Here is a 230,686-nt window from a genome sequence, read left to right as displayed (position 1 = left end):
ATACCCATTTGGCTGTATTGGGTAAAGCTTCGAAATTTCCTGATGGACCAATTAGATTACCTAAACCTGGTCCTACATTTGCAACTGATGTAATTGCAGCTGAAATACTTGTAGTACCATCTAAACCAATAAACCCCAATATGGCAGCAATTATAATCACTGTGAATAAAAATGTTATTGCAAAGGCCACAACAGAACGAACAATTTCTTCAGTTACTGGTCTTTGATTATATTTTTGTACAATAATTGCAGATGGGTGAATTAGTTGAAGAAACTGTTTTTTAAGTAACGAAAGGGCTACTTGAAATCTAAATATTTTTATTCCACCAGATGTGGATCCTGAACAAGCGCCAACAGATAGAATAAATGCAAAAATTATAACGGGGAAGGTTCCCCAAGATGTAAAATCATCTAACCCATACCCAGTTGTTGTTACTATAGATACAATATTAAAAAGGCTGACTCTTGTTGCAGAAATTAAGTCAACATTTTGATTAAAATATAGCCATAAAGTAATGAGTAAAGTTGAACTAATAATTAAAATAAAAAACCTCTAACCTGTGCGTCTTTTAAAAGAGTTGATAAGCTTCTATTTCTGATAGACTGAACAAGTAATAAAAAGGGTAATCCTCCAAGTATCATAAATAAAATACAAACCCATTGCGTTTCATTTGTAAATAAATTCATTGAAGCATCGCTCGTAGCATAACCACCAGTTGAAATTGTTGTAAATGCTAAATTAATTGCATCGAACAAATTCATACCAGTAAATAAATAACCAACAATACATAATATGGTTAATAATAAATAAACTAGAATGATGTTTTTTGCGATACTTTTAGTTCTTGGGGAGCTTTTTTCTGACCAGTCAGAGGATTCGGTATGAAAAAGTTTCATACCTCCGACATTGAGTATGGGTAAAATTGCAACTGCCATCACGATAAACCCAACTCCACCTAGCCATTGAAGAGTTGAACGCCATAAAAGTATACTGGGTGGAAGCTCTTCTATATGACTAAGTACTGTAGAACCTGTCGTTGTTATGCCAGACATGGTTTCGAAATATGCATCTGTAAAGCTTATATGAGAGATAAAAACAAAAGGGAGCGATGCAAAAATACTCGAAATTGCCCATACGAATGTTGTAATAAGGAACATATCTCTGGCGTTAAGACTAAAGTTTTTCTTTCTGCCCACAGTTAAACATACAAAAGCGAATAAATGAGTTAGTATTATCGCATAACCAAAATCAATAAAGCCTTCAGTACCTGTTACGAATGCTAGTAAAGCTGGTGCGTACATAAATAAGGCTAACTTTGAAAGAACTAAGCCTAGAAAAAAAATAATTGGACGAAAATTAATCATTATAAAAAAACTCTTTTATTTTGAAACAAGCTTTCCACATCTGAAATATATTTTTTATCGACTAAAAATAAAATAATATGGTCATCAGTTTCAATAATTATATCTTGGTTGCCAATAATTACTTCATTTTCCCTAACAATTGCACCGATGGTTGCACCAGGGGGAAGCTTTAGACTTTTGATTGTTTTTCCTATAACTCTTGAATTTTTTTTGCTTCCTTTTGCAATTACTTCAATAGCTTCTGCAGCTCCTCTTCTTAAGGAAGAAACACTTACAAGATCAGCTCGTCTTATATGGGTTAATAAAGAAGAAACCGTTGCTTGTTGCGGAGAAATAGCGATATCAATTGTACCCCCTTGAACTAAATCAACATAGGCGCCTCTTTGAATTAAAACAATAACTTTTTTTGCACCAAGTTTCTTTGCTAGCATAGCAGACATGATATTTGCCTCATCATCATCGGTCACTGCAATATATAAATCAATTTGATCTATATGTTCTTCTTTCAGCAAAGATTGATCTGATGCGTCACCTGAGAAAACAACTGTATTGGATAGTACTTCTGATAAAAGCTCTGCGCGTTTTGGATTCTTTTCAATTAATTTAACATTGTAAGTGCTTTCAAGAATTCTAGCCAAGCCAGATCCAATGTTACCACCACCTACAATCATTATATTTTTATATGGCTTTTCTAGTTTTTGAAGCTCGCTCATTACTGTTCGAATATGGTTACTTGAAGCAATAAAGAAGACTTCATCATCAGCTTCAATGATGGTTGTTCCTTGGGGTCTAATTGCTTCGCCTCTTCTAAATATAGCCGCAACTCTTGTATCTACGTGAGGCATGTGTTCTCGAAGTTGTGAAAGTGCATTACCAACTAATGGTCCCCCATAATATGCCTTTACAGCTACCAAATTCACTTTTTTTTCAGCGAAATCTATAACTTGAAGTGCACCTGGGTATTCGATTAATTTTGAGAGCATATCAATAACCAATTTTTCAGGAGCAATAAGGTGATCTACCGGGATAGAGTTATCATTAAAAAGGATTTCTTTTTTTCTGAGGTATGCTGGTGAGCGAATACGGGCTATTTTAATGGGTATTTTAAATAAAGAAAAAGCAATTTGACAAGCTAGCATGTTGGTTTCATCTGACGATGTAACAGCAATAATCATGTCAGCATCATCAGCGCCAGCTCTTTTGAGTAATTGAGGGTGTGAAGCTATACCCTCGAGAACTCTTAAGTCATATTTATTGTGAAGTTCTTTTAACTTGTCTTGATTTACATCTATGATTGTAATGTCATTATCTTCGTGAACAAGACTATCTGCAAGAGTTTTACCAACTTCACCCGCACCCAATATAATAATTTTCATTTTATGGGCTCTTTTTTGATAACAGCATAGAAAAATCCGTCCATTTGTTCTTCGCCTGGCAAAATTTGAATGGTTTGTATTAATTTTGCATTTTTATTTTTCGCTACAAATTTGGATACTTGATCTTCATTTTCATCTTTTAAAATAGAGCAGGTAGAATAAATCAATAACCCGTTATCTTCTAGAAGTGACCAAACATTATTTAATATTTTCATTTGAGTATGAACTAGGTTTGGGATATCTTCTTTTTTTCTTAACCATTTAATGTCTGGGTGTCTTCTAATAACACCAATAGCTGAACAGGGAACATCTGCTAAAATTTTATTAAATTTAGAGTTTATCAATTCATCATTATCTAGATTAGCAACGTCAGCACATATAATATTAGCATCTACACCAATTCTTGAAAAATTTTCTTTTATTTTTATAATTCTTTTGGAGTCATTATCGACACAAGTTAAATTGATATTAGAAACAGATTCAAGAATATGAGCACTTTTCCCACCTGGAGCCGCACAACAGTCAAGAACTCGGTCATTGGACTTTAAATTTAATAAATTAGCAGCTAACTGCGCTGCGGCATCTTGAACTGAACAAAAACCGTCATTAAATAAAGGGAGTTCAGAAACCTTGACAGCATTTTGAATTAAAATCGCTGTTTTTATGCTGGGATGTCTTAAATATTGAATTTTTTTTGTGTCTAATAGATCAAGATATGAATCAACCTCGATCTTTCCAGTATTTATTCTGATCCAAAAAGGGGGTTTATTATTATTATTATCAATAATTTCTTCCCAATTTATATAGTCTTTTTTAATTGCTTCAGTCAACCAGGCGGGATGATTATAATATTTTGTTTGCATAGAAGATAGTATTTGTTCTTTTTCTCTAGAAAACCTTCTTAATATTGCATTGACAAAGTTTTTAAGTGAAGCGAATTTAAGGCTTTTAGCTGCATTTACTGTCTCTGAGATTGCTGCGTGGTTGGGTATTCTAGTTTCATTTAGTTGGTATAATCCAACAAGAATGACATAAAAGATAATTTTAGATTTTCCTTTAGGTTTTTTTGATATTAATTTATCAGCAACATCATTATAAAAAGAGAACGTACGAATAAGACCATAAGATATCTCTTTCAGTAAACCGAGATCAGAAGGAGCCACTTTTTGAGCATGTATATTTAATACATTAGTGAGAGATTTTTTATGTTCCATGACATCGAAAATAACTTGACTTGCAACTGCTCTTGTATTCATTTTTATACCTTATAAAATAATATTTTGTATAAATGGATTCTTATTTGAATTGATTAAGTCAGAAACTGAAATCCACTTTTTTCCAGGGAATTGAATTTTTAAAATACGTACACAACCAGAAGATGTTTGTATAATTAGACCATCTTTGTCACATTTTATAACAGTCCCGGGCTTATCATTAAAGTTTTGGTTAATGATTTCAATATTAGATACTTTAATATTTTCATGATTTAAAGAAAAAAAAGAATTAGGATTTGAGCAGAATACCCTCGATAATCGCTCTATTTTTTTTGCGGTCATATCCCAAGATATTTTAGCATCATTTTTTGATAGTTTGGGGGCATAACTTGCTAAATCATTATTTTGTGGATATGCATAAAAGTTAGACTGCAGTATTTTAGTAACATTATCACTTAAAAATGAGGGACTAGACCTATTAATTTTTTGAAATAAAGAGTCAGTTGTTTCATGTGGAACAATTTGAATGGATTTTTGAGCAATAATATCTCCAGTATCTAAACCTTCATCCATTTTCATGATTGTGACACCTGTTTCAGAGTCACCCTGAAGTAGAGCTCTTTCAACTGGAGCAGCTCCTCTATACTTAGGTAACAATGATACATGTAAATTGATACACGCAATATGCGGTGCGTCTAATATGGCTTTTGGTAGTATCTGTCCATAAGCAACGACGATTAACAAATCTGCTTTTAGGTTTAAAAATTGATTTTGCACCCCAATATCCTTCAGAGAGTTGGGTTGGAACAAAGGGATGTCGTATTCTTCTGCAAGTAGCTTTACTGGTGATTTAGATAGCTTTTTTCCTCTACCTTTAGGCTTGTCAGGTTGAGTATATACTCCTACTATATTAAATTTTTGTTGTAAAAGTTCTTTTAAGTGATGAGCTGATATTTCTGGTGTTCCTGCAAAAATAATTCTTTTATCTTTCATGTAAATTACGACCTAATTTGATTGGCAATTTATGCTTTTAAAAAAAGTTTTATGGCAATCTTTTAAATTATACAAAGTACTTTTATCTTTAACTTGCTGAGTTAGTTTGTTGTTTTTTTATTTTTTCTAACTTCTTTTTTAAGCGATTTCTCTTTAATGGTGACAGATGGTCTATAAATAACTTACCATTAAGATGATCTATTTCATGTTGAATGCAAATTGCTAAAAGATCATCAGCTGCTATAAGATCATCTTCAAACTTTTCATTTTTGAATTGAACATTAATTTTTTCATACCTTTTTACTAAAGCATTTACACTTGGAACAGATAAACATCCCTCCTCAATGCCAGTTTCGCCACTTGAAGAAATTATTTTTGGGTTAATCAAGACCATAGGACTATTTTTTTCTTCAGAAATATCAATTACGATCAATTGAATGTGTCTATCAATTTGTGTTGCTGCAAGACCAATCCCGTTTTCATGATACATTGTCTCTTGCATATCATTTATCAGAGTTTTTAATTCTTGGTTAAACTCATCTACCGGTTTGGCTACTTTTCTAAGTCTATCATCTGGAAATTCCAGTACTTTTAAAATTGTCATTACTCTCTAAGTTATTAGTTAAATATTTGTTTATTGTAATTATGAATAGAAAAAATTCAATGAAATATAGAGTGGATAAATTATGCTTTAATTTTTATTAAAAATATTTAAGTTATTTTAAATAAAAACTTCTAGCTTATATTTGATAATTTAGATTGAACGTAATTAAAATATATCCTTGAAACCATGACACATAATTTAAAAAAAATTAACCTTTATAAAAAAAATGTTCCATTATAAAATTATTAATTAGTTTTATTTATTGTGTTTTTTTAAAATGTGATAAAAAGAATCTAATTTTATTAAGTCATTAGATATGAGGTGTATTTTATGATGGATATACTAATGTATCTGTTTGAAACTTACATTCACAGTGAAGTTGAGTTTAAAGTAGATCAAAAAGAATTGTCCGGTGAATTAAAACGTGCTGGTTTTAATCAAAAAGACATAAATAAAGCTCTTAAATGGCTTGAAAAGTTGGCTGATCTTCAAAACTTTGATTTAAATAACTATGAGGATTTAAATAATTCATCTGCTTTTAGGGTCTATACTGATGAAGAAAGAAATCGCTTAAATACTCATTGTTTGGGGTTTTTATTATTTCTTGAGCAAATTTCAGTTTTAACGCCAGATGTTCGTGAAATGGTTTTAGACAGAGTAATGGCACTAGAGGTTGAGAGCTTTTCTTTGGATGATCTTAAGTGGTTAATATTAATGGTTTTATTTAACCTACCAGGTAAAGAAAAGGCCTATCAGCAAATGGAAGAATTGCTCTATGAAATTGAAGAAGGCTATATTCACTAATATTTCTATGATATTTTGCTTAAATTAGGTATAATAAATTCTTTTGTAATATATCTAATGAGGATTTGAAATGAACACACCATTTGTAGCCATTTTGATGGGATCGGATTCCGATTTACCAATCATGAAGAATACAATTGAAGTTTTAAAAAAATTTGATGTAAAGTTTGAAGTAAAAGTAACATCAGCTCATAGAACACCTACTGCAACACATAATTATGTGACTGATGCAGAACAAAGAGGCTGTGCGGTCTTTATTTGTGCAGCTGGTTTAGCTGCTCACTTAGCTGGTGCTGTTGCAGGTATTACGACATTACCAGTAATTGGTGTACCAATTGATGCTGGTCCGCTTCAAGGAATGGATGCTTTATTATCAACATCCATGATGCCTGGTGGTGTTCCAGTTGCAACAGTTGCTATAGGTAAAGCTGGCGCCAAAAATGCTGGTTATTTAGCCACACAAATTTTGGCTACTTCTAATAAGGAATTAGCTCAAGCAGTGAAGCAAGAACGTGCTGATAATGCAGAAGCTATAATTGCTAAAGATAAAAAGATTCAATCTGAACTTTAGTCTATTATCGCTTTGTCGTTAGGACAAAGCGATATATTTAGGTTTAATTAAGTTAATATGTTATCAACAGATATTACAGAAATTAAAAACCATTTAGAGAGTGGTAACATTATAATTTATCCAACAGAAACAGTATATGGTATTGGCTGCGATCCTTCTAATGATAAAGCTCTAAAATTATCTTGGATTTAAAACAAAGATCTTTATACAAAGGATTAATTTTAGTTGCGAATAAATACGAAACTTTTTTTGATTTTATTGATCGGGATAAGATCAATGAAAAAGAAGAGGAAACAATGCAAAAATCTTGGCCAGGTCCATTCTCATGGGTTGTTCCAGCTAAGAAAAACATCTCCCCTCTAATTACTGGTTATAAAGAGACAGTTGCTATTAGAGTATCACCTCACCCATTTATACAAAATATTTGTAAATTGATTCAAAAACCTCTAATTTCTACAAGCGCAAATCTTTCAGGATATCCTGCTTGTGAAACTATTGAAGAAGTTCAAAGTCAGTTTAAGCAAAAAAATATAATTATTGTTAATGAAAATAATTTAAAAATGGCAAATGCATCTACGATAACCGACTTAAAAACTGGAAAAATTATCAGATAAACCAAGGTGACTTTCATGGATAGTGAAGAAATTATTGACGTCTTTAAGTATTTTGAACTATTACAAACAGAGATCTTAGAAAAAATACAAAACCATGAAGATAGCGTAGACATTAAGAATAATAAATGGTCAAGGGACAGTGAAAATTTTGGGAATGCCCTAATACTAGAAAAAGGAGCTGTCTTTGATAAAATTGCCTTAAACATATCGCATGTTAAAGGCAACGAACTCAGAAGTAGTGCATCGATTAAAAATAAAGACTTGAAAAATTATCCCTATAAAGCAATGGGGTTATCTTTGATTTTTCATCCTAAAAATCCATTTGTACCAACAGTCCATGCAAATCTGCGTTTTTTTATATCGAATTATCAATCAAAAAAACCTGTATGGTGGTTCGGAGGAGGATTTGATTTAACACCATGTTATCCTTTCAAAGAAGATTGTGTTCATTGGCATAAGACTGCTAAAAACTTATGCGTACCATTTAATGACAACTTATATGAAAAACACAAACAAAACTGTGATGATTATTTTTATTTGCCTCATAGAAATGAAACAAGAGGGATAGGTGGTTTATTTTTTGATGATTTTAATCACTTAGGTTTTAATAAATCTTTTGAATATGTTAAAGCAGTGGGAATGGGTTTTCAAGAGGGTTATTTTCCAATTGTTGATAAAAGAAAAAATCTTACCTTTACAGAAAAAGAAAAAGATTTTCAATTATATAGAAGGGGAAGGTATGTTGAGTTTAACCTTCTTTATGATAGAGGAACGAGGTTTGGGCTTCAAGCAAAAGATAATACAAATATTGAAAATGTTCTGGCTTCGATGCCACCAGATGTGACTTGGCATTATAAATATGATGCTCCAAGGGGCAGTAGAGAAGAAGAATTAATACAATATTTAAAACCAAGAAAGTGGGTGTGAACTTCTATGCAAGAACTTAAATATGCTGTAATCGGTAATCCTGTAGAGCACAGTCTTTCACCGACTATTCATTCGCTGTTTGCAAAACAATTTAATTTAAATCTTTCGTATAAGCCTATTAAATTACAAATCGATTCTTTTAATCAGGAGTTACTTTATTTATTTAAAACAAATAGACTTCATGGTTGTAATATTACCGCACCTTTTAAAGTTAAAGCTTTTGAGTTTGTTGATGAGTTAACTGAAAGAGCTCAAATTGCAAAATCTGTTAATACAATAAAAAAGCTTAATTGTGGTCGATTATTGGGTGATAATACTGACGGTTTTGGTTTGACAAATGATTTAATTAATAAGCATATAGAGTTAACGAATAAAAATATTCTCTTAGTTGGATCTGGTGGAGCTTCAAGAGGTATTATTTTTCCTTTGTTGATGCAAGGCGTTAAAAAAATTTCTATTGTGAATAGAACAGAGCATAAGGCCCGTGAACTTGCTAAAGAGTTTACGCCCTATGGTGAGGTAGAAAGTTTATCCTTGAACAATTTACAAGTTGTAAATTCTGATATTGTCATTAACGGGACATCGGCAACCTTCTCACAAGATAATTTTATTTTGTCATCAAGCTTAAAATTTACAAAAAATTTTACTGGTTATGATTTAAACTATAATGAAAAAAAATCAGACTTTATTTGCTGGAGTGAACAAATGAAAGCTTGTGAAAACTACAATGGTTTTGGGATGCTTGTGGAGCAAGCAGCATTAAGCTTCCAATTATGGTTTAATCAAACTCCTAATACCAAAGCAATTTTTGATCATTTTCGAATATTTAAGTCATATAGTCATTTTTTAATTTGACGTAATTTTTAGCTGATTCTTGGATTAGATTTATTTCCTTAATCGTTAGCTTTCGTATTTTTTTACAGGTCTCCCGTAATATAACCAACCGGATTCAGCTACAAAGTTTTGGCTTATAAGGCTACCAGCTCCGATTATAACATCTTTTTTAATGATACAATTATCTAATAGTACCGAGCTCATCCCAATTAATACATTGTGAGATATTTGACTTCCATGAATAGTACAATTGTGTCCAATAGTCACATTTTCTCCAATATGAGTATTAATTCCTTCTGGATTATCTGGAGATTTTCTTGTTACATGGATAACTGAATTATCTTGAATGTTGGAGTTTTTCTTAATTTCAATTTTATTGACATCCCCTCGAATCGTAACATTTGGCCAAATACTACAATTTTCATGAATAATTACTTGTCCTATTACGACTGATGATTGGTCTATATAACTAGTGTGATTTATCAAAGGGTTGTAATCTTTATATTTTCTAATATTAGTGTTCATAAGTGCCTTTTTAATTTGTTTAGCTTAATAAAACAACAGTTAAAAAAAAAATAAAATAAGTGCTTGCTATAATTCTATTAGTCTCTATAATGCACTTCCACTAAGAGATAATAAAGAAAATTTTTTAGTAAGTTCTTTAAAAATATAACCAGATAATCTGTGTGGGCACTCGTGAATGATAGTCATTAAAAAAGAATTATCAATGAGCTGAGTGACCGAAATGAATAGAGATATTCATCACAGTCAATTTATTAATCAGAATTCATTGAGCCAAAACTTTAATTGAAGAGTTTGATCATGGCTCAGATTGAACGCTGGCGGCAGGCCTAACACATGCAAGTCGAGCGGTAACAGGGGAGAGCTTGCTCTCTTGCTGACGAGCGGCGGACGGGTGAGTAATGCCTGGGAATATGCCCTAATGTGGGGGATAACCATTGGAAACGATGGCTAATACCGCATAATCTCTACGGAGCAAAGGGGGGGACCTTCGGGCCTCTCGCATTAGGATTAGCCCAGGTGGGATTAGCTAGTTGGTGAGGTAAGGGCTCACCAAGGCGACGATCCCTAGCTGGTTTGAGAGGATGATCAGCCACACTGGAACTGAGACACGGTCCAGACTCCTACGGGAGGCAGCAGTGGGGAATATTGCACAATGGGGGAAACCCTGATGCAGCCATGCCGCGTGTATGAAGAAGGCCTTCGGGTTGTAAAGTACTTTCAGTTGTGAGGAAGGTGGTAGCGTTAATAGCGTTATCATTTGACGTTAGCAACAGAAGAAGCACCGGCTAACTCCGTGCCAGCAGCCGCGGTAATACGGAGGGTGCGAGCGTTAATCGGAATTACTGGGCGTAAAGCGCATGCAGGCGGTTTATTAAGCCAGATGTGAAAGCCCCGGGCTTAACCTGGGAATTGCATTTGGAACTGGTAAACTAGAGTCTTGTAGAGGGGGGTAGAATTTCAGGTGTAGCGGTGAAATGCGTAGAGATCTGAAGGAATACCGGTGGCGAAGGCGGCCCCCTGGACAAAGACTGACGCTCAGATGCGAAAGCGTGGGGAGCAAACAGGATTAGATACCCTGGTAGTCCACGCCGTAAACGATGTCTACTTGAAGGTTGTGATCTTGAATCGTGGCTTTCGGAGCTAACGCGTTAAGTAGACCGCCTGGGGAGTACGGTCGCAAGATTAAAACTCAAATGAATTGACGGGGGCCCGCACAAGCGGTGGAGCATGTGGTTTAATTCGATGCAACGCGAAGAACCTTACCTACTCTTGACATCCAGAGAACCTTTTAGAGATAGAAGGGTGCCTTCGGGAACTCTGAGACAGGTGCTGCATGGCTGTCGTCAGCTCGTGTTGTGAAATGTTGGGTTAAGTCCCGCAACGAGCGCAACCCTTATCCTTGTTTGCCAGCACTTCGGGTGGGAACTCCAGGGAGACTGCCGGTGATAAACCGGAGGAAGGTGGGGACGACGTCAAGTCATCATGGCCCTTACGAGTAGGGCTACACACGTGCTACAATGGCATATACAGAGGGCTGCCAACTCGCGAGAGTGAGCGAATCCCATAAAGTATGTCGTAGTCCGGATTGGAGTCTGCAACTCGACTCCATGAAGTCGGAATCGCTAGTAATCGTGGATCAGAATGCCACGGTGAATACGTTCCCGGGCCTTGTACACACCGCCCGTCACACCATGGGAGTGGGCTGCACCAGAAGTAGATAGCTTAACCTTCGGGAGGGCGTTTACCACGGTGTGGTTCATGACTGGGGTGAAGTCGTAACAAGGTAGCCCTAGGGGAACCTGGGGCTGGATCACCTCCTTACCTTAAAGACTATATTGATGCAGTGTCCACACAGATTATTTGGTTATTTTAAAGATGCTCTTTAACAATTTGGAAAGCTGACTAGTAAAATAATTCTAACGAGAGTTAGAAGAGTTCTCAAAAAGCAAAACACATCAAGTGTCTTGTATTTTTAAGATCCGGCGAAACAAAGAACCTTGGTTGTTTAGACATACGTGAGACCCTTTGGGGTTGTATGGTTAAGTGACTAAGCGTACACGGTGGATGCCTTGGCAGTCAGAGGCGATGAAGGACGTACTAACTTGCGATAAGCGTAGATAAGGCAGTAAGAGCCACTTGAGTCTACGATTTCCGAATGGGGAAACCCAACTGCATAAGCAGTTATCCTAAACTGAATACATAGGTTTAGGAGGCGAACCGGGGGAACTGAAACATCTAAGTACCCCGAGGAAAAGAAATCAACCGAGATTCCGGTAGTAGCGGCGAGCGAAACCGGACCAGCCCTTAAGTTTTCATTGTGCTAGGCGAAAGTTTTGGAAAATTCTGCGGTACAGGGTGATAGCCCCGTAGCTGAAGGCGCAATGATAATGAAATCGAGTAGGACGGGACACGTGACATCTTGTCTGAATATGGGGGGACCATCCTCCAAGGCTAAATACTCCTGACTGACCGATAGTGAACCAGTACCGTGAGGGAAAGGCGAAAAGAACCCCTGTGAGGGGAGTGAAATAGAACCTGAAACCGTGTACGTACAAGCAGTGGGAGCCCCTTCGTGGGGTGACTGCGTACCTTTTGTATAATGGGTCAACGACTTAATTTTAGTAGCAAGGTTAACCGAATAGGGGAGCCGTAGGGAAACCGAGTCTTAACTGGGCGAATAGTTGCTAGGATTAGACCCGAAACCAGGTGATCTAGCCATGGGCAGGTTGAAGGTGAGGTAACACTTACTGGAGGACCGAACCGACTAATGTTGAAAAATTAGCGGATGACTTGTGGCTAGGGGTGAAAGGCCAATCAAACCTGGAGATAGCTGGTTCTCCCCGAAAGCTATTTAGGTAGCGCCTCGGACGAATACTACTGGGGGTAGAGCACTGTTAAGGCTAGGGGGTCATCCCGACTTACCAACCCTTTGCAAACTCCGAATACCAGTAAGTACTATCCGGGAGACACACGGCGGGTGCTAACGTCCGTCGTGGAGAGGGAAACAACCCAGACCGCCAGCTAAGGTCCCAAAGTTATAGCTAAGTGGGAAACGATGTGGGAAGGCTTAGACAGCCAGGATGTTGGCTTAGAAGCAGCCATCATTTAAAGAAAGCGTAATAGCTCACTGGTCGAGTCGGCCTGCGCGGAAGATTTAACGGGGCTAAGCTATACACCGAAGCTGCGGCAGCATGCATTAGCATTGCTGGGTAGGGGAGCGTTCTGTAAGCCGTTGAAGGTGGATTGTAAAGTCTGCTGGAGGTATCAGAAGTGCGAATGTTGACATGAGTAACGATAAAGGGAGTGAAAAACTTCCTCGCCGGAAGACCAAGGGTTCCTGTCCAACGTTAATCGGGGCAGGGTAAGTCGACCCCTAAGGCGAGGCCGAAAGGCGTAGTCGATGGGAAACGGGTTAATATTCCCGTACTTTTTATAATTGCGATGGGGGGACGGAGAAGGCTAGGTAGGCCTGGCGACGGTTGTCCAGGTTCAAGAGTGTAGGCTAATGACTTAGGTAAATCCGGGTCATTGTTAGGCTGAGACTTGATGTCGAGCTGCTACGGCAGTGAAGTTATTGATGCCATACTTCCAGGAAAAGCCTCTAAGCTTCAGATTATAAGAAATCGTACCCCAAACCGACACAGGTGGTCGGGTAGAGAATACCAAGGCGCTTGAGAGAACTCGGGTGAAGGAACTAGGCAAAATGGTACCGTAACTTCGGGAGAAGGTACGCTCTTGACGGTGAAGAGACTTGCTCTTGGAGCTGTTGAGAGTCGCAGATACCAGGTGGCTGCAACTGTTTATTAAAAACACAGCACTGTGCAAAATCGAAAGATGACGTATACGGTGTGACGCCTGCCCGGTGCCGGAAGGTTAATTGATGGGGTTAGTTTTCGGACGAAGCTCTTGATCGAAGCCCCGGTAAACGGCGGCCGTAACTATAACGGTCCTAAGGTAGCGAAATTCCTTGTCGGGTAAGTTCCGACCTGCACGAATGGCGTAATGATGGCCACGCTGTCTCCACCCGAGACTCAGTGAAATTGAAATCGCAGTGAAGATGCTGTGTACCCGCGGCTAGACGGAAAGACCCCGTGAACCTTTACTACAGCTTGGCACTGAACATTGAGCCTACATGTGTAGGATAGGTGGGAGGCTTTGAAACGGTGACGCCAGTTATCGTGGAGCCAACCTTGAAATACCACCCTTGTATGTTTGATGTTCTAACTTAGCCCCATAATCTGGGGTGAGGACAGTGCCTGGTGGGTAGTTTGACTGGGGCGGTCTCCTCCCAAAGAGTAACGGAGGAGTACGAAGGTGGGCTAATCACGGTCGGACATCGTGAGGTTAGTGCAATGGCATAAGCCCGCTTGACTGCGAGAATGACGGTTCGAGCAGGTGCGAAAGCAGGTCATAGTGATCCGGTGGTTCTGAATGGAAGGGCCATCGCTCAACGGATAAAAGGTACTCCGGGGATAACAGGCTGATACCGCCCAAGAGTTCATATCGACGGCGGTGTTTGGCACCTCGATGTCGGCTCATCACATCCTGGGGCTGAAGTCGGTCCCAAGGGTATGGCTGTTCGCCATTTAAAGTGGTACGCGAGCTGGGTTTAGAACGTCGTGAGACAGTTCGGTCCCTATCTGCCGTGGGCGTTGGATGATTGAAGGGGGCTGCTCCTAGTACGAGAGGACCGGAGTGGACGAACCTCTGGTGTTCGGGTTGTTACGCCAGTAGCATTGCCCGGTAGCTAAGTTCGGAATCGATAACCGCTGAAAGCATCTAAGCGGGAAGCGAGCCCTGAGATGAGTCATCCCTGATACTATAAGTATCCTAAAGGGTTGTTGGAGACTACGACGTAGATAGGCAAGGTGTGTAAGCGTTGTGAGGCGTTGAGCTAACTTGTACTAATTGCCCGTGAGACTTAACCATACAACACCCAAGGGGTTTTGCAGGATTTTAAAGATATAAAGATCTTGATGTGTATTGCAGAGTCAGCTTTTCGAATTGTAAACAAATTTTGCTTGGCGACCATAGCATTATGGCACCACCTGATCCCATGCCGAACTCAGAAGTGAAACGTAATTGCGCCAATGGTAGTGTGGGGATTCCCCATGTGAGAGTAGGTCATCGCCAAGCTTTCCTTTTTTTAATTATTGTTGTTAATTTTAATTGACTTTAATTAAAAAAAGGATAAAATAAATATCTTTTAAATGTTCTTTAAAAATATAACTAGATAATCTGTGTGGGCACTCGTGAATGATAGTCATTAAAAAAGAATTATCAATGAGCTGAGTGACCGAAATGAATAGAGATATTCATCACAGTCAATTTATTAATCAGAATTCATTGAGCCAAAACTTTAATTGAAGAGTTTGATCATGGCTCAGATTGAACGCTGGCGGCAGGCCTAACACATGCAAGTCGAGCGGTAACAGGGGAGAGCTTGCTCTCCTGCTGACGAGCGGCGGACGGGTGAGTAATGCCTGGGAATATGCCCTAATGTGGGGGATAACCATTGGAAACGATGGCTAATACCGCATAATCTCTACGGAGCAAAGGGGGGGACCTTCGGGCCTCTCGCATTAGGATTAGCCCAGGTGGGATTAGCTAGTTGGTGAGGTAAGGGCTCACCAAGGCGACGATCCCTAGCTGGTTTGAGAGGATGATCAGCCACACTGGAACTGAGACACGGTCCAGACTCCTACGGGAGGCAGCAGTGGGGAATATTGCACAATGGGGGAAACCCTGATGCAGCCATGCCGCGTGTATGAAGAAGGCCTTCGGGTTGTAAAGTACTTTCAGTTGTGAGGAAGGTGGTAGCGTTAATAGCGTTATCATTTGACGTTAGCAACAGAAGAAGCACCGGCTAACTCCGTGCCAGCAGCCGCGGTAATACGGAGGGTGCGAGCGTTAATCGGAATTACTGGGCGTAAAGCGCATGCAGGCGGTTTATTAAGCCAGATGTGAAAGCCCCGGGCTTAACCTGGGAATTGCATTTGGAACTGGTAAACTAGAGTCTTGTAGAGGGGGGTAGAATTTCAGGTGTAGCGGTGAAATGCGTAGAGATCTGAAGGAATACCGGTGGCGAAGGCGGCCCCCTGGACAAAGACTGACGCTCAGATGCGAAAGCGTGGGGAGCAAACAGGATTAGATACCCTGGTAGTCCACGCCGTAAACGATGTCTACTTGAAGGTTGTGATCTTGAATCGTGGCTTTCGGAGCTAACGCGTTAAGTAGACCGCCTGGGGAGTACGGTCGCAAGATTAAAACTCAAATGAATTGACGGGGGCCCGCACAAGCGGTGGAGCATGTGGTTTAATTCGATGCAACGCGAAGAACCTTACCTACTCTTGACATCCAGAGAACCTTTTAGAGATAGAAGGGTGCCTTCGGGAACTCTGAGACAGGTGCTGCATGGCTGTCGTCAGCTCGTGTTGTGAAATGTTGGGTTAAGTCCCGCAACGAGCGCAACCCTTATCCTTGTTTGCCAGCACTTCGGGTGGGAACTCCAGGGAGACTGCCGGTGATAAACCGGAGGAAGGTGGGGACGACGTCAAGTCATCATGGCCCTTACGAGTAGGGCTACACACGTGCTACAATGGCATATACAGAGGGCTGCCAACTCGCGAGAGTGAGCGAATCCCATAAAGTATGTCGTAGTCCGGATTGGAGTCTGCAACTCGACTCCATGAAGTCGGAATCGCTAGTAATCGTGGATCAGAATGCCACGGTGAATACGTTCCCGGGCCTTGTACACACCGCCCGTCACACCATGGGAGTGGGCTGCACCAGAAGTAGATAGCTTAACCTTCGGGAGGGCGTTTACCACGGTGTGGTTCATGACTGGGGTGAAGTCGTAACAAGGTAGCCCTAGGGGAACCTGGGGCTGGATCACCTCCTTACCTTAAAGATTATATTGATGTAGTGTCCACACAGATTATTTAGTTAAATATTAAAGAGATTTTCAAGATAGTTAATCTTGAAACCCAAGTCCCGTTCGTCTAGAGGCCTAGGACACCGCCCTTTCACGGCGGTAACAGGGGTTCGACTCCCCTACGGGACGCCACTTAGGGTCGTTAGCTCAGTTGGTAGAGCAGTTGACTTTTAATCAATTGGTCGCAGGTTCGAATCCTGCACGACCCACCATTATTTAATTTAATGGTTTTTTAAGTGGGCGATTAGCTCAGTTGGGAGAGCACCTCCCTTACAAGGAGGGGGTCACTGGTTCGAGCCCGGTATCGCCCACCAATTCCTAAGATGTTTGATTGAGACATTTTAGAAATTGGTTTTTTTGAAAACCATAGCTCTTTAACAATTTGGAAAGCTGACTAGTAAAATAATTCTAACGAAAGTTAGAAGAGTTCTCAAAAAGCAAAACACATCAAGTGTCTTGTATTTTTAAGATCCGGCGAAACAAAGAACCTTGGTTGTTTAGACATACGTGAGACCCTTTGGGGTTGTATGGTTAAGTGACTAAGCGTACACGGTGGATGCCTTGGCAGTCAGAGGCGATGAAGGACGTACTAACTTGCGATAAGCGTAGATAAGGCAGTAAGAGCCACTTGAGTCTACGATTTCCGAATGGGGAAACCCAACTGCATAAGCAGTTATCCTAAACTGAATACATAGGTTTAGGAGGCGAACCGGGGGAACTGAAACATCTAAGTACCCCGAGGAAAAGAAATCAACCGAGATTCCGGTAGTAGCGGCGAGCGAAACCGGACCAGCCCTTAAGTTTTCATTGTGCTAGGCGAAAGTTTTGGAAAATTCTGCGGTACAGGGTGATAGCCCCGTAGCTGAAGGCGCAATGATAATGAAATCGAGTAGGACGGGACACGTGACATCTTGTCTGAATATGGGGGGACCATCCTCCAAGGCTAAATACTCCTGACTGACCGATAGTGAACCAGTACCGTGAGGGAAAGGCGAAAAGAACCCCTGTGAGGGGAGTGAAATAGAACCTGAAACCGTGTACGTACAAGCAGTGGGAGCCCCTTCGTGGGGTGACTGCGTACCTTTTGTATAATGGGTCAACGACTTAATTTTAGTAGCAAGGTTAACCGAATAGGGGAGCCGTAGGGAAACCGAGTCTTAACTGGGCGAATAGTTGCTAGGATTAGACCCGAAACCAGGTGATCTAGCCATGGGCAGGTTGAAGGTGAGGTAACACTTACTGGAGGACCGAACCGACTAATGTTGAAAAATTAGCGGATGACTTGTGGCTAGGGGTGAAAGGCCAATCAAACCTGGAGATAGCTGGTTCTCCCCGAAAGCTATTTAGGTAGCGCCTCGGACGAATACTACTGGGGGTAGAGCACTGTTAAGGCTAGGGGGTCATCCCGACTTACCAACCCTTTGCAAACTCCGAATACCAGTAAGTACTATCCGGGAGACACACGGCGGGTGCTAACGTCCGTCGTGGAGAGGGAAACAACCCAGACCGCCAGCTAAGGTCCCAAAGTTATAGCTAAGTGGGAAACGATGTGGGAAGGCTTAGACAGCCAGGATGTTGGCTTAGAAGCAGCCATCATTTAAAGAAAGCGTAATAGCTCACTGGTCGAGTCGGCCTGCGCGGAAGATTTAACGGGGCTAAGCTATACACCGAAGCTGCGGCAGCATGCATTAGCATTGCTGGGTAGGGGAGCGTTCTGTAAGCCGTTGAAGGTGGATTGTAAAGTCTGCTGGAGGTATCAGAAGTGCGAATGTTGACATGAGTAACGATAAAGGGAGTGAAAAACTTCCTCGCCGGAAGACCAAGGGTTCCTGTCCAACGTTAATCGGGGCAGGGTAAGTCGACCCCTAAGGCGAGGCCGAAAGGCGTAGTCGATGGGAAACGGGTTAATATTCCCGTACTTTTTATAATTGCGATGGGGGGACGGAGAAGGCTAGGTAGGCCTGGCGACGGTTGTCCAGGTTCAAGAGTGTAGGCTAATGACTTAGGTAAATCCGGGTCATTGTTAGGCTGAGACTTGATGTCGAGCTGCTACGGCAGTGAAGTTATTGATGCCATACTTCCAGGAAAAGCCTCTAAGCTTCAGATTATAAGAAATCGTACCCCAAACCGACACAGGTGGTCGGGTAGAGAATACCAAGGCGCTTGAGAGAACTCGGGTGAAGGAACTAGGCAAAATGGTACCGTAACTTCGGGAGAAGGTACGCTCTTGACGGTGAAGAGACTTGCTCTTGGAGCTGTTGAGAGTCGCAGATACCAGGTGGCTGCAACTGTTTATTAAAAACACAGCACTGTGCAAAATCGAAAGATGACGTATACGGTGTGACGCCTGCCCGGTGCCGGAAGGTTAATTGATGGGGTTAGTTTTCGGACGAAGCTCTTGATCGAAGCCCCGGTAAACGGCGGCCGTAACTATAACGGTCCTAAGGTAGCGAAATTCCTTGTCGGGTAAGTTCCGACCTGCACGAATGGCGTAATGATGGCCACGCTGTCTCCACCCGAGACTCAGTGAAATTGAAATCGCAGTGAAGATGCTGTGTACCCGCGGCTAGACGGAAAGACCCCGTGAACCTTTACTACAGCTTGGCACTGAACATTGAGCCTACATGTGTAGGATAGGTGGGAGGCTTTGAAACGGTGACGCCAGTTATCGTGGAGCCAACCTTGAAATACCACCCTTGTATGTTTGATGTTCTAACTTAGCCCCATAATCTGGGGTGAGGACAGTGCCTGGTGGGTAGTTTGACTGGGGCGGTCTCCTCCCAAAGAGTAACGGAGGAGTACGAAGGTGGGCTAATCACGGTCGGACATCGTGAGGTTAGTGCAATGGCATAAGCCCGCTTGACTGCGAGAATGACGGTTCGAGCAGGTGCGAAAGCAGGTCATAGTGATCCGGTGGTTCTGAATGGAAGGGCCATCGCTCAACGGATAAAAGGTACTCCGGGGATAACAGGCTGATACCGCCCAAGAGTTCATATCGACGGCGGTGTTTGGCACCTCGATGTCGGCTCATCACATCCTGGGGCTGAAGTCGGTCCCAAGGGTATGGCTGTTCGCCATTTAAAGTGGTACGCGAGCTGGGTTTAGAACGTCGTGAGACAGTTCGGTCCCTATCTGCCGTGGGCGTTGGATGATTGAAGGGGGCTGCTCCTAGTACGAGAGGACCGGAGTGGACGAACCTCTGGTGTTCGGGTTGTTACGCCAGTAGCATTGCCCGGTAGCTAAGTTCGGAATCGATAACCGCTGAAAGCATCTAAGCGGGAAGCGAGCCCTGAGATGAGTCATCCCTGATACTATAAGTATCCTAAAGGGTTGTTGGAGACTACGACGTAGATAGGCAAGGTGTGTAAGCGTTGTGAGGCGTTGAGCTAACTTGTACTAATTGCCCGTGAGACTTAACCATACAACACCCAAGGGGTTTTGCAGGATTTTAAAGATATAAAGATCTTGATGTGTATTGCAGAGTCAGCTTTTCGAATTGTAAACAAATTTTGCTTGGCGACCATAGCATTATGGCACCACCTGATCCCATGCCGAACTCAGAAGTGAAACGTAATTGCGCCAATGGTAGTGTGGGGATTCCCCATGTGAGAGTAGGTCATCGCCAAGCTTTCCTTTTTTACGGAGCGGTAGTTCAGTTGGTTAGAATACCGGCCTGTCACGCCGGGGGTCGCGGGTTCGAGTCCCGTCCGCTCCGCCATTAATTATATTATCAGTTATTTTTTCCATAAATTTATAAATCTTTAAATAGTTTACAAACATGCAACTTATTCTTGCTTATAAATCACTTTATTCTCATAAATCTATCCTTTACACTTAAATAAAATCGTAATTTATAAAATTAGGGAGCAATAAAGTGGCAAATTATTTCAATCAATTAAGTTTTCGTAATCAAATAAAACAGTTAAGTAAATGCAGGTTTATGGATAAATCTGAATTTGAGAATAGCCTACTATTTCTTGAATCAAAAAAGATTGTGATTGTAGGCTGTGGTGCACAGGGTTTGAATCAAGGTTTAAACATGAGAGATTCAGGTCTTGATATTTCATACGCATTGAGAAAATCTTCGATTGATGCTAAGAATAAATCTTACTTAAATGCATTTGAAAATGGATTTAAGGTTGGGACTTATGAAGAATTAATACCTTCAGCTGATCTTGTAATTAATTTAACTCCGGATAAACAACATTCAAAGGTGGTTGATGATGTTATGCCATTGATGAAGAAAAACTCAGCACTTGGTTACTCACATGGTTTTAATATTGTTGAAGAAGGGAAGGAAATTAGAAAAGATATTACGGTTGTGATGGTCGCTCCAAAATGTCCTGGAACAGAAGTTCGTGAGGAATATAAAAGAGGCTTTGGTGTTCCTACTTTAATAGCCGTACATCCAGAAAATGATGTTAACGGAGAGGGGATTTATTATGCAAAAGCATGGGCTGCTTCAACCGGTGGACATAGAGCTGGTGTCTTGGAATCTTCCTTTGTTGCTGAAGTTAAATCAGATTTAATGGGAGAGCAAACTATTCTATGTGGAATGTTACAAGCAGGTTCTATTTTATGTTACGATAAAATGGTCGCATCAGATATTTCTCCAACGTATGCAGGTAAGTTAATTCAAAATGGTTGGGAGCAAATTTCAGAAGCATTAAAACTTGGTGGCATAACTCATATGATGAATAGGCTATCTAATGAGTCTAAATTAAAAGCGAATGAACTTTCTGAAGAGCTAAAAACTTTATTAACACCCCTTTACAAAAAACATATGGATAACATTTTATCTGGCTATTTTGCTAATAATATGATGAAAGATTGGGATAATAATGATCAAGAATTATTAGATTGGAGAAATAACAGTTTAGAGTCTGGATTTGAAAACTATCCTGATGATCAACTTAATATTAAAGAGCAAGAATATTTTGATCATGGCGTTTTGATGGTTGCAATGGTAAAAGCAGGTGTTGAATTAGCATTTGAGGTTATGGTCGAAGCTGGTATAAAAGAGGAGTCTGCTTATTATGAATCTCTTCATGAATTACCTTTAATAGCGAATACTATAGCAAGAAAGAGACTTTATGAAATGAATATTGTTATCTCTGATACTGCTGAGTATGGTAATTATCTTTTTGCTAATGAAGCCGTGCCATTATTAGAAAAAGAGTTTATGAATAAGGTTAATACAGATGTAATTGGTAGCAGTTATGTTGCCCCACAGCCCCCAACAAACATTGAAATTATTAATTTAAATAAAAACATTGCAGAGCATCCAGTTGAGCTAATTGGAAAAAAACTAAGAGCTCATATGACTGATATGAAATCTATTTAAAAAAAGACCCATTTAGGGTCTTTTTTTAATCAGCTTTATCACTTTCTTGATGGTCTTTGTTATCATTTAATAGTTCATCAATTTTCTCTTCAAGATCAGATAACTTTTGTCTCGTTCTTAATAATACCTGAGTTTGAATGTCAAATTCTTCTCTTGTCACGACATCTAACTTGCTTAATTGATGTTGTAGTCCTTGCTTAATTTTAGATTCTATGTCACTACCGAGATCTTTTACTGCCTTTGGCATTGAATCTTGCATTTGTTTAACGACTTTTTCAATTTTATCAGGTTCAAACATTTTCACTCCATTCATTTTTAAAAGCTTAGAAATTTAAGTTTATCATATTATTTCTAAAATCATTAAAATAGGTAGTTAAAATATTTTGACTACCTATTCTTTTAGACACTAATCTTGTGATGGCTTCGTTGATAGCAGTTCCTCTACACTTTTTTCAGGTTTGTGAGTTTGTGCTATGTAAGTATATATCACAGGTAGAACAAATAAGGTGAAGAGTGTCCCTATTCCAAGTCCTGCAACAATAACAATACCAATAGTAAATCTCATAGCCGCACCAGCTCCAGATGCTAAAACTAAAGGAATTAATCCTGCTACCATAGCAAGTGTGGTCATTAGAATAGGTCTAAATCTTATTCTTGCAGCCTCTCTAACAGCTTCAAATTTATTCTTTCCATGATGTAGCTGCTCTTCCTTAGCCACCTCACATATCAAGATACCATGTTTTGTTATAAGTCCCACTAATGTTATCAATCCTATCTGAGAATATAAATTCATTGTAGTAACATGCCATGCCATCACAACTAAAGCACCTGAAATGGCTAATGGAACGGAAGTCATAATGACTAATGGGTCTCTGACAGATTCAAATTGAATCGCTAGAACTAAATAAATAATAAATATAGCTAGTATAAACGTAAATACTAAGGAGTTTCCTTCTTGTACAAAGGTTCGAGCTACACCCTGCCAATCACTTGTGTAACCTGTTGGAAGCATAGTATCAATATTATTTTTAAAATAACTTACTGCTTCACCTGTCGTCATAATTGGGTTAACCGCAGTTATCGTTGCACTATTAAATTGATCCATGGTTGGTATGGTAAGTAGACTTGGTGAGGTTTTTATGGTTACCAATGCACTTAAAGGTATCATGTCTCCATTATTAGATTTTACATAATAATGTTTTAAACTTTCTTGTGATATTCTATTCTTTCTTAAAGTTTGAGGAACCACATAGTAAGGCCTTCCCGATATATTTACCTGATTAATATAATTTCCTGACATCATTGTATTCAAGGTATTTGCTATGTCACTGATAGTCACTCCATATGAACCAGCTTTTTCTTTATCAATATTAATACTTACTTCGCCAGTATTAAATTTTAAATCTAAATTGACCATGAAAAACTTCTTACTTTTTAATACCTTTTCAACAGCTTTTTGTGCAACATTAACAAGATTTTCAGGAGAGTTAGAGGTTTTAATGATATATTGATAAACACCAGCATACCCATTCATCATTGGGAGCGGAGGTATGTTGCTTGGCCCTTGTACTTGCGCACCAGGTATTTCTTTAATTTGGGGTGTTAGTTTAGCGATAATTCCATCAATGGACTCAGCTTTTGTGGTTCTTTCATCCCAAGGTTTGAGCATCACTAAATTCAAAAATTGATTCGCTGCTGGATAACCTGCTATTTCAAGAGATGTACTAACAGAAGGGTTTTCTTTTGCTAATTTTCCAGTAATTTTTGCATTTTGAGATATGTAATCAATATTGGAGTTTGTTGGTGCTGTACCCGTATTTACAATAACTCCTTGATCCTCTGGCGGTGCAATTTCACTTTTTATATCAACGAATAAAATTGGCATTGATATTAAAATTAGGAGAGCGAATGTAACGACTACTTTCCTATTATCCAAAACATAATCAAGACCTTGCACGTATTTATTCGTTATTTTTTCAATACGATGTTCTATTTTTTGTTTAAAACTTTTATTTTGGTTTTGTAGTTTTGGCTCTACTTTTAAAATTTTTGAGCACATCATGGGTGATAATGTCAACGCAACAAAACCTGAAATAAATACAGAACCTGCTAATGTCAATGCAAATTCTTTGAATAATGCACCTGAAAGACCTCCGGTTAGAGCTATTGGAGCATAAACTGCTGCTAAAGTTATTGTCATTGATATTACGGGAACTGCGATTTCTCTTGTTCCTATAATAGATGCTTGAAAAGGAGTTTTACCCTCAGCAATATGTCGCTCTACATTTTCAAGTACAACAATGGCGTCATCAACGACAAGACCAATCGCTAGAACCATGGCAAGTAATGTCAACAGATTTAAAGAAAAACCTAGAGAGTCCATTATAAATGACACACCCACTATTGATAGTGGTATTGTAACTAAAGGTATAATTAATGCTCTAAGAGAACCAATAAACAACAAAATCACCACTAAAACAATTATTACCGCTTCAATAAGAGTTTTAATAACATCATTAATTGCTTCTTTAATAAAAATAGACTGATCATAGAGAACCTGCATCTTAATCGCACTTGGCATACTTTTTTCCATACTAGGAATAAGATCTCTAATACCTTTCACGACTGTAATCGGGTTTGCTCCAGGTGCTAAGTTAATGGCGACAATTAATCCAGTTTTACCGTTAATTGAACTTAGTATAGTATTTTGATAGCTTCCTAGACTAACAGTTGCTATATCTTTAAGACGAACAATATTTCCATTATCTGATTTCACCACTAGGTTTTCTAAAGTTGATGGTGTTGTATATTGCGTATTTGCCACTACGTTGGCAGTGATTGAATATCCATTAACTTGTCCTAGACCTTGAATAGAGTTGTTAGAAGTCAGTACCTGTTTTACTTCATCTGTTGATATGTTTAAAGCAGCCATCTTATCTGGGTCGAGCCAAATTCTCATGGCAAATTGGGTACCATATATTTTTACCTCGTTGATACCACTGACGGTGTTTAATTCAGGTGTAATGACTCTATCTATATAATCATAAAGCTGAGGACTGCTCAGAGTTTTACTACTAAACCCTAAGTATAGGGCTCCTACAGAACTGCCGGTAGTGACATTAATATTTGAATCTTGGACTCCTGAAGGAAGGCTTGCTTTAACACTGTTTATTTTAGATAAAACTTGTGCAAGTGCAGCATCGGGATCTGTGTCTAATTTCATATATGCAGTAATAGTAGACGTTCCAGAAACACTAGAACCAGTTATGTAGTCAATATTATCAACTTGTGCAATTGCCTGTTCCAAGGGCTGTGTAACAAAACCTTGAATAACATCTGGAGATGCACCTGCGTAGGCAGTAGTAACGGTAATCGTTGTGTTTGATGTTTCTGGAAACTCTTGAATTGGCATTTTAAACAAGGCCTGAAAACCCAAAATAAAAACTAAAAGGCTCAATGAAACAGCCAGAACGGGTCTGCTAATAAATAAGTCAGTAAACTTCATTTTTTACATTCCTTTTATTAAAGATCAGGCAGTGATGATGGCGTTTTAGGGGAAAGGCTTTTCTTTGCTTCATATACCTTAGAGCCATTATTTAGTGAAACTTGCCCCGAAGTTACAATCATATCATTTTCTTTGATACCCGAATCAATAACTACTTGATCACCATCATCAGATAATATGTTTACAAAAATTTGGGACACTCTTTTTTCTTTGTTTTTATCCTCCTTGACTACATAAACAAAATTGCCATAAAGATTGTAAGAAATTGCTGTTTTAGGAACCATAATAATATTATTTTTTTTGGGTAACATGATATTTGCTGTGGCATACATGTTATTTTTAAGTTTTTTATCTGGATTAGGAATACTCACCTGAACTTCGACTAATCCAGTACTGTTTTGAATTCCTGGAGCAATCGCCTCGATTTTACCTTCAAAAAATTTATCTGGATAGGCACCAACTTTAATTTTTACTTCTTGTCCCACAAAAACATTTTTCATTTCGGTCTGTGGTATTGTGACTCTTAACTCCATTAAATTTATGTCATCCAAGGGAGCAATGTCTGTCCCTGAACTTATATATTGTCCTAACGCTACATTGTTTAGTCCAACTATGCCATCAAAAGGTGCTTTGATCGTTAGTTTATTGATGTCTGCTTTGACTCCGTTAATATCAGCTAAAGCAGAAAAATAGTCACTTTTTTTCTGTTCAAAACTTGCCTGAGAAACAGAGTTAGTTTGAAGGAGTTTTAGGTATCGTTCATATTCTGCCTTTTGGAATGGTAATTTAGCAGTGTAAGAATCAAGCTCAGCTTGTTGAGAACTACTATCTAAAGTAACTAAAATATCCCCTTTTTTGACTAATTGACCTGATTTGAATCTAATACTTGTAATTTTCCCTGCTGTTTCAGTTGTTAACTGTACAGATTGGTTTGGTCGAATAAAACCAATTGCTTTAATGGATGGATTCCAGCTTGAGTATTTTGCTTTATACTCAGTGACAGGGTATGAAGGTTCAGGCATACTAGCTATTTTATTAGGAATAATCACTTTATTTAATATGAAATTAAAAAGTATTACGGCGATAAGAAAAAAGAATACGATAGACAACATTACTATCCATTTTAACGACTTTTTCATTGTTTAATTTAACTCCATTTCTAAAAATTCTTTTTTAATTATTATAGTTAATATAATTAAGACTGTATGGTTCTATAAAAATAATTATAATAGTTAAATTATCATAATCATTTCATTTATGTAACTTTAATTTTTAAAAAACATAACTGAATTTTTTGTAGTGTAAAAATATCTTGTAGGATAATTGAATGAAGCTGAATAGCCGCCAAACAGAAGCAATAAAAAATGTATCAGGGCCATGTTTAGTATTGGCAGGTGCCGGTTCAGGTAAAACAGGTGTGATAACTAAAAAAATTGAGTATTTAGTTCAACATTGTGGTTATAATCCTAATGAAATTGCAGCTTTGACTTTTACAAATAAAGCAGCCAAAGAAATGAAAGAAAGAGTTGATTCACTTTTAGGAAAAAAAAGGAATAGAGGGGCTTATATAGCTACATTTCATCGATTAGGCTTAGACATAATAAAAAAAGAATATAAAAGTCTTGGTTTGACAAGTAATTTTTCTTTATTTGATGATCAAGATCAAATCGCTTTAATTAAAGAGTTGCTCTCAAGTGAAGCCAATACAACTGAGATTGATAAGGATTATGTCAAAAATTTAATAACTTTTATTTCTAATATCAAAAATTTAGAAATCCAAAAAAATAGCCAAAAACTCTCACATTATTACTTAGATGATAGCTATCCTATTTATAAGGCATATGTAAAACAGCTAAAATCTTATAATGCTATAGATTTTGATGACTTAATTTCTTACCCTCTGACTCTTTTTAAGGAATATCCGGAAAAACTGATTAAGTGGCAAAAAAAAATAAAATATTTATTGGTTGACGAATACCAAGATACAAACTCAAGTCAATATGAGTTCGTAAAGCTTTTAGTGAAAGGACGTAATAAATTTACGGTAGTTGGAGATGATGATCAATCGATTTACTCATGGCGAGGAGCTCAACCAGAAAACCTAGTTTTATTGACCAAAGACTTTCCTGAATTAGAAGTCATAAAACTAGAAAAAAATTATCGTTCAACTAATAAAATTCTAACAGTAGCTAATAGTCTAATAGCAAACAACTCTCATGTTTTTGAAAAAAAACTTTTTTCAGAAATACCCGGAACAGATCTGGTCAAAATAATGGAGGCTAGTGATGAGCAAGATGAAGCAAAGAAAATTGTACAAGCAATTATAACCCATCAATTTCTTAATCAGAAAAGATTCGATAATTATGCTATTTTGTACCGAGGCAATCATCAATCAAGGCTTTTCGAAAAGTATCTAACTCAACATAATATTCCATATAATGTTTCTGGAGGAACCTCTTTTTTTTCCAGAGCTGAAGTCAAAGATATTATGGCTTATCTTAAATTAATTGTTAACCCAAATGATGATAATTCTTTTCTTCGTGTTGCAAATGTACCTAAAAGAGATATAGGAGCTAAAACCTTATCTGCTTTGGGAGATTATGCAAAAATAAGAAACAAAACATTGTTAGAAGCAAGTTGTGAGCTTGGTTTAGAACATCATTTGCCTGCTAGAAGCATTAAAGCATTAAGATTATTTACTAAATGGTTAATGGCATCTCAAGAAGAATATTTAAAGGGAAATACTGAAAAACTTTTATCAAATATAGTCAGTCAAATAGGGTATGATGTTTGGTTATTAGATAATTCTAGCTCGCAAAAAGTTGCAGAATATAAACAAAATAATATAAATGAACTTATTGGATGGGTTATCTCTGATTTGAAGGGAGATAATTATCAACAAGAACCAATACAGCTAAAAGAAATTATTCAAAAGTTTACATTGAGAGATATGTTTGAAAGAGCTGAAGATGATGATGCTTCCAATGAGGTTCAATTAATGACACTTCATGCTTCAAAAGGGTTGGAGTTTCCACATGTAAGTTTGGTTGGTTTTGAAGAGGGCATCTTACCACATCAAAATAGTATCAATGACGATAATGTTGAAGAAGAAAGACGTTTAGCATATGTTGGCATAACTCGAGCTAAAACCGAATTAACCATTTCATACTGTAAAGAGCGTTCTCAATTTGGGGAAAAAGTATTAATTGAACCTAGTCGTTTTCTTTTTGAGTTACCAAAAGAAGAACTAGACTGGTTAAATATCAAAAAAGATGTAACCCCTGAACAAAGAATGCATAAAGGAAAAACTCATATAGCTAATTTAAAAAAAATGCTTAAAAAATAATTTAATTAAGACTTTCTAACATATACGATACTGTTTTTTTGATTTCATCATCTGTGCAATCCATGCAAGTTCCCTTCGCAGGCATTGCATTGTATCCTTTTATAGCATTAAGTGTTAATTGATTGACACCTTTGTTTAATCTTTTTTCCCATTCTTTTTTATCTCCAGTTTTTGGAGCTCCAGCAACTCCTGATGCGTGACAAGATATACAAAAAGTTTTATATATAGTTGCTGCATCTCTAACAACCTGTGTCTCTTTTTCCTGTACAGGATTTTGCACCCCTTTTTGAGTGTAAACATTCCCAAGAGGCCTTATTCTTTCAAATATTTCTTGTTCATGAGGAGTAAGCACCATGGCTTTTGATGAATAGATTAAAAAAAATAGACAAAATAATTTTGATAATGTATTGAGTTTAACCATAATTCTTTTTTTGTTTTTTTCATAATTGTAGAATAACTTACATAAAGTTATTTTTTATTGATTAAATTATTGAGACTCATTTAACATCAGATGATTAAAATATAAACAAGCAGAAATAAAAAACAAAAAAAATCTTTACACGCGCTTAAATTAACATTATTATTTCGCCCACGATAATAAATATTATCAGTGGTGGCTATAGCTCAGTTGGTAGAGCCCTGGATTGTGATTCCGGTTGTCGCGAGTTCGAGTCTCGTTAGCCACCCCATTTAAAATCGGTGAATAGCGCAGTTTGGTAGCGCATCTGGTTTGGGACCAGAGGGTCGGGGGTTCGAATCCCTCTTCACCGACCATTTCTGAGTAATATGGTGGCTATAGCTCAGTTGGTAGAGCCCTGGATTGTGATTCCGGTTGTCGCGAGTTCGAGTCTCGTTAGCCACCCCATTTAAAATCGGTGAATAGCGCAGTTTGGTAGCGCATCTGGTTTGGGACCAGAGGGTCGGGGGTTCGAATCCCTCTTCACCGACCATCAGCTCATAATTTTCAATTTTTAAGTAAAACATCACTTTACTGCTAGTCTATTATCACTTTGTTTTAAAATAAGTTAAATTTAAGTATAACTTTACATTTTTTAAGAAAAAATTGATGGATGAAATAATGAATACCAGCATAGAATTCATATAAAAAAAACTGACTCTATTAAATACAATCAGTTTTTTTAAATTTATTGCTTAATAAAATTTTGAAAGTTATTAGGTCATGGTTACAAATTCTTCAGATCCTGTTGGATGGATAGCCACGACATTATCTAAATCTGCTTTAGTTGCTCCCATCTTGATAGCTACAGCAAAACCTTGAATCATTTCATCGACAGTAAATCCGATACCATGTAATCCAATTACTTTTTCCTCTGGGCCTAAACAAACTAATTTCATTCTACAAGGCTGTCTATTAGAAGTTACAGCAGAATACATAGGAGTAAAGTTTGATTGATAACACTTAATGTTTTCTTTCCCATAGGTTTCTATTGCCTCATTTTCTGAAAGACCTATTGTTCCAATAGGAGGATGGCTAAAAACTACTGTTGGAACTAATTTATAGTCAAGTTTTGCATTCTTTTGATTGTTAAAAAGTCTTTCGGATAATAGTCGACCTGCCTTAACAGCGACAGGTGTTAATTCGATGCCATTTTCCATCACATCGCCCACACAATAAATATTCTTAACATTAGTTTCTTGATATTCGTTTACTTTGACATAACCTTGTCTGTTAGTTTCAACCCCCACTTTGTCTAAGTTAATTTTGTCTGTTGTTGGTTGACGTCCAATAGCCCAAATAACACAATCTGTTTCATGTATTTGGCCATTTTCAAAGTGGATTAAAATAGATCCATCTTCACCTTTAGATAGCTTTTTAGGTGTAGATTGTGTGTGAAGTGTTGGACCTTCTTTTTGCATTGTATCAACAAGAGTTTCGACAATGGAGTGATCGAATGTTCTTAAAGGTTTGTCCTTTCTTACAAATAAGTGTGTATCAGTTCCGAGAGCGTTTAATACTCCGGCAATTTCAACGGCAATATAACCAGCACCAACAACTGCAGCCCGCTTTGGTTGCTTTTTGAGATCAAAAAAACCATCAGAATTAATTCCTAGTTCTGCTCCAGGAATATTGGGGGTAGAAGGAGTTCCTCCTACAGCAATGAGGATATGCTTTGCTGTATATAAATCTCCATCCACTTCAATTGTGTTTTTATCATAAAATTTCCCAAAACCTTTAATCACAGTAACGTTGTTATTTGAAAGCACTTTGTCGTAGGATTGGTGAATTCTTTCAATATATTTTTGTCTGCTATCAATCAAAGTAGACCAATTAAATTTCTTTAACTCAACATCAAAACCATAGTCCTTTGCATATAGCTCTATGGCTTCAGCGATCTGTGCACCATGCCACATTACTTTTTTGGGAACACAACCAACATTAACACAGGTACCACCCAGATCACTTGCTTCTATTAAAGCAACTTTTGCTCCATGTTTAGCAGCTCTATTAGCGGAGGCAATGCCACCACTTCCTGCACCTAAGCAGATATAATCAAATTCGTGTTTCATTTTTTTTCTCTATTTCTCAAAGTTAGCTACATGTTAATTTTTAACCTCAGGAATGTAAATAGTATTTATTAAGATATTATTTTTCAGATAACCAACCTAATTTAATTAATCCCTCTGGAGAAATGATGTTTTTTAAATAAGGTAAGATAACACTAAAATCTTTTTTCATGGTCCATGGAGGGTTAATGATAAAAAGACCAGATCCAGTCATTCCATAGTCTGTGTTATCGTGAGTCACAGAAAACTCAATTTGAAGTATTTCTTTTATTTCTGATTGTTTCAAGATATTTTGAAGTTCATCAACCAACTTTCTTTTTACTACTGGATACCAAAGTAAATAAACTCCACTAGGCCATTTTTTATAAAGATCTAAAAGTATTGTTGGTGCTTTTTTATATTCAGTCTTAATCTCGTACGATGGATCAATTACGACTAAACCTCTATTTTGTGGTGGCGGTATTTTACTCTTTAAAAACTGATAGCCATCTAACTTTTGGATTGATGTTTTTTTTCTTGGTAAGATGCATTGCATTAAATCAGAGATAGCTTTAGGGTGTAACTCCGCTAATGCTATAGAATCCTTTGACCTTAAAAGAAATTTTGCTATTGCTGGCGAGCCAGGATAAATATTTAGTTCACTATTATTAAAAGTCTTGATTATCTTAAGATAGCTCTGGATTTCATGAATAGGGTTAGTATCTTCCCATAATTTTTGAATACCACCTTTAAACTCCATATTTTTTGAACTTTCGAACTGTTTTAGATTATACAGCCCATTACCACTATGGCTTTCAGCGTACATGAATGGTTTATCTTTTTTTTCATATAGTTAATGACGTAAACAAGACATAGATGTTTTAATACATCTGCGTGATTTCCTGCATGAAAATTATGTTGATAACTGAGCATTTTTTTAGGCTCCAGTAATTTTTTTAAGTGAAATATTAAGTGTTATTTGGGAATTATTTAAATCTCTCAGTTGATTGATTAATTTATCGTAAGTAAACGCATATTTTTCACAAAAATCTTCAGACAGCTCTAATGTAATTAAATTTTTTTCACGAGAGATTATTCTATAAAATTTTTCGTTAACATCCTGAAGAGCAATTGCTATTCGGAGCGTTTTTATAAAAATATCAGTTATATTCGAATTGAAAATTAGATCAGAGCTAAATTCTTCAATATTTAGATCTAGATTTCTTAAAGAATATGCAATGAAATTTTTTTCTTTTTCATCAAAACCTATCATATCGATATTTTGGATAATGTAAGCTGCATGTGAATATTGATTTTTAAAATTAATACTCAATCCAATTTGGTTCAAAAAAGCTAATGCCAATATTACTTTATGAAAAATATCTTTATCTTCTTTACTATCAATCAAAGATAAAAAATGTATTTTATCAAAAAAATCAAGAATAATTTGAGAGTTGTTTTGTAGTTGATATGTATTGCTTAAAATCTTTAAATTTTTTATAAGAATATTTTGCTCTGGCAGAGGAATTAATTGATTTAGTAAACCCTCTCTTAGAGCTCCCCCAGCTTTATAAAGTGAATTAATAGATAATACCTCAAAAATTCCAATTAAAATAGCAAGACCACTGGGAAATACGTTTGCCTTTTCTGGCGTTAGTCCTTCAATATCTATATATTCCATGGACTCACAGTTAATGAGTTGGCTTTTGATTTTATATAGATCTTGTTTAGTTAGGTAATTAGTGTTTGATTTTTTTTTCTTGATTTCAAAAAGTGTTTGTATTGTTCCACTTGCACCAATACATAAATCCCAGTCATTCAAGTCAATTGTAGCTTCTCTTAAAGTTTCTTTTGTTTTTGCTATAGCTTGATTAAAGTTTTCCTCATTTAACCTTCTATTTTTAAAATATTTCTCTAAAAAAGAAACACAACCCAACTTAAAACTGTTCATTTTAATTATTTTTGCTTTATCACCCATAATAATTTCGGTGCTGGCACCTCCAATATCTATTACAAGCTTTTTGCTTGGACCATCAGTCGTTCTCGTCGCTCCATCATAGATTAAACTAGCTTCTTTTAATCCAGATATGACTTGTATTTTGAGGTTTAATATTTTGTTGGCTTTAGACAAAAATATATTTTGATTTTCAGCTGCTCTTATGGCCGCTGTCGCAGCAATTATAATATTTTGTTTAGGTATTTTGTCTAAAAATTGTTTAAAATATCTTAGGCATTGCCAACCTCTTTCCATGGATTTTTGAGTTAAATTTGAATCTATAGAACTACCTAAACGAGTTTTATCTTTTATTCTATTTATGGTATGAATACGACCATTTGAGTATTTTAATATCCATAAATGAAAACTATTTGACCCCAGATCAATAACTGCATAATGACTTTTATTTTCTTTTTCCATAGTTACGTTTTGTATAATTTCTTCTATTTTTGTTAATTTGTGTTTTTTTGTAGTTTCGACTGCTTGCAGTTTCTTTATTTAAGTTTATTTTTGGTAAATTAGTTAACAGAGCTTCTGGATCATATTCTGTAACAGGAATATTATGATTTATATACTGTTCGATATTGGTAAGATTGATTGCAAAATCCTCACATGCAAAACTAATAGAGTGACCACTCTCCCCAGCCCTTCCAGTTCTACCAATTCTATGAACGTAATCCTCACAGTCGTCTGGCAAGTCAAAATTATAAACGTGAGTTACATCTGGAATATGAAGTCCTCTTGCTGCTACATCTGTTGCAACGAGAATATCTAAGTGTCCTAACGTAAAGGAGTCGAGTGTTTGAAGGCGTTTTTTCTGTGGGATATCTCCAGTTAGTAAACCTACTCTATGATTGTCAGCATTCAATGCATTAAATATCTCTTCAGATTTTATTTTAGTATTAGCAAAAATAATTGCCTTGTCAGGCCAATCTTCTTCAATCAAAGTTTGAAGAAGTGGGAGTTTATGTTCATTAGACGGGTAGAATAATTCCTCGTCAATCATGTTATTATGAACTTTTTTATTTACATTGATAAATTCATATGACTTCATGTATTGATAGGCCATTTCTTTAATGTTATGTGAGAATGTGGCTGAAAATAACATAGTCATTCTCGCTGATGGGGGGGGCATTTGTTTGAAAATAAACCTAATATCTTTTATAAAGCCAAGATCTAACATTCTGTCTGCTTCATCTAGAACAACTACTTCTAATAAACTTAAATCCAAGAGACCTTGTTTAATAAAATCAGTCACTCTCCCACAAGTTCCGATTATTATATCTTTTGAATGAGTTAAGTTTAGTTTTTGTTTTTCAATAGATTCGCCGCCAACCAGTAAAGTTGTTTTAAATTTTGTAAATTTATCAAAAATTTGGGCGTCTTTTTGAACTTGGAGGGCTAGTTCTCTGGTTGGTGCTAGAATTAGAGCACGCGGTGAGAGAGTCTCTGTCTGTTGTAATTGATTTTGTAATTGAAGGTAGTTATAAGTTGCTGTTAGGAATGTTAATGTTTTTCCGGATCCGGTTTGTGATTGGGCGATAACATCTTTTCCTTCAAGCAAAAGAGGTAATGCTTTACTTTGGATATTTGTACATTTGGTAAAGTTACTTTCGTGTAAAGCTTCCAATATGTTTAACTGAAGGTTCAGTTCAGAAAATTTCTTATCTGTCATTTTTCACTATTCTTTTTATTTAGTATTGGTTAATATATATATATTATCTATTAAAAATTGATTATATGATAGAATTTAAACAAAAAAATCGGAGTATATTTATGAGTGAAAATATTTTGAACATTAACGACAGTGATTTCGTAGATGTTATTAACTCGAAGGAAGTTGTTTTGGTTGACTTTTGGGCTGAGTGGTGTGGTCCTTGTAAAATGATAGCTCCAATTTTGGAAGAGGTTGCTAAAGATTACTCTGAGAAATTGACTATTGCTAAAGTTAATATAGATGAAAACCCTGATACTCCAGCTAAATATGGAATAAGAGGTATACCAACACTATTACTTTTTAAAGGTGGAGAGATTGCCGCAACAAAAGTTGGCGCATTGACATTAAATCAACTTAAAGAATTTATCGATGCAAACTTATAATTAAAATTAGGTATATTGCACTCTGAAATTTTGGTGTGATATACTTTAATTTTTATTAGACAATTTTAATTCCTGCTGATATAATTCATTTGTAAAAACACACTATTCGAATTCAATCTATTTCGATTTCCTAAAATTAAACAAGAAAACTCCACTTTGAATAAAAAGAAACTCATCAATATGAACTTAACAGAACTCAAAAAGCGCTCGGTGTCAGATTTGATCACTTTGGGTGAAGGTATGGGCTTAGAAAACTTAGCTCGTTTAAGAAAACAAGATATTATTTTTTCTATTTTAAAACAACATGCAAAAAGTGGAGAAGATATTTTTGGAGACGGTGTATTAGAAATTCTTCAAGATGGTTTTGGTTTCCTTAGATCTTCTGATAGCTCTTATCTTGCAGGTCCTGATGATATTTATGTATCGCCAAGTCAAATTCGTAGATTTAATTTAAGAACAGGGGATACTATCTCCGGAAAAATCAGACCACCCAAAGATGGTGAGCGTTATTTTGCATTATTGAAAGTAAATCAAGTCAATCACGATAAACCAGATAATGCCAGAAATAAAATTTTATTTGAAAACCTAACCCCTCTTCATGCTAATGATCGTATGATTATGGAAAGGGGTAATGGTTCAACAGAAGATATTACAGCACGTATTCTTGACCTAGCTTCACCTATCGGTAAAGGTCAAAGAGGTTTGATTGTTGCTCCTCCAAAAGCTGGTAAAACGATGCTTCTGCAAAATATTGCTCAATCTATTACTTATAATCACCCCGAATGTGAATTGATGGTCTTATTAATTGATGAGCGACCCGAAGAAGTTACTGAAATGAGGCGTCTAGTCAAGGGTGAGGTGATTGCTTCTACATTTGATGAGCCTGCAAGTAGACATGTTCAAGTTGCTGAGATGGTTATCGAAAAAGCAAAACGTTTAGTTGAACACAAGAAAGATGTTATTATTTTACTAGATTCTATAACTCGATTAGCTAGAGCCTATAATACTGTTGTACCTTCATCAGGAAAGGTTTTAACAGGAGGGGTTGATGCACATGCTCTTCATCGACCAAAGCGCTTTTTTGGGGCAGCTCGTAATGTTGAAGAGGGCGGAAGTCTAACGATTATTGCTACTGCTCTGGTTGATACGGGCTCTAAGATGGATGAAGTTATCTATGAAGAGTTTAAAGGGACAGGTAATATGGAGTTACACCTATCTAGAAAAATTGCAGAAAAAAGAGTCTTTCCAGCGATTGACTTTACTCGTTCTGGTACTCGTAGAGAGGAGCTACTTACTTCAGCTGATGAATTACAAAAGATGTGGATTCTCAGAAAAATTGTTCACCCTATGGGTGAAGTGGATGCTATGGAGTTTTTGCTTGATAAATTAGCGATGACGAAAACGAATAACGAATTTTTTGACGCAATGAAACGCGGCAAGAATTAAGGTAGTAAATTTTAAAGTTTATTATAAAGACCTCTTTACTTAATAAAGGGGTTTTTTTTTAGGTTTGTAATTTTGGATAATATAATGAGATATGATAGTTTAAGAGACTTTATAGATTATTTAGAAGAAATTGGTGAGTTGAAAAGGATAAGTTATCCAGTCAGTGCTGACCAAGAGGTAACTGAAATTTGCGATAGACTACTAAAGTCAAAAGGACCAGCAGTTTTATTTGAAAATATCAAAGGTAGTGAATTTCCTCTTCTGGGAAACTTATTTGGAACACCAAAAAGAGTTGCATTAGGTATGGGGGGAGAATCAATAGATGATTTGAAAAAAATTGGTGAGCTTTTAGCTTATTTGAAAGAACCTTCCCCACCGAAAAATATAAAGGATGCTTTTAGTCAGATTCCGATATTAAAGCAAGTACTTAATATGTCACCAAAGCGCATTAAAAAAGCACCATGTCAAGAAACAATATTGAGCGGAGAGCAAGTTGATCTTGACTTATTGCCTATTATGAAGTGCTGGCCTGGCGATGTTGCACCATTAATGACATGGGGTTTAACTGTTACCAAGGGACCTGAAAAAGACAGACAAAATATCGGTATCTATCGTCAACAAAAAATTGCAAGAAATAAATTAATTATGAGATGGCTTGCTCATAGAGGTGGTGCTTTAGATTTAAGGGACTGGATTGAAAAAAATCCAAATGAACGCTTTCCTGTTTCAGTTGCATTTGGTGCAGATCCGGCAACAACTTTAGCTGGCGTTACGCCAATACCGGATACTTTATCTGAATATGCTTTTGCAGGATTACTGAAAGGGAAAAAAGTTGAGATTACTAAGTCTTTAAGCAATAATCTTGACATTCCTGCAAATGCTGAAATTGTTTTAGAAGGCTATATAGATCCGAATGAATTTGCAAATGAGGGACCTTATGGAGATCATACAGGTTATTATAATGAAGTAGAAAAGCACCACGTGTTTACGGTAACCCATATGACCATGAGAAAAGGGGCAATATATCACTCAACTTATACTGGTCGACCACCCGATGAACCTGCAATTTTAGGTGTTGCTCTAAATGAAGTACTAGTACCATTATTAAAAAAACAATTCCCAGAAATTGTGGACTTTTATTTACCACCTGAAGGGTGCTCTTATCGACTAGCTGTTGTAACGATGAAAAAACAATATCCGGGACATGCAAAAAGGATTATGATGGGTGTATGGTCTTTTTTAAGGCAATTTATGTATACTAAATATGTTATTGTATGTGATGATGATATTAATGCCAGAAATTGGGAAGATGTAATTTGGGCAATCACAACTAGAACAGATCCTGACAGAGACACTACTATAATAAGTAATACTCCAATTGATTCATTAGATTTTGCTTCTCCTGAAATTGGCTTAGGCTCAAAAATGGGTATTGACGCCACAAATAAGTGGAATGGAGAAACTAAGAGAGAGTGGGGAGTTCCCATTCAAAAAGATCCTAATATTGTAAAAAGAATTGATGATATATGGCATCAATTAAAAATTGACTAAGAGGTTGGCTACAAATGCAATTAAATTGTGATGTTACAGAGTGTGTTCAAATAAGTAATCATACATATAAAGTTATGCTTAAAGCGGATAAAGAGATCTCTTTTAAAGCTGGGCAGTATTTGTTTTTTTTACTAAATGAGCAAGATAAAAGACCTTTTTCTATAGCAAATGTTCCCCACAGTCAAAAAATTGAATTGCATATAGGTGCTTCAGGTTATAGTGATTTTGCAAATGAAGTAATTGAACATATTAAATCTAAAAAAATGCAGAATCAAAAAGTTAGTATTGATGTAGGTCATGGAAACGCATGGCTTAGAGAAAAAAGTAACCGTCCAAAATTACTTATTGCAGGAGGTACAGGATTTTCTTATGTCAAAAGTATTATGGAAAAGGTGATTTTAGATAATCAAGATGAAACGATATTTGTTTATTGGGGCACAAAAACCAAAAAAGATTTATATTGTCATCAGCAAGTTTTGGCTTATCAACAGAAGTACAAAAACTTTAATTATGAAGCAACTATTGAATCCAATGAAAGTCATTGGAATGGCAGATATGGCAACGTTCTTGATGTTTTAGATAAAGATTTTATTGACTATTCAAGTTATGATATATATATTTGCGGGCCAGTACCTATGGTTGGTAGAGCTAGAGATATGCTTATAACAAAAGGTGCTTTGCTTGAGCATATGTACGCTGATGCTTTTGACTATATTTGATTATGAAGAGTGATAATTTGTTTGATGTAATAATAATTGGCGCTGGTGCCGCAGGTCTGATGGCAGCTATTTCTGCCTCGGAGAGGAATAAGAAGGTTTTAGTTCTTGACCATGCTAAACGTCCAGGAAAAAAAATTTTAATTTCTGGTGGGGGACGTTGTAATTTTACAAATTACTACATTGAGCCTTCTAAATACATTTCTTCTAATCCTCATTTTTGCAAATCTGCTTTAAATCAATACACTCAATGGGATTTTATTTCTCTAGTTGAAAAATATGATATTGCATATCACGAGAAGACATTGGGGCAATTATTCTGCGATCAATCTGCAAAAGATATTGTCTCTATGCTTCTAAGTGAATGTGAAAAGAACCAAGTATCTTTTAGATATCAGCAAGAAATAGACGAAGTCAAAAAAGATGAAAAAGGTTATTTTTTTATAAAAAGTAATGATAGTGAATATAAAGCACATTCCCTAATTATTGCTTCTGGTGGTTTATCCATGCCAAGACTTGGAGCTACACCTTTTGCATATAAAGTCGCTGAATCTTTTGACTTAGATATTGTTCCTACAAAAGCAGCACTTGTCCCATTAACACTGGATCCTATTTTGAAAGATTTGACTGAGAAGATTTCAGGTATTTCTCACTCGGTAAATGTTTTTAATGAAAAAGCTGAGTTTAGTGAAGATTTGCTTTTTACACACAGGGGTTTATCGGGACCTGCTGTTCTTCAAATATCATCCTATTGGAATCAAGGTGAAGATATAAAAATTAATTTACTTCCAACTGTATGTTTGAAGTCTCATTTTGATGAGGCTTTAAAGTCTCGTCCAAATTGTATGTTAAAAACATTTCTAAATTTTTATTTTGCTAAACGATTAACCGAAACTCTATTGGTTTTATTTAAACTGAAAAATATTCCAATCAAGCAACTATCATCCAAAGATTTAAAGATTCTTTCTCAACTTCAAGAGTGGGCTGTTAAGCCAGCTGGAAGTGAAGGTTATAGGACAGCTGAGGTTACTCTTGGTGGGGTAAATACTGATGCTATTTCATCTAAAACAATGGAAGTTAAATCAATCCCTGGTTTATTTTTTATTGGAGAAGCTCTAGATGTCACTGGATGGTTGGGTGGGTATAATTTTCAGTGGGCTTGGAGTTCGGGCTGGGTTGCGGGAAAGAATGCTTGATAAACTTAATTTTATCTATTTTTTATGAGTAACAAAGGTAAAATGAGGCTTTTAGGGTACCTATTTTACCTTTTAACTAATTAGTTAATTTTTAAATGAGTTAAGCTTCAAGTATTTTTTCAATGTAGTTTGCTACTCCATTAACTTCATTGTTTTCGATGACTTCATTATTTGGCAGAGCTTTTTTTAAACGTTCATGAGCATTTTCCATGATTAAACCTTTCCCTGCAACAGATAACATTTCTAAGTCATTCATTCCATCACCAAAGGCTATTGTTTGCTTTAAACAAACTCCTTTTTTTTGAGCTAAATATTGAAGAGCACTTCCTTTCGAAACTTCTTTATCCATAATTTCTAAACATGTGGGCGTTGAAAATGCAATATTGCACTGTTGTCCAAAAATCTTTAGTAGATTTTTTTCGATCAAGTTTAACGTTTCTTGGTCATTATTTTCACTTGTAACCAGTAATTTAAATATATTATCAGTTGGTGGTTTCTTAAAGTTAAATAATTGATAATTGAAGTTTGATATTTTATAGTGATTATCAAATGTGGAAGCTTTTTTATCCATATACCACCCAGAATCAGTATATAAGTGAACTATCATATTTTCTTTGTCTGCTAGTTTATCATTTAGATAGTTCAAAATATCAAAAACGACTTTTGTTGAAAGGTTTTTTTGATAAATTAAATGGTTGTTTTCATCATGAATTCTTGCGCCATTTGACGTAATCATATACGAGTTTAAGTTAAACTTTTTTTTAATCTCTAACACATCTAGATGATGACGCCCAGTAGCAAAAGAAAAGGTAATATTTTGTTGTTCAACTTTTTGGATTGTTTGTAGTGTTTTTTCAGATATTAAATGGGCATTGTTAAGAAGAGTTCCATCTAAGTCTGACGCTATGATCTGAAACATTTTAATACTCTCTATGATTGTGTTGAGATATCTATGGAAATTTATAATTATATAATTTATTATTTCGCTAATTCATTCTATCATTTTTTTTTTAAAAGACAATCTAATGGAAATTTTAAGTGCAGCTCTAACTTTATTTTTAATCATGGATCCTCTTGGGAACCTCCCTGTAATCCTTTCTATATTGAAACACATAGATCCTAAAAGACGAAGAAAAGTTTTGATACGTGAGTTAGTAATTGCTTTGTTTATTTTATTACTTTTTTTATTTGCTGGTAAACAAATATTATCTTTCTTACACGTATCATCTGAAACAGTTAGTATATCCGGTGGTCTTATTTTATTTTTGATTGCTATTAGAATGATTTTTCCACAGCCTGGTGGTGTGACTGGTCTAGCTGCTGGTGAGGAACCATTTATAGTTCCTATGGCTATTCCTATGATAGCTGGTCCATCTACAATTGCGTCATTATTGCTTTTTTCAAACCAATATCCGGCTCAAATTTTTGAATGGTCACTTTCAGTATTCATTGCTTGGTTGGCAACTTTTATTATCCTTATGTTTTACGATGTTGTTAGTAAATTTCTCGGAGAGAAAGGCCTTAAAGCTGTTGAAAGGTTGATGGGTTTATTGTTAGTGATGATTTCGACTCAAATGTTTTTGAATGGTATTAAATCATATATGCTCCATTAAAATTAATTATTTACTTGAAACAATTTAATCATTACATTACTAATTTTTTTTTCTTTAACTAGCTTCCAGTTAGATGGAATTTCTAATTGAGTTAAAGATGATTCTGTTTCTAAATAGATATAAGCATCAGGATTTAAAATGTCCCGATCTGCAATCATGTCTATCGACTTTTGTACAAGCTCTTTATTGAAAGGTGGGTCAATAAAAACGATATCAAATTTTTTTTGCGTAGACGTAAGATAATCAAAACTATCTTGATTTATTGCATTTATTTCTGTGGCATTTAACTGTGAAATGTTTTCTAAAATAGTTTTAAAGGTTCTTTGCTCTTTTTCAATAAGTTCTATTTGAGCAGCTCCTCTTGATAGCGATTCAAAACTTAAATTTCCACTACCTGCAAAAAGATCCAATATATTTTTATCATGTATTTTAAACATTAACCAATTAAAAAGAGTTTCTTTTACTCTATCAGCTGTAGGTCTTAGTCCTTCTGAATCTTGGAAATAAATTTTTCTACCTTTAAGCTTTCCGGAAACTATACGTATACTACCTAATTTTTTTTTCATATTTAAAGTCAAAATCAATTTTGAATGTTATTATATACCAAATTTTATATAATTTTTGTTTTTCTTTTAGGAATTGAAATGACGAGTTCAAAAAAAAATAAGTTTTTTTCTTGGTTCAGTAAGAAAAAGAAAGGCTCTTCTAATGAAAGCCAGAGCAAGATTGATTTTGAAGAAAACCAACTAAAACATGAAAATAGAACTTCAGTAGAAAGACAAGCTGAGGCAGAAAGACAAGCTGAGGCAGAAAGACAAGCTGAGGCAGAAAGACAAGCTGAGGCAGAAAGACAAGCTGAGGCAGAAAGACAAGCTGAGGCAGAAAGACAAGCTGAGGCAGAAAGACAAGCTGAGGCAGAAAGACAAGCTGAGGCAGAAAGACAAGCTGAGGCAGAAAGACAAGCTGAGGCAGAAAGACAAGCTGAGGCAGAAAGACAAGCTGAGGCAGAAAGACAAGCTGAGGCAGAAAGACAAGCTGAGGCAGAAAGACAAGCTGAGGCAGAAAGACAAGCTGAGGCAGAAAGACAAGCTGAGGCAGAAAGACAAGCTGAGGCAGAAAGACAAGCTGAGGCAGAAAGACAAGCTGAGGCAGAAAGACAAGCTGAGGCAGAAAGACAAGCTGAGGCAGAAAGACAAGCTGAGGCAGAAAGACAAGCTGAGGCAGAAAGACAAGCTGAGGCAGAAAGACAAGCTGAGGCAGAAAGACAAGCTGAGGCAGAAAGACAAGCTGAGGCAGAAAGACAAGCTGAGGCAGAAAGACAAGCTGAGGCAGAAAGACAAGCTGAGGCAGAAAGACAAGCTGAGGCAGAAAGACAAGCTGAGGCAGAAAGACAAGCTGAGGCAGAAAGACAAGCTGAGGCAGAAAGACAAGCTGAGGCAGAAAGACAAGCTGAGGCAGAAAGACAAGCTGAGGCAGAAAGACAATCTAAGGTAGAAAGACAAGCTGAGGCAGAAAGACAAGCTGAGGCTGAAAATCACAGTAAAAAGAAAGGCTTCTTTAAAAAGTTAGTTCATGGACTTAGTAAAACTAAAACAAACATTGGTTACAGCTTTAAAAGTCTTTTAGTTAATAAAAAAATTGATGATGATTTATTCGAAGAAATTGAAGAACAACTGTTAGTTGCTGATGTTGGTTATAAAACTACCGATAAAATTATTCAAAGTTTAACGAGAAAATCGAAATTCCATCAGTTAAAAGATGGTGACGCACTTTATAATATTTTAAAGGATGAGTTACATGAAATTTTAGAAAAGGTTGATAAACCTCTTCGTATTAAAGAACATTTCCCTTTTGTTATTTTAATGGTAGGAGTGAATGGAGTAGGTAAGACAACGACTATTGGTAAACTAGCCAAAAAATATCAAAATGAAGGTAAGTCTGTAATGTTGGCAGCAGGCGATACCTATAGAGCCGCGGCAGTAGAACAACTACAAGTATGGGGTGAGCGTAATAATGTCACAGTGGTTGCTCAACAAACAGGCTCTGATAGTGCATCTGTTATTTATGATGCAATTCATTCAGCAAAGGCAAAAAATATTGATGTTATTATTGCTGATACTGCTGGAAGATTACAAAATAAATCAAATCTAATGTCTGAGTTACAAAAAATTGTTCGTGTGATAAAAAAGGCTATACCAAATGCTCCACATGAAACAATGATTACATTAGATGCTGGAACTGGTCAAAATGCCTTGAGCCAATTAAAGATTTTTAATGAAGCAGTAGGCCTCACTGGATTAACGCTAACAAAATTAGACGGTACTGCTAAGGGTGGAGTTATTTTTGCTTTAGCGGAGGAGTTTGACATACCTATTCGTTACGTAGGAGTTGGAGAGTCAATTGATGATTTAAGAGAGTTTAATAGTAAAGATTTTATTGAAGCGCTCTTTGAAAAAAAATAAAAAAAATGTATAATGTTTGAACTAAATTGTTTATAACTGGTCTTATAAACTTTGAAATAATGTATTTAACCATTTATTAATGAGGTAAAAATGACAAAAGATATACATTCATTGGCTTTAATATCTTCAGATAGCCTTGAAAGTTATTTACAGTCAGTAAATAATTACCCAATGCTTTCCGCTGAAGAAGAGAAAAAACTTGCGGAAAGATTGTATAATGATGGTGATATTACTGCGGCAAAAGATCTTATCATGTCTCACCTTAGGTTCGTGGCTCATGTTGCTAGAGGTTATAAAGGTTACGGCTTGCCGATGTCTGATATTATCCAAGAAGGGAATGTTGGACTGATGAAGGCTGTTAAGAGATTTAATCCTGAGGTTGGTGTTAGACTGGTATCTTTTGCTGTACATTGGATAAAGGCTGAAATTCACGAATATGTGTTGAAAAATTGGCGTATAGTTAAAGTCGCAACAACCAAAGCGCAAAGAAAACTATTTTTCAATTTAAGAAAAAATAAATTAAAACTAGGTTGGTTTAGTAAAGAAGAAGTAAACATGGTTGCAAATCAACTTGGTGTAGATGAATCGGAAGTATTAGAAATGGAGTCTAGATTATCAGCTTTAGATTATTCTTTCGATTTACCTAATGATAATGATGATACAAAGCCACAATCTAATTCACCAGTTTTTTATTTAGAAGATAAAAGTTCAGATTTAGCTAAAGATTTTGAGTCTAATAACTGGGAATCAAATGCAAATGAGAAGTTAGCGAAAGCAATGAAAACTTTAGATGAAAGAAGCCAGCATATTATTAAAACACGTTGGCTTGATGATGATAAAGTCACATTACAAGATCTCGCTAAGTTCTATAATATTTCTGCAGAAAGGGTGCGACAGTTAGAAAAGAGCGCTTTAAAACGTCTCAAAGGAGCAGTTGGAGAGCTCTAAATAATTATGCCCATCTGTTTAAGCCAAAAACTTAAAGGTTTTATTGAAATAACAAGATTAGATAAACCCATTGGAATTTATCTTCTCTTGTGGCCTACATTATGGGCATTTTTTTTAAATCCTAACAGTATGTTTTCATACTCTAATCTAATTATATTCATAACAGGAGTTGTTGTTATGCGCTCTGCAGGATGCGTTATCAACGATATTGCTGATATAAAAGTAGATGGTTTTGTTGAACGAACTGCTAATAGGCCGCTTCAAACTGGACTTATAAATAAAAAATCTGCAAAGTTAATTTTTTATTCGCTGATTCTTATTGCTCTTTTATTGGTTTTGAATTTAAATCGTTTTACGATTGTTCTTTCTTTTTTTGCTCTATTCTTTGCTATTATTTATCCATTTATGAAAAGGTGGGTTCATTTACCGCAATTATTTTTAGGAATTGCTTTTGGCTGGTCTATCCCAATGGCCTATGCTGCACAAAATGATTTTTTAGATAAGAGTGTTTGGTTGTTATTTGCGGCCAATATATTTTACGTTATTGCTTATGATACACTTTACGCTATGGTTGATAGAGATGATGACTTGAAAATTGGAGTAAAATCAACTGCTATTTTATTTGGTAATTGGGACAAAACGATTATCTTTATTATGCAGATTATTATGCTTACACTTTTAGTATTTGTAGGTGTAAACCTTAATTACAATTTTTATTATTATTTTTCATTGCTTCTTTCATTGTTATTTTTTGTTTATCAACAAACATATATTAGAGCATCAAAGCGAGAAAGATTTTTTCGAGCTTTTCAACAAAATCATTACGTGGGAGTTATAATTTTGGTTGGTATTTTATTAAATTATTTTTAGCGACTTTTGTCTCAAAGCGCTAATAGTTTCCACTCTTATTAATAGTAAATTTATCTGTTTTTAATCTGTCTAGTTGTCAGCGATCTAAATAAATTGAGAGCATTTGATAACCTCGGTAAGATAAATTATAATTCAAAATTTGTCGACTTATTTAGGAAATCACTTACCAATCATAAACTTCGGTGCACGCAATATAATCAACTAGAACATGATGACTCATAGTTGGTCAAATTAATTATGATGAGGGATTTGTAAATCATACATAAATTTAACACTAATTTGAGATGAGTAGTGTTTTTTTTTGTATAATGTTATTTATTATCAAAACATAATATATTGATGTTCGTAAGCTTTATTTCCTAAAACAGTTTTTTTCTGATAAAAAATTATTACCTAATAATTGATTGTTTGATATTAGATTACTTATAATAAGAATAATTTTTGCTCGGTTGTAAAAAATAATAAAATCACAATTAGTGTTTTTTTAAGATATGATGAATTGAATTATAGCTAATATATTTTTTAGACTTTAAAAAAATTATGTTTTTCTTTAATTCCATAAATGTTCATATACGTGAGGGCTTTTCAAATAAATCAGATGTTATTGTAGCTTACTAGATAAGAGTTGAGATAATAGATTTATAATTTAAAGTTTATATTTTAGATATATTTTGTTGCATACATAGTTTGAAAAAAGTTAGCTTCATGTCATTTTAATAAATTAAAAGCATACAATTAAATAGGCGAACATAAATGAATAGAAAAGTTTCAGTTATAGGTTTAGGTTATGTAGGACTGCCCGTCGCTGTTGCGTTTGGAAAAAAAAGTTCTGTAATAGCTTTCGATATTAATAAGAAAAGAATTAAATCTTTGAAAGAGGGATATGATTTTACTCAAGAGATAAGTGAGGATGAATTAAAAAAAGCAAATCTAAACTTAACAGATAGCATTGAAGAACTAAAAAAAGCAGACTTTCATATTGTAGCTGTCCCTACACCAATTGATAATTCAAAAAAACCAGATCTTATGCCTTTAATAAAAGCGTCAGAAACTGTAGGAAAGGCAATTAAAAAGGGAGATATTGTTGTATATGAATCTACGGTATACCCAGGAGCAACAGAAGAGGATTGTCTGAGTATTCTTGAGAAGGTGTCAGGATTAAAAGCAGGAGATGACTTTCATTTAGGTTACTCTCCTGAAAGAATTAATCCTGGTGACAAGGAGCATACTTTTACAAAAATCTTAAAAATTGTTGCCGGACAAACTTCAGAAATTTGTGATATTATTGCGGAAGTATACTCATCAGTAGTAGAAGCTGGCGTATATAAAGCTAGCTCAATAAAAGTTGCTGAAGCTGCAAAGGTCATAGAAAATACACAAAGGGACTTAAGTATTGCGTTCGTCAACGAGTTATCAAAAATATTCCATTTGATGGATATTGACACACAAGAAGTGCTAGAAGCAGCATCAACCAAATGGAATTTCACTAAACATAACCCTGGTTTAGTTGGTGGACATTGTATTGGAATTGATCCTTATTATTTGACATATAAAGCTGAAAAGTTAGGGTATCACCCAGAAGTTTTGTTGGCTGGTAGGCGCATAAATGATGGAATGTCTAAATATGTGGCTGAACAAGTAATTAAACAGATGATAAAAAGTGGATTATCTATCAACAATGCTAAAGTTGCATTGTTTGGAATCACTTTTAAAGAGAACTGTCCTGATATTCGAAATTCAAAAGTTTTTGATTTAATTAATGAGCTCAAAGAATATCATTTGGATATAGATATATATGATGAATTAACCGATAAATTAGAAGTTGAAAAACATTACAACATCAAACTATGTGATGAATCAAAAGTACAAAATAAAAAATATGATGTTTGTATCGTTGCAACACCACATATCAAATATGTAAAAGAGTTTAAATTCCCTGAACATAAGATATTTATCGATGTTAAATCAGCGTTTCCTAAAAACATGTCAAAATTTAGACTGTGATTTGGGATTTATACGTATCCACTATACAAGAGTTCTTTCAAGAAATCACTCACTATACTTTTGTGGAGGAGTGTTTTCATTGAATTAAACATGGGCGTCACTTTTTAATAATTTTCTTATTTTCTAATTACTAAATAATTTGCTAACATTCACTCTAAAGAAAAAGGCGTACCCCCGTCCTGAAAACTCTTAAGTAAACAGTTATTATCTTCATATTAAGAATGTTAGTCTGACTTTATTTAGCTAAAAATAAGGTGAAGTTTTTAAAATTATACCCGTTCAGATTTCAAGCCATGCTTATACGTAAGAGCATTTTATGAATTAATTTTTTATATCAGAACTTTGATATTTACTCCATTTCTCCATAATAATATGAGCATTTTCTTTATCTTCTTGATAAATATTTTTTGCTATTTCTTGAGCTTTAACGAGTAAATTAGCATCACGAAAGAGACATGCAACCTTCATGTTAATATCTCCAGTTTGCTTATAACCAAGTATCTCTCCAGGACCTCTTAATTTCAAATCCTCCTCGGCTATAAAAAAACCATCCGTACTAGATCGAATGACTTCTAATCTTTTCTTGGATATTTCTGAGATAGGCTCTTGATACATGAGCAAACAATAGCTTTTTTTTGTACCTCTTCCGACTCTTCCCCTCAGTTGATGAATTTGAGACAAACCTAATCTTTCAGAGTTTTCTATAACCATAATTGATGCATTCGGAACATTTACACCAACCTCAATAACTGTTGTTGATACTAAAATTTTTATTTCATTTTGATTAAATTTATTCATGACTTCAATTTTTTTTTCTGAGGACATCTGACTATGAATAAAGTCAATACTTATATCTTGCATGATACTTGATATATTACGAAATAAAGCTTCTACAGATTCAGCTTCAAGTGTTTCAGAGTCATCAATTAGTGTGCAGACCCAATAAACTTGAACACTCTCAACTTCGATCATCTTTCGTATTTTTTTGATTAACTCTAATCTTTTCGTGTTACTGAATACAACTGTTTCAATAGGCGTTCGTCCTGGGGGCAATTCATCTATGACAGACACATCAAGTTCTTTGAAAGCACTCAAAGCTAGAGTTCTAGGAATAGGAGTTGCTGTCATTACTAGTTGGTGTGGAACAATATTTCCTGAAATCCCTTTTTTCAGTAGAGCATCTCGTTGTGCAACGCCAAATCTATGTTGTTCATCTATTATAATTAAAGCAAGTGATGAATAGTTCACAGACTCTTGAAAAAGTGCATGAGTACCTATAACTAATTGAATCTTATTATTAAAAAGTTCATTTAATATTGATTTTTTCTTTTTTGGAGCATGTTTACCTAATAATAATCCAACTTGTATATTTAAAGGTGAAAACCACTCTTTAAAATTGTGAAAGTGTTGTTCAGCTAATAGCTCTGTTGGTGCCATAAGAGCAACTTGATGACCACTTTGTATGATATGTAATGCGGCTAATGCAGAAACTAAAGTTTTACCAGATCCTACGTCACCTTGAACAAGTCTTTTCATTGGAAAGTTGTTCTTGAAATCATTTTTTATTTCAAGAGCCACCTTTTCTTGAGCATTAGTTAAAGAAAAAGGTAGATTTTTTAAAAAGCTTGATTCTAAATCTCTTAATGGGTTCTTTAATTGGTAGGATTGATGGGTTAAGTTCTTATTTTTCAGTTTTAAAATAGATAGATAAAAAGCAGATAACTCTTCAATAATTAGGCGCAAGTGTGCATTATGTTGAAAGTTTTCTAACTTTACTATGGGCTCCGATATTGAAGGGCAGTGAAGAATATTTAAAGCTTGTTCAATATTATAGCAATAAGATGGAATATATTTTTGAAAGTTATCTTCGAAACAAATGGTTTTTAGCCTTAGTAAATCAAGTGCCTGAATAATGAGTTGATATAATTTTTTTTGATTTAAACCCTCAGTAAGGTGATAGGCAGGAAATAGTTTCTCTTTATAAATACCTATAAAGTCTTTTTCCTTGATGATTTCTGGATGAATAAGCTCCATACCCTTAGAAGAGTGCTTGATATCGCCATAAAACTTATATTTTTTTCCTACTTCAAACTGTTTTAAAAAAGAGCCATAAGTATTAAAAAATTTTAATGTTATGACTCCTGTTTCGTCATAGCCAGTAATCGTTGAGATTTTTCTTCTAAAATTTTGGGTTTCTTTGTGTTCAACAGTGATCTCTATAACTTGCTTATTTCCTAATTCGAGATTTTGAATAGTAGTGATATGAGATTTATTGGTGTATTTGTAAGGTAAATAAAAAAGAAGATCGACTATGTTGAAAATACCCAATCTATTGAGCTGTTTAACTGTCTGGTCTCCAACTCCATTTAAATCAGTTAAGTGAAAACTTGAAATTGAATTGATTGTCATTTCAATGTCCTTTATGGATGTTGTCTTACTAAACTCCACCATGAATCAGGTGCACATATTTGTCCTTCACTATTAATGTGAGGATAAGGTAATGCCTTTCTTTTTACCACTTTAGCTAAGATAGGATAACCTTTTTCAAATAAAATTTTTTGTATTTCATCTTCACTTAATGGGTAAGGGTTACGATCATAGAAATTTTTAATACTTCTTTGTCTTTGTGCTTCAAATAAAATAAGAGCTGCAGCGACAGAAACGTTCAATGACTCAACCATGCCTAACATGGGTATGTTAATGGGTTGACATGCATTATCTTTAGCAGTTTGAGACGTTCCAAATTTTTCGCCCCCAAGAATAATTGCAGTAGGCTTCGTGTAATCTACTTCTCTAAAATCAACTGATTTTTCATGTAAATCAGTAACCAATATTTGCATTGATTTATTTCTAAAGATTTCACAAGCGTCATCAATGGAATTATGAACATCAACATAAACCCAATTTCTCGCGCCAGCAGATGTGTGAGATAACATTTTCATTTTTTTATTTGGCCAGACAGCATGAATGTTATGCACACCAGTTGCATCAGCACTTCGAATTATCGCTGAAACATTATTGGGTTTGTGAACCTGATCTAAACATAAAGTTAAATCTGTCTGCCTTCGCTTTAATAACTCTAAAATTTTTTTGTATCTTAATGGGTTCATAGATTTAATTTTTTAATCTGGATACTTTCACAATATCTTGCATGATTCTGATTTGCTTAATAATTTGAGCGAGATGAACTCTGTTTTTTGTAGTTAAATGAATTAGAGCTGTATAAAGTCTACCATCTTTTTCTTCAGTCGATATTTTTTGGATATTAGAGTTCATTTTAGCAATAGTATGGGTTAAGTCGGCTAGAATTCCTTGTCGGTTATGCATATCGATTCTTAAAACAGTCATAAACTCTCGGTCAAAATCTTCTTCCCATTCTATGGATAAGTATTTCTCAGGTTCATTTTGATAGCCTTTTATATTAGAACAGTCTTCTGTATGAACAACAAGGCCTTTTTCATTGCTCATATAGGCAATGATAGGATCTCCTGGGATGGGGTGACAGCAATTTGCAAAATGAGTGAGTATGCCTGAGGCACCCTTAATCGCAAATTGGCTTTTTTCGTTTTCTTCTATGATTTCATCACTACTGCTTTTTAATTTGCGAGCAACAACGAAACTGGTCAATTTACCTAGTCCAATATTGATGTAAAGCTCTTCAAGATTATTTAACTTAAATTCATTTAATACGCTGTTTAAATCATCTTGAGGAAGATCTTCAATAGAAATATTTTTACCTAAAGCATGTTTTAGAAGTTTTTCACCTAAAGTAATAGATTCATCTTTTTTCATGCTTTTTAAAGCTTGGCGTATTTTAGTTCTGGCCCTTGAAGTAACGACATAATTTAACCAAGTACCTTTGGGTTTGGTTTTAGGCGAGCTTATAATTTCAACTGTTTGGCCATTTTTAAGAGGTTTACTAAGTGGATAAGGAGCACGATTAACTCTAGCACCAGCTGTTTTATGACCTAAATCAGTATGGACTGCATATGCAAAATCTACTGCTGTTGCACCTACGGGTAATTCAATAATTTTACCCTTGGGAGAGAAAACATAAATTTCATTAGGAAATAAATCTGATTTAACATGTTCAATAAATTCAAAAGAATTGCCTATGCTTTGCTGTAATTCCAATAAACTTTGCATCCATCTTTGCGCTTTAAGGTGAGCGGTATTGCTTAAATCAATTTTTTCATTATTATCTTTGTAAGACCAATGAGCAGCAACCCCTTTTTCAGCCATTTGATTCATATCTTCAGTTCTGATTTGAACTTCTACAGGAGCCCCATGTGGACCAACCATCGATGTATGTAAAGATTGATAGCCATTCGCTTTGGGTACGGCAATATAATCTTTAACTCTACCAGGTTTTGGGTTGTAAAGATTATGCATAGAACCTAAAACACGGTAGCAAGTATCTAAATCTTTTACAATTATTCTGAAAGCATAAATATCCATAATACTATGAAATTTCTGCTCTTTATTTTTCATTTTATTATAAATAGAGTAGAGATTTTTCTCTCGACCAAAAACGTCAGAGGGTATGCCTGATTCTTCTAACCTCCCTTTAATCTCAGAGAGTATTTTATTGATAATTTCTTTTCGATTTCCACGAGCAAGGGCTATTACACTTTTTAAAACTTTGCTTCTGTTGGGATACAATGCTGCGAAACCTAATTCTTCTAATTCCACTTTAATGCTATGAATACCTAGTCTATGCGCTAATGGTGCATAAATTTCTAGGGTTTCTTTGGCGATACGTCTCCTTTTATCAGGTCGAAGTGCGCCTAGTGTTCGCATATTATGAGTTCTATCAGCAAGTTTGAGTAAAATAACTCTAATATCTTGCACCATAGCCATAATCATTTTTCGGAAGTTTTCAGCTTGAGCTTCTTTTTTGTCTGCAAACTTTAGTTTGTCTATTTTTGTTACGCCATCTACTAAATCAGCAATCACTGGACCAAATTGTTCTTGGATATCTTCTTTAGTAATTTCAGTATCTTCCATGACATCATGAAGTAGTGCTGCAGCTAGTGTTTCATGATCAAGGCGCATGTCAGCTAAAAGCCTTGCTACTGCTACTGGATGAATGATGTAGGGTTCACCAGAAGAGCGCATTTGACCATCATGTGCGTCTCTTGCAACAACGTAGGCTTGTCTTATAATATCTACCTCATGTTCAGGTAGATATTGAGTAATGATATCTTTTAAGCTATGGAATAAATGCAAAAAGATTCCTTTCTTCTATTATTTATCTATTTAAATGCGGGTTATTGATTGAACTTACTGCAGCTAATTCTGCAGCTTCTTGCTCGCGAATTTCTTGTCTTTCTCTAGCATCAAGAACTTCTTTATTGATTAAACCTTCTTCAATTTCTCTTAAGCTTAAAACAGTATACTTATCATTTTCAACAGGTACCAAGGAATCTTTCCCACCTGTTTGCATTTGTCTAGCTCTTCTTGCAGCAACTAGGACTAAATCAAAACGGTTTCCAATTTTTTCAACTGCATCTTGAACTGTAACTCGAGCCATTATTGTACCTCTAAAATAAATTATTTTTTGATTAAAGAATTGATTAAATTCTCATTTTTTTGTACTTGTTTGTTTTTTTTGAGCTTTTCAGCTCGAATTATTGCCTTTAAGTCCATTAAAGCAATTTCAAAGTCGTCATTAATTATAACATAATCATATTCAAAAATGTGAGAAATTTCTGAAGATGCCTCTAACATTCTTTTTTGGATAGTTTCATCACTATCTTGAGCACGAGCAATTAGCCTTCGCTCAAGTTCCTCCTTTGAGGGGGGAGCGATAAAAATGGTCTTAACATCAGGTACTTTTTCTTTTATCTGTCTGGCACCTTGCCAATCAATATCTAAAAAAACATCGATTCCTTTTGAAAGTTGCTCTGTAATCCAATTATGGGATGTACCATAGTAATTCCCAAATACTTTAGCATATTCAAGAAAGTCATTTTGCTTTATTAACGTTTCAAACTCTTGCTCAGAAACATAATGGTAATGAATACCATTTTTTTCATTAGGTCTTTTTTCTCTGGTAGTGTGAGAAACAGATACTTTTACAGCATAATTAGGAGTAGTTTCGAGTAATCTTGAAATCAAAGATGACTTTCCGGCACCACTGGGTGCAGAAACAATGTATAATGTACCTTGATACACAATAAACCTATTATTCTAAATAAAAAAGATAATTTACATTTTTAAGTTTAATTTGTCAAAAATCCTAAAATTCATGTTCCCGCCTTTTTCACCACTTTAACTTAATTTAAAGTGATTTGATGAAATCCATTGAAATAAACAACTAGAAAAAACCTTGAAAACATAAGAGTGTAAAATAGGTTGAATGTCATCGATATTCTATTCGATATTCTGGATTTGCTCACGCATTTGTTCAATTAATACCTTTAATTCAACAGCAGATTTGGTTACATCTTTATTTATGGACTTTGATGCAATTGTATTCGATTCGCGGTTAAATTCTTGCATTAAAAAATCTAACTTTCTTCCTGTCAAACCACCTTTATTAAGTATATTTTTTGCTTCACTTACGTGAAAACCGAGACGATCCAACTCTTCTTGAATATCAATCTTTTGAGCTAAAAGAACTATTTCTTGTTCTACACGATCAGCATCTAATTTTAAATTTAGTTCTTCTAAACGAGCTTTAATCTTTTGTCTTTGAGTCTCAATAATTTCTGGAACAACTTTATTAATTTTTTGAGTTTCAAGTTCAATTTTGTCAAGTTTTTCAGTCAATGAATCTTTTATTTTTTGGCCTTCAGCTTTCCTATTTTCAATAAACGAATTTAATGCTTGAGATAAGCTGTTGTTAATATCAGATGTTAATTCATCGATGTTTTGCTTACTCTCTTTAATAACTCCTGGATACTTTAATATTTCAAGAGGGTTGACACTATCACATTGCGTTTTTGTTTTAATATGATGAATAGATCGAATTAAATTATCTAACATTTGTTCATCTATGGATATTTCTTCACTGATGTTATTTAAAAGATTAAGGCGCAGGATGATTTCTATTTTACCTCGAGAAACACGTTTTTTGAGGAAACTCTTAATATCTGGATCTAAAAATTTAAAAGATTCAGGAAGTTTTAAGTTTAAATCTAAAAACCTATGGTTTACTGAACGTAGTTCCCATGAGAGTGTACCCCAACTTTTTTGAAATTCTTGAAAAGCATAACCAGTCATACTTGCTATCATAATGAGTGCTCAATTGAATATGTTTAAATTTTGATTAGACTAATATATCATATGAATCAAATTATGGAATAGATTGTTTATTATTATAAATTAGATCGTAATAGGTTGTATTATAGGGGGTTTCTTCATGAAAAGTTATCAAAGAGAATTTATTAAATTTTTAATTGAATCTGATATTTTGTGTTTTGGTCAATTTACACTCAAATCTGGTCGCATCAGTCCTTATTTTTTTAATGCTGGATTATTTAACTCAGGAAAAAAAATATCTCAATTAGGTGACTTCTATGCATCTAAAATAATGGATTCAAAGATTGATTTTGACGTAGTTTTCGGTCCTGCCTACAAAGGAATACCCATAGCAACTAGTACAGTGGCGTCTCTTTTTAGAAATTATCAAAAAGAGGCACCTTATTGTTTTAACCGTAAAGAAGCTAAAAAACATGGAGAGGGTGGGAATATTGTGGGTGCCGCCTTAGAAGGTAATGTTCTTTTGGTTGATGATGTTATATCTGCAGGAACGGCTGTTCGAGAGTCTATGGAACTGCTTAAAGAAGCAAATGCCAATTTAGCGGGTATCGTTATTGCGCTTGATAGACAAGAGCGAGGATTAGGTAACCTATCTGCAATACAAGAAATTGAGAAGCAACATAATATATCAGTGTATCCTATTATTACTCTAAATGATGTTGTAGATTATTTAAAAGACGAAAATATTTTTACAGAGCAAATTGAGCATTTAAATGCTTATAGACAAAAATATGGAGCAAACATTTAATTACAAAATTTAAATAAGTCTATACATAGTCTTTACTATAAACAATCATATTAAGTATAGACTTATTTCATATCTAAATTAATTAAACGCCAGTATGACCAAAACCACCTTGTCCACGCTGAGTTTCATTAAAGTCTTCAACCACTTCAAAGTGTGCTTGAATAATTGGAACAAAAACGAGTTGAGCTATACGATCTCCAGGTTGAACCACAAATGCTGTATCACTTCTATTCCAAGCTGAAATTTTAAGCTCACCTTGGTAATCTGAATCAATAAGACCAACTAAATTTCCCAAAACGATACCACTTTTATGACCAAGACCAGAACGAGGTAAAATTGTTGCTGCAACACTAGGATCTTTTATGTGAATGGCAATACCTGTATTAATAAGTTTAGTTTCGTTGGGTTCTAATGTTAATGGCTCTTTAATACAAGCTCTTAAATCTAGTCCTGCTGAACCCTCTGTAGAATAGGCGGGTACTGAGTATGTATTAATAAATTCTTTATCTAAAATTTTCAACGCAACATTTTTCATGTACTATTTCTCTATATTTTTTTTGGTATGATTTCTTGGATATGATTTAGAATACCCATGGCTATTTTCTCTTTGGATGCTAAATCAAGTTCTTTTTGTTTGTTACCCCAATATAAGGTGACACTATTTTGATCGCTATTAAACCCTTGCTCTTTTTTAGAAACATCATTTGCACAAATTAAATCCAATTTCTTGTTTATTAATTTCAATTTGGCATTTTCTTCTAAATTTTGTGTTTCAGCACAAAAACCTACAGTGAATGGGCGCTGAATATCTAAATTAGCAACATATCTTAAAATGTCTGGATTTTTTGTTAAAGTGAGTGTCATTTCTTCAGTTTTTTTAGATGTTTGATCTGCAGAGTTAATCTTTTTTATTTTTTGTTCATGATAGTTAACTGGTTTAAAATCAGCAATGGCTGCGCATCCAATAAAAACATCAATTTTTTGGCATTGAATCAGCTTTTTAACTTCAGACAACATTTCATCGGCAGTAGTAATGTTTATTCTTTCGATTGAATTTGAGTGCTTTAGATTTACTGGACCAGAAACCAGGAAAACTTTGTAACCTAATTTGGAGGCCATTTCAGCTAGTGCGAACCCCATTTTTCCTGAGCTATGATTACTTATGTATCTAACAGGGTCAATTGGCTCAATTGTTGGTCCTGCTGTAATTAAAATACTTTTTTTTAAACAAACACTATTGAGGTTAAAGTGATTGGTTAATTCATGTAATATTTCATTAGGCTCAATCATACGGCCCTTGCCAATATCACCACAAGCTTGCGGACCTGAAGCTGGCCCCCAGATTAAGTACTCTCGATGCGTAAGTGTTTTTAAATTTTCTTGATTTGCAACGCTTGCATACATCTGCTGATTCATAGCTGGTACAATAGCGATTGGCGCATCTGTTGCTAAACAAACTGTTGATAATAAGTCGTCGGCTAAACCAGCCGTTATTTTAGCAATTGTATTTGCTGTAGCAGGTGCAATGACAATGATGTCAGCCCATTTAGCCAGAGCTATATGCCCCATTGCAGCTTCAGCTTCAGGATCAAGAAGATTGTCTGAGATTGGTTCACCGGATACAGCTTGAATTGTTAAAGGTGTTATAAACTCTTTTGCACTTTCGGTCATGATGACCCTAACTTGAGCTCCGTGTTCTTTTAATCTTCTGATCAGTTCGGCACATTTATAGGATGCTATGCCACCTGAAATGCCAATTAATATTTTTTTGTTGTTGAGCATATGTAAAATTTCTTTTATGGTGTATTGTTAAACATCAATTTTATATTGTTAGATTAAGTTTTTTCGATGTTATTGTCTACTTTTAAGGAAATTAATACAATAAAATTGAAAAAAATCTTGAGATCAAGATTTGTAATTAGTATAATGTGCCACCTTAGTAGAAGTATAATTATATAAAAAATTATAATTAATTTATTGAAACGATTTGGAGAAGACAATCATGTCTCGAGTATGTCAAGTAACAGGCAAGCGCCCAGTGACGGGTAATAACCGTTCTCATGCGCGAAATGCCACCAAGCGTCGTTTTCTACCGAACCTGCAAACACATCGTTTCTGGGTAGAAAATGAAAAAAGATTTGTTAAATTACGTTTAACAGCAAAAGGTATGCGTATCATCGATAAAAAAGGTATCGATGCTGTATTAGCTGATATTCGTGCACGTGGTGAAAACGTTTAAAGAGGATATTTGAAATGGCTAAAGGCATTCGTGAAAAAATTAAATTAGTATCTTCAGCTGGAACTGGTCACTTTTATACAACTGATAAGAATAAAAGAAACATGCCAGGAAAGTTTGAAATTAAAAAATTTGATCCTGTTGTTCGTAAACATGTAATGTATAAAGAAGCAAAAATCAAATAAATTTTGTTTTTATATCAAACAACAAATAAAGTCCGTTTCTTTCTTGAAGCGGACTTTTTTTTATCCATACAAAATTAGGATTTAAATAAAGATGCCAGAGTTACCTGAAGTAGAGGTTACATGTAAAGGGATAAGGCCTTATTCTGAAAACGAAATTATTTGTGAAATTAATTTACACCATAGGAAATTAAGGTGGGATGTTTCTGATAAAATCTTTAATTGTTTAAAAAAACCGATTGTTGCAATTGAAAGAAGAGCTAAATATATTTTGGTGAAATATCAAGATGGTTATCTTATCATCCATCTAGGTATGTCAGGAACATTGAGAGTTAATGAAAAGTCAGATAGTCTTATCAAACATGATCATATTGAGTTTATTTTAAAAAATGGGAATAAATTAGTATTTAATGATCCAAGACGATTTGGTTTTGTTCTTTGGAAAGATATCAATGAATTTGATGCATATTTCTCACATTTAGGTCCAGAACCGTTATCTGAAAAATTTGATACTAAATATTTATCTAATGTTCTAAAAAAGTCGAAATCAAATATTAAACAAGTCATAATGAATCAAAAAACGGTAGTGGGCGTAGGTAATATATATGCAAATGAAGCGTTATTTGAAAGCAAAATATCACCTTTAAGAATCGCTAATCAATTGAAAAAACTTGAAATTGAGTTATTAGTGAAAAATATCAAAATTGTTTTACAAAAGTCTATCAATCAAGGCGGAACAACATTGAAAGACTTTAAGCAAGCCAATGGTAAGCCAGGATATTTCGTACAAGAGTTAAGTGTCTACGGACGTAAAGATCAACCATGTATGGTTTGTGGAAACTTGCTCAAGGAAGTGAGGATTAATAATAGAACATCTGTTTATTGCGATAAGTGTCAACATTAGATTATAATTTTTCTTTCAGTGCACATTCCACGATAGATGGAACAAAACTTGACACATCTCCGTGATGAATTGCAACCTCTTTAACAATAGTGGATGAAATGAATGAATTCTCTTCAGATGGAGCTAGAAATATTGTTTCTAGATTGGGCATGAGTCGACGATTAACATTATTAAGTTGAAACTCATACTCAAAATCAGATACTGCTCTTATTCCACGAATTAAAATATGGGATTGATGCTTTTTAAGTAAATCGACTAATAAACCAGAAAACCCAATGACTTTAATATTAGGAATATGTTTTAAGCTTTCAGTTGCTAAAAAAGTACGTTCCTTGAGAGAAAACATTGGCTTTTTGGTTGGGCTTTGTGCAATGGCAACAATGACTTCATTAAATAGATGACTTGCTCTTTTGATTAAATCAATATGGCCATTTGTTATTGGATCAAATGTTCCGGGATAGATAACTGTGTGCTTCATAACTTTCCTCACTATCATAAAAAATTAATTTATTTGAATATTCTTGTCAAAAATGATTTGTTCAATTTTTTCTTTAACATCTTTGATTTTGATAAGTTCCATCGCCTTCTCATTTTTAATTCTATAGCGCCAATTTTTTTGTACTGAATCACGTTCTTTTTTGAGTGCTTCATCATAGGCATTAACAGTGTACTGAATAAAATTATAAGGACCTGTTCTTTGGGGATTTTGATAAGCATACAGACCTACTGTGGGTATATTGAGTGAAGCAGCTAAATGCGCAGGACCCGTATCAGGTGCAACTACTAAATTTGCAATTGAAATTAAAGCATACAAATCCTCTAAGCTTGTTTTACCAACAAAATTTAATACTTCGCATGAACAATTTTCAGCGATTTTGTTCGCGAAAACAACTTCGCGTGATGCAGGTGAACCGGCTAATATGATATGAAATCCTAATTTATTCAAGTATTCAATTAATTTTAGGTAACCATCTATTGTCCAGTTTCTTTGGGGGTTACTTGCTGAAGGTATTAATATACAAATTGGTTGATTCGGTATCTTTTTTTTTAGATTTTCCAAACTTACTTGATTGATTGGAATATTCCAAGATATTTTTTCTTCAGAAACTCCTAAACATTTCCCAAAACTCATAAAATTATCTAAAACATGAACTGATTGAGCTGGTTGGACTTTAACATTGGTAAAAAAGTGTTGTAATTCTCTAGATCTATTTTTACTATAGCCTAATTTATATTTTGATTTTATAAATAAGGAAATCAAATTTGCTCGCATTGAGGATTGTAAATTTAATAACGCATCGAATTTTTCATTTTTGAGCTCTTTTCTTAATTTAAGATATTCTTTGATACCATTTTTTTTATTAAAAGTGATAAACTTTACTTTAGGAATGTTTTTGATTAAGTTATATTCTATTTGACCAACCACCCAAGTAATCTTTGTGCTAGGCCACTGAGTTTGAATGGCACTTATCAAAGGAACTGTATTTGAAACATCTCCAATTGCAGATAGCCTCAAAATACAGATATTTTTAGGGGGCTTTTTAAAAAGTGGTAAACATTTTTTCATTGAGCAAACGATTTTATTGAATTTGAAGAGTATAGTTTATTATGATTATTGAAAAAAAACAAAAAAATCAATTTTTTATTTATAACAATGAAATTGTAACGGATTCATATGAAAATATCTTTAATATAAATTTATGGGAAGAAAATGTTGTTGGAAGCGCAAAGGGTCGTGGCACCACATGGTTTATTCAGTGGAAAAATTTACAAATTGCACTGAAGCATTATTTTCGAGGAGGTCTTTGGGGTAAGGTTGTGAAAGATAAATATTTTTATCTTGGTTTAAATCGCACTCGCTCATGGAAAGAATTTTATTTGTTAGAGCAGTTAAGAACTGAAGGTCTACCTGTGCCACAAGCAATCGCAGCAAAAGTGAAAAAAAAATTTTTTTTATATCAAACTGATATTATTACTGAACGGATTGAAAACGCAGAGTCTATTATTTCTTTTTTGAAAAAAAATAACTTACAGATTGAACAATTTATTGAGATAGGAAAAATTGTGAAAAAAATGCATCGATTAAATGTTTGTCATACAGATCTGAACGCAAATAATATATTGATTGATTCAAGCAATAAAATTTGGTTAATAGATTTTGATAAATGTAGTAAACGGGAAGGAGACAATTGGAAAAAAAACAATCTAAATAGACTTCAACGCTCATTTGAAAAAGAGTCCTATAAATATAAACTGAATTTAACTTCAGATTATTGGGATAACATCCTGCAAGGTTATAGATTATGAGTGTGCTTTTTAAGTAATTCTATAGTTTTAAGGGTAGCTCCTTGATTTTTTTGGACAGTTTCTGAAGCATTATTTCCTAAAACTTTTCTTAAAGATTCGTTTTCTAATAGATTTAAAACTTCATTTTGTAGTTCTTCTTTTGTTCTCGCTGTAATTATAGCGTTATTATCTTTTAGTGAATTATAAATATCTTGAAAGTTTCTATTGTTAGGCCCTGTGATAGTAGCCTTCGATAAAATGGCTGGTTCAAGAAGATTATGTCCTCCCGTTTTATCCCCAGCAAAACTCCCGCCCATAAAGACAACATCTGCTTTTTTTAAGAATGTGAACATTTCTCCCATGGAGTCTACCAAAATAATATCTGGATCTGTCAATATTTCATTATTTAGTTCAGATCGTTTAATAAAAGAAAATTTAGACAGTTGGCAGTATTTTTCAACCTGATCAAACCTCTCTGGATGTCTTGGTATTATAATTAATGCAGTCTGAGGCAATCTTTTCTTAATAGATTGAAAAATATTAAGAATTAATTCTTCTTCAGGAGAGTGAGTGCTTGCTGCAACAATAAACATTTTGTCTTTATTAAATTTTTGTAAAAGTGAATGTTTGATTGGTATATTTTTTAAATTTATGTCGTATTTCATTGAACCAGATACACTTAGTTTATCTCCTGGAATAGATAGCTTTGAAAATCTATCCCTATCTTTTAAGTTGATACAACTTATATGTGTAATATATTTAAATATAAGGTTATAAACTATTTTGGATGCTTTAAGATAACGCATCATAGAACGTTCAGATAAACGTGCGTTAATTACAATGATTGGAATTTTTTGTTCGTACGATAGCCTAATTAAATTGGGCCAAAGTTCAGTTTCTATATTTATAAACATTGAGGGCTGAAATCTTTTTAAAAATAAACGAATAAAAAATGGTAGATCTAATGGTAAATATTGATGAAAAACGCCTTCTAAATTTTCTTTCTTAAAGCTTTCAAAACCTGTCGCAGTTGTTGTTGTTACCAAGAATTGTAATTTTCTATTTTCTTTCTTAATTTCTTTTATTAACCTTATTGATAGGTTTGATTCACCAACAGACACACTGTGAATCCAAATTAGATCTTTTGGTATTTTGGCTTTAGAAATCCCGAACAATTCAGGCCACCTTTTTCCAATGTAGGGTTTATTACTTTTTTTTCTGAGAAGAGCAAAAAGAAACATAGGGAGTATTAAAAAAAAATACAAAATAGAATATATAAAAGCAAACATAAATTAGCCTACGAATTAAAATTTAGTACAGCCTGACTGACCATTTTTGGAAATAATTCTTCCATACATTTATGATGTTTAAGAGGACAAACTTTCTCATGACAAGGTCTACAGCTTATATCAGTATGCAAGATTTTAGCTTTTTTAGTTAATGGAGGTGTATAATCGGGTGTTGTAGGTCCATAGATTGCGACAACATTAATACCGACTGCAGCTGCTACGAATAAATTACCTGAATCATTTGAAACGGCTGTTTTGCATAAAGATAAAATATCAATCAAATCCTCAAGACTTGTAGAACCACATAAATTAATAACACTATCTTTTTGTGATTCATTAATGGAATTGTAAATCTCATCACATCGTGCTTGATCGCTTGGTGCTCCCAGTATCAAAATTTTAAAATCCTTTTTTATTAAATCTTTAATTAACTCAGAAAAGTATTTTTTGGGCCATTTTTTCGCTTCTCCACCTGATGCTCCTGGACATATGGCAATTACATCCGTCTCTAAAGGGATATTAAACTTTTTGACTAAATGATTAAGGTTTTTTTTATTGACCATTAATTTAGGGTAATATTTTTCAGGTATAGGGTCATTCAATAAAGCTGAATTTTTTTTTTCACCTAATTGTAAATATCGATTTACATTAAGATGAACTTTTTTCATGTTTTTCCTTAAATCATTCAATAGAAAATATCTTTGTTCACCTACCCAACCAGTTCTAAGTGGTACATGTGACCAGTATGCTAATAGTGCTGATTTGAAGGTTTTGGGAATAACAATGACTTGATCATAATGGTATGTCCTAAGAGATTTTGAAAATAAATATCTTTTATAAACTTTCAACTCTTTATGTTTAAAGGGAATACTGATAATATTTCTAATTTCAGGTATTCTCTTAGCTACAGGGACAAGCCAATTTGGAACAGCTAAGTCTAGTTGAACCGTTTGTTCTCTTTTTAACTTTTTCAAGAGAGCATGACTCATAACTAAGTCTCCAAGCCATGCAGGGGCAATGATTAAAATACTTTTCATCATGATAACTCTTTTTTATTTTGAGTATTATTCAAATATGTACTATATCCTAAAAAGATACTTAGAAAACAACAATAAAATAAAATTCCGGACATTATATGAAGATAAGCTTGAGTCAAATTAAATATCATTACAGAAAAAATGAAAGTGATACCAAGTATATTAATAGTCTTACTATTGATATCGTTAGCACTTGCTTTAAAGTTTTTAATGAAAATATAAAGTGGGCTTAAAAAAAACATAAGTAAACTAAGTAAACCAATTAACCCCCTTGTTTGGAGAGCCTGTAAGTATTGATTATGAGCATGACCAACTATAAAATCTTTATCAATATTTACAATTTTTTCTCTATTTTGCTCAATTCTTATTTTTGATTGACCTTTCTCACCGTACCCTAATAATGGAGCACCAGAAAAAGAGTAAATAGCACTTTTCCATAATTGAATTCTTTCGTATGTGCTGAAGTTATGCTTTGTTTCTGTTTGCGAGTTAGCAATACTTGATATCGTTCGTTTTATTTGACTTTTGACCGTTTGGTTGGAATAAGCTAAGCACAAAAAAATAATAATAATAGTAGATGCTATGTAGAATTTTTTTCGAGAGTTCGTGTTGAAGGATAAAAAAATAATTAACAGCATAGTAGGAGGAATACTTATCCATGCGCCACGAGCATTAGCTGAGATTAATAAATAAATTAATCCAGAACCTAAAATCAAACAAAAAGCTGTTAAAATATAGTTGCTTCTTCTTAAAAAATAGCCAATTAATACGATCATAAATAAAAAAGAGAAGCCAACATCCCGCCTGTTTGAATGGGCATCCAGTTATGAAAAAAATTGTAAACCAAATGTGGTATCTCTGAATGGTTTCTTATCTCAAAAACATAAAATCTCTGCCAGTAAATATGATAATGATTGGCTAAATAAATCAGTAAACAACCACTAAGAATAGCAAAAAAAGCAGATGAAAGTATGCTTGAAAATAACAAATTTACAGAAGGTTTGAAATTATTTATTACTAGTATTATTGAAATAATAAAGAATGTTCTCCAGGACGTATCTAAAACAGATACATTGTCACCATTGAATATAATTTGTATTAAGTGTGATAGAAAAAACAACAAAACAGTGAAAATAATTAGTTTTTGATCTTTATTGAAATTTTTTGGCCAAGAATCTTTTAATAAAATTAAAGAAGTTAAGCATAATAAAAAATATAGTCCATAACCTCTACCAAAGAAAACAAAGAATGATAGTGTGATAAAAATCGATATATTAACAAGTTGATTTTTAATTTGCATGCTATAAATTGAATAGTTATTGTTTTAATATATAATATCCTAAATTTATTTTTTGTCGATGTTAATTCAGGGAAAGGATTAATATTATCTCAGATAAAACAAACTTGGGTGCATTAATATATGAAACATGACTTTTACAACGAGCTACAAGCAAAATTAAACGAATTAAAAGAGCATGGTCTTTATAAATCGGAAAGAATCATAAAGTCTAAACAAAGTGCAATGGTCAATATCGAACCAGATAATGAAGTCATTAATTTTTGTGCAAATAACTATTTAGGTTTAGCAGATTCTCAAAACCTTATAAAAGATGCTCAGGAAGGTTTAGAGAAATATGGTTATGGAGTTGCATCAGTAAGATTTATTTGTGGCACTCAATCAGTTCATAAAACGCTTGAACATACTATATCAAACTTCTTAAATATGGAAGATACAATCTTATATTCTTCTTGCTTTGATGCAAATACTGGTCTTTTTGAAACGATACTTGATAAAGATGATGCTATTATCTCAGATGAATTGAATCATGCTTCAATTATTGATGGTGTAAGACTTTGCAAAGCCGCTAGATATCGCTATAAAAATAATGATATGAAATCTTTAGAAGAACAGTTGATAAAAGCGAAAAAGTCTGACGCTAAGAATATATTAGTTGTTACTGATGGAGTTTTTTCCATGGATGGGGTAATTGCAAATTTGAAAGAAATTTGTGACTTATCCGAAAAATATAATGCCTTAGTTATGGTTGATGATTCACATGCAGTTGGTTTTATGGGAGAGAATGGTAAAGGAACACATGAATATAATGATGTAATTGGAAGAGTTGACATCATAACCGGTACGCTTGGTAAGGCTCTTGGTGGTGCCTCTGGTGGTTATACGTCAGGTAAGAAAGAGGTGATTGATTGGTTGAGACAAAGATCAAGGCCTTATCTATTTTCAAACTCTTTAGCCCCAGTTATCGCTTATACCTCAAATAAAATGTTCCAGCTAATCGAAAGTCAAGGTAGTGAGTTACGAAAGCAGTTAAATGAAAACTCAAATTATTTTCGTGATCGAATGAATGCAGCTGGTTTTAATTTAGCTGGCAAAGACCATCCGATCATTCCAATTATGCTTGGAGATGCAAAGTTAGCAGTCAAATTTTCTGAAATGGCACTGACTAAGGGTATTTATGTAATTGCATTTTCATATCCTGTAGTGCCTAAAAACCAAGCGAGAATTAGAACTCAAATGTCAGCGATTCATTCACGTAAACAATTAGATTATGTTATTGATAGTTTTATTGAAATTGGTAAAGAGTTAAATATTATTGGATAAGAGATTTTATAAATGAAAGCATTGTCGAAATTGGAGCCTCAAAAAGGGGTATGGATGACTGAGGCAAGTATACCTCAAATTGGTCCTAACGATTTATTAATAAAAATAAAAAAAACTGCAATTTGTGGAACTGATATACATATTTATAATTGGGATCAGTGGTCCCAAGATACAATCAAAACACCAATGATATTTGGTCATGAGTATGTTGGGCAAGTTGTTGAAATTGGTAAAGAAGTTAAAGGATATGCGATTGGTGATAGAGTTTCAGGGGAAGGTCACATAACCTGTGGATATTGTCGTAACTGCAGAGGTGGTAGAACGCACTTGTGTCGTAATACGATTGGTGTAGGTGTTAATCGTGATGGTGCCTTTGCTGAGTATTTATGTATACCTGCGTTTAATGCATTTAAAATTCCAGATGAAATTTCGGATGATTTGGCTGCTATTTTCGATCCTTTCGGGAACGCTGTACATACTGCTTTGTCTTTTGATTTAGTTGGGGAAGACGTACTAATAACCGGAGCAGGGCCTATTGGCATTATGGCAGCGGCAGTTGCTAAACATGTTGGTGCAAGACATGTAGTGATCACAGATGTTAATGATTATAGGCTTGAATTAGCAAAAAAATGGGTGTTTCTGAAGCTGTTAATGTTGCTAAGGAGTCCCTTGCTGATGTTATGCAAAGATTGAATATGAAAGAAGGTTTTGATGTGGGACTTGAGATGTCGGGAGTTCCAAGTGCTTTTTCTCAGATGTTAAATACAATGAATCACGGGGGTAGGATAGCACTATTAGGAATTCCTCCGAAAAATATGGAAATTAATTGGAATGATATTATCTTTAAAGGAATTACTATTAAAGGTATCTATGGTCGAGAAATGTTTGAAACCTGGTATAAAATGGCAAGTTTAATTCAATCAGGATTGAACTTGACTCCGATTATTACCCATCACTTTAATGTATCGTCTTTTCAGGAAGCTTTTGAAAAAATGGACTCAGGGTTATCTGGAAAAGTTATTTTAAATTGGGATTAGTTTTTAGAAGACATATAAATTAAGAACTAATTTATATGTCTATGTAAAGTGTTATTAAACTAGACTTTTTCCTGTCATTTCTTCAGGTTGTTCTTCATTAGTTAATTTTAACATTGTTGGAGCTAAGTCTGAAAGTTTACCATCTTCTTTAAATGTAATTTTTTATTACCAAAATAAATTAATGGCACTGGAAGATTAGTATGAGCTGTGTGTATATTTCCGGTTTCAGGATTAACCATCATTTCAGCATTTCCATGATCTGCAGTTATCAATAACTGACCATTGATTTTTTCTATTGCCTCAACAACTTTTTGGAGGCTTGAATCAACAGCCTCTGCGGCCTTAACTGCAGCTTCATATACGCCAGTGTGGCCAACCATATCTCCATTTGGATAATTACAAATTATATAATCAAACTCTTGGCTTTCGATTGCTTCCACAAGCTTATGGGTAAGTTCTTCTGAGCTCATTTCTGGCTGAAGATCGTAAGTTGCAACCTTGGGTGAAGGAATAAGAATTCTCGATTCACCATTAAACTCATTTTCGACCCCACCATTAAAGAAAAAAGTCACATGCGCATATTTCTCTGTCTCAGAAATTCTTAATTGGGTTTTGCCTTGTTTAGATGCCCATTCTCCAAAAGTATTTATGAGCTTTTCTGAAGGAAATGCAACTGGAAAGTTAATTGATGCAGAATATTCTGTGAGCATAACAAAATTTAAGTTTTTAGGGAAATAAACACGTTTAAATCCATCAAAATTAGGTTCAAAAGCTTGCGTTATTTGTCTAGCTCTATCAGCTCTAAAATTCATCAATATAATAGAATCGCCATCTTCTACTTTCACAATTGGATTTAAGTCATCATGAATACTAGTTGCTTTTACAAACTCATCATTTTCATCTCTTTCGTAGGCTGCATGTAAACCATTAACTGCAGAATTTGCAATAAAATGAGCTTTTCCTTGGGTAATTAGATTATATGCTTCTTCAATTCTATCCCAGTTGTTGTCTCTATCCATTGCATAATATCGACCAATCAAAGAAACAATTCTTCCTGAGCCTAATTGATTAAATAATTTTTCAATTTTCATTAGTGAAGATTCTGCACTTCTTGGAGGAGTATCTCGACCATCTAAGAAAGCGTGAAAATAAACTTTTTGGATTCCATGTTTAATAGCAGTTTCTAACATTGCAATAATATGATCTTCATGACTATGAACACCACCTGGAGACAATAAACCCAGTACATGGAGTGCTTTATTGTTTTCTTTTGTAGTGCTAAGAGTATTATTTATTGCTGGATTTTGAGAAAACTCACCATCATCTATCGACTTTGTAATTCGAGTAAGATCTTGGTACACAATTCTACCTGCTCCGATGTTTGTATGCCCAACCTCAGAATTACCCATTTGTCCTTGAGGCAAACCAACTTCGCCACTTGATGCAGAAATTAATGTGTTTGGGTAATTTTTAAAAAGATTATCTAACGTTGGTGTTTTTGCATTTGCAATTGCATTATCTTTTTTATCTTCTCTATGTCCCCATCCATCTAAAATGACTAGAGCTAATGTGTTTTTCTTTGACATGTTTTTACCTTAATAAAAGAACTTCTGTTTATATTATATAATTTAATTTGGTTTAATTAAAGCGTGGTGTTGAGTCAATATTTTTTAACAAAAGTAGGCTTCTTAGAGATTATTCCTTTTTAAAGGATTGTAATAAAATATAATCTAAAGCTATAATACCTAAAAATTTTGTGGAGTAAAAAAGTGAACCAATTTTTTGAGTTTATTATAGAAAATTATCTGTTAAGTGCTTTATGGGTATTTATTTTAATATTAATAATTTTTTCTATTTTAAAAGAAAAAATGCGTAAAGATTTAATTGAGTCACCAAAAGCTGTTGAATTAATTAATAAAGAAGAAGCTATTCCTCTGGATGTCAGAACTAAGGAAGAGTTTGAAAGAGGCCATATTACAGGATCTTTAAATATATCTATTGCAGATTTAAAACAAAAGTTATTTAAAGGACTTGAAAAAGACAAAAAGCGACCAATTATTATTATAAGTGCAAATGGAATGAGTTCCACGGAGATTCAAAAGCTACTTATTGCTAATAATTTTGAAAACACTTTTATTCTAAAAGATGGGATTAATTCTTGGAAAAATAGTAATCTTCCGTTAATCTCAAAAGAAAAAAATAAACAAAAGAATAAAAACACAAAAAATAAAAATTAATAAAGGTTAATAAAATGTCAGAAAACAATGTTAATAATAATGAACAAAATACAGAAACAAACTTTCAAATTCAGAGAGTTTTTCTAAAAGATGTTTCTTTTGAAGCACCAAAAGCAACTGAAATGTTCCAAAAAAACTGGGAACCTGAAGTTAAGTTAGATTTAGATACAGAAAATCGTAAGCTAAACGAAAATATTTTTGAAGTTATTTTAAGAATTACAGTAACTGTAGAAAATGCTGGAGAAACTGCTTTTTTGTGTGAAATCCATCAAGGTGGTATTTTTACGATAGAAGGAATGGAATCAACTCAACTTGCTCACTGTCTTGGTGCATTTTGTCCAAATATTCTATTTCCTTATGCCAGAGAAACTGTTTCAAGTCTTGTAGTTAAAGGTACATTTCCTCAGTTGAATTTAGCGCCAGTTAACTTTGATGCTTTATTTATGAACTATTTAGAAAAACAGAATAATGCAACTGAAGCTTCAAACGCTTAAGATCTTTGTATTGAAAGAGGTTATTAATGTCTTCAAAGTATGATTTTAGTATTATAGGAGCAGGCTCCTTCGGAACCTCTTTCGCAATTTCTTTGTCCCGTCAAGGGAAAAGAGTTCTTTTGTTTGGAAGAAGTAAAGAGGGTATTGATAGTTTATCTTTAGACAGAGAAAATAAAAAATACTTACCAAATATAAGTTTTCCAAGTAGCTTGGATTTAACATCTGATCTGAAATACGCTATCTCATGTTCTTATACTCTTTTAATTTTTGTGCCAACTCTTTCTTTTCGAACGGTTCTTAATGATATAAAACCTTTTTTATCTGAGAAACATAAAATTTGTTGGGCTACTAAAGGTTTGGATCCTGTTACGGGAAATCTTTTAAAAGATACTGCAGAAGAAATTTTAGGATCAAACATACCTTTGGCCTTTTTATCTGGACCAAACTTTGCAAGAGAAATAGCTGAAGGACTCCCAACCGTATCGACAGTTGTATCAGATAATGAAGATTTTTTACATGATTTACAAACCAAAATAAACTGTAGTCAATCCTTACGAGTCTATACAAACAATGATTTTACAGGCGTACAGCTTGGTAGTGTTGTCAAAAATGTTATAGCCATTGCTGCAGGAATATCCGATGGTATGGGTTTTGGAGCTAATGCACGTGTAGCCTTAATTACTAGAGGCTTAGCGGAAATGGTAAGGTTAGCTGAAAAATTAGGAGCACATGAAAAAACTATTTATGGGATGTCTGGTTTGGGTGATTTAGTGCTTACATGTACTGATAACAAATCAAGAAATAGACGATTTGGGTTGTACATTGGGCAAGGTCAATCTTTAGATGATGCGAAAAAAAATACAGGAAAAGTAGTTGAAGGATTTGTAAATGCTAAGCAATTAAGGAATTTAGCAAAAAAAGTTAATGTTGAAATGCCAATTGTAGAACAGGTGTATAACATTTTATATAATAAACAAAATGTTAAAGAAGCCATCGAAATATTAATGAGTCGTTCTTTAAAAAGCGAAAATCTATAAATTGGAATTCTGATATGTTAAAAGCATCAAATTTAATTTGGGAAAAAATTAGACAAGAATCTTTTTTAATTAAAGATAAAGAGCCTTTGCTTGCCGACCTTTATTCTTCATTTATTCTTGAACATAAAACTTTTTCTAGATGTTTATCATTCATATTATCAAAGAAAATTGAATCGAGCTTTTTATCACAAAAAGATTTGAACCTTTTATTTAAAAATGCTTATCAGAAAGAACCTAAACTGGTAGATGATGCATTAAGAGACTTGGATGCAGTTATTAATAGAGACCCTGCGATTAAAGAGTATGTCAATGTGCTTTTACATTTAAAAGGTTATCATGCTTTACAAGCTTACAGGTTAACCCATTGGCTTTGGAAATCTGGAAGGACTTCAATAGCTCTTTTAATTCAAAATATCATTTCTGTTCAATTACAGGTTGACATTCACCCTGCTGCTAAAATTGGTTCTGGAGTTATGTTTGATCATGCTACGGGAATAGTGATAGGCGAAACATCGATAGTTTCCGATAATGTTTCTATTTTGCAAAATGTTACACTGGGTGGAACGGGAAAAGAGTCTGGAGATAGACACCCTAAGATTGGTGAAGGTGTTATGATTGGAGCAGGGTCTAAGGTTTTAGGAAATATTTCTATTGGAAAAGGCGCTAAAATTGCTGCTGGTTCAGTTGTTTTGGAAAATGTTCCTGGTCAGACTACGGTGGCTGGAGTCCCTGCCAAAAAAATTGGAAGACCGTCAGTACAAATGCCTGCTCAAGAGATGGATCAGTTTATTAAAAATAAAAGTTAATTATAAGTAGGTTGTAAATATTAATGTTTAAAATTGCACTTTATGAACCACAGATCGCACCTAATACTGGCAATATTATTAGACTGGCTGCTAACCTAGGTAGTGAATTAAATTTAATTGGGAAACTGGGTTTTTCTTTGCAAGAAAAGCAATTGAGACGAGCAGGTCTCGATTATCATGACCTAACAAATGTAAAGCACTTCTCAGATATTTCTTCTTTTTTAAGAGAAAATGTTAACCAACGAATATTTGCCTGTACTACAAAAGGAAGCAAAAATTATTCTTTTGTAGATTATAAGTCAGGTGATGTTTTTTTATTTGGCTCTGAAACTTCGGGGTTACCCGACAATGTGAGAGAAGGGAAATATATTTCAGAAAAAATTAAAATACCAATGAAAGAAAATAATAGGAGCTTGAATTTATCAAACTCTGTTGCTGTAATTCTTTATGAGGCATGGCGTCAAAATAATTTTAATTGATTCAATTTATGTAATATTGTAAATAGGCAAAGATAAAATAATTGATAAACCGCCTTTATGATTAATGAAAGTTTTGAGCCTGCCTTTGTGTGACAAAATTGCTTCGTGTGTAATAGCCAAACCCAGACCTGTACCTCCTGAATCTCTATCTCTTGATGTTGACACTCTATAAAATGGTTTGATTATTTCATCTAACTGAGCCTCAGGTACACCAGGGCCATCATCAGAAATTATTATATCAATGAAGTCTCTTTTTTAAGAAATAAAATATTTATATTTTTATTGGCATACTTGATTGCATTTCTTATAACATTTTCTAATGCACTCTGAATGAGAGGAATGTTGACTTTCAATAAAACTTTAGGCATTTGATTAAAGGTAAGTAGCTTATTCATATTTTTAGATTCATATTTTGCGTCATTTAAAATATCGCCATATAGCTCAAATAAATCTACAACACCTTTATTTTGGTGACTCTCCAGTTTAAGCTTTGATAAATGGAGCAGATCATTTATCATATTTTCTAACCTTTCGGATTCAACTTCAATTCTTTGTAATTCACTACTATTTCCTGTTTTTCGTTTAGCCAAGGCATTTGCCATTTTTAAGCGAGTCAGAGGGCTTCTAAGTTCGTGAGATATGTCAGATAATAGCCTTTGATTGGAAGAAATCATTTGATTAATGGAATGCACCATTTGGTTAAATGTTATACCTGTTTTTACAAATTCTTTAGGTCCTAATTCCAAGTTTGGATCTTCTTTAAACTCTCCTTTTAATACCGTTTCAGCAGCTCTCTGGAGTTTTCTAGCTGGTTTTGTTATAAGCCATGAAAACCATAATAGCATTGGTGTACTCACTAACATTGTAATAAATAGAATTTGAAAGGGAGTAGATATTATTTTGTAGTAAAGAGGAGATCTAGGCTCTAGTTTTTTGGTTATATATAAATTGTATCTCGAATTGGGTATTGTAAAAGGCCCCATAACCAAATTTTGATGATATTGTCTTTTTTGTGGGTTATTTGGATCTATGGCTAAAGATGAGAAAATTCCTATTCTTAAATTATTTTTATTTATAAGTATACGTCCAGTTTTTTGGTTTACTAAAAGAAATTCCTAATTTCTTTAACAAGATTATTTTTAATTAAAAACTCTTTTCTAAGTTGTCTTAATAAATCTGTATTTGTTTCATCAATATTTGGAGGTAAATGTTTCTCTTTAAAATAAAATTTGGAAAGATTTTTAGCGATTGTATTACCAAACTCTACTTCTTTTTGAGATAAAGGCTTTAAAACATCTCTTGAAGTTGAGATGTATTTTTGTGGCAAAAGAATTATTATAAAAACGATTACAAAGATCGTTAACCAAAAAATGGCAAAAATCCTTCCATATAAATAATTAACTGGTACGTATTTAAAAATATTATTCAACAAAAATGTAACCTTTTCCTCTTAAAGTTTTGAATCTTGGCATACCATTGTCGCGTGTTGGTAATTTTTTTCGAAGATTTGAAATATGCATATCTAAAGAACGATCGTATTGAGAAAGAGGTTTTCCCAAAACAGATTCACTTAACTCATTTTTTGAAATGATTTTCCCAATATTTTTTGAAAAGTATGTTAATAAAATAAACTCTGTACCAGTTAGAGGTATTTCCTCATCTTGACAAATAACTTCCTGTGTTGTTTGGCAAATTTCTATATCTTGAGCCTTAATAACTTTTGATTCGTTATTTACTATGCCTTTCAAATCTGATTTATCAAATCTTCTTAATATGGCTTTTATTCTAGCTAAAAGCTCTCTTTCACTAAAAGGTTTTGCTAAATAATCATCGGCCCCCATTTCTAAACCCATAACTTTATCAATTTCATCCCCTTTAGCTGTCAGCATAAGTATAGGTGTGATTACATTTAATTTGTCTCTAAATCTTTTAAGTGTATCAAAACCATTTAAAATAGGCATCATGACGTCAAGTAAAATTAAATCAATATCTTCTGTATATTTTTTTAAGCCTTCTTCGCCATTTGAAGCGATAGAGGTATCATAGTTTTCTAGCTCTAGTAATTCCTTTAATAAGCTAGTTAACTCCTGATCGTCATCAATAATGAGTATTTTTTTCATAATAAAGTAATATATTAGATTATTAAGCATTATAGATTATCCCACAATCATTATAAATAATAAAATAAAAATAATTATTATTTATATTTATTTTAATATTACTCTCTTCATTTCTAACTAGTTGATTTTTATAGAATTTTTTCAATTAAATCTTTTTTTTATAACTTTTTTTATATATAATCATTGAAACTTTAAAAAAATGAGAAATTCTTTATGACTGTCAAAAACAAAAAAGAGTATTCTAAGCTAGTTTTGATTTCATCATCATTAACAATGATAGTTGCTATAATACTTACGTTGGTTAAATTAATGACATGGTTTTATACCGATTCATTGAGTATGCTTGCATCTCTTGTTGATTCAATACTAGATATTGGGATAGCATTATTAAATATTTTAATTTTAAAATTTTCTTTATCACCCCCTGATAAGGAACATCCTTATGGACATGGTAAAGCGGAGTCACTTGCGTCACTTTCACAGGCCATGTTTATTGCTGGATCAGCTTTATTTTTAATTCTAAGTGGAGTTAATCGTTTTTTTTCTAACTCAGTGTCTGTAGATAATTTTGATTATGGTATTTGGGTAAGTGCTTTTACTATAGTTATTATTTTATTTTTAGTTTCCTTTCAAAAATGGGTTATAAATAAGACACAAAGTGAGGCAATATCTGCTGACTCACTTCATTACAAAGCTGATTTAATCTTAAATATTGGAGTCATTTGTGCGATGTTTTTAAGCATGAAAGGATATGTAAAAGCAGATGCAATTTTTGGTTTTTTTATAGGCTGTCATATATTGTGGAGTGCAATTACTATGGCCAAACAAGCTATGCAAACTTTAATTGACCAAAGCTTACCCAAAGATGAGTTGGACGAAATTAATGAGATTATAATTAATAAAAAAGAAGTATTAAATTACCATCATTTAAAAACGAGGAAAGCCGGTTCAGTCAGATTTATTCAGTTTCATATAGATTTAAACGAAAATATGAGTTTTAATGATGCACATAGAATTGCTGATGAATTAGAGCAGGATATCATAAATAAATTTCCAGAATCAGACGTAATTATTCATAAAGATCCAATAAAAAATTGTAATTTTCAATATGCTTAGTAAAATTTTTATTGTAAAATAATTTAAGTTAAAAATGTAATTGGATTATTATTCATGTTAAAAAAATTGGAGTATTAACCAGTGGAGGTGACGCTCCTGGAATGAATGCAGCAATTCGAAGTGTTGTTCGTACAGCGTTGTCATATGGTATAGAAGTTTTTGGGATTACTGACGGTTACAGAGGATTATATAATGATCTAATAAAGCCTTTATATAGAGATTCTGTTTCTGATATTATTAATCGTGGTGGCACTGTTCTTGGTTCTGCAAGATTTCCAGAGTTTCAAGATATTGAAGTAAGAAAAAAGCGATTAAAAACCTTGAAAAGCATGGCATAGAAGCCTTAGTTGTTATAGGCGGCGATGGCTCCTATATGGGTGCGAAAAAAATAACTGAAATGGGATACCCTTGTATTGGTGTTCCAGGAACTATAGACAATGATGTTGCTGGAACTGACTATACAATAGGTTTTTTTACAGCGTTAAATACTGTAATTGATGCCATTGATAGAATTAGGGATACATCTAGTTCGCATCATAGAATATCAATTGTAGAGGTCATGGGTAGACACTGCGGAGACCTAACTTTAATGGCTGCTATAGCTGGTGGTTGTGAATATATTATTACACCTGAAAAGAAGTTAGATAGAGAAAACTTAATAAATGATATTAAGGCAGGTCTCAAAAAAGGAAAAAGACATGCAATTATTGCTTTAACAGAGCTAATAACTGACGCAAACGAATTAGCTAAATATATTGAACAAGAAACTGGACGAGAAACTCGAGCAACAATTTTAGGACATATTCAACGAGGAGGTGCTCCTACAGCATTTGATAGAGTACTTGCATCTAGAATGGGTTCTTATGCCGTTGACTTACTTGTTGAAGGTGAAGGTGGTAAGTGTGTGGGAATTGTGAAAGAATCCTTGGTTAATCATGATATTATTGATGCTATAGAGCACATGAAAAGGCCAGTTAAAGAAGATTTATATGCATTAGCTAAAAAATTATTTTAATCATAAAATGTGTAGCCACTTTAACTTATTGATTACTAGTGGATATTTGTCTATAAAACTTAAAAAAGATCTAAGAAATAGGTCTTTTTTTATTCAAATATAATACTTAAATCTAGTGATTGTTCTACTGTTAATCCAAGCTATTAAGCAAGAGTGGGCGCAGTGTGGATAGAAACAGAGGCATTGAAACAAAATTAAAATATAACTAGCAAATGTGCGATATAAACTAAACTAATAACCCTTAAAACCACCTTAATTTAATGATAAAAATAAAGCTTTAAAACTATTGCTAAGTGCATGTATCAACTATTATGTTAACATATACACCATTTAATCTATGCTGAGTGACTTACTATACTAATAGATTACATATTAGAGTGTACATAGATGTTAAATAGAAAAATGAGATTGGAAAATTTATATTTTTGAGGCTAGTAATATTGGATTTTCAGTGTCTAAATAATTCATTTCAAAATTTGTAGCAGTCATAGTATTAATTTTACCGATAAAAAAACCTCCCAAACGAGGGCTTAAAAAAATTAATTTAAATAAACAAGGAAAAATGAAAAAAGTTCTAGCACTTATATGGAGTGTGGTTTTTACTTAATGTTCATTTTTATAAATATCGTGAATTGTCATAGACACTTTTTAAAAAAAATGATTTATGAGATAAATTAAATTTACTTTTATATGTTTATTTTGTATGTATATAAAAAAGTGAATTAAGTAAGTCTATGTAAGATAAACTTAATTCACTAACTTTTTAACTTTTATATATTTTTAACTAGAAAGAGTACTAATAAAGTGGCTTTATTCTTTACGATTTAACTATGCCAGCAAAAGACTCAGCTTTTAAAGAAGCCCCTCCAACTAGAGCACCATTAATATCGTTCATTTTAAAAAATTCTTCTGCATTTTCTGGTTTAACTGAACCACCATATTGTATAATTACGTTTTCTGCAACCTCTTTAGAATATGAGGCTAGGTGATTTCTAATAGCATTATGAATTTCTTGTGCTTGGTTTGCGGTAGCAGCTTTTCCTGTACCTATCGCCCATATCGGTTCATATGCAATCACAGCTTTTTGCATTGAATTAATACCATTTAAATTGATTACAGCGTCTAACTGTTTTGCAAGAATACTAAGTGTTTCGCCATTTTCATTTTGTTCTTCTGACTCACCAATACATAATACTGGTGTCAAACCTATTTCTTGTAAGGCCTTAAATTTTTGAGCAATCAACTCATTAGATTCAGAGTGATATTCTCGTCTTTCTGAGTGTCCAATAATGACAAGTTGTACATTTAATTCTTTTAGCATTTTTGGAGAAATATCACCAGTGTAGGCTCCTTGGTTATGAGTATCTGCATTTTGTGCACCCAGTTTAATATTACTTTTCAACTCACTCAAAATCTGAGAAGCATAATCTAAATACATTACAGGAAATGCTACTGAAACTTCACATTTATCATACCCCTGAATAATTAGATTTAAGTCATTCAGAAAAGTATGAATTTCATTTTTATTTCCATTTAATTTCCAGTTACCCATAACTAAATTTTTTTGCATTATTCGTTTCTCCCAATATGTTAAATTAAATTACCAATAATGTTCCATGGTAATGTGTCCAGGTTTTCTTCTTAAGTTTTTTCTAAGTCCTTTTTTTTCTAATAAAGCTTTGGCATCTCTAACAAGTTCAGGATTACCACAAAGCATTACTTGAGAGTTTTCTGGCGAAATAATAGTATTCGCATAACTCTCCAAACCACCATTTTCAAGAGCAGTAGTAACTCTTCCTCTTAATCCGATAGGGTAATCTTCTCTAGATACGAAGGGTATATATTTAAAGGCATGTGGCTTTTTGTTCTGTATAGCCATAAAATCTTTTTGATAAGATAAATCTTCACCATATCGAACAGAGTGAATTATAAAGATATTTTCATATTTATGCCAGACTTCTTGACTATCGTCATTTAATATAGATAAATATGGTCCAATTGCAGTTCCTGAAGCAATCATCCATAGATCTTTCGACTTTGGAACTTCATTTATCGTAAAAAAACCATTCGAATGTTGAGTAATCATGATTTTGTCATTTTTTTGTAATTTCTCTAATTGAGGGGATAATAAACCATCATTAACAGTCGTAATATAAATTTCTAAAGTTGAGCTTTGAGGTTTATTAACAAAGGAATAAGCTCTTTGAATAATATTATCATCAATTTTCAAGCCCAACTTTGTATACTGGCCAGCTATAAATTTATCAATGTTAGCTTTAATCTTTAAAGAAAAAAGGTTGTGTGTCCATTTATAATTTTCAACAACAGTTGCCTCAATCCAGTTTGACATATTTATACTCCTATAAAATTTTTAACTTAATTCATATTGTGAGGTAATTCGGTGTATAGATTTTGTCTCTCCTATGATTAATAAAGTATCAACCTTTACTATGTTCTCTTCGACTGATACACCGTCAAGAATATCACCTTTAGTAATTCCTGTAACTGCGCATAAAACAGATGAACTAGTAACCAGATCTGAAAGCAGCAGTTTAGATTCAGTCTTTAAGTTTAATTCTTTACATCTTTTAATCTCTTCTAAACTGATTTTATCATTTTCTAAGTTAGCTCCCTTTACTTTATTACGTGGTATTAGTTTTGCCTGCATGTTACCACCTAAAGAGTGAACCGCTGCTGCTGAAATAACACCTTCAGGAGCACCTCCAATACCGTACATAATATCTCCAGGCATATTCTGCATACAAATTTGAATAGACGCAATAACATCACCATCTGGAATTAAAAAGACTTTAGCTCCCAAATTTCTAATTTTTTGAATAACGTGATGATGTCTTGGTTTATCGAGAATAGTTATGACCATATCTTCAATTTTTTTGTGAAGAACACTTGATACTTTTTTGATATTCTCCTCAATAGGTAAATTAATATCTATATGATCTTTTGCAAGCGAGTTTACAACTAATTTTTCCATGTACATGTCAGGAGCTTTTAATAGAGAGTCTTTTTTTCCTGCAGCAAGAACACAAACAGCATTACTTTGTCCTAAAGCAGTCATTCTAGTCCCTTCAATCGGATCAACTGCTATATCTATTTCTGGACCTCCTTTCCCAACTTTTTCACCAATATATAGCATTGGGGCATTATCAATTTCTCCCTCACCGATAACTATTTCGCCATTAATATTGCTATTATTTAACACCCTTCTCATTTCTTGAACAGCAGCATCATCTGCTTTATTTTTATCTCCGTTACCAATCCATGGAAGTGTGGCAATGGCAGCTTTTTCTGTTACATGGGTAAATATCATCGCTTGGTCAAAGTTCATTGTTACCTCTTTAAAGATTTTTTTAAATTTATTTTAACACAAAAAAGTGATAAATATCTAAGAATACAAATTTAATGAATGATGTTTAAAAATTATTTCATATTCTAATAAATAAGTGTTATAAAGTATTTAAAATATTTGATAGGAACTATTATGCTCAAAATTTTAGATGAATTAGAAAACAAAATTAAAAATGCAGTTGATACAATTTCTCTTTTAAATATGGAAATTGAAGATTTGAAACAAGATAATAAAAAGTTACAACAACAATGTGCTGATAAAGCGAAACAATTAGAAGAAGAAAATAATAAGTTGAGAAAAGAGCAGAGCGACTGGCAAGAGAAACTAAAAGTTCTCTTGAATAAGTTCGAAGAAGTAGATTAATTAATTTTTACTCAAGATCTAATGCTTCAGGAGAAAGAATTATTCCAGTATTATCGGCATATAAATAATCCTCAGGTAGAAAAGTGACTCCACCAAAATTTACAGGCACATCAATTTCACCAGTGCCTTGATTATCTGCAAGAACTGGTATTGAAGTTAACGCTTGGATTCCGATATTTAAGTGTTGAATTTCATCAACATTTCTAACGCAGCCATAAACTACAATTCCTTCCCATTGATTATCGGATGCTAATTCGACTAGATCAATATCAAGAATAGCTTTTCTTAGTGAACCACCTGCATCAATTAAAAGCACACGGCCACTTCCATCTTCATTTAAGACGTTATAGAGTACCTGATTATCTTCGAAACACTTAACAGTAGTTATAATACCAGCGAATGAGTCTCTTCCGCCGTAACTATTAAAAATAGGCTCAACTACATCGACCTGATCCAAATAAATATCACATATTTCAGAAGTATTATATTCCATAATTAAATAAATAAAAATAAACTATAAAATTTAGTATATACATAATATTATTCATTGCAATAACTAAATTAGCCCAATAAGTTTTGGTTGGGCTATAAAAAGTTAAAGAATAAAACGACTTAGATCTTCATCAGCAACTAAATCATTCAGTTGTGCTTCTACAAATTTCTCATCTATTTGAATAGATTCTCCAGACTTTTCAGTTGCATTATAGGATAATTCATCAAGAACTCTTTCCATAACTGTATGTAGTCTTCTTGCTCCAATATTTTCTGTTTTTTCATTTACTTGCCAAGCTGATTCAGCTAATTTCTGAATACCGTCTTCTGTAAAGTTAATTTCAAGATTCTCAGTTTTCATCAACGCCTTTGCCTGAGCTGTTAATGATGCTTTCGGCTCTGTTAGTATTCTTTTAAAGTCATTACTTGAAAGAGCTTCAAGCTCAACCCTTATTGGTAACCTTCCTTGAAGCTCAGGGATTAAATCAGACGGTTTTGCTACTTGGAATGCTCCAGAGGCAATGAATAAAATATGATCTGTTTTAACCATACCGTGTTTAGTGGATACAGTACTTCCTTCAACTAAAGGCAACAAGTCTCTTTGTACTCCTTCTCTGGAAACATCGGGTCCGGAGGAATCTCCTCTTTTACAAATTTTATCTATTTCATCAATAAATACTATTCCATTGTTTTCAACTGACTGAATGGCAGACTCTTTGAGTTCTTCTTGATTGATTAATTTGGCAGCTTCTTCTTCAGTTTTTAGTTTTAATGCATCTTTTATTTTTAATTTCTTTTTTTTGGAAGTATTACCAGCTAAATTTTGAAACATACCTTGAAGTTGGTTTGTCATCTCTTCCATACCTGGAGGTGACATAATTTCAACACCCATTTGAGGCGCAGCAATATCGATTTCGATCTCTTTATCATCAAGCTGACCTTCACGAAGTTTTTTTCTAAAAACTTGTCTTGCTTTTGAACTATCATCTGAACTTTCTTTCTTGGACCAGTCATCCTTTGCTGGTGGGATAAGGGCATCAAGTATTTTCTCTTCTGCGATATCTTCCGCACGATGCCTAACTTTTTTAGTTGCTTCTTGATGAGTGATTTTTACTGATACATCAGTAAGATCTCTGATAATAGTTTCAACCTCTTTACCTACATAACCGACTTCAGTAAATTTTGTAGCCTCAACTTTTATGAATGGTGCATTTGCTAATTTAGCTAATCTGCGAGCTATTTCTGTTTTTCCTACACCAGTAGGCCCTATCATTAAAATATTTTTAGGGGTAACTTCTTGTCTTAAATCTTCATTTAGCTGCATCCTTCTCCATCTATTACGTAAGGCTATTGCCACGGCTCTTTTTGCTTTATCTTGTCCAATAATGTGGCGATTTAATTCGTGAACAATCTCTCTTGGAGTCATTTCAGACATAATTACTCCTTATTAATAATTAATTTCTTCAACAGTATGAAACTGGTTGGTAAAAACACAAATATCACCAGCTATTTTTAATGATTTTTTTGCAATTTCACTTGCACCTAATTCAGTATTTTCAAGGAGAGCTGTTGCTGCAGATTGTGCATAATTTCCTCCGGATCCAATAGCTATTAAATCATTTTCTGGTTGTAAAACATCCCCATTCCCAGTAATAATTAAAGAACATTCTTCATCTGCTACTGCCAAGAGAGCCTCTAGCCTTCTTAGCATTCGATCTGTTCTCCAATCTTTAGCTAATTCGACAGCTGATTTTAGAAGATGACCTTGATGCATCTCCAATTTACGTTCAAATCGCTCAAATAAAGTAAAGGCATCTGCTGTACCACCGGCAAAACCAGCAATAACTTTGTTGTTGTATAATCTTCGTACTTTTTTAGCATTTCCTTTCATTACTGTGTTGCCAAGAGAAACTTGTCCATCACCTGCTATTACGACTTGATTATTTCGTCGAACTGATACAATTGTTGTCATTGATTACTCCAATATATAAATAAGAAGAAACTATAATTAAGATAGTGGGGGTATTCTTGAGCAATTCAACCCTAATCTTTAAATTATTGTGCAATCATCAAACAACCACGAATTTTATTACGACTGAGTAGATGGGCATCATTTTGTGCCAACCTTCTTCCTTTATAGGGACCAATTAAAACTTTATACCAAATTGTAGATGTTGTTTTTGATGTTGTTTGTTTTATAGATACATTTTGTGTTATTGATTGAATTTTAGCTTTTAATTGTTCTGCTTGTTTTTTACTTTTGAAAGCTGCACATTGAATAATATAAGGTCTTGAATCATATACTACTTTATTATCTACTTGAACATCAACAACTTTATTCTTTAAGGTCTGGGCATAATTAAACTTTGATACTGGAGGAGAAGGAACTTTATTAGAATTATCGTTTACAATGTCTGTATTTTTAATTTTAATTGAGTTAACATCAGATGTTTTATTTTTAGTGTCTTTAAAAACGCTCTTTCCAATTATATAAATTACCATCAATAATAAAATTAAAAAAACATAGAAAACTTTTTTGTTAATAGTATATGCTTTTTTTGTTTGTTTTCTTTTATTCATTTCTCGTCCATTTCTTAATTAATATCAGGTTGATTCAAGAGGGTCAATATCTATAGAGGATTTAACTTTATTTTTTAAATTATTCCTTGAAATAAAAAGCTCAACTTCATTAATTACTTTAAAAAGTTCACTCTTTTTATCATGTTGTAAAATTAGCAACCATCGATATAATCCAGCCTTCTTTCTAATACTAGCAGGGGACGGTCCTAAAGTTAATATGTTTTTATTTTGTTTATTAATAAAACTTTTTAAAATCATTAAATATTCATAACTTTCATCGCTATTAATTGATTTTGAGCGATATATTATGTGATTACTAAATGGTGGTAGATTATATATCTCTCTTTCTTTTAGTAAGTTTTTTGAAATATCCAGATAATTTTGTTGTTTAATAATTGAAAAAAAAGAATGTTCGGGAAAGTGTGTTTGTATTATAACCTCGCTTTTAAAAGACTCTCTTCCGGCCCTGCCAGAGACCTGTATTACTTGCTGATTTAATTTTTCAATTGCACGAAAATCATTACTAAAAAGAGCTGAATCCACATTCACTAATGCAGAGAGAGTAACATGTTTAAAGTGATGTCCCTTGGTAATTAATTGAGTTCCAATAATAATATCATAATTTTTATTTTCTATATCTTTTAGAGTATTTAAAAATTTTGATTTATCTTTTGTACTTTCACCATCCAGGCGTATAACTTTCTTGTTTGGAAAGCTTTCTTCCAAATATTTTTGTACTTGCTCTGTTCCAAAGCCCAAAGGATGTAGTTGTGTTGAGCCACAGGAAAGGCATTGGATATCAATAGGTTTTTCATGCAAGCAATAATTACACTTTAATTTTTTACTGTTCATATATAGTGTATAGAATTTTTCACATCTTTCACACTCACTGATCCATCCACATTCGTTACAAATTAACGAGTCAGAAAATCCTTTTTTATTTAAAAATACTAATACTTGCTTATTGTTATTGATGTGTATTTTAATTTTATTTAATAAAAAATCAGATATACCAGATTTATTAAATGTATTTTTAATGTCATAAATCGTTATCCTTGGTAACTCAAGGTTTGATGCTCTTTTTAATAGAGTTAATAATTTATATTTATTTTGTTTGACGTTGTTAAGACTTTCTAATGATGGTGTTGCGGATCCTAAAACAACAGGAATATTGTAAATTTTAGCTTTAAGTATTCCTATATCTCTTGCATTGTAACGAAATGAATCTTGTTGTTTATATGAGGAATCATGTTCTTCATCAATTATTATCATACCTAAATCATTTATCGAAAGAAAAATTGTGGATCTTGTTCCTACAATAATTAATGGTTTTCTTGTTTTACATTCATTTATAATTAATTTTTTTTCAGAGACTCTTATTTCAGAGTGGTAATCATAAACTGGGCAGTTGAATCTCTTTTGAATTCTATGTTTTGTTTGTGGAATTAATCCAATTTCAGGTACTAAATAGATGATTTTTTTGTTATTTAGAAGAACTTTTTCTATTAAATTTAAGAAGACTTCTGTCTTACCAGAACCGGTTATACCATAAAGTAAATATACTTGAAAAAGATTAAAATGGTCTATCGAATCAATAGCATGTTTTTGTTCCTGATTTAAGTAAACCTTATTTGTTGAGTTAATAATATCAGCTTTGTCGATTTTTTTGATTTCTTCAACTTTATGTTCGAATTTTGTATACACAATAATGTTTTTATCAATTAACTTTTTAATAATCGGAAAGTCTTTTTTAAATTGTTTTGAATTTGAGTGATAAACTTTATTTGTCATTAAATAGTTGATTATTTGCTGTTGCTTAAAAGCTCTTTTGGGTATTAAGTTTAGATGATTAGTTAGATCTTTATTTAAACTATACTCTTTGATAATCGGTATTTGATTGTCAACTTGAATGGGAAGTATTTTTGATATTAACTGACCTAGTGGGTAATGATAATATTTTGCTATTAGAAAAAAAAATCAATTTCTTTTTGTGAGTAATAAGGAAGGCTCCCAATTACTTCTAGAATTGTTTTCAAATTTTTAGTGATTGGGGTATTAACCTCACTTATAACGATACCTTTGAGAACTCTTTTCCCAAAAGGAACAGAAACTGAGTATCCAATAATATCATTCTTTTCAGAACAGTTAATATATTGAAAGCATTGTTTCAATGGGATAGGAAGCGCCACATTCACAACTTTATTTTTGATTTTCATAATTTGAGTTATAATTCGCTGTTGCTTTATTTATAATAAATAACTTGCAAATTATAACTAAAAAGCTTAGAATTTGCGATCTGAATTTGTGGTCTATTAAATTAGACTTTTTTTAATAACGTATGGTGCCTAGCTAGGTTTAGGAGAGCGATACGGACTTCTATTTGAGGTTAAAACTATGAAACAAGGTATTCATCCTGAATATAACGATATTAATGCTAAGTGTTCTTGTGGAAACACTTTTACATTTAGAAGCACACTTAAGAAAAAAGATATTAACTTAGATGTATGTGATAAATGTCATCCATTTTATACTGGTAAACAAAGAAATGTTGACTCAGGTGGTCGTGTGGATAAATTCAAAAAACGCTTTGGAGCTTTATCAAGTAAATAAAAAGCAAACATCTTATTTGAATAAAAAAAAGACTTCTATGAAGTCTTTTTTTATTTTTCACTCTTATTTTTTGCCAATAATGGAATATCTTCCGGAGTATTTCTATTTAAATCATCATCAGTTGGTAAAGGCTGTCCCGTAAACGCATGTAAAAAAGCTTCGCACAATAGTTCACTGTTTGTAGCATGTCTTAGATTAAGTACTTGTCTACGAGTTCGTTCATCTGTTAATATTTTTAGTACTTTTAGTGGGATAGAGACAGTTATCTTTTTAACTTGTTCAGTTTTTTTGCCATATTCAGCATAAGGACTTATAAATTCACCATTCCAATCTTTCATAATATTCTCTCAGAACACAAAAATTAATTATTTACACATTACATATAATTTATTATAGTCTTAATTAGACATCTATACGTCTACAAAAGATGTCTCTAGCTATAATATATCAATTGTTTGAAAATGTATAAAGGATTTTTTAATCATGATAGATGATAGAACTAATATAGAAGAGATAGGTTTATTAGAAAAGTCAACAGTAGCAGTTAGGAGTGGAATTGGAAGTGATAATCAATATGGCTCTGTAATTCCACCGATTTTTATGTCCACTAATTTTATTTTCTCTCAGTTAGGAGAAATACCCAAATATGATTATTCTCGATCTGGAAATCCAACGGTAGAGCAATTAGAGAGTACTTTATCTCAACTTGAAAATGGATTTGGGGCTATTGTTACCAACTCTGGAACTTCAGCAATCAATTTGGTTTTAAGCACAACTTTGGATTCGAACAGTTTAGTACTGGTTTCTAAAGATTGTTATGGAGGCACACACAGGCTTTTTGAAGCAAGACAATTGAAGGGTGATTTTAATGTTAGGTTTGTAGACACATCAAACTTAGATCAAGTTCAATATTACTTAGAACAAAGACCTAAACTGATATTTATTGAAACACCATCTAATCCTTTACTGAAAATTACTGATATAGAAAAAATCACTTCTCTAGCTAAATCTTTTGATACTAAAGTTGTAGTAGACAATACTTTCCTAACTCCAATTTATCAAACTCCATTAGATTTAGGAGCGGACTTTGTGGTCCACTCATTAACAAAGTTCATTAATGGACATTCTGATTGTTTGGCAGGAGCAGTGATCTGTAAACATAAAGAGGATTTTGAATCAATAAAGTGGTGGGGAAATTGTATTGGCTCTAATACCAACTCGTTTGATGCTTTCTTAACTAGTCGAGGATTAAGAACACTTTCAGCCAGGTTAAAAATACACGAGTTTAATACAAAAAGAATATTGAATTTTTTCCTCAATCAAAAAGTAATTACAAAAATTTACTATCCTAGTTTATGTAGTCATGACGGCCATGAAATAGCTAGTAGACAACAAAAAGGATTTGGCTCAATTATTTCCTGTGAATTTAATTTAAGTTCAGTTCAGATAGAAAAATTTATAAATAGCTTGCAATTGTTTTCTTTAGCAGAGTCACTTGGAGGAGCAGAAAGTTTAGTTTGCCATCCAGCTAGTATGACCCATAGAGCAATGGAAAACAATGCTCTAAAAAATGCTGGAATTTCAAAAAATTTATTGAGGTTTTCTATTGGTATTGAGGATTATGAAGATCTGTTAAGTGATTTGAATAGAGCAATTAATTTGTTCAAGTAAGGAGGATCAATATGAAATACCATTATAATAATTACTTAGATTCGTTGAACAATAATTTACTGGATATTTCTCATAAGGTTGATATATCTTTTGAGTTTTTTCCACCTAAAACGGAAGAAATGAAAACACAATTATGGGAGAGTCTGAATAAACTTGTACCATTAAATCCAAGTTTCGTCTCGGTAACTTATGGGGCAAATAATGGAGAAAGAGCAAATACTCACAAAATTATTGAAGAAATTGTTAGAAATACAGATTTAATAGTTGCTCCTCATTTAACGTGTATTGATACAAGTAGAAATCAACTCAGAGATATAGCAAAAAATTATTGGAGCTTAGGTATTAAACATATTGTGGCTTTAAGAGGAGATTATGAAAATACTAATAGTATAATGATGTATGCTGCCGATTTAGTACAGTTATTAAAAGAAGTTGCTGATTTTGATGTGACAGTTGCTGCATATCCAGAAGTGCACCCTGAAGCAAAAAATGCTCAGGCTGATTTGGTTAACTTGAAAAAAAAAATAGATATGGGTGCAAGTAGAGCGATTACCCAATTTTTCTTTGATATAGATTCATACTTAAGGTTTCGAGATCGCTGTGTATCGATAGGAATTGATGCAGAGATTATTCCTGGAATTTTACCTATTTCAAATTACAATCAAGCATATAAATTTGCAAAAATGACAAATGTTCATATACCTAAATGGATCAAAAAGCAGTTTGAGGGTTTAGAGGAAGATCCTTTAACAAGAAAGCTTATAGGAGCGAGTGTTGCTATAGAAATGGTAAAAAGCTTATCTAAGGAAGGAGTTAATAATTTTCACTTTTATACATTGAATAGATCTGATTTGACATTTGCTATCTGCAAGGTTCTTGGCGTCATAAAAGCCAGTTAGTAATTTTAAAGAATTAAAATAGCTTGTTTAATCCATTTAATATCAGCCTCTAATACATATAAATTTCTTTTTATGTATAATTCATCGAGAGGTTTAAGAGAACTGGATTGCTCACCTTTTTTTCTTAATAAAATCAATTCCTGTTGTCTTTTTTAAGATCTTGGTGAAGCTGTTTTTTTATGTTTTGATTATTAATTTTTTGTGCTGCGTAAATTTTCAATGAAAGTTCATCTCGCATAACTTGCTCTTTAATTGGGGATTCAACCCACTTTGTTAACTCGGCAACACCCATTTCAGTTAAAGAGTATATTTTTTTGTCAGGCTTTCCTTGTTGTGGAAAAAATGATGAGTTAACCCAACTCATTTTGAGCATTTTATTTAGTTCTCTATAAACTTGTTGATGGCTAGCACTCCAAAATAAGCCAATTGTACCAGACAGCTTCTTAGTAACATCATAACCTGTAGAGTCATTATCTTTAAGAATTGTAAGAATAACATAGGGAAGTGACATTTATTTGTACCAACATAAAATAGTAAATATACTATATTATTTTAGTTGGTACAAATATCAGCAAAAATTTTAGCCTGTATTTCTTAAGCCTGCAGCAATACCTGTCATGGTAACCATTAATGCCTCTTCTAAAACAGAGTTTGGTTTGCTTTGATTTCTTGTTCTTTTGAGCAATTCAGCTTGGAGCATATTAAGTGGCTCTACGTATATATTTCTTAGTTTTATACTTTCGACTCCAATAGGGTTTTGAGACATTAGATGCTGAGAGTTTTCTATTTGTAAAATAGTTTGTATATCTTCGTTTAATTGTTCTCTTAAACTTTGACCTAAACTCCACAGAGTATCATCTACTAATGTTTTTTCATAATACTCAGAAATAAGAGCATTTGCTTTAACAAAAACCATTTCAAGCATTCCTAAACGTGTTGAAAAAAAAGGCCATTTTTGGCACATTTCTTCTAAATCAGCTGTATTTCCTTGGTCTATAGATTTTTTAATAGCTTCTCCTGCACCAAGCCAGGCAGGCAAGAGCAGTCTATTTTGACTCCAAGCAAATATCCAAGGGATTGCCCTGAGGCTCTCTATACCACCATTAGGTTTGCGCTTTGCAGGACGAGAGCCAAGAGGAAGTTTCCCCAGCTCAATTTCGGGGGTTGCCTTTCTAAAATAATCAATAAATGATGAGTTATGTCTTACAATATCTCTGTAAGCATTACACGAATTAATTGATAAACTTTCCATAATGTCTCTCCATTTCTTGTCTGGAGAAGGAGGTGGTAAAATATTTGCCTCTAAGATAGCGCTTGTATACAAGAGTAAACTATTAATCGCAACATCAGGTAAACCCAACTTAAAGCGAATCATTTCTCCTTGCTCTGTAACCCTTAAGCCATTTTGCAAGGTTTGGGGCGGCTGGGATAGTAAAGCAGCATGAGCAGGAGCACCTCCTCGACCAATTGAGCCACCTCTTCCGTGAAATAAAGTAAGTTTAATGTTATTTTTGTTGCTCAAACAAATAAGAGACTCCATGGCTTTATATTGTGCCCAGCCTGAGGCCAAAACGCCTGCATCTTTAGCTGAATCAGAGTATCCGATCATTATCATCTGTTCTTTAGAGATCAAAGATAAATATTCAGTTGTATTATACAAACATTGCATTATATTAAATGAGTTATTTAAATCATCTAATGTTTCAAATAAAGGACAGACAGGCATATATGCTTTTATCGAATGTTCCTTTAATAAAAGATGCACAGCAAGTATATCTGAAGCATTTTTTGCCATAGATATAACGTATGCACCAAAGCAATTTTTATCATGAGATGATAACATTTTAAAAGTATTAAGTACTTCCTGAGTTTCCTCTGAGGGATTCCACTTTAAGGGCAGTAACGGTCTTTCAGAATCTATTTCTTTAATTAAAAATTCTATTTTCTTTTTCTCATCCCACTCTTCATAAGAGCCGATTTTTAAGTAAGAAGTTATTTCATTAATTGCATTCAAGTGTTTTTCGCTATCTTGGCGAATATCAAGCTTTAGTAAATTAATCCCAAAGCAATGAGCTCTTCTTATGGTATCAAGTAAATACCCATTGGCTATATTTTCCATATTACAATCAACAAGTGATTTATAACATGACATTAGAGGTTCTAGTAACTCATCTTGGCTGATTAATTTTTGAGAGTTTATCGGTTCAGTCACTTTTTCATCATCTAAAATTAGACTTAAATATTTTTTAGATTTAAGAAGTTTTTGTTTTAATTTTTTGAGGACATATCGGTAGGGTTCATTTGAGTTGTTTGTGATGTGTGTGAGCTGCTCGTTTGCTTTTATCATCGATAGCTCTGTTATCAAAAGCTCCAAATCACCAAGAAATAATTCTGAAGACTTCCATTGCGACATTAAAAGAACTTTATTTGTCACATCATAAGTAACAAATGGATTTCCATCTCTATCTCCTCCCATCCATGAAGAGAAGTTTATTAAAGATTTATTTGCGGGTAATTTATATCCGAAATTTTTTTGTAACTTATTATCAAGAAGTCTTAAAAATTTGGGGACAGCTTCCCAAAGCGAGTTTTCAATTACCGCAAAACCCCACTTAGCTTCATCAATTGGAGTGGGTCTTGTTTTCCTTATGTCATCAGAATGCCATGTCTGAGCTATTAACTCCTCTAGTCTACAACTTAAAGAGTTTTGTTGAAACTCAGAAATTTCCTCAAGTTCTAATTGTTTAAGACAATCATTAATTTCAATTAATTTATGGATGATAGTTCTTCTTGTTATTTCAGTAGGATGAGCTGTAAGAACTAAATCAATTTTTAGATTCGATAGAGCTTTTTTTACATCTTTATCTTCAGCTTTATTCTTAAGCTTGTTAAGTAAGTGATCAATACCTTTCAAATCACAAATCGACATCTCCGATTTTTTTGATATCGTGTTAAATTGTTCGGCAATATTTGTTAAATTTAAAAAGTGACTAAACGCCCTAGATACAGGTAAAATTTCTTCCGTAGAAAGACCTTGTAAAGTATTAATTAGAAGTTCTTTATCTTTTGGATTACCCGATAACGCAGATTTTGATAAAAGTCTAATTTGCTCTACTTTGGCTAATAACTCTTCCCCATGAACTTTTTTTATAATGTTACCTAGCAATCGCCCAAGCATATTAATATTTGATTTTAAATTTTTTGATGTAGTGTTCATATTCTTTATTTTTTTTAATTATTTGTAATCTACATTGATGTAAAAATTAGTAAATGTCAAAAAAAAAATGAATAAAATTAATAATTAAAAAGAAAAGCAGCATAATAGCTATGCTGCTTTTGAGGGTAATTATAGAATCAATGACTTAAAAAAGTAGTTCATTATCGTAGCTCTGTTTTTCGTCAGACACATATTGTTTGGGTTCAGTGCCTTCTATGAAGTATTCATTCATTGAGTCATTGCCTGTACTAGAAGTAAGCAATCCTGTTTTTTTGTCGATTCTTTCTATAACTATGTCTGATGGTTTCTCTTCATTTTTATCCTCAGGAGTATTTGCTAAAGCAAACTTCATGAATGAAATCCAAGCTGGTTGAGCAGTCTTTCCTCCGGCTTCATGCTTACCTAATTGAAATTTGGGGTTATCAAAACCAATCCATGTGGCTGCAACAACATTAGGTCCATAACCTATATACCAAGCATCTGTAGAGCTTTGGGTTGTACCAGTTTTACCTCCAATATCATGCCTATTTAAAACCTTTGCTCTCCATCCTGTTCCTCGCCACCAATCGCCCCCATAACCTTGCCCCCATATATTACTTTTGAGCATTTCTTTGACTAAAAAGGCATTATCCGTGGTAATTATTTTTTTTGCGAGATATTTATTAGAACTTTCATCTACTAGGTCATCATTAATACAGTTATCTTTACAAATTTTAACAGGTATTTCTTTAAAAATAGTTTCGGCTTTAGAGTTTACAACTTTCGATACTATATAAGTTTTAACCAGATAACCTCCATTAACGAATGCTGAGAATCCTCTAACCATTTTAATTGGAGTAATGCTCGCTACGCCAAGCGCAAGAGGTTCAAACTTAGGAAGATTTTTCGCATCAAAACCAAATCGAGTCAGATAATTAACTGTTTTATTAATTCCTACAGTTCTTAATATTCTTATAGCCATAACATTTTTAGATTGAGCTAAGCCTCTTCTTAAACGAGTTAAACCATTGTATTGTTCTGGATCGTTTTTAGGTCTCCAAACAGAACTTGTCCATTGGTCAACTTTTGTGATAGGAGCATCATTGACTAAGGTTGCTAAAGTCATTCCGGAGTCAAGAGCAGCAGAATATATAAAAGGTTTTATACTTGAACCAACTTGTCTAAGGGACTGCGTCATTCTATTAAATTTACTTTGAGTAAAGTTAAATCCTCCAACCATTGCTTCTATAGCACCTGTATAAGGATTCATGGAAATTAACCCAGAATTTGCATTAGGTACCTGAGAAAGTCTCCATACATCATCTTTTTTTCGAATCCAAATAAGTTGCCCTTTACTTACTATTTCCTCTGCAGACTTGGGGTATTTACCTTGATAAGAGTTGGTTATGAATTTTCGTGCCCACTTTAGCCCCTCCCAATTAATAACAATTGAGTTTTTTTGATTTTTTGCAATAACTTGAATCTCTTTATTTTTTACACCTATTACGACTGCTGGTATAAGGGGTCTATAAGTAGGAATCTTTTTTAAATAATTTTCAATTTTATTTTGTGTCCAATTTACCTCTTTGTTAGACCAAAGTTTTTTATTGCTTCCTCTGTAGCCATGCCTCTCATCGTAGTTGAGTAAATTATCAATTACAGATTTTTGAGCAGCTTGTTGTACTTTAGAATCAACAGTAGTATAGATGTCTAGACCATCAGTGTAGGCAGAATTACCATATTTTTTAATTGCCCAATCTCTAACATACTCCGATATATATGGGGCATATACTTGGATTTTAGCTGTATGGTAATAGGCGTGGATTTTTTCTTTTTTTGCTTCTATCATTTGATTTTTGGTAATATATTTTTCTTTATACATTCTGTCTAGAACAATATTTCTTCTTTCCGTCGCATTTTTTAAAGAATAAATAGGGTTTAACGTTGATGGAGCTTTCGGCAATCCAGCAATTACAGCAATTTCACTTAATGTTAAATCTTTTGGATCTTTACCAAAATAAACCTTGGCAGCAGCACCGACACCATATGCGCGATAGCCAAGATAAATTTTATTCAAATACAACTCCAAAATTTCTTTCTTTGTTAAAAGTTGCTCTATGTGGAGTGCAATAAATATTTCTTTTATTTTTCTAAGAAAACTTTTCTTCCTTGTTAAAAAAAAGTTTCTTGCCACTTGCTGTGTAATAGTACTGGCTCCCTGTTTTAGGTGACCAGTTGTTAAAACAACAAATGCAGCCCTAGCCATTCCAATAGGATCAATCCCAATATGATCATAAAACCTACTGTCTTCAGTAGCAATGAAAGCGTCAACCATTTTTTTAGGAATTTGATTAAACTTTAAAGGAATTCTTCTTTTTTCACCAAACTGAGCCATCAAAAGACCATCAGATGAATAAATTTGCATAGGTGTTTGCATTTCATAATTTTTAAGTGAAGATATATTGGGTAGATCGGGCTTTAAGTGAATATAAAAAGCATAAATCAATCCGGTAGTGAATATTATGAGAAATAAAATAAAAATTATAAATCGTCTTATGAACTTCACTTATAAGTCCTTTTAATAAATTATGTCTAAAGCTAAATTGTAAAGCCTTCATTGACATATGTGTGATAATGAAAGTATGATACATATATTAAATTAAGATAGTATTATTATCTAGTTTAAATTTTTCATATTAATTTAAAACAATTCTTTTTATATAGTACAAATAAGTGTAGAATGCGATATTCTAAAAAATTTGATATGATTTTTTGTCCGGGAGCTTTAATTTTTTTAAAGTGAATTTTAATTACAATATAAGATTAAACCGCTAGGATTATGGCTGAGAAACGAAATATTTTTTTAATTGGGCCTATGGGAGCAGGAAAAAGCACTATAGGTAGACATTTGGCACAGCAATTACATTTGGATTTTTATGATTCAGATACTGAAATTGAAAATAGAACAGGTGCTGATATTAGTTGGGTATTTGAGTTAGAAGGTGAAGATGGTTTCAGAGTTCGTGAAGAAAATGTTATAAATGATTTAACTCAAAAGCAAGGGATTGTTCTTGCTACGGGTGGTGGCTCTATAAAAAGTAAAGATAGTCGAAATAGATTATCAGCTAGAGGGATAGTAGTTTACTTAGAAACAACAATTGATAAGCAACTTGCTAGAACTCAACGAGATAAGAAGCGCCCACTTTTACAAACTGAAGAACCTCGAATAGTTCTCGAAGAACTTGCAGAGGAAAGAAATCCAATGTACGAAGAAATTGCTGATTATGTAGTAAGTACTGATGACCAAAGTGCCAAAGTTGTTGCAAATCAGATATTGGATATTCTCGAAAAAAATTAAAGCCGTTAGTTTTAACTAATTTTTATGAGGTAACAATGGAGAGTTTAAATGTCAATTTAGGAGATAGATCATATCCTATAATTATTGATAGAGATATTCTAAAGCTTCCTAAAACATTTGAACAGTTCGTTGCTCAAAAAAGTAAAATACTTATTGTCTCAAATGAGACAATAAGCCCGCTTTATGTTGATCGTGTTAAAAATGCGTTAAAACCTTCAAATATTCCAATAGATACTTTTGTTCTTCCAGATGGCGAAAGATACAAAAATCTAAATTATTTTGGAAAATTAATATCATTTTTACTCGAAAATCATTATGGCAGAGACTCAATCCTAATTGCATTGGGTGGAGGAGTAATTGGAGATTTGGTTGGTTTTGTTGCTTCTTGTTACATGCGAGGAATTGATTTTATTCAAGTACCTACTTCTCTTCTTGCTCAAGTCGATTCATCAGTTGGAGGTAAAACAGCAGTAAATCATCCTCTTGGAAAAAATATGATTGGGGCATTTTACCAGCCCAAAGCAGTAATTATTGATACAGAGGTTCTTCGCTCATTAGACAATCGTCACTTTTATGCAGGCCTTGCGGAGATTATAAAGTATGGCATTATCCATCAAAATGATTTTTTTGAATGGCTGGAAGCAAATATAAATAGAATACTTGCTTATGATGCGTCAGCGCTTCAAACAGCAATTCAAATATCTTGCCAGATAAAATCAGATATTGTTAGAGAAGATGAGAAAGAACAAAGTATCAGAGCTTACTTAAACTTGGGGCATACATTTGGGCATGCCATTGAAGCTGAGTTGGGTTATGGTAATATTCTACACGGAGAAGCTGTTGCAATTGGCATTTTGATCGCCTGTCGTATTTCGGTAAATAAAAATCTTTTAAGTGAAAATCAATATTTGCAGATATTAAATCTTATAAAAAAGTGTAATTTGCCTCATTTAACTCCAAAACAAATGAAAAGTGCTTCTTTGTTTTGGAAGCATATGGTACTCGATAAAAAAGTGCTTAATAATAAGATAAGATTTATCATTCCTGTAAAAATTGGATCTGTTGAAATACAAAATAATATAAATGAAGAAGATATACAGATCGCAATTGATTATATAATTTCATCATAATTTAGAGAAGGCATTAACTTGTAATGAAGAAAAGAGCCTTTCTAAAATGGGCTGGGGGAAAATACAGTCTCATTGATGATATCAAAGCTAACTTGCCTCAAAAAAAAATTTTAGTTGAACCTTTTGTAGGAGCTGGGAGTGTTTTTCTTAATACCAGTTATGATTATTATATTCTTTCAGATTTAAACAGTGACTTAATTAATTTATATAAAATTATTCAAAAGGAGCCATTCTCATTCATTCATGAATCAAAAAAGATGTTTACTTCAAAATTTAATAGCAAAGATGAATATCTTCGTATTCGTGAAAGTTTTAATTCAACGAGTGATCAGTTTTTACGTTCAATTTATTTTTTATATCTAAATAGACATTGTTTTAACGGGTTATGTCGGTACAACAAAAAAGGAATTTTCAATGTTCCATTTGGCCGCTACATTAAACCTTATTTTCCAGAAAAAGAGATTTTATTTTTTTCTGAAAAAGCAAAACAAGCAGAATTTTTATGTCAGTCCTATGAAGATACATTTGATTTAATTACAAAAGAGTCTGTTGTTTATTGTGATCCACCCTATGCACCACTATCATCTACTTCTAATTTCACTTCCTACGTTTCAAATGGATTTAACCTTGATGATCAAGCTAAATTGGCTAATTTGGCTGAAAAATCAGCTAAACTGACTAGTGTTCTAATTTCCAATCATGATACTCCGCTAACTCGACGATTGTATAAAGGCGCAAAACTTAATACAATAAAAGTCAAAAGAGTTATCGGGCAAACAACATCAAGCAGAAAAAAAGTAAATGAACTTTTTGCGCTCTTTGATTAAATAACTTCCTGATAATAGAATTTAAAAAGAGTTTGAGGTTCTCGCTTATGAATCAATTTAAAATAGCCCCATCAATTTTATCCGCAGATTTTGCTAAATTAGGAGAAGAAGTCAATTCAGTTTTGCAGGCTGGCGCTGATATTATTCATTTTGATGTTATGGATAATCATTATGTCCCAAATTTAACTATTGGTCCAATGGTATGTAAATCTCTTAGGCAGTTTGGTATTGATGCTCCTATAGATGTCCATCTTATGGTTTCACCCGTTGACAGTATGATAGAGGATTTTATAAAAGCCGGGGCATCAATGATTACTTTTCATTATGAAGCTAGTCATCACGTTGATAGAAGTATTGAGCTTATAAATAAAGCGGGTTGTAAATCAGGTATAGTGTTAAATCCATCTACAGATATTAACGTTTTAGAGTATGTTTTAGATAAAATAGACATGGTTTTAATTATGTCAGTTAACCCAGGCTTTGGTGGACAGTCCTTTATTGAAAGTTCTTTGAAAAAGATAGAAAAACTCAAATCTATGATTATCTCAAGGGGTCTTGATGTAGCAATAGAAGTCGATGGAGGTATTAATGAAAATAATATCAGGAGAGTTGCTGAAGCTGGAGCAGACATTTTTGTTGCAGGTTCAGCTATTTTTAATTCTGGTAATTACAAAAAGTCAATAGATAAATTGAAAGAACAGTTAGCTCATGTTTCAAGGATAGAATAATTAATAATAATTTTAGAAAGGCAAGAATAGTTTATGAAAAAAGATTTGGTATTAAGTGGAGTTCAACCATCAGGTAATTTAACGTTGGGTAATTACTTAGGAGCCTTAAAACAGTGGCACTCTATGCAAGAATTGTATGATTGCTATTATTGTATTGTAGATTTACATGCTATAACTGTACGACAGAACCCTAAAGAGTTACATAATTCGACTTTAAATGCTCTTGCTCTGTGTTTAGCACTAGGAATCGACCCATCTAAAAGTACTTTATTTATCCAGTCACATGTAAAAGAACATACTGAATTAGCATGGATTCTTAATTGTTATACTCAAGTAGGTGAACTTAATAGGATGACTCAGTTTAAAGATAAATCCGCAAAAAATAGTGATAATATTAATTGTGGATTATATTCATATCCAGTTTTGATGGCAGCTGATATTTTATTATATCAAGCGAATCAAGTGCCTGTTGGAGCAGACCAAAAACAACACCTTGAATTATCGAGAAATATCGCAATAAGAATGAACAATCTCTATGGTGAATTATTTCAAGTTCCTAATCCGTTCATACCTCAAAAAGGGGCAAAAGTGATGTCGCTTCAAGATCCATTGAGGAAAATGTCTAAATCAGATGAAAATAAAAATAACATCATTCATATACTTGATGAGCCTAAAAGTATAGTCAAAAAAATCAAAAAATCGGTTACCGATTCTGATAATCCGCCAAATATTTTTTATGATGAGCAGAACAAACCTGGGGTTTCGAATTTACTTACTATTTTTGCAGGAGTTACTAATAAATCTGTTTCAGACCTTGAAATTGAGTATCAAAATAAAATGTACGGGCAACTTAAAACTGATACTGCTGATGCAGTCATTGCTTTTCTTGAGCCTATTCAGAAAGAATACTTAAAGGTTAGAGAAGACATTGAGTTTTTAAACAACGTCATGAAAGAAGGTTCTGAAAAAGCATCAAGTAAAGCTCAGCACACAGTTCATAAGGTAAAAAAAGCTTTGGGGTTTGTTGTTTAATCTATGATTCTCATTATTGACAACTACGACTCATTCACTTACAACATTTATCAATATATTTGTGAGCTAGGTTATATTGTTGAGGTGCATAAAAATGATAGAATAACAATTCCAGATATAAAAAGACTCGATCCAAGTCATATTATAATATCTCCTGGTCCAGGAAGACCTGAAGACTCAGGTATTTCTGTCGAAGTGATAAAAAAACTATCTGGGTTAATACCAATTTTGGGAGTTTGTTTGGGACATCAAGTAATTGGTCATGTATTTGGAGCTGATATTATAAATGCAGATGATATTATGCATGGAAAAATTTCTGTAATAGAGCATGATTCGAAAGGCGTCTTTGATGGATTAAAAACTCACCTGAAAGTTGTAAGATATCACTCATTGGTTATCGATGAACATTCTTTATCAGAAGACTTTGTTATAACCGCATGGACGAAGTCAAGTTTAGGGAGAAAAGTAATTATGGGTATCTCTCATAAATCTCTTCCTATTGAGGGTGTTCAGTTTCATCCTGAAAGTATTATGAGTGAAGAAGGTTTAAATTTACTAAATAACTTTATAAAAAAGGTTTAATTATTATGACGGTTCTTGTTACAGGGGGGGCTGGATTTATAGGCTCACACACTTCCCTCAAATTATTGGAAAATGGATTTGATATTATTATTTTAGATAATTTATCAAACTCTAGCGAAATTGTAATAGATAGACTTGAAAAACTATCGAAAAAAAAATAAAATTCTTACATGAAGATATCCTAAATAAACAAGCTCTAATGTCTACATTTGAGAAATATAACATAACTAGTGTTATACATTTTGCAGCTCTTAAAGCAGTAGGTGAATCAAATAAAAAACCTTTAGAGTACTATCAAAATAATGTTACAGGTACATTACACCTTCTTGATGCAATGAAAAAAGCAAATGTAAAAAATATTATTTTCAGTTCATCTGCTACTGTTTATGGTAATCCAAAGTCAGTTCCTATTATGGAGGATGACCCAATTGGCGAGACAACTAACCCTTATGGTACCTCAAAGGTCATGGTTGAGAAAATTCTTCAAGACCTTTCTAAGTCTGATGAAGCCTTTTCTATTATTAATTTAAGGTATTTTAACCCAATAGGCGCTCATCAATCAGGGGAAATTGGTGAAAATCCAACTGGAATACCGAATAATTTAATGCCTTATATTACTCAAGTTGCTTCTGGTCGAATACAAAAACTATCTGTTTTTGGAAATGATTTTGATACTCTTGATGGGACAGGTGTAAGGGATTATATTCATGTTGATGACTTAGCCCAGGGTCATGTTGATGCGTTAAAGAAAATTGAATCAGGTTTTACAGGGTGTTTAAACTATAATTTAGGAACTGGTAGTGGCTTTTCAGTTCTTGAAATGATTGCTGCTTTTGAAAAAGAAAATCAGATTAAAATTCCATATGAAATTGTTGGAAGAAGGGACGGTGATATTGATGCATGTTATGCTGACTGTTCTTTAGCACAAAAAGAATTAGGTTGGAAGGCAATTAAAACTCTTGAAGACATGGTTCGGGATTCATGGAATTGGCAAAAAAATAATCCAAATGGTTTTTCTGAATAATAAATTATTAAAATTTTTAACTGGAGGTAACTACTATGAGCAATAATAATAAAGAAATTAGATCTGATTTTGATGAATATCTTGTTCCTTGTTATGCCCCAATGCAAGTAGTCCCAGAAAAAGCATTAGGCTCTAAGGTTTGGGATTATGATGGTAAAGAGTATATTGACTTTGCCGGCGGTATAGCCGTTAGTTGTTTAGGACATTGTCACCCAGTGATGTTGGATGCACTTGAAAAACAAGCTAAAAAGGTATGGCATTTAAGTAATGTGATGACAAATAAGCCAGCTATTGATTTAGCTAAACGATTAACAGAATTAACTTTTGCAGATAAGGTTTTTTTTGCTAACTCCGGAGCTGAAGCAAATGAAGCTGCTCTTAAATTAGCAAGAAGAGTAGCGATTGAAAAATATAGTGAATCAAAAAATGAAATTATATCATTCAAAAAAGGTTTTCATGGGAGAACTTTTTTTACTGTTACTGTAGGGGGGCAACCAGTTTATTCTGATGGATTTGGCCCAAAGCCAGGTGCAATAACACATCTTCCATATAATGATATTGAAGCTTTTGAAAAACATATCAATGAAAACACTTGTGCTGTAATGATAGAGCCGATACAAGGGGAAGGTGGTATAGTTCCAATAGAAAAGCCATTCCTCCATCGTTTGGCTGCATTGTGCAAAAAACATGATGCTGTTTTGATATTTGATGAAGTTCAAACGGGTGTTGGTAGAACTGGGACACTTTATGCATATGAGTCTTTGGATATTATTCCAGATATATTAACTACAGCAAAATCTCTTGGTGGAGGTTTTCCTATTGCAGCAATGTTAACGAACAATGAGCTAGCTGAACATATGAAGGTTGGAACTCATGGTTCAACGTATGGAGGTAACCCACTCGCAAGTGCTGTAGGTTTGGCTGTATTAAACGAAGTAACCTCAGGTAGTTTAATGGAAGATATAATAACAAAAGAAAAGTTATTCAAGAAGTTATTAAATAATATGAATCAAACCCTCAATGTTTTTGATGAAATTAGAGGTAAAGGGTTATTATTGGGGGCTTCTCTGAATCAGCAATGGAAAGGCAGAGCTCGGGATATTTTGACAGAAGCTAGTCGACATGGGTTACTTATTCTAATTGCTGGCCCAGACGTTATAAGGTTCACTCCTTCTTTACTCGTTTCAGAGCAGGAGATTAAGGAAGGACTTAAAAAACTCGAACTTTCTATTAAAAAGTTAACTCTCTAATTTTGAAAGGTGCTATATGATTATTATTCGTCCTATAGAAATAACTGATTATGATGCGCTCATGAAATGCGCTGAGGAATCAGGTTATGGACTTACCTCTTTGCCTACAAATGAAGAATTATTAAGAAAACGTATTGACCATTCTATTAAAAGCTTCAATGGGCAGGTCGATATTCCAGGAACCGAGTGTTATTTCTTCGTTGCCGAGGACTGTGATGAAAAAGAAGTAGTTGGAACTACAGCAATTGAAAGAGCAGTGGGTTTGACAGCTCCATTTTACAGTTATCACCTTAATAAAGTTGTCCATTCTTCAAGAGAGTTTAATGTACATAATGTCATTGATGTACTTACCTTTGGAAGTGATTATACAGGCTCATCTGAGTTATGTAGTACTTTTTTAAGGGAAAATTGGAGAAGAGGTTATAACGGAAAGCTTTTATCAAAATCAAGATTTTTATTAATGGCACAATTTAAAGATAAGTTTTCAAAAACTATTTTTGCGGAGATGAGAGGTGTCTCTGATGAATATGGTAATTCTCCTTTTTGGAAATGGTTACAAGAAAACTTTTTTTCAATTGAATTTTCTCAAGCAGATTACCTGACGGGTATTGGCTCTAAAGATATAATTGCAGATTTAATGCCTAAGCTCCCAATTTATGTAAACTTACTATCTAAAGAAGCGCAGGCTGTTATTGGTAAAGTTCATAAAGATACAGTACCTGCTTTAAAATTGTTAGAGCAGGAGGGCTTTGTGAATAGAGGATATGTGGATATTTTTGATGCAGGCCCATCTATTGAGTGTGATATTGACAATATTAAATCATTGAGAAATTCACAGGTTTTAAAAACTGTGTTTGTTGATAACTCGGATCTTATGGAAAAGAAGTCTTACATTTGTAGTAATACTAAGTTTTCAGAGTTCAGAGCTTCGGTAATAGATATTATGATAGACGAAATTAAGCAAGAAGTTTATATGACAAAAGAACAGGCAAAGTATATGAAAATTAAAGAATCCGAGGGCTTAAGAGTTTTATCTATCTAAAAAATTAATTATATAACGAGGTAAAATTATGCATTTAGTCAATAATAAATGGACTGAAGGTTTGGGTGATGTTTTTGTTTCAAAAAATCCATTTAATGATGAAACAGTTTGGTCTGGAAAAGTTGCATCTTCTGATCAAATAGATCAGATGTTTTTGTCAGCCAAAAATGCATTAAAAAAATGGAGAAAACTAAGTTTAGAAGAGCGCTGTGAAATATTAAACTGTTATGCTGAAAACTTAAGAATTAACCAAGAACAATTTGCTGAAATTATTTCCCAAGAGACAGGTAAGCCATTTTGGGAATCTAAAACAGAAGTGAATGCAATGGTTAATAAAATTAGAATTTCCATAAAATCGTATATAGAAAGAACTGGAAATAAAGTAACAAATGCAAATGGTACGGAACTTAGGTTATTTCATAAGCCTCATGGTATTTTGGGAGTTTTTGGTCCTTTTAACTTTCCAGCTCATTTACCAAATGGTCATATTATTCCTGCATTGATTGCAGGTAATGTGGTTATTTTTAAGCCATCTGAATTAACCCCAAAAGTTGGTGAATATCTTGTTAAAATTTTAATAGAATCAGGCATTCCACCAGGAGTAATCTCTTTAATTCAGGGTAAAAAAAATGAAGCTATTAAAATATCAGAGCACAAATTACTTGATGGTTTGCTTTTTACTGGTAGTGCCCAAACTGGATTAATTTTGCATCAAAAGTTTGGTTCTATGCCCGATAAATTGCTTGCTTTAGAATTAGGTGGCAATAACCCATTGATTGTTACAAATGATTTTGATGATTTTAAGTCAGTCATTTTAATGATAGTACAGTCAGCTTTTATAACATCAGGGCAAAGATGTACATGTGCGAGAAGGGTTTTCATTCCGAAAGGTAATAAAGGTGACGATTTATTAAATAAATTAGTTGAGTTTACTCAAAATATAAAGGTCGCTGGTCCATTTGATAATGGCTTTTTAGGAACGATGATCTCGGCTGATGCTGCTGATGCTATTGTTGAAGCTGAACAAAAATTGCTCAACCTTGGTGGTAGAAATCTTGTTATATCAAGAAGACTAGGGAAAGCACAGATTACACCTTCTATGATTGATGTTACGGAAATAATTAATTTACCAGATGAAGAATATTTTGGACCTTTGCTGCAAGTTATAAGATATGATAACTTCGAAGATGCTGTAGATGATGCTAATGATACCAAATATGGATTATCAGCCGGTATTATTACAAACGATAATACTAAATGGGAATATTTTTAGAAAATATTAGAGCTGGTATTATTAATAGAAATAAACCTTTAACTGGAGCGTCTAGTGATATGCCTTTTGGAGGAGTGGGGATATCAGGAAATCATAGGCCCAGTGCTTATTATGCAGCTGATTATTGTGCTTATCCAGTGTCTTGTATGGTAGATGAGAAAATATCAGATTTACCAACACAATTACCTATGGGTCTGAGTTTTAAAAAATAATCCTATTTTGTGACATATAAAAAGATAATTGATCCTAAAAAGATTTAGTATAGTACAACTACTTTTTTTTAGGTGAATTTTTATGGTTAAACAATTTATATCCAATCTGTGGCTAGATTATTCTGTTAGGCTTTGTCCGTCTTCTTCAAACATTCATCACATTGTGGGTGATTATGGTAGTATTACTACTGATCATTTTGCGTTGAGGACACTAAATTTACCCCAAATAAATGTACAATCTATAAGTTTATTGCTTCAAAATATTGGATATAAATCGAAAGCATCATATATCTTTAGAAAAAAAAAATTATATGCCGAACACTTCGAACATATTGATAAGAAGTTGCCTAAAATTTTCCTTAGCCAACTTAACTTACAAGATTGTTCCAAAAGTTTACAAAAATTCTGTTTGGATAAGTTTACCAAAATGAGCTTTGATCACACTAATATTGATTTTTTGTTTTCAGGTAAAACTTGGGATATAAGTATTAATGATTATGAGAAATTCTTAAAAGAAAGTGAGTATGCTGCTTGGTTTCTTGCTCATGGGTTTGGTGCTAATCATTTTACAATAAGTGTAAACGCTTTAAATAAAATAAAGTCTTTATCAGAGCTGAATGAAATCTTAATACAGAATAAAATAATAATGAATAAAAATGGTGGTTTAATTAAGGGAAGCGAAGCATTAGGATTGGAGCAATCATCAACTCTGGCTGACCATGTTCAAGTTCAGTTTAGCGATGGTTTTTTTTATATACCGGGAGGGTTTTATGAATTTTCTCAACGTTATAAGAGTATAGATAGTGGTCGAATATTTAATGGATTTATTGAAGCGTCAGCAGATAAGATATTTGAATCAACCAACAGATTATGATTTATTTTAGCTGGTCATAACAAATTCATGACCAGCAAGGATAAATTATCTAGTGCCGTAAACTACTATGGTTTTTCCATGAGCGGTAATTAAGTTCTGTTCTTCAAGCATTTTTAGTATTCTACCGACTGTTTCTCTAGAGCAGCCCACGATTTGTCCAATTTCTTGTCTTGTAATTTTAATTTGCATTCCATCTGGATGAGTCATTGCATCAGGTTGTTTAGCAAGATTTAAAAGAGTTTGAGCAATTCGTCCTGTGACGTCAAGGAAGGCAAGATCACCAACCTTTCTACTTGTTACTTGTAAGCGCTTAGCAATTTGACCCGTTAATCTCATTAAAATATCAGGGTTGACTTGTATTAGCTGCCTAAACTTTTTAAATGAGATTTCTGCTACTTCACATGGCGACTTTGCTCTCACCCAAGCTGTTCTTTCTTGTTCTGAATCGAATAAACCAATTTCACCAATAAAATCACCTTGATTAAGATAATCTAAAATCATTTCTTTTCCTTCCTCATCCTTTATGAGGACGGCAACTGATCCCTTAACTATAAAATATAATGTCTCTGCTTTTTCACCAGCATGAATAAGAGTGCTTTTTGATGGATATTTGTGAATGTGACAATGAGATAAAAACCATTCGAGGGTTGGGTCAGTTTGTGGTTTAGTCGGTATCATATTTATTTCCTTAGATTCTTTAGACTAATAACATCCATATATTGATAGCCATTAGTACGCATTATATAATTATAATACTACCCTAGCTGATGTATAATAATCAACAAATTTCTTATGTGCTCATAGCTTAATTAGGTGTTAAATATTTTTTATTTAAAGTATAAATTATTTTTGAGATAGAATGTCTGGTAAAGTTCTGAATACACCACATATATTTCTTTTTGTTTGATTTGATTTTTAATTTTGACAAGTTCAGTGTTTATATCGATATTTTCAATTTGCACACAATCTTGTTGAAGAATATAATCTTTAATCAATTCATCTAGTTGGTTCGGGGGTATTTTTTCAAAAGGAATTATCAATTTTAATAATATGCGATTAATAAAAAATATGTATAATAATGATATCATACTTCTAAATTATGGTTAATAAAATTATGTCTAGAGCCAGATTTATTGCAGGAGCTAAGTGTCCAAAATGCAAAAGAATTGATACTATCCAAGTTGTTTTTGAAGAAGGCAACGAAATTAGCAAATGTATCTTTTGTGGATATACTAATTTAAGGGACAACCCTACAACTGAAAACAAATCAGTTATTGATATAGTTACAAAGTAAAACTAGATTTTAATAATGAGGTGGTCTGGTTTCATTTTCTTGTAATTCAATATTGGATGTATTTAATTCTTTAAATTTTTTTGTTATCAATAAAAGTTGTTTCTCTAAGGTTTCTATTTTTTTTTGTTGACTATAAACTTCATCGTTTAAAGTGTCTATAGTATGTTCTTGAAAAGATACTTTGTGCTCTAACTCAATAATTTTGAGATTCATTTCTTGTATTTTATTAGATATTTGTTTCATTATAATGTTATGTTAATGTGAATCTTTAATTAGAAACTTTTTTTTATTAATAGTTATGTATTATATAAGGTAATTTACTTTATTGGTAGTCTAATTCTAAAAGCTTTGTAATATTTATAATTTAATTAAGCATTTATATTCAGGAGAGTTAAATGAAACCCGTTTTAAAATTAACAGCTATAGCAGCAACAATAATTGCATTAACAGCATGTAATAAAGATAATACATCAAATGATACTACTAAGAAATCTGAAGATACAAAAGTAGAGCAAACAGCATCAAGTGCAAGTTTTAGTTCAGACGCACAAAAGCAATCTTATGCTTATGGTGATCAAATTGGAACAATGGTGGCAACATCGCTTAAAAAGCAAAATGAGTTGGGTCTTCAACTTGATGCAAAAAGTGTAATTGATGGTTTTAATGATGCTTTGAATGACAAAAGCAAGTTGTCGCAAGAAGAAGTAGAGAAGACTCTTAAAGATTTAGATCAAAAGATTAACGAGCTTGCTAAGAAAAAAACTGAAGAAATGAGTTCTAAAAATATTAAGCTGGGTGAGCAATATGAAGCAGAAATGTTAAAGGATGGTTTTACGAAAACAAACAGTGGTCTTGTTTATAAAGAAACTCAAAAAGGCAGTGGCACTGAAAAACCATCTGATAATGACACAGTTTCGGTAAATTATTCAGGTTATTTAATTGATGAAAATGGTAAGAAAAGCTCAGAACCATTTGATACTAATTTAAAAGGCAACAATAACAAGCCAATTCAATTCAAATTAAATCAAGTAATCCCTGGTTGGCAAGAAGGTTTAAAGCTAATGACTCCAGGTTCTAAATTTGAATTTGTAATTCCGGCTAAGTTAGCTTATGGTGAGCAGGGTGTTCCAGGTCATATCCCGCCAAATTCAACATTGATTTTTGATGTTGAGCTACTTAAAGTAAATCCAACAGATAAATCTACTAATTAATTTTAATAGTGAAGTATTTGCTTATAATTAATAAAGCCTCTTATAACTCTCAGAGAATTATTTCGAGTTTACTATTTGCAGAGGCTTTATTAAAAAAAGATCACATCATTGATAAGGTGTTTTTCTATGCTGATGCTACTACTATCGCTAATAAAAATATTTACTACAGTTCAGATGAAACTAATTTTTTAGAAAAATGGGTTAAACTATCGAAAAATTATAAGTTTGAACTTCATTTGTGTCATACTGCAGCATCAAAAAGAGGAATAGTAGAAAGTAATACTGATTATTTAGATACTAATTTTATTTTATCAGGATTAAGTGTTATGTCAGAATCTTTATTAATGGTGGATCGGGTGGTACAGTTTTGAGAGATATTGGATTTATTTTTACTACACCTCCATATTTTGATAATTATGCTCGTGATGGTTTTGATATGTTATTATCAATTGCTAGTTACACAGATAATATTAAAGTTTTTTTTGTAGAGAATGCTGTTCTTCAGTTAATTAAGAATCAAAAAGCAAACCAAATAATGTACCAAGACTATCTTTCTAAAATAAGATTATTAGAATTATATGAGATTCAACAAATTTTTGTTTGTAAAGATGCAATAAATAAAAGAAATTTATCTAGAGATTGTATCTATTTAATAGATGATATGAAAATAGTGAATCAAACTATCATCAACAATGAAATTAGACTTTGTAAAAAAATATTGAGGTTTTAGTTTTGTTACACTTGGTTTTTAACTCTTCGTATAAAACAGCAACTACTCTGGAATTAATTGATTTCGTTATACCAAATGATGCGATCATTTTTATTGAGGACGGAGTTTACAACATTTTAAATGATTCTCTGCTCGATAAATTACAGGCTACGACCAAATCTATTTATTATTTAGAAAATGATGTTGTGGCTCGTGGACTAATGCCTAAAATTAAAGAAAGAGCTCTTATCAATTATTTGGATTTAGTTAGGTTAACTGAAAACAATTCACAAATAATAAGTTGGTAATTCTTCACTTGACTTTAATCAATTCTAGGAATAAAATTCAATGTCCAATTTTTTTGGATATAGATTTTTCAATTATTAAGAAACATAATTCAGGAGCTATTTAATGGCAACTATTAATCAGTTGGTTCGTAAACCAAGAGTTAAGCAAGTTGAGAAAAGCAACGTGCCTGCCTTGTCAGCGTGTCCGCAAAAGAGAGGAGTTTGTACTCGTGTTTATACGACAACTCCAAAAAAGCCCAACTCAGCTTTAAGAAAAGTATGTCGTGTTCGATTAACTAATGGTTTTGAAGTTACTTCATACATTGGTGGTGAGGGACATAACTTACAAGAACACTCAGTTGTACTTATTAGAGGTGGTCGTGTAAAAGACTTACCTGGTGTGCGTTATCACACAGTAAGGGGTGCACTTGATTGTGCTGGAGTAAACGATCGTAAACAAGGTCGTTCTAAATATGGTGTAAAACGTCCTAAGTCTTAATGATAACCGTTAAGTAAGGCCAAACATTAACAATCAACGTTTGAAAAAACTGAAAAGTTTTGGATAACCTGAAAAAAAAACGGAGATATATAATGCCACGTCGTCGCGTTATTGGTCAGAGAAAAATTTTATCTGACCCTAAATTTGGTTCAGAATTATTAGCTAAATTTGTAAATATTTTAATGGTAGATGGTAAGAAATCTATCGCAGAAAAAATTGTTTATTCTGCTTTGAGTACATCTTCAGAGCGTTCAGGAGAAGAGCCTTTAGCAATATTTGAAAAAGCTCTTGAAAATGTTCGTCCAGCTGTGGAAGTCAAGTCTCGTCGTGTAGGTGGTTCAACTTATCAAGTTCCAGTTGAAGTTCGTCCTGTTCGAAGAAATGCACTTGCTATGAGATGGTTGGTTGAAGCTGCGCGTAAGCGTGGTGAAAAATCTATGGCATTCCGTTTAGCAGGTGAAATGTTAGACGCTGCCGAAAATAAAGGTTCTGCTGTCAAAAAACGTGAAGATGTCCATAAAATGGCTGATGCAAACAAAGCATTTGCTCATTATCGTTGGTAATTGTTTTACTAAATATAATATGATAATCTTATGTTAAAACAGGCACAACAAGTAATTGTTGTGCCTTTTTCATATTGACTTTAATATAAATTAGAGGACTTAATTGTGACTCGCGAAACCCCCATTGAATTATATCGAAATATTGGTATCGTAGCGCATGTTGATGCTGGAAAAACAACAACAACAGAGCGTGTATTATTTTATACTGGCTTATCTCATAAAATTGGTGAAGTCCACGATGGTGCTGCAACTATGGATTGGATGGAGCAAGAACAAGAAAGAGGCATCACAATAACATCTGCAGCTACTACAACTTTTTGGAAAGGAATGAATTCACAATTTGAGCAGCATCGCATAAATATCATTGATACCCCAGGACATGTTGACTTTACAATTGAAGTAGAACGTTCATTAAGAGTGCTAGATGGTGCAGTTGTGGTTTTTAGCAGCCCTGATGGTGTAGAGCCACAATCAGAGACAGTATGGCGTCAAGCAGATAAATACGAAGTACCTAGATTAGTATTCGTTAACAAAATGGACCGTGCTGGTGCAGATTTTTTTAGAGTAATCGAACAAATTAAAACTCGACTTGGAGCAAACCCAATACCTATACAGATTAATATTGGTGCAGAAGATGGCTTTAAAGGAGTTGTTGATTTAATAAAAATGAAAGCTATTAATTGGAATGAAAAAGATCAAGGAATGACATTTTCCTATGAAGATATTCCTTCAAATTTAATAGAAGAAGCAGAAAAATGGAGAGTAAACCTTATTGAAGCTGCTGTAGAAGCTTCTGATGAGTTAATGGATAAATATCTTGAAGGTGAAGAGTTAACAGAAGATGAAATTAAAAGAGCTTTAAGACAGAGAACCTTAAATAATGAAATTGTTCTAGCAACTTGTGGATCTGCATTTAAAAATAAAGGGGTGCAGGCAGTCTTGGATGCTGTAGTTGAATATTTGCCATCTCCAAAAGAAGTCAAGGCAATCAAAGGTGAAAGTGATAATGGTGATTTAATTGAAAGACACTCCTCAGATAATGAACCATTTTCATCATTAGCTTTTAAAATTGCCACAGATCCTTTTGTCGGTTCTCTTACTTTCATAAGAGTTTATTCTGGTGTTGTCAAAACAGGAGATTCTGTATATAACTCAGTTAAAGGTAAGAAAGAGCGAATTGGGAGGATCGTACAGATGCACTCCAATAAAAGAGAAGAGATTAAAGAGGTTCGAGCTGGAGATATTGCTGCAGCAATTGGATTAAAAAATGTAACTACAGGTGACACATTATGTGATCCTGATAATAAAGTTATTTTAGAAAGAATGGAGTTTCCAGAACCGGTAATCCAAATAGCAGTAGAGCCTAAAACTAAAGCGGATCAAGAAAAAATGGCAATAGCATTGGGTAAATTAGCTGCTGAGGACCCATCTTTTCGAGTAGAATCAGATGAGGAGTCTGGTCAAACTCTTATTTCTGGAATGGGTGAGCTGCATTTAGATATTATCGTTGATAGAATGAAAAGAGAGTTTAATGTTGATTGTAATGTCGGAAATCCTCAAGTCGCTTATAGAGAAACAATCAGAGGGAAGACAGAAGTTGAGGGTAAGTTTATTCGTCAATCTGGAGGACGAGGACAGTATGGTCATGTGTGGTTAAAATTAGAACCTGCAGAAAAAGATTCAGGGTTTGTTTTTGTGGATGAAATTGTTGGCGGAGTGGTACCTAAAGAGTATATTGGCGCCGTTTCAAAAGGAATTGAAGAACAAATGAAAAACGGGGTTATTGCAGGATATCCAGTTTTAGACGTTAAAGCAACTTTATATGATGGTTCTTATCATGATGTTGATTCTAATGAGATGGCTTTTAAAATTGCAGGATCTATGGCGTTCAAAAATGGAGCTCTGCAAGCAGACCCTGTTTTATTAGAGCCTCTCATGAAAGTTGAAGTAACAACACCTGAAGATTGGATGGGAGATGTTGTCGGAGATTTAAACAGAAGAAGAGGTTTAATTGAAGGGATGGATGATGGTATTTCTGGTTTGAAAGTTATAAGAGGGAAAGTACCCTTATCTGAAATGTTTGGTTATGCAACTTCATTAAGATCGGCAACACAAGGAAGGGCTTCTTATTCAATGGAATTTTCAGAGTACTCAGAAGTTCCGAAAAATATTGCTGAAAATATTATTGCTGAACGTATTTAATTAAATTATTTGCGTTAAATTTAATATCGTTTTAAAATATAAATTCACTGTCGTCCCTACCTAGTAATTAGGGACGCAATTTTAACTAGGAAGGATCACGATTGTGTCTAAAGAAAAATTTGAACGTACGAAACCGCACGTTAACGTTGGTACTATCGGCCACGTTGACCACGGTAAAACAACTTTAACTGCAGCTATTTGTACTACATTGGCAAAAGTTTATGGTGGTGAAGCGAAAGATTTTGCTTCTATCGATAATGCTCCTGAAGAGCGTGAGCGTGGTATCACGATTTCAACGTCTCATGTTGAGTATGACACACCAACTCGTCACTATGCACACGTTGACTGTCCAGGTCACGCCGATTATGTTAAAAACATGATTACAGGTGCTGCACAAATGGACGGTGGTATTCTTGTTGTTGCTGCGACAGATGGTCCTATGCCCCAAACAAGAGAGCACATCTTACTTGGTCGTCAGGTTGGTATTCCATACATCATTGTATTCATGAACAAGTGTGACATGGTTGATGATGAAGAGCTACTTGAGTTAGTAGAAATGGAAGTTCGTGAACTACTTTCTGAATATGAATTCCCAGGTGATGATTGTCCAGTAATTATGGGTTCTGCTTTAGGTGCACTTAATGGCGAAAAAGAGTGGGAAGATAAAATTGTTGAATTAGCAGAAGCATTAGATTCATATATCCCAGAGCCAGAAAGAGCAATTGATTTACCATTTATTTTACCAATCGAAGATGTATTCTCAATTCAAGGTCGTGGTACTGTTGTTACTGGTCGTGTTGAGCAAGGTATCATCAAAGTTGGTGACGAAGTAGAAATTGTTGGTATTAAAGACACAACAACTACAACTTGTACTGGTGTAGAGATGTTCCGTAAGCTTCTTGACGAAGGAAGAGCTGGTGAGAATGTTGGTGTTCTTTTACGTGGTACTAAGCGTGATGAAGTAGAGCGTGGACAAGTACTAGCTAAACCAGGTTCAATTACACCTCATACAACGTTTGAATCAGAAGTTTATGTATTGTCTAAAGATGAAGGTGGACGTCATACTCCATTTTTCAAAGGATATAGACCACAATTTTACTTCAGAACAACTGACGTTACAGGTACGATTGAATTACCAGAAGGTGTTGAAATGGTAATGCCAGGTGATAACATCCAAATGGTTGTAACTCTAATTGCTCCAATTGCAATGGACGAAGGTTTAAGATTCGCTATCCGTGAAGGTGGTAGAACAGTTGGTGCTGGTGTTGTTGCGAAAATTATCGCTTAAGAAACAAAATCATCTAAATATTTAAAAAAGACATCTTTAAGATGTCTTTTTTTTATAAAAAGTTATTGAAGTTAATGCTAATAATAATTATTATTATTTAAAAGAGCTTGTTTTTGGATAAAATATGATTATTTGCAACTGTAATGCAATTTCAGAAAAGAAAATAGAAAAAGCGATTATTGAAAATAACATTAAAAGTATTAGTGAATTACAGAGAAACATTTTAATTGGAAATCAATGTGGGCTTTGTTTGAAACAACTTAAGGCTTATTTTGACTAAATTATAAATAAAAACTTGTAATACTATCTTAAAACAGTATAATAATTGAACTTTGATTTTATATCATAGTTTTGTGAACCAATGAGAAATGAGGAGCAATATCCGATATTGCAATAATATATACTCACTTAAGTTCGCAGTCTTATCGACTGAAAACGCTTCAGATTTTGAAGCTATGGTTTCACATTAAGGTGTCAACACTAGCAATAATGTTAGCGGTTGACTTTTTTGTGTTTATTTAATTTTGGAGCTCTGTCTAATGCAGAACCAACGTATTCGTATACGCTTAAAAGCGTTTGATCATAGACTAATTGATCAATCTACATCTGAAATTGTAGAAACAGCAAAACGAACTGGTGCTCAAGTACGTGGACCAATTCCACTACCTACGAGAAAAGAACGTTTTACTGTCCTTATATCTCCTCACGTTAATAAAGATGCTCGTGATCAGTATGAAATTCGTACTCATAAACGTCTTATTGATATTGTTGAACCAACTGATAAAACTGTTGATGCATTAATGCGACTTGATTTAGCTGCAGGTGTTGACGTTCAAATCAGTTTAGGGTAAGGAGATTAAATTATGATAGGTTTAATCGGCCGAAAAATTGGTATGACAAGATTGTTCACAGAAGAAGGTAACTCTATTCCTGTGACTGTTGTAGAAGTTGAACCAAATAGAGTTTCTCAAGTAAAAACTTTAGAAACAGATGGCTATAATGCAATCCAAGTTACTGCTGGAAATAAAAAAGCAAATCGAGTAAGTAAACCTGAAGCTGGTCATTTTGCCAAATCTGGCGTTGAAGCTGGAAGAGGACTTTGGGAATTCAGACTTAACGGTGAAGAACAGTATGAAGTAGGTGCTGAGCTTAAAGTTGAGCTTTTTTCTGAAAACCAAAAAGTAGATGTTACTGGTACTTCAAAAGGTAAAGGTTTCCAAGGTGGTGTTAAACGTTGGAACTTTAGAACTCAAGATATGACTCATGGTAATTCATTATCACATAGGGCTCCTGGTTCTATTGGTCAATGTCAAACACCTGGCCGAGTTTTTAAAGGTAAAAAAATGGCTGGTCACATGGGAGCTGAAAGAGTTACTACACAAAACTTAGAAGTTGTACGCGTTGATGCTGAAAAGAATTTGCTTCTTATTAAAGGTGCTGTTCCAGGTGCAACTGGCGGTGATGTTATTGTTAAACCTGCTGTAAAAGCATAACGTCGAGGATATACAATGGAATTACAAGTTAAAGGTGCAAATGCACTAACTGTTTCCGAAGCAACTTTTGGACGTGAATTCAATGAATCATTAGTTCATCAAGTTGTTGTGGCCTACGCTGCTGGATCTCGTCAAGGTACACGTGCGCAAAAAACTAGATCTGATGTATCTGGTGGCGGTGCAAAGCCATGGCGACAAAAAGGTACAGGTAGAGCAAGGGCTGGTACAATTCGAAGTCCAATTTGGAGATCTGGTGGAGTAACTTTTGCTGCTCGCCCTCAAGATCATAGCCAAAAAGTCAATAAGAAAATGTACCGAGGTGCAATGAAAAGTATTCTTTCTGAGCTTGTGCGTCAAGAGCGTTTGCAAGTTGTAGAAGAATTTGCTGTTAGTCAGCCTAAAACAAAAGAATTAGTAAATAAATTAAAAGATTATGATATGAAAGATGTTTTAATTATTACTAACGAAATTGATGAAAATTTATTTTTAGCTGCAAGAAACTTGCACAAAGTTGATGTTAGAGATGTTGCTGCAATTGATCCAGTTAGTTTAATTGCTTTTGATAACGTCATAATAACAACTGATGCAGTTAAACAAATTGAGGAGATGCTAGCATGATTAGAGAAGAGCGTCTTTTAAAAGTTCTAAGAGCACCTCATGTATCTGAAAAAGCTACTAATGCTGCGGAAAATGCTAATACAATTGTTTTTAAAGTAGCTAAAGATGCAACTAAAAAAGAAATTAAAGCTGCCGTAGAGAAGCTTTTTGAGGTAGAAGTTAAAAATGTAAATACTCTTATAACCAAGGGTAAAGTTAAGCGTCAAGGCAATCGTATGGGTCGAAGATCTGACTGGAAAAAAGCATACGTAATTCTTAAAGAAGGCCAAGATATTGATTTTACTGGTAATGCAGAGTAGGTCTAGGAGTAAGATGAATGGCTATTGTAAAATGTAAGCCGACTTCCCCAGGTCGTCGCCATGTAGTTAAAGTGGTTAACTCTGACCTTTATAAGGGTAAACCATACGCACCATTATTAGAAAAAAATTCTAAAAGTGGTGGCAGAAATAATAAAGGTAGAATAACAGTTCGTCATATCGGTGGTGGTCATAAGCAACACTACAGAATTATTGATTTTAAACGAACAAAAGATGGTATTCCTGCTAAAGTTGAAAGAATAGAGTATGATCCAAATAGAAGTGCAAATATTGCCTTGGTTTTATATGCTGATGGAGAAAGAAGATATATTATCGCTCCTAAAGCGTTAAAGGCAGGTGATGTAATTCAATCAGGATCTGATGCTTCAATTAAAGCAGGTAATACTTTACCAATGAGAAACATTCCATTGGGTACAACAGTTCACTGTGTAGAATTGAAGCCAGGCAAGGGTGCTCAAATTGCACGTTCTGCTGGTGCTTATGCTCAGATTGTAGCTAGAGATGGTGCTTATGTAACTGTTCGTCTTCGTTCAGGTGAAATGAGAAAAGTTTTAGCTGAAGGTAGAGCAACAATCGGTGAAGTTGGAAATGCCGAGCATATGTTACGTGAACTTGGTAAAGCTGGTGCTTCTCGATGGAGAGGTGTTCGTCCAACCGTTCGAGGTGTAGCGATGAACCCAGTTGATCACCCTCATGGTGGTGGTGAAGGTAAAACTTCAGGAGGACGTCATCCAGTTTCTCCTTGGGGTACGCCAACTAAAGGTTACAAAACACGTAAAAACAAACGAACTGACAAGTACATAGTACGAAGTCGTAATAAATAACTAATTTAAGAGGAAAAGCCATGCCACGTTCTCTCAAGAAAGGTCCATTTATTGACCTACCCTTGCTGAAGAAGGTAGAGAAAGCGGTGGAAAGCGGAGACAAAAAGCCTATTAAGACTTGGTCCCGTCGTTCAATGATCATTCCACAAATGATTGGATTGACCATCGCCGTCCATAATGGTCGTCAGCACGTACCTGTTTTCGTATCTGAAGATATGATCGGTCATAAGCTAGGCGAATTTGCACCAACAAGAACTTATCGCGGCCATGCTGCTGATAAGAAAGCTAAGAAGAAATAAGGAGTAGATTATGGAAGCTATAGCTAAACATCGATTTGCTCGAATTTCTCCTCAGAAGGCTAGATTGATTGCTGATCAAGTTAGAGGAAAAGATGTTGCAAGTGCATTAGAAATTTTAACATTTAGTAATAAAAAAGCAGCTGACTTAGTTAAAAAGGTTTTAGAGTCAGCGATTGCTAATGCAGAGCACAATGAAGGTGCAGATATTGATGATTTAAACGTATCTAAAATATTTGTTGATGAAGGCCCTACAATGAAGCGTATAATGCCTCGTGCAAAGGGTAGAGCGGATCGTATATTAAAGCGTTCAAGCCACATCACAGTTATTGTAGCTGATCGTTAAGACTAGGAGAAAAGCAAATGGGTCAAAAAGTACATCCTAATGGTATTCGTCTAGGCATTGTTAAGCCTTGGGATACTACTTGGTATGCTGGTAGCCAAGATTTCGCAAGCAACCTAGATAGCGATTTCAAGGTACGTAAATTTTTAATGAAAGAACTTAGTAAAGCATCAGTTTCACGAATTGTTATAGAGCGTCCAGCTAAAAGTATTCGTGTAACAGTTCACACTGCACGTCCTGGTATTGTTATCGGGAAAAAAGGTGAAGATGTAGAAAAACTAAGATTAGGTGTTGCAAAAATTGCTGGTGTTCCAGCACAGATCAACATTTCTGAAGTTCGTAAGCCTGAGCTTGATGCACAGTTGGTAGGCGATAGTATCGCTTCTCAATTAGAAAGAAGAGTTATGTTTAGAAGAGCTTGTAAAAGAGCAACTCAAAATGCAATGAGACTCGGTGCAAAGGGTATTAAGGTAGAGGTAAGTGGACGTTTGGGTGGTGCTGAAATAGCACGTTCTGAATGGTATAGAGAAGGTAGAGTTCCTCTTCATACTTTAAGAGCTGATATTGATTATGCTACATCTTCTGCGCATACACAATATGGTGTTATAGGCGTTAAGGTTTGGATTTTTAAAGGTGAAATTCTTGGGGGTATGCCTACAACGCAAGATACTCAAGTTGAAAAACCTAAAAATGCAAATAAAAAGAAACCACGTAAAAGTCGTAGTAAGTAAGGAGTTTTTTGATGTTACAACCAAAACGCACAAAATTCCGTAAGACTCATAAAGGTCGTAATCGCGGGTTAGCTAATGGTACTGATATTAGTTTTGGTACTTTTGGCTTAAAAGCAACTGGTCGTGGTCGTATTACTGCTAGACAGATTGAAGCAGCACGTAGAGCTATGACTCGTCATATTAAACGTCAAGGTCAAATTTGGATTCGAATTTTTCCAGATAAACCTATTACTGGAAAACCTTTAGAAGTTCGTCAAGGTAAAGGTAAAGGTAACGTTGAATATTGGGTTGCTCAAATTCAGCCAGGTAAAGTTCTATATGAAATGAACGGTGTCTCAGAAGAGTTAGCACGTGAAGCATTTGATTTGGCAGCACGTAAATTACCTGTAAAGACAACGTTTGTAACTAAGGCGGTAATGTGATGAATACACAAGATCTTCGCAGTAAAAGCGTTGAAGAATTAAATACTGAGTTAGTAAACTTATTACGTGAGCAGTTTAATTTACGAATGCAATTAGCTAGTGGTCAAACACAGCAAACGCATACTCTTAAAACAGTACGTAAAAATATTGCACGTGTGAAAACAGTATTAACTGAAAAAGCGAGTTCATAATGACTGATAAAATTCGTACACAGCAAGGTCGTGTCATTAGTGATAAGATGGATAAGTCTATCGTTGTAGCTATAGAAAGAATGGTAAAACATCCAATTTATGGTAAATTCATTAAAAGAACGACTAAATTACAAGCACATGACGAAAACAACGAGTGTGGTTTAGGCGACACTGTTGAAATACGTGAATGTAAGCCTTTGTCTAAGAATAAATCTTGGACATTAGTAAAAGTAGTTGAAAAAGCAAGAGTTTAATTTAATTTTCTCAACTCTATAACGGCCACATATGTGGCCGTTATTTTTTACTTTCATCTTTAAAAAAAAGGTGTTATAATTCGACACCCTTTGAATATAAGGGCAAGCGATCCTGAGAAGGATTTTTTATTTATATTGATAAAAGCGGAGCACAAACATGATCCAAATGCAAAGTATGCTAGATGCAGCCGATAATTCAGGCGCGCGAAGTGTAATGTGTATTAAGGTCCTGGGTGGTTCTCATCGCCGTTATGCAAAAATTGGAGATATCATCAAGGTTACTGTAAAGGAAGCAATTCCAAGAGGTAAAGTTAAAAAAGGTGATGTTTTAAAAGCGGTTGTTGTTAGAACTCGTAAAGGCGTACGTCGTCCAGATGGCTCTGTCATTCGCTTTGACCGTAATGCTTGTGTATTGTTAAATGACAATAGTGAGCAGCCGGTTGGAACTCGTATTTTTGGGCCTGTGACTCGTGAACTTCGTAACTCTAAATTTATGAAGATTGTATCACTTGCACCTGAAGTACTGTAAGGAGCTTAAAATGGCAGCTAAAATCCGTCGTAATGACGAAGTAATAGTTCTTGCTGGAAAAGATAAAGGCAAGAAAGGAAAAGTAACTAAGATCCTGTCTACTGGCAAAGTGCTAGTTGAAGGCATAAATATGGTTAAGAAGCATCAAAAACCTGTTCCACAACTTGGACAACAAGGCGGAATAGTTGAGCAAGAAGCTGCAATTGATGTATCTAATATTGCTGTATTTAATGCAGAGACTGGAAAGGCAGATCGAGTAGGATTTAGATTTGAAGACGGTAAAAAAGTGCGTTTTTATAAATCTAATAATGAATTAATTAAGTAATTTGGAGTGGTACTATGGCGAAACTGCATGATTACTATAAAGATACTATTGTAAGCGAGCTTTCTAAGAAGTTTGGATACAAGAGCATCATGCAAGTCCCAAGAATTGAGAAAATAACCTTAAACATGGGTGTTGGCGATGCTATTAATGATAAAAAATTATTAGAGCATGCTGTATCTGATTTAACTTCTATTTCAGGTCAGAAACCTTTGGTAACTAAAGCTAGAAAATCTGTTGCTGGCTTTAAGATCCGTGAGGGCTACCCTATCGGTTGTAAAGTAACTTTACGCGGTGAGCGTATGTGGGAGTTTTTTGAGCGTCTTATATCTATAGCTATTCCTAGAATTAGGGACTTTAGAGGTTTAAACCCTAAATCCTTTGATGGACGTGGTAATTATAGTATGGGTGTTAGAGAGCAAATTATCTTTCCTGAAATTGATTATGATAAGATTGACCGTATTCGAGGTCTTGATATTACAATCACTACTTCAGCTAAGAATAATGAAGAAGCATATGCACTTCTTGAAGCTTTCAACTTTCCATTTCGTAAGCAAGGTTAAGGTTACAGGTTATGGCTAAAGAATCAATGAAGGCACGTGACGTAAAACGTGCAAAACTTGTTGCTAAGTATGCGAAAAAAAGAGCAGAACTTAAAGCAACAATTAATAACGTAAATGCATCAGAAGAAGAACGTTGGAATGCGGTTTTAAAACTGCAAACTCTTCCTCGTGATTCCAGCTCAAGTCGTCAACGAAATCGTTGTAATCAGACTGGGCGACCACATGGCTACTTACGTAAGTTTGGCTTAAGTCGTATTAAGGTTCGCGAAGCTTGTATGAAAGGCGAGATACCTGGCCTTAGAAAAGCTAGCTGGTAATCAATTGAATCACGGGAGAATGTTATTATGAGTATGCAAGATCCAATTTCGGATATGTTGACTCGAATTCGAAACGGTCAAGCAGCAAATAAGATTGCTGTTAAAATGCCATCATCTAAAGCTAAAATTGCAATTGCAAATTTATTAAAAGATGAGGGTTACTTGGTTGACTATGCTGTTTCAGGAGATGTCAAACCAGAATTAGAGGTTACTTTGAAATATTTCGAAGCTCAACCTGTTATTGAACAATTAAAAAGAGTATCTCGTCCAGGGTTGCGCGTTTATAAGAAAAAAGATGCGTTACCTTCATTTTTGGGTGGACTAGGTATTGCTGTTATTTCTACCTCCAAAGGTCTTATGACCGATAGAGCGGCTCGCAAAGCTGGTCTAGGTGGTGAAGTTATTTGCTATGTAGCGTAAGGAGTAGGTAATGTCTCGTGTTGCAAAAGCACCTGTTGTTGTTCCTGCTGGAGTTGAAATTAAGCTAAATAGTCAGGAAGTAACAGTTAAAGGTTCTAAAGGCGAATTAAATCGCACTATTAATCCATCAGTAAAATTGGAGCTTAAAGATAACCAAGTTACTTTTTCTCCAGTAGATGACAGTCAAGGTGCAAAAGCCCAAGCAGGAACTGCTAGAGCTCTTGTTAATAATATGGTTGTTGGTGTTACTGAAGGGTTTACAAAAAAATTAACACTGAAAGGTGTTGGTTACCGTGCTGCTATAAAAGGTAAAGCAGTTTCTTTAACACTAGGCTTCTCACATCCAGTTGAGCATGCTATCCCAGATGGAGTTAAGGCAGAATGCCCTTCTCAAACTGAGATTGTATTAACTGGAGCGGATAAGCAAGTTATCGGCCAAGTTGCTGCTGATATCAGATCTTATCGCCAACCTGAACCTTATAAAGGTAAGGGTGTTCGTTACGCTGATGAAATCGTGCGTACAAAAGAAGCTAAGAAGAAATAAGGTAGGACTATGGATAAGAAAGCATCTAGACTTCGTCGTGCTACTAAGTCACGTCGTAAGATTGCAGAGTTGAATGCAACTCGCCTAGTTATACATCGTACTCCTCGTCATGTATATGCACAGGTAATAGCATCAAATGGCTCAGAAGTTATCGCTACAGCGTCGACCTTAGAAAAGGCTATTCGTGAACAACTAAAAAGTACCGGTAACAAAGAAGCAGCAGCTGTTGTAGGTAAAACTATCGCAGAACGCTCCATTGAAAAGGGAGTTAAAGAAGTTGCATTTGATCGTTCTGGGTTCCAATACCACGGCCGTATAGCATCATTAGCAGAAGCTGCTCGTGAAGCTGGTCTTAAATTTTAAGGTAGGCGGATAATGGCTAACGAAAAAACACAAGTTGAATTACAAGAAAAACTCGTTGCAGTTAACCGTGTTTCTAAAACGGTTAAAGGTGGACGTATATTTAGCTTTACTGCATTAACAGTTGTTGGTGACGGTAACGGTAAAGTTGGTTTTGGATATGGTAAAGCGAAAGAAGTACCAGCAGCTATCCAAAAATCAATGGAAAAAGCTAAAAGAAATATGGTTAATGTTGCTTTAAATGATGGAACTTTATATCATGCTGTAAAAGGCAGACATACTGGGTCTAAAATATATATGCAACCAGCTGCAGAAGGTACAGGTATCATCGCTGGCGGTGCTATGCGTGATGTGCTCGAAGTTGTCGGTGTTCATAATGTATTAGCAAAAGCGTATGGCTCTACTAATCCAATCAACATTGTTCGTGCAACAATTGATGGCTTGAAAGAAATGAAGTCTCCTGAGATGGTAGCCGCTAAACGTGGCCTTTCTGTTCAAGATATTCTGGAGTAAACGATATGTCAAAGACTGTTAGAATAACACAGATAAAGAGCTCTATAGGACGCTTACCAAAACATAAAGCAACCTTGAGAGGTTTGGGTCTTCGTAAAATTAATCATACAGTTGAACTTGAAGATACTCCATGCGTGCGTGGAATGATTAATCAAGTAAACTATATGTTAAAAATTGAGGAGTAATCAGTATGCGTTTGAATACTCTATCGCCAGCTGCAGGTTCTAAGCCTACAGCTAAGCGTGTAGGTCGAGGCATAGGTTCTGGACTAGGTAAAACTTGTGGCCGAGGTCACAAAGGTCAAAAATCTCGTTCTGGCGGAAGCGTTAGAGCAGGTTTTGAAGGTGGTCAAATGCCTTTAAAACAGAGATTACCTAAATTTGGTTTTACTTCTAGAAAAAGTTTAGTTTCTGCAGAAGTTAGGCTTTCAGAATTAAGTAAGGTTCAGGATAATACTGTTGATTTATTTACTTTAAAGCAAGCTGGTCTTATAACTAAAAATATAAAATCAGTAAAAATAATTTTATCAGGTAAAATAGATAAAGCTTTAACTGTTAAAGGATTAAGAGTCACAAGTGGTGCTAAAGCGGCTATTGAAGCAGCTGGCGGCCAAGTTGAACTTTAAAACTCGAGGATGAGGCACAATGGCTAAAAAACCAGGTCAAGATTATAGAAGTGGGCAAGGTGGACTTGCAGAATTAAAATCCCGTTTGCTTTTTTTAGTAATGGCACTTTTAGTTTATCGCGCGGGCTCTTATGTCCCAATCCCTGGCGTTGATGTTGATGTGCTCAATAATGTTTTTCAACAACAGCAAGGCACTTTTCTGACAATGTTTAATATGTTTTCAGGGGGTGCTTTACAAAGAGCCTCAATTTTGGCTCTGGGAATTATGCCCTATATTTCAGCTTCAATTATCGTTCAGCTTTTAACCGTTGTTAATCCAACCTTAGCTGAACTGAAAAAGGAAGGTGAAGCAGGAAGACGTAAAATTAGTCAATATACTCGCTTTGGAACATTGATCTTGGGTACTATCCAAGCAATCGGTATCTCTACAGCCTTGCCTAATATGATTCCTGGCTTAGTGCATAATGCCACATTTATTTTTTATCTTGTCGCTGTTGTGAGTTTGGTCACTGGAACCATGTTTTTAATGTGGTTAGGTGAACAAATTACGGAAAGAGGTATTGGTAATGGTATATCTATGATTATCTTCACAGGTATCGTTGCTGGTTTACCTCAGACAATTGGACAAATGTTCGAATCATCTCGTCAAGGTGAGTTGAATATTCTATTGTTATTATTAATTGCTGTAATGGTCTTTGCTGTAGTATACTTTATTGTATTTATGGAAAGGGGTCAGAGAAAAATTGTAGTTAATTATGCAAAAAGACAACAAGGGCGTAGAGTGTTTGCTCAGCAGAGTACACACTTACCTTTGAAGATAAATATGGCTGGTGTTATTCCTGCTATTTTTGCATCAAGTATTATCTTATTTCCAACTTCTTTAGCACGTTGGTTTGGGGCTAACGAAGGATTAGGATGGCTAAACGACTTATCCGTTGCTTTAGGTCAAGGTCAACCGTTATATGTAATACTTTATGCATCCGCAATTATCTTCTTTTGTTTCTTTTATACAGCCTTGGTTTTTAATCCAAGAGAAACTGCAGATAATCTGAAAAAGTCAGGCGCTTTTATCCCTGGAATAAGACCTGGTGAACAAACATCTAGATACATTGATAAAGTAATGACTCGACTAACTTTAGCCGGTGCATTATATATCACATTTATTTGTTTGATTCCTGAGTTTTTATTGATAGCTTGGAATGTTCAAATATACTTAGGTGGTACTTCCATTTTAATTATAGTGGTTGTTATCATGGATTTTATGGCTCAGGTTCAGACACATTTAATGTCTCAACAATATGAGTCAGTGTTAAAAAAAGCAAACTTAAAAAATAAATAAGTTTGATAATTACGGAGTTTAGAAATGAAAGTTCGTGCTTCCGTTAAGAAAATGTGTAGAAACTGTAAAATTATAAAACGTAATGGAGTTTTACGTGTTATATGTAGCAGTGAACCAAGACATAAACAACGTCAAGGTTAACATTTTTCTTGCAATTTGTTAATAAGTTGACTATATTAGTCAACTTGTCTTTTAATGAAGAAGAGCAAAGTCACTGTGTATCCATAACGGGCTCTGCAGTGATTCTTCTGAAAATACTAGGAGTGAATAATGGCCCGTATAGCAGGCATTAACATTCCTGATCATAAGCATGCAGTTATTGCTTTAACTGCAATTTATGGTATTGGAAAAACTCGTTCTAAGAAAATCTTAGCTGAGTGTTCATTACCTGAAAGCATTAAGATCAGTGAACTAAATGAAGAACAAATCGATCAGCTTCGTGATGGTGTTGCAAAATATACTGTTGAAGGTGATTTACGTCGTGAAGTTTCTATGAGTATCAAGCGTTTGATGGACCTTGGTTGTTATAGAGGGCTTCGTCATCGTCGCAGTCTGCCTTTACGTGGACAGCGTACAAAAACTAATGCACGTACCCGTAAAGGTCCGCGCAAGCCTATTAAAAAATAAGCTAAGAGGTTAGTTCAATGGCAAAGCAAACAACACGAACGCGTAAACGCGTAAAAAAACAAGTAGCTGATGGTATAGCTCATATCCACGCTTCTTTCAACAACACAATCGTAACGATAACAGACCGTCAAGGAAATGCTCTAGCATGGGCTACTGCTGGCGGTTCTGGTTTCCGTGGTTCAAGAAAATCTACTCCATTTGCTGCACAGGTTGCTGCTGAAAGATGTGGAGAAATGGTTAAAGAATTTGGAATGAAAAATCTTGAAGTTATGGTTAAAGGCCCGGGTCCTGGACGTGAGTCTACAATTCGTGCTTTAAATGCGGCTGGTTTCCGAATAACAAATATTGTTGACGCGACACCAATTCCTCATAATGGTTGTAGACCACCTAAAAAACGTAGAGTTTAACTTAGGAATACTGGAGAAAGAATATGGCTAGATATTTGGGTCCTAAGCTTAAGCTTAGTCGTCGTGAAGGTACTGATTTATTTCTTAAATCTGGCATAAGAGCGATAGATACCAAGTGTAAAATTGATAATGCACCGGGTGTACATGGCGCACGTAAAGGGCGTCTGTCAAACTACGGTGTACAGCTTCGCGAGAAGCAAAAAGTTCGTAGAATGTACGGAGTTTTAGAAAAGCAGTTTCGTAATTATTATAAAGAAGCGGCAAGAGTTAAAGGTAATACAGGTGAGAACTTACTTCAGCTACTTGAAGGAAGACTAGATAATGTTGTTTACCGAATGGGTTTTGGTACAACACGAGCTGAATCAAGACAGCTTGTAAGTCATAAGGCTATTTTGGTTAACGGCCAAGTGGTAAATATTCCTTCATTTAGAGTTTCTGTAGATGATGTAATCACGATTCGTGAGAAAGCGAAAAAACAAGCTAGAATAAAAGCTTCATTGGATATCGCTTCACAACGTGAATTACCAGTGTGGATTGAAGTTGATGCAAATAAATTAGAAGGTACTTTCAAAAGAGCACCTGAGCGTTCTGATTTGTCTGCAGATATAAATGAACACCTTATCGTCGAGTATTATTCTAAGTAATGCAAAACTAGAGAGGGGATACAATGCAGAGTTCTGTTACAGAATTTCTAAAACCACATTTAGTTGATATTGAGCAGCTTAATGTGACACATGCTAAAGTTACACTTGAGCCTCTAGAACGTGGCTTTGGTCATACTTTAGGTAATGCTTTGCGCCGAATTTTATTATCTTCAATGCCAGGTTGTGCTGTAACTGAAGTTGAAATTGATGGCGTTTTACATGAATATAGTACCAAAGAAGGTATACAAGAAGATATTCTTGAAATACTTTTAAACTTAAAGGGACTTGCAGTAAAACTTGAAGGTAAAGATGAAGTAACAATTACTTTAAGTAAATCTGGTGTGGGTCCGGTACTTGCTGGTGATATTTCTCACGATGGTGATGTTGAAATTATCAATCCAGAGCATGTAATTTGTCATATTACTGATAGCAATATCGATTTAAATATGAAAATTAAGGTAGAACGTGGAAGAGGTTATATTCCAGCATCAGCACGTGTTCATAACGAAGATGATGAGCGTCCATTGGGTCGTTTGTTAGTTGATGCAACTTTTAGCCCTATTGATCGTATAGCTTATAATGTTGAAGCTGCTCGTGTTGAACAACGAACAGATCTTGATAAGTTAGTTATTGATATGGAAACTAATGGTACACTTGACCCTGAAGAAGCAATTAGAAAAGCTGCAACTATACTTGCAGAGCAGCTTGATGCATTTGTTGATTTGAGGGATATCCGAGTACCAGAAGAGAAAGAGGAAAAACCTGAATTTGATCCAATTCTCCTTCGTCCCGTCGATGATTTGGAATTAACTGTACGCTCTGCTAATTGTTTAAAAGCAGAAGCGATACATTATATTGGTGATTTAGTTCAACGTACTGAAGTTGAGTTACTAAAAACACCAAATTTAGGTAAAAAATCTTTGACTGAGATTAAAGATGTTTTAGCTTCACGTGGGTTGTCTCTAGGTATGCGCCTAGAAAACTGGCCACCCGCATCAATTGCTGAAGAATAGTCAAAAAAGACTATAAAGTTAGAAGGATTAGGTCATGCGTCATCGTAAGAGTGGACGTCAACTAAATAGAAATAGTAGTCATCGTCAGGCTATGTTTCGTAATATGGCAAGTTCTTTAGTTAAACATGAAGTCATTAAAACGACTTTACCAAAAGCTAAAGAACTACGTAGAGTAGTTGAACCATTAATTACACTTGCTAAGAATGATAGTGTATCAAACCGTCGTTTAGCTTTTGCAAGAACAAGAGATAATGAAGTTGTTGCAAAATTATTTAATGAATTAGGACCAAGATTTTCAAGTCGTCTTGGTGGTTATACTCGTATTCTAAAATGTGGTTTTAGAGCGGGTGATAAAGCACCAATGGCATATATAGAGCTTGTAGATCGTCCAGAAATTCAAGAAGAAACGGCAACAGAAGAGTAATTTTTTCTGATGTTATTAAAAAACCAGCAAATTTGCTGGTTTTTTTATTGATAAAATAAATCAAAGCATTTATTATAAATAGACGTCTATATGTCTGTGAGGTACTAAGTGCCTGTAAAAATTGATCAACATCTCCCAGCCTTTAAACAACTTGAGTCTGAAGGCATCTTTGTTATGTCGCATAATCGAGCTTCTAACCAAGATATTAGACCCATGAATATTTTAATCTTAAACTTAATGCCAAATAAAATAGAAACTGAGATTCAAATTTTAAGGTTGTTATCAAATACCCCACTTCAGTTAAATATTGATTTTTTAAGAATGGAGAACACTAGGACGAATTCACATTTAGATAAGTTCTATAAAAACTTTAGCAAAATTTCAAATAATAATTATGATGGCATGATTATTACAGGTGCTCCTTTAGGTCGTATTTCGTTTAGGGATGTTACATATTGGGAAGAAATAACAAAGATAATCAAATGGACACAGCAACATGTTACATCAACCCTATTTATCTGTTGGGCTGTGCAGGCTGCTTTGAATATCTTGTACGGCGTTGATAAGGTTCTTAACAAAAAAAAAATCACTGGTGTTTTTGAACATCAAACCCTTAAAAGATTTCACCCATTAATAAGAGGTTTTGATCAATTTTTCAATGCACCACACTCCCGCTTTTCTGAATTTAACACAAAAATGTTTGAGGAACAGAATCTAGATGTATTATGTCACTCAGATGAGGCAAAAGTTTATCTTGCTTGTAGTAAAAATTTACGGGAAGTTTATTTAACGGGCCATCCTGAATATGACAAAAATACTCTAAAAGAAGAATACTTGAGAGATTTAGCTATTTCCTCAAAATCAATAAGACCATCTAATTATTTTATTGACTCTGACTTAAATTTGAAGCCACAATCTTGGTATTCACATGGAAATTTATTTTTCATGAACTGGCTAAATTACTGTGTTTATCAAAGAACACCTTATTCATTGGAAGATGTGCCGAAAGGTTATTTTACTTGATTTAAGTTACATTAATATTCTTTAATCCAATAAAAATGGTTTGCACATCATTTTTTATTTGTCTTTTTTATCTGTTTTTTATTCGTTTTTTATTTGTTTTTTATATTATGGAACTTAAAATTACGATTTTTCATCTTTTTTTTTTTTTATCTTTTGTATATTGGCAAAGTTACTGATAAGAATTAACTATTAATATTTTACAAAGGATGGTTATAAAAATGAAATTAGAAAATAAAGTCGCAGTAATTACAGGTGCTGCAAGTGGTATTGGAAAAGAAATTGCTATTGAATATGCAAGAGAAGGAGCAAAAGTTGTAGTAGCTGATTTGAATCTTGACGCTGCTGAGCAAACTGTTGCAGAATTACAAGCAAATGGTGCTGAAGCATTGGCAGTTTCAATGAACGTTACTTCTGAAAAAGATGTTAATGATGCGATACAACAAGTTATTAATAATTTTGGTAGAGTTGATGTCCTAGTATCTAATGCTGGTTTTCAGACAATAGCAGCAGTAGATGAATTAACATATCAGCAATGGAAAAATATGCTTTCCGTAAATTTGGATGGAGCTTTTTTAACAACTCAGGCTTGTCTAAAACATATGTATAAACAAAAATCTGGTTCAATAATTTATATGGGTTCAGTTCATAGTAAAGAAGCATCAAAACTAAAGGCTCCATATGTTACTGCTAAGCATGGTTTAATAGGTTTATGTAAAGTTGTTGCTAAAGAAGGTGCTGAGTATAATGTAACAGCCAATGTCATTTGCCCAGGTTTTGTAAAAACCCCTCTCGTTGAAAAACAAATTCCGGAGCAAGCAAAAGAATTAGGACTAACTGAAGAGCAAGTTGTAAAAAATGTTATGTTAAAGGATACTGTTGATGGTGAATGGACCACAACTAAAGATATTGCTCAAGCAGCAATCATGTTTGCTAGCTGGGGAAGTAATGCTCTTACAGGGCAATCTCTTGTAGTTAGTCATGGATGGTTCATGCAATAAATATTAGACACTTCTTTTATAAGCTATGTATCTAAATATACACATGTTTAGATTATAGCTTACTTCATAACTATAATTACATTTCATGAGGAATCTAAATGAGTAATCAAACAAAAAGAAAAGTTGTGTATGTATTTCAAGGTGGCGGTGCTCTAGGTTCTTATCAACTCGGTGCTTATCAAGCTCTAAAAGAAAAGGGGTTTTCACCTAATTCTATCATAGGTATTTCAATTGGTGCTATTAATGCAGCTATAATTGCTGGTAATAAGCCAGAGAATAGACTTAAAAATCTTGAGATTTTTTGGGATAGAGTTACTACTGCCGTTCCTTTTGGTGATTTTTTTGATAACTTTGATAAGAAATTGAGAAACTTGATGGGAGCTCATAGTGCATTATGGCATGGACAACCTGGTTTTTTTAAACCTAAGCTTTGGCCAAGTGAATTTGGAAATGACAAAGTTGAAAACTTGAGTTATTACGACACATCTCCTTTAAAAGAAACTTTAGAAGAACTTATCGATTTTGAATACTTGAATAAAAAACATGTTCGTTTAAGTCTTTGTGCTGTTGATTTAGAAACTGGTGATTTTAAAGTTTTCGATAGTTTCAGTGAAACAATTAGAGCAGAACATATTATGGCTAGTGGAGCAATGCCTCCAGGTTTTCCACCTGTAGAAATTGATGGAAGGTATTATATAGATGGTGGATTATATTCAAACACACCTATTATTTCAATTTTAGATCGGATTTTAACTTGTCCTATTGATAACAGAGATATTCTTTGTTTCATGGTTGATTTGTTTTCTGCAAAAGGAGAACTTCCAACTAACATGAATGCTTTAGCAGAAAGAATCAAAGATATTCAATTTGCGTCAAGAACCAGAAGAGCGACTAATTTATATTCGACATCTGAAAATTTATGTGCTGCTATATCCTACCTTGGAGAATTTTTACCTGAAGACGCCAAAAAAAACCCTAAAGTAAAAGAAGTTTTAAAGTTGGGTCGATTAAAAAGTTTAGATATTGTCCATTTAATATATCATTCAGAGAAGGCAGAGCTTGAAAGTAAGGATTATAATTTTAATAAATTCACGTATAAAGATCATAGGACTAAAGGTTATGTGAATACAATAGATATTTTTAATCAGTGCGGTAAGAGCTGGGCTAAAGAACAACAAGATAACAAATTGAATATATTTACATTGGATGAAGAGTTAGTTTAACAACTTAAGGAATAAAGAAGATTATGAACATTGATCAAATTAAAAAAAATGCTTTCTGTATGCCAATTACTAGCCCTTCTGGACTACAAATTGATTATAAGTTTAAAAATAGAGAATACCTAATTATTTCCTATGAAACCGATATTGAATTACTAAGAGAGATAGTCCCAGAGCCTTTAAAAGTGGTTAGTAACGTAGTCCATTACGAGTTTATGAAAATGCCAGATTCAGCAGGTTTTGGAAGTTTTACTGAATCAGGACAGTTAATCGACGTTGAGTATAATGGAAAAAGGGGAACATACAGTCATTTAATGTTTGTAGATGATGTTGCATCAATTAGTGCAGGTCGTGAGATATGGGGATTTCCTAAGAAATATGGAAAACCAAGTTTAGAGGTTGATGTCGATACATTAACTGGGAAGTTGAAATATAATCAAACTGATATTGCCGTTGGTACAATGGGTTACAAATATTATGAGGGAGATATTAATGCAGAAACTAAATCCGCTGAAAACACACCAACATATCTTTTAAAAATTATTCCAAGTGCTGACGGTAAAGGTGCCGATATTTGTCAATTGGTTGAATATTATATGTCAGATGTCAATGTTAAAGGTGTTTGGAGCGGTCCAGCGGCCCTTCAATTATTCAATCATGCTCTAGCTCCAGTTGCAAACTTACCTGTTCGAAAAGTTATTGGTGGAAAACATAAGATTATTGATTTTACATTATCTTTTGGGAATGTTGTTTTCGATTATTTAAAATAAAATATCAAAGTTAATTTTAACTTTAAACCTTTCTAGTCTCAAAATATTGAGAGATTAGAAAGGTTTTTTTTAATTAGTTTTTTAAAAAAATTGATTAAAGTCTATAAAAAAGTTAGCATTCTAGAATGCTAACTTATGTGGTCTACCTGAGATTATGAAAAAGCAATTAAGAGAGAGGGCTAAAGAAAAAATATTGATTCTTGATGGTGCAATGGGAACAATGATTCAGCAACACAAATTAGATGAATCAGACTATCGAGGAAATAGGTTTAAAGATTGGCATTTATCTTTAAAAGGACATAATGATCTTTTAACCCTAACGCAACCTGAACTAATATATGATATCCATTATCAATACTTAGAGGCAGGCGCTGATATTATCGAAACTAATACATTTAACTCTAACTCAGTGGCTTTAGCCGATTATGATATGGAGTCTATGAGTTATGAACTAAATTTTGAGGCTGCCAAATTAGCAAAAAAATGTATAGAAAATTGGATTGTAAATAATCCGTTAATTGATACCGAAAAATATGTCGCTGGTGTCATTGGTCCAACCAATAGAACTTGTTCAATCTCGCCTGATGTTAACGATCCAAGTTTTAGAAATATTGACTTTGATTCCTTGGTGGTAAGTTATTCAGAATCTTTAAAAGGTTTAGTTGACGGTGGCGTAGACTTAATTTTAATTGAAACCATTTTTGATACACTAAATGCAAAAGCTTGTGCGTTTGCATTAAAAAAGTACTTTCAAAAGAATAACAAATCTCTTCCTGTAATGATTTCTGGAACAATTACAGATGCTTCAGGTAGAACTTTATCAGGTCAGACAACTGAAGCATTTTATAATTCTTTGAGACATGTAGAGCCTTTATCATTTGGTTTAAACTGTGCACTTGGACCAAAGGAGTTAGGGTCTTACTTAGAAAATTTATCAAATATTTCTGAAAACTTAGTTTCTGTTCACCCAAATGCTGGTTTGCCCAATGCCTTTGGTGAATATGACTTGACCCCAAAAGATATGTGCAAATATGTGGAAGTATGGTGTCAAAAAGGATTAGTTAATATCATTGGTGGTTGTTGTGGTACGACACCAAAACACATAAAAGCACTGTCTGAGTTGACAAAAAGGTTTGAACCTCGTGCTGTCAATAAAAAACCAAAATTCTGTAGGTTGTCTGGATTAGAGGCTTTAAATATATCTAATTCTTCCTTATTTATCAATGTCGGTGAAAGAACCAATGTTACAGGATCTGCAAAATTTAAGAGATTAATAAAAGAAGAAAACTTTGAGGAAGCACTTTCTGTTGCAAGAGAGCAAGTTGAAAATGGAGCTCAAATCATAGATATCAATATGGATGAAGGTATGATTGACTCAGAAAGTGCAATGGTTAAGTTTTTAAATTTATGTGCAACGGAGCCTGATATTTGCAAAGTCCCATTCATGATTGATTCATCTAAATGGGAAATATTAGAGTCTGGATTGAAATGTGTTCAGGGTAAATGTATTGTTAATTCAATTTCCTTAAAGGAAGGAGAAGAAATTTTTCTTAGTCAAGCAAATCTTTTAAGGTTATATGGCGCAGCTGTAATTGTAATGGCATTTGATGAAGTAGGACAAGCTGATACTTATGCTAGAAAAATTGAGATATGTCAAAGGGCTTATAACCTCCTAATAAATAACAACTTTCCTCCAGAAGATATCATTTTTGATCCAAATATTTTTGCTGTTGCAACTGGGATTGATGAGCATAATAATTATGCAGTTGATTTTATAAAATCGACGCACTTTATAAAAGAAAATTTACCTTATGCGTTAATATCTGGAGGAGTTTCAAATGTTTCTTTTTCATTCAGAGGTAATAATGTAGTTAGAGAAGCCATACATGCTGTCTTCTTGTATCACGCGATTAAAAATGGAATGACGATGGGAATAGTCAATGCTGGGCAATTGGCCATTTATGATGACTTACCTGCTGAACTTAAAGAAAAGGTTGAACAAGTCATTCTTAACCTTAATGAAAATGCTACTGAAACTTTAATTGAGGAAGCTCAAAAATTTGCAGGACAAAAAAAATCAAATGATAAAGAATTAAAAGAATGGAGACATTGGGATGTTACCAAAAGATTAGAATATTCATTAGTCAATGGAATCACGGACTTTATAGAAGAGGATACCGAATTAATGAGACAACTACTTGGCATTCCCTTAAAAGTTATCGAAGGTCCATTAATGAATGGAATGAATATTGTCGGTGATCTTTTTGGTGAAGGTAAAATGTTTTTACCACAAGTAGTTAAATCAGCAAGAGTCATGAAAAAGGCCGTTGCATATTTAGAGCCATTTTTACACGAAGAAAAAAGCAACGTTAAATCAAGAGGTAAAATATTACTTGCAACTGTTAAAGGTGATGTGCATGATATTGGTAAAAATATTGTTGCTGTTGTTCTTCAGTGTAATAATTATGATGTTGTTGATATGGGTGTTATGGTACCTTGCGATAAAATACTAGATGAAGCTGAAAGAATTAAAGCAGATATTATCGGATTAAGTGGTTTGATTACTCCTTCCTTAGATGAAATGATATTTGTAGCAAAAGAAATGAAGAGAAGGAACTTTAGCGTTCCGCTATTAATTGGTGGCGCAACAACTTCAAAAGCCCATACAGCCGTTAAAATTGTCGAACATTATGATAAAGGTGTTGTGTATGTATCGAATGCATCAAAAGCTGTAGGTGTCTGTTCAGAACTATTATCAATAAACAAAAAAAATATTTTTTTAGATAAAATTAATACTGAATATCAGGTTGCTAAAAATCAAATTTTAAATAAAAAGACAAAAAATAAACCCATATCATTTTTAGAAGCACAGAAAAACTCATTTTTAATAAAAGAAGATTATTTGCCTCCGGTACCTAATTTTTTGGGTGTTAAAGTATTAGATAATGTGTCAATTTCAATTCTAAGAAAATATATTGACTGGACTCCTTTTTTTATGTCTTGGTCCTTATCAGGAAAATTTCCAAAAATACTAAAGCATCCTTTGGTAGGAAACGAAGCTCAGAAGCTTTATAGTGATGCAAATGCTATGTTGGATTTAATTGAAAAGAATTCACTTTTAAAGACATCAGGTGTATTTGGTTTTTTCCTGCGCATAGTGATAAAGAAGACATTATCATTTATAGTGACGAAGACAGAAGTATTGAAACATTGAGACTCAATTTTTTAAGACAACAAACAGAAAAAAGAATTCATTTAATTATTGTCTTTCGGATTTTATCATAAATCAAAATTCAATGAATAAAGATTGGATCGGTGCATTTGCTGTAACAGCTGGTTTGGGTGAAGAAAAATTATCTGAGCAATATAAGAAAGATGGTGATGATTATAACTTAATTATGTTGAAGGTTCTTTCCGATAGGCTTGCTGAAGCTTTTGCAGAATACTTGCATATGATTGTAAGACGAGAATATTGGGGTTATGCTTCCAATGAATCTCTTGATAACGATGAACTTATAAGAGAGAAATATACTGGAATCAGACCAGCGCCTGGTTATGCAGCATGTCCAGATCACTCTGAAAAAAGCAAAATTTGGTCTTTACTTAATGTTGAAAAATCTACTGGAATGAAGTTAACCGAAAATGGAGCTATGTGGCCAGGAGCTTCAGTATCAGGTTGGTATTTTTCTCATCCTGAATCCAAATACTTTAGTATTTCTAAAATACAAAAAGATCAAATAGATTCTTATAAAGCACGAAAGAACTGGGATGACAAAGAAATTATAAAATGGATTAATCCAAATTTATAATATTTTTTTTAATGATGTAATAAAAAATAGGATAATATAGATTTGTAAGTTATTTATATTATCCTTGTATTTTTATTATTAATTTTCAAAATAATTCATTATGAAGAGTATTGACTATCTCTTTAGCAACATTTTCTTTAACTAAAAAACACATGTTATGAGGACTAGCACCGTAGCATATAAGTCTTAATGTATAATCTTTTAGTGCATTAAATACTTTTTTGTTTGCACCATTTGTTTGACTAATTCTATTTCCAATTAAAGCAACTAAACTATAATTTTGTTCAATTTCAACTTTACAAAGTTCTTCAAGCTCCTTGAGTGCCTCAGAAGGAATATTTGGAGCTTCATTAGCAGTACTTAAATTATCAAGCGTTAATGAAATTTTAACTTCCGATGTGGTAACTAAATCAACAGATATTTTATGTCTTGCAAGAATATTAAAGACTTCAGCTAGAAAGCCATAAGCTTGGAACATTTTTAAGCTATGCAGCGTAATCAGTGTTTGATTTTTTCTTAATGTTACAGCTCTGAATAAAGGAGATGAGTCAACTGATTCTTTGATCCATGTTCCTTTTTCATTGGAGCTAATAGATGAACCAATAAATACGGGAATATTTTTTCTAATTGCTGGTATTAGAGTAGATGGATGCAGTATTTTAGCCCCAAAATTAGCCATTTCTGATGCTTCGCTAAAACTTATTTCCTCTATAGGACGCGCTTTATTTGTTAATCTAGGATCTGTTGTATACATTCCTGGTACATCTGTCCAAATTTCCAATACATCAGCAGAGCAAGACTCAGCTAATAATGCTGCACTAAAGTCACTTCCACCTCGACCTAACGTTGTTGTCGTATTTCCAAAGCTGCCTATGTATCCTTGTGTTACAACGATGTGATCAGTCAAAAGTGGTTTTAAATGAGATGTTGTAAGAGTTTTAATTAATTCAAGGTTAGGCTTAGCTTGGCCATAGGAGTTATTAGTTTTCATAACTTTTCTGACATCAAAACAATAAGATTGGGCTTTCAATTCCTTTAAAATTTCGGTAAAAAGAAGACTCGATAAGACCTCACCATAAGAAACAATTTGATCAACTAGGATTTTTGAATATTGACTATTTATTTCTTCAACTAAGAGTTTTAAGCTATTAAGATGTTCACTTAGCTTTGCATTTAAATCTGATGTTGTGGAAATTTTCTCAATTATATCAGTATGTATATTTTCTAGTTTTTTTATAAGATGTTGAGAAGACTCTTCATTCACTTTTCCTGATGATAGTTGAACGAGTATATTTGTGACTCCAGAACATGCACTTACAACAACAAGTTTTGTTGCAGGGTTTTTAAGAACAATATTGGCGCTTCGAACCATAGCTTGATAGTTCGCGACGCTTGTTCCTCCGAATTTTGCGACTGTTAAATTCAAAATAAATCTCCGTTATATAATATAGTGTTTTTTGATTTAATTATGGAGCTCGAATTGAATTAAAAAATAATAAACTAAAAATAACGAATCGTTCGTTTTATTAGAAGCTCAACACTTTTTATTCCTTAAGTGACAGCATGAAGGATTCAGCCTTCATTGCCGATATCAATATTCCTAATTTAATCAATACCTCGGCGTAATTTCCCCTGATCATATCATCACTAAAGTTAGGTCTTTAAAAATATGACTACCTGAAATACGCACCTCTTCTAATCGAATATGTAATGTTATATTTATCACAGTATTTGACCAAGTCTATATAAAATAATCTTTCTTTGTGTATTGTCAATGTTTAAATAAAAAAAATATTACAGGTTTGCAATAATATGACAATAAAATCCTTCAACCCCAAACATAGATTATTGATGGGACCTGGTCCATCTCCAATTTATCCGTCAGTTCTTCATGCATTATCAAGACCAACCATAGGGCACTTAGATCCTTTATTTATTGAAATGATGGAAGAAGTTAGCACTCTTTTAAGGTATACATTTCAAACGGATAATAAAGCAACCTTTGCCATTTCTGCGCCAGGAAGCGCAGGAATGGAAGCAGCATTTGTGAATATGATTGAACCTGGAGATAAAGTTTTAGTATGTATTAATGGTGTTTTTGGACAACGAATGAAAGAAAATATTTTTAGATGTAGGGGAATTCCAATTGAGGTCAATAATAATTGGGGTGAACAAACTGATTTAGCCTCAATTGAGGAGGTGCTTAATAGAGATCCTGAAATAAAAATTTTAGCTTTTGTTCATGCTGAAACGTCAACCGGCGTTATGAATGATGCAAAAGCTATTGCCGAACTTGGAAAAAAATTTGGCTGTTTAGTAATTGCTGATTGTGTAACTTCATTGGCAGGTATTCCAGTGGAGGTTGATTCTTGGGGGATTGATGTAGCTTATTCAGGCTCTCAAAAATGCTTATCTTGTGTTCCAGGGTTGTCACCTATAACATTTTCTGAACAAGCTTTAAAAAAAATTGCTCAAAAAAAGAAAAGGTACAAAGCTGGTTTCTAGATTTAAATTTGCTTGGTGAATATTGGCTTGATGCAGATCAAAAAACTAAAAAAAAGAGAAGTTATCATCATACCGCTCCAGTTAATCAGCTTTATGCCCTTCATGAAGCATTAGTTGTTGTTCAAAACATTGGATTGAGTCGTTTATATGAAAAACATCAAAAAGCATACAAGTTACTAAATGGAAACTTAAATGCTATTGGAATAAAATATGTCGTGAAAGATGAAAATTATCGATTACCTATGTTAAATCATATTTATATACCAGAAGGTATTGATGATATCTCATTTAGACAAACATTATTAAATGACTATAATCTTGAAATAGGTTCTGGTTTAGGAACTTTTTTAGGCAAAACGTGGAGGGTTGGATTAATGGGGTTTGGCACAAATGAAGAAAATGTCATTACTTGTATTTCAGTTATAAAAAAAGTACTGGAGCAGCAAGGTTATTATTTAAATTAATCGATTATTTAGATAATCGTTGTTTCAATTAAAAGCCTTGCAAAGGGAGTTATTTATTAAGGTGTATTTTTAAAAATTTGCCTGTATATGATCGAGCATTTTCTATAATTTCAATAGGAGTACCGGAAGCAATTATTTCTCCTCCATTTTCACCGCCTTCTGGTCCTAAATCAATAATCCAATCGGCTGTTTTGATTACATCAAGGTTGTGTTCAATCACGACTATTGTATTGCCTTTTTTCTTCAAGGTATGTAGGACATTTAATAATTGATTAATATCATGAAAGTGTAAACCAGTGGTAGGCTCATCAAGAATATATAAAGTTTTACCAGTGTCTCGCTTTGATAGTTCTTTTGCAAGCTTGATTCTTTGAGCCTCTCCTCCAGATAACGTTGTTGCTGATTGTCCAAGAGTAATATAACTCAAGCCAACATCCATTAAGGTTTGAAGCTTTTTCTTTACAACTGGTATGGCATCAAAAAATGAAAGAGCATTTTCTACAGTCATATTAAGAACATCACTAATAGTCTTATTTTTATATTTAATAGATAAGGTTTCTTCATTATATCTTTTTCCACCACATGTTTCACACGTAACATATACATCAGATAAGAAGTGCATTTCCACTTTGATTAATCCATCTCCTTTACAAAATTCGCAGCGACCTCCCTTGACGTTAAAACTAAATCTACCTGGTTTATAACCCTTTGATCTAGCATCTTGAGTACTTGCAAAGAGTTCTCTTATGGGTGTAAAAATTCCTGTATAGGTGGCTGGATTAGATCGAGGAGTTCTGCCAATTGGTTTCTGATCAATAGCAATTATCTTATCAAAGAACTCTATTCCTTGGATATCTCTGAATGGGGCTGATTCATTTACAAGACCCTTATTTAGAAAATAATGAAGAGATTTATAGAGAGTTTCATTAATGAGTGTAGATTTCCCTGAACCAGAAACTCCAGTAATACAGGTTAAAACACCAACTGGAAGTTCGAGTGTGACATCCTTTAAATTATTTCCGGTCGCACCAATTAATTTAAAAACTTTTGATTTATCAATAGACTTGATTACTTTATTCGCCTGAATTTGGATAGAGTTATTTAAATATTTAGCTGTTAATGACTTCGAACTTTTTAATATTGTATTTAAATCACCCTGAGCGATTACTTTTCCACCATGAATACCAGCACCTGGACCAATATCAATTATATGGTCTGCTGCTCTAATCGCATCTTCGTCATGTTCAACGATGATAACCGTGTTCCCTAAATTTTTTAAATGTAAGAGTGAATCAAGGAGTCTTTGATTATCTCTTTGGTGTAAACCAATGGAAGGCTCATCCAGAACATACATGACTCCTACTAACCCAGATCCTATCTGACTAGCAAGCCTTATTCTTTGAGCTTCTCCACCTGATAATGTATCTGATCCTCTTGCGAGGGAGATATAATCGAGGCCAACATTTACTAAAAAATTGAGTCTATCAATAATTTCTATTAATAACTTCTCAGCAATTTTTTTTTGTTCGCCTGAAAGTTTTAAATTTGAGAAAAAATTGTAATTTTCTCTGATGTTATTTTTAACTAAATTGGGTAAGGTTAAATCTTGGATATAAATATTATCTGCTACTGGTTTTAATCTTGAACCATTACATGCAGAGCATACTTTAGATGAAATTAGTTTAGATAACTCTTCTCTAACGTACATTGAATCAGTATCTTTGTATCTCCTTTTAAAATTGTTCAAAACACCTTCAAAACTGTGTTTTTTTAGAGAAATATCGCCTAGATCATTTGCATATTCGAATGTAATTGAATCATGTTGAGTTCCATGTAATATCAAATTCTTAGTTGCTTCTGAAAGTGCTTTCCAAGGAGTGTCGAGACTAAAGTTAAAATAAACTGATAGATTTTTTAATATTCTATAATAGAGTCTATTTCTTTTATCCCAACCTTTGATTGCTCCTTGTGAAATGGACAATTGATCATTAGGTATAATTCTTACGGGATCAAAGTATTGTTCTACTCCAAGCCCACCGCACACATTACAAGCACCAATAGGGTTATTGAATGAAAAATTTCTAGGTTCAAGTTCTGGTATAGTATAGTCGCATAGGGGACACGCATATTTGTTGGATAGGATTATATCTTGAAAAGAATTATCATCCATTGCCGCAATAATTGCGATACCTGAGGATAAATCTAGACATGTTTCCAGAGAATCAGCCAGTCTATCTTTAATATCTGGCTTAATTTTAAATCGGTCAATAACGATGTCTATGTTATTTTTTTGTTTTGGGTTTAAAACTGGAAACTCATCTAGTGGATGAATATTTTTATTTAAACGACCCCTAATAAAACCCTTTGTCTGAAGTTCCATTAAGAGCTTCTTGTGCTCCCCTTTTTGATTTCTCACAATAGGAGATAAAATCATAAACTTTTTATTTTCTGGTAATGCGAGTATTTTATCAATCATTTGAGTAATCGATTGAGCTTTGAGATCAACATTATGTTTGGGGCACTTAGCCTCTCCAGCTCTAGCATATAGAACTCTCAAATAATCATATATTTCTGTAACTGTTCCAACAGTTGAGCGAGGATTATGAGAAGTAGATTTTTGTTCGATTGAAATTGCAGGAGATAGACCCTCAATATGTTCAACATCGGGTTTATCCATTAAAGATAAAAATTGTCTAGCATAAGATGATAATGATTCTACGTATTTTCTCTGTCCTTCGGCATATAATGTATCAAAGGCTAAAGAGGATTTTCCAGAACCAGAAAGACCAGTAATAACCACCAATTTATTTCTTGGTATTTTAACATCAATATTTTTTAAATTATGAGTTTTGGCACCTTTTATTTCAATGAATTTCATCTTATTTTCAAAAATTAAATGTTTTATATAATCAATATCATAAAATAAAAACTTATAATTTGATATAAAAAAAATAAATACAAAAATAAATAAAAGTATAGTCAATTATTTATTAAGTATTGAGCATTTTTAATAAATTGATTAAAATATATTGAAATTTTCAAACAACCTATTGATGGAGAGAGATATGGCTAGCAGAGGTATAAATAAAGTTATACTGGTTGGTAATTTAGGTGGTGATCCCGAAGTAAGATACCTACCTAATGGTAGTGCAGTAGCAAACATAACTTTAGCTACTTCTGAATCTTGGAAAGATAAAAACACTGGTGAACAGCGTGATAAAACCGAGTGGCATAGAGTAACTCTATATGGGAAATTAGCTGAAATTGCAGGTGAGTACCTGAAAAAAGGCTCACAAGTATACGTTGAGGGTCAATTACAAACACGTAAGTGGCAAGATCAATCAGGACAAGATAGGTATAGTACTGAAGTTGTTGTTCAGGGTTATAATGGAACTATGCAAATGATTGGAGGAAGGGCAACTAATAATCAGCAACCTCAATTTAATTCTCCAAATATGCAACAACAAAGTATGAATTCATCAGCAAATAACTCTTTTGAAAATTCAGCACCTAAAAAACAAGAAAATAAGCCAGATTTTGACGAATCATCATTTGATTTTGATGATGATATTCCATTCTAGACTTTAACAAACTCAAAAAATGTAGATAAATCTGATAAAGGCCTGTTTAACAGGCCTTTTATTTTATCCGTAACCATGTGAGTTCGGATTTTTTTTCCAGCATCTGTAATTCAATTTATATTTTTAAATGGCTTATTTTATTTTTTTCAGCCCGCTGTATCCTGGAACCCATGGGCTTTAACATTATTTATTGCTGCTCTTGCGACTATAGGCTCTTTTATCTTAGGTATTATTTTAAATAGACTACCATATGCAGGAAGGGTTTTTTCAATTTAAACATGGCATTTCAAAGATAAATGAACATTATGATAAAAACAGTTAGTATTCATACATTACATGTTATACATACTTTTTGTGACTATATATAAGTTATACAGGCCTTTTTTATTTTCTTTTAAAAAAATGTTGAAAAATAATGTGTGAATTTATTGTTTTTTATTAAATAAATTAATTATAAAAAGATCTATGAAGCAAATGGTTCTTTTTTTATGTACTTTATTTAGATTATCATTAAATATAAACTGGTATTGTATATTTAAAATTATTTCAATTAAATTAATGGTAAATATCTGGATTTTTTATGTTAGATAAGTTTATTGCTCATAGAGGCATATCAAAAATTTATCCCGAAAATACAGCTGCTAGTATTAAGGCGGCAAAGAAAGCCGGCATCGGATCAATAGAAATAGATGTTATGACACTCAGAGATTTAGTTCCTATTGTTTTTCATGACTTTACTTTCGATCGTTGTACTAATATTTCGGGAAGAGTTAAAAGTTATTTCTATCAAGAGGTAAGTACAACAGATATTGGTTCTTGGTTTTCTCCAAAATTTAAAAAAGAAAAATTAATGACCTTAAAGGAAGTGTTATTTTTAATAAAAAGATTAAATTTAAAACTGAATTTAGAAATTAAAGAAGAAGAAAATGATGATTCGGTAAAAGTTATATTAGACGTTATTAAAGAAGCAGAATTTAATTATAATAAATTGATTATAAGTAGTTTTAATCAAAACATTTTATCGAGTATTAAAAGAATTGATTCAAAAATTAATATTGGTTGTTTATTTGAAAAAGTTCCCCCAAATTGGCAAAATTTATGTTCAAACCTTTGTAGCAAAACTATTATTTGTGATGGTCACCTTTTAAAGAAAGAGCAATGTTTGAGAGTTTTAAAGAATGATTTTTTGTTTATTGTTACACTATCAACGACAAACATCTGAGTAATAAACTTTTAAAGTGGGGTGTTAATGGGATAATTAGCGATAATCCTTTGACTTTAATTTAGCCTTGTTTAAAATTCTTTATAATAAATAAAATCTTATAAAAAATTTAATTAATGAAGGCTTATAAAAAATCAAACATTACAATTTTAATTGTCTTTTTTTTAATTACTTTAATTTTAATTTCTTGCGTGTTAGTAAATATCCATTATTTAGTTCAAAGTTTCTATAAACATAAAGAAAATCAATTATATAAGCAAATTGAAGTACAGTATAGAAATAACAATGATTTTGAAAACTGGGCTAAAACATTTGTCAAAGTTAATAATATCGTTGAATTTTCGATAATAAAAGAAAATAGACCAGTTTACTCATATAAATTACGAGAAAATAAAATTAATAAATCTATGCTCCTTCTGAGAAGGACATATGAATTTGATGATCAAAAATTAGGGCATTTAGAAATTATTATTTGGATTAATCCAGGTGAAATTATCGATATCCCTTTTATTTTATTGATATCCACAATAGCAATTTTTATGATTATATTGTGTATAGTTTTGGGTACTCGTTTTATAAGAAATGAAATTTTTTTTATGGAAATGCTGGGACAAAAATTAAACCGTTTAATGATAGATCACGGACGGTTATTTAGATTAAATAACAAAAAAAGCATTTCTTCTCAAATACTGGTCCTGGTTACCCAATTACTTAATGATCTTCAAAAAGAGAAAAAAACACAAATAAATTAGATCTTTTTATAAAACAAAAAACATTTTTTGATGAAACAACTAATTTGCCTAATAAATTATTTTTCGAGAATAAATTAAGAGCAAGCATATATGATAAAGATAAACATGGGGCATATCTTCTATTGGATATGTTTGGCTTAGATACAAGGATTAGTAATGGGAATGACTCAGCACATAATTTATTAATTATTGATAACATAATCAGCAAAAAACTAGATAAATTCAATAATACATTGCTGTCTAGATATAGCAAAAGATCCTTTGCGGCTCTTATTTTAATGCAGTCAGAAAAAGAAGTAATAGATTTATGTCGGGATATTTTCAATAAACTTGAAGGGATGAGACTCGTTAAAAATGAACATTGGTTTAATTTTGGTGTGGTTTTTTTCCAACATGGAGAAAAACTAGAAGAGATATACCAAAAGATGGATGAATGCATAAATATATGTAATTACCAGAGAGCTAACAATTGGCATATTTTTAAAAACAAAAATTTATTATTTAGTAAAAGCAACCTTGAATGGAGAACTATTTTTTCAGAATATTTGAAATACCATAATTTAATATTTTCAGGACATTCTTTTTTTGAAATATTAAAAAATAGTCCACAATCACTAAATCATATTGAAGTTGTAACATCGCTTCGATATAAATCAGAGATAATTAAACCTTCATACTTTATTCCAAAATTAATTGAAGTAGGTTTAAATAGAAGGCTTGATATGTATGTAGTAAATTATCAACTTTCTCAAATACAAAAATTTCCAGAAAAAAATATATCTATTAATTTGACTTCAAACTCATTAAAAAACAAATATTTTAGCTCATGGTTAAAATTCAAATTATTGGAATTGTCTTCATCAGCAAGAAAGCAAGCCTTTTATGAAATTCATGAGAATGAGGTGTTAAATTTTGATCCACTCATCAAAAAAGCTTTGTGTGAATTACAAAAATTTAATTGTAATATTATCATCGATCAAGTTGGTCGAAATATTGTTGACTTAGATTACTTAAATTATTTACCAATTAATTTTTTAAAAATAGATAAAGAAAGAATTATTTCGATTAAAGAAAATAATGAAAATCAATATTTTATTAAAAGTTTACTGGGCATTTGCAAAGATAAAAAAATTAAAATTATTGCTAATGGAGTTAAAAGTAAAGAAGATTATGACTTTTTAAAAAATATAGGTGTTTTTATTACAGATTTCGACAGTTCTCATTAAATTATTGTATAAGTTTACTATTAATTGGTAGGACAAAATAATATACTATTGTGAAAATTTCATAAAGCTTGTTAATTATCAAGAATAACTATTAGGATGCAGTTCAGTTATGTTAAAAAAATTAAGAGGAATGTTTTCGAATGACCTTTCTATTGATTTGGGTACAGCAAATACCCTTATTTATGTTAAAGGTCAGGGAATTGTTTTAGATGAGCCATCAGTTGTTGCGATTCGTCAAGATAGGGCAGGAACCCCTAAAAGTGTTGCTGCAGTTGGGCAAGCTGCTAAGCTAATGTTAGGTAGAACGCCTGGGAATATTGCAGCAATTAGACCGATGAAAGATGGCGTTATTGCTGACTTTTATGTTACAGAAAAAATGTTGCAACACTTTATTAAACAAGTCCATGATAATAGCTTTTTGAGGCCCAGTCCTAGAGTATTAATTTGTGTTCCTTGCAGTTCAACTCAAGTAGAGAGAAGAGCAATTAGGGAGTCAGCGCAAGGTGCAGGTGCTAGAGAGGTTTATTTAATTGATGAACCGATGGCTGCAGCTATTGGCGCAGGACTACCAGTTTCGGAAGCTACAGGTTCAATGATTGTAGACATTGGAGGAGGAACTACAGAAGTTGCAGTAATCTCACTTAATGGCGTAGTGTATTCTTCATCTGTAAGAATTGGAGGAGATAGGTTTGATGAATCCATTATTAATTATGTAAGACGTAATTATGGAAGTTTGATAGGTGAAGCTACTGCTGAAAGAATTAAACACGAAATAGGTTCTGCTTACCCTGGAGATGAAGTTTTAGAAATTGAAGTTAGAGGTAGAAATTTAGCAGAAGGCGTGCCAAGAAGCTTTACTCTTAATTCAAATGAAATTTTAGAGGCGCTTCAAGAGCCCCTGACAGGAATTGTTTCTGCAGTTATGGTTGCTCTAGAACAATGTCCTCCAGAACTTGCATCTGATATTTCTGAGAGAGGAATGGTTCTGACCGGAGGTGGGGCTCTATTAAGAGATATTGATAGATTGCTAACAGAAGAAACAGGAATCCCTGTTGTTATAGCTGAAGAGCCATTGACTTGTGTGGCTAGAGGAGGAGGAAAAGCTCTTGAAATGATTGATACACATGGCGGTGATTTATTTACTGAAGAATAATGAGCACAATCACATGAAATTGCTTTTTACAAAGGGTCCTTCGTTATTAATACGGCTAATGGTAGCCGTATTATTATCTAGTATATTTATATTTTTAGATTCAAAAGTAGCACAATTTAAAATTGTCAAAAACTATTTAAATAACGCCGTTGAGCCAATTCAGATGTTAGCAAATACTCCATCTGAAATTACTTCATATGTTTATAATATATTCAAATCCAAAACTCAACTTATATCAGATAATACCTCACTTCGATTAAAGGTTTTAAAATTTAAAGCTAACGAAATTCAGATAAAAGCTTTAATAAATGAAAATAATCGATTAAGAAAAATTTTAGAGTCTAAAGAAAGACATCCCTATAAACAGACAATTGCAGAAGTAATGGATGTGACTTTTAACTCTTATGTAAAAAAAGTGCTAATTAATAAGGGAAGTAATGATGGTGTTTATGTAGGGCAAGCTGTTGTCAATTCTTTAGGAGTTGTGGGCCAAATAGTCAGCGTATCATTAAATACGAGTACTTTATTATTGTTAGATGATCCTAATAGTGCAATTCCAGCAGTAAATATCAGAAATGATATGAGAGTTATACTGTCAGGTTATGGCAAACAAAATATGTTACAAGTAAATAATGTGTTAGGTAACTCTGACATCAAGGTTGGAGATGAATTATATACATCAGGATTAGGGAATAAATATCCTAGGGGATATCCCATAGGACGAGTTATTTCAATTGGAAATCGAAACAATAAAGAGTTTGCTGACATTAAAGTTCAAACTTTTGTCCATTTTAATCGACTTCACTATGTTTTATTGCTTTGGAAAAGGGATTAAAGGATTCAATGAAGAAAAAGTCCAGTTTAAGTATTTTATACATTTATTTAACATTGATAATAGGGTTGCTTTTAGAGTCGACTCATTGGTCTAAAGATATTGCTGTATTTAAACCACATTGGTTGTTTTTAATATTTACTTATTGGGTATTAGCTTTGCCGCATAGAGTGAACGTATTATCAGGGTTGTTTTTTGGTTGTTTTTTAGATTTGCTTCTTGATTATCCATTAGGAACGAATGGATTTATTTTTTCATTATTAAGTTATTTTTTAGCCGTTAGATATCAAAGACTTAGAAATATAAGTATATGGAAGCAATCTATAGTTATATCAATTTTATGTTGCTTTGTTGTGTTAGGACAATACGTTATATTAGATGTTTTTAGCAAAAAAAGTATTTTATTCAATGATGAAACTTTTTATAAAGTTATAGTAGATTTTTGTTTATGGCCATTTATTTTTCTCTTTTTAAGAAATTTTCGACGAAAACTCTCAATAAGATAAGTGTCCTCAATAACTTTTAGGTATGAAATGACAATAGAACTTTTAATGAATATTACGCCTGGAGAAACTAGAGTTGCATTAGTTCAAAATAGTGATCTACAGGAAATTTATATTGAAAGAAATAAAAATGAAAATATTTTAAGTAGCATCTTTCTTGGTAAAGTTAATCGTGTACTACCAGGTATGCAGGCGGCTTTTATAGATATAGGTATGGATAAAGCAGCATTTTTACATGTCAAAGATATCAAGGTTAGAAACACCACGACCGATATAAACATAGTTGACTTATTAAATGTAGGTCAGAACATACTTGTCCAAGTGATAAAAGAACCAATTGGAAGTAAAGGCGCAAGATTAACAACAGATATTACGCTACCATCTAGATATTTAGTATTTTTGCCTGATGAGGAGCATACCGCAATCTCTCAAAGAATTAAAAATAAAGATGAGAGAGAGCGTTTGAAAAAGATAGCTTCAACGCATACAGATGAAATAGGAAGCTTTATTGTAAGGACAGCTGCAGAGGGTATTTCAGATGAGGAAATTAGTCAAGATGCAGTTTTTTTAAAACATTTGTGGAAAAAAATTTTAGAGAAAAAATCAAATCAAAAACCTAAAAGTCAACTTTATGGGGAAATCTCATTATCGTCAAGAATAATTCGTGATTTTGTAGGAACTGAAATAGACAAAGTATTGGTTGATTCTGAGTCTGAGTATTATAATTTATTAAACTTCAGTAAGGAATTAATACCCTACTTATCTGATAAGGTTGAGTTTTATAATTTTTCAAAACCCTTGTTTGATTTGTATGATATAGAAAATGAAATTCAATCAACTCTACAAAGTAAAGTTGATTTAAAATCAGGAGGCTACATTGTCATTGAGCAAACAGAAGCAATGACGACTATTGATATTAATACAGGAGCCTTTGTCGGAAAAAGGAATTTAGAAGAAACTATTTTTAATACAAATATTGAGTCAACTAAAGTTATTGCAAGGCAATTAAAGCTCCGTAATCTGGGAGGTATGATTTTAATTGATTTTATTGACATGAATGACCTCAAACATCGTGAAAGAGTCTTAGATGCACTTAAGAGTGAGTTAGATAAGGATAAAGTTAAAACGAATGTTTACGGATTTACTCAGTTAGGACTTGTTGAATTAACTCGAAAAAGAACTAAAGATAGCCTTGAAAAAATTATGACAGAGCCTTGTTCAACTTGTCTTGGAAGAGGCTACATTAAAACTGTTGAGACAGTTTGTTATGAAATCTATAGAGAAATAATTAGAGTAAATAATACATTTGATGCTGATTGTTTTTTAATTTATGTATCGAAAAATGTTGCAATTGCACTTCGTTCAGAGGAATTTGGTATCTTATCGCAATTAGAAATGGTAATAAATAAAGATATCAAAATCAAAACAGAAAATTTATATGGTCAGGAGCAATTTGATGTTGTTCTTATGTAAGGAAATAAGTTGAAAGCCGTAAGAGTATCAATATATTCATTTTTCTTTATTTTGTTTCTTTTTTTAATGACAAGCTTTTTTTGTTTAATGAATCCAAAGGTAATGCTTAAGGTAACCGAAGGTTATTTACAAGAACATTATCAGCTTACTGTTAATCATGGAAAGATTCATACAAGCTTTAAAGATTTTAGAATAGATTATTCTATCGAAAATTTGCATATTGAATCGAAGGGTGAAGTTAACGGTAACATTAAAAAAATCACTGCAAGTTTAGATATACTCCAATCAATTTCAAACTTAAAGCTTTTTTTTACAGATGTTATTATTTTTCAATCGAAAATTCAATCAGATGTCCAGATTAATAAAAATGACAGTAGTCTAGATTTGAATAGAATATCAACTTATCTTATTTTGGAAAAATTTTTAATTTCAGATTCAGAGTTTAAACTAAACAAAAAGAATATTTTTAAAATAGAAAAAATCTCAAGTCAATTAAACCAAGATAAATTATCGTTGAATTATGTGACTTACTTTAACAATACTTCATTAATTGGGGTTGGTGAAATTTATAGAAACAAATTTGGAACTGGCTTAAACGGAAACATAAAATTATATTGTAAGTCTCTAAATATAAATGAATTTTATGATTTATTTGGAATAGATAATAATGACAGTCCTATTACAGACTCAAATTTAAACTTCACATTAGATGCAAAATTTTTATCATCTAAGTTGGAGTTCATGACACTCATATTAGACAAAAAATCTGCGATAAATATTCGTAAACAAAATTATAAATTTTCTGGAAGAATAAACTACGAAAATCGAGAGTTCAAGTTCCACAATATTACTCTAAAAAAAGACTTGAATAAAATTGAATTACCAACTTTAAGTATTAGACAAAAAGAGAATCAGTCTATTTTTAAAGTCAGCAAAATTGATAGCTCCACTTTAATATCCTTAGGAAATATTATGTTTCCAAATAATCAATTTTTTCAACAAAAAATCACAGGTAGTATTTCTGAAATACAATTATTTTATAAAAAAAGCCATTATCATTTTTCATCGAAGATTGATGAAATTGAATTAAATAATAAAACCGTTCTAACTAATGTTAATATAGATAGTTATGGAACATTAAAAAAGGAAAGATACATTTATTCTTCAAAAACTCGGCGTTAAACTTCAATGAAAACTTTAAAAAAGATATCCACATAAAAAATAGTAACTTAGAGCTTAATTGGTCTAAAAATAAAGCTGAAACAATCTTTATTGAAAGCAAAAAAGGTTGGTTACATGATAAAAACATCTCAATTAAACCTCAATTTTATATCTCTTTTAAGAAAGGAGTTCCTGATAAATTAAAAATAAATACAAAAGTTTCATTAAAAGATATTTCAAAAATTAAAAGTTATCTTCCCAAAAAGCTTATATCAAAAACCTTATATAATTTTTTAAGTACACGAATCACTAAGGGTGAAGTGAAAGATGGCACTGTTCATTATGATGGTTACATTAAAGATTTCCCCTTTAAAGTTCCTAACGAAGGTCTTGAAGTAAAGCTTCCAATCCATAACTCGAACTTGATATTTGAACCTAAATGGCCTGAATTAATGGACTTAGATCTTCTTTTGAAATTTAAAAATAATGGTATGTATATAAGTACTAAAAATGCCATATTTTGTAATGAAGAGCCCACTCATTTAAGTGCTTCTATAAATAAATTATCTATAGATGGTAACTTAGATGTTCAATTTGGATTTAAAGAAAAGGCTCAAAAATTAATTTCGTGCCTTTCTAAAACTCCATTACATGATAAAATTGGAATGGTTTTTGAGAAGCTTCAACCTAAGGGAGTTTTGAAAGGTGATTTCGCGTTAAATTTTCCTCTTAAGAACTTTGATACTCATGCAAAGGGCACCATATACTTTGAAAATAATGTCTTTGAACCTGCATCTCTAAAAAATTATTTCATAATGAAGCTAAAATAAAAAAATTAATGGTTCTATTAATATTAATAATAGTACTGTAACATCGACCAACCTTTCATTTGATGTTTTTAATCAATTAAATAATATTTCCTTAAAAGGTTATGAATCTGGTAATAATTATAAATTAAAAATAAAAGGCTTAAGTCACGTTAGATTAAAGAACTTACTCAATATTAAAAACGTAAATTTAGATGGAAAAACTATTTTGAAATCAAATGTCGATCTAACCTTTAAGCCTAATAAAAAGTATGATTATGATGTTTCAGTTAATGGTGTTCTACATGATATGAGAACCAATTTGCCATTTCCTCTAGATACAAAACCACAAAAAAATAAATTAATGGTTTTTTTTAAAGGTTCGGACAAAAAAGATTTAATAAAGGCTAGATTTAATAATGTTGAATTAGGTGCTAGAAATGAAAACAGCTCATCAAAAAGCTCGTACTGGGAATATAGTATAAATAACTATGATAAAGAAAAAAAACTAGATTTATTGCAGTGGATTGACTCTTTTTCTGCGTTAAATACCGCTCATGCAACAAATAGTAATTCAGGGAATAAAGCTTATAAGTTTAATATTAAATTTAATAAATTATATCTAGGAAATACAATATGGAAGAATATTTCACTAGATAACGAAATTAAAAATAATAAGATAAAACTTCAACTAAAAGGTAAACAAATTAAAGGTTTTTTATTGTTAGATAACAATAATTTGATAGCTAACTTTGATAAAATATATGTACAGAGCGTTAAAAGTTCTAAAAAAGTAACTAATAAACCAAATGCTTTCTCAAGCATAGATGATAAGTCTGTTTTTAACAATTGGCTGAAATCTATTAGAGTGCAAGTAAATGATTTAAAATTTAATAAAGTGCAACTAGGTACACTTTTTACATTGATTGAGAAAAATGATTCCAAAATATCGATGCCTGTTCTATCGCTCTTTAATAATAATAATTATGTTAAAGCCTCTGGTTTATGGACAAAAAGCAAAGGTAACTTTAAAACTAAACTTGATATTTCTGCAAAATCTAAGAATATTGATCAAGTTTTAAAAAATATCTTATCTAATTATCCTCTTAGAGATCAAAACATTTCAGGGAATTTATCTTTAAATTGGTTAGGCTCTCCTTTTAATCCTCAATTGGGTACCTTAAATGGAACTTCTAACTTAATTAGTAATAATGGCAAAATAATTGATTTAAACTCTCAGGTGAATATATTAAGCTTTTTAAGCGTGCAATCACTTTTAATTAAAATTCAAGATGGAATGAAAGGAGATTTCTCTGGTGGTTTGAATTATGATAAAATTGAGATTAGATCTTTAATTAAAAATGGAACTATTTTCATTAATAAGGCTCAAATGAGCTCACCAAATTTAAATTTATCTTTAAATGGAAAGGTAGACCTTTACCGAAAAAAGTTGATTTAAAAGCGGTAGCGAAACCAAGTATTTTAGGAATTATACCAACTGCAGGCATATATTTGGGATTTCAAACATTAATTACATCAATTAACCCGTGGGTTGGGGCAGGTACATTTATTTTGGCAGCCCCTTTTATTGACGAGTATAATACTCAAAGATATTTGATTAAAGGACCATTGAATGATCCGAAAATAATAGAAAATTAATTTTCGTAACTTTTTAGAAAGTCCAAAATTTTTTGTTTGTTTTGTGCAGAGGATTCTTCAGTTGCACTCCTATAAATTCTAAACAGTTGTCTCAGGCGCTTTTTATCCAAATTTGGAACACTCTTTTCTAACTTAGACATTTCATCTTCTAAGTTATTGTTCAAACTGTTAAACAAAGTATCTAATATGTTTCTTTTTTTTTCAATAACTTTTTGAGGGTTAGTAATTAAATCATATTGTTTAGCGATATCTTCGAAATTATCGATGTTCCTCAAAACCTTTCCAATATATTGTAGTTGGCGTCGTCTAGCTTCATGCTTAAAATTTCTTAGCTTAATAATTTCGTTATAGAGTTCATCACTTAACTTCATCTTTTGTATGTTTTTTAAACTCAATTGGGAAATTTTCTCACCTAGATTTTGAATCTCAAGCATATCTCGCTTAAGTTCAGATTTACTGACATAAATTATTTCATCATCTAGATTTTCGGTTGTATTATTCATGAATAGTTTCCAATTATTAATGATTATTATACCCCTAAGTATAGGGGAGCTTTTCTTTAAAAGAAAAGCTTTTAATTTTTATACAATTGAAGCAAAAACTTTTTTTATGTGATCTTCAATAATCTGTATAAAAGAACCTTTTTTAACATCATCAAGTGCAATTAAATTCACTTTTTTCAACTTATCACCATTAAGTTTAATTGAAATACTACCGATAATTTCTCCTTTTCTTATTGGAGCTTCAAGATTTGGATTGATTTTAGCAACAGACTCAATCTTCCCATGATAATTTCTTGGTAGTGAAATATTTACGTCATGATTAACACCAACATTAAGTTGATTTTTATCACCAAACCAAACTTTGACCTGCTCGATTTTATTGTGTTTTTTAAAAATAGTTTTTGTTGAAAAAAAGTTAAATCCATAACTTAATAATGATTTACTCAAAGAAGCAACTTCGTTATCAGACTTGGCTCCTAGTACAACAGCAATAAGTCTTTGATTGTTTTGTTTTGCTGAACTAACTAATGAAAACCCTGCCGCTCCAGTACTACCTGTCTTCATCCCATCTGCATATTTGTAAATAAAAAGAAGTCTATTAAAGTTGGGTTGTTTTATGCCATTATAGGTAAAATATTTTTGCCCAAACCAGCTATAATATTCTGGGTATTCAGTTATTATACCCTTAGCTAATTTACTTAAATCTAGCGCGGTAGAAAAGTGCGCTGGTGCAGGTAAGCCCATTACATCACTAAAGTGAGTATTGTTCATTTTTAGGTGTTTCAAAGATTGGTTCATTAAAGATACTGTAGTCGACTGAGAGCCACTAAGATAATTGGCTAAGGTTACTGCAGCGTCATTTCCAGAATCAACAATAATACCTTGTATTAATTGTTTCACGGGTACAGATGTTCCTGGTTTTAAAAACATTCTAGACCCACCCGTAGCCCATGCTTCTTTGGGAACAATTACTTGGTCATCTAAATGAATTCGACCAGACTTTAACTGTTTTTGAGCAACATAAAGTAACATCAATTTTGTTATACTAGCTGGAGCTAATCGTAAATTTGCATTTTTAGCTGCCAGTATGTCACCATTCTCTTCATTAACTAGAATATAGGCTCTAGCATCAAGCTCTGGTTGAGATGGAATCATAGTACTCCATTTTTTAGATAGAACAGTAGGAGTATCATTAGGACCACCAAGAAAGGCTGGAGCCTTTGGAACTTGAATGTCTTCAGGAATTTTTGCATTCACATCTACTGATCCAAATTTATTCAGTGGAGGGTTTGCAGTATAATGTTCAAAAGAAAAGTAACTTTTATTTGTAGAGGGGATATTATCTGCATACAACATATGTGTAAAGAGGAAAGGTAGTGCAACGAGTGTTTTTTTGATCATGTGTTTCATATTATTGGTTAAATTAAATCATAATTGAGATAGCATATCATAACATATATTTTTTAAAACACTTTTGAATCATTTAAACTTTTATAGAATGTATTATTTTTAAGTTCTTCTCATGCTTTAATAATAATTTTCCGATTCTTTCAGCAACAAACACAGATCTATGTTTTCCTCCAGTACAACCAATAGATATAGTAAGGTAGCTTCTATTATTGCTTTTTAACTTAGGTAACCAACTATTAATTAAGTTATAAATTTGAAGAATTGTATGGTCAACTTCAGGTAACTTATTAAAAAAATTGATTACGGGTTCGTCTAAGCCTGAGAATTTTTTTAAATGGGACACCCAATATGGATTTGGTAAAAATCTTACGTCAAATACATAATCTGAATCTTTTGGGATACCGTATTTAAAACCAAATGATTGGACAGTTATTAACATCGGTTTATGTTTTGAGTTGACTATTTTACTGCATATTAAATCACTTAATTCATATATTGATAAATGGGTTGTATCAATAATCGCATTAGCAAATTTTTTTAGAGTAAGAAGACTTTTATCTTCCTCAAGAATACTATCGTACAAGCTCAATTTTTTTTTTGATAAGGGATGTGAACGCTTTGTTTCACTATATCGAGTTAGGATTTTCTCATTTGATGCATCTAAAAAAAAAGTTTGAATATTTATTTCTTTTGTAAAAGATGAAAACATATTTTCAACTTCACGAGGACCTTTTGAAATGTTTCTTATATCTAAACTGATTGCTATGTTATTTTCTGAATGAGAAAGATCCTTTACGACATTTTGAATGAGTGATATTGGAAGATTATCTATACAATAAAAACCAAGATCTTCAAGTGTCTTGAGTGCAACTGACTTCCCTGCTCCAGATTTTCCTGTAATTATAATGAGGCGCATTCTAATTCCCTTTAAAAGTAAGTTTATAATTTTTCTTTCGCATGCTTGATGATAAAAATCCCATTTCTTCTCTGTATTTTGCTACAGTTCTTCTCGCTACTTTAAGCCCCTGTTTGTTTAGAATTGAAGATATTTGAATATCACTAAAAGGTTTATCGTGATTTTCAGTGTTAATTATTTTTTTGATAAATGACTTAATCACTATAGAAGAACAATTTCCACCTCCTAGCGTTCTAACTTTGCTCGAAAAAAATATTTTAGTTCAAAATACCTCTAGGAGTTTGTATAAATTTATTAGTAGTAATTCTTGATATTGTTGATTCATGCATGTTAAGTCTTTGAGCAATATCATTCAATATCATTGGTCTCATAGCCTCTTCACCATGTTCAAAAAAACCAGCTTGAAATTCAAAAATGGATTTTGCAACTTGAAGAAGAGTATTATTTCGCATATCAAGGCTTTTAATAAACCATTTAGCTTTTTGAAGATTATCTTTTAAATACTCGTATTGCTCAGTATTTTCTTTATGCATAAACGATAAATAGTTTTCATTTATCTTTAGAGAGGGGATTGTTTCCTTATTGATAAAAAAATACCAATCATTATTTGATTTTTTAAGAGTGACGTCAGCTGTTATATATGAATTTGTGGTATCAGTAGAAACTAAAAAACTTGTATTAGGCTTATATGATAAGGTTTCAAAAATTGATAATATTTCTCGGGATTCTTTGAGCGTAAGATTGTAATCTGACATTAAAAAATTGATGTCAATTTTATTTAACTCTCTAAACTCTCTTAGAATTAGTTCTTTTAAAAAATCTTTTGTTTTATTGGTGCAACTTATCAGATCTATTTGAAAAAAAAGAAATTCAATTGGAGATGATGTTCCGGAACCTAATGGTTCAAAGTGTTTTATTTTTTCCAACACATTTAAGATAAATTGTTCATTAAACTTTTTATGATTAATTATTCTCACAATTTCTTGGACTTCAATTTTGAGAAATGCATCATCATCAATATTGTCAATAATTATTTGTGCGGCAATTAATTCATCTTCTGAAAATGATGATAAATTAGCTTGCCACAATAAATATTCGTTAATATTTAATTGTTGCTTTTGTTGATACTTATAATCAGAATCGATTTGCTCAATGTTTTTTGTGTTTGGAGATTGTTGGAAGTTTTCATTAAAATTAAGTTCTTCTATTACTTCATGAGAGCTATCTTTCGTTAGTGAAATATCCTGAGATGCTTGATTTTCGTTTAGTTCAAGTAGTGGATTAGATTCATATATTGACTGAATTTCATTAATTAGTTCCACTTTTGATAACTGCATTAACTTAATAGCTAATTGCAGTTGGGGAGTCATAGTAATTTTTTGATTTAATTTTAAATTAATAGTGTTTTTCATTTATTATTACTCCCTTTCTATAAACAATAGTCTTTAAACTGAGAAATGATCTCCAAGGTAAACTTTTCTAACACTTTCATTATTTAGAATATCATCAGGAGAGCCTGAAGCGATTATATGACCAGAACTAAGTATGCATGCTCTTTCACATACATCAAGAGTTTCTCTTACATTATGATCTGTAATCAAAACACCTATACCTCTTTCTTTTAAATGTGAAATATGTTTTTTTATATCTATAACAGATATAGGATCAACACCAGCAAAAGGCTCATCGAGCAAAATAAACTTCGGATCCGTTGCAAGAGCTCTAGCTATTTCAACTCGTCTCCTTTCTCCACCAGATAAAGATATACCCATACTATCAATAATATGTGTAATGTTAAATTCTTCCAGTAAATCATGACACTTTTTTAATCGTTGTTTTTTTGATAAAGCAGGGATTGTTTCTAAAACTGCTAATATATTCTGTTTAACTGTTAATTTTCTAAATATAGAGTTTTCTTGGGGTAGGTAACCTAAACCTGCTCGTGCTCTTAAATTCATTGGTTTGTCTGATATATTTTTGCCATCAAGTAAAATCGCACCTGAATCACTTTGTACTAGACCTATAATCATATAGAATGCTGTTGTTTTACCAGCACCATTAGGGCCTAGAAGACCAATAACCTCACCCGTTGAAACTTCAACATTAAAGTCCGAAACAACGGTTCTTTTTTTATAGGATTTTTTAGATTTTGTACTTTTAAAGTTGACATCTCTATTTCTTCTTATTTTCTTCTGGGACATATATTGTTATAACTTTTGAATCCTTTGAACCAAATGCTTGACTATTTTTAGTTAAAGTATTGTAAATAATTTTGTTCCCAGCAACTGAATTTGAACCTTTAATTAATTCGGCTTTTCCAATCATTATGATAGTGTTTTTTTGTTGATCCCATTCAATGTGTTTCGCTTTTCCTACTCTTTTTAGCCCTGATTCATCTTTATCAGTATATACGGCAGGATGTCCATATGCCTGGATGAGAAAAAAGTCTTTTTTTGTGAGCTTTTAGTTAAAATCTTTTTGATGGTTACTTTATCAGCTTCTAATTTTCTAGTTCCTTGAGTAACTACGACATCTCCAGTGAATATAGATATGTTTTTTATACCATCCACTGACTGTTGAGATGCTGATACATTTATGGGCTTTTGTGAGTCGTTATCTAAAGCAAATAAAGAGCTGCTAAATAAAATTAAACTAATTAATATTCTGTTCATAAGTTCCTTTTGCATCTTCTAAAATTGTAGCTGTTTTATTGTTAAAATTTCCTTTAACACCTGTCCCAGAATTTATAAAGTTTTGGCCATATATTTTCACAAAGTCAGATGAGTAAAAATTAGAGTTTTTAGTGTTGTACTGTAGACTATTTGTGGTTATTTTTTTTAATTGGGAGTCGTACCCTAACAGAACGACATTCTTTCTAAGCAATAGTAAACCATCATTATCAAGTATACCTACATCACTGCTCATGTACCACTCTTTTTGAAGCTCTTTAGAGTTTAAATTCCAAACGCTTAATTTAGGATCATAATAAAAAGATTTTTTATTTTCTCCATTATAAGTAACATGATCAGCTACTAAAGTCTTAGATAGTTTTCCATTTTTAGTATATTCATTTAGCACTATATTACTTGCAGATGCTTTGCTACTGTATTCCTTTTTTATGGACTCATTAATCAAGCTTATCTGTATTGCCCAGTAACCCAAGAAAATAAAAATAACTAAATAGAAAAAATATAAACAAAATTTTTTAATCATACGTTATATCATTCATTTTTCATAAAACTTATTTTACTACTTTTATCAATAAAGTGTAATTTTTTTGTGATGATTTTTTGTAAAACTATACAATAACTTTTTTTTTGATTATATTGAAAACAAGGTTCTGAAATTTTATAAGCAATGATAAATAATCGTAGTGCAAATATATTGGTAGATATTCAAAAGTTAAGTTTCTCATATGAAAGCAAAAAAATATTTGAAGATTTAAACTTAAGAATTGAGAGGGGGAAAATAACCTCTATAATTGGTCAATCAGGTATAGGGAAGACAACACTATTAAAGTTGATTGCGGGAATTTATAAACCTGATACAGGTTCTATAGCGGTCTTTCAAAAAAATTTAAGTAACATTTCTTCAAAAGAGTTATTCAAAATTAGAAAAAAAATGGGATTACTTTTTCAATCTGGCGCGTTGTTTAGTGATTATTGCGTGTATGAAAATGTCGCTTATCCTTTAAAAGAAATAACGAACGACAAAGATATTATTGACTTAAAAGTAAAAGAAATATTGTATTCGGTTGGATTAGAGTTTGCTACAAAAAAATATCCTTCGGAACTTTCTGGGGGAATGCAGAGGCGTGTTGCATTGGCTAGGGCTCTTGTTACAAGGCCAAGTTTAATGATGTATGATGAGCCTTTTGTGGGACAAGACCCAATCACTAAATCTAGTTTACTTGAGTTAATTAAAAAATTTAATAATGAATACAACATTACATCGATTATTGTATCTCATGATGTCGATGAAGTGATGTCTTTGTCGGATAAAGTTTGTATGGTTTATAAAAATGAAATAATTGCATCAGGCACGCCTTGTGAACTAAAGCAAAGTAATAACCCCATAGTTAAACAATTTTTAACAGGATCAATTGATGGACCTATTCCCCTTAATTATTCGTAGAAAAAGATTTTATTATGAAAAATGTTAATTTAATATGCTTAGTTGGTTATAAGTTCTTGAACTGGGTATGTTCGATGGGTAAAGCATTTATGTTGTTGTTTGATGTGTTACTGAGTCGACCAGAATTTAAAAAAAATTACTCTATTGTCTTAAAAGAAATTTATAAGTCAGGGATTCTTTCATTACCTATCATTGTTGTTTCTGCTATTTTTATTGGTATGGTGATCAGTTTTCAAGGATATGTTATACTGGTTAACTTTGGTGCTGAAAGTAGTCTCGGCCAATTAATTTCTCTTTCCTTGTTAAGAGAACTTGGTCCGGTTATTACCGCATTACTTTTTATTGGAAGGGCTTGTACATCAATTACAGCAGAAATTGGTCTAATGAAAGCAACTGAACAATTATCAAGTCTTGAAGTTATGGGCATTAATCCATTAAAAAGAGTTATATCTCCAAGATTTTGGTCCTGTTTAATTGCAGTTCCAATTCTAACACTAATTTTTGTGGTAATTGGAGTTTGGGGAGGTTATATTGTTGCTGTATATTGGAATGGGGTCAACGGAGGTGAGTTTTTGTCTTCAGTTCAGGATTCTATAAATTTGAAGTATGATGTTTTGAATTGTATTATCAAATCTTTTATGTTTGCTCTAGTAGGTACTTTATCAAGCTTATATCATGGTTATTATGCTAAGCCAACTCCAGATGGTTTGGGTTCAGCAACCACAAAAGCTGTTGTTCAAGGTTCTTTGTTAGTATTAGGTATGGACTTCATATTAACATTCATTATGTTTGGAAATTAATATGCAAAATCATTTGAAATTACATTTTTGGGTCGGATTGTTTGTTTGTTTTGGGTTATCTGCATTGTTAATTTTGACTTTTAAACTCTCAAATAATAATGCTTTTTCGACAGAGCCACAGATAACCCTGCATGCAAACTTTGATAACATCGGTAGTTTAAAAGTTCGAGCTCCAGTTAAAATTGGTGGTGTTGTTGTGGGTGAGGTGACTTCTATAAATATAGATCCTAAAACATTCATACCAGAGGTAAGCTTTACAATAGAAAAAAAAATGCACTTACCTAATTCGTCATCGGCGTCTATTCTAACATCTGGTTTATTGGGTGCTCAATATTTAGCAATTACTCCTGGCTTTTCAGATGAAAACACTGAAATTTTGAAGAATGGTGCTTATATTGAAGACACGAAATCTGCATTAATTTTAGAGGATTTAATAGGTAAGATTTTATATAATATTAACTCTAAATAATTTGAAGGATTGATCTATGTTTAAGTTTAAAAATTTTTTGTATATTTGCTGTTTGTTCATTTTTTCATTCTCAGCTTGGTCTCAAAAAGTTAATCAGGCCAACCCGAATGAAATGATTAAGGGTATTTCTGTTAATTTATTTTCAAAAATTAAAAGTAATCAAGTACAAATTAAAAGTAACCCTAATACCCTTAAAAATATTGTTCGTACTGAACTACTTCCATATGTAAATGTTACTTATTCTGCATATAAAGCTTTAGGCCCCAAACTTCGTCAAACAACAAAAGAAGAAAGAAAAAGGTATGTCAATGCATTCTCAAATTATTTAGTAACTCAATTTGCTCAAATTTTAACTCAGTATAATAAGCAAAAAGTAAAAATTATAAACTCACCAGTACCATCAAATAAATCAATTACTAAAGTTTTAGCAGTGATTTCAGATGCAAATTCTCCAAAAATAAATATATATTTTGTCCTTAGATGGAATCCAAAATTCAAAAAATGGGAAGCTTTTGATATGATAGCTGAGGGAATTAGTTTAATTTCAACAAAACAAAATGAGTGGTCTGGTTTAATAAGAAATAAAGGAATAAATGGCTTAATCCAGTTTTTAAATAGTCAAGCAAAAGCTAATATAAAGCTTACAAAAAAATAGTCATTTTAAGAAAGTGGAGTATAAATGTTAGATATCAGTATTATCGAAAATGCAATAAAAGAAAAAATTAATACTTTTGAAGTGCGCGTGAAAAATGAGGGAAGTCATTACGAAATTATAGTTGTAAGTAATGACTTTTCTGACCTTACGCCTGTAAAGAAACAACAATTAGTTTATGGACCTTTGACAGAGTTTATTTCTACAAATGATATCCATGCGGTGACTATTAAAACATTCACTCTGAAAGAGTGGGAATTGCAAAAGAAACTTTTATAAAAGTAGGTTATTCAATGGATAAATTTAGAATAGAAGGAAATGGTCCCTTAGTAGGGGAAGTTGTTATATCTGGTGCAAAAAATGCAGCACTTCCAATAATTTTTGCTTCTTTATTAGCGGAAAACCCTGTCATTTTAAAAAATGTTCCTCGATTACGGGATATAGATACTTCGTTAGAGCTGCTGAAAACATTGGGTTCTAAAGTTTCTTTTTTAGACAATGAATTATACATAGATAATTCAAATGTTAAAGAGTTTTGTGCACCATATGATTTAGTTAAAACAATGAGAGCATCGATATGGGTTCTTGCTCCTCTTGTAGCAAGATTTGGTAGAGGTGAAGTTTCGCTACCTGGAGGATGCGCTATTGGCGCAAGGCCAGTCGATCTTCACTTAAAAGGCCTTGAGCAATTGGGTGCTAAAATTAAATTAAATGATGGTTATGTATCAGCCAAAACAGAAGGTCAATTACATGGAAGTCGAATTGTTATTGACAAAGTTAGTGTTGGTGCCACTGTTTCAATCATGACAGCTGCAGTTTTAGCAAGAGGGAAGACTCTAATTGAAAATGCAGCAAAGGAACCTGAAATTGTTGATACCGCAAACTTTTTAAATACTCTAGGTGCAAAAATCATTGGTGCGGGTACAGATACCATTGAGGTGGAAGGTGTCCAGAATTTGAAAGGTGGTGAGTACTCAATTTTACCAGATAGAATAGAAACAGGAACTTTCTTGGTTGCTGCAGCGGTATCAAAAGGTAAAGTAAAATGCTTGAATACTGATCCTAGAAATTTAGATATTGTTATTTCTAAATTAGAAGAAGCAGGAGCTAAGGTTGAATCGGGCAATGACTGGATTAGCCTAGATATGGAAGATAGGAAATTGAAAGCAGTTAATATTACGACGGCACCTCACCCAGGATTTCCAACTGATATGCAGGCTCAATTCACATTATTGAATATTTTGGCTTCAGGTACTGGTATTATAACCGAGACGATTTTTGAAAACAGATTTATGCATGTACCTGAATTAATTCGTATGGGAGCAGTTGCTGAAATTGAGGGAAATACCCTTATTTGTAAAGATACCTTGGAATTAAGTGGTGCATCAGTAATGGCGACTGATTTAAGAGCATCAATCACATTGGTATTAGCTGCTTCAATAGCTTCTGGCATCACCATTGTTGATCGTATTTATCATATTGATAGAGGTTATGAAAATATTGATAATAAACTCAGGCAATTAGGTGTAAATATTGAAAGAATAAAATAATAAGTAGTAGAATAGAACTAAAAAATCTTAATTTTTTAGTTCTTCTACATTGACGTGTACTGAAATAATTTTATTTTTTCTTAAAATCTTAAATATAGCAGTGGAATCTGGCTTTAATTCAGCGATAGCTTCGCTGATATTTTTATTTGATGTTGGTTTTTCATTATTTATTTGAATAATTATATCGCCACTTTTTATTCCCGATTTTTCTGCAGGTGATCCTTTAGCTACGGCTCTTACCAATAAGCCAAATATTTTATAATTTTTATTTTTTGTTTGGTAAAGATTAGGCATAATAGTATCACCAGTAATGCCGACATATCCTCTAATCACTTTTCCATTTTTAATAATTTCATTTGTGAGTTTAATTGCTTGAGAATAAGGAATAACAAAAGAAATACCCTCAGTAGTCACTTTTGCATTGTTTTGAAAAACTGAAGAATTAAGACCAACGAACTCTCCTCTAGAGTTTATTAATGCTCCCCCAGAGTTTCCTGCATTAATTGCCGCATCCGTTTGGATATATTGATTTCTTGAGTTTGGTTGAATATTATATTTTCCTATTGCAGATATTATTCCTTGTGAAACAGATTGCCCGAGTCCATAAGGATTGCCTATGGCCAAAACCAAATCACCAACCTTTGGTTTATATTTATAATTTACTGTAATTATGGGTAAATTGCTTGCGTCTATTTTTAAAACTGCAATATCAGAAATAGTGTCTTTACCAATTACCTTAGCAGGTAAAAGTTGTCCATTTGAAAGCATTACTCTAATTGCGGTGGATCCTTGAATAACATGCTCATTAGTTAGTATGTAACCAGTAGACTGTATAATTACGCCTGAGCCAAGACTTGAATTATTAAGCGTGGATTTTCGTGTATTATTAGCCTGTAAACTAAATATGCTTACCACTGCAGGAGCAGCTTTGTTTACAGCTTGGTTGTAACTTATAACACTAGACTCTTGATGGAATAAGGAACTGAATTTCCCTGATCTAATATTAGGAAAAAAAACCAGGAGCAATACTGCTATAATAATCCCGAAAACAACTGTTTTTACATATTTCAAAGTATTATATTTTCCTATTTCAAAAAAGTTAGAGCACATAATTCTCAGTGCTCTAACCTTAAATAAGGCAAATTACTTCATTATAATGAATAATGTCGCATTTTGTCTTTTTATGTGAAGTGCAATGATATCATTTTTATGTTTTGAAAGTTCTTTTTCTAGTTCTTTTTTATTATTTATTTTTATTTTGTTCAAACCGATGATAATATCATTTTGTCTTAGGCCGTATCGGTATGCTGAAGAGTCTTTTGTAATATCGACAACTTTAATTCCGCTATTTATATCTTGTAAAGTGGTTCCATTTAAAACTTTGTTGATTTCCTTTGTTTCTGCATCTGGAATGCCTTTTGCGGATTCTAGAGTTACTTTAACATTGAGATTTTTGCCATTCCTAAGTATTCCTAATGTTATGGTTTTATCTATTCCCATAGTACCTATATTTGCACGAAGCTGCGCGAACGTATTAATTTTTTTATTGTCTAGGGATGTAATAATATCACCCGGCTTTAGTCCTGCTTTAGAGGCTGCGGAGTCAGGTAAAACTTGACTAATAAATGCGCCGTGATTAGTGTTGTAATCAAAGGCTTTTGCTAAGTCTGCAGTTAATTCACTTCCAATGATACCAAGAACAGCTCTTCTGACTTTCCCATATTTTACTATTTGATTTACTAAGTTTTTAACCATATTGGAGGGAATGGCGAAGCCTATTCCTACATTACCACCATTAGGTCCTACAATAGCAGTATTAATTCCAATCAGTTGACCATTTAAATTAACTAGTGCGCCACCTGAATTTCCGGTATTAATTGCAGCATCAGTCTGAATAAAACTTTCATAATTTTCAAGGTTTAATCCACTTCTACCCAGTGCAGAGATTATACCAGAGGTTACAGTTTCACCAAGGCCAAAAGGATTGCCAATAGCAACCACAAAATCACCAACTTGCAGATTATCCGAATTTGCAAGAGGTATTTGAGACAAATCTTTGGTGTTATCTAATTGGAGCAAAGCTATATCTGACATTTCATCATCACCCATTAGCTTTGCTTTTATTTCTCTACCATCATTTAATGCTACTGTTATTTTATCGGCATCTTTAATTACATGATAGTTTGTGACTACATAACCTTTTTCTGCATTTATGATGACACCTGAACCAAGAGCAGCAAAAGGTTGCTCAGTAGCCTGATCTTTGGGAAAGTTAGGTCCAAAAAAATGCTTAAACTGTTCAGGGATATTATCAGGTAATTTAGACTTTGTTATTTTTTTTCCTTCAACTGCTATACTTACTACGGCAGGTGTTACTGTTTTTAACATTGGAGCAAGACTCTGTGTATTGGAATCTTTTATTAATATTGAAGCATTTGAAAAGCTTGGGATTATGCAAAGTAACATAAGTATAATACTAAATGATAATGTTAATTTTTTTTTGAACATAATAATGATGACTCCGTTCCTAATTTTATAAATTATAAGTTTGTATTAATTTGTGTTTAATTATCTTTATTTAAACTCTCTAACAAATGAAAATTTGAATCAATGAGATAATTTGAGCTATTTGTCATATGTGAATTTAATTTATTACAGTCTTTAGATATTTGATTTATTAATTTCGTTGTGCATGAAAAGTGATCAGCAACATCCTGTTTATATTGTTCCATCTCATGCTTTACAACTCTGAGCTCTTCCTTTAGTGCTTTGCTGGATTTATTTTTAGAGGAAATGATTGAAAATGTAAAATATCCAAAAACAAATCCTATTATAAAAATTATTAAAATTTGTACTATTAGCATTTCAAAATCCTTTTTATTATTCTTTTTCTCTATATAATAAATTGTGTGTTAATATAATACAATTTAAAAGTAAAGTTATATGATAATAAAGCAAAAATATCTGGATCTTATCAAACAAGGAAAGATACAAAGTGATGATGCGCAGTTGAAAGTTGTATCGTACCTAGAACAATTATATCATTCTTTAAACGAGAAAAATAAACAAAATAAAAAAAAAATCATTAGATTATCCTCTTTTTTCGATTTACAACGCAAAAAAAATAATATAAACAAAATAAAAAGTATTTATATTTGGGGAGGTGTTGGGCGAGGTAAAACTTTTTTAATGGATTTAGCCTATTCCTGCTTTCATGATAGAGCTAAGAGGTATCACTTTCATGAATTTATGCAATATATCCACAAAGAATTACAAAAAATTACTGACCATGAGAACCCATTATCTTTAGTAGCAAAAAAAATAAAAAAAGATGTGGATATAATTTTTTTTGACGAATTTTTTATCGTTGATATTGGGGATGCAATGATTATGTACGCGTTAATTGAGAATTTGTTTTTAGAAAATATTGTATTGGTATTCACTTCTAATTTTTACCCTGATAATTTATATAAAAATGGCTTGCAAAGAGCAAGATTTATTCCATGTATTGAGTTAATTAAAAAAAATTGTCATATAGTAAATTTAGACTCCCCAAAGGATTATAGGCTACTATTTGAAGGTAAAACTAAAACATTTTTTTATCCTATGAATGAGGAGCTAGAAAAGTCTTTTGAACTTTTTTATTTCTCATTAAGCAAAAGTAAAGTGTATTCAAATGATAATATTATTATTAATAACCGACCTATAGAATGCACTTATTTTAATGAAAGTAATTTATACATTAGTTTTCACTCATTATTTTTTACAAATAGAAGCCAAATAGATTACATTGAAATTGCGAAGAAATTTTCACATATCTTTTTGTATGATGTTTCAACTCTAGATGATCAATGTCAGGATGTGGTTAGAAGATTTATAAGTTTTATTGATATCATGTATGATGAAAAGATTAATCTTTTTATGCTTTCTAATGTTCAGTTACAGAAAATTTATCAAGGAAAGCGGTTGAATTTTGAATTTCAACGGTGCTTATCAAGATTAAATCAAATGATGAAATAAAAAAATAGTGATTTTTTATAATTTTTAAGTATAATACCTAAACCCACTTATTCCTGAATAACTTTTTAGGTTATTAGGCACTGTGTATTCGAAGGGATATATTTTGTCTTTGGTAAGAGCTGAAGCTCTTTTTTTATTATTAAATTATGGGTAAAGTTGGCATGAAAACATTTGTTGCTAAACCAGAATCAGTTAAACGTGAATGGTATGTTGTAGATGCTGAGGGTAAAACTCTTGGTAGACTTGCAACGGAAATCGCGTCTCGTTTAAGAGGCAAACATAAACCTGAATACACACCTCATGTGGACACAGGTGATTATATTGTTGTTATAAATGCAGACAAAGTAAATGTTACAGGTAAGAAACGTACTGATAAAATATATTATCATCATACCGGTTACATTGGTGGAATAAAGTCTATTAGCTTTGACAAGCTTCTAGATAAAAAACCAGAAATGATTATAGAAAATGCTGTAAAAGGCATGCTTCCTAAAGGACCACTTGGAAGATCTATGTATCGTAAATTAAAAGTCTATGCAGGTTCTGAACATAATCATGTTGCTCAGCAACCACAAGTATTAGACATCTAATTGGGAGCATTTATAAATGGCAAATAATCAATATTATGGAACAGGTAGAAGAAAAAGTTCTGCTGCTAGAGTTTTTATTAAACCAGGTAATGGAAACATTATTATAAATAAAAAAACTCTTGAGGAATACTTTGGTCGAGAAACTGCTAGAATGGTTGTTAAACAACCTTTAGAGTTATTAGATATGACTGAGAAACTCGATCTTTATATTACTGTTAAAGGTGGTGGTATAACTGGACAATCAGGTGCTATTCGTCATGGTATTACTAGAGCTCTTATGGAGTATGATGAAACATTACGTCCAACTTTAAGAGAAGCAGGCTTTGTTACTCGTGATGCAAGAAAAGTTGAAAGAAAGAAAGTTGGTTTGAGAAAAGCAAGAAGAAAACCACAATTTTCAAAAAGATAACTTTTCACAAAAAAGACTCAATTTGGGTCTTTTTTTTTCGCTATTATATCTCAATATCTCAATATCTCAATATCTCAATATCTCAATATCTCAATATCTCAATATCTCAATATCTCAATATTTCTGAAATCTGCAAATGATTTGTTTCCTATTAAAAAACTCTTTTATTAGTTATGTATCTCAAAAAAAATTAAAATTTTTGTTAAAATTTTTAATTTTTCATAATAATTATTTAGAGGTAATTTTATAAATTGGGTAAAGCTTAATGACTCAAAAAAAAGAAATAGACCTAGGTAGGAGAAAGTTTCTCACTATTTCAACTAGTTTACTCGGTATTATAGGCCTTGGCTCTGTTATTATCCCTTTTCTAAAATCATGGAATCCAAGCGCAAAAGCAAAAGCTGCAGGTGCTCCTGTAAAAGTTGATATATCCAATTTAGAGGAGGGTGCTATGATTAGAGTCGAGTGGAGGGGTAAACCTGTTTGGGTAGTTAAAAGAAATAAACAAACATTGGATCAATTAAACTTAATTATTCAACAAAATAAGTTACAAGATCCAGAGTCAGCAGAGCCCCAACAACCTCTTTATGCACAAAATAAATTTAGATCAATTAGGCCTGAAATTTTAGTTGCTGTTGGAATTTGTACCCATTTAGGATGTTCGCCAACTTATTTATCGGAAAAATTTCAAGTTCAGGTGAAGGGGATTAAATCAGGTTTTTTTTGTCCCTGTCATGGTTCGAAATTTGATATGGCAGGAAGAGTTTTTAACAATGTACCAGCGCCGTTAAATCTAGTTATTCCGCCTCACATGTATTTAGATGAAAATACAATTTTAATTGGTGAAGATGAAGGAACAAACGTATGAGTAAATTCCTTAACTGGATTGATGAAAGGTTACCAATTGTAGATGCTTATAAAAAACACTTATCTCAGTATCCGATGCCTAAGAACTTTAATTTTCTATATGTTTTCGGTGCGTTAGGGGTTTTAGTCTTGCTTAATCAACTCATTACGGGTATTTGGTTAACAATGAATTATATACCCTCAGCAGAACAAGCTTTTGCTTCTGTAGAATTTATTATGAGAGATGTAGAATACGGTTGGTTAATTAGATATATGCATTCAACTGGAGCTTCTGCCTTTTTTGTTGTGATTTATTTGCATATGTTTAAAGCAATTATTTACGGATCTTACAAAAATCCTAGAGAATTACTTTGGCTTTTTGGAATGTTCATTTTTGTGATTTTAATGGCTGAGGCATTTATGGGGTATTTGTTACCTTGGGGTCAAATGTCATATTGGGGAGCACAAGTAATTATTTCTTTATTTGGAGCCATTCCATATGTTGGTGATGACCTCACACTATGGATACGGGGTGATTATGTTGTTTCTGGAGCTACTTTAAATCGTTTTTTTGCATTACATGTAATAGCTTTACCACTACTTCTAGTTATGTTGGTATTTTTGCATATTTTAGCATTACATAAGGTTGGATCAAATAATCCTGATGGTATTGATACTAAGATAAAAAAAAATCATAATGATTTAAGTGATGTAAATGATAATGAAAATTATACTTTTCATTCTGAGTATACAAACAAGTATAATATAAGATATTGTGTTCCTTTCCATCCTTACGGTACAGTAAAAGACTTTTTTGCAGTAGCTATTTTTTTATTATTTTTTTGCTATATTATATTTTTCAATCCTGAAATGGGAGGTTATTTTTTGGAAGCCCCTAATTTTGAGGCAGCAAATCCGTTAAAAACTCCAGAACATATTGCACCAGTTTGGTATTTTACACCTTTTTATGCAATTCTAAGAGCTGTACCTGACAAGTTATTAGGTGTGATGTCGATGGGACTTGCTATAGTCTTTTTGTTTTTTTTGCCTTGGTTAGATCGCTGTAAAGTCCGTTCTTTTCGATATCGAAGTCATTTGCACTTAATCAATATTGTACAATTTATTGTATGTTTTGTAATTCTAGGAGTACTAGGAGCTTTACCAGCTACACCAACGTACACATTATTGGCACAAATATGTAGTGTTGGTTATTTTATGTTTTTTATTTTATTGTTCATATACAGTAAGTATGAAAAAACAAGATCATTGCCAAAGAGGCTTTAGTATGAAACTAATCTTAATATTCGTTATATGTTTTAGTACTAATTTACTGAGTGCAGAAAAAAAAATTTTACAGAAAGCAAATAATAATCTTAACGATCAAGCTTCACTCCAAAGAGGAGCAATGCTTTTTATGAATTATTGTTCAGGATGTCATTCCATGCAATACCAAAGATATCAGAGTGTTGCCAGAGATATAGGGATTCCAGATGAGTTAATGGAAAATAATCTTATCTTCGATAAAAATTCTAAAATAGGTGATTTGATGTTAAGTAGTTTGAATAAGAGCCAGGCTGAACAATGGTTTGGGGGAGTAATACCTGATTTAACTATGATAACAAGAGTAAAAGGTGTGGATTGGGTTTTCACATACTTAAATTCTTTTTATAAAGATGACTCAAGACCTTTTGGTGTAAATAATATGATATCGCCTAATATTAATATGCCACATGTTTTAGAGGAATTACAAGGAACTACTGAGATCAACTTTAAAGAAAAATTAATAGATGGCAAGATGGAAATTATAAATGAAGGAATAAAATCAAAAGGTAATGGGAGACTAAATGAAGATGAATATTTGTCTTCACTAAGGGATTTAGTTAATTATTTGGAATATAGCTCAGATCCTAGTAAATTAAAAAGAGAAAAATTAGGTATATGGGTGATGAGTTTTCTGATATTATTAATAATCTTTACTTTTCTTTTAAAAAAAGAGTTTTGGAAGGACATAAAGTAATATTTTTATAGTTTTATACAAAGAAGTGAATTTGTAAAATTTGGAGGAATTATGGCTATTGCTGCCAACAAACGTTCTGTTATGACATTATACTCAAGTGCTTCAGATATTTATAGTCATCAAGTTAGAATTGTACTAGCAGAAAAAGGTGTTAGCGTAGATGTTGAATTAGTTGACCAACTTAATCTCCCATCTGAGCTAAAAGACTTAAACCCTTATAACTCAGTACCAACTTTAATAGATAGAGAATTAGCATTATACCAAGCAAATATTATTATGGAGTATTTAGATGAGCGCTTTCCTCATCCTCCTCTAATGCCAGTTTATCCAGTTGCACGAGGAAATACTAGATTAATGATGTATCGAATTGAGAGAAATTGGTATTCACTTTCCGAAAAAATATTAAATGGGACATCTGATGAAGCTATTCATGCTAGGCAACAATTTAAAAGTGAACTATTAGCTTTATCTCCAGTATTCTCTGAATATAAATATTTTATGAGTGATGAGTTTAGTTTAATTGATTGCTATTTAGCCCCACTTTTATGGAGATTACCTATATTAGGTGTAGACCTCATTGGACCGGGCTCAAAAGAAATTAAAGATTATATGACTCGAGTTTTTGAACGTGATGCTTTTTTAGCCTCTTTAACTGAAGTTGAAAGAGAAATGAGATTATCAGGATTTTAAATTGATGGATAGTAAAAACATGACTGCCAAAAGACCACATCTTTATAGAGCCTATTATGATTGGTTTTTAGAAAATGATTTAACTCCCTATTTAGTTGTTAATGCTACTTTTAGTGAAGTAGTTGTTCCTAGTGAATTTATTAATGATGGTAAAATTATTCTTAACATTTCGCCAGATGCACTATTCAATTATCACTTTCAAAAAGAATCAATATCCTTTAGTGCTACTTTTAAAGGAGTTCATGAGAATCTATATATTCCTTTTTCAGCTATTGAAGCAATGTATGCCAGAGAAAATGGCGAAGGGATAATATTCGAAAAAGAAGATTATTATGAAAGTAATGATTTTAAACATCATGAAACTAATGTGAGTGATAAGCCAGTTAGAAAAAAACCTAAATTATCAATAGTTACATAAAAAACAGACAAAAGTCTGTTTTTTTTATTAATCTTTATTAAAGAAAGTCACTATTTTATTAATTCCACTAACTTTTTGAATAGAATCAATAATCTGTTTTCTTTTATTTTGGGAAACTGTCCCAATCAAAAAAACAGTACTGTCATAAGCAGAAAAATTAAGCGTGTTGTTCGAAATAAAGCCATCAGCTAGTAATGAAGTATTAATTTTTAAGACCAAATAATTATCATTTGAAATTTGTTGGAAGCTAAGAGGACGCCCTTGCGTCGAGTTATCAAAGACTTGTTTAATATTTGGTAAACTTTTTAATTTGAAGATAAGACTATCTGTTGAATAATTTTGAGGGAAGTGGCCAAATAATAATACATTGCCATTGAGAACACTTGAATGAAGATCTGTTTGAGCTGTTTTATTTTCCTGATCTAAAATTTTTGAGATATTTATTTGGCTTTTTTTATCGCTCCAATAGGATGTTTGAGTTTGATTATTTGTACAACCAAATAACATAAAAATCAATAATATTATAGATATTCTCATTAAAGTATTAGTCCTTATGAATTGGAAATAACTGTTGTTCAACTAATTCAATAATGCAGTTTAATGCAAATAACTGCATCTCTTTAACTCTTACAATATTTTGAGATGGAATTCGTATTTCTAAATCTTGTTCTCCAAGCAATCCTGCAACAACACCACCGTCATTACCTGTTAATGCAATGATTTTTAAATCTTTTTTTAATGCTGCAGCAACAGCATTTGATATTGCGTTTGTATTACCATCAGAGCAGATAGCAATGAGAATATCTTCTTTATTTGCAATAGCTTTAACTTGTTGAGAAAATATTTCATCTAAACCATAATTAAATGCAATATTGGTTAAGTTAACAACGTCAGATGACAGTGCGATTGATGGAAGGCTAGGCCTTTCTGTATTAAAGGACGAATTTAATAATGCAGAAAAGTCTATTGCATTTGATGTTGAAACACCAGCACCACAGGAAATTATTTTACCTCCTTGTAATAGACTAGAAACAATTAGAGTGGTCGCTTTGGCTATTTCATTAGGTAAAGTTTCCGCTGCCGTGATTTGTATTTGAATACTTTCTTTAAATTTTTCGTTGATATAATCAATCATTATTATCACTTTTTTATTGTTTAATAATTTGACCAGATCGCACTTGTCCCCAACTATATTGAGTTTCAATATTGCAATCATTTCCTAAAGATAACTTGCCCGTTGCGCCATTGATTTGTATATATGGGTTTAATTTCATTTCTTGTATGGCACTGATTAAACTGAATGAATCAAATCCAAGGGCACTTACTCTGAGATCATTAATATTATTTACTGGGTAATCAGACGGTTTTGCTCCAGGCATTAAAATAGACAAATCAATGAATTTTACATTTTGAAGATCTTTAAGTTCTGACTGAGATGAATTTAATATATTTGTTGAACTATTAGAGTAAATTTGAGGTTGATTTATTCCAGCTGGCAAATAGAGCTCTATGTATGCTTTCGTCAACAATAATTGACTTTTATTTCCTATAAAAAACACAGAATCAGGTGTATTAGTTTTGCCCTTGAAAAGTGCTTTTAACTTGGATTGAATTTGATTATTTCCCTTAATCTTCAATACTATAGGCGAAAAGTTACTCACTTTTAACCATGAGTTTTTAAATGCTTGAGCTGAACGGTAACCGAAGTTTGTGTCTGGAACGATTACTATTGGCCTAAATTTATTTTCTTTAAACATTTTTTGTGCAACTTGTGCAGCTTGTTTTTCAGGGGAAAGTGTAAAAGTACATAATGATGTATTATTTTTAGGCTCCTTTGAGGTATTTAATAAAATGGTTGGGATAGAAACACTATTGCTTTTCACTAACTTTGAAACATTATCTTTTTGTAAAGGTCCCACTAAAACATCAATATTTTGGTTTTGTATAATGCTAGGCAACTGAGAAACAGGGATTTTATTTGAATCAATTGTGTTAATTTGATAAGTATTATTTAATGAAGTACTTTGTTTATATTTAAAGCCACTTAATATGTCTTGCCCTTGTCTAGAATACTTTCCTGATAAAGGCAGATATAATAATATATTTTGAGCGCCACCATCATTATAGTTAGATATAGTATTTATATTCTCTGGAATAACATTAAGTAATGAAGGGTTGTCTACTTTCCACTGATTAATTTTAGTTTGAAGGACTTCAAAATTATCTGCATATTCTTTTTGAATTAACGCTAAATTTATCCAAGGTGACAAATCCGATTGATATACGTTGTTATGCGAATTAGTTAAGGAAAAAATGTCGGCGTAATGAAGAATTTCAAGTACTTTATTCCAGTTCTTCTTTTTTTGGGAGGTGTCATCAATAAATGAGTTAGCACTAGCTAAATTATTTGCGGATTTAATATAGTTTTTATTTTGAAAATTAACTTTACTTAGTTGATTATAATAAACGATCTTGTCATTCTGCGATAAATTAGACTCATCTATTTGGCTTAATGCATCAGAGGCTATTTTGAAGTTTTGTTCTTTAATTGCTGCTTGAGAGGCCAGAAGTAAAGTTGAGTTTTTTTTCTTTCCAGATAATGACTTCGCTTGATTGATGTAGAAACTTGAAGACTTGAGATTGACTGCTTTTGGTACGTCTTGTTGAACTTTATTACTTGAACATCCATTTAAATTAAATAATAAAAAGACAAAAAAAGGTAGAACAAAAAAATTAAACATCCTAATTGACATAATTTTTTCCATAAATAGATAATTTTATTATATTATATATTATTATGAAACGTGAATATACACAAATGACAGATATTAATAATCAAACAACAGGTAAATTATTTATAGTACCAACGCCGATTGGTAACCTTGGTGATATAACAAATAGGGCACTGACAGTTCTTAAAAATGTGGATTTAATTATAGCCGAAGATACAAGAGTAACTAAATACTTATTATCTAACTACAGTATTAAAAAAGACGTGATTTCTTTTCATAATTATAATGAAAAAGATAAAACTAAATTAATTATAGATAAGTTGAAACAAGAGATAAATATTGCTTTGGTGTCTGATGCAGGTACTCCTTTGATAAATGATCCCGGGTATTTTTTAGTATCTGAATGTAAAAAAGTTAACATTGATGTGGTTCCTTTACCTGGACCTTGTGCATTAATCACCGCTTTATCTGGCTCTGGTATGACAACTGACAAGTTTTCTTTTTTAGGCTTTTTTCCACAAAAAAAAATAAATAGAACTAAGATTTTAAATGAAATTGCTCAATGTCCATTTACGACGATTTTTTACGAATCTCCACATAGAATTATGAATACAGTAACAGATATTCATAATGTTTTAGACGGCGAACGTTATATTGTCTTGGCTCGTGAGCTGACCAAAAAGTTTGAAAGCATTAAACGTTTAAAGTCTAAGGATGTAATAAATTGGTTGAATAGTGATGAAAATAATAAAAAAGGTGAATTTGTTTTATTAATTGAGGGATATCAAGGCAAGGAAGATGATAATTTTGACATACCCGATAGAGTAAAAAGAACTTTTAATATTTTAAAGTCTCAATGTTCACTCAAACAAGCTGTTAATTTAACTGCGGAAATTCATGAAATAAAAAAAAACAATTTATATAAGTGGGCATTAAGTATTAACAATAAAATATAGATTAAATCATTTTTTGTTTGTATAATTGATTTAGAGTTTTAAAAGATGATCGCTGCCTGATTAATTCAGGGGGAGGAAAGTCCGGGCTCTACAGGGCAAAGTGCCAGATAACGTCTGGGGAGCGTGAGCTTACGACAAGTGCAACAGAAAATATACCGCCGACAGGTAAGGGTGAAATGGTGCGGTAAGAGCGCACCGCATAATTAGTAATAATTATGGCATTGTAAACTCCACTTAGAGCAAGACCAAATAGGCTTCTTACATATGGCCCATATTTGAAGCGGGTAGGTTGCTTGAACTAATAAGTGATTATTAGTCTAGATGAATGATCATCACCATTTCTTAATGGTACAAAACCCGGCTTATTGTTAAAACTCTCAAACTCGCCCATTTCAAATGGGCTTTTTTTTATTAATGAAAGATACACTATGGATTCTGAAATAAACATTACACAACCCACCCACGTTTCAGTTTTACTAAACGAGTCGATCAATGGTTTAGCTATTGAACCTAATGGAGTTTATATTGATGGAACCTTTGGTAGAGGTGGCCACTCAAAAAAAATTCTTGAAAAACTTAATGCTAATGGACGATTAATTGCAATTGATAGAGACCCATCTGCTATAAAATATGCAAGGGAAAATATTAAAGACAATAGATTTGAAATAGAGCAAGGTGATTTTTCAAATCTAAAATATTTTGTTAATGAAAGAGGGTTAACCGGAGAAATTGACGGTATTTTGTTAGATTTAGGAGTTTCTTCTCCTCAGTTAGACAATGCTGAGAGAGGTTTTAGTTTTTCAAAAGATGGTCCTTTAGATATGAGAATGAATTCTAATTCAGGAATGACTCTAAAAGAGTGGCTTTCAGTTGCCTCAATTGAAGAGATTTTTTATGTATTGAAAAATTATGGAGAAGAAAAGTTTGCTTACCGAATTGCTAAAGCAATAGTTGCTTATCGGGAATCTGATGAAACACCTGAACTCGAAAATACTCTTCAGCTTGCTCAGATCATTGAGTTGGCTACTCCTAAAAAAGATAAAAATAAACATCCGGCTACTAGAAGCTTCCAAGCGTTTCGTATATATATAAATAATGAACTTGAAGAAATAAAAAAAGTATTAAATGATAGTATAGATGTTTTGAAGAAAGGGGGGAGACTATCAGTTATTAGTTTTCATTCTTTAGAGGATAGAATTGTTAAGCAATTCATTAGGGAAAAATCTAGACGAAAAGCGTTACCAAAAGGTTTACCTTTAACTGATGATGAGGTGAATTCCATGACAAGTAAGCCACTAATAAAAGCATTATCTAAAGCGATAAAACCATCAGATGAAGAGATATTATCTAATATCCGCTCAAGAAGCTCAATATTAAGGATTGCTGAGAAATTATGAAATTAAAAAAAAATCAAACGGAGCAACCCAATTTATTAATTCATATTTTTAATGACTTTATCAAATGTTTTAAAGTTGAGGTTATGATATTATTTTTAATTTTTTGTACTGCTATTGCAATTGTACTAGTTACAGATGCTTCCAGAAACTTAGTTACAGTTAATGATGTTTTATCAGAAAAACGTGAAAAATTAAAAGAAGAGTGGGTTAATCAGAATATTGAATATAGTGTATTAACAGAAAGTAGTAGAATCGAAAATTTTGCAGAAAATAAGTTAAATATGAAAAGGCCAAATACACAAATGGAAGTTATTGTACAAAAAAATGAAAAAGATAAATAATTCTCAAAAAAAGAAAAAAAAGATCGTAATAACTTGGAGATTTCAGTTAATTTGTTTCACAGTATTTGTGATTTTTTTAGCAATATTGTCTCAGGTTGCTTACCTTCAATTAATTGAATCTCCAGAGCTCATTGAGCAGGGTAACTTGAGGTCTTTAAGGATTGAAAAAATATACTCTGATCGCGGTGCTATTTATGATCGAAATGGAGTTCTATTAGCCGTAAGTGTTCAAGCTAAAACTATTGTTGCAGATCCAAAAAAAATTTTTTCTTCTGACAGTCTAAACAAACAAAAAAAATATTGGGATGCTTTTTTCAACGTATTACATCTTAATAGAAATAAATTTGAAAAAAAATTAAATGCTAATAAAAATAAACGGTTCATGTATGTTGCACGTCAAGTAACATCCGATGTTGGACGATATATACAAAAATTAAAATTAGATGGAATTTATCTAAAACAAACTTCCAAGAGATACTATCCATCTGCAGAAATTGCTTCTCAATTAATAGGAGTAACTGGAATTGATGGACATGGTCTTGAGGGCATCGAAAAAAAATATGATAAATGGTTGACAGGGCATCCAGGAAGTAAAACTTACCGTAAAGATGGTAATGGTAATATTATTGAGAATATATCATTAAAGGATAATCAACCTGGAAAACCAATTCAATTAAGCATTGATCAGAGAATTCAAACTGCCGCCTATAAAGCAGCGAAACAGTATCAATTAGATTACGACTGTGACTCAGTTCAAGTAGTCATGGTTGATGTTAAAACTGGAGAAATTTTAGCATTGGTATCTAGCCCAAGCTTTAACCCAAATAATCGAAATGATTTTCAAAGTTACCGAATGCAAAATAAAGCGATAACTGATATTGTTGAACCTGGTTCAACGATCAAACCATTTACTATTTTAGCTGCTTTAAAGTCGCATGTGGCGACTACAAAAACATTAGTTCACATTCCCTCTAGAACCTGGAGAATTGATGGCTCTACTATTACAGATACTGAAACAATGGATAAATATTCGAGCTTAAAAGAAATTCTCATGAGATCTAGTAACATAGGATCAGCAAAACTAGCTCTTGCAACTCCTGTTAAGAATATTTTGATGATGGAGAGTGATTTTGGTTTGGGTAAAAAAACAAATTTAGAATTAGATGGTGAAGCTTCAGGTACTTTACATTTATCGAGAAAAAACTGGAATACTGTGGATAAGTCAAGGTTAGGTTTTGGTTATGGTGTAAGTTTTACCGCTATACAGTTAGCTAAAGCTTATGCTGCTTTAGGGAATCATGGTGTTGTAAATAATCTGTCACTTTTAAAGTTGAAAGATAAAACGAAAGGTAAAAGAGTCGTGGATCGCAAAGATGTTGATAGTGTTCTTAATATGTTAGAGGCTGCAACAAATGCTGCTGAAGGTGGGGGAGTTTTTAGAGCGGATGTTAAAGGATATCGAATTGGTGCTAAAACAGGTACAGCTCTTGTTGTAGATGGTAGTGATGGGCGTTATGGTAATAATTACAATGTGTTAACGGCAGGATTAGCTCCGATGAGTAACCCACAGCTTGCTTTAGTTGTTGTTGTGCGAGACCCGAAGGGTGACAGTTATTATGCTAGCCAAGTGGCTGCACCACTATTTTCTGAAGTCATGAAAGATGCATTACAAATCTTGAATATACCACCAGACCAAAATTAATAAAGGATTAGTTCAGTGAATACAACTCAAGTTGATTTTAAATTATTAATTGAACCTTGGATCAAAATTAATAAATCTTATCTAATTAAGGGGTTAACAATAAATAGTCAGGATGTTAAGAAAGACTTTTTATTTATAGCAATTAATGGTGAAAAACACACATCAAACGATTTTATTAAAGATGCTATCAAAAATGGAGCAACTTGTATTTTGAAGGAAACTAATAGTGACCTTGAAGATAGAAGCATTGAGTATAGTGACAATTGTCTTGTGGTTAAAATAAAAAACCTAAAAAATATACTCTCTGATATTGGAGGGCGCTTTTATAATTATCCGAGTAAAAATCACCGTATTATTGGTGTAACAGGAACTAATGGTAAAACATCAATTACTCACATAATTGCGCAGTGGTTGGACTTGTTAGGTCAAAAATCTACTATTATGGGTACTAATGGTTCTGGTGAATTGAATAATTTGAAACCGAGTATAAATACTACTGGAAATCCAATAAGTATCCAAAAAAATATACACGATTTTGTTACGATTGGCTCTAAAATTACAGCTATGGAAGTGTCATCACATGGTTTAGTGCAGCATAGAGTTAAAAATATAAATTTTGATGTTGGAATTTTTACTAATTTAAGTAGAGATCATCTGGATTACCATAAAACAATGGAAAGTTATGAGAAAAGTAAGTTCCTCTTTTTTAGTACTCATAATGTTAAAAATATGGTATTAAATTATGATGATTTAGTGGGTCAAAAATGGAGTAAAAAACTTAATGATTGTTTTCTTATTTCAATAAAAAATTATGATTTATCATCTTTAACTAAAAATTATATTTATGTAAAAAATATACGATATGTTGGGCAAAAAACACTACTTATTTGTGCCTCACATTTAACTGAATTTGAAATTGAAATTAATTTACTTGGATCATTTAATATTACTAATGTACTTTTAAGCTTAGCATCTCTTTTATTGCTTGGCTTTAAGCTTGATGATTTGATAAATACAGCAGAAAAGTTGGTCTCCGTTGAAGGGAGAATGGAAATTTTTCATAATTATGACAATCCGACCGTAGTTGTTGATTATGCTCACACTCCTGATGCCCTACATAAAGCATTGAGCAGTCTTTCCTTAAAAAAAGGTAAGATTTGGTGTGTATTCGGTTGTGGTGGAGATCGTGATCGAGGAAAAAGAGTAGAAATGGGACGTATTGCAGATAATTTATCAGATAAATTGATTTTGACAAATGACAACCCAAGAACGGAAGATCCTAAATTAATTTTAGATGATATTATGAGCGGGATTAAAGATAAAACAAATCTTCATGTTATACCGGATAGAGGAAAAGCTATTCAATATGCAATAGATAAAGCAGATCAAAATGATATTATTATGGTTGCTGGAAAAGGACATGAAAACTATCAAATTATTGGAGATAAAAAAATAGTTTTCTCAGATAGAGATGAAGTAAAAAAAGCTTTAGGGTTAAAAAATGATACCAATTCAATTAAGTGAAATAAATAATGTTTTAAAAGGTAATCTTTATGGTAAATCACATTTAATAGATGCTGTTACAATTGATTCAAGGAATGTCAAAAAAATTCGTTGTTTATAGCCATCCAAGGAGATAATTTTGATGGGCATGATTTTTGTTCTCAGGCTATAAAAAATGGTGCAGTTGCTTTAATTGTAAAGCAAAAACTAGATTTAAATATTCCTCAAATAGTTGTTGATTCAACTTCGCACGCCCTGAGTGCAATTGGTGCTTATATAAAATCATTATCAAATGCAAAAACAATTGCTTTGACAGGAAGTTGTGGAAAAACAACCGTTAAGGAAATGATAGCCTCAGTTTTATCTAGTTTAGGTTCTATTAATATGACTATGGGAAACTTAAATAATCATTATGGTGTGCCATTAACACTGTTAAATACAAATATTGAAAATAAGTACCAAGTTATTGAATTAGGAGCCAATCATCAAGGTGAGATTAAAGATAATATTAAACTAGTTCAACCTGATATTGCTTTGGTCAATAATTTAACAGCAGCACACCTTCAGGGTTTTGGTTCTATGGAAGGAGTTGCCAAAGCAAAAGGCGAAATATTTTCTGGATTAAAAAGCAAAATCGGGACATGTATTATTAATTTAGATAGTTTCAGTGAAAAATGGATTGAAGATAACTCTGATAAAAAAATAGTTTTTTTTAGTTTAAATAAAAAGAAAAAATCAAATTTTTTTGCAAAAAATATTAAACAATCTAGTGAAAGTAGTAGTTTTGTTTGTCAAACAAGTTACGGAGATGAGTTTGAAGTAGTACTTAATATTCCAGGTATACATAATATTCAGAATGCTTTAGCTGCTATAAGCTGTTGTTATCAATTAGGAGTTAATACTAAAATGATAAGTGAAGGATTAGCAAAAATTAGCAGTGTTGATAAGCGTTTGGAAGTCCTAAAAAAATCTGACATGATTACAGTTATAAATGATTCATATAATGCGAGTTATGGTTCTGTTATTTCGGCAATAGATGTTTTAAATGGTTTTTCTGGTAGGAAAGTTTTTGTTTTTGCTGATATGGCCGAACTTGGAAAATATAGTGAAGAATTTCATAATAAAATAGCTATAAATAAGTCGATGAAAAACTTTGAAGTTTTCACTTTAGGTAAGTACTCAAAACAAATTTCAGATACAAATAATGGTAAGCATTTTTTTGACAAGAAGCTTTTAGAAAATGAATTGCTATCAACAATAAAAGATAAAACAGAACCCCTTACAATTTTAATTAAAGGTTCTCGTGGATTTACAATGGAAACAATAACTAAAACATTAATGGAGAGCTAAATGTTTTTATGGCTTGCAAGTTTACTTCATGAAAAATATACCTTTTTAAGGTTATTTGAATATCTAACTTTTAGATCAATAATGTGTATATTCACATCATTATTATTATCCTTGTTTATTGGACCGAAATTAATAAGAAGATTACAATTACTTCAGGTTGGACAAATAGTACGTCATGACGGGCCTGAATCACATTATGAAAAAAAAGGTACTCCGACAATGGGAGGTGCTTTGATCATTTTTTCTGTTACATTTTCAATTTTATTATGGGCTAATCTGACAAATTATTATGTTTGGGTGTTTTTATTTGTTTTTTTGGGTTTTGGACTAATTGGATTTATTGATGATTATAAGAAAGTTGTCAAGAAAACCTCAGATGGCTTGATTGCAAGATGGAAATATTTTTGGCAATCATTCCTAGCATTGTTAGTTGCTTTTTTTCTGTATTATATGGGTCATAACTCAAGTGCAACAGAATTGGTAATCCCATTTTTTAAAGATGTAATGCCTCAATTAGGCTTATTTTATATCTTATTATCTTATTTTGTAATAGTCGGAACAAGTAATGCAGTTAATTTAACAGATGGTTTGGACGGCCTTGCTATAATGCCTACAGTGATGGTAGCAAGTGGTTTAGGCTTACTTGCATATTTAACTAGTAATATAAATTATGCCGATTATCTTCACATTCCTTATGTTGAAAAAGCAAATGAACTTGTCATTGCATGTACAGCGATCGTTGGTGCAGGATTGGGCTTTCTTTGGTTTAATACATATCCAGCACAGGTTTTTATGGGTGACTTAGGATCACTTGCTCTTGGGGCTGCTCTAGGAATTATAGCTATTTTAGTTCGTCAAGAATTTCTGTTAGTCATTATGGGCGGAGTGTTTGTAATGGAAACAGTCTCTGTTATTTTACAAGTGGGTTCATTTAAAATGAGAGGACGAAGGGTATTCAAAATGGCTCCTATTCATCACCATTATGAACTTAAAGGTTGGCCAGAGCCTAGGGTCATTGTGAGATTTTGGATTATTACGTTTTTGTTAGTTTTATTAGCATTAATTACTTTAAAAATAAGATAAAAGTTTATGACCTTACATAATAAAATTAATAAAAATTTAAGAGTAGCTGTTTGTGGATTGGGAAAGACAGGCATTTCTGTTATTAAATTTATATTAGAAAACAAATTGCCTTGGAAAATTGAAGCCTATGATAGTAAGGAAGTTGTTGATGTTTATCAATTTGATAATTATATAAACGTATCTTTTGAGGGTTTCGATGATAGTAATGTATTAAAATGTGATTTGATTATTGTAAGTCCTGGTATAAACATTAATAGAGGTGTTTTCTTAGAAGCAAAAAAAAATAATATTGACATAATTGGTGATATTGAATTATTTTCATATTTTACAGATAAACCTGTAATTGCTATAACTGGTTCAAACGGTAAAAGTACAGTCACACAGCTTACGGGTGATGTTTTAAAAGCAGCATCACTTAAAGTTGGTATAGGCGGTAACATTGGTATTCCAGCTTTATCTCTTTTAGACCATGACTATGAGCTCTATGTTTTAGAGTTATCTAGTTATCAACTAGAAACAATAGAAAACTTAAAAACTAAAATATCGGTTTTCTTAAATCTTTCAGAAGATCATATAGAACGATATGCTTCATTTTATGAATATAAAATGGCCAAACAAAAATATTTACCAAAAGCAAACTATGTATTTATAATCAAGATGATATAAATACTTGGCCTTGCTCTATTGAACCTAACCAAAAATGTGTAAGTTTTGATAAAAATAAAAAAGACGGCTTTCATTTAAGTTTTTGTGATGGAAACCTAAATAATAAAGACGTAAGCTTTATTATAAAGACAAATTTTTATTTTCAAGTAATGAAATTAAGTTAAAAGGTTTCCACAACTATTTAAATATATTAGTGGTTCTTAACATCATTAATGCAATGTCTGTTTCATTAAATAAGTGTATTAGTACTATAAAAAATTTCCTGGTTTACCACATAGGTTTCAGTATATCAAAACGGAAAGATGTTTATGTATTAATGATTCCAAATCAACAAACGCTGCAAGTACTTTTGAAGCTATTAAAGCCCTGAAGGAAAATGATGCTCAACTTCATTTGATTTTAGGAGGTATTTATAAAGGTGATGATTTTAGTCAAGTAGTAAATGAGTGTTCCAAAGAAAAAATTAAAGTTTATTCTTTTGGTAAAGATGGAGCTTACTTTTCTAAGTTATTTGATTGCACATATTATCGAGACTTAAATGCCTTAATAAAAAACCTTGTTTCAATTGTGTCCAAGACAGATATAATATTGTTTTCTCCAGGATGTGCTAGTTTTGATCAATTTAAAAACTTTGAAGAAAGAGGAAATAATTTTATTGAACTCATTGAACATAAACTAAATTTTAAAGGATGTTAATTTGTTGCAAAAATTTTTTTTAAATACTGTTCCTAAAAAAAAAACTAGTTCAAATAATTTAGTATTATATGATAGACAGTTGGTATGGTTATCTATTTTACTTATGGCAGTTGGTTTGATTATCGTTTCATCTGCATCAGAACCAGTATCAATGAAATTGTTTGATGAGCCTTTCTACTTTACAATTCATCAGGGTTCATTTGCATTGTTGGCTTTATTATTGTCCTTTTTTATTTTAAATATACCTATGTATTGGTGGCACCAGATAAGTGGCATAGTTCTTCTGGTTGCTTTGTTTTTATTACTTGTTGTAATTTTTGTTGGTAGTACAGTTAATGGTGCATCTCGCTGGATACCTTTGGGAGTTTTTAATTTTCAACCAGCGGAGTTCGCTAAATTATCGTTGTTTTTGTTTTTGTCAGGTTATTTGGTGCGCAGACATGAGCAAGTACAGGAAAGCTTTTATGGTTTTTTAAAGCCCCTAATAGTTTTGGGTGTAATGGGTATTTTGCTGTTAGCTCAGCCAGACTTTGGATCTTTTGTTGTCATGATGGTAACAACAATTGGCATGCTATTTATTGCAGGAGCAAAGCTATGGCAGTTTTTGGCTTTAATTTGTGTTGCAGTTTTATCGGTTATTTCATTAGTATTATTGGAGCCTTACAGGATGGAGCGGGTTACTGCTTTTATGGATCCATGGGCAGATCCCTTTGGAAGTGGTTATCAATTAACACAGTCACTAATGGCTTTTGGTCGAGGTGGATGGTTTGGGCAAGGGTTAGGTAATTCCGTAATTAAATTACAATATTTACCTGAAGCACACACGGACTTCATTATGTCTATTTTAGGTGAAGAGATGGGATTTGTCGGCGTACTTATAGTCTTAATCTTATTACTAACTCTTGTTATGAAAGCTATTTACATTGGTAAAAAGTCTCTAGATAAAAATATGCTTTTTAATGGATATTTGTCTTTTGGTATTGGTTTTTGGTTTGCCTTTCAAACTTTAGTAAATATCGGTGCAGCAGCTGGTATGATTCCGCCCAAAGGACTAACTTTACCGTTAATTAGCTACGGTGGGTCAAGCTTAATTATTATGTCTGTAGCTATTGCTATGCTCATTAGGATTGACCATGAAAGAAGAGTAAATTTTAAGGTGCATGGTTAAGATATGAATAAGAAAAAAATATTAATTATGGCTGGTGGAACGGGCGGACATATATTTCCCGCACTTGTAATAGCTGATGAATTATCTAAAATTGGGTGGGAAATTTTATGGTTAGGCACCCAAAATCGAATGGAATCATCAATCGTACCTCAATATGGTTATAATATTAAATTTATTAAGGTAGATGGCATAAAGGGGAATGGATTCAAAAAGTTAATTCAAGCACCTTTCATGATTTTGAGAGCTACTTTTCAAGCTCGAAAAATCATAAAAAAATTTAAACCTGACATTGCTTTGGGCATGGGTGGTTTTGTGACTGGTCCAGGAGGCGTTGCGGCAAAAACATTAAATATTCCTTTGGTTATTCATGAATCAAATGCAGTTGCCGGCATTACTAACAAATTGTTAGCTAAAATATCTAATGTTATTTTACAAGCTTTTCCAGGCACGATTAAAAATGCTGTTACTGTAGGCAATCCAATACGAACTGAAATTATCAATGCTGATTTTTCTATTGGCATTGATGATGATAAAGATCGACCTCTTAATATTTTGGTAATGGGAGGCAGTCAGGGAGCTAGAGTCATGAACGAAAGGGTTTCAAGAACACTTGATCAGTTACAAGAATTTAATATATTGCATCAATCAGGTAAAAATCAATCAGAATCAACCAAAAAAATTATATTAACCAAAAAGCAAACGTTGTAGATTTTATAGATGATGTGTCACAAGCATACAAATGGGCTGACTTAGCTATTTGTCGTTCAGGAGCTTTAACTGTTTCTGAATTGGCTGTATCAGGTTTACCAGCAATTTTTGTCCCTTACAAACATGGAGATAATCAACAAAAGTTAAACGCTAAGTATTTAGTTGAAAATAAGGTCTCATACCTAATTGAAGAGGATTCACTTTTAGAGGATAATATTAACTCTACTATATCAAGTTTGACTAGAGATAAATTATTAAGCATGTCCCAAAAGGCAAAACAACTTGGTCAAATAGACTCTACAAAAAAAATTATAAAGATTCTTAGAGAAGTAAAATGAAATGATAGAAAATAATAATTCCCTTAAAGCATTTTTCCCTGAAATGGGTAGAGTTAAAAAAATTCACTTTATTGGTATAGGTGGCTCAGGCATGAGCGGTATCGCAGAGATCTTAGTTAATGAGGGGTATGATGTTTCAGGCTCTGATATTAAAGAAACTGCAACTGTTTTAAAGTTAAAACAAAAAGGTGTAAATATTTTTATAGGCCATCAATCAGAAAATATTGATGGGGTTAGTGTAGTTGTTGTGTCATCAGCTATAAACACACGTAATCCTGAAATAATTGAAGCCAAAAAAAACAGAATACCTATAATTCGGAGAGCAGAAATGCTTGCTGAATTAATGAGGTTTAAACATGGTATAGCTGTTGCAGGTACCCATGGAAAAACAACAACAACAGCAATGCTTACACATATATATTTAACGGCAGGCTTAGATCCAACATCGGTGAACGGTGGGATAGTTAAAAATATAAACTCGAGTGCACAGCTAGGAAAGAGTAGATATTTCATAGCAGAAGCTGACGAAAGTGATGCCTCTTTTTTGCACTTGTCACCAATTGTTTCCATCATAACAAATATTGAAGAAGATCATATGGATACATACAACGGTGATATAGAAAGGCTTAAGGATGTTTTTTTAGATTTCATACATAGATTACCATTTTATGGTATAGCTGTCATATGTTTAGACGATCCAATTAATAGAGAAATATTAAAGAGAATTTCTAGAAAAGTAATCACTTATGGGTTTTCACTGAGTGCAGATTTGTGTGTTTCTAATTTTAAACAAATTAAAAACAAATCAACTTTTGATGTTGTCAAGTACGGAAAAGATCGCTTTACAATTGAATTGAATTGCCCTGGTGAGCATAATGCCTTGAATGCAGCAGCTGCAATTTCTGTTGCTCTGGAAGATAATATATCTATTAATAAAATTCAAAAAGCACTATCAACTTTCACTGGTGCAGGAAGAAGATTTGACATCTTAGGCAACTACCTTGTAAATGAAAATATTGTAAAAGTTGTCGATGATTACGGGCATCACCCAAGTGAAGTTGGTGTTACAATTAATGCTGCAAAAAAAGGGTGGCCTGATCGACGATTAGTTATGATTTTTCAACCACACCGTTACTCACGAACTAGAGATATGTTTGATGAATTTGTTGATGTTCTTGAAAAAGTTGATGTTTTGATTGTCCTTGATGTTTATGCGGCAGGTGAAGAAAAAATTATTGGTGCAGATAGTAAGTCATTGTGTCGAAGTATCAGAAATAGAGGCAAAATTGATCCAATTTTTGTAAAGGATAAATCAACTTTATGCTCTGTTATTGAAAATAAGGTAGATAACAATGATATCATTCTAACTCAAGGTGCCGGGGATGTGAGTCAAATATGTACGAGCTTGATTAATCAATGGAGAAAACTTTAATTGAAGGGGACGATTTAAAGTGTTTAAATTGATACAACGAAAGGGATTACTTTTTTATCTTAGTTCTTTGTTAATTTTGATTATCTTAGTTATTTATTTGATTTTTTCTGTATTAAAGTGGAACGAAAAAAAAATAAATACTATTACTATTACAGGACAGTTAACTCATGTATCAAAAAAAAATATAGAGCTATCAGTAAAAAAACAATTGAAAAATATTGGTTTTTTTTCCGTAAATGTGAATAAGTTAAAAGAAAATATTGAAGCTAAATATTCATGGATTTATCAGGCGCAGATTACAAAAAAATGGCCTGATATTTTAAATATTAATGTTAAAGAACAAGAGCCATATGCTATTTGGAATAGGAAATATATATTGAATGATTATGGGGAAATTTTTTCTTCAGTTGGTAAGGATAAATACATAAATCTAGTGAAACTTGATGGACCTGAAAAAAAAGAATTATTAGTTTTTAAAAAGTATAAAATATTATCATCAATTCTTAGTCATGACTCAAAACAAATGAAAATTCTCAAAGTAAATTGCTCGGAAATAAACTCCTGGGAAGTTATTTTAAATAATAAGATATTACTATATTTGGGAAGTGATGATTTAATAAAAAGATTTAGACGTTTTATAAAAATTTACCCGTACATTTTGAAACAAAACAAGCCAATAAAATATGTAGACCTAAGATATAAAAGAGGTGTTGCTGTTGGGTGGCGTTAATGGATGAAATGAAAAACAATGACAAAGTTAATTGATAAACAAATTATAGTAGGCCTAGATATTGGTACTTCGAAAATATCAGTTGTGATTGGTGAATGTATTAATGAAAATGAAATAAATATTATTGGTTTTGGTAGCTCACCATCAGCTGGAGTTGATAAAGGCGGTGTTAATGATTTGGAGTCTGTAATATTATCAGTTCAAAATGCAATAAATAAAGCTGAGGAGATGTCAGAATGTGAGATTTCTAATGTCTACCTTTCATTATCAGGTCGTCATATAGTATGTCAAACGGAAAAAGGGATGGTGCCAATTTCTGACAAAGAAGTGACACAAAAAGATGTTGAAAATGTTATACATACAGCAAGATCTGTAAAAATTAACAATGAATATAAAACGTTACATGTGATTCCACAAGAGTTTACGATTGATTTTCAACAAGGAATAAAAAACCCTGTTGGACTTTCTGGAGTTAGGATGGAAGCAACGGTTCACATGATAAATTGTCATAATGATATGGCGCAAAATTTGGTAAAAGCTGTTCAGAGATGTAATTTAAAAGTTGACGATTTAATTTTTTCAGGTTTAGCATCTAGTCATTCATCGCTTACTATGGATGAAAAAGAACTTGGCGTATGTCTGATAGATATTGGAGCCGGAACTATGGATTTGGCTATTTGGACAGGGGGTTCACTAAGGTATGCTGCTGTTATTCCTTATGCTGGTAATAATGTGACCGCTGATATTGCTTATGCTTTTGGAACACCGACAAATAATGCCGAAGAATTAAAAGTTAAGTTTGGTTGCGCACTAAGTTCAGAAGTAAATAAAGATGATAAAATCGATGTTCCAAGTGTAGGAGGTCGACCATCAAGAACACTCCATAGTAAGACACTTGCTGAAGTTATTGAACCAAGGTATATCGAGCTTTTTGGCATGATTCGAGAAAAAATTGATGAAATTCAAATAAATTTGAATTCATCAGGAACGAAGCATCATCTTGCCGCAGGGGTTGTTTTAACAGGCGGTGCTTCTAAAATAGAGGGAATTGCTGATTGCGCTGAAAGAATTTTTCAAATGCAAGCAAGAGTTGGAGTCCCTGTAGGTGTTTATGGGCTAAATGAAAAGATTGAAGCCCCCGATTATGCTACGGCTGTTGGATTATTAAAATATGCCAGAGATAATCGACATTATTTAAAGAAAAATATTGCAGAACCAAAAAAAACCTATAGTATTTTAACTAAGGTCACAAATTGGTTTCGTAAAGAATTTTAAACTAATAATTGAACGGAGATAACAAAATGTTTGAACCGATGATGGATATTTCAGATGAAGCTATCATTAAAGTTATAGGTGTAGGCGGAGGCGGAGGAAACGCTGTCGAACACATGGTAAGAGAATCTATAGAAGGTGTTGACTTTATTAGCGTTAATACTGATGCTCAGGCTTTGAAAAAAGCAACTGTTACTTCTGTTATTCAAATAGGGAGCGATATAACAAAGGGACTTGGAGCTGGTGCCAATCCTGAAGTTGGTAGGGATTCAGCTATTGAGAATAAAGAAGCGATTAAAGCTGAACTTGAAGGTGCCGATATGGTATTTATTGCAGCTGGAATGGGTGGTGGTACTGGAACAGGAGCTGCTCCTATAATTGCTGAAGTTGCTAAAGAACTTGGTATTTTAACAGTTGCGGTTGTTACGAAGCCTTTTAGCTTTGAAGGAAAAAAAAGACTAGCCTTCGCGGAAAAAGGTATAGAAGAGTTGTCAAAATATGTTGACTCTTTAATAACGATTCCAAATGAGAAATTATTAAAAGTGCTGGGTCGAGGCATTACATTACTAGATGCTTTCGCCAAAGCAAATGATGTATTGAAAAATGCTGTTCAAGGAATTGCTGAGCTTATTACTCGTCCTGGTCACATAAACGTCGATTTTGCAGATGTTAGGACTGTTATGTCAGAGATGGGCCATGCAATGATGGGTAGTGGCGTTGCTATTGGCGATGATCGAGCAGAGGAAGCTGCTGAAATGGCAATTTCATCTCCTCTTTTGGAAGACATTGATCTTGCTGGGGCTCGCGGAGTATTAGTGAATATTACGGCTGGCTTTGATATGAAACTTGATGAGTTTGAAACTGTAGGTAATACGGTTAAAGCTTTCGCCTCGGATAATGCTACTGTTGTTATAGGAACCTCTTTAGATCCAGAGATGTCAGATGAGTTGAGAGTAACTGTTGTTGCAACTGGTATTGGAGGTGAACGTAAGCCTGATATATCAATAGTTTCACGTGAAAAGGAAATAAATAGAAGCGTCGAGCCACAACAAAGTCGACCTCAATTAAATGAAACAGCGCAACGGCATATGCAGTCAACAGCTCAAAATAAAAATGAAATTAATAAAAATAAACCAGAACATGATTATCTGGATATCCCTGCATTTTTAAGAAAACAAGCTGATTAATACTCTTGCTACTTCTCCGATACTAAAATTTATCGGAGAAGTTAACAAATTCTTGCAATTATATAAAACATTGTTTAAAATAGCATTAATTTAATTGAAAAAAGGTACCCTAACATGAAGCAAAGAACTCTGGCCAACACGGTTGAAACTGTAGGTGTTGGTTTGCACTCTGGAAAAAGGGTATTGTTAAAAATGAAACCTGCCTTAGCAAATACTGGTATCATATATAAAAGAGTGGATCTTGTTCCTAATGTTGAAATAAAATTAGACGCCAATCGTGTACAAGATACAATGTTGTGCACAGCCTTAGTTGATAACGATGGCAATACAATTTCCACTATTGAACATCTTAATGCAGCCCTATTTGCAATGGGTATTGATAACGCTATTATTGAGGTTGATGCTGATGAAATACCAATTATGGATGGCAGTGCAAGTCCATTCATTTATCTCATTAAATCAGCAGGTATTCGAGAACTTTCAAATAAAAAGAAATTTTTGAAAATTAAAAAAACTATTGAAGTTAAAGATGGCGATAAATGGATAAAACTTTCTCCTTTTAATGGATTCAAAATTGATATTACAACAGATTTTGACCATCCGGAGTTAGGTGTACAAAATGTAACCCTTGATTTTAGTACAAAAAATTTCATTGATAAATTAAGTAGAGCTAGAACTTTAGGTTTTATGAGAGATTTTGAATATCTTAGATCACAAAATAAATGTCTTGGTGGTGGATTAGACTGCGCTATTGTTCTGGATGACTACAAAGTAATAAACGAAGAAGGTTTTAGGTTTGATAATGAAGTAGTCAAACATAAGGCACTTGATGCAATTGGTGATCTTTTTGTTTGTGGTTTTAATGTATTAGGTGAACTAAAGGCGTACAAACCAGGACATGGACTTAACAACTTATTGGTCAGGGAGCTCCTGTCTAATAATGAAAGTTATGAAATTATTACGTTAACCACTGATGAAGAGAAGCAAATAAAATTTTTAAATGACGCTAATTTAGCATTTGCTTAGTACCTCCCTGTTACTCATCAGTCAACACAATTTTTTTATTGATAATATGTTATTGAATTTATACAATGACATATTATTTTTTTTTTATTAACAAAAAATCTCGAGAAATAAAAGTATTCTTATGTCTAAATTATTAGCAAAAATTTTTGGAAGTCGAAATGATCGGACTTTAAAATCAATGAGAAAAGTAGTCGACAAGATTAATCAAATTGAACCTCAATTTTCAAAATTGTCGAATAATGAATTGCAACAAAAAACTTTAGAGTTTAAAAAAAGAGTTCAAAAGGGTGAAAGTTTAGAAGATATTTTACCAGAAGCATTTTCTGTTGTGAGAGAGGCATCTTTAAGAGTTAATGGTATGCGTCACTTTGATGTCCAGTTAATAGGGGCAATGGTACTTAATGACGGTAAAATTGCAGAAATGAGAACTGGTGAAGGGAAAACGCTAACAGCAACCCTAGCCGCATATTTAAATGCATTAAAAGGAAAAAGTGTTCATGTAATTACTGTAAATGATTACCTAGCTAAACGAGATTGTGAAACTAATAAAGAGCTATTTGAGTTTTTAGGTTTATCAGTTGCCGTAAATACTTCAGAGTTAACGCCGCCTGAAAAAAAGGAAGCTTATAATGCTGACATAACTTATGGAACAAATAATGAATTTGGTTTTGATTATTTACGAGATAACATGACCTTTAATCCTGAAGAAAAAGTCCAAAGGGACTTATTTTTCGCAATTGTAGATGAAGTTGATTCCATATTGATTGATGAAGCTCGAACTCCTTTAATTATATCAGGTCCTGCAGAGGATAGCTCTGCAATGTACGAAAGCATTGATAAGCTTATTCCATCGTTAAAGAAACAAGATAAAGAAGATAGCCAAGAATATAGGGGTGATGGACATTATACCGTTGACGAAAAATCTAAACAGGCTTACTTAACAGAAAATGGACAAATTTATATAGAAGAGCTCTTAATTAAGAATGAATTAATGAAAGAGTCTGAATCACTTTATTCACCTAATAATATAAGCTTATTACATCATATCAATGCAGCATTAAGAGCGCATGTTTTATTTGAAAAAAATGTCGATTATATTGTTCAAAATAATGAGATTGTTATCGTTGATGAACATACTGGTCGAACAATGCCAGGAAGAAGATGGTCTGAAGGTCTTCATCAAGCAGTGGAGGCTAAAGAAAGAGTTAAAATTCAAAATGAGAATCAAACACTAGCCTCAATAACATTTCAAAACTATTTTCGCTTGTATGAAAAGCTTTCAGGTATGACAGGGACAGCTGATACTGAAGCTTTTGAGTTTAGATCTATTTATGGTCTTGATACTGTAGTAATTCCTACTAACAAACCTATGCAAAGAAAAGACTTAGCAGATTTAGTCTATCTTACAGAAAATGAAAAATTTTCAGCTATTGTTAAAGATATTAAATATAGAGTAGAAAAAGGACAGCCATCTCTTGTAGGTACAGTTTCAATTGAAAAATCTGAAATCTTATCAAAAGAACTAACCAAAAATAACATTAAGCATAATGTTTTAAATGCTAAGTTCCATGAAAAAGAAGCAGATATAATTGCTGAAGCTGGCAAGTCTAGTGCAGTTACAATTGCTACCAATATGGCAGGAAGAGGAACTGATATAGTTTTAGGTGGAAGTTTACAGAATGAATTAAATCATCTAAATCCTGATGATAGGGAATCCATTGAAAAAGCTAAAAAACAATGGAAAGAAGAACATGAAAAAGTCTTAAAATCAGGCGGTCTTCATATCATTGGAACTGAGAGGCATGAGTCTAGAAGAATAGATAACCAATTAAGAGGAAGATCTGGTAGACAAGGAGATGTTGGTTCATCAAGATTTTATCTTTCTTTGGATGACTCATTAATGAGAATATTTGCATCGGATAGATTAGCAAATATGATGAAAAAGCTTGGTATGGAGGAAGGTGAAGCTATTGAGCACAAACTTGTAACACGCTCGATAGCTAATGCACAAAAGAAAGTTGAAGGAAGAAACTTCGATACTAGGAAGCAACTTTTAGAATTTGATGATGTCGCAAATGATCAAAGGCAGGCAGTTTATGAATTAAGAAATGAAATAATGAACTCTGATGATATCAGTGAAATGATAAAACAGAACAGAGAAGATGTTTTGTTTTCTGTAATATCACAATATATTCCTTCTCAATCAATAAAAGATATGTGGGATTTAGAAGGTTTAGCTGCGAGGTTAAAGTCTGATTTTGATATCAATATTCCATTAGAGGAATGGCTAGAAGACAGCAAGTTTTATGAAGAGCTTGTCTATGAGAGTGTCCTAAATTTATCTAATGATGTTTATAAAAATAAAGAAAATCAAGTTGGAGAAGATATTTTAAGAAGTTTTGAAACAAATATTATGTTACAAAACCTAGATTCACTTTGGAAAGAGCATTTATCTGCAATGGATCACTTACGTCAGGGTATTCACTTACGGGGATATGCACAGAAGAATCCTAAACAAGAATATAAAAAAGAGTCTTTTGAATTGTTTGAGGAAATGCTTGATAATTTAAAATATGATTCTATAGCCACGCTTTCTAAAGTTCAAGTTCAGGAAGAAGATGAGCTAGAAAAACTAGAGATTGAAAGAGCTAGATTAGCTGAGGAATTAGCTAAAAAGCAAACATTTAATCATGAAAGTTCAAAAGAGCAGTTTTCTACTAGTGAAGAAGTAGAAAGTGATGAGATTGATTTAATGGATAATGCTCCTAAAACACCTTTTAAAAGAGATGACAGAAAAGTAGGGCGAAATGAGCAATGTCCTTGTGGTTCTGGGAAAAAATACAAACAATGTTGCGGGAAATTGTAATTGTTAGGTTTTACTAATATAGCGGTTGGAATTGTTTTGAGTCATGATAATTCTTCTGTTTATATTACAAAAAGAAAAAAAGATGTTGATTGGGCTAACTATTTAGAATTTCCTGGTGGGAAGGCTTATTTAAATGAGTCTACCCTTAATTGTTTAAAAAGAGAGTTATATGAAGAAATAAATATTAACCCGATTATAGTAACTCCGTATTTCTCAAAAATTGTTTCTAAAAAAGGCATAATTTTAAATTTTTTCTAGTTAACTCTTTTGAGGGAATAATAAGAAACAAAGAAAATCAAACAGGTGATTGGATTAGTATAAAAGATCTTAAGAAACTTAAATTTCCCAAACCAAATCATTTCATAATAAGTCAATTAAAAAGCGACTTTACTTAATACAAAGTCGCAAAAATTAAATTATTTTTTTTTCGGATATCCATTCATCAAAGTCTAAAAGCTTACATCTTTCAGAACAAAAAGGTCTGTATTTTTCGGCTATTTTTTTTATTTTGCACTTTCTACACAAATTTATATTTTTTTTCATTAACATACTGCCATTTCAAATTCAATTTCATCAGGGAGAGGTTTTTCTTTATGGAAGCTTCTTATTCTTATTGAGAATCTGTTTTTGTGGCCTGAAACAACAGGATAAATTTCATGTGCGTCATTAAAACTCATTCTTAAAAGATCACCAAGCTGATGTTGACTTTGAAAAAAACCTTTTTTGGCCGTTTGACAATGAAATTTTGTTGAATTTCTTAATAAATTTAACCAAAAAAATAAGCAATCTCTGATTGGCTCGATCTCCTTTAGCCATTGGTTAACTTGTAAATTAACTTCATTTTCGTCAGATTTTAACCAATAATGTAAATTTGGTAGATCAAAATTACAGGTGCCTCCCGGTATTGATAATCTTTGTTTGATACTTTTTAGAAAAGCGTCTTCTCTAAAAAATTGACCAACACGCTTCATATCATGAAGTTTTTTTTGTTTTGTTTTAAGCTCATCTAAAAAGGTTGTTAGTGCTTCTTGATCAACATTTTCTAATTTTTTATATTGATTAAATTCCCTAATTTTTGTATCAAAATCTTTTACCAATTCTCTTTTAATATTAATTTGTTCCAAAATTTCAATAAGTTCGAATAGTGCAATAAAAAAAACTTTATAATTCCATGCTACGTTTATGTTTTTTGTCTCCATAATTTGAGAAAAAATATATTCTAACTTAAGATAAGTTCTTGTTTTCTCGTTTAATGGGTATTCGAATATATTATTCATCAATCAAATCCTAGAAAATTGTTGATACTGTATATGTAAACTAAGTACTTTATTTTTTAAATTCTTTAAATTAGAGTTATTAGTGATAATATCATCCGATAACCTAATTTTCATTTTGTTAGATAACTGATTTGATATAACTGCTTTCGCTTGAATTAAATCAACATTATCTCTTTTTATTACTCTGTTAACTTGAGATGTCATGGTTGTTAACACTGTAATATTTCTTTTTGTTAATTTTTGAAAATTTGCTTCAAATAATAAAGGTGCAGAAAGAATGCAATAAGGGGAAGAAGATAATGAAATATCTTTAACCACCTGCTCTAAAATTATCGGATGAAGTAGACTTTCTAGCCACATTTTTGCACTTTTATCCTTAAAAATGATTTTTCTAAGTAATGCACGATTCAATTCATTATCTTTAATTATTTTATTACCAAATTTTTTCTTTATTTCTTCAAGAGCATCACTTTTAGGAGAAACTACTTGCTTTGCAATTTTATCTGCATCGATTATGTTTATACCGAAGTTTTCAAAAATATTTGTAACTGTCGTTTTTCCAGAGGCAATTCCGCCTGTTAATCCAATAGTATATTTCATAATTTATTTTTTAAATCATTAAAATGTCAAAATTATTTATTTGTTTTAAATAAATACTAAAATATATAAAAAAAGGTTGTCAATATAAGTAATGTTCCAAATTGTACTGGTTCAGTAAGTTCCTTATTAAAATATCTTTTTTTTATTACTAGCAAGATAATTCCTAATAAAGACGAGATTATCAAAACTTGGAATAATTTTGGGATAGGTACAAGTATCCCTATACTTAATATCAACTTAACATCACCAAAACCAAGCGCATCTTTTTCTTTTACAATCATATAATACTTATGAATTATGTAAAGTAATGAAAATGCAAATAGACCACTTAATAATCCACTTATAATTACATTGATGTTGTTATTTATATATAGATTTATTGTTGAGCAGATTAATAATAAATAGTTAAGTTCATCAGGAAGCGTAAATGTTTCCCAGTCAATAATTGCAAGCGATAATAACAAAAAAATTATAATACATAATACTAGACTTTTGATTGTTAAACCATATTGAAGATAGGCTACTACAAAAAGGAAAGCAGTTATTACTTCAACAACAGGGTATCTGAGGCTAATTTTGGTGTTACAATATCTACATTTACCCCTTAAGTAAAAAAATTTATTATTGGAAAAAGATCGAATATGGAAATAGTTTTTTTACAACTAGTGCAATATGACCGTGGAAAGCATAAATAGAGAAACTTTTTATATGAAGAGGTTTTGTGGCTAAGCTGAGGTAATCTATACACAATTACATTTAAAAAGCTTCCAAAAATTGCTCCGAAAACAAATACAAAAAAAACATCCATGTAATATATGTAATTCATTTTATTCTTAATGATAGGTCTAGTGCTTTGATATTTTTGGTTAGCGCGCCAATTGAAATATAGTCAACATTAGTGTCCAAATATTGCGTTAAATTATTTAAATTGATATCACCAGAAACTTCCAAAGGTACTTTTTGTTTATTGATCTCAGTCGCTTGATGAATCATTTCAATAGAAAAATTATCAAGCATTATAACATCAACATTATTTTTTAAAGCTTCTTGTAATTCATTGATATTTTCAACCTCAACTTCTATTAACTTATTTGGTGCTATACTTTTTGCTTTGTTAACAGCTTCAGTAATTGAACCACAAGAAGCAATATGATTTTCTTTAATTAAAAACGCATCATAAAGTCCATGTCTGTGATTGAGTCCACCACCACACTTTACTGCATATTTTAGAGCAGTTCTAAGACCTGGTATCGTTTTTCGTGTATCTAAGATTCTAATTTTAGAGTTTTTGAGAATACTACAATATTCATTTACTTTGGTTGAGCAACCAGATAATGTTTGAAGAAAATTTAATGCTGATCTTTCGCCAATTAAAATTTCTTTGGATGGTCCTGTTATGGAGCATATTTTCTCACCTGCTTTTATATGATCTCCATCTTGATAATTCCAGTTAATTGTTATTTTTTCTGAAAGAATATTAAAAACTTCTGTTGCCCAACTCGTACCACATAATATCCCATCTTCTTTGAAAATGATTGTAGCTTCACAGACATTATTATTAGATATGAGAGATGCGCTCAAATCATTTTCAATTTGAATAGAACCCCCCAAATCTTCTTCCAATGCTTTGATAACATTTGAGTGAATAGCCTCATCTATGATTTGACTTAGGTTTAAGTTACGGCGATTAGATATTGTCGTATGGTTTAAATTATTTGACATGGTTTTTATTTACTCTTTTTTATGTATGATTTTATCAGATAAATATACCTATATAAATTTAATTTATCATATTTTAGGATCAACATATAAGGTTAGAGTACTATGTTCATAATTAATAATCATCATTTACTTCTGAACAGTGATCGAGCTGACTGTGACAACTATGATGAACGCCCTGATGAAAATGATATTTCATTATTAGTTATCCATAATATTAGCTTACCACCCGGAAAATTTATTACGCAGAATATAATTGATTTTTTCAGAATAAATTAAATGAAAAAAAACATGTATATTTTAAAGAAATAGGTAATCTAAAAGTTTCTGCTCATTGTCTTATTACAAGAAGTGGGAAAATTATTCAATTTGTTCCTTTTAACAAAAGAGCTTGGCATGCAGGTCAATCGAGTTTTGAAAAGAGAAGAAGGTGTAATGATTACTCTATAGGGATTGAGCTCGAAGGAACGGATGAAGTTCCATATACAGACGAGCAATACAATAGTTTGGTTGAAGTATCTATGGCTATCATGGAACGGTATCCGCTTATAACTTTAGATAGAATCACAGGTCATGAGTTTATTGCACCTGAGCGTAAAACTGATCCTGGTGTTTCTTTTGATTGGTTTAGGTACAAAAGTGATTTAGAAAAGAGAACGAAATGTATATAAATTTTAGTATTTACATGATGATGCTAGACAAATTGTTTGATTCTTGTTAGTGTTGCATTGGAAAATGGTAAGACCAATTCCAACAAACTGCCTCATGATAAAAAAATGGATATGAACTTGAAAGTATCAGATATATTAGAACAGGAATTCGAACAGTATATTCTGGATGGTCGTTTTCTTGCGGGTGAGAAAATCCCATCGGAAAGGGAATTAGCAAAATACTTTGATGTATCCAGAGCGTCAATTAGAGAGGCAATACAAAAGCTTGAAACTAAAAAGCTTTTAATTAAAAAACAAGGTGAAGGAACTTTCATAAGCGATAAGCTATGGAGTCCATTAAATGAACCTTTATTTGAGTTGCTTTCATCTAACCCAACTAGTCAAATGGACTTACTTGAGTCTCGTTATGCACTGGAGGGAATGATGTCTTATTATGCAGCTGAAAGAGGAAATGATCTTGATTTCGAGATTATAAAAAATAATTACAAGGAGATATGTGATTTTCAAAATAAAGGAAATATAGAAGATGAATCTCGAGCAGTGATGCAATATCTTATATCTGTAACAAAAGCAGCTAAAAATGTTGTACTGTTGCAAATAATAAATAGTTTGCGTCCTTTACTTGAAAAAAATATTCTTAAAAATTTTGAAATGTTAGAACAGGATTTTTCTTTAAAATTGACAGTAAACTATCATAGAGAAATGGTTTTAAATGCGATATGTAGTAGAAAGCCAAACGAAGCAAGAGATGCTGCACATGCTCATCTGTCTTTTATAAAAAAAATTTTAACTAACCTAGTGTGAATAAAATATACAAAATAGATTTCTATTTAACATTTAATGATTAGATACTGATGAAGGATTAAATAATGTCTGAAGTTACCCAAAAAGATCTTGATATCTTGGAAACCAATGAGTGGTTAGAAGCTCTGGAGTCTGTTGTAAGAGAAGAGGGTGTTGAAAGAGCCCAATTTTTATTAGAACAAGTTATTAATAAAGCTAGTGATGAGGGAGTTGATATAAGCTCAGGGAATGTTACGAATTATATCAATACGATTGCTAAGGATAAAGAACCAGTTTATCCTGGAAATGAGCAAATTGAGCATAGAATTCGTTCCATTATCAGATGGAATGCAATTATGATTGTTCTTCGAGGCTCCAAAAAAGATTTGGATCTTGGGGGGCATATGGCGTCCTATCAGTCATCAGCTGCTTTTTATGAAGTTTGTTTTAATCACTTTTTTAAAGCTATCAATGATAACGATGGTGGTGATTTGGTCTATTACCAAGGCCATATATCTCCAGGCGTTTACGCAAGAGCATTTGTTGAAGGTCGATTAACTGAAGAACAATTAGATAACTTTAGACAAGAAGTTGGAGGAAATGGTCTTTCGTCATACCCTCACCCTAAATTAATGCCTGAGTTTTGGCAATTTCCTACTGTATCAATGGGATTGGGTCCAATTGCATCTATCTACCAAGCAAGATTTTTGAAATATTTAGCAGGAAGAAAGCTAAAAGATACCTCTGAGCAAAGAGTTTATGCCTTTTTGGGTGATGGAGAAATGGATGAAGTGGAATCAAGAGGAGCGATTTCTTTTGCAGCAAGAGAAAAATTAGATAATCTTTGTTATTTAATTAACTGTAATCTACAACGTCTTGATGGCCCTGTTATGGGTAATGGTAAAATTATTCAGGAATTAGAAGGCTTATTTAAAGGTGCTGGTTGGAATGTTATAAAAGTAATTTGGGGTAATGAGTGGGATGAGCTTCTAGCGAAAGATTCATCAGGCAAGTTACTTCAACTAATGAATGAAACTTTAGATGGGGATTATCAAACATTCAAATCTAAAGACGGTGCTTATGTAAGAGAGCATTTTTTTGGTAAATATCCGGAAACTGCAGCTTTAGTTAAAGACATGACAGATGAAGAAATTTTTGCACTAAAACGTGGTGGTCACGAGTCTTCAAAAATGTACGCGGCTTTCAAAAATGCAGAGGAAACAAAAGGTAAGCCAACAGTTATCTTAGCTAAAACCGTTAAAGGTTATGGTATGGGAGCAGCTGCTGAAGGGAAAAACATTGCCCATCAAGTTAAAAAGATGGATATGACACACCTACTTCATTTAAGAGATCGATTAGGTCTAGAGGACTTATTATCAGATGAGTTGATAAAAGAGCTTCCTTATTTAACTCTTGAAAAAGGTTCTTCTGAATATAATTATTTGCACGAAAGAAGACAAGCTCTAAAGGGATACACTCCCAGAAGGTTACCACAATTCACAACTGAATTTAAAGTACCTGCTTTATCTGATTTTGAAGCTTTACTTGTTGAACAAAAGCGTGAGATCTCTACAACAATGGCTTATGTTCGTTGTCTGAATATTTTATTAAAAAATAAAGATATAGGAAAACAAATTGTTCCTATCATTGCTGATGAAGCAAGAACTTTTGGTATGGAAGGTTTATTTAGACAGGTAGGTATCTATAACCCTGAGGGACAAGAATATACCCCGGAAGATAAAGGCGTTGTATCTTATTATAAAGAAGATCAATCTGGCCAAGTTCTTCAAGAAGGAATTAATGAATTAGGAGCTATGTCTTCATGGGTTGCGGCTGCGACATCATACAGTACAAACAATTTGCCAATGATTCCATTTTATATTTATTACTCTATGTTTGGATTTCAAAGGGTTGGTGATATGGCTTGGCTAGCTGGAGATCAGCAAGCAAGAGGGTTTTTACTTGGAGCGACAGCTGGTAGAACTACTCTTAATGGAGAAGGATTGCAACATGAAGATGGTCATAGTCATGTTTTAGCAAATACTATTCCTAATTGCATTGCTTACGATCCGACTTTTGCTTATGAAGTTGCTGTTATTCTTCAAGACGGTATTAGAAGGATGTATGGAGAGAAGCAAGAAAATGTATATTATTACCTAACATTGATGAATGAAAACTACCACATGCCTCAGATGCCAGAAGGCTGCGAGGATGGTATTCGTAAAGGAATGTATAAATTTAAAACGGTTGATGCCACAGGACCAAAAGTTCAACTTTTAGGTGCAGGTACAATTTTTATGGAAGTTCTCAAAGCAGCAGATATCTTAAAAGAAAAATGGAATATTGCCTCTGATATATTCTCAGTTACATCATTCAATGAGTTAGCAAGAGAAGGTCAGGATACTGAACGTTTTAATATGTTAAACCCAGATGCTGCAAGATTAAGTTATGTTGCAACTCAGTTAGATAACCTAACAACTATCGCAGCTACTGACTATATGAAAAATCACTCAGATCAGATTAGAGCCTTTGTTCCTTCTGCGAATTATAAAGTTTTAGGTACTGATGGTTTTGGACGTTCGGATAGTAGAGAAAATTTAAGAAGACACTTTGAAGTAAATGCAAATTATATTGTGTTGGCAACTTTAACAGAGTTAGCAAAGACAGGTCAATTTGACTCTACTAAATTGGCTGATGTTATTAAAGAACTAAATATAGATACAAATAAAATTAATCCATTAAACGCGTAAGAGGCAAATTAGGAAATGGCTATTGAAATAAAAGTTCCAGATATTGGTGCTGATGAAGTAGAAGTAACTGAAATTATGGTTAAAGCAGGAGATGTGGTTACCGAAGATCAGTCTTTAATAACTGTTGAAGGTGATAAAGCTTCAATGGAAGTACCATCACCTCAAGCAGGTACGATTAAAGAAATTCTTATTAAAGAAGGCGATAAGGTTGAGACGGGTTCTTTAATTATGTATTTTGCTGATGAATCTGTAGATGTTAACACAAAGAAAAATGAAGCTACTGAAGTTGATACAAACAGCTCAAGTTTAGTTGAAATTCATGTGCCCGATATTGGTGGAGATGAAGTTGAAGTAACTGAAATCATGGTTTCTATTGGAGACTCTGTAAATGAAGAACAGTCTTTAATCACGGTTGAAGGTGATAAAGCTTCCATGGAAGTTCCTGCCCCAGTTGCTGGCGTAGTATCTGACATCAAAATTAATGTTGGGGATAAAGTTAACACTGGTTCTTTGATTATGTTTTTTTCAGTTAATTCAAATAATGTTGAAGATACAGATAAAAATTCTGTTTCAGAAAACAATGCTTCTTCTGTAGAAATTGATGTTAACGTGCCTGATATTGGAGGAGATGAAGTTGAAGTCACTGATGTCATGGTTTCAGTTGGCGATACTGTTGATGAGGAACAATCTTTAATCACGGTTGAAGGTGATAAAGCTTCCATGGAAGTCCCGGCTCCAGTTAAAGGAAAAGTTACTAACATTCTCATAAAAGAAGGCGACAAAGTTTCTACCGGCTCTCTAATTATGAAGTTTGAGGTTGAAGGTTCATCATCTAATTCAGCTGAAAAAAGCAATGCTTCAGAGGCTGTTAAAAGTGAAAAAACTGTCTCGAAAGAAAAACAAAGCACACCTTCATCAAGTAATGATTTTCAGGAAAATGATGCTTATGTTCATGCTTCTCCAGTTGTCAGAAGGTTGGCTAGAGAGTTTGGAATCAACTTAAGTAAAGTAAAGGCTACGGGTAGAAAAAACAGGATTACCAAAGAAGATGTGCAAAATTATGTAAAAGGAGCTGTACAGAAACTAGAATCAGGTAGTGGTGCAAATGGTTCAGAGTTAGGTTTACTTCCTTGGCCAAAAGTTGATTTTAATAAATTTGGTGACACTGAAACTAAGCCATTATCAAGAATTAAGAAAATATCAGGGGCAAATCTTCATCGTAATTGGGTTATGATACCGCATGTGACACAATGGGATAATGCAGACATCACTTCTTTAGAAGCTTTTAGAAAAGAGCAAAATGCACTTCAAGCTAAGAAAAAAGAAGGAGCAGTCAAAATTACGCCTTTAGTATTTATTATGAAAGCTGTTGCTAAAGCACTTGAGGAATATCCATCTTTTAATTCGTCTCTATCTGACGATGGCGAACATTTAATAATGAAGAAATACGTAAATGTTGGTGTCGCAGTAGATACACCTAATGGGTTAGTAGTACCAGTTTTTAAAGATGTTAATAAAAAAGGTATTATTGAGTTATCTTCTGAATTAATGGAAATTTCCAAAAAAGCACGTGCAGGAAAACTCACATCATCTGACATGCAAGGAGGTTGCTTTACAATTTCCAGTCTTGGTGGTATTGGTGGCACAGCCTTTACTCCAATAGTGAATGCTCCTGAAGTTGGTATATTAGGAGTTTCAAAGTCAGAGATGAAGCCGGTTTGGAATGGGAAAGATTTTGATGCAAGATTGATGTTACCTTTATCTCTATCTTATGACCATAGAGTTATTGACGGTGCTGAAGGTGCAAGATTTATTACGTTTTTAAATAAATCTTTATCAGATATTAGAAATTTAGTTATGTAATTTACATAACTAATTTTGTATAAAGATAAATGGAAAGAGACAATTATGAGTAAAGAAATAAATGCACAAGTGGTAGTTTTAGGTTCAGGTCCTGGTGGTTATTCAGCAGCATTTAGATGTGCTGATTTAGGCTTAGATACTGTTTTAGTTGAAAAATATAACACTTTAGGTGGGGTCTGCTTAAATGTTGGTTGTATACCATCTAAAGCTTTATTACATGTTTCAAAGGTAATTGAAGAAGCAAAAGCCTTAGGCTCGCATGGAGTTACATTTGGGAGTCCTGAAATCGATTTGGATAAAATTAGAAGCTGGAAAGAAAAACAAGTTGTTGGACAATTAACTGGTGGTTTGGCTGGAATGGCCAAAATGCGCAAAGTAAAAGTGGTTAATGGAACTGGAACATTTACAAGTTCAAATTCCCTTGAAGTAATTGGTGAAGAAAAAACAACAATAAACTTTAAAGATGCCATAATTGCAGCCGGCTCAACTCCAGTAACACTTCCTTTTATTCCACACGATGACCCAAGAGTTTGGGACTCAACTGATGCTTTGGCTTTAAAAGAAGTTCCTGAGAAGTTGTTGATTATGGGTGGAGGTATTATTGGTCTTGAAATGGGTACTGTATACCATTCATTAGGTTCTAAAGTTGATGTTGTGGAGATGTTTGATCAACTTATTCCTGCTGCTGATAAAGATATTATTAAAGTTTTTACTAAGAAAATTAGTAAAAAACTTAATGTTATGTTGGAAACTAAAGTCACTTCTGTTGAAGCAAAAGAAGATGGAATCTATGTTTCTATGGAAGGTAAGAAAGCTCCTTCCGATGCTCAAAGATATGATGCAGTTCTTGTTGCTATTGGAAGAAAGCCTAATGGGAAATTAATTGGAGCAGAGAAAGCCGGTGTAACTGTGGACGATAGAGGTTTTATTAATGTTGATAAACAGATGAAAACTAATGTTCCAAATATTTATGCTATTGGGGATATTGTTGGTAACCCTATGCTTGCTCATAAAGGTGTTCATGAAGGACATGTTGCAGCAGAAGTTATTTCTGGGAAGAAACATTACTTTGACCCGAAAGTTATACCCTCAATTGCATACACTGAGCCAGAAGTTGCATGGGTTGGTCAAACAGAAAAAGAAGCGAAAGAAAATAAAGTAAATTATGAAGTCGCTATTTTTCCATGGGCTGCGTCAGGAAGGGCAATAGCTTCGGACTGCTCTGATGGGATGACTAAGTTAATTTTCGATAAAAATAGTAATAGAGTTATTGGTGGTGCTGTAGTAGGTTCAAATGCTGGAGAGCTTCTAGGTGAAATTGGATTAGCTATCGAAATGGGCTGTGATGCTGAAGATCTTGCTTTGACAATTCATGCTCATCCAACTCTTCATGAGTCAGTTGGCTTAGCAGCAGAAGTCTATGAAGGATCAATTACTGACCTTCCAAATGCAAAAGCTAAAAAAAAGTAAATTTTGTTTTTGATTAAAGTCGAAAAAATAATGTTTTAGTTCTTTTCAAGAAAATCAATTTTAAAAAGGCAGTTAAAACTGCCTTTTTTATTGCCCATTAAATATAATGTATTTTATCTTTGATTAATGTCACTGTTTCATTATTGTTATTTATGATTGTAAAACTTAAGATACACAGTTATTTTTTTTTATAGTATTATTTATAAAATTTCAGAAATTGTTATTTCTAATTAAAACTAAAATAGCGGACGAGGAATTGATTTATGTTGGAAGAATATAAAGCACATGTAGCTGAAAGATTAAAAAAAGGAATAGTTCCTAAACCACTTTCTGCAGAGCAAACAGCTTCTTTAATTGAACTATTAAAGCAAGATAATACAACTGATGAAAAGTTACTACTAGATCTATTGGAAAATAGAATACCACCTGGGGTAGACGAAGCAGCTTATATTAAAGCAGGGTTCTTAGCGGCTATCGCAAAAGGAGAAGTTACATCTCCCTATGTCTCTAAAGATAAAGCGATTCAGCTTCTTGGTACGATGCAGGGTGGTTACAATATTGAGCCTCTTATTGACCTATTAGATGATAATAAATTAGGTAAACAGGCAGCTGATCAATTAAAGCATATTATTTTAATGTTTGATAGATTCTATGACGTTGAGGACAAAGCAAAAAAAGGAAATCAACATGCTCAAGAAGTTATGGAGTCATGGTCAAATGCAGAATGGTTTACTAGTAAAAAGAAATTACCTGAAACGGTTACGCTAACTGTATTTAAAGTAACAGGTGAAACAAATACAGATGATCTTTCCCCAGCTCAAGATGCGTGGTCTCGACCTGATATACCCCTTCATGCCTTAGCAATGTTAAAAAATAAAAGAGATGGAATTGAACCTGATTTAGTTGGTGAAGTTGGTCCTATCAAACAAATAGAAAATTTACAAAATAAAGGCCATCAGCTAGTTTATGTTGGTGATGTCGTTGGAACAGGTTCATCAAGAAAGTCAGCAACAAATTCTGTTTTATGGTTTATGGGTGATGATATACCTAATGTTCCAAACAAAAAAAGTGGTGGTTTTGTTTTTGGAGGTAAAATTGCTCCAATATTTTACAATACGATGGAAGACTCAGGTGCGCTTCCTCTTGAATTGGATGTGTCCAAATTAAATATGGGTGATGTAATAGATTTGTATCCCTATGAAGGTATTGTAAAGAATAAAGAAACTGGAGAAACTGTATCTAAATTTTCATTAAAATCAAAAGTACTTTTTGACGAGGTTCAAGCGGGTGGTCGAATTCCACTTATTATTGGTAAAGATTTAACAAGCAAAGCAAGAAGTAGTCTTAAATTAGAAGAATCTGAATTATTCGAAAAAGATTTTGAAAAAGATAATAGTAATGCAGGGTATACACTTGCACAAAAAATGGTTGGTAAAGCATGTGGTGTTGAAGGAATAAGACCTGGTACATTCTGTCAACCCAAAATGACAACTGTTGGTTCTCAGGACACCACTGGCCCGATGACAAGGGATGAACTCAAAGACTTGGCGTGTCTTGGCTTTTCTGCTGATTTAGTAATGCAATCTTTTTGTCACACTTCGGCTTACCCAAAACCAATAGATATTCAAAATCAGCATACGTTACCTGATTTTATAATGAATAGGGGGGGATATCTCTGCGTCCAGGAGATGGAGTTATACATTCTTGGTTAAATCGTATGTTGTTGCCTGATACAGTTGGCACTGGAGGTGATTCTCACACAAGATTCCCTTTAGGGATATCCTTTCCAGCAGGTTCAGGTTTAGTTGCTTTTGCAGCAGCTACTGGAGTCATGCCTCTTGATATGCCTGAATCAGTACTGGTTAAATTTAAAGGTAAGCTTCAAAAAGGAATTACCCTGAGAGACTTAGTACACTCAATACCATATTACGGTATAAAAAATGGTTTATTGACAGTTGAAAAGGAAGGCAAAATTAATGAATTTTCAGGTAGAATATTAGAGATAGAAGGTCTTGAGCATTTAACAGTTGAGCAGGCTTTTGAGCTTTCAGATGCTTCAGCGGAAAGAAGTTCAGCAGGTTGTACTGTGAAGTTATCAGAAACTTCTATTCGCGAGTATCTCAGTTCAAACATTGTCATGCTTAAGTGGATGTTATCTGAAGGTTATGGAGATGAAAGGACAATTAAAAGAAGAATTATAGCTATGGAAGAATGGCTTGATAACCCAAGCTTATTGTCTGCAGATAAAGATGCTGAGTATGCTCATATTTTAGAAATAGATATGAATGAAATCAAAGAACCAATTTTATGTGCTCCTAATGATCCCGATGATGCAAGGTTACTTTCTGAAGTTCAAGGTGAAAAGATTGATGAAGTGTTCATTGGTTCATGTATGACTAATATCGGTCATTTTAGAGCAGCAGGAAAACTTTTAGATAAATACAATAGTGCATTGAAAACACGTTTATGGATAGCCCCGCCTACTAAGATGGATAGAGATCAATTAACTGAAGAAGGCTATTATAATATTTATGGTAGGCTAGGAGCTAGAATCGAAACCCCTGGTTGTTCTTTATGTATGGGTAACCAAGCGAGAGTGGCTGATAATTCTACCGTTATGTCTACGTCAACTAGAAATTTCCCGAACCGTTTAGGTGCTGGTGCAAATGTTTATTTAGCCTCAGCAGAGCTATCGGCTGTTGGTGCAATTTATGGCAAAATTCCTACTAAAGAAGAATACTTAGAATATATGGAACAAATTGAACCAACTGCTGCTGATACATTTAGGTATTTAAATTTTGATAAAATGGACTTTTATACACAAAAGGCAGATAAAATTGTTGTAAAAGAAATTTAAATATTTCCAATTACATAAAAAGCACTCTTTCGTAAAGAGTGCTTTTTTTTACTTCTTTGAGCGCCTTTGGTGCAGATATGCTTCATCATTGATCAAGAACTCCAAAAAAAAACCTTTTATTAAATTAACATACTGATTTTATTGATATATTTTTTTGGCATTTAATTTGCTTAGTATTTATGTATTGCAATTACAGGATAAAAAGTTTATGAAATTAATTAGTGCAATCATTAAACCATTCAAATTAGAAGATGTAAAAGATTCTTTATCAAAAATTGGTATTGATGGAATGACAATAATGGAAGTCAAAGGGTTTGGTCGCCAAAAAGGTCATACTGAACTTTATAGAGGAACTGAATATAACGTTGATTTTTTGCCTAAAATAAAAATCGAGATAGCCGTACACTCAGATCAAGTTGACTCAGTTATTAACTCCATCACAACTTCTGCACATACAGGTAAAATAGGTGATGGAAAAATTTTTGTTTATGATGTTTCTAATGCTGTTCGAATTAGAACAGGGGAAAAAGATTTAGAGGCAATATAGTTATAAGTTAATTTAAACTTAAGAGGTAAATTATGGATATAACATTAGATATAAATGGTTTAAAGTTTGCGATTAATACATTTTTTTTATTGATCTCAGGTGCTTTAGTTATGTGGATGGCTGCTGGATTTGCAATGCTTGAAGCAGGAATGGTAAGGACAAAAAATACTACTGAGATATTAACCAAGAATGTCTGTTTATACGCTATTGCATGTACTTGTTTTTTGATAATCGGTTATAATATCATGTATGTAAGTAATTCAGAGGGGGGTATTTTACCAACCTTTGGATTTCTTATCGGAGAACAATCCGCTGATGCTACTCATGCATTAACTGCAGACTTCTTCTTTCAAGTCGTATTTGCAGCAACAGCAATGTCAGTGGTTTCAGGTGCTGTTGCAGAAAGAATGAAGTTGTGGCCATTTTTAATTTTTTCAGTAATTTTAACCTCTTTCATATATCCTATAGAAGGTTATTGGACGTGGGGAGGTGGATTTTTATCTAAAATGGGATACGTTGATTTCGCTGGTTCGGGAATTGTTCATTTGGCTGGAGCTGCTGCTGCATTAGCTGGTGTTATTTTTCTCGGTGCAAGAGAGGGTAAATATGGAAAAAATGGAGAGATAAATCCTATACCAGGTTCTAACATGCCCCTTGCTACAATAGGAACATTGATATTATGGTTTGGCTGGTTCGGTTTTAATGGAGGTTCCCAATTAGCATTAGCATCTGTTAGTGATGCAACAAGTATAGGACTAATTTTTTTAAATACTAATGCAGCTGCAGCTACAGGGGCTATCGGTGCACTTATCTTGTGTAAATGTGTATGGAAAAAAGTGGACTTAACTATGGTTTTAAATGGTGCTTTAGGTGGTTTAGTTGCAATAACAGCAGATCCCGCTTCACCATCTCCTATGTATGCCATGGGTATTGGATTAATTGCTGGTGTATTAGTTGTATTTAGTATTATCTTATTGGATCGGTTAAGATTAGATGATCCTGTAGGTGCAATTTCTGTTCATGGATCTTGTGGAATACTTGGCTTACTCTTAGTTCCGTTATCTAATTCAGATGCAAATTTGATGACTCAAATTTTAGGAATTATCGTTATATTTGCCTGGGTATTTTTAGTGAGCTCAATAGTTTGGTACACGTTGAAAGTTACTATAGGATTAAGAGTCGGTAAATCTGAAGAGATTGATGGGTTGGATGCCCATGATTGTGGAGTAGATGCTTATCCTGAATTTATAAACCTCAAATAACAATTATGGCTAAGTAGGTCTAAATTCTTATTCTTGAAATTAGACCTTTTATTTTTAAGTGTAATTTATGTTATCATTGAATATTAAAATTATTTAAATATGAGAATAACATGAATCATAAAATAGAAGTATTTATTTCCTCTGATAGAATCTCCAAGAGAATTTTAGAAATAGCAAATGAAATTGATAAACACTATAAGGGAAGTGACAATCTTATTTTGATTGGTCTTCTAAGGGGTTCCTATATGTTTATGTCTGATTTATCTAAGCTAATAAAAACGCCTCATGAAATTGATTTTATTACGGCATCAAGTTATGGAGCAGGAACCGTTAGTTCTGGTGATGTAAAAATCTTAAAGGACTTAGATGGCGATATAAAAGGTAAAGATATTATTATAATTGAAGATATTATTGATACTGGTAATACTTTATCTAAAGTTAAAGAAATATTATCAATAAGGAACCCAACATCAATTAAGATTTGTACTTTACTTGATAAGCCTTCTAGAAGAGAAATTGCAGTTTCTGTAGATTACATTGGGTTTGAGATACCGGATGAATTTGTGGTTGGAATGGGACTCGATTTAGATCAAAAATATCGACATTTGCCTTTTGTTGGCAAAATAACAGAATAGTATTTTCTAGTCTAATATGCTTTAAAATAATCTTTGAAGCTAAATCACAAGAGATAGATTTAGCTTCAATTTCTTAAATTTCAAAAATAATATTATCAATTAACCTTACATTTTCTAAAAAACAGGATATTAAAATAACTACATTATTAGTTTCTATGCTTATTTCTTCTAAGTTTCCTGCATCTCTAAAGTAAAGTTCTTCTAAAACTATATCATGCTTTCGAAGAAGCTCCTTCGCTTCAAACTTTAATGCAATATAATCCTTTTTATTGTAACTTACTATTTCTGTTTTAAGGTAGTTTAATACTTTAAAAATATTTTCTGCCTTCTTTAAACTGGTTATTGATAACTTGTTATTTCTAGAAGATAAAGCCAAACCATTAGTATTTCTTTTTGTCGGTAGGGATAGGATCTGAACAGGTAAATCAAGCTCCGTAACCATTTTTTTTATGATTAATAGTTGTTGGTAATCTTTTTCTCCAAAAATAGAAACATTTGGTTTTATTATGTTGAATAGTTTATTCACTATCGTTGCCACACCATCGAAATGTCCTGGCCTTAGTTCACCCTCCAAAAGATTTGCTAGGGGAGAGACATGAATTTTTGTGTTTAGCTTTAAGTTTTTACCATACATCTCAGTTGCTGAAGGCATAAATATTGCATCTATGTTTTCTTTTTTTAAGAGTTCAATGTCTTGTTGATGAGTTTGAGGATAAGTTTCAAAATCTTTTTGTGAGTTAAATTGAGTTGGGTTAATAAATATTGAACATATAACCCAATCAGAATGTCGCTTAATTTCTCTTATTAGAGAAAGGTGACCTTCATGAAGATTACCCATGGTTGGGACAAACCCAATAACTTGATTAGCTAAGGATATTTTATGGGAAAGCTTTATTACTTCATTTTTAGTAGTAACAATTTGCATTTATTTATACTCAGGAGTTAGTTTGTTTTATTTTTTGAAGTTTATTAACTTGTAAATTATTCATAACATCAGATATTAAGTCTCCATCTGGTAAAATCAAGGACGGAGCTATTTCAAATAATGGAACGATAACAAAATCACGTCTTTTCATATCATAGTGAGGTATAGTAAGCCTATTGTTATTAATTATATCATTATTAAAAAGCAATATATCTAAATCAATAACTCTTGGACCCCATCTCATATTTTTGTTTCTAATACGCCCCATTTTTAACTCGATAGATTGTAAAAGATCTAATAATTCTATTGGAGAATGATCCGTTTCAATTTTTAATACAGCATTAACAAAATCTTCTTGAGGTATATTATCAAGTGGTGTGCTTGAATAAAAAGAAGAACGATCCAATATCCTTATTTTTGAATGATAGTTATTTAATAAATTTATAGCAGTTAATGTTTTTTTAAAGGGATCGTCTAAATTACTGCCAAGACCAATATATGCAATATTTTTCATACTTTATGTTTTCTTTTATGTCCTTTTTTACTTTTTTTGTGATTAAGGCTTTGTAACATTAAATTCGCTTTTGATTCATCTGCTTGTTGAAAAATATCCCACCACTTTGCAAGATCTTTTATTTCACCACCTTCAATAATCCCTCTAATTTCTAAGAAATCAAAAGCGGCTCTAAATTTGGGTTGCTCTAGTAGGCGTAATGATCGTTTTGGAGTTCTATTCAAAAACTTATTTTGAAGATACCAAATATCTCGTATTGTATTTGTAAATCTTTTAGGAATTGAAATAGTCTCTATTTGTTTATCAATAATCCAATTTATAGCAGCTTGAAGTTGTTCGTAGGATGATAAACTTGCATAACTTTTATCATTCTTTATTTCTTTTAATTTCGATTGAAGTGGGTACCATAGAAAACAACTGTATAAAAATGCTGGATTAATTCTTTTTTGATTTTTTATTCTTTGATCTGTTGAAATTAGAGATAGTTCAATCATTTTTTCTGTAAGACTTGAATGGTCTTCAGTAAGAAAGTCATTTATCTGAGGAAACAGTTGTTGAAAAATATCATATTCTCTAAGACTAAGGTAAGTTTTATAGCCGTAACCATTATGAAATAATTTATTGCATTCATCAAAAAGCCTAGCCCCAGGAATTTCGCTTAATAATGTCACGAGTTCTTTTATGGGAGTAGCTGTTTCATTGGATAAGGACATATTTAATTTAACAGAGAATCTAATAGCTCTTAACATTCTCACAGGATCTTCTTTATACCTTGTATGAGGTTCTCCAATTAACTTAATAACTCTATTTTTTAAATCTGATAGGCCATGCTCAGAGCTTCTTATTGAAAATGTTTTAATATCATAATATAAAGAATTGACTGTAAAATCTCTTCTTTCACTATCTTCATTTATATCACCGAATATATTATCTCTAATTAACATTCCTTTCTCAGACTTTTTTGAAATATTTTTTGTAGAAGTTGCAGAGTGATGGCCTCTAAAAGTAGCAACTTCTATTATTTCCCTACCAAAAAGAATATGGGCTAAGCGAAATCTTTTTCCAATTAGCCGACAATTACTAAAAATTTTTTTTATTTCTTCTGGAGTAGCATCTGTAACTATATCAAAGTCTTTGGGTTTTTGTCCTAGGAGTAGATCCCTGACACACCCACCCACTAAATATGCTTCATAATTTTCAGCAGATAGACGATACAAGACTTTTAGTGCATTAGATGAAATATCTTTTCTAGAAATATTGTGCTGATTACGGTTTAATATTTCAACCGATTTAGGGTGAGAATTATTCATTCTATAATTTCCGCATAATTAATTTGTATCCGAGACATTTATATTTACTTTTGGTATTTTAGCTAATGACCAATTTGCAATAGACCAAGTTAGAATTTCTTGGGGAGAATTGTATATCATTTCTTTTTGTGTTGGCAACCCAAGTAATTTCAGAGCCTTTAGCAAATTATATTGGATATTATCTAAAGGGATACTCTTAGCCTTATGTTGTTTTGAGAGCTTAAAACCATTTTGATTGTTTATAACTGGTAAATGTACATACTTTATTGCCCTAAGTTCAAAGTAATTATAAAGAGCAATTTGATGACTAGTCATATTCTCTAGATCAGAACCACGAACGACTTCAGTTATACCTTGATATATGTCATCAACGACTACAGCAAGATTATAAGATGGCAAGCCGTCTTTTCTTTGTATAATGAAGTTTTCTTGTGCCAAATCTTTTGAAAAAAAAATTATGCCTTTAAGCCTATCCGAGAACGAATTAACTTCATGTTTTAAGAAACGTATTGATGCGTTTTCAGGTGACCTTTTTTTTTCTTTACAGTATCCGTCGTATATACCGCCTAACTCCTTAATTCTTTTACGATTACAAGAGCAGTAGTAGGCTTTATTAGCACCTATAATATCATTAATGTACTCTCTATATATATCAATTCGTTTACTTTGATAGAGAACTTCCTCATCCCATTCAAGGCCATAAAGTTCGAGTGTATGTAAGATATTTGCGATAGATGCAGGTTGTATTCTGAAATAATCCAGATCTTCAATTCTTAGCAACCAGCTTCCATTGTTAGCTTTAGCTTCAAGATAACTGCCTAAAGCTGTAGTTAAAGAACCTAAGTGTAAATCTCCAGTTGGAGAGGGAGCAAAACGCCCTCTATAAATTACTTTTGTGTTCATTCGTAATGAAAAACCAGTACTATCCAGTCATCTGCTTTTCTTTTAACTCAGCAAGGGTCTTACAATCTATGCATAATTCAGCAGTTGGACGAGCCTCTAATCTTCTTATTCCAATTTCAACTCCACAAGAGTCGCAATAACCAAAATCATCATCGTCAATTCTTTGAATAGTTTTATCTATTTTTTTTATTAGCCTTCTTTCTCGATCTCTGTTTCTTAACTCTAAGCTAAACTCTTCTTCTTGCGCTGCTCTGTCAACAGGATCTGGAAAATTGGAAGCTTCATCTTGCATTTGATGAACAGTTCTCTCAACTTCACTTTTCAACTGTTCTTTCCAAGCCATTAAAATTGTACGAAAATGCTTAAGTTGTTTTTCATTCATGTATTCTTCGTTGGGAGCTACTTGATATGGTTCAAGTCCAGCAGCTGCTAGAATACCTAAAGTTTTTTTCTTTTGAATAATTGGCATTCATTATCTCCTAAATATACCTAATATATCCTTTATTTAAAATTAGGGGTGTATCTATAACAGAATATTATATACCTGTCAAATGTTAGAGTCGAAAAAAAAATTTTTTTTTTTGATGTATGGTTGATTTTTTTTGAAGGTTTAAAGTGGCTCCCCCTGCTGGACTCGAACCAGCGACATACGGATTAACAGTCCGGCGTTCTACCAACTGAACTAAGGGGGAATAATGGTGCCTCGAGGCGGAATCGAACCACCGACACGAGGATTTTCAATCCTCTGCTCTACCGACTGAGCTATCGAGGCATTTAAATGGTGCCGACTACCGGAATCGAACTGGTGACCTACTGATTACAAGTCAGTTGCTCTACCTACTGAGCTAAGTCGGCGCACTTAAATGGTGCCCGGAGGCGGAATCGAACCACCGACACGAGGATTTTCAATCCTCTGCTCTACCGACTGAGCTATCCGGGCAATGAAGCGTATTAAATAAGATTTTGCTCTCTAAGTCAACAAAAAAAAGAAAAGAATTATGTTTTTTGAGTTGATTGCTTTATTTTTAATCTTTTTGGGTTGTTTTGGTTATTTTGGTTGATATCCATCTATAATAATATCTTTTCCATCGAATAAAAATTCAGACATTTTTTTTTCAAGAAATTTACGATGTTCAGGATCCATCATATTTAATTTTTTTTCATTTATTAACATTGTCTGTTTAGCTTGCCATTTATTCCATGCTTCTTGAGAGATATTTTCATAAATTTTTTTTCCTAACTCACCAGGGTAGATTTGAAAAGACATAGAGGGAGCTTCTTTTTTTAAATGTACACAATAAATAGTTTTTGACATATAATAAAATCTCTTAATCTAAATTTGTTTTTATAAACTTTTTTATAGGTGTTGGCAAGGCAATACTTGATGTAGATCGAAAATATTTTGAGTTATCTGTTGATTTTACTTTTAAATTATTCACTTCGATTACATGGCCTAACAGCTCATAATGTGTAAATTTATGAGATATTTTCCCTTTCAATCTATAATTTATGTTTTTTAAATCATCTTCGCTGACTTCAGGCAAACACCATAAACCAAACCATACATCTTTTTTATTTCTTTTTTCTAAGAGAATATTATCATTTTGTTTACACCAAATAAAATACTTGTCTTTTTTTATTTTTTTTGCTTTTTTTGTATTAAGCGGTAATTCTAATTGCTTATGAGTTTTAAAAGCATAACAATTTAATTGTAAGGGACATTGATCACATTGAACATTTCTAGGTGTGCATATCAGTGCACCTAAATCAATTAATCCTTGTGTATAAATTCTGTTTGATGTTTGAGGCGTAAGTTGAATAGATAATTGCCAAATTTTTCTTTTAAATGATGATGACTTTTTACATTCCTTAATGCCAAAAATCTAGAAAAGAGTCTATTTACATTACCATCAACAATTGGTCCATACTTATTGAAAGCAAAGGAAAGTATAGCCCCTGATGTATATGGACCAACACCTGGAATACTTAATAATTTTTCTTGATCATCAGGAATCTTCCCACCGAACTCATCTAAAATAAACTTAGACGCTTTTATTAAATTTCTTGCTCTAGAATAGTAACCCAGACCTTCCCATAATTTTAACACTTTATCCTCTTCAGCTATTGCTAGAGCATCAATTGTAGGAAAATATCTTAACCACTTTTGAAAGTACGGTATAACCGTTTTAACTTGTGTTTGTTGGAGCATAATCTCTGATATTAATACTTTGTATGGAGTAATATTTTGCTGCCATGGTAAGTCTTTTCTACCATGTTGTAACTGCCATTCTATAATAGTGTTTGCAATATCCATTTTTAGTCTATAATATATCCGGTCTGACAAAATATAGATTTACCAGACTGTTTTAAATTAAGACAGTATATATAATTTACCTAAAGTTGATAAGTAATAAACAATGATATCCAAGAATAATTTAAAAAATCAGGATGTAATTACACCTGAATATGATAGTAATGGACGGCTAGTGAGAAAAATTAGGAGTTTTGTCTTGCGCGAAGGGCGTCTTACTAAAGGGCAGGAACTTGCAATAGAGCAATTCTGGTCTTTGTATGGTATAACATACAAGGAAAGTCGTATTGATTTTAAAAATTTATTCAAAAATGATAATGAAGTTGTACTTGAAATTGGCTTTGGGATGGGAAGTTCACTTGTACAAATGGCATTAGAAAACCCAAATAAAAACTTTATTGGTATAGAAGTACATAAACCTGGCGTAGGTTCATGCATCAAACAAATTGAAGAAAATAATGTTAAAAATTTGAAAGTTATTTGTCACGATGCTGTTGAAGTTTTGAATTCAATGATTGATGATAAATCTATAGATAAATTTCAAATATTCTTTCCTGATCCTTGGCACAAAGCAAAGCATCATAAAAGAAGAATTATTCAACAAGCATTCGTACAACTTTTATTAAGGAAATTAAAAGAAGGTGGTACCATCCATCTTGCTACAGACTGGGAAAATTATTCAGAGCATATGTTAGAAGTTTTATCTTCATTCAAAATATTACGTAATTTAAGTCAAACTAATGATTTTATTGAACGACCAAACGAGAGGCCTTTAACAAAGTTTGAAAATAGGGGGATTAAACTAGGGCACAAAGTTTTTGATATTAAGTTTCAAAAATCATATAAAGAGCTCTAATAAATTATTTAAGTAACGGTGACCGAGCGTTGTTACCGTAACAAATTCACTTTGATAAGTAATTAAACCTTTTTTTTGGGCTATATTTAATTTTGGTTCTAAATTATCAAGTTTTAAACCTGTTTTATGTTCAAAATCTTGTTTGCTAAATCCATTCATCAGCCTACATCTATTCAGGAAGTATTCAAATACTAAATCATCTCCTGTTACATTTGACTTAAATTTTATATAATTATTTTTTGCTTCTAAATATCCTTTGGGATGTTTCACTTTTTCAGTTCTAATAACTTGTTTACTATTAGTTGTGATTTTCCCACTCGCGCCACAACCAACTCCTAAATAATCGCCAAACTCCCAATAATTAAGGTTATGCTCACACGCATGATTTTGTTTTGAAAAAGCAGAAATCTCATATTGCTCATAACCATTATCTTTCAATAATTCAATACCTTCCTTATAGATTAGCCATAAGATATCATCAGAGGGAAGTGTGGGAGGTCTAGAAGAAAACATTGTATGTGGCTCAATTGTTAATTGATACCATGATATATGTGGGACATTAAGTTCTATCGCTGTATGTAAATCTGATAAAGCCTGTTTTATATTTTGTTGTGGTAATCCATGCATCAGATCCAAGTTGTAAGAAGTAACATTAAGTTCCCTAAGTTCCTCAAGTGCTGTAATAGCATTTTGATTTGAGTGTATTCTACCTAGAATATTTAAATGTTCATTGTTAAATGACTGTACACCTACAGAAAATCTATTTATTCCTGCGTTTATATATTCCTGAAAAGGTTTATGCTCTAAAGTACCCGGGTTAGCTTCCATTGTTATTTCAATATTTTCTTTAAAAGGTAGCAATAATTTTATACCAGATAGTAACTCATCATACCCAGCTGGTGTTATTAAACTCGGGGTTCCCCCACCAAAAAAAATAGTTTTTACTGGTCTATCATAAATATTGTATTCTTCAATATCATTTTTTAAATCTTTTATTAAATGCTCGATATATGTTTTTTCTGGAATATCCCCATTAATTGTGTGTGAGTTAAAATCACAGTAAGGGCATTTTTTGATGCACCAGGGCATATGTATATAGAGACTTACCGGTTTTTTATTCACTTTAATAACTCAATTAATTTCTTAAATGCAATAGCTCTATGTGAAATTTGGTTTTTTAAATTTAGATCCATTTCAGATGCAGTTTGATGATAACCTAATGGAATAAAAATAGGATCATAACCATGTCCCTTTATTCCTAGAGGTTCTTCTGCAATTACTCCAGCCCATTTAGCAGAAGCAATTATAGGATCAGGATCTTCTGCGTGTTTCATAAATACTAGTACAGCTTTAAAAAAAGCTCTTCGATCTTTAAAGGGTTTTAAATTCTTAAGCAGGAGGTCAATGTTTTTTTCATTGTTGCCGTGATCACCAGCATAACGAGCAGAATATATACCAGGCTGATTATTCAAAGATGTTACACAAAGACCCGAATCATCTGCGATTGAAGGTAAGCCCGATATTTTTGCAGCGTGTCTTGCTTTTATAATTGCATTTTCCACAAATGTTTGACCGGTTTCTTCAACATCACTGATATTCATTTCAACAGAAGAAGTTAATTCAAAGTCAAAATTTTCAAATAAATGCTCAAACTCTTTTTTTTTACCTAAATTATGAGTAGCTAGAATAATTTTTGTTTTCATTCGGTAACCTATAAAACCTGCCAAACAGGAATAAAACTTCCAATTAATATATTTAAAAATTTAGAATAACAAATAAAACTAAAACACTTAAATCAAGACCTCCCATGGATGGAATTAATTTTCTAATTGGATATAAAAGAGGTTCGGTTAATTGATACATTATGTATTCCATTGGATTATTACCTTGGCTGAACCAACTTAATATTGCTCTTAAAATTAAAATCCAGAATAAAATATACCCAAATGATTTTACTAATGATAATAATCCTAAAAATAGAAATATGGGGGAGAAAGAGTTCAATCCACTCAATGAATATATTATAAATAATTTGAGAACGCAGAAAATATATGCAAATACTATTGTAGCAGTATCAATTTTACCTATATCAGGCATGAAAATTTTTAGTGGCTTTATTACAGGATTGGTTGCTTTGACAATAAATTGTGTAAATGGATTGTAGTAATCAGCTTTTACATATTTTAGCCAAATTTTTAATATTAAAACAAATAAATATAAACTAAAAACTGTATTTATTAGATAAATAATTGCCTGCATAATTAGCCCTTTAAAGAGAAGTGATTTTAAAATTTATAAGTGTGTAAGTGTAACCATTTTTTTTAAAATTTGAAATCTTTTATTACGAATCTCGTTCACCAAAAATAGAAGTACCTATTCTTACCATGTTACTTCCAAAATGAATTGCTTTTTCCCAATCATTGGACATTCCCATAGATAAGATATTAAAATCCGGATTATTCTTACGGTGGGTTTCAAATAAATTAAATAAACTTTCAAAGGTATATGCTTGCTCTCGAGGATTGTTTTCTCTTCTGGGTATAGCCATAATACCTCTTAATTTAAGGTTCCGATACTTCTGGACATTTTCTATAAGCTTGCTTAATTCCTCTTTATGAATACCAGATTTAGATGCTTCATCATTTATATTTATTTGTATTAGGACATTTAAAGGAGCTAGATGATTTGGTCTATGATGGTTCAATTTTTCTAATATCTTAATGCGATCGACTGATTGTACCCAGTCAAAATGCTCAGCAATGAGCTTTGTTTTATTTGATTGAATAGGGCCTAAAAAATGCCAACAAATTTGTTTAACATGTGAAAAATGAATAATTTTTTTTACTGCCTCTTGGACATAACTTTCTCCAAAGTTAACAAGGCCACTCTCTATAGCTTCGCTTATTTTTTCAACAGGTTGTTTTTTTGAAACAGCTATAATTCGGACCTCCTTTGATTTTTTTGTTTGTAACTTTGTGAGGTAATTTAATATATTATTGATATTTTCTTTTACTGAAGACATTTTAAACCTATATGTTTTGTTCAAACCAACTCTCGAGAATTATTACAGCTGACATATTATCTATATTATCTTTGTCCAACTTTTTGAACCCATGATGTTGATAAAGATTTGATTTAGCTTCGACTGTTGTAAGTCGTTCGTCATGCATTATTACCTTAATTCCATATCTTCCATGTATTCTGTTTGCAAATTTTTTCGCTTTTTGTGTGATTTCAGGCAAAAAATTACCATGTAAATCGAGAGGCAATCCAACAATAATGAAGCTAGGATCCCATTCTTTTAGGATAGTTCCTAATATGTCCCAGTTTGGTATACCATTTTTTGCTTTTAAGGATTTATAAGGAAAAGCAACTTTAGTATCGGTATTGCCTGTTGCAATACCAATATTATTCATACCAAAATCAAAGGCTAGTACATTACTCATATTTTAATTTTTTTTCAAGAGAATCCAGTATTTTATCAGCTATAGAAAAACCAGTAGCTTGTTCAATTTCAACAATACAAGTGGGACAGGTCACGTTAATTTCTGTTAACTTATTACCAATTACATCTAAACCTACCCAAAATAAGCCTTTTTGTTTAAGTATCGGAGCAATCTCTTTTGCTAGATTTAGATCTCTTTCACTGATTTCTTGCACTACGCCAGTGCCACCAGCAGCTATATTACCCCTTGTTTCACCTTTAGCTGGTATTCTTGCTAATACATAGGGCATAACTTCACCATTAATAATTATGATTCTTTTATCTCCAAGAGTTATATCTGGAATAAACTCCTGAGCCATACAATAAGCACTACCATGATTAGTCAATGTTTCAATGATTACTGATAAATTTGGATCATTTTCAGTAACTTTAAAAATTGATGCTCCGCCCATCCCATCAAGTGGTTTTAAAATTATATTTTTGTGTGTTTTATGAAAATCTTTAATTAAGTAGGGGTTAGAAGTTATAATTGTTTCTGGAGTAAGTTTAGGAAACCAGCTTGTGTATACCTTCTCATTACAATCTCTTAGACTTTGAGGTTTATTAGCTACAAAAGTTCCTTTTAATTCGGCAAGATCTAAAATATATGTTGCATAAATATAGTCGATATCAAAGGGAGGATCTTTACGCATCAATATGACATCTAAATCAGATAAGGGTATTCTTGTTGTTTCTTTAAACTCAAACCAGCTTTCTTTGTTTTGTTTTAGTATTATTTTTTTCGCCAGTGCGTATGGATTCCCTTTTTCTACATATAAATCTTGTAGCTCCATGTAAAATATTTCATAATTTCTTTCTTGAGCTTTCAGTAAGATTTTTAAGTTAGAGTCCTTAGAGACTTTAATGTTACTTATTGGATCCATTATAATGCCGAACTTCATCATATTTGTATTCTCATATGTTAAAAATCACCATAAAGGGTTTGCAATGCAGAAATTGCAGCAAAACCAGCTGTTTCTGTTCGTAAAATTCTTTTACCTAATATAATATTTGAAAAGTTTGACTTTTGAAAGAGATTAATTTCATCATCATTAAAACCTCCTTCTGGACCGATTAAAAGTCGTAAGTTTTGATCAATCATAAGTGACTTAATTGTTTGCGAACTGCTTGGCTCTAGGCAGATTTTTGCACCACTGAAAGAATCATTAACCCATTCATTTACCGAAGTAACCTCATGAATTTTAGGAACAAAGTTTCTTCCTGATTGCTCACATGCAGATATAGCTATTTTTGTCCAATGTAATAACTTTTTTTTTAATCTTGATTGATCCAGTTTTACGCCACATCGAGCTGATGTCAAAGGATATATTGATGTTACTCCAAGCTCAACAGCTTTTTGGATAGTTAAGTCCATTTTATCGCCTCGAGAGATAACTTGACCTAAGTGAATTTGTAAATTAGATTCAACATTTTTATATTCTGATTGATTTACATGAACTTTAACTGATTTATTTTTTATTTCTATGATTTTTGCCTGATAAATATAGTTATTACCATTAAATAAAGTTATAGGTGAGTCAACTGTTAATCTTAAAACTTTGGATATGTAATGACTTGCTTCAGGAGTTAATTCAAACTCTGAAGCAACATTAAGCTCTACCTTTTGATAGATGCGAGGTATTCTCATTTTACTAATTCTTTCAAAAACTCAGCCTTATCAGTTTTTTCCCATGGAAACTCCTCTCTTCCAAAGTGACCATAGCTTGCTGTATTTTGATAAATAGGCTGAAGGAGAGATAACATTTCTTGTATACCATAAGGTCTTAAATCAAAAACTTCTCTTACAGCTCTTTCAATTTTGCTATGCTCAACGGTCTCAGTTCCAAATGTTTCTAACATAATTGAGGTTGGCTCTGCAACTCCAATGGCATATGAAAGTTGAATTTCACATTTAGATGCAAGACCTGCTGAAACTATATTTTTAGCCACATACCTAGCAGCATATGCAGCTGATCTATCTACTTTTGAAGGATCTTTACCAGAAAAAGCACCACCACCATGTCTTGCGGCTCCACCATAAGTATCAACAATTATTTTTCTGCCAGTGAGGCCACAGTCGCCCATGGGGCCACCAATGACAAATCTGCCTGTTGGGTTAATTAAATATTTGGTTTTTTCGTTCAACCAGTTTTGAGGCAAAACAGGTTTAATAATTTCATCCATTACTGCTTCTTTTAAAACAGGTAGTTCAATACTTTCACAATGTTGAGTCGATATAACTACAGTATCAATTCCAACTATTTTATTATTTTCATATAGAAATGTAACTTGACTCTTTGCATCCGGACGAAGCCAGGGAAGAGCACCATTTTTTCTAACAAGGGCTTGTCTTTGCATTAGTCGATGAGCATAAGTAAGAGGGGCAGGCATAAAAACATCAGTCTCATCAGTTGCATAACCAAACATAATGCCTTGATCTCCAGCACCTTGTTCTTTAGGATCAGATTTGTCGACTCCTTGATTGATATCTGGTGATTGCTTTCCAATTGTATTAAGAACTGCACATGAGCGAGCATCAAAGCCCATATCTGAATGAGTGTAGCCAATATTTTCAATTGTATTTCTAGCTATTTCTTCAATATCAACCCATGCTGATGTTGATATTTCGCCACCAACCATAACCATTCCTGTTTTCACATAAGTTTCACATGCTACTCTAGCTTTGGAGTCTTGACTTATAATTGCATCTAAAACAGCATCTGAAATTTGATCTGCAATTTTATCAGGATGTCCCTCGGATACAGACTCCGATGTAAATAAATTAATACTCATGATTTTTTCCTAAATCTATATTTTAAACTTCTAGACGTCTATTTTAGATGAAATTAAAACCATATCAATAAATTTTTAAAAAATTTACTCTAGAGATTAAAAAAAATTTGCAGTAAGGGCATCCAATTTGAGAGAATGGGTTAAATAAATGTGACTTTAATTAATAATAGAGGAACCAACATGACATCTAGACAAGATTTAGCTAATGCAATAAGGGCTTTAAGTATGGATGGAGTCCAAAAAGCAAAATCTGGACATCCAGGAGCACCAATGGGAATGGCTGATATAGCTGAAGTTTTATGGAGGAAATTTTTAAAGCATAACCCAAGTAACCCCAATTGGTTTAATAGAGATCGGTTTGTATTGTCAAATGGACATGGGTCAATGTTATTATATTCTTTGTTACATTTAAGTGGATATGATCTTTCAATTGATGATTTAAAAAACTTTAGACAAATGGGTTCTAAAACTCCAGGACATCCTGAATATGGCTATGCCCCTGGTGTGGAAACAACTACTGGACCTTTAGGGCAAGGGATTTCAAATGCCGTAGGAATGGCTATTGCAGAAAAAAATCTCGCATCTACATTTAACACTTCTAAAACAAATGTAATCGATCATTTTACATATGTTTTTCTTGGTGATGGCTGTTTAATGGAGGGTATTTCACATGAAGCCTGTTCTCTTGCTGGAACGTTGGGGTTAGGTAAGTTAATTGCATTTTGGGATGACAATGGTATCTCTATTGATGGTGAGGTTGAAGGCTGGTTTTCAGATGATACAGTAAAAAGGTTCGAATCATATGGGTGGCAGGTTATTGCTGGAGTTGATGGGCATAACAGCATTGAAATTGAAAATGCTATTAATCAAGCTAGAAATAATTTAAGTCAACCAACATTAATTTGTTGCAAAACGTTGATAGGATTTGGATCACCTAATAAAGCAGGTACACATGATTGTCACGGAGCACCTTTAGGCGAAGAGGAAATAAAAGCTACTAAACAAAACCTTAATTGGCAATTTGGTGAATTTGAAATACCGGCTGAAATTTATAAAGAATGGAATGCTGAAGCAACTGGAGAAATCAAGGAACAGGAATGGAATAAAACTTTAGAGTCTTACTCTCAAGAAAATAAATCTTTATACGCTGAGTTAAAACGCAGAATAAATAATGAATTACCATCACAATGGAATTCTACTTTTGATGAGTGGGTAAGACAATTACAAAATAATCCAGCAAATATTGCTAGTAGAAAAGCATCCCAAAATAGCATAGAGTTTATTGCAAAAATGCTTCCCGAATTAACTGGTGGTTCTGCTGATCTAGCACCTTCCAATTTAACAACTTGGTCGAAGTCTAAAGCTCTTGCAAAAAATGACTTTTCAGGAAATTACATACATTATGGTGTTCGTGAATTTGGTATGACAGCTATCATTAATGGAATCTCACTTCATGGTGGCTTGATTCCTTTTGGTGCTACTTTCCTAATGTTTATGGAATATGCAAGAAATGCACTAAGGATGGCTGCTTTAATGAAAATACAAAATATTGAAGTTTATACACATGACTCAATAGGTTTGGGAGAGGATGGACCGACGCATCAGCCGATTGAACAAATGGCTAATTTAAGACAAACTCCAAATTTAGTCATGTGGAGGCCTTGTGATCAAGTTGAAACTGCTATCTCTTGGAAAAATGCTATAGAAAATAAAACAAATCCTACTGCCTTAATTTTTTCTCGTCAAAATTTGAAACAACAAAATAGAAATTTAAATCAATTGGATAATATTGCAAAAGGTGGGTATGTTTTAACAGATTCTGATAAAACAGACTTAATTATCATAGCCACTGGTTCTGAAGTCGGCTTAGCAGTTGAAGCTTCTATTTCGCTTAAATCAAAAGGTGTTAACACTCGAGTTGTTTCTATGCCGTCCACAAATGTTTTTGATAGTCAAAGTAGAGAATATAAGGATTCTGTTTTGTTACCAAATGTTAAAAATCGTTTAGCTATTGAAGCAGGAATTTCTGACTTTTGGATGAAGTATGTTGGCTTAGATGGAGATGTTATTGGCATGAATAGTTTTGGTGAATCTGCGCCAGCAAACAAACTTTTTGAGCACTTTGGTTTTACGGTAGAAAATGTGGTTGAAGTAGCGTTAAATATGATAGAAAGAAATAAAAAGTAAAATAAACTCACAAATTACTAATAAAGAGGATATATGTCTATTTTAAAACTTAAAGATTTAGATCTAAATGGAAAAAAAGTTTTTATCAGAGCTGATTTGAACGTGCCTATTAAAGATGGGAAGGTGACTTCTGATGCAAGAATTTTAGCTTCTCTCCCCACTATTAAATATTGCCTCGATAGTGGAGCGCAAGTTATGGTAACATCTCACTTAGGTAGACCTACAGAAGGTGAGTTTAATTCAGAGTTTTCTTTAGAGCCTGTTGCAGAATATCTTGATAAAAAACTTAATAATAAAGTTCGATTGGAAAGAAACTATCTTGAAGGCGTAACCTTTAATTCTAATGAATTAATCGTACTTGAAAATGTGAGATTTAATAAAGGTGAAAAACAAAACTCAGATGAATTATCGAAAAAATATGCAAATTTATGTGATATTTTTGTTATGGATGCATTTGGTACAGCTCATAGGGCACAAGCTTCAACATATGGAGTAGGTATGTACGCAGATGTTGCTTGTGCAGGACCATTGCTATCAAATGAATTAGATGCTTTAGGGAAAGCATTAAATAATCCTGAAAGACCAATGGTGGCAATTGTTGGAGGTTCAAAGGTATCTACTAAATTAACTGTTTTAGAATCATTGTCTAAAATTGCAGATCAAATTTTAGTGGGTGGTGGTATTGCTAACACATTTATAGCTGCTTCTGGAAACGACGTTGGTAAATCTTTGTATGAACCTGACTTGATTAATGAAGCTAAATCTTTAATGAAATCTACCTTCATTCCTGTTGCAAAGGATGTTGTTTGCGCAAAGGAGTTTTCTGAAGATGCAGTTGCTACTACAAAGTTAGTTAATCAAGTTGCTTCAGATGATATGATCTTAGATATTGGACCAGAGACTTCAAAAGAATTAGGTGAAATTTTAAAAAATGCCAAAACCATTTTATGGAATGGACCTGTCGGAGTTTTTGAAATTAAACAATTTTCAGAAGGTACTGAAACACTATCTAAAGATATTGCAAATTCAAATGGATTTTCTATTGCTGGAGGAGGAGATACCCTTGCAGCAATTGATAAGTATGGTATAAAAGAAAAAGTTTCATATATATCGACCGGTGGTGGTGCATTTTTGGAGTTTGTTGAAGGGAAGAAACTACCAGCAGTAGAAATGTTAGAAAAAAGATTTAAGTAGAACGAAATTCAAGTTTTGTGTTAAAATTAAACGGTTATTAAACAAACAATACGGGAAATAAAAATGTCAAGAGTTTTTGATGCAGTTAAACCAGGGGTAATTGCAGGTGATGATGTACAGAAGGTTTTTCAAATAGCGAAAGAAAATAATTTTGCTTTACCAGCAGTGAATGTTGTAAATAGTGATTCAATTAATTCTGTTTTGGAAGCAGCCGCAAAGGTTAAAGCACCAGTTGTAGTTCAATTTTCAAATGGTGGAGCAGCTTTTTTTGCAGGCAAAGGTTTAAAACTGGAAGGTCAAGAATCACAAATCAAGGGAGCTGTTAATGGTGCGAAATATGTTCATGCTATCGCTGAATCATATGGTGTTCCTGTTATTTTACATACAGATCATGCAGCAAAAAAACTTTTACCATGGATTGATGGACTGCTAGATGAAGGAGAAAGATTCTTTAATGAAACCGGAAAACCATTATTTTCATCTCACATGATTGATTTATCTGAAGAATCTTTAGAAGAAAACATTGAAATTTGTGCTAATTATCTTAAGAGAATGGCCAAATTAAATATGACTCTGGAAATTGAGTTAGGTTGTACAGGTGGGGAAGAAGATGGTGTAGATAATTCAGATATGGATTCTTCTCTGCTTTATACCCAGCCAGAAGATGTTGCTTATGCTTATGAAAAACTTATGGAAGTTAGCCCTAGATTTACTATTGCTGCTTCGTTTGGTAATGTTCATGGTGTATATAAACCTGGAAATGTTGTTTTAACCCCAACAATTTTAAGAGATTCACAAAAATTTTGTTCAGAGAAATTTAATTTACCACATAATGAATTAAATTTTGTTTTCCATGGTGGTTCTGGTTCAAGTCTAGAAGAAATCAGAGAATCTATTTCTTATGGTGTTATTAAAATGAATATAGATACTGATACCCAATGGGCAACTTGGAATGGTGTTCGTGAATACTATTTGAAAAATGAAGACTATCTTCAAGCTCAAATTGGAAACCCTGAGGGTCAAGATAAACCAAATAAAAATATTATGATCCTCGAGTTTGGATCAGAGCAGGACAAGTTTCTATGGTTGATAGACTAGAGCAAGCTTTCAGAGATTTAAACGCAGTAGATGTACTATAGTTTAAGAATGACATAAATTTGAAAAAGAAATCTCAATTGGAGATTTCTTTTTTTTGCATTATGCTTATGTAAAAAGTTTTTGGAGGAGTTTAATATGGATGAAAATACATTAAATGGTGTAGAGCATGCAACTAATTGGATCGTTAATAATCAATCTGTAATTATAGAATATGGTTTGCATTTACTTGGGGCTTTGTTAATTCTGATTATTGGTAACTGGTTTTCAAAGGCACTTTCTCGTTTAATTGGAAAAACACTTGAAAAAAATAAGTTAGACTTAGCAGCATCAAAATTTCTGCAAAGCTTGATCAGATACGCTGTTCTGACAGCAATTATATTAATGGCTTTAAATACAGTTGGTATTCAAACAGCTTCATTTATTGCACTTTTAGCTTCTGCTGGATTAGCTATTGGGTTGGCTCTTCAGGGGACTTTATCTCAATTTGCTAGTGGTGTTGTTATTATAGCTACCAGACCCTATAAAATAGGAGATACAGTGATTGTTGGAGGTAAGAATGGAACTGTTATTGATATGGATATTTTGTACACTACTTTAAAAACTCCTGATAATGTTAAAATTATCGTGCCAAATGGAAGTATTAATGGGAAAGATATCACAAATTATTCTGCTTTCGATACCAGAAGGTTGGAAATCATTATCGGCGTAGGATATGAATCGAAAATTAGTGAGGTAAAAGAAGTTATTCATTCTGTGATTAAAAGTGATGAGAGAGCATTACTTGATCCTGAACCTTTGGTCGAAGTAAATGAATTAAATGCATCTAGCATAGATATGGTTGTTAGAGTATGGTCTAATAGGGCTGATTTGGCTTCACTTAAGTTCTCTTTATTGGAAAATATAAAAGTTAAGCTTGACGAAAAAGGTATTTCTATCCCATACCCACAATTAGATATCCATATGATTAACTCA

223 protein-coding genes, 12 tRNA genes, 6 rRNA genes, 1 other RNA gene, 17 pseudogenes and 1 riboswitch (2 of these 260 only partly in view) are annotated in these 230,686 nt (G+C 32.9%); of the genes and pseudogenes, 165 read left to right on the top strand and 94 right to left on the bottom strand.

Features of this window, described 5'->3' with window-relative positions; genetic code table 11:
* The 5 genes and pseudogenes from CF386_RS03145 to def all read right to left on the bottom strand — a co-directional run.
* Window positions 1-1,365 (bottom strand): annotated as a pseudogene (locus CF386_RS03145) (TrkH family potassium uptake protein) (it extends 80 nt beyond the left edge of the window).
* The gene (gene trkA / locus CF386_RS03140) at window positions 1,365-2,777 is read right to left on the bottom strand and encodes a Trk system potassium transporter TrkA (protein ID WP_264080478.1); all 1,413 of its coding nucleotides are present in this window, start codon (window positions 2,775-2,777) and stop codon (window positions 1,365-1,367) included. Before trkA ends, CF386_RS03145 begins: the two are co-directional and overlap by 1 nt.
* Window positions 2,738-3,997 carry a 16S rRNA (cytosine(967)-C(5))-methyltransferase RsmB gene (gene rsmB, locus CF386_RS03135; protein WP_089073009.1) on the bottom strand — a complete coding sequence of 420 codons (1,260 nt, stop codon included), beginning with the start codon at window positions 3,995-3,997 and terminating at the stop codon, window positions 2,738-2,740. Before rsmB ends, trkA begins: the two co-directional genes overlap by 40 nt.
* A gap of 9 nt (window positions 3,998-4,006) precedes the next feature.
* The gene (gene fmt / locus CF386_RS03130; RefSeq protein ID WP_089073008.1) at window positions 4,007-4,948 is read right to left on the bottom strand and encodes a methionyl-tRNA formyltransferase; all 942 of its coding nucleotides are present in this window, start codon (window positions 4,946-4,948) and stop codon (window positions 4,007-4,009) included.
* Between the two features lie 88 nt (window positions 4,949-5,036).
* Window positions 5,037-5,552 (bottom strand): peptide deformylase, encoded by a 516-nt coding sequence (gene def / locus CF386_RS03125; protein WP_089073007.1) that lies wholly within the window; start codon window positions 5,550-5,552, stop codon window positions 5,037-5,039.
* Between the two features lie 330 nt (window positions 5,553-5,882).
* On the opposite strand from def, the gene CF386_RS03120 reads away from it, so the two are divergent.
* From CF386_RS03120 to aroE, 6 genes are all read left to right on the top strand, one after another.
* The gene (locus CF386_RS03120; protein WP_089073006.1) at window positions 5,883-6,356 is read left to right on the top strand and encodes a DUF494 family protein; all 474 of its coding nucleotides are present in this window, start codon (window positions 5,883-5,885) and stop codon (window positions 6,354-6,356) included.
* A 70-nt stretch (window positions 6,357-6,426) separates the two neighbouring features.
* Window positions 6,427-6,927, top strand: coding sequence for a 5-(carboxyamino)imidazole ribonucleotide mutase (gene purE, locus CF386_RS03115; protein ID WP_089073005.1), 501 nt, complete (start codon window positions 6,427-6,429; stop codon window positions 6,925-6,927).
* A gap of 57 nt (window positions 6,928-6,984) precedes the next feature.
* Window positions 6,985-7,119: a Sua5/YciO/YrdC/YwlC family protein gene (locus tag CF386_RS13300; RefSeq protein WP_089073004.1), complete on the top strand. Its 135-nt coding sequence runs from the start codon at window positions 6,985-6,987 to the stop codon at window positions 7,117-7,119.
* On the top strand, window positions 7,110-7,541 hold the full coding sequence (locus tag CF386_RS03105) for a Sua5/YciO/YrdC/YwlC family protein (protein ID WP_158522284.1): 432 nt from the start codon (window positions 7,110-7,112) through the stop codon (window positions 7,539-7,541). The genes CF386_RS13300 and CF386_RS03105 overlap by 10 nt, the downstream gene beginning before the upstream one ends.
* Before the next feature lie 15 nt (window positions 7,542-7,556).
* Window positions 7,557-8,468: an oxygen-dependent coproporphyrinogen oxidase gene (gene hemF / locus CF386_RS03100; RefSeq protein ID WP_089073002.1), complete on the top strand. Its 912-nt coding sequence runs from the start codon at window positions 7,557-7,559 to the stop codon at window positions 8,466-8,468.
* A 6-nt stretch (window positions 8,469-8,474) separates the two neighbouring features.
* Entirely contained in the window at window positions 8,475-9,323 is an 849-nt protein-coding gene (aroE, locus tag CF386_RS03095) for a shikimate dehydrogenase (protein ID WP_089073001.1), read from the top strand.
* A gap of 45 nt (window positions 9,324-9,368) precedes the next feature.
* Here the strand turns inward: aroE and CF386_RS03090 are convergent, their stop codons facing one another.
* Entirely contained in the window at window positions 9,369-9,827 is a 459-nt protein-coding gene (locus CF386_RS03090; RefSeq protein ID WP_404824949.1) for a gamma carbonic anhydrase family protein, read from the bottom strand.
* A gap of 279 nt (window positions 9,828-10,106) precedes the next feature.
* On the opposite strand from CF386_RS03090, the gene CF386_RS03085 reads away from it, so the two are divergent.
* The 11 genes from CF386_RS03085 (at window position 10,107) to ilvC (ending at window position 22,105) form a co-directional block, all read left to right on the top strand.
* Window positions 10,107-11,648: ribosomal RNA gene (locus CF386_RS03085) — 16S ribosomal RNA — on the top strand.
* Between the two features lie 216 nt (window positions 11,649-11,864).
* Window positions 11,865-14,756, top strand: a 23S ribosomal RNA gene (locus CF386_RS03080).
* Window positions 14,757-14,847: 91 nt separating this feature from the next.
* Window positions 14,848-14,963, top strand: a 5S ribosomal RNA gene (gene rrf / locus CF386_RS03075).
* Window positions 14,964-15,187: 224 nt separating this feature from the next.
* Window positions 15,188-16,729 (top strand): 16S ribosomal RNA (locus CF386_RS03070).
* 88 nt (window positions 16,730-16,817) lie between these two features.
* Window positions 16,818-16,893, top strand: a tRNA-Glu gene (locus tag CF386_RS03065).
* A 4-nt stretch (window positions 16,894-16,897) separates the two neighbouring features.
* Window positions 16,898-16,973: transfer RNA gene (locus CF386_RS03060), tRNA-Lys, on the top strand.
* Between the two features lie 26 nt (window positions 16,974-16,999).
* Window positions 17,000-17,075, top strand: a tRNA-Val gene (locus CF386_RS03055).
* A 215-nt stretch (window positions 17,076-17,290) separates the two neighbouring features.
* Window positions 17,291-20,182: ribosomal RNA gene (locus CF386_RS03050) — 23S ribosomal RNA — on the top strand.
* Window positions 20,183-20,273: 91 nt separating this feature from the next.
* A 5S ribosomal RNA gene (rrf, locus tag CF386_RS03045) occupies window positions 20,274-20,389 on the top strand.
* The 16S, 23S and 5S rRNA genes sit together here with 4 tRNA genes alongside, the layout of an rRNA operon.
* Window positions 20,390-20,402: 13 nt before the next feature.
* Window positions 20,403-20,479: transfer RNA gene (locus CF386_RS03040), tRNA-Asp, on the top strand.
* 156 nt (window positions 20,480-20,635) lie between these two features.
* The gene (gene ilvC, locus CF386_RS03035; protein ID WP_089073000.1) at window positions 20,636-22,105 is read left to right on the top strand and encodes a ketol-acid reductoisomerase; all 1,470 of its coding nucleotides are present in this window, start codon (window positions 20,636-20,638) and stop codon (window positions 22,103-22,105) included.
* Window positions 22,106-22,130: 25 nt separating this feature from the next.
* Here ilvC and ubiK read toward each other — a convergent pair whose 3' ends face one another.
* The 3 genes from ubiK to CF386_RS03020 form a co-directional block, all read right to left on the bottom strand.
* Window positions 22,131-22,403 carry a ubiquinone biosynthesis accessory factor UbiK gene (gene ubiK / locus CF386_RS03030; RefSeq protein ID WP_089072999.1) on the bottom strand — a complete coding sequence of 91 codons (273 nt, stop codon included), beginning with the start codon at window positions 22,401-22,403 and terminating at the stop codon, window positions 22,131-22,133.
* 108 nt (window positions 22,404-22,511) lie between these two features.
* Window positions 22,512-25,610 carry an efflux RND transporter permease subunit gene (locus CF386_RS03025; protein ID WP_089072998.1) on the bottom strand — a complete coding sequence of 1,033 codons (3,099 nt, stop codon included), beginning with the start codon at window positions 25,608-25,610 and terminating at the stop codon, window positions 22,512-22,514.
* A 17-nt stretch (window positions 25,611-25,627) separates the two neighbouring features.
* A complete protein-coding gene (locus CF386_RS03020) occupies window positions 25,628-26,749 on the bottom strand; it encodes an efflux RND transporter periplasmic adaptor subunit (RefSeq protein WP_089072997.1) in 1,122 nt (373 codons plus the stop codon).
* A 188-nt stretch (window positions 26,750-26,937) separates the two neighbouring features.
* Between CF386_RS03020 and CF386_RS03015 the strand changes: the two genes are divergently transcribed.
* A complete protein-coding gene (locus tag CF386_RS03015) occupies window positions 26,938-28,956 on the top strand; it encodes a UvrD-helicase domain-containing protein (protein WP_089072996.1) in 2,019 nt (672 codons plus the stop codon).
* A gap of 1 nt (window position 28,957) precedes the next feature.
* Here the strand turns inward: CF386_RS03015 and CF386_RS03010 are convergent, their stop codons facing one another.
* Window positions 28,958-29,377 carry a c-type cytochrome gene (locus tag CF386_RS03010; protein WP_089072995.1) on the bottom strand — a complete coding sequence of 140 codons (420 nt, stop codon included), beginning with the start codon at window positions 29,375-29,377 and terminating at the stop codon, window positions 28,958-28,960.
* Between the two features lie 192 nt (window positions 29,378-29,569).
* Between CF386_RS03010 and CF386_RS03005 the strand changes: the two genes are divergently transcribed.
* The 4 genes from CF386_RS03005 (at window position 29,570) to CF386_RS02990 (ending at window position 29,906) form a co-directional block, all read left to right on the top strand.
* Window positions 29,570-29,645 (top strand) — tRNA-His (locus tag CF386_RS03005).
* An 8-nt stretch (window positions 29,646-29,653) separates the two neighbouring features.
* A tRNA-Pro gene (locus tag CF386_RS03000) sits at window positions 29,654-29,730 on the top strand.
* A 15-nt stretch (window positions 29,731-29,745) separates the two neighbouring features.
* Window positions 29,746-29,821, top strand: a tRNA-His gene (locus CF386_RS02995).
* A gap of 8 nt (window positions 29,822-29,829) precedes the next feature.
* A tRNA-Pro gene (locus CF386_RS02990) sits at window positions 29,830-29,906 on the top strand.
* A gap of 223 nt (window positions 29,907-30,129) precedes the next feature.
* Here CF386_RS02990 and gorA read toward each other — a convergent pair.
* From gorA to rhlB, 4 genes are all read right to left on the bottom strand, one after another.
* Window positions 30,130-31,485 (bottom strand): glutathione-disulfide reductase, encoded by a 1,356-nt coding sequence (gene gorA / locus CF386_RS02985; protein ID WP_089072994.1) that lies wholly within the window; start codon window positions 31,483-31,485, stop codon window positions 30,130-30,132.
* 76 nt (window positions 31,486-31,561) lie between these two features.
* On the bottom strand, window positions 31,562-32,287 hold the full coding sequence (gene rlmJ, locus CF386_RS02980) for a 23S rRNA (adenine(2030)-N(6))-methyltransferase RlmJ (RefSeq protein ID WP_089072993.1): 726 nt from the start codon (window positions 32,285-32,287) through the stop codon (window positions 31,562-31,564).
* A 111-nt stretch (window positions 32,288-32,398) separates the two neighbouring features.
* Window positions 32,399-33,877 carry a Ppx/GppA phosphatase family protein gene (locus CF386_RS02975; protein WP_089072992.1) on the bottom strand — a complete coding sequence of 493 codons (1,479 nt, stop codon included), beginning with the start codon at window positions 33,875-33,877 and terminating at the stop codon, window positions 32,399-32,401.
* On the bottom strand, window positions 33,861-35,132 hold the full coding sequence (gene rhlB, locus CF386_RS02970) for an ATP-dependent RNA helicase RhlB (RefSeq protein WP_089072991.1): 1,272 nt from the start codon (window positions 35,130-35,132) through the stop codon (window positions 33,861-33,863). Before rhlB ends, CF386_RS02975 begins: the two co-directional genes overlap by 17 nt.
* Before the next feature lie 101 nt (window positions 35,133-35,233).
* Here rhlB and trxA point away from each other — a divergent pair, with 101 nt between their 5' ends.
* The 5 genes and pseudogenes from trxA (at window position 35,234) to CF386_RS02945 (ending at window position 40,466) form a co-directional block, all read left to right on the top strand.
* Entirely contained in the window at window positions 35,234-35,557 is a 324-nt protein-coding gene (gene trxA / locus CF386_RS02965; RefSeq protein WP_089072990.1) for a thioredoxin TrxA, read from the top strand.
* 180 nt (window positions 35,558-35,737) lie between these two features.
* On the top strand, window positions 35,738-37,003 hold the full coding sequence (rho, locus tag CF386_RS02960) for a transcription termination factor Rho (protein ID WP_089072989.1): 1,266 nt from the start codon (window positions 35,738-35,740) through the stop codon (window positions 37,001-37,003).
* Between the two features lie 84 nt (window positions 37,004-37,087).
* Window positions 37,088-38,545: pseudogene (gene ubiD / locus CF386_RS02955) on the top strand (4-hydroxy-3-polyprenylbenzoate decarboxylase); the annotation flags it as partial.
* A 23-nt stretch (window positions 38,546-38,568) separates the two neighbouring features.
* Entirely contained in the window at window positions 38,569-39,273 is a 705-nt protein-coding gene (gene fre / locus CF386_RS02950) for an NAD(P)H-flavin reductase (protein ID WP_089072987.1), read from the top strand.
* Between the two features lie 2 nt (window positions 39,274-39,275).
* Window positions 39,276-40,466 (top strand): BaiN/RdsA family NAD(P)/FAD-dependent oxidoreductase, encoded by a 1,191-nt coding sequence (locus CF386_RS02945; RefSeq protein WP_089072986.1) that lies wholly within the window; start codon window positions 39,276-39,278, stop codon window positions 40,464-40,466.
* A gap of 100 nt (window positions 40,467-40,566) precedes the next feature.
* Here the strand turns inward: CF386_RS02945 and CF386_RS02940 are convergent, their stop codons facing one another.
* Window positions 40,567-41,385, bottom strand: a complete 819-nt coding sequence (locus tag CF386_RS02940) for a Cof-type HAD-IIB family hydrolase (RefSeq protein ID WP_089072985.1) — start codon at window positions 41,383-41,385, stop codon at window positions 40,567-40,569.
* A 106-nt stretch (window positions 41,386-41,491) separates the two neighbouring features.
* Between CF386_RS02940 and CF386_RS02935 the strand changes: the two genes are divergently transcribed.
* Window positions 41,492-42,079: a YhgN family NAAT transporter gene (locus CF386_RS02935; protein ID WP_089072984.1), complete on the top strand. Its 588-nt coding sequence runs from the start codon at window positions 41,492-41,494 to the stop codon at window positions 42,077-42,079.
* 2 nt (window positions 42,080-42,081) lie between these two features.
* Here CF386_RS02935 and rsmD read toward each other — a convergent pair whose 3' ends face one another.
* The gene (gene rsmD / locus CF386_RS02930; protein WP_089072983.1) at window positions 42,082-42,645 is read right to left on the bottom strand and encodes a 16S rRNA (guanine(966)-N(2))-methyltransferase RsmD; all 564 of its coding nucleotides are present in this window, start codon (window positions 42,643-42,645) and stop codon (window positions 42,082-42,084) included.
* 78 nt (window positions 42,646-42,723) lie between these two features.
* On the opposite strand from rsmD, the gene ftsY reads away from it, so the two are divergent.
* From ftsY to CF386_RS02910, 4 genes are all read left to right on the top strand, one after another.
* Window positions 42,724-44,541 (top strand): signal recognition particle-docking protein FtsY, encoded by a 1,818-nt coding sequence (gene ftsY / locus CF386_RS02925; protein WP_089072982.1) that lies wholly within the window; start codon window positions 42,724-42,726, stop codon window positions 44,539-44,541.
* A 90-nt stretch (window positions 44,542-44,631) separates the two neighbouring features.
* Complete coding sequence (gene rpoH, locus CF386_RS02920; protein ID WP_089072981.1) at window positions 44,632-45,489, top strand: RNA polymerase sigma factor RpoH; 858 nt, start codon at window positions 44,632-44,634, stop codon at window positions 45,487-45,489.
* A gap of 6 nt (window positions 45,490-45,495) precedes the next feature.
* Window positions 45,496-46,359: a 4-hydroxybenzoate octaprenyltransferase gene (gene ubiA, locus CF386_RS02915; RefSeq protein WP_089072980.1), complete on the top strand. Its 864-nt coding sequence runs from the start codon at window positions 45,496-45,498 to the stop codon at window positions 46,357-46,359.
* Window positions 46,360-47,112: 753 nt separating this feature from the next.
* On the top strand, window positions 47,113-48,363 hold the full coding sequence (locus CF386_RS02910; RefSeq protein ID WP_089072979.1) for a nucleotide sugar dehydrogenase: 1,251 nt from the start codon (window positions 47,113-47,115) through the stop codon (window positions 48,361-48,363).
* A gap of 321 nt (window positions 48,364-48,684) precedes the next feature.
* Here the strand turns inward: CF386_RS02910 and recG are convergent, their stop codons facing one another.
* The 6 genes from recG to CF386_RS02880 all read right to left on the bottom strand — a co-directional run bounded on the left by recG (window position 48,685) and on the right by CF386_RS02880 (window position 55,602).
* Window positions 48,685-50,772, bottom strand: a complete 2,088-nt coding sequence (gene recG, locus CF386_RS02905; protein ID WP_158522283.1) for an ATP-dependent DNA helicase RecG — start codon at window positions 50,770-50,772, stop codon at window positions 48,685-48,687.
* Between the two features lie 11 nt (window positions 50,773-50,783).
* Complete coding sequence (trmH, locus tag CF386_RS02900) at window positions 50,784-51,473, bottom strand: tRNA (guanosine(18)-2'-O)-methyltransferase TrmH (protein ID WP_089072977.1); 690 nt, start codon at window positions 51,471-51,473, stop codon at window positions 50,784-50,786.
* 4 nt (window positions 51,474-51,477) lie between these two features.
* Window positions 51,478-53,592, bottom strand: a complete 2,115-nt coding sequence (gene spoT / locus CF386_RS02895) for a bifunctional GTP diphosphokinase/guanosine-3',5'-bis pyrophosphate 3'-pyrophosphohydrolase (protein ID WP_089072976.1) — start codon at window positions 53,590-53,592, stop codon at window positions 51,478-51,480.
* A gap of 22 nt (window positions 53,593-53,614) precedes the next feature.
* Window positions 53,615-53,896, bottom strand: coding sequence for a DNA-directed RNA polymerase subunit omega (gene rpoZ / locus CF386_RS02890; RefSeq protein ID WP_089072975.1), 282 nt, complete (start codon window positions 53,894-53,896; stop codon window positions 53,615-53,617).
* 20 nt (window positions 53,897-53,916) lie between these two features.
* A complete protein-coding gene (gmk, locus tag CF386_RS02885; protein ID WP_089072974.1) occupies window positions 53,917-54,540 on the bottom strand; it encodes a guanylate kinase in 624 nt (207 codons plus the stop codon).
* Window positions 54,541-54,738: 198 nt separating this feature from the next.
* Complete coding sequence (locus CF386_RS02880) at window positions 54,739-55,602, bottom strand: YicC/YloC family endoribonuclease (RefSeq protein ID WP_089072973.1); 864 nt, start codon at window positions 55,600-55,602, stop codon at window positions 54,739-54,741.
* A gap of 127 nt (window positions 55,603-55,729) precedes the next feature.
* Between CF386_RS02880 and pyrE the strand changes: the two genes are divergently transcribed.
* The gene (pyrE, locus tag CF386_RS02875; RefSeq protein ID WP_089072972.1) at window positions 55,730-56,377 is read left to right on the top strand and encodes an orotate phosphoribosyltransferase; all 648 of its coding nucleotides are present in this window, start codon (window positions 55,730-55,732) and stop codon (window positions 56,375-56,377) included.
* 82 nt (window positions 56,378-56,459) lie between these two features.
* Here the strand turns inward: pyrE and dut are convergent, their stop codons facing one another.
* Window positions 56,460-56,912, bottom strand: a complete 453-nt coding sequence (gene dut / locus CF386_RS02870) for a dUTP diphosphatase (protein WP_089072971.1) — start codon at window positions 56,910-56,912, stop codon at window positions 56,460-56,462.
* 11 nt (window positions 56,913-56,923) lie between these two features.
* Entirely contained in the window at window positions 56,924-58,159 is a 1,236-nt protein-coding gene (gene coaBC / locus CF386_RS02865; protein WP_089072970.1) for a bifunctional phosphopantothenoylcysteine decarboxylase/phosphopantothenate--cysteine ligase CoaBC, read from the bottom strand.
* A 220-nt stretch (window positions 58,160-58,379) separates the two neighbouring features.
* Between coaBC and rpmB the strand changes: the two genes are divergently transcribed.
* The 3 genes from rpmB (at window position 58,380) to mutM (ending at window position 59,699) form a co-directional block, all read left to right on the top strand.
* Window positions 58,380-58,616 (top strand): 50S ribosomal protein L28, encoded by a 237-nt coding sequence (gene rpmB, locus CF386_RS02860; protein ID WP_089072969.1) that lies wholly within the window; start codon window positions 58,380-58,382, stop codon window positions 58,614-58,616.
* A gap of 14 nt (window positions 58,617-58,630) precedes the next feature.
* The gene (gene rpmG, locus CF386_RS02855; RefSeq protein WP_084884015.1) at window positions 58,631-58,798 is read left to right on the top strand and encodes a 50S ribosomal protein L33; all 168 of its coding nucleotides are present in this window, start codon (window positions 58,631-58,633) and stop codon (window positions 58,796-58,798) included.
* Window positions 58,799-58,889: 91 nt separating this feature from the next.
* Window positions 58,890-59,699 (top strand): bifunctional DNA-formamidopyrimidine glycosylase/DNA-(apurinic or apyrimidinic site) lyase, encoded by an 810-nt coding sequence (gene mutM / locus CF386_RS02850; protein ID WP_089072968.1) that lies wholly within the window; start codon window positions 58,890-58,892, stop codon window positions 59,697-59,699.
* A 1-nt stretch (window position 59,700) separates the two neighbouring features.
* Here mutM and coaD read toward each other — a convergent pair whose 3' ends face one another.
* Together coaD and CF386_RS02840 are read right to left on the bottom strand one after the other, a co-directional pair.
* The gene (coaD, locus tag CF386_RS02845) at window positions 59,701-60,177 is read right to left on the bottom strand and encodes a pantetheine-phosphate adenylyltransferase (protein ID WP_089072967.1); all 477 of its coding nucleotides are present in this window, start codon (window positions 60,175-60,177) and stop codon (window positions 59,701-59,703) included.
* 24 nt (window positions 60,178-60,201) lie between these two features.
* A complete protein-coding gene (locus tag CF386_RS02840) occupies window positions 60,202-61,266 on the bottom strand; it encodes a glycosyltransferase family 9 protein (RefSeq protein ID WP_089072966.1) in 1,065 nt (354 codons plus the stop codon).
* Window positions 61,267-61,307: 41 nt separating this feature from the next.
* Here CF386_RS02840 and CF386_RS02835 point away from each other — a divergent pair, with 41 nt between their 5' ends.
* Entirely contained in the window at window positions 61,308-62,006 is a 699-nt protein-coding gene (locus CF386_RS02835; RefSeq protein ID WP_089072965.1) for a 3-deoxy-D-manno-octulosonic acid kinase, read from the top strand.
* On the opposite strand, the gene CF386_RS02830 is transcribed toward CF386_RS02835, so the two are convergent.
* Genes CF386_RS02830 through CF386_RS02815 form a run of 4 tightly spaced genes read right to left on the bottom strand, consistent with a single transcriptional unit; the run spans window position 61,994 to window position 65,611 of the window.
* On the bottom strand, window positions 61,994-63,274 hold the full coding sequence (locus CF386_RS02830; RefSeq protein WP_089072964.1) for a 3-deoxy-D-manno-octulosonic acid transferase: 1,281 nt from the start codon (window positions 63,272-63,274) through the stop codon (window positions 61,994-61,996). The genes CF386_RS02835 and CF386_RS02830 overlap by 13 nt on opposite strands.
* Window positions 63,275-63,282: 8 nt before the next feature.
* Window positions 63,283-64,314 (bottom strand): lipopolysaccharide heptosyltransferase II, encoded by a 1,032-nt coding sequence (gene waaF, locus CF386_RS02825; protein ID WP_089072963.1) that lies wholly within the window; start codon window positions 64,312-64,314, stop codon window positions 63,283-63,285.
* On the bottom strand, window positions 64,311-65,087 hold the full coding sequence (locus CF386_RS02820; RefSeq protein WP_089072962.1) for an O-antigen ligase family protein: 777 nt from the start codon (window positions 65,085-65,087) through the stop codon (window positions 64,311-64,313). The genes waaF and CF386_RS02820 overlap by 4 nt, the downstream gene beginning before the upstream one ends.
* Window positions 65,084-65,611 carry a hypothetical protein gene (locus tag CF386_RS02815; protein WP_089072961.1) on the bottom strand — a complete coding sequence of 176 codons (528 nt, stop codon included), beginning with the start codon at window positions 65,609-65,611 and terminating at the stop codon, window positions 65,084-65,086. The genes CF386_RS02820 and CF386_RS02815 overlap by 4 nt, the downstream gene beginning before the upstream one ends.
* A 120-nt stretch (window positions 65,612-65,731) precedes the next feature.
* On the opposite strand from CF386_RS02815, the gene CF386_RS02810 reads away from it, so the two are divergent.
* Window positions 65,732-66,931, top strand: coding sequence for a glycine C-acetyltransferase (locus tag CF386_RS02810; RefSeq protein WP_089072960.1), 1,200 nt, complete (start codon window positions 65,732-65,734; stop codon window positions 66,929-66,931).
* A gap of 12 nt (window positions 66,932-66,943) precedes the next feature.
* Window positions 66,944-67,968, top strand: a pseudogene (gene tdh / locus CF386_RS02805) (L-threonine 3-dehydrogenase).
* Between the two features lie 54 nt (window positions 67,969-68,022).
* On the opposite strand, the pseudogene gpmM reads toward tdh, so the two are convergent.
* Window positions 68,023-69,554, bottom strand: a pseudogene (gpmM, locus tag CF386_RS02800) (2,3-bisphosphoglycerate-independent phosphoglycerate mutase).
* Between the two features lie 183 nt (window positions 69,555-69,737).
* On the opposite strand from gpmM, the gene CF386_RS02795 reads away from it, so the two are divergent.
* From CF386_RS02795 to CF386_RS02775, 5 genes are read left to right on the top strand one after another with little or no spacing between them, the layout of a single operon-like run.
* Window positions 69,738-70,205, top strand: a complete 468-nt coding sequence (locus CF386_RS02795; RefSeq protein ID WP_089072959.1) for a rhodanese-like domain-containing protein — start codon at window positions 69,738-69,740, stop codon at window positions 70,203-70,205.
* Between the two features lie 14 nt (window positions 70,206-70,219).
* Window positions 70,220-70,699, top strand: a complete 480-nt coding sequence (gene secB, locus CF386_RS02790; protein ID WP_089072958.1) for a protein-export chaperone SecB — start codon at window positions 70,220-70,222, stop codon at window positions 70,697-70,699.
* A 26-nt stretch (window positions 70,700-70,725) separates the two neighbouring features.
* A complete protein-coding gene (gene gpsA / locus CF386_RS02785; RefSeq protein ID WP_089072957.1) occupies window positions 70,726-71,736 on the top strand; it encodes an NAD(P)H-dependent glycerol-3-phosphate dehydrogenase in 1,011 nt (336 codons plus the stop codon).
* A gap of 14 nt (window positions 71,737-71,750) precedes the next feature.
* The gene (cysE, locus tag CF386_RS02780) at window positions 71,751-72,542 is read left to right on the top strand and encodes a serine O-acetyltransferase (RefSeq protein WP_089072956.1); all 792 of its coding nucleotides are present in this window, start codon (window positions 71,751-71,753) and stop codon (window positions 72,540-72,542) included.
* 23 nt (window positions 72,543-72,565) lie between these two features.
* Window positions 72,566-73,021: a tRNA (cytidine(34)-2'-O)-methyltransferase gene (locus tag CF386_RS02775; RefSeq protein WP_089072955.1), complete on the top strand. Its 456-nt coding sequence runs from the start codon at window positions 72,566-72,568 to the stop codon at window positions 73,019-73,021.
* Window positions 73,022-73,027: 6 nt separating this feature from the next.
* Here the strand turns inward: CF386_RS02775 and CF386_RS13595 are convergent, their stop codons facing one another.
* The 4 genes from CF386_RS13595 to CF386_RS02755 form a co-directional block, all read right to left on the bottom strand.
* The gene (locus tag CF386_RS13595; RefSeq protein ID WP_404824953.1) at window positions 73,028-73,204 is read right to left on the bottom strand and encodes an ATP-binding protein; all 177 of its coding nucleotides are present in this window, start codon (window positions 73,202-73,204) and stop codon (window positions 73,028-73,030) included.
* Window positions 73,205-73,254: 50 nt separating this feature from the next.
* A complete protein-coding gene (locus tag CF386_RS02765; protein WP_158522282.1) occupies window positions 73,255-73,866 on the bottom strand; it encodes a histidine kinase dimerization/phospho-acceptor domain-containing protein in 612 nt (203 codons plus the stop codon).
* 257 nt (window positions 73,867-74,123) lie between these two features.
* The gene (locus CF386_RS02760) at window positions 74,124-74,453 is read right to left on the bottom strand and encodes a hypothetical protein (protein WP_089072952.1); all 330 of its coding nucleotides are present in this window, start codon (window positions 74,451-74,453) and stop codon (window positions 74,124-74,126) included.
* Window positions 74,443-75,141, bottom strand: coding sequence for a response regulator (locus CF386_RS02755; RefSeq protein WP_089073748.1), 699 nt, complete (start codon window positions 75,139-75,141; stop codon window positions 74,443-74,445). The genes CF386_RS02760 and CF386_RS02755 overlap by 11 nt, the downstream gene beginning before the upstream one ends.
* A gap of 213 nt (window positions 75,142-75,354) precedes the next feature.
* Between CF386_RS02755 and CF386_RS02750 the strand changes: the two genes are divergently transcribed.
* Window positions 75,355-76,257: a cation diffusion facilitator family transporter gene (locus tag CF386_RS02750; protein ID WP_089072951.1), complete on the top strand. Its 903-nt coding sequence runs from the start codon at window positions 75,355-75,357 to the stop codon at window positions 76,255-76,257.
* Window positions 76,258-76,358: 101 nt separating this feature from the next.
* A pseudogene (gene pfkA, locus CF386_RS02745) lies at window positions 76,359-77,272 on the top strand (6-phosphofructokinase).
* Window positions 77,273-78,089: 817 nt separating this feature from the next.
* Here the strand turns inward: pfkA and tpiA are convergent.
* The 3 genes from tpiA to glpX are packed head-to-tail and all read right to left on the bottom strand — an operon-like array spanning window position 78,090 to window position 80,618.
* A complete protein-coding gene (gene tpiA / locus CF386_RS02740; protein ID WP_089072950.1) occupies window positions 78,090-78,842 on the bottom strand; it encodes a triose-phosphate isomerase in 753 nt (250 codons plus the stop codon).
* A 30-nt stretch (window positions 78,843-78,872) separates the two neighbouring features.
* Window positions 78,873-79,622 carry a ferredoxin--NADP reductase gene (locus CF386_RS02735; RefSeq protein WP_089072949.1) on the bottom strand — a complete coding sequence of 250 codons (750 nt, stop codon included), beginning with the start codon at window positions 79,620-79,622 and terminating at the stop codon, window positions 78,873-78,875.
* Between the two features lie 21 nt (window positions 79,623-79,643).
* Window positions 79,644-80,618 (bottom strand): class II fructose-bisphosphatase, encoded by a 975-nt coding sequence (gene glpX / locus CF386_RS02730; RefSeq protein ID WP_089072948.1) that lies wholly within the window; start codon window positions 80,616-80,618, stop codon window positions 79,644-79,646.
* 153 nt (window positions 80,619-80,771) lie between these two features.
* Between glpX and zapB the strand changes: the two genes are divergently transcribed.
* Window positions 80,772-81,002 carry a cell division protein ZapB gene (zapB, locus tag CF386_RS02725; RefSeq protein WP_089072947.1) on the top strand — a complete coding sequence of 77 codons (231 nt, stop codon included), beginning with the start codon at window positions 80,772-80,774 and terminating at the stop codon, window positions 81,000-81,002.
* 7 nt (window positions 81,003-81,009) lie between these two features.
* Here the strand turns inward: zapB and rraA are convergent, their stop codons facing one another.
* The 6 genes from rraA to CF386_RS02695 form a co-directional block, all read right to left on the bottom strand.
* Complete coding sequence (gene rraA / locus CF386_RS02720; protein ID WP_089072946.1) at window positions 81,010-81,495, bottom strand: ribonuclease E activity regulator RraA; 486 nt, start codon at window positions 81,493-81,495, stop codon at window positions 81,010-81,012.
* A 102-nt stretch (window positions 81,496-81,597) separates the two neighbouring features.
* A complete protein-coding gene (hslU, locus tag CF386_RS02715; protein WP_089072945.1) occupies window positions 81,598-82,929 on the bottom strand; it encodes an HslU--HslV peptidase ATPase subunit in 1,332 nt (443 codons plus the stop codon).
* 12 nt (window positions 82,930-82,941) lie between these two features.
* A complete protein-coding gene (gene hslV / locus CF386_RS02710) occupies window positions 82,942-83,466 on the bottom strand; it encodes an ATP-dependent protease subunit HslV (RefSeq protein ID WP_089072944.1) in 525 nt (174 codons plus the stop codon).
* An 83-nt stretch (window positions 83,467-83,549) separates the two neighbouring features.
* A complete protein-coding gene (locus CF386_RS02705; RefSeq protein ID WP_089072943.1) occupies window positions 83,550-84,074 on the bottom strand; it encodes an SPOR domain-containing protein in 525 nt (174 codons plus the stop codon).
* Window positions 84,075-84,098: 24 nt separating this feature from the next.
* Entirely contained in the window at window positions 84,099-85,865 is a 1,767-nt protein-coding gene (gene priA / locus CF386_RS02700; RefSeq protein ID WP_089072942.1) for a replication restart helicase PriA, read from the bottom strand.
* 173 nt (window positions 85,866-86,038) lie between these two features.
* On the bottom strand, window positions 86,039-86,290 hold the full coding sequence (locus CF386_RS02695) for a primosomal protein N' family DNA-binding protein (RefSeq protein ID WP_089072941.1): 252 nt from the start codon (window positions 86,288-86,290) through the stop codon (window positions 86,039-86,041).
* A gap of 178 nt (window positions 86,291-86,468) precedes the next feature.
* Between CF386_RS02695 and rpmE the strand changes: the two genes are divergently transcribed.
* The gene (gene rpmE, locus CF386_RS02690) at window positions 86,469-86,684 is read left to right on the top strand and encodes a 50S ribosomal protein L31 (RefSeq protein ID WP_089072940.1); all 216 of its coding nucleotides are present in this window, start codon (window positions 86,469-86,471) and stop codon (window positions 86,682-86,684) included.
* Window positions 86,685-86,734: 50 nt separating this feature from the next.
* Here the strand turns inward: rpmE and metJ are convergent, their stop codons facing one another.
* Complete coding sequence (gene metJ, locus CF386_RS02685) at window positions 86,735-87,022, bottom strand: met regulon transcriptional regulator MetJ (protein WP_089072939.1); 288 nt, start codon at window positions 87,020-87,022, stop codon at window positions 86,735-86,737.
* Between the two features lie 145 nt (window positions 87,023-87,167).
* Between metJ and metB the strand changes: the two genes are divergently transcribed.
* Window positions 87,168-88,355 (top strand): cystathionine gamma-synthase, encoded by a 1,188-nt coding sequence (gene metB, locus CF386_RS02680; protein WP_404824947.1) that lies wholly within the window; start codon window positions 87,168-87,170, stop codon window positions 88,353-88,355.
* 11 nt (window positions 88,356-88,366) lie between these two features.
* Window positions 88,367-89,254, top strand: a complete 888-nt coding sequence (gene metF / locus CF386_RS02675) for a methylenetetrahydrofolate reductase (RefSeq protein WP_089072938.1) — start codon at window positions 88,367-88,369, stop codon at window positions 89,252-89,254.
* Between the two features lie 133 nt (window positions 89,255-89,387).
* Here the strand turns inward: metF and CF386_RS02670 are convergent, their stop codons facing one another.
* The 3 genes from CF386_RS02670 to CF386_RS02660 form a co-directional block, all read right to left on the bottom strand.
* A complete protein-coding gene (locus tag CF386_RS02670) occupies window positions 89,388-89,765 on the bottom strand; it encodes a PadR family transcriptional regulator (protein ID WP_089072937.1) in 378 nt (125 codons plus the stop codon).
* A gap of 69 nt (window positions 89,766-89,834) precedes the next feature.
* Complete coding sequence (gene ppc / locus CF386_RS02665; RefSeq protein ID WP_089072936.1) at window positions 89,835-92,471, bottom strand: phosphoenolpyruvate carboxylase; 2,637 nt, start codon at window positions 92,469-92,471, stop codon at window positions 89,835-89,837.
* Window positions 92,472-92,616: 145 nt separating this feature from the next.
* Window positions 92,617-95,016 carry a penicillin-binding protein 1A gene (locus tag CF386_RS02660; protein WP_089072935.1) on the bottom strand — a complete coding sequence of 800 codons (2,400 nt, stop codon included), beginning with the start codon at window positions 95,014-95,016 and terminating at the stop codon, window positions 92,617-92,619.
* Between the two features lie 273 nt (window positions 95,017-95,289).
* Here CF386_RS02660 and aroK point away from each other — a divergent pair, with 273 nt between their 5' ends.
* From aroK to CF386_RS02605, 11 genes and pseudogenes are all read left to right on the top strand, one after another.
* The gene (aroK, locus tag CF386_RS02655; RefSeq protein ID WP_089072934.1) at window positions 95,290-95,808 is read left to right on the top strand and encodes a shikimate kinase AroK; all 519 of its coding nucleotides are present in this window, start codon (window positions 95,290-95,292) and stop codon (window positions 95,806-95,808) included.
* A 35-nt stretch (window positions 95,809-95,843) separates the two neighbouring features.
* Window positions 95,844-96,938, top strand: a complete 1,095-nt coding sequence (gene aroB, locus CF386_RS02650; protein ID WP_089072933.1) for a 3-dehydroquinate synthase — start codon at window positions 95,844-95,846, stop codon at window positions 96,936-96,938.
* 23 nt (window positions 96,939-96,961) lie between these two features.
* Window positions 96,962-97,765 carry a Dam family site-specific DNA-(adenine-N6)-methyltransferase gene (locus CF386_RS02645; protein WP_089072932.1) on the top strand — a complete coding sequence of 268 codons (804 nt, stop codon included), beginning with the start codon at window positions 96,962-96,964 and terminating at the stop codon, window positions 97,763-97,765.
* A 47-nt stretch (window positions 97,766-97,812) separates the two neighbouring features.
* On the top strand, window positions 97,813-98,493 hold the full coding sequence (rpe, locus tag CF386_RS02640) for a ribulose-phosphate 3-epimerase (RefSeq protein ID WP_089072931.1): 681 nt from the start codon (window positions 97,813-97,815) through the stop codon (window positions 98,491-98,493).
* A gap of 33 nt (window positions 98,494-98,526) precedes the next feature.
* Complete coding sequence (trpS, locus tag CF386_RS02635; protein ID WP_089072930.1) at window positions 98,527-99,525, top strand: tryptophan--tRNA ligase; 999 nt, start codon at window positions 98,527-98,529, stop codon at window positions 99,523-99,525.
* Between the two features lie 3 nt (window positions 99,526-99,528).
* The gene (locus CF386_RS02630) at window positions 99,529-100,107 is read left to right on the top strand and encodes an anthranilate synthase component II (RefSeq protein ID WP_089072929.1); all 579 of its coding nucleotides are present in this window, start codon (window positions 99,529-99,531) and stop codon (window positions 100,105-100,107) included.
* A gap of 5 nt (window positions 100,108-100,112) precedes the next feature.
* Window positions 100,113-101,131: pseudogene (gene galE, locus CF386_RS02625) on the top strand (UDP-glucose 4-epimerase GalE).
* A gap of 35 nt (window positions 101,132-101,166) precedes the next feature.
* The gene (locus CF386_RS02620; RefSeq protein ID WP_089072928.1) at window positions 101,167-102,381 is read left to right on the top strand and encodes an acetylornithine/succinyldiaminopimelate transaminase; all 1,215 of its coding nucleotides are present in this window, start codon (window positions 101,167-101,169) and stop codon (window positions 102,379-102,381) included.
* A 16-nt stretch (window positions 102,382-102,397) separates the two neighbouring features.
* Window positions 102,398-103,423 (top strand): arginine N-succinyltransferase, encoded by a 1,026-nt coding sequence (astA, locus tag CF386_RS02615; protein WP_089072927.1) that lies wholly within the window; start codon window positions 102,398-102,400, stop codon window positions 103,421-103,423.
* Window positions 103,424-103,448: 25 nt separating this feature from the next.
* Window positions 103,449-104,908 (top strand): annotated as a pseudogene (gene astD / locus CF386_RS02610) (succinylglutamate-semialdehyde dehydrogenase).
* Window positions 104,909-104,990: 82 nt separating this feature from the next.
* Complete coding sequence (locus tag CF386_RS02605) at window positions 104,991-105,782, top strand: DUF1338 domain-containing protein (protein ID WP_089072926.1); 792 nt, start codon at window positions 104,991-104,993, stop codon at window positions 105,780-105,782.
* Between the two features lie 45 nt (window positions 105,783-105,827).
* Here CF386_RS02605 and crp read toward each other — a convergent pair whose 3' ends face one another.
* On the bottom strand, window positions 105,828-106,460 hold the full coding sequence (gene crp / locus CF386_RS02600; protein WP_089072925.1) for a cAMP-activated global transcriptional regulator CRP: 633 nt from the start codon (window positions 106,458-106,460) through the stop codon (window positions 105,828-105,830).
* Window positions 106,461-106,609: 149 nt separating this feature from the next.
* Window positions 106,610-106,870, bottom strand: coding sequence for a YheU family protein (locus tag CF386_RS13590; protein WP_089072924.1), 261 nt, complete (start codon window positions 106,868-106,870; stop codon window positions 106,610-106,612).
* A 26-nt stretch (window positions 106,871-106,896) separates the two neighbouring features.
* Here CF386_RS13590 and CF386_RS02590 point away from each other — a divergent pair, with 26 nt between their 5' ends.
* A complete protein-coding gene (locus CF386_RS02590; protein WP_158522281.1) occupies window positions 106,897-107,076 on the top strand; it encodes a YheV family putative zinc ribbon protein in 180 nt (59 codons plus the stop codon).
* Between the two features lie 9 nt (window positions 107,077-107,085).
* On the opposite strand, the gene CF386_RS02585 is transcribed toward CF386_RS02590, so the two are convergent.
* Window positions 107,086-107,319, bottom strand: a complete 234-nt coding sequence (locus tag CF386_RS02585; protein ID WP_089072922.1) for a SlyX family protein — start codon at window positions 107,317-107,319, stop codon at window positions 107,086-107,088.
* A gap of 152 nt (window positions 107,320-107,471) precedes the next feature.
* Here CF386_RS02585 and fkpA point away from each other — a divergent pair, with 152 nt between their 5' ends.
* The 42 genes and pseudogenes from fkpA (at window position 107,472) to metH (ending at window position 135,791) form a co-directional block, all read left to right on the top strand.
* Window positions 107,472-108,287: an FKBP-type peptidyl-prolyl cis-trans isomerase gene (fkpA, locus tag CF386_RS02580; protein ID WP_089072921.1), complete on the top strand. Its 816-nt coding sequence runs from the start codon at window positions 107,472-107,474 to the stop codon at window positions 108,285-108,287.
* 17 nt (window positions 108,288-108,304) lie between these two features.
* The gene (tusD, locus tag CF386_RS02575; protein ID WP_158522280.1) at window positions 108,305-108,658 is read left to right on the top strand and encodes a sulfurtransferase complex subunit TusD; all 354 of its coding nucleotides are present in this window, start codon (window positions 108,305-108,307) and stop codon (window positions 108,656-108,658) included.
* Window positions 108,655-109,017 carry a sulfurtransferase complex subunit TusC gene (gene tusC, locus CF386_RS02570; protein WP_158522279.1) on the top strand — a complete coding sequence of 121 codons (363 nt, stop codon included), beginning with the start codon at window positions 108,655-108,657 and terminating at the stop codon, window positions 109,015-109,017. Before tusD ends, tusC begins: the two co-directional genes overlap by 4 nt.
* Before the next feature lie 2 nt (window positions 109,018-109,019).
* A complete protein-coding gene (gene tusB / locus CF386_RS02565; RefSeq protein ID WP_158522278.1) occupies window positions 109,020-109,304 on the top strand; it encodes a sulfurtransferase complex subunit TusB in 285 nt (94 codons plus the stop codon).
* A 103-nt stretch (window positions 109,305-109,407) separates the two neighbouring features.
* Entirely contained in the window at window positions 109,408-109,782 is a 375-nt protein-coding gene (gene rpsL / locus CF386_RS02560; protein WP_089072917.1) for a 30S ribosomal protein S12, read from the top strand.
* Window positions 109,783-109,874: 92 nt separating this feature from the next.
* The gene (gene rpsG, locus CF386_RS02555) at window positions 109,875-110,345 is read left to right on the top strand and encodes a 30S ribosomal protein S7 (protein WP_089072916.1); all 471 of its coding nucleotides are present in this window, start codon (window positions 109,875-109,877) and stop codon (window positions 110,343-110,345) included.
* Between the two features lie 105 nt (window positions 110,346-110,450).
* Window positions 110,451-112,547, top strand: coding sequence for an elongation factor G (gene fusA, locus CF386_RS02550; RefSeq protein ID WP_089072915.1), 2,097 nt, complete (start codon window positions 110,451-110,453; stop codon window positions 112,545-112,547).
* A gap of 103 nt (window positions 112,548-112,650) precedes the next feature.
* Entirely contained in the window at window positions 112,651-113,835 is a 1,185-nt protein-coding gene (tuf, locus tag CF386_RS02545) for an elongation factor Tu (protein ID WP_089072914.1), read from the top strand.
* 124 nt (window positions 113,836-113,959) lie between these two features.
* Window positions 113,960-114,115 carry a (2Fe-2S)-binding protein gene (locus CF386_RS02540; RefSeq protein ID WP_089072913.1) on the top strand — a complete coding sequence of 52 codons (156 nt, stop codon included), beginning with the start codon at window positions 113,960-113,962 and terminating at the stop codon, window positions 114,113-114,115.
* A 259-nt stretch (window positions 114,116-114,374) separates the two neighbouring features.
* Window positions 114,375-114,686, top strand: coding sequence for a 30S ribosomal protein S10 (rpsJ, locus tag CF386_RS02535; protein ID WP_089072912.1), 312 nt, complete (start codon window positions 114,375-114,377; stop codon window positions 114,684-114,686).
* A 12-nt stretch (window positions 114,687-114,698) separates the two neighbouring features.
* Window positions 114,699-115,328: a 50S ribosomal protein L3 gene (gene rplC, locus CF386_RS02530; RefSeq protein ID WP_089072911.1), complete on the top strand. Its 630-nt coding sequence runs from the start codon at window positions 114,699-114,701 to the stop codon at window positions 115,326-115,328.
* Between the two features lie 15 nt (window positions 115,329-115,343).
* A complete protein-coding gene (gene rplD, locus CF386_RS02525) occupies window positions 115,344-115,946 on the top strand; it encodes a 50S ribosomal protein L4 (protein ID WP_089072910.1) in 603 nt (200 codons plus the stop codon).
* Window positions 115,943-116,245: a 50S ribosomal protein L23 gene (rplW, locus tag CF386_RS02520; RefSeq protein WP_089072909.1), complete on the top strand. Its 303-nt coding sequence runs from the start codon at window positions 115,943-115,945 to the stop codon at window positions 116,243-116,245. The genes rplD and rplW overlap by 4 nt, the downstream gene beginning before the upstream one ends.
* A 17-nt stretch (window positions 116,246-116,262) precedes the next feature.
* Window positions 116,263-117,087: a 50S ribosomal protein L2 gene (gene rplB / locus CF386_RS02515; protein WP_089072908.1), complete on the top strand. Its 825-nt coding sequence runs from the start codon at window positions 116,263-116,265 to the stop codon at window positions 117,085-117,087.
* 20 nt (window positions 117,088-117,107) lie between these two features.
* Entirely contained in the window at window positions 117,108-117,386 is a 279-nt protein-coding gene (gene rpsS, locus CF386_RS02510; protein ID WP_089072907.1) for a 30S ribosomal protein S19, read from the top strand.
* Window positions 117,387-117,396: 10 nt separating this feature from the next.
* Window positions 117,397-117,729, top strand: a complete 333-nt coding sequence (rplV, locus tag CF386_RS02505) for a 50S ribosomal protein L22 (protein ID WP_089072906.1) — start codon at window positions 117,397-117,399, stop codon at window positions 117,727-117,729.
* Between the two features lie 17 nt (window positions 117,730-117,746).
* The gene (gene rpsC, locus CF386_RS02500) at window positions 117,747-118,457 is read left to right on the top strand and encodes a 30S ribosomal protein S3 (RefSeq protein ID WP_089072905.1); all 711 of its coding nucleotides are present in this window, start codon (window positions 117,747-117,749) and stop codon (window positions 118,455-118,457) included.
* A gap of 11 nt (window positions 118,458-118,468) precedes the next feature.
* A complete protein-coding gene (gene rplP, locus CF386_RS02495; RefSeq protein ID WP_089072904.1) occupies window positions 118,469-118,879 on the top strand; it encodes a 50S ribosomal protein L16 in 411 nt (136 codons plus the stop codon).
* Window positions 118,879-119,070: a 50S ribosomal protein L29 gene (gene rpmC, locus CF386_RS02490; protein ID WP_089072903.1), complete on the top strand. Its 192-nt coding sequence runs from the start codon at window positions 118,879-118,881 to the stop codon at window positions 119,068-119,070. Before rplP ends, rpmC begins: the two co-directional genes overlap by 1 nt.
* Window positions 119,070-119,324 (top strand): 30S ribosomal protein S17, encoded by a 255-nt coding sequence (rpsQ, locus tag CF386_RS02485; protein WP_089072902.1) that lies wholly within the window; start codon window positions 119,070-119,072, stop codon window positions 119,322-119,324. The genes rpmC and rpsQ overlap by 1 nt, the downstream gene beginning before the upstream one ends.
* A gap of 157 nt (window positions 119,325-119,481) precedes the next feature.
* Window positions 119,482-119,853: a 50S ribosomal protein L14 gene (gene rplN / locus CF386_RS02480; protein WP_089072901.1), complete on the top strand. Its 372-nt coding sequence runs from the start codon at window positions 119,482-119,484 to the stop codon at window positions 119,851-119,853.
* Between the two features lie 10 nt (window positions 119,854-119,863).
* Window positions 119,864-120,178, top strand: coding sequence for a 50S ribosomal protein L24 (rplX, locus tag CF386_RS02475; RefSeq protein ID WP_089072900.1), 315 nt, complete (start codon window positions 119,864-119,866; stop codon window positions 120,176-120,178).
* A gap of 14 nt (window positions 120,179-120,192) precedes the next feature.
* Window positions 120,193-120,738: a 50S ribosomal protein L5 gene (gene rplE / locus CF386_RS02470; protein WP_089072899.1), complete on the top strand. Its 546-nt coding sequence runs from the start codon at window positions 120,193-120,195 to the stop codon at window positions 120,736-120,738.
* Window positions 120,739-120,749: 11 nt separating this feature from the next.
* Window positions 120,750-121,055: a 30S ribosomal protein S14 gene (gene rpsN, locus CF386_RS02465; protein ID WP_089072898.1), complete on the top strand. Its 306-nt coding sequence runs from the start codon at window positions 120,750-120,752 to the stop codon at window positions 121,053-121,055.
* A 27-nt stretch (window positions 121,056-121,082) separates the two neighbouring features.
* Window positions 121,083-121,475, top strand: a complete 393-nt coding sequence (gene rpsH / locus CF386_RS02460; protein ID WP_089072897.1) for a 30S ribosomal protein S8 — start codon at window positions 121,083-121,085, stop codon at window positions 121,473-121,475.
* Window positions 121,476-121,485: 10 nt separating this feature from the next.
* Entirely contained in the window at window positions 121,486-122,019 is a 534-nt protein-coding gene (gene rplF, locus CF386_RS02455; RefSeq protein WP_089072896.1) for a 50S ribosomal protein L6, read from the top strand.
* A 9-nt stretch (window positions 122,020-122,028) separates the two neighbouring features.
* Window positions 122,029-122,382: a 50S ribosomal protein L18 gene (rplR, locus tag CF386_RS02450; protein ID WP_089072895.1), complete on the top strand. Its 354-nt coding sequence runs from the start codon at window positions 122,029-122,031 to the stop codon at window positions 122,380-122,382.
* A 12-nt stretch (window positions 122,383-122,394) separates the two neighbouring features.
* Window positions 122,395-122,892 (top strand): 30S ribosomal protein S5, encoded by a 498-nt coding sequence (gene rpsE, locus CF386_RS02445; RefSeq protein WP_089072894.1) that lies wholly within the window; start codon window positions 122,395-122,397, stop codon window positions 122,890-122,892.
* A gap of 5 nt (window positions 122,893-122,897) precedes the next feature.
* A complete protein-coding gene (rpmD, locus tag CF386_RS02440; RefSeq protein ID WP_089072893.1) occupies window positions 122,898-123,077 on the top strand; it encodes a 50S ribosomal protein L30 in 180 nt (59 codons plus the stop codon).
* Window positions 123,078-123,082: 5 nt separating this feature from the next.
* Complete coding sequence (gene rplO / locus CF386_RS02435) at window positions 123,083-123,517, top strand: 50S ribosomal protein L15 (RefSeq protein ID WP_089072892.1); 435 nt, start codon at window positions 123,083-123,085, stop codon at window positions 123,515-123,517.
* Between the two features lie 19 nt (window positions 123,518-123,536).
* Window positions 123,537-124,856 (top strand): preprotein translocase subunit SecY, encoded by a 1,320-nt coding sequence (gene secY, locus CF386_RS02430; RefSeq protein WP_089072891.1) that lies wholly within the window; start codon window positions 123,537-123,539, stop codon window positions 124,854-124,856.
* A 24-nt stretch (window positions 124,857-124,880) separates the two neighbouring features.
* Window positions 124,881-124,997, top strand: coding sequence for a 50S ribosomal protein L36 (rpmJ, locus tag CF386_RS02425; RefSeq protein WP_089072890.1), 117 nt, complete (start codon window positions 124,881-124,883; stop codon window positions 124,995-124,997).
* 129 nt (window positions 124,998-125,126) lie between these two features.
* Window positions 125,127-125,483, top strand: a complete 357-nt coding sequence (gene rpsM, locus CF386_RS02420; protein ID WP_089072889.1) for a 30S ribosomal protein S13 — start codon at window positions 125,127-125,129, stop codon at window positions 125,481-125,483.
* A 17-nt stretch (window positions 125,484-125,500) separates the two neighbouring features.
* Window positions 125,501-125,890, top strand: coding sequence for a 30S ribosomal protein S11 (gene rpsK / locus CF386_RS02415; protein WP_089072888.1), 390 nt, complete (start codon window positions 125,501-125,503; stop codon window positions 125,888-125,890).
* Window positions 125,891-125,913: 23 nt separating this feature from the next.
* Window positions 125,914-126,534, top strand: coding sequence for a 30S ribosomal protein S4 (gene rpsD, locus CF386_RS02410; protein WP_089072887.1), 621 nt, complete (start codon window positions 125,914-125,916; stop codon window positions 126,532-126,534).
* A 23-nt stretch (window positions 126,535-126,557) separates the two neighbouring features.
* Window positions 126,558-127,547, top strand: a complete 990-nt coding sequence (locus CF386_RS02405; RefSeq protein ID WP_089072886.1) for a DNA-directed RNA polymerase subunit alpha — start codon at window positions 126,558-126,560, stop codon at window positions 127,545-127,547.
* A 34-nt stretch (window positions 127,548-127,581) separates the two neighbouring features.
* Complete coding sequence (gene rplQ / locus CF386_RS02400) at window positions 127,582-127,971, top strand: 50S ribosomal protein L17 (protein ID WP_089072885.1); 390 nt, start codon at window positions 127,582-127,584, stop codon at window positions 127,969-127,971.
* 108 nt (window positions 127,972-128,079) lie between these two features.
* Window positions 128,080-128,994 carry a homoserine O-succinyltransferase gene (locus CF386_RS02395; RefSeq protein ID WP_089072884.1) on the top strand — a complete coding sequence of 305 codons (915 nt, stop codon included), beginning with the start codon at window positions 128,080-128,082 and terminating at the stop codon, window positions 128,992-128,994.
* 218 nt (window positions 128,995-129,212) lie between these two features.
* On the top strand, window positions 129,213-129,992 hold the full coding sequence (locus CF386_RS02390) for a 3-hydroxybutyrate dehydrogenase (protein ID WP_089072883.1): 780 nt from the start codon (window positions 129,213-129,215) through the stop codon (window positions 129,990-129,992).
* Between the two features lie 98 nt (window positions 129,993-130,090).
* On the top strand, window positions 130,091-131,215 hold the full coding sequence (locus CF386_RS02385; RefSeq protein ID WP_089072882.1) for a patatin-like phospholipase family protein: 1,125 nt from the start codon (window positions 130,091-130,093) through the stop codon (window positions 131,213-131,215).
* A 23-nt stretch (window positions 131,216-131,238) separates the two neighbouring features.
* Window positions 131,239-131,982, top strand: a complete 744-nt coding sequence (locus CF386_RS02380) for an acetoacetate decarboxylase (RefSeq protein ID WP_089072881.1) — start codon at window positions 131,239-131,241, stop codon at window positions 131,980-131,982.
* Window positions 131,983-132,136: 154 nt separating this feature from the next.
* Window positions 132,137-135,791 (top strand): annotated as a pseudogene (gene metH / locus CF386_RS02375) (methionine synthase).
* An 85-nt stretch (window positions 135,792-135,876) separates the two neighbouring features.
* Here metH and lysC read toward each other — a convergent pair.
* Window positions 135,877-137,220 (bottom strand): lysine-sensitive aspartokinase 3, encoded by a 1,344-nt coding sequence (lysC, locus tag CF386_RS02370; protein WP_089072880.1) that lies wholly within the window; start codon window positions 137,218-137,220, stop codon window positions 135,877-135,879.
* 93 nt (window positions 137,221-137,313) lie between these two features.
* Window positions 137,314-137,494, bottom strand: a riboswitch (Lysine riboswitch).
* A 109-nt stretch (window positions 137,495-137,603) separates the two neighbouring features.
* Here lysC and CF386_RS02365 point away from each other — a divergent pair.
* Window positions 137,604-138,760, top strand: a pseudogene (locus CF386_RS02365) (pyridoxal-phosphate-dependent aminotransferase family protein).
* A 49-nt stretch (window positions 138,761-138,809) separates the two neighbouring features.
* On the opposite strand, the gene uvrA reads toward CF386_RS02365, so the two are convergent.
* A complete protein-coding gene (gene uvrA, locus CF386_RS02360) occupies window positions 138,810-141,638 on the bottom strand; it encodes an excinuclease ABC subunit UvrA (protein ID WP_089072879.1) in 2,829 nt (942 codons plus the stop codon).
* Between the two features lie 187 nt (window positions 141,639-141,825).
* Here uvrA and CF386_RS02355 point away from each other — a divergent pair, with 187 nt between their 5' ends.
* From CF386_RS02355 to CF386_RS02305, 12 genes are all read left to right on the top strand, one after another.
* Window positions 141,826-142,341: a single-stranded DNA-binding protein gene (locus CF386_RS02355; RefSeq protein ID WP_089072878.1), complete on the top strand. Its 516-nt coding sequence runs from the start codon at window positions 141,826-141,828 to the stop codon at window positions 142,339-142,341.
* Window positions 142,342-142,921: 580 nt separating this feature from the next.
* Window positions 142,922-143,563 carry a glycerophosphodiester phosphodiesterase family protein gene (locus tag CF386_RS02350; protein ID WP_089072877.1) on the top strand — a complete coding sequence of 214 codons (642 nt, stop codon included), beginning with the start codon at window positions 142,922-142,924 and terminating at the stop codon, window positions 143,561-143,563.
* Window positions 143,545-143,628: a hypothetical protein gene (locus CF386_RS13585; RefSeq protein WP_404824952.1), complete on the top strand. Its 84-nt coding sequence runs from the start codon at window positions 143,545-143,547 to the stop codon at window positions 143,626-143,628. The genes CF386_RS02350 and CF386_RS13585 overlap by 19 nt, the downstream gene beginning before the upstream one ends.
* 51 nt (window positions 143,629-143,679) lie before the next feature.
* Complete coding sequence (locus tag CF386_RS02345) at window positions 143,680-144,315, top strand: hypothetical protein (RefSeq protein ID WP_089072876.1); 636 nt, start codon at window positions 143,680-143,682, stop codon at window positions 144,313-144,315.
* Between the two features lie 8 nt (window positions 144,316-144,323).
* Window positions 144,324-145,541 carry an EAL domain-containing protein gene (locus tag CF386_RS02340; RefSeq protein WP_225971727.1) on the top strand — a complete coding sequence of 406 codons (1,218 nt, stop codon included), beginning with the start codon at window positions 144,324-144,326 and terminating at the stop codon, window positions 145,539-145,541.
* Window positions 145,542-145,650: 109 nt separating this feature from the next.
* Window positions 145,651-146,694 (top strand): rod shape-determining protein, encoded by a 1,044-nt coding sequence (locus CF386_RS02335; protein ID WP_089072874.1) that lies wholly within the window; start codon window positions 145,651-145,653, stop codon window positions 146,692-146,694.
* A 13-nt stretch (window positions 146,695-146,707) separates the two neighbouring features.
* Complete coding sequence (gene mreC / locus CF386_RS02330; protein ID WP_158522277.1) at window positions 146,708-147,529, top strand: rod shape-determining protein MreC; 822 nt, start codon at window positions 146,708-146,710, stop codon at window positions 147,527-147,529.
* 8 nt (window positions 147,530-147,537) lie between these two features.
* Window positions 147,538-148,032 (top strand): rod shape-determining protein MreD, encoded by a 495-nt coding sequence (gene mreD / locus CF386_RS02325; protein WP_089072872.1) that lies wholly within the window; start codon window positions 147,538-147,540, stop codon window positions 148,030-148,032.
* A 27-nt stretch (window positions 148,033-148,059) separates the two neighbouring features.
* Window positions 148,060-149,502 carry a ribonuclease G gene (rng, locus tag CF386_RS02320; protein WP_089072871.1) on the top strand — a complete coding sequence of 481 codons (1,443 nt, stop codon included), beginning with the start codon at window positions 148,060-148,062 and terminating at the stop codon, window positions 149,500-149,502.
* A 9-nt stretch (window positions 149,503-149,511) separates the two neighbouring features.
* Window positions 149,512-150,684, top strand: a complete 1,173-nt coding sequence (locus CF386_RS02315) for a YhdP family protein (RefSeq protein ID WP_089072870.1) — start codon at window positions 149,512-149,514, stop codon at window positions 150,682-150,684.
* On the top strand, window positions 150,639-151,493 hold the full coding sequence (locus CF386_RS02310) for a YhdP family protein (RefSeq protein WP_089072869.1): 855 nt from the start codon (window positions 150,639-150,641) through the stop codon (window positions 151,491-151,493). Before CF386_RS02315 ends, CF386_RS02310 begins: the two co-directional genes overlap by 46 nt.
* A 4-nt stretch (window positions 151,494-151,497) precedes the next feature.
* Window positions 151,498-152,928, top strand: a complete 1,431-nt coding sequence (locus CF386_RS02305; protein ID WP_455430255.1) for a YhdP family protein — start codon at window positions 151,498-151,500, stop codon at window positions 152,926-152,928.
* Window positions 152,929-153,124: 196 nt separating this feature from the next.
* Here the strand turns inward: CF386_RS02305 and yjgA are convergent, their stop codons facing one another.
* The 9 genes and pseudogenes from yjgA to lptC all read right to left on the bottom strand — a co-directional run bounded on the left by yjgA (window position 153,125) and on the right by lptC (window position 159,170).
* On the bottom strand, window positions 153,125-153,631 hold the full coding sequence (gene yjgA / locus CF386_RS02300; RefSeq protein WP_089072867.1) for a ribosome biogenesis factor YjgA: 507 nt from the start codon (window positions 153,629-153,631) through the stop codon (window positions 153,125-153,127).
* Between the two features lie 78 nt (window positions 153,632-153,709).
* Complete coding sequence (locus tag CF386_RS02295; RefSeq protein WP_158522276.1) at window positions 153,710-155,032, bottom strand: D-alanyl-D-alanine carboxypeptidase family protein; 1,323 nt, start codon at window positions 155,030-155,032, stop codon at window positions 153,710-153,712.
* 82 nt (window positions 155,033-155,114) lie between these two features.
* Window positions 155,115-155,957: an RNase adapter RapZ gene (rapZ, locus tag CF386_RS02290; protein WP_089072865.1), complete on the bottom strand. Its 843-nt coding sequence runs from the start codon at window positions 155,955-155,957 to the stop codon at window positions 155,115-155,117.
* Between the two features lies 1 nt (window position 155,958).
* Window positions 155,959-156,213, bottom strand: coding sequence for an RNA polymerase factor sigma-54 (locus tag CF386_RS13295; protein WP_089072864.1), 255 nt, complete (start codon window positions 156,211-156,213; stop codon window positions 155,959-155,961).
* Between the two features lies 1 nt (window position 156,214).
* Entirely contained in the window at window positions 156,215-157,369 is a 1,155-nt protein-coding gene (locus CF386_RS02280) for an RNA polymerase factor sigma-54 (protein WP_089072863.1), read from the bottom strand.
* A gap of 33 nt (window positions 157,370-157,402) precedes the next feature.
* A pseudogene (gene lptB, locus CF386_RS02275) lies at window positions 157,403-158,127 on the bottom strand (LPS export ABC transporter ATP-binding protein).
* 2 nt (window positions 158,128-158,129) lie between these two features.
* A complete protein-coding gene (locus CF386_RS13290) occupies window positions 158,130-158,393 on the bottom strand; it encodes an LptA/OstA family protein (protein WP_089072861.1) in 264 nt (87 codons plus the stop codon).
* The gene (locus CF386_RS13285) at window positions 158,339-158,629 is read right to left on the bottom strand and encodes an LptA/OstA family protein (protein WP_158522275.1); all 291 of its coding nucleotides are present in this window, start codon (window positions 158,627-158,629) and stop codon (window positions 158,339-158,341) included. Before CF386_RS13285 ends, CF386_RS13290 begins: the two co-directional genes overlap by 55 nt.
* Entirely contained in the window at window positions 158,610-159,170 is a 561-nt protein-coding gene (lptC, locus tag CF386_RS02260) for an LPS export ABC transporter periplasmic protein LptC (RefSeq protein ID WP_089072859.1), read from the bottom strand. Before lptC ends, CF386_RS13285 begins: the two co-directional genes overlap by 20 nt.
* A gap of 144 nt (window positions 159,171-159,314) precedes the next feature.
* Between lptC and CF386_RS02255 the strand changes: the two genes are divergently transcribed.
* From CF386_RS02255 to murA, 6 genes are read left to right on the top strand one after another with little or no spacing between them, the layout of a single operon-like run.
* Window positions 159,315-160,091 carry an ABC transporter ATP-binding protein gene (locus tag CF386_RS02255; RefSeq protein ID WP_089072858.1) on the top strand — a complete coding sequence of 259 codons (777 nt, stop codon included), beginning with the start codon at window positions 159,315-159,317 and terminating at the stop codon, window positions 160,089-160,091.
* 14 nt (window positions 160,092-160,105) lie between these two features.
* Entirely contained in the window at window positions 160,106-160,891 is a 786-nt protein-coding gene (gene mlaE, locus CF386_RS02250) for a lipid asymmetry maintenance ABC transporter permease subunit MlaE (RefSeq protein ID WP_089072857.1), read from the top strand.
* 1 nt (window position 160,892) lies between these two features.
* Complete coding sequence (gene mlaD, locus CF386_RS02245) at window positions 160,893-161,360, top strand: outer membrane lipid asymmetry maintenance protein MlaD (RefSeq protein WP_089072856.1); 468 nt, start codon at window positions 160,893-160,895, stop codon at window positions 161,358-161,360.
* A gap of 16 nt (window positions 161,361-161,376) precedes the next feature.
* Window positions 161,377-162,015, top strand: a complete 639-nt coding sequence (locus CF386_RS02240) for an MlaC/ttg2D family ABC transporter substrate-binding protein (protein ID WP_089072855.1) — start codon at window positions 161,377-161,379, stop codon at window positions 162,013-162,015.
* Between the two features lie 24 nt (window positions 162,016-162,039).
* Window positions 162,040-162,291 (top strand): BolA family protein, encoded by a 252-nt coding sequence (locus CF386_RS02235; RefSeq protein ID WP_089072854.1) that lies wholly within the window; start codon window positions 162,040-162,042, stop codon window positions 162,289-162,291.
* A gap of 14 nt (window positions 162,292-162,305) precedes the next feature.
* Window positions 162,306-163,562: a UDP-N-acetylglucosamine 1-carboxyvinyltransferase gene (gene murA / locus CF386_RS02230; protein ID WP_089073746.1), complete on the top strand. Its 1,257-nt coding sequence runs from the start codon at window positions 162,306-162,308 to the stop codon at window positions 163,560-163,562.
* A 27-nt stretch (window positions 163,563-163,589) separates the two neighbouring features.
* Here murA and CF386_RS02225 read toward each other — a convergent pair whose 3' ends face one another.
* The 3 genes from CF386_RS02225 to CF386_RS02215 all read right to left on the bottom strand — a co-directional run bounded on the left by CF386_RS02225 (window position 163,590) and on the right by CF386_RS02215 (window position 166,426).
* Entirely contained in the window at window positions 163,590-164,633 is a 1,044-nt protein-coding gene (locus CF386_RS02225) for a trypsin-like peptidase domain-containing protein (protein WP_158522274.1), read from the bottom strand.
* A gap of 72 nt (window positions 164,634-164,705) precedes the next feature.
* Window positions 164,706-166,070, bottom strand: coding sequence for a DegQ family serine endoprotease (locus CF386_RS02220; protein ID WP_089072852.1), 1,365 nt, complete (start codon window positions 166,068-166,070; stop codon window positions 164,706-164,708).
* A gap of 56 nt (window positions 166,071-166,126) precedes the next feature.
* Window positions 166,127-166,426 (bottom strand): ZapG family protein, encoded by a 300-nt coding sequence (locus tag CF386_RS02215; protein ID WP_089072851.1) that lies wholly within the window; start codon window positions 166,424-166,426, stop codon window positions 166,127-166,129.
* A gap of 79 nt (window positions 166,427-166,505) precedes the next feature.
* Between CF386_RS02215 and zapE the strand changes: the two genes are divergently transcribed.
* The 8 genes from zapE to CF386_RS02175 all read left to right on the top strand — a co-directional run bounded on the left by zapE (window position 166,506) and on the right by CF386_RS02175 (window position 172,552).
* Window positions 166,506-167,582, top strand: a complete 1,077-nt coding sequence (gene zapE, locus CF386_RS02210) for a cell division protein ZapE (RefSeq protein WP_089072850.1) — start codon at window positions 166,506-166,508, stop codon at window positions 167,580-167,582.
* Between the two features lie 161 nt (window positions 167,583-167,743).
* Window positions 167,744-168,172, top strand: a complete 429-nt coding sequence (gene rplM / locus CF386_RS02205; RefSeq protein WP_089073745.1) for a 50S ribosomal protein L13 — start codon at window positions 167,744-167,746, stop codon at window positions 168,170-168,172.
* 16 nt (window positions 168,173-168,188) lie between these two features.
* A complete protein-coding gene (rpsI, locus tag CF386_RS02200) occupies window positions 168,189-168,581 on the top strand; it encodes a 30S ribosomal protein S9 (RefSeq protein ID WP_089072849.1) in 393 nt (130 codons plus the stop codon).
* 265 nt (window positions 168,582-168,846) lie between these two features.
* Window positions 168,847-169,449: a ubiquinol-cytochrome c reductase iron-sulfur subunit gene (petA, locus tag CF386_RS02195; RefSeq protein ID WP_089072848.1), complete on the top strand. Its 603-nt coding sequence runs from the start codon at window positions 168,847-168,849 to the stop codon at window positions 169,447-169,449.
* On the top strand, window positions 169,446-170,711 hold the full coding sequence (locus tag CF386_RS02190) for a cytochrome b (RefSeq protein ID WP_089072847.1): 1,266 nt from the start codon (window positions 169,446-169,448) through the stop codon (window positions 170,709-170,711). Before petA ends, CF386_RS02190 begins: the two co-directional genes overlap by 4 nt.
* Before the next feature lies 1 nt (window position 170,712).
* Window positions 170,713-171,444, top strand: coding sequence for a cytochrome c1 (locus CF386_RS02185; protein ID WP_089072846.1), 732 nt, complete (start codon window positions 170,713-170,715; stop codon window positions 171,442-171,444).
* Window positions 171,445-171,495: 51 nt separating this feature from the next.
* The gene (gene sspA, locus CF386_RS02180; RefSeq protein WP_089072845.1) at window positions 171,496-172,134 is read left to right on the top strand and encodes a stringent starvation protein SspA; all 639 of its coding nucleotides are present in this window, start codon (window positions 171,496-171,498) and stop codon (window positions 172,132-172,134) included.
* 4 nt (window positions 172,135-172,138) lie between these two features.
* Window positions 172,139-172,552, top strand: coding sequence for a ClpXP protease specificity-enhancing factor (locus CF386_RS02175; RefSeq protein WP_225971712.1), 414 nt, complete (start codon window positions 172,139-172,141; stop codon window positions 172,550-172,552).
* 27 nt (window positions 172,553-172,579) lie between these two features.
* Here the strand turns inward: CF386_RS02175 and CF386_RS02170 are convergent, their stop codons facing one another.
* The 3 genes from CF386_RS02170 to CF386_RS02160 are packed head-to-tail and all read right to left on the bottom strand — an operon-like array spanning window position 172,580 to window position 175,305.
* On the bottom strand, window positions 172,580-173,089 hold the full coding sequence (locus CF386_RS02170; RefSeq protein ID WP_089072844.1) for a BON domain-containing protein: 510 nt from the start codon (window positions 173,087-173,089) through the stop codon (window positions 172,580-172,582).
* A 7-nt stretch (window positions 173,090-173,096) separates the two neighbouring features.
* Complete coding sequence (locus CF386_RS02165; protein WP_089072843.1) at window positions 173,097-173,687, bottom strand: D-sedoheptulose-7-phosphate isomerase; 591 nt, start codon at window positions 173,685-173,687, stop codon at window positions 173,097-173,099.
* Between the two features lie 13 nt (window positions 173,688-173,700).
* The gene (locus CF386_RS02160) at window positions 173,701-175,305 is read right to left on the bottom strand and encodes a penicillin-binding protein activator (protein ID WP_158522273.1); all 1,605 of its coding nucleotides are present in this window, start codon (window positions 175,303-175,305) and stop codon (window positions 173,701-173,703) included.
* Window positions 175,306-175,370: 65 nt separating this feature from the next.
* Here CF386_RS02160 and rsmI point away from each other — a divergent pair, with 65 nt between their 5' ends.
* The 20 genes and pseudogenes from rsmI to CF386_RS02065 all read left to right on the top strand — a co-directional run bounded on the left by rsmI (window position 175,371) and on the right by CF386_RS02065 (window position 195,963).
* A complete protein-coding gene (gene rsmI, locus CF386_RS02155) occupies window positions 175,371-176,240 on the top strand; it encodes a 16S rRNA (cytidine(1402)-2'-O)-methyltransferase (RefSeq protein ID WP_089073743.1) in 870 nt (289 codons plus the stop codon).
* 33 nt (window positions 176,241-176,273) lie between these two features.
* An RNA gene (gene rnpB, locus CF386_RS02150) (RNase P RNA component class A) lies at window positions 176,274-176,621 on the top strand.
* 65 nt (window positions 176,622-176,686) lie between these two features.
* The gene (rsmH, locus tag CF386_RS02145; protein ID WP_225971725.1) at window positions 176,687-177,637 is read left to right on the top strand and encodes a 16S rRNA (cytosine(1402)-N(4))-methyltransferase RsmH; all 951 of its coding nucleotides are present in this window, start codon (window positions 176,687-176,689) and stop codon (window positions 177,635-177,637) included.
* Entirely contained in the window at window positions 177,634-177,978 is a 345-nt protein-coding gene (gene ftsL / locus CF386_RS02140) for a cell division protein FtsL (protein ID WP_089072841.1), read from the top strand. Before rsmH ends, ftsL begins: the two co-directional genes overlap by 4 nt.
* Window positions 177,962-179,680, top strand: a complete 1,719-nt coding sequence (locus CF386_RS02135) for a peptidoglycan D,D-transpeptidase FtsI family protein (protein WP_145955006.1) — start codon at window positions 177,962-177,964, stop codon at window positions 179,678-179,680. The genes ftsL and CF386_RS02135 overlap by 17 nt, the downstream gene beginning before the upstream one ends.
* Window positions 179,681-179,695: 15 nt before the next feature.
* Window positions 179,696-181,204 (top strand): UDP-N-acetylmuramoyl-L-alanyl-D-glutamate--2,6-diaminopimelate ligase, encoded by a 1,509-nt coding sequence (gene murE, locus CF386_RS02130; protein WP_158522272.1) that lies wholly within the window; start codon window positions 179,696-179,698, stop codon window positions 181,202-181,204.
* A gap of 81 nt (window positions 181,205-181,285) precedes the next feature.
* Window positions 181,286-182,533: pseudogene (locus tag CF386_RS02125) on the top strand (UDP-N-acetylmuramoyl-tripeptide--D-alanyl-D-alanine ligase); the annotation flags it as partial.
* Entirely contained in the window at window positions 182,534-183,616 is a 1,083-nt protein-coding gene (mraY, locus tag CF386_RS02120) for a phospho-N-acetylmuramoyl-pentapeptide-transferase (RefSeq protein ID WP_089072837.1), read from the top strand.
* A gap of 6 nt (window positions 183,617-183,622) precedes the next feature.
* Window positions 183,623-184,282, top strand: coding sequence for a Mur ligase family protein (locus CF386_RS02115; RefSeq protein WP_089072836.1), 660 nt, complete (start codon window positions 183,623-183,625; stop codon window positions 184,280-184,282).
* Window positions 184,283-184,567: 285 nt separating this feature from the next.
* Window positions 184,568-184,978, top strand: a pseudogene (locus tag CF386_RS02110) (hypothetical protein); the annotation flags it as partial.
* A 4-nt stretch (window positions 184,979-184,982) separates the two neighbouring features.
* Window positions 184,983-186,146 (top strand): cell division protein FtsW, encoded by a 1,164-nt coding sequence (gene ftsW, locus CF386_RS02105; protein ID WP_225971724.1) that lies wholly within the window; start codon window positions 184,983-184,985, stop codon window positions 186,144-186,146.
* A 3-nt stretch (window positions 186,147-186,149) separates the two neighbouring features.
* Entirely contained in the window at window positions 186,150-186,854 is a 705-nt protein-coding gene (locus CF386_RS02100; RefSeq protein WP_264080469.1) for a UDP-N-acetylglucosamine--N-acetylmuramyl-(pentapeptide) pyrophosphoryl-undecaprenol N-acetylglucosamine transferase, read from the top strand.
* Window positions 186,855-186,868: 14 nt separating this feature from the next.
* Window positions 186,869-187,192 carry a UDP-N-acetylglucosamine--N-acetylmuramyl-(pentapeptide) pyrophosphoryl-undecaprenol N-acetylglucosamine transferase gene (locus CF386_RS13280; RefSeq protein WP_264080468.1) on the top strand — a complete coding sequence of 108 codons (324 nt, stop codon included), beginning with the start codon at window positions 186,869-186,871 and terminating at the stop codon, window positions 187,190-187,192.
* Between the two features lies 1 nt (window position 187,193).
* Window positions 187,194-188,624, top strand: a complete 1,431-nt coding sequence (gene murC, locus CF386_RS02095; RefSeq protein WP_089072833.1) for a UDP-N-acetylmuramate--L-alanine ligase — start codon at window positions 187,194-187,196, stop codon at window positions 188,622-188,624.
* 19 nt (window positions 188,625-188,643) lie between these two features.
* Complete coding sequence (locus CF386_RS02090) at window positions 188,644-189,354, top strand: cell division protein FtsQ/DivIB (RefSeq protein WP_089072832.1); 711 nt, start codon at window positions 188,644-188,646, stop codon at window positions 189,352-189,354.
* Between the two features lie 18 nt (window positions 189,355-189,372).
* Window positions 189,373-190,629: a cell division protein FtsA gene (ftsA, locus tag CF386_RS02085; RefSeq protein ID WP_089072831.1), complete on the top strand. Its 1,257-nt coding sequence runs from the start codon at window positions 189,373-189,375 to the stop codon at window positions 190,627-190,629.
* A 26-nt stretch (window positions 190,630-190,655) separates the two neighbouring features.
* On the top strand, window positions 190,656-191,813 hold the full coding sequence (gene ftsZ / locus CF386_RS02080; protein ID WP_089072830.1) for a cell division protein FtsZ: 1,158 nt from the start codon (window positions 190,656-190,658) through the stop codon (window positions 191,811-191,813).
* A gap of 114 nt (window positions 191,814-191,927) precedes the next feature.
* The gene (lpxC, locus tag CF386_RS02075) at window positions 191,928-192,839 is read left to right on the top strand and encodes a UDP-3-O-acyl-N-acetylglucosamine deacetylase (protein ID WP_089072829.1); all 912 of its coding nucleotides are present in this window, start codon (window positions 191,928-191,930) and stop codon (window positions 192,837-192,839) included.
* A gap of 121 nt (window positions 192,840-192,960) precedes the next feature.
* The gene (secA, locus tag CF386_RS02070; RefSeq protein ID WP_089072828.1) at window positions 192,961-195,705 is read left to right on the top strand and encodes a preprotein translocase subunit SecA; all 2,745 of its coding nucleotides are present in this window, start codon (window positions 192,961-192,963) and stop codon (window positions 195,703-195,705) included.
* On the top strand, window positions 195,706-195,963 hold the full coding sequence (locus CF386_RS02065; RefSeq protein ID WP_089072827.1) for an NUDIX domain-containing protein: 258 nt from the start codon (window positions 195,706-195,708) through the stop codon (window positions 195,961-195,963). It abuts the gene before it with no gap.
* Window positions 195,964-196,116: 153 nt separating this feature from the next.
* On the opposite strand, the gene yacG is transcribed toward CF386_RS02065, so the two are convergent.
* From yacG to nadC, 6 genes and pseudogenes are all read right to left on the bottom strand, one after another.
* Window positions 196,117-196,248: a DNA gyrase inhibitor YacG gene (gene yacG, locus CF386_RS02060; RefSeq protein WP_158522271.1), complete on the bottom strand. Its 132-nt coding sequence runs from the start codon at window positions 196,246-196,248 to the stop codon at window positions 196,117-196,119.
* Window positions 196,248-196,982 carry a cell division protein ZapD gene (gene zapD / locus CF386_RS02055; protein WP_089072825.1) on the bottom strand — a complete coding sequence of 245 codons (735 nt, stop codon included), beginning with the start codon at window positions 196,980-196,982 and terminating at the stop codon, window positions 196,248-196,250. The genes yacG and zapD overlap by 1 nt, the downstream gene beginning before the upstream one ends.
* Window positions 196,983-196,985: 3 nt before the next feature.
* On the bottom strand, window positions 196,986-197,582 hold the full coding sequence (gene coaE, locus CF386_RS02050; protein WP_089072824.1) for a dephospho-CoA kinase: 597 nt from the start codon (window positions 197,580-197,582) through the stop codon (window positions 196,986-196,988).
* A gap of 56 nt (window positions 197,583-197,638) precedes the next feature.
* Entirely contained in the window at window positions 197,639-198,052 is a 414-nt protein-coding gene (locus CF386_RS02045) for a prepilin peptidase (RefSeq protein WP_404824951.1), read from the bottom strand.
* 51 nt (window positions 198,053-198,103) lie between these two features.
* Window positions 198,104-198,390, bottom strand: a pseudogene (locus CF386_RS13580) (prepilin peptidase); the annotation flags it as partial.
* A 14-nt stretch (window positions 198,391-198,404) separates the two neighbouring features.
* Entirely contained in the window at window positions 198,405-199,304 is a 900-nt protein-coding gene (gene nadC / locus CF386_RS02030; RefSeq protein ID WP_089072821.1) for a carboxylating nicotinate-nucleotide diphosphorylase, read from the bottom strand.
* A 102-nt stretch (window positions 199,305-199,406) separates the two neighbouring features.
* Here nadC and ampD point away from each other — a divergent pair.
* From ampD to hpt, 9 genes and pseudogenes are all read left to right on the top strand, one after another.
* Window positions 199,407-199,972, top strand: a pseudogene (ampD, locus tag CF386_RS02025) (1,6-anhydro-N-acetylmuramyl-L-alanine amidase AmpD).
* A gap of 57 nt (window positions 199,973-200,029) precedes the next feature.
* On the top strand, window positions 200,030-200,776 hold the full coding sequence (locus tag CF386_RS02020; RefSeq protein ID WP_158522270.1) for a GntR family transcriptional regulator: 747 nt from the start codon (window positions 200,030-200,032) through the stop codon (window positions 200,774-200,776).
* A 65-nt stretch (window positions 200,777-200,841) separates the two neighbouring features.
* Window positions 200,842-203,505, top strand: coding sequence for a pyruvate dehydrogenase (acetyl-transferring), homodimeric type (gene aceE, locus CF386_RS02015; protein WP_089072819.1), 2,664 nt, complete (start codon window positions 200,842-200,844; stop codon window positions 203,503-203,505).
* A gap of 15 nt (window positions 203,506-203,520) precedes the next feature.
* On the top strand, window positions 203,521-205,368 hold the full coding sequence (aceF, locus tag CF386_RS02010; RefSeq protein WP_089072818.1) for a pyruvate dehydrogenase complex dihydrolipoyllysine-residue acetyltransferase: 1,848 nt from the start codon (window positions 203,521-203,523) through the stop codon (window positions 205,366-205,368).
* Window positions 205,369-205,413: 45 nt separating this feature from the next.
* Window positions 205,414-206,838: a dihydrolipoyl dehydrogenase gene (gene lpdA / locus CF386_RS02005; protein WP_089072817.1), complete on the top strand. Its 1,425-nt coding sequence runs from the start codon at window positions 205,414-205,416 to the stop codon at window positions 206,836-206,838.
* A gap of 263 nt (window positions 206,839-207,101) precedes the next feature.
* Window positions 207,102-209,695: pseudogene (acnB, locus tag CF386_RS02000) on the top strand (bifunctional aconitate hydratase 2/2-methylisocitrate dehydratase).
* 208 nt (window positions 209,696-209,903) lie between these two features.
* On the top strand, window positions 209,904-210,242 hold the full coding sequence (locus CF386_RS01995) for a P-II family nitrogen regulator (protein WP_089072816.1): 339 nt from the start codon (window positions 209,904-209,906) through the stop codon (window positions 210,240-210,242).
* Between the two features lie 32 nt (window positions 210,243-210,274).
* Window positions 210,275-211,504: an ammonium transporter gene (locus tag CF386_RS01990; RefSeq protein ID WP_089072815.1), complete on the top strand. Its 1,230-nt coding sequence runs from the start codon at window positions 210,275-210,277 to the stop codon at window positions 211,502-211,504.
* Window positions 211,505-211,614: 110 nt separating this feature from the next.
* Window positions 211,615-212,139, top strand: a complete 525-nt coding sequence (gene hpt, locus CF386_RS01985; protein ID WP_089072814.1) for a hypoxanthine phosphoribosyltransferase — start codon at window positions 211,615-211,617, stop codon at window positions 212,137-212,139.
* Window positions 212,140-212,212: 73 nt separating this feature from the next.
* On the opposite strand, the gene panC is transcribed toward hpt, so the two are convergent.
* From panC to CF386_RS01925, 12 genes are all read right to left on the bottom strand, one after another.
* Window positions 212,213-213,064, bottom strand: coding sequence for a pantoate--beta-alanine ligase (panC, locus tag CF386_RS01980; protein WP_089072813.1), 852 nt, complete (start codon window positions 213,062-213,064; stop codon window positions 212,213-212,215).
* A gap of 10 nt (window positions 213,065-213,074) precedes the next feature.
* Window positions 213,075-213,578 (bottom strand): 2-amino-4-hydroxy-6-hydroxymethyldihydropteridine diphosphokinase, encoded by a 504-nt coding sequence (gene folK / locus CF386_RS01975; protein ID WP_089072812.1) that lies wholly within the window; start codon window positions 213,576-213,578, stop codon window positions 213,075-213,077.
* Entirely contained in the window at window positions 213,575-214,888 is a 1,314-nt protein-coding gene (gene pcnB / locus CF386_RS01970) for a polynucleotide adenylyltransferase PcnB (protein WP_089072811.1), read from the bottom strand. The genes folK and pcnB overlap by 4 nt, the downstream gene beginning before the upstream one ends.
* Before the next feature lie 18 nt (window positions 214,889-214,906).
* A complete protein-coding gene (gene gluQRS, locus CF386_RS01965) occupies window positions 214,907-215,791 on the bottom strand; it encodes a tRNA glutamyl-Q(34) synthetase GluQRS (RefSeq protein ID WP_089072810.1) in 885 nt (294 codons plus the stop codon).
* 19 nt (window positions 215,792-215,810) lie between these two features.
* Window positions 215,811-216,260: an RNA polymerase-binding protein DksA gene (gene dksA, locus CF386_RS01960; RefSeq protein ID WP_089072809.1), complete on the bottom strand. Its 450-nt coding sequence runs from the start codon at window positions 216,258-216,260 to the stop codon at window positions 215,811-215,813.
* Between the two features lie 147 nt (window positions 216,261-216,407).
* A tRNA-Asn gene (locus CF386_RS01955) sits at window positions 216,408-216,483 on the bottom strand.
* 4 nt (window positions 216,484-216,487) lie between these two features.
* Window positions 216,488-216,563 (bottom strand) — tRNA-Phe (locus tag CF386_RS01950).
* Window positions 216,564-216,570: 7 nt separating this feature from the next.
* Window positions 216,571-216,646, bottom strand: a tRNA-Thr gene (locus CF386_RS01945).
* A gap of 9 nt (window positions 216,647-216,655) precedes the next feature.
* A tRNA-Phe gene (locus CF386_RS01940) sits at window positions 216,656-216,731 on the bottom strand.
* Window positions 216,732-216,839: 108 nt separating this feature from the next.
* On the bottom strand, window positions 216,840-217,106 hold the full coding sequence (locus tag CF386_RS01935; RefSeq protein ID WP_089072808.1) for an oxidative damage protection protein: 267 nt from the start codon (window positions 217,104-217,106) through the stop codon (window positions 216,840-216,842).
* Between the two features lie 13 nt (window positions 217,107-217,119).
* Entirely contained in the window at window positions 217,120-217,410 is a 291-nt protein-coding gene (locus CF386_RS12960) for an NUDIX domain-containing protein (RefSeq protein ID WP_225971723.1), read from the bottom strand.
* Window positions 217,411-217,562: 152 nt separating this feature from the next.
* Window positions 217,563-218,105: an HhH-GPD family protein gene (locus CF386_RS01925; protein WP_089072806.1), complete on the bottom strand. Its 543-nt coding sequence runs from the start codon at window positions 218,103-218,105 to the stop codon at window positions 217,563-217,565.
* A 103-nt stretch (window positions 218,106-218,208) separates the two neighbouring features.
* On the opposite strand from CF386_RS01925, the gene trmB reads away from it, so the two are divergent.
* The gene (gene trmB, locus CF386_RS01920) at window positions 218,209-218,958 is read left to right on the top strand and encodes a tRNA (guanosine(46)-N7)-methyltransferase TrmB (protein WP_089072805.1); all 750 of its coding nucleotides are present in this window, start codon (window positions 218,209-218,211) and stop codon (window positions 218,956-218,958) included.
* Here the strand turns inward: trmB and hemW are convergent.
* The 8 genes and pseudogenes from hemW to metK form a co-directional block, all read right to left on the bottom strand.
* Window positions 218,941-220,080: a radical SAM family heme chaperone HemW gene (gene hemW, locus CF386_RS01915; RefSeq protein WP_089072804.1), complete on the bottom strand. Its 1,140-nt coding sequence runs from the start codon at window positions 220,078-220,080 to the stop codon at window positions 218,941-218,943. The genes trmB and hemW overlap by 18 nt on opposite strands.
* Window positions 220,077-220,661 (bottom strand): RdgB/HAM1 family non-canonical purine NTP pyrophosphatase, encoded by a 585-nt coding sequence (gene rdgB, locus CF386_RS01910; RefSeq protein WP_089072803.1) that lies wholly within the window; start codon window positions 220,659-220,661, stop codon window positions 220,077-220,079. The genes hemW and rdgB overlap by 4 nt, the downstream gene beginning before the upstream one ends.
* A gap of 8 nt (window positions 220,662-220,669) precedes the next feature.
* Window positions 220,670-221,217, bottom strand: a pseudogene (locus CF386_RS01905) (YggT family protein).
* An 82-nt stretch (window positions 221,218-221,299) separates the two neighbouring features.
* A complete protein-coding gene (locus CF386_RS01900) occupies window positions 221,300-221,980 on the bottom strand; it encodes a YggS family pyridoxal phosphate-dependent enzyme (RefSeq protein WP_089072802.1) in 681 nt (226 codons plus the stop codon).
* Window positions 221,981-221,987: 7 nt separating this feature from the next.
* Window positions 221,988-222,404: a Holliday junction resolvase RuvX gene (ruvX, locus tag CF386_RS01895; RefSeq protein ID WP_089072801.1), complete on the bottom strand. Its 417-nt coding sequence runs from the start codon at window positions 222,402-222,404 to the stop codon at window positions 221,988-221,990.
* A complete protein-coding gene (gene gshB / locus CF386_RS01890; protein ID WP_089072800.1) occupies window positions 222,397-223,347 on the bottom strand; it encodes a glutathione synthase in 951 nt (316 codons plus the stop codon). The genes ruvX and gshB overlap by 8 nt, the downstream gene beginning before the upstream one ends.
* 17 nt (window positions 223,348-223,364) lie before the next feature.
* Entirely contained in the window at window positions 223,365-224,090 is a 726-nt protein-coding gene (locus tag CF386_RS01885) for a 16S rRNA (uracil(1498)-N(3))-methyltransferase (RefSeq protein WP_089072799.1), read from the bottom strand.
* The gene (metK, locus tag CF386_RS01880) at window positions 224,087-225,235 is read right to left on the bottom strand and encodes a methionine adenosyltransferase (protein WP_089072798.1); all 1,149 of its coding nucleotides are present in this window, start codon (window positions 225,233-225,235) and stop codon (window positions 224,087-224,089) included. The genes CF386_RS01885 and metK overlap by 4 nt, the downstream gene beginning before the upstream one ends.
* A gap of 180 nt (window positions 225,236-225,415) precedes the next feature.
* Between metK and tkt the strand changes: the two genes are divergently transcribed.
* From tkt to CF386_RS01860, 4 genes and pseudogenes are all read left to right on the top strand, one after another.
* Window positions 225,416-227,422 (top strand): transketolase, encoded by a 2,007-nt coding sequence (gene tkt, locus CF386_RS01875; RefSeq protein ID WP_089072797.1) that lies wholly within the window; start codon window positions 225,416-225,418, stop codon window positions 227,420-227,422.
* Window positions 227,423-227,455: 33 nt separating this feature from the next.
* Window positions 227,456-228,616 (top strand): phosphoglycerate kinase, encoded by a 1,161-nt coding sequence (locus tag CF386_RS01870; RefSeq protein WP_089072796.1) that lies wholly within the window; start codon window positions 227,456-227,458, stop codon window positions 228,614-228,616.
* A gap of 63 nt (window positions 228,617-228,679) precedes the next feature.
* Window positions 228,680-229,755: pseudogene (fbaA, locus tag CF386_RS01865) on the top strand (class II fructose-bisphosphate aldolase).
* Between the two features lie 94 nt (window positions 229,756-229,849).
* Window positions 229,850-230,686, top strand: the 5' portion of a protein-coding gene (locus CF386_RS01860) for a mechanosensitive ion channel domain-containing protein (protein WP_089072795.1). Its footprint extends 6 nt past the window's final position; only the first 837 of its 843 coding nucleotides appear in the window; its start codon is at window positions 229,850-229,852; its stop codon lies beyond the right edge, outside the window.

The sequence above is a fragment of the Paraphotobacterium marinum genome (assembly GCF_002216855.1).
Lineage (GTDB): Bacteria > Pseudomonadota > Gammaproteobacteria > Enterobacterales > Vibrionaceae > Paraphotobacterium > Paraphotobacterium marinum.
The sequence above is the reverse complement of the archived record's forward strand: the minus strand, read 5'-3'. Positions and strand labels throughout refer to the sequence as shown.

Coding starts and splice junctions, on each gene's coding strand:
- rsmB (WP_089073009.1), bottom strand. CDS start 3,997: ATGAATACAAGAGCAGTTGCAAGTCAAGTTATTTTCGATGTCATGGAA.
- fmt (WP_089073008.1), bottom strand. CDS start 4,948: ATGAAAGATAAAAGAATTATTTTTGCAGGAACACCAGAAATATCAGCT.
- def (WP_089073007.1), bottom strand. CDS start 5,552: ATGACAATTTTAAAAGTACTGGAATTTCCAGATGATAGACTTAGAAAA.
- CF386_RS03120 (WP_089073006.1), top strand. CDS start 5,883: ATGATGGATATACTAATGTATCTGTTTGAAACTTACATTCACAGTGAA.
- purE (WP_089073005.1), top strand. CDS start 6,427: ATGAACACACCATTTGTAGCCATTTTGATGGGATCGGATTCCGATTTA.
- CF386_RS13300 (WP_089073004.1), top strand. CDS start 6,985: ATGTTATCAACAGATATTACAGAAATTAAAAACCATTTAGAGAGTGGT.
- hemF (WP_089073002.1), top strand. CDS start 7,557: ATGGATAGTGAAGAAATTATTGACGTCTTTAAGTATTTTGAACTATTA.
- aroE (WP_089073001.1), top strand. CDS start 8,475: ATGCAAGAACTTAAATATGCTGTAATCGGTAATCCTGTAGAGCACAGT.
- CF386_RS03090 (WP_404824949.1), bottom strand. CDS start 9,827: ATGAACACTAATATTAGAAAATATAAAGATTACAACCCTTTGATAAAT.
- ubiK (WP_089072999.1), bottom strand. CDS start 22,403: ATGTTTGAACCTGATAAAATTGAAAAAGTCGTTAAACAAATGCAAGAT.
- CF386_RS03025 (WP_089072998.1), bottom strand. CDS start 25,610: ATGAAGTTTACTGACTTATTTATTAGCAGACCCGTTCTGGCTGTTTCA.
- CF386_RS03020 (WP_089072997.1), bottom strand. CDS start 26,749: ATGAAAAAGTCGTTAAAATGGATAGTAATGTTGTCTATCGTATTCTTT.
- CF386_RS03015 (WP_089072996.1), top strand. CDS start 26,938: ATGAAGCTGAATAGCCGCCAAACAGAAGCAATAAAAAATGTATCAGGG.
- CF386_RS03010 (WP_089072995.1), bottom strand. CDS start 29,377: ATGGTTAAACTCAATACATTATCAAAATTATTTTGTCTATTTTTTTTA.
- gorA (WP_089072994.1), bottom strand. CDS start 31,485: ATGAAACACGAATTTGATTATATCTGCTTAGGTGCAGGAAGTGGTGGC.
- rlmJ (WP_089072993.1), bottom strand. CDS start 32,287: ATGTACGCTGAAAGCCATAGTGGTAATGGGCTGTATAATCTAAAACAG.
- CF386_RS02975 (WP_089072992.1), bottom strand. CDS start 33,877: ATGGAAAAAGAAAATAAAAGTCATTATGCAGTTATTGATCTGGGGTCA.
- rhlB (WP_089072991.1), bottom strand. CDS start 35,132: ATGACAGATAAGAAATTTTCTGAACTGAACCTTCAGTTAAACATATTG.
- trxA (WP_089072990.1), top strand. CDS start 35,234: ATGAGTGAAAATATTTTGAACATTAACGACAGTGATTTCGTAGATGTT.
- rho (WP_089072989.1), top strand. CDS start 35,738: ATGAACTTAACAGAACTCAAAAAGCGCTCGGTGTCAGATTTGATCACT.
- fre (WP_089072987.1), top strand. CDS start 38,569: ATGCAATTAAATTGTGATGTTACAGAGTGTGTTCAAATAAGTAATCAT.
- CF386_RS02945 (WP_089072986.1), top strand. CDS start 39,276: ATGAAGAGTGATAATTTGTTTGATGTAATAATAATTGGCGCTGGTGCC.
- CF386_RS02940 (WP_089072985.1), bottom strand. CDS start 41,385: ATGTTTCAGATCATAGCGTCAGACTTAGATGGAACTCTTCTTAACAAT.
- CF386_RS02935 (WP_089072984.1), top strand. CDS start 41,492: ATGGAAATTTTAAGTGCAGCTCTAACTTTATTTTTAATCATGGATCCT.
- rsmD (WP_089072983.1), bottom strand. CDS start 42,645: ATGAAAAAAAAATTAGGTAGTATACGTATAGTTTCCGGAAAGCTTAAA.
- ftsY (WP_089072982.1), top strand. CDS start 42,724: ATGACGAGTTCAAAAAAAAATAAGTTTTTTTCTTGGTTCAGTAAGAAA.
- rpoH (WP_089072981.1), top strand. CDS start 44,632: ATGACAAAAGATATACATTCATTGGCTTTAATATCTTCAGATAGCCTT.
- ubiA (WP_089072980.1), top strand. CDS start 45,496: ATGCCCATCTGTTTAAGCCAAAAACTTAAAGGTTTTATTGAAATAACA.
- CF386_RS02910 (WP_089072979.1), top strand. CDS start 47,113: ATGAATAGAAAAGTTTCAGTTATAGGTTTAGGTTATGTAGGACTGCCC.
- recG (WP_158522283.1), bottom strand. CDS start 50,772: ATGACAATCAATTCAATTTCAAGTTTTCACTTAACTGATTTAAATGGA.
- trmH (WP_089072977.1), bottom strand. CDS start 51,473: ATGAACCCATTAAGATACAAAAAAATTTTAGAGTTATTAAAGCGAAGG.
- rpoZ (WP_089072975.1), bottom strand. CDS start 53,896: ATGGCTCGAGTTACAGTTCAAGATGCAGTTGAAAAAATTGGAAACCGT.
- CF386_RS02880 (WP_089072973.1), bottom strand. CDS start 55,602: ATGATAGCAAGTATGACTGGTTATGCTTTTCAAGAATTTCAAAAAAGT.
- pyrE (WP_089072972.1), top strand. CDS start 55,730: ATGAAAAGTTATCAAAGAGAATTTATTAAATTTTTAATTGAATCTGAT.
- dut (WP_089072971.1), bottom strand. CDS start 56,912: ATGAAAAATGTTGCGTTGAAAATTTTAGATAAAGAATTTATTAATACA.
- coaBC (WP_089072970.1), bottom strand. CDS start 58,159: ATGCTCAACAACAAAAAAATATTAATTGGCATTTCAGGTGGCATAGCA.
- rpmB (WP_089072969.1), top strand. CDS start 58,380: ATGTCTCGAGTATGTCAAGTAACAGGCAAGCGCCCAGTGACGGGTAAT.
- rpmG (WP_084884015.1), top strand. CDS start 58,631: ATGGCTAAAGGCATTCGTGAAAAAATTAAATTAGTATCTTCAGCTGGA.
- mutM (WP_089072968.1), top strand. CDS start 58,890: ATGCCAGAGTTACCTGAAGTAGAGGTTACATGTAAAGGGATAAGGCCT.
- coaD (WP_089072967.1), bottom strand. CDS start 60,177: ATGAAGCACACAGTTATCTATCCCGGAACATTTGATCCAATAACAAAT.
- CF386_RS02840 (WP_089072966.1), bottom strand. CDS start 61,266: ATGAAAAAATGTTTACCACTTTTTAAAAAGCCCCCTAAAAATATCTGT.
- CF386_RS02835 (WP_089072965.1), top strand. CDS start 61,308: ATGATTATTGAAAAAAAACAAAAAAATCAATTTTTTATTTATAACAAT.
- CF386_RS02830 (WP_089072964.1), bottom strand. CDS start 63,274: ATGTTTGCTTTTATATATTCTATTTTGTATTTTTTTTTAATACTCCCT.
- waaF (WP_089072963.1), bottom strand. CDS start 64,314: ATGATGAAAAGTATTTTAATCATTGCCCCTGCATGGCTTGGAGACTTA.
- CF386_RS02820 (WP_089072962.1), bottom strand. CDS start 65,087: ATGATCGTATTAATTGGCTATTTTTTAAGAAGAAGCAACTATATTTTA.
- CF386_RS02815 (WP_089072961.1), bottom strand. CDS start 65,611: ATGCAAATTAAAAATCAACTTGTTAATATATCGATTTTTATCACACTA.
- CF386_RS02810 (WP_089072960.1), top strand. CDS start 65,732: ATGAAACATGACTTTTACAACGAGCTACAAGCAAAATTAAACGAATTA.
- secB (WP_089072958.1), top strand. CDS start 70,220: ATGTCAGAAAACAATGTTAATAATAATGAACAAAATACAGAAACAAAC.
- gpsA (WP_089072957.1), top strand. CDS start 70,726: ATGTCTTCAAAGTATGATTTTAGTATTATAGGAGCAGGCTCCTTCGGA.
- cysE (WP_089072956.1), top strand. CDS start 71,751: ATGTTAAAAGCATCAAATTTAATTTGGGAAAAAATTAGACAAGAATCT.
- CF386_RS02775 (WP_089072955.1), top strand. CDS start 72,566: ATGTTTAAAATTGCACTTTATGAACCACAGATCGCACCTAATACTGGC.
- CF386_RS02765 (WP_158522282.1), bottom strand. CDS start 73,866: ATGCTATTATGGTTTTCATGGCTTATAACAAAACCAGCTAGAAAACTC.
- CF386_RS02755 (WP_089073748.1), bottom strand. CDS start 75,141: ATGAAAAAAATACTCATTATTGATGACGATCAGGAGTTAACTAGCTTA.
- CF386_RS02750 (WP_089072951.1), top strand. CDS start 75,355: ATGACTGTCAAAAACAAAAAAGAGTATTCTAAGCTAGTTTTGATTTCA.
- tpiA (WP_089072950.1), bottom strand. CDS start 78,842: ATGCAAAAAAATTTAGTTATGGGTAACTGGAAATTAAATGGAAATAAA.
- CF386_RS02735 (WP_089072949.1), bottom strand. CDS start 79,622: ATGTCAAACTGGATTGAGGCAACTGTTGTTGAAAATTATAAATGGACA.
- glpX (WP_089072948.1), bottom strand. CDS start 80,618: ATGAACTTTGACCAAGCGATGATATTTACCCATGTAACAGAAAAAGCT.
- zapB (WP_089072947.1), top strand. CDS start 80,772: ATGCTCAAAATTTTAGATGAATTAGAAAACAAAATTAAAAATGCAGTT.
- rraA (WP_089072946.1), bottom strand. CDS start 81,495: ATGGAATATAATACTTCTGAAATATGTGATATTTATTTGGATCAGGTC.
- hslU (WP_089072945.1), bottom strand. CDS start 82,929: ATGTCTGAAATGACTCCAAGAGAGATTGTTCACGAATTAAATCGCCAC.
- hslV (WP_089072944.1), bottom strand. CDS start 83,466: ATGACAACAATTGTATCAGTTCGACGAAATAATCAAGTCGTAATAGCA.
- CF386_RS02705 (WP_089072943.1), bottom strand. CDS start 84,074: ATGAATAAAAGAAAACAAACAAAAAAAGCATATACTATTAACAAAAAA.
- priA (WP_089072942.1), bottom strand. CDS start 85,865: ATGACAAATAAAGTTTATCACTCAAATTCAAAACAATTTAAAAAAGAC.
- CF386_RS02695 (WP_089072941.1), bottom strand. CDS start 86,290: ATGAAAATCAAAAATAAAGTTGTGAATGTGGCGCTTCCTATCCCATTG.
- rpmE (WP_089072940.1), top strand. CDS start 86,469: ATGAAACAAGGTATTCATCCTGAATATAACGATATTAATGCTAAGTGT.
- metJ (WP_089072939.1), bottom strand. CDS start 87,022: ATGAAAGATTGGAATGGTGAATTTATAAGTCCTTATGCTGAATATGGC.
- metB (WP_404824947.1), top strand. CDS start 87,168: ATGATAGATGATAGAACTAATATAGAAGAGATAGGTTTATTAGAAAAG.
- metF (WP_089072938.1), top strand. CDS start 88,367: ATGAAATACCATTATAATAATTACTTAGATTCGTTGAACAATAATTTA.
- CF386_RS02670 (WP_089072937.1), bottom strand. CDS start 89,765: ATGTCACTTCCCTATGTTATTCTTACAATTCTTAAAGATAATGACTCT.
- ppc (WP_089072936.1), bottom strand. CDS start 92,471: ATGAACACTACATCAAAAAATTTAAAATCAAATATTAATATGCTTGGG.
- aroK (WP_089072934.1), top strand. CDS start 95,290: ATGGCTGAGAAACGAAATATTTTTTTAATTGGGCCTATGGGAGCAGGA.
- aroB (WP_089072933.1), top strand. CDS start 95,844: ATGGAGAGTTTAAATGTCAATTTAGGAGATAGATCATATCCTATAATT.
- CF386_RS02645 (WP_089072932.1), top strand. CDS start 96,962: ATGAAGAAAAGAGCCTTTCTAAAATGGGCTGGGGGAAAATACAGTCTC.
- rpe (WP_089072931.1), top strand. CDS start 97,813: ATGAATCAATTTAAAATAGCCCCATCAATTTTATCCGCAGATTTTGCT.
- trpS (WP_089072930.1), top strand. CDS start 98,527: ATGAAAAAAGATTTGGTATTAAGTGGAGTTCAACCATCAGGTAATTTA.
- CF386_RS02630 (WP_089072929.1), top strand. CDS start 99,529: ATGATTCTCATTATTGACAACTACGACTCATTCACTTACAACATTTAT.
- CF386_RS02620 (WP_089072928.1), top strand. CDS start 101,167: ATGAGCAATAATAATAAAGAAATTAGATCTGATTTTGATGAATATCTT.
- astA (WP_089072927.1), top strand. CDS start 102,398: ATGATTATTATTCGTCCTATAGAAATAACTGATTATGATGCGCTCATG.
- CF386_RS02605 (WP_089072926.1), top strand. CDS start 104,991: ATGGTTAAACAATTTATATCCAATCTGTGGCTAGATTATTCTGTTAGG.
- crp (WP_089072925.1), bottom strand. CDS start 106,460: ATGATACCGACTAAACCACAAACTGACCCAACCCTCGAATGGTTTTTA.
- CF386_RS13590 (WP_089072924.1), bottom strand. CDS start 106,870: ATGATATCATTATTATACATATTTTTTATTAATCGCATATTATTAAAA.
- CF386_RS02590 (WP_158522281.1), top strand. CDS start 106,897: ATGTCTAGAGCCAGATTTATTGCAGGAGCTAAGTGTCCAAAATGCAAA.
- CF386_RS02585 (WP_089072922.1), bottom strand. CDS start 107,319: ATGAAACAAATATCTAATAAAATACAAGAAATGAATCTCAAAATTATT.
- fkpA (WP_089072921.1), top strand. CDS start 107,472: ATGAAACCCGTTTTAAAATTAACAGCTATAGCAGCAACAATAATTGCA.
- rpsL (WP_089072917.1), top strand. CDS start 109,408: ATGGCAACTATTAATCAGTTGGTTCGTAAACCAAGAGTTAAGCAAGTT.
- rpsG (WP_089072916.1), top strand. CDS start 109,875: ATGCCACGTCGTCGCGTTATTGGTCAGAGAAAAATTTTATCTGACCCT.
- CF386_RS02540 (WP_089072913.1), top strand. CDS start 113,960: ATGATTATTTGCAACTGTAATGCAATTTCAGAAAAGAAAATAGAAAAA.
- rpsJ (WP_089072912.1), top strand. CDS start 114,375: ATGCAGAACCAACGTATTCGTATACGCTTAAAAGCGTTTGATCATAGA.
- rplC (WP_089072911.1), top strand. CDS start 114,699: ATGATAGGTTTAATCGGCCGAAAAATTGGTATGACAAGATTGTTCACA.
- rplD (WP_089072910.1), top strand. CDS start 115,344: ATGGAATTACAAGTTAAAGGTGCAAATGCACTAACTGTTTCCGAAGCA.
- rplW (WP_089072909.1), top strand. CDS start 115,943: ATGATTAGAGAAGAGCGTCTTTTAAAAGTTCTAAGAGCACCTCATGTA.
- rplB (WP_089072908.1), top strand. CDS start 116,263: ATGGCTATTGTAAAATGTAAGCCGACTTCCCCAGGTCGTCGCCATGTA.
- rpsS (WP_089072907.1), top strand. CDS start 117,108: ATGCCACGTTCTCTCAAGAAAGGTCCATTTATTGACCTACCCTTGCTG.
- rplV (WP_089072906.1), top strand. CDS start 117,397: ATGGAAGCTATAGCTAAACATCGATTTGCTCGAATTTCTCCTCAGAAG.
- rpsC (WP_089072905.1), top strand. CDS start 117,747: ATGGGTCAAAAAGTACATCCTAATGGTATTCGTCTAGGCATTGTTAAG.
- rplP (WP_089072904.1), top strand. CDS start 118,469: ATGTTACAACCAAAACGCACAAAATTCCGTAAGACTCATAAAGGTCGT.
- rpmC (WP_089072903.1), top strand. CDS start 118,879: ATGAATACACAAGATCTTCGCAGTAAAAGCGTTGAAGAATTAAATACT.
- rpsQ (WP_089072902.1), top strand. CDS start 119,070: ATGACTGATAAAATTCGTACACAGCAAGGTCGTGTCATTAGTGATAAG.
- rplN (WP_089072901.1), top strand. CDS start 119,482: ATGATCCAAATGCAAAGTATGCTAGATGCAGCCGATAATTCAGGCGCG.
- rplX (WP_089072900.1), top strand. CDS start 119,864: ATGGCAGCTAAAATCCGTCGTAATGACGAAGTAATAGTTCTTGCTGGA.
- rplE (WP_089072899.1), top strand. CDS start 120,193: ATGGCGAAACTGCATGATTACTATAAAGATACTATTGTAAGCGAGCTT.
- rpsN (WP_089072898.1), top strand. CDS start 120,750: ATGGCTAAAGAATCAATGAAGGCACGTGACGTAAAACGTGCAAAACTT.
- rpsH (WP_089072897.1), top strand. CDS start 121,083: ATGAGTATGCAAGATCCAATTTCGGATATGTTGACTCGAATTCGAAAC.
- rplF (WP_089072896.1), top strand. CDS start 121,486: ATGTCTCGTGTTGCAAAAGCACCTGTTGTTGTTCCTGCTGGAGTTGAA.
- rplR (WP_089072895.1), top strand. CDS start 122,029: ATGGATAAGAAAGCATCTAGACTTCGTCGTGCTACTAAGTCACGTCGT.
- rpsE (WP_089072894.1), top strand. CDS start 122,395: ATGGCTAACGAAAAAACACAAGTTGAATTACAAGAAAAACTCGTTGCA.
- rpmD (WP_089072893.1), top strand. CDS start 122,898: ATGTCAAAGACTGTTAGAATAACACAGATAAAGAGCTCTATAGGACGC.
- rplO (WP_089072892.1), top strand. CDS start 123,083: ATGCGTTTGAATACTCTATCGCCAGCTGCAGGTTCTAAGCCTACAGCT.
- secY (WP_089072891.1), top strand. CDS start 123,537: ATGGCTAAAAAACCAGGTCAAGATTATAGAAGTGGGCAAGGTGGACTT.
- rpmJ (WP_089072890.1), top strand. CDS start 124,881: ATGAAAGTTCGTGCTTCCGTTAAGAAAATGTGTAGAAACTGTAAAATT.
- rpsM (WP_089072889.1), top strand. CDS start 125,127: ATGGCCCGTATAGCAGGCATTAACATTCCTGATCATAAGCATGCAGTT.
- rpsK (WP_089072888.1), top strand. CDS start 125,501: ATGGCAAAGCAAACAACACGAACGCGTAAACGCGTAAAAAAACAAGTA.
- rpsD (WP_089072887.1), top strand. CDS start 125,914: ATGGCTAGATATTTGGGTCCTAAGCTTAAGCTTAGTCGTCGTGAAGGT.
- CF386_RS02405 (WP_089072886.1), top strand. CDS start 126,558: ATGCAGAGTTCTGTTACAGAATTTCTAAAACCACATTTAGTTGATATT.
- rplQ (WP_089072885.1), top strand. CDS start 127,582: ATGCGTCATCGTAAGAGTGGACGTCAACTAAATAGAAATAGTAGTCAT.
- CF386_RS02390 (WP_089072883.1), top strand. CDS start 129,213: ATGAAATTAGAAAATAAAGTCGCAGTAATTACAGGTGCTGCAAGTGGT.
- CF386_RS02385 (WP_089072882.1), top strand. CDS start 130,091: ATGAGTAATCAAACAAAAAGAAAAGTTGTGTATGTATTTCAAGGTGGC.
- CF386_RS02380 (WP_089072881.1), top strand. CDS start 131,239: ATGAACATTGATCAAATTAAAAAAAATGCTTTCTGTATGCCAATTACT.
- uvrA (WP_089072879.1), bottom strand. CDS start 141,638: ATGAAATTCATTGAAATAAAAGGTGCCAAAACTCATAATTTAAAAAAT.
- CF386_RS02355 (WP_089072878.1), top strand. CDS start 141,826: ATGGCTAGCAGAGGTATAAATAAAGTTATACTGGTTGGTAATTTAGGT.
- CF386_RS02350 (WP_089072877.1), top strand. CDS start 142,922: ATGTTAGATAAGTTTATTGCTCATAGAGGCATATCAAAAATTTATCCC.
- CF386_RS02345 (WP_089072876.1), top strand. CDS start 143,680: ATGAAGGCTTATAAAAAATCAAACATTACAATTTTAATTGTCTTTTTT.
- CF386_RS02335 (WP_089072874.1), top strand. CDS start 145,651: ATGTTAAAAAAATTAAGAGGAATGTTTTCGAATGACCTTTCTATTGAT.
- mreC (WP_158522277.1), top strand. CDS start 146,708: ATGAAATTGCTTTTTACAAAGGGTCCTTCGTTATTAATACGGCTAATG.
- mreD (WP_089072872.1), top strand. CDS start 147,538: ATGAAGAAAAAGTCCAGTTTAAGTATTTTATACATTTATTTAACATTG.
- rng (WP_089072871.1), top strand. CDS start 148,060: ATGACAATAGAACTTTTAATGAATATTACGCCTGGAGAAACTAGAGTT.
- yjgA (WP_089072867.1), bottom strand. CDS start 153,631: ATGAATAATACAACCGAAAATCTAGATGATGAAATAATTTATGTCAGT.
- CF386_RS02295 (WP_158522276.1), bottom strand. CDS start 155,032: ATGATCAAAAAAACACTCGTTGCACTACCTTTCCTCTTTACACATATG.
- rapZ (WP_089072865.1), bottom strand. CDS start 155,957: ATGCGCCTCATTATAATTACAGGAAAATCTGGAGCAGGGAAGTCAGTT.
- CF386_RS02280 (WP_089072863.1), bottom strand. CDS start 157,369: ATGAAAAACACTATTAATTTAAAATTAAATCAAAAAATTACTATGACT.
- CF386_RS13285 (WP_158522275.1), bottom strand. CDS start 158,629: ATGAACAGAATATTAATTAGTTTAATTTTATTTAGCAGCTCTTTATTT.
- lptC (WP_089072859.1), bottom strand. CDS start 159,170: ATGATTAAAAAATTTTGTTTATATTTTTTCTATTTAGTTATTTTTATT.
- CF386_RS02255 (WP_089072858.1), top strand. CDS start 159,315: ATGATAAATAATCGTAGTGCAAATATATTGGTAGATATTCAAAAGTTA.
- mlaE (WP_089072857.1), top strand. CDS start 160,106: ATGAAAAATGTTAATTTAATATGCTTAGTTGGTTATAAGTTCTTGAAC.
- mlaD (WP_089072856.1), top strand. CDS start 160,893: ATGCAAAATCATTTGAAATTACATTTTTGGGTCGGATTGTTTGTTTGT.
- CF386_RS02240 (WP_089072855.1), top strand. CDS start 161,377: ATGTTTAAGTTTAAAAATTTTTTGTATATTTGCTGTTTGTTCATTTTT.
- CF386_RS02235 (WP_089072854.1), top strand. CDS start 162,040: ATGTTAGATATCAGTATTATCGAAAATGCAATAAAAGAAAAAATTAAT.
- murA (WP_089073746.1), top strand. CDS start 162,306: ATGGATAAATTTAGAATAGAAGGAAATGGTCCCTTAGTAGGGGAAGTT.
- CF386_RS02220 (WP_089072852.1), bottom strand. CDS start 166,070: ATGTTCAAAAAAAAATTAACATTATCATTTAGTATTATACTTATGTTA.
- CF386_RS02215 (WP_089072851.1), bottom strand. CDS start 166,426: ATGCTAATAGTACAAATTTTAATAATTTTTATAATAGGATTTGTTTTT.
- zapE (WP_089072850.1), top strand. CDS start 166,506: ATGATAATAAAGCAAAAATATCTGGATCTTATCAAACAAGGAAAGATA.
- rplM (WP_089073745.1), top strand. CDS start 167,744: ATGAAAACATTTGTTGCTAAACCAGAATCAGTTAAACGTGAATGGTAT.
- rpsI (WP_089072849.1), top strand. CDS start 168,189: ATGGCAAATAATCAATATTATGGAACAGGTAGAAGAAAAAGTTCTGCT.
- petA (WP_089072848.1), top strand. CDS start 168,847: ATGACTCAAAAAAAAGAAATAGACCTAGGTAGGAGAAAGTTTCTCACT.
- CF386_RS02190 (WP_089072847.1), top strand. CDS start 169,446: ATGAGTAAATTCCTTAACTGGATTGATGAAAGGTTACCAATTGTAGAT.
- CF386_RS02185 (WP_089072846.1), top strand. CDS start 170,713: ATGAAACTAATCTTAATATTCGTTATATGTTTTAGTACTAATTTACTG.
- sspA (WP_089072845.1), top strand. CDS start 171,496: ATGGCTATTGCTGCCAACAAACGTTCTGTTATGACATTATACTCAAGT.
- CF386_RS02175 (WP_225971712.1), top strand. CDS start 172,139: ATGGATAGTAAAAACATGACTGCCAAAAGACCACATCTTTATAGAGCC.
- CF386_RS02170 (WP_089072844.1), bottom strand. CDS start 173,089: ATGAGAATATCTATAATATTATTGATTTTTATGTTATTTGGTTGTACA.
- CF386_RS02165 (WP_089072843.1), bottom strand. CDS start 173,687: ATGATTGATTATATCAACGAAAAATTTAAAGAAAGTATTCAAATACAA.
- CF386_RS02160 (WP_158522273.1), bottom strand. CDS start 175,305: ATGTCAATTAGGATGTTTAATTTTTTTGTTCTACCTTTTTTTGTCTTT.
- rsmI (WP_089073743.1), top strand. CDS start 175,371: ATGACAGATATTAATAATCAAACAACAGGTAAATTATTTATAGTACCA.
- ftsL (WP_089072841.1), top strand. CDS start 177,634: ATGAAATTAAAAAAAAATCAAACGGAGCAACCCAATTTATTAATTCAT.
- CF386_RS02135 (WP_145955006.1), top strand. CDS start 177,962: ATGAAAAAGATAAATAATTCTCAAAAAAAGAAAAAAAAGATCGTAATA.
- mraY (WP_089072837.1), top strand. CDS start 182,534: ATGTTTTTATGGCTTGCAAGTTTACTTCATGAAAAATATACCTTTTTA.
- CF386_RS02115 (WP_089072836.1), top strand. CDS start 183,623: ATGACCTTACATAATAAAATTAATAAAAATTTAAGAGTAGCTGTTTGT.
- CF386_RS02100 (WP_264080469.1), top strand. CDS start 186,150: ATGAATAAGAAAAAAATATTAATTATGGCTGGTGGAACGGGCGGACAT.
- murC (WP_089072833.1), top strand. CDS start 187,194: ATGATAGAAAATAATAATTCCCTTAAAGCATTTTTCCCTGAAATGGGT.
- ftsA (WP_089072831.1), top strand. CDS start 189,373: ATGACAAAGTTAATTGATAAACAAATTATAGTAGGCCTAGATATTGGT.
- ftsZ (WP_089072830.1), top strand. CDS start 190,656: ATGTTTGAACCGATGATGGATATTTCAGATGAAGCTATCATTAAAGTT.
- lpxC (WP_089072829.1), top strand. CDS start 191,928: ATGAAGCAAAGAACTCTGGCCAACACGGTTGAAACTGTAGGTGTTGGT.
- secA (WP_089072828.1), top strand. CDS start 192,961: ATGTCTAAATTATTAGCAAAAATTTTTGGAAGTCGAAATGATCGGACT.
- yacG (WP_158522271.1), bottom strand. CDS start 196,248: ATGAAAAAAAATATAAATTTGTGTAGAAAGTGCAAAATAAAAAAAATA.
- zapD (WP_089072825.1), bottom strand. CDS start 196,982: ATGAATAATATATTCGAATACCCATTAAACGAGAAAACAAGAACTTAT.
- coaE (WP_089072824.1), bottom strand. CDS start 197,582: ATGAAATATACTATTGGATTAACAGGCGGAATTGCCTCTGGAAAAACG.
- nadC (WP_089072821.1), bottom strand. CDS start 199,304: ATGTCAAATAATTTAAACCATACGACAATATCTAATCGCCGTAACTTA.
- aceE (WP_089072819.1), top strand. CDS start 200,842: ATGTCTGAAGTTACCCAAAAAGATCTTGATATCTTGGAAACCAATGAG.
- aceF (WP_089072818.1), top strand. CDS start 203,521: ATGGCTATTGAAATAAAAGTTCCAGATATTGGTGCTGATGAAGTAGAA.
- lpdA (WP_089072817.1), top strand. CDS start 205,414: ATGAGTAAAGAAATAAATGCACAAGTGGTAGTTTTAGGTTCAGGTCCT.
- CF386_RS01995 (WP_089072816.1), top strand. CDS start 209,904: ATGAAATTAATTAGTGCAATCATTAAACCATTCAAATTAGAAGATGTA.
- CF386_RS01990 (WP_089072815.1), top strand. CDS start 210,275: ATGGATATAACATTAGATATAAATGGTTTAAAGTTTGCGATTAATACA.
- hpt (WP_089072814.1), top strand. CDS start 211,615: ATGAATCATAAAATAGAAGTATTTATTTCCTCTGATAGAATCTCCAAG.
- panC (WP_089072813.1), bottom strand. CDS start 213,064: ATGCAAATTGTTACTACTAAAAATGAAGTAATAAAGCTTTCCCATAAA.
- folK (WP_089072812.1), bottom strand. CDS start 213,578: ATGAAAAATATTGCATATATTGGTCTTGGCAGTAATTTAGACGATCCC.
- pcnB (WP_089072811.1), bottom strand. CDS start 214,888: ATGAATAATTCTCACCCTAAATCGGTTGAAATATTAAACCGTAATCAG.
- gluQRS (WP_089072810.1), bottom strand. CDS start 215,791: ATGAACACAAAAGTAATTTATAGAGGGCGTTTTGCTCCCTCTCCAACT.
- dksA (WP_089072809.1), bottom strand. CDS start 216,260: ATGCCAATTATTCAAAAGAAAAAAACTTTAGGTATTCTAGCAGCTGCT.
- CF386_RS01935 (WP_089072808.1), bottom strand. CDS start 217,106: ATGTCAAAAACTATTTATTGTGTACATTTAAAAAAAGAAGCTCCCTCT.
- CF386_RS01925 (WP_089072806.1), bottom strand. CDS start 218,105: ATGGATATTGCAAACACTATTATAGAATGGCAGTTACAACATGGTAGA.
- trmB (WP_089072805.1), top strand. CDS start 218,209: ATGATATCCAAGAATAATTTAAAAAATCAGGATGTAATTACACCTGAA.
- rdgB (WP_089072803.1), bottom strand. CDS start 220,661: ATGAAAACAAAAATTATTCTAGCTACTCATAATTTAGGTAAAAAAAAA.
- CF386_RS01900 (WP_089072802.1), bottom strand. CDS start 221,980: ATGTCTTCAGTAAAAGAAAATATCAATAATATATTAAATTACCTCACA.
- ruvX (WP_089072801.1), bottom strand. CDS start 222,404: ATGAGTAATGTACTAGCCTTTGATTTTGGTATGAATAATATTGGTATT.
- gshB (WP_089072800.1), bottom strand. CDS start 223,347: ATGATGAAGTTCGGCATTATAATGGATCCAATAAGTAACATTAAAGTC.
- CF386_RS01885 (WP_089072799.1), bottom strand. CDS start 224,090: ATGAGAATACCTCGCATCTATCAAAAGGTAGAGCTTAATGTTGCTTCA.
- metK (WP_089072798.1), bottom strand. CDS start 225,235: ATGAGTATTAATTTATTTACATCGGAGTCTGTATCCGAGGGACATCCT.
- tkt (WP_089072797.1), top strand. CDS start 225,416: ATGACATCTAGACAAGATTTAGCTAATGCAATAAGGGCTTTAAGTATG.
- CF386_RS01870 (WP_089072796.1), top strand. CDS start 227,456: ATGTCTATTTTAAAACTTAAAGATTTAGATCTAAATGGAAAAAAAGTT.